The sequence below is a fragment of the Ruegeria sp. CG11 genome (assembly GCF_056537245.1).
Map to the genome: position 1 here is coordinate 1 of NZ_JBQFRE010000007.1, position 162,906 is coordinate 162,906.

Below are 162,906 nucleotides of genomic sequence, written 5' to 3' on the forward strand. Positions count from 1 at the left end.
TGTCCATTTCAGCAGTTCGCTGAGCTCGCCACCTGACTCACAAGCGATTGCTGAAACAACTCAACGGGCTCAAATCTTTGCAACAAAACCGGACGAAGTGGTCGTCCCGATCAACGGTCGGAAATGCTGGCTCTGGCGGGCGGTGGATGCGAACGGCGATACTCTTGATATCCTCGTTCAATCACGGCGGAGTGCTAAGGCAGCCCCGCGCTTTCTGAAGCGACTGGTTTCGCAGTTCGGCGAGCCCCGTGTTGTGATCACGGATTAGTTGCGAAGCTATTTCAAGCCGGTCCGCGATCTTGCGCCGGGTGCAGATCACCGAGCACACAAAGGGTTGAACAATCGGATCGAAGCATCACACAGACCCACTCGAAAGCGTGAAAAGCTCATGGGACGCTTCAAGTCGCCAAGGCAAGCGCAACGGTTCTTTGCCGGTCACAACCAGATCAACACCGTCTTTCGACCCCGCCGCTATCAACTCTCCACCGTCTCATACCGTCACGCCAGAACCGATGCTTTCGGTCTATGGGACGTTTACGCTTTCGAAATGACCGCCTGACGGGCGCAGACCAAACCGCCGTCAGCCGCGTGTAAACAAGTTGGCAATGCCATTTGCCGAGATCGCAGGATAGGTGTGTCCAGTAAATCGCTGGCGGTGGCTACTCCAAAAGTCTGCGACATAACCCCAGATCCTCGCTGGCACTGGTTCTTCAAATAGTTTGCGACACAACTAGGCGAGCCTCCCAAATGTAGACGACGCACTCATCTGATCCAGCGGTGCAAAACCTTCAGAACCAGTTAGCTGAAAATTCAAAATAAATATCCGCTATCTGCACATTCTCAGTGACAGGAATACGAAATGCTCATAAAAATTCTGGACAACTTGCGAAAAGCGTAGTTCAATGATGTTTGTTATGACGGATCAGCGCCAGCTGGTGTTAGCACATACCAAAATCTCAGTCGTCCAGCTTTTGGGGAGGAAACGTAAATGGGTGACATGCAGAAGATTCTGTCTCCGTTTTTTGAAAACAGCGGTCTGAAACACGGGCTGCCAGCTGCCGCGTATACCAGTCAGGATTTCTGGGAGGCGGAATGCCAAACCGTGTTCCACCGCAATTGGGTATGCGTTGGGTTTGCGCATGAGCTGAAGGAAAGTGGTGATGCCGTTCCTGTCACCATTGCTAACAAGCCATTGCTGCTAGTGCGCAATACTAAAGGCGAGATCAATGCATTCCACAATATTTGCCGCCACCGTTGCCTGACCCTGGTCGATGAGCCGAAGAACGTCGGCAAACTGATACGATGCCCCTATCATGCCTGGGCCTATGACCTGGATGGTGAGCTGCGCGCGTCCCCGCATTTTGGCGGTCCCAATCAGCACAACCATGAAGATTTTGACAAGAAAGCCAACAGCCTGATCCCGGTTCAGACCCATGTTTGGAATGACTGGATCTTTGTGAATATCGATGGCACCGCCGAACCCTTCGAAGAATACTCGGCCACGTTGCTGGGACGTCTGGATGGGATGGATTGGGACAAAGTCGATTGCGTTGCGACGCTGGATTTCGGCGAAGTGGCCTGCAACTGGAAGTTCATCATGGAGAACTTCATCGAGCCTTACCACGTTCAGTTCGTTCATCCCACCACAACTGACCAGCCGCTGGAAGATCACTACACGATTATTGACGGCAACTGCATGGGCAGCGCCGTGGATTTGGAAGAAGAGGCCGGCACGTCGGGCAGTCTTGGTGTCAGCTCGCGCTATCTGGCGATGTATCCGAACTTCATCCTGGGCCGCTATTTCCCGGATCAGCTGGGTGTCTATCTGAACATTCCGACCGGTCCTAGCACGTTGTTGCAAAAGCGGGCGATCTATACGACCGAAGGCCAGTTACTGGACGGTCAGGACGTTGAGGAATTGAAAAAGCTTTGGTGGGATGTTCACAAGGAAGATCACGAAATGACAGAGCGCCTTCAACTGGGGCGGGCGTCACCGATCTCGGATGCGGGCGGCGTTCTTTCCCCGGCATGGGAAGACAGCGTCCGCCATTTCCAAGACATGATCGCCAAAGATGTCTCAACCGCAAATTCGTAAACACAGGAAAAGCCAATGGCCAACAAAATCAACGAGGGCTTCCGCCTTGCCCATACCATGATCCGCGTCGTGGATCTTGAGGCGAGCCTGAAATTCTACTGCGATATTCTGGGGATGCAGGTGCTGCGTCGTACGGATTATCCCGAAGGTAAGTTTACCAACACTTTTATCGGCTATGGCCCGGAAGAAAGCTTTCCGACGCTTGAGCTGGCGCTGAACTGGGGCCGTGAAGAGCAGTATGAAAAAGGCGAGGCCTACGGTCACATCTGCATCGAAACCCCGGATGTCTACAAGGCCTGCGAAGAGCTTGCCGCGGCAGGTGTCAACATCACCCGTGCGCCTGGCCCGATGAAAAACGGAACCCGCGTTATTGCGTTCTGCGAAGACCCTGACGGGTACAAGGTCGAGCTGAACGAATCCATTCTGAAACACTTGGCCAACGAAGAGGCATGATCAATGGGTGAAGCTCCGAGACTGATGAAATGGGACCTTGTCGAGGACCGCTATAACAAGATCGGTGAAGGTGACGGTGACACCTATATCAAGCCGATGGTGACCAGCGAGTTCTCAACTTCGATGTGTGGTGGCATCAATGTTCTTAAGAACATCAAGATCCCATGGGATCTGACCTGTGACGAGATCATCTATGTTCTGGAAGGTACGTTCCGGCTAGTCTGTGATGGCCAGGAGTACATCTGCAACCGTGGAGATGTGCTGTTCATTCCCAAGGACAATCACATCTCGTATGAAGCCGATGACCGCTGCGTGATCTTCTATGCCGCCTATCCACACAACTGGAAGCAGTTGGCAGGCATAACCGAAGTTCCGGGAATTGACCCGAACGACTTTGTGGCGGGCTGAGAGCCCGTCACATAATAGAATGCGGGCGGCTGTCCTCTCCCTGAATTTCCGCCCGCTTTCTTCGTCACAACAAACACTACACCCCGGTCTGCGATTCGTTGCATCGAGAAGGAGCCGGGTGGTGTCTGACAGGAGGAACCAAATTGCCCAAAGATAACACCAACAGCAAGATCTACTACGAGAGTTTTCAGGACGCGGTTGAGCGAAACCGATCGAAGATTCCCGAAGTCAAGAAGCAGCTTGAGGAAGCTGGTGTAAAGTACGTGATGGGTGCCTGGATCGACCTGCATGGCATCCCCAAGACCAAACCTGTCCCGATGAGTGATTTTGAACAACTCTGTCTGGGCAAAGGTCCGCAATTTGCAGTGCACTCCATCTCGTTTGTGCCCGAGCTTAGCCCAGCTGACAGTGATCAGGTCGTGGTGCCAGATCTGGATGCGGTCTATATTTGCCCTTGGGACCCATCGATGGCAATCATCTTCTCGGATCTTTACTGGGAAGACGCGCCGTATAACGTCTGCTCACGTCAGGCGCTGAAACGCGCGATGCAGGAAGCCGCGCAGGATGGGTACACCGGTTACGCTGGGGTTGAGCCCGAGTTCATCGTCATGAAATATGACGAAAACGGACTACCCGTAAAAGCCTTTGATGACGATCTGGGCAAGGCTATCAGCCCGCGCCGCCAAGCCTTTGGCTATGATGTGGAATATTCGATCGATTCGATGCCTTTCCTGAAGGACATGATCGACATCATTGAAGGTCTGGGTTGGAATCTGCACGACGTGGTAGCCGAAGGGGCCTATTCGCAGTTCGAACTGGACTTCCACTATGCCAACATGCTGGAAATGTCCGACCGGCTGGCGTTTCTGCGGATCGTGCTGAAGGAAGTCGCCAAGAAGCACGGCATGTTCGTGACCTTTATGCCTAAGCCTACCGTGGGTGACTGGCGATCGGGTGCGCATATCAACATGTCCATGCAACATGAAAGCCGTCCGGGCGAGAACATCTTTGAAACGCCCGAAGGCGAATGGTCGGATGAAAGCCGCTGGGCCGTTGGAGGCCTGATGAAGCACGCCGAGGCGATCACAGCGATCACCTGTCCGACCGTGAACTCGTACAACGGTCTGGTCCCGCGCGTTGGTGGATTTGAAGGTGGTACCGTTACTTGGGCACCGACCAACATCACTTACGGGTTCAACAATCGTTCGGCTCAATTCCGTCTGCCGCAGAGCCGTCATTGCATCGAAAATCGCGCTTGCGACATGACCATGAACGTGTATCTGGCGATGGCGATGCATCTGACCAGCGCGGTGCAGGGCATCAAGAACAAGATCGACCCGGGCAAACCGACCGACTTTGATTTGTATTCAAAGACCGAAGCAGAACTGGTCGAACTGGGTATCCGCCGCCTGCCACGGACGCTTTTCAATGCAATTGAAGCGTTGCGTCATGACGACATGGCCAAGCATGTTATGGGACCCGTGATGCGAAATTCCTATCTGGAATACAAAAACGACGAATGGGAACGCTATCACCAGTCGGTCACAGACTGGGAGGTTCAGGAATACCTGCGGCTCTATTGAGTTCACAAAAGGAGAGGGGCGCCAAACAGTATTTTGGTGCCCCGATCCGCAAAAGCCATCGGTCCTCCCGCACCTTGATGGCCGCCTGATCAATCATTGCAATCAGACCCCTAAGGAAACCTCTCATGTCCGCAGAGTACGATGTTTTTGAGCTTGGCGATCTCCCCCTTCGCAAAGGCGGGGTGCTAAAGAACGCCCGACTGGCATACAAAACCTACGGGACACTGACGCCGGCTGGGGACAATGTTGTCGTTATGCCGACCTTTTACACCGGCACACATGACCGGAACGAAGGGTTCTTTGGTCCGGGCCGCGCGCTTGATCCGGCACGTCATTTCATTGTGTCGATCAACCTGTTTGGCAACGGTGTGTCCTCTTCACCCAGCAATACTGAGGGCTCGCAGGGTGGGGGCAACTTTCCCGCAATTACGCTGCATGACAATATAGCCGCCCAATATCGTCTGCTGACCGAACGTCTGGGTGTCACGCAGATCGAACTAGTCATGGGCTGGTCGATGGCAGGGTGCCAATCTTACCAATGGGCAGTGCAGTATCCCGACATGGTCAAAGCGATCCTGCCGTTCTGTGCATCTGCTCGCACATCTCCGCATAACTTCGTCTTCCTCGAAGGGGTCAAGGCCGCGCTCTGCGCCGACCTGGTCTGGAATGGCGGGCATTACGAAACGCAGCCTGTAGAAGGTCTGCGCGCGTTCGGTCGCGTCTATTCCGGATGGGCCTTTTCCCAGACCTTCTACCGCCAAGGACTGTACCGTCAACTGGGTTACGACAGCCCAATGGCGCTGATGGATGACTGGGCCGAAGATCACGCTGACAATTGGGACGCCAATGATCTGCTGTGTAAGCTTGCCACTTGGCAGGCAGGCGATGTCAGCAAAGGGCCGCAGTTCAACGGCGATTTCAAATTGGCGCTGGGGTCGATCCGCGCCCGGTCAATCCTGATGCCCTGCACGCAGGACCTGTATTTTCCACCCGAGGACAACGAGATCGAGGCGGCGCTTATCCCGGGCGCGGTCTTTGCACCTTACAACTCGGACTTCGGCCATTGCGCCGCCAATCCCGGCAATGACGCTGCTTTCACCAAACAGCTGGACGCGCATATCGCAACGCTGCTGAGCGCGTAAGCCTTGTAACTGCGCCAATCCCCATCCGGTCAAAAAATGAACAATACAATCAAGATTAACTCACACGTGATGGCGCAGTCTCCACCCCGCAGACAAAAGGGAGGAACCAAATATGTCTGTAAAACCCCCCATTACCGAGCTGGATATTCAAACCGCCGATAGTGGTTTCTACTCCGGTTTCAACCAATTCGTATCAGTCCTGTCCAAGGTGCTGATCGGCCTTTTGATAGTCTGGGCCGCCGCCTTCCCCGAGTGGGCCGGGTCGGTTCTGACCAGCATCAACGGTTTTCTGAGTGCAAACTTTGGTGCCTGGTATATGTATATCATGGCGCTGTATGTTGTCGCATGTTTCGCGCTCGCGCTGTGGCCCTCAACGGGTCGAATAAAGCTGGGTCAGGCGGGTGAAAAACCCGAGTTTTCGAACTTCTCATGGTTCTCTATGATGTTTGGTGCGGGTATCGGCATCGGAATGCTGACCTACGCTACGGCGGAGCCGATCTATCACTTTGAGACTAACCCGGACATCATCAAGGGCCTTGCAGAAGGTGGCACCGAAGAAGCCGTTCGCTCGGCCTATCGCTGGTCGTTCATGCACTGGGGGCTGTCGGCATGGGGCTGCTACGCGATCACTGGTCTGGTCTTTGCGTTCTTCAGCTATTCGCGCGGTCTGCCTTTGACCATCCGTTCGGGGCTGGTTCCGTTGTTTGGCAACAAGTTGTCAGGCACGCTGGGCCACTTGATCGACGTCAGCGCCATTCTGGCGACGATCCTGGGAATCTCTGTGACGATTGGGGCTGGCGTGTCCCAATTCTCGTCCGGATTGTTCAACATCACCGGCGCAGGCTGGATGGTCAATCCAGAGGGCGGCCCAACCCTTGCGGCTATGATCTTCTCGCTGGTTGTTGTGATGGCGGCCTCGACCCTTTCGGCGCTGTCCGGCGTCGGGCGCGGGATCAAATGGCTGTCGAACATCAACATGGGCCTGTCGTTCTTTCTACTCGCCTTCTTCCTGATCTTCGGCGCGACTTTGTTCTCGCTCAAGGCGCTGTTTGTTGGCTTGTGGGACTATATCATCGCTTTACCGGCGATGATTGTCACCGTATGGCAGGATGACGGCTCAGAGGTTGGTAAGGCCTTAACTGGTTGGCAGGGTGGCTGGACCATCTTCTACTGGGCCTGGTGGATCGCGTTTGCGCCCTTTGTGGGCCTGTTCCTGGCGCGCATCTCGCGTGGACGTTCGCTGCGTGAGTATGTGCTGGGTGCAATGATCGTTCCGTCGCTTATGTGCTTCATCTGGTTCACAATGGCCGGTGGTACCGCGATCAGCCTTGAATTGAATGGTACCGCGCAGGGCCAAATCCTGAACGCCCCGATTTCGGCGCAGCTGTTTGAAACGATGAACGTGATGCTGTCTCCAGCGCTGGCAACAGCCATGTCGATGATCATCGTGGTTTTGCTGCTAACCTATCTTGTGACCTCTGCGGACTCAGCTGTTTTGGTGATCAAGACCATCACCGCAGCAGGCAACGAAGAACATGAATCCAAGACTCACATTTTGGTTTGGGGTGTCGCTCTAACACTGGTGATCGGCGTGTTGCTCGTGGCCGGTGGATTGTCGGCGATCAACACGGCAATGATCATCGGTGCACTGCCTTTTTCGTTCGTTCTGGGGTTGATGGTCGTTGCACTGTTTAAAGCGGTGATCCGAGACGGCATGCGAGAACGTGCCGCTGACTCGGCACGCAGCCCCGCCGAATAAAAGTAGGGTTGATATCAACCATCCGCCCCGGAACCCGGGGCGGACGAGCTGCTCCGAAAACCACCCATAGGAAATGAAATGCGAAAGATCGTCATTGTCGGCGCCGGGCAGGCCGGGTTTTCTGTTGCGGCCAAGCTGCGCAGTTCGGGATATGAAGGCGAAATTACACTGCTAGGATCTGAGAGCGTGCCGCCATATCAACGCCCGCCTCTGTCCAAGAAGTACTTGATGGGGGCAATGGAACTGGATCGGCTGTTCTTGCGCCCCCGGTCGTTTTACGAGAGCCAGAAGATAGACCTGCGACTGGAACAACAGGTCATATCAATCGACACGCGCGCAAAGACGGTCAGCACCACGAAGCAATCACATGACTATGACGCATTGGTTCTTGCCACTGGCGCGTCACCACGGCGTTTGCCTGCGACCATCGGCGGTGCTCTTGATGGTGTCCACGTGGTCCGTGACATTAGGGATGTGGATGAAATGGCCGATGAGTTTCGCCCCGGCCGCCGTGTTCTGATCGTCGGCGGAGGGTATATCGGTCTTGAGGCGGCGGCTGTGGCGGCGTCGATGGACCTAAAGGTCGATCTGATCGAAGCCGCCGCGCGTATTTTAAATCGCGTGGCAGCCCCCGAAACCGCAGACTATTTCCGTGACCTACACCAAAATCGGGGTGTGACCATCCGCGAAGGGCGAGGGTTAGAAGCACTGGAAGGCAGCGACGGGCGTGTTCACCGCGCGATCATTTCGGACGGTTCCATAATCGACGTAGATTTCGTGGTCGCAGGTATTGGTGTCGTACCAAATTGCGAATTGGCTGAATCCGCTGGTCTAGAGATCGAGAACGGCATCAGGATCGACACGCGCGGTCGTACTTCTGATCCGCATGTTTGGGCCGCAGGTGACTGTGCATCATTCCCGTATCAAGATGCTCACATCCGGTTGGAAAGCGTTCCCAATGCTATCGATCAAGCTGAAATTGTTGCCGAGAACCTTTTGGGCGCAGAAAAGGACTATGTCGCCAAGCCGTGGTTCTGGTCAGATCAGTATGATGTGAAGCTGCAGATCGCCGGGCTGAATACCGGATTCGACAGGGTAGTCACCCGTGCGGGTGAGGGATTGAGCCGCTCGTTCTGGTACTATCGTGATCGCCGCTTGCTGGCGGTGGACGCAATGAATGCGCCGCGTGACTACATGATTGCCAAGCGCATGATAGAGGCAGGGAAATCCCCTGATCCTGGGGCAGTGGTCGATTTGGGAATCGAGCTGAAGTCACTGTTAAGCGCCTGATTCAGCCCACAACACTTTGGAAATACGCTGCCCAAAACTGTAAGAACGATGCCTCGGGCGAGCATTGGAGGCGCTTTACGATCTTCTGGATGATGGCCGATTGAGACAGGAGTTCGAATTTGGCCAACAAGTCGATTCCCGAAACAGGCCCGGCGTTCTCTGTCTTTGGCCTTATGACGTTCGCGTAAAATCTGCATCAAGCATTTGGTGAAATCGCTTGGGCAGTTACTTGTGCTAGGTCCTAGTACGGCACTGCATTGCTGGTAACTCTAAACCGAATGTGTTGCTGGCGATCCTTGCGTGGAGATGCCCCGAATTGTTCGGAGTATTGCCGTGACATCGACGTTGGGTTGGCATAGCCGACAGCATGCGCAATGGCAGTCAGTGAATCTTGCGTATAGAAGACAAGCTGTCGGGCCGCGCGTAGCCGCACGTGGCGATAGTATTCGCCCGGACTTTGTCCTGTCGCCTGCCGAAAACTGCATTCCAGGTGGCGGGCCGAAACACCGACCCGCCGCGCAACTTCGTGCGTTGTGAGTGGAAACTCCAGGTTCTCTGAGAAAAGCGCGATTGCGTGCGAGACTTTGTTGGGCAGGTGGTCAGCCGTATCATCAGTTTGGAAGGTGGGTGTTTTTTTACGAATGTTCGGATTTCGTATTGCCGGGTGCTGAAACCAGCAGGCAACTTCGGCCATGACAGAGTTGCCCAACGTTGTGTCGATTGTGTGCAACGCTAAATCCAATGCTGAGGCTGCCCTAGATGCCGTGCAGCACCTACGGCATATTGCGATCACGCTGTCGCATATCCCGATCTTTGGAAATTCCTTCTCGAATGCGGTCCGGTACAACCAATGTGCCGAGCAGACTTGGTCATCAAGTATGCCGGATCGCGCTAGTGGAAACACGCCGCCACTCACGGCGCACAGCATCACGCCATGCCGGAACAAGTACCGCAATCGCCCCATTGCGATCTGGGGGTTCGAAAATGCTCTGTCCGGCTCTGACAAAATGACCAGAACGTCGATTTCCCGGATGTCGTGCAGAGCCCCTTGCGCCTGAAAGGGAATACGCGCGCTGGACTCAATTGCGGCACCATCTTCGGAATACAAAGCTCAGGAAAAGGTAATGTTTCCGAATACTTCGTTGGAGGCCCGGAGCGGTTCGTTGGTGAGGTCAAGCATGCCATCGGGAAACTCGGCAGCAGAAGTATCCCAATAAAAATCCGGTCACGCCCGGCAAACTGGAGATCCTTCAATGGTGCTGAGATCTGTTGCATGTCATCTTCTCGTATTTGTGCTCAATCTATTTTTGGGCGGCGGCAATACTATTAAAAATTCCCTGCTGTGAAATAAATATTCATAACAGGGCCTGCTACACAATATGGTTGAGCCATGACATAAATCAGTAAGCTGGTATTCAGATTAAGAGGAACCCGATGGCACAGACTGGGAATACTGAAGACACTGCAGTGCTGTCGCAAGACCCGCACAAAATACGGGACAGTGGTGAAAAGAACCTGGAAACTGCGATCGGGCGTGAAATCAAGGCTCTGAGATTGCAGCAGGGGACAACCATTGCCGAGCTTTCTGTCCAGACCGGCTTGTCGATCAGCATGTTGTCCAAGATCGAAAATGGCGCAACGTCACCTTCGCTGACCACGCTGCAATCTCTAGCCGATGCGCTAAGCACACCGATCACGTCGTTTTTTCGCCGTTATGAGGAAACCCGGAACGCAGTGCATACCAAGGCGGGTGAAGGGGTCGAGACTGAGCGGGCTGGCACACGCGCCGGGCATCACTACACCCTTTTGGGCCATTTGGGGGCCAATGCCAGCGGCGTCGTGGTCGAACCCTACCTGATTTCCCTGACAGAGGAGTCGGACAGGTTTCCTACCTTCCAGCATGACGGCATCGAAATGCTCTATATGCTCGAAGGTGAAGTGGATTACCGACACGGCGACAGCATCTATGCGCTCAAGCCCGGGGATACTCTGTTCTTTGATGCCGACGCGCCGCACGGGCCAGAAGTTCTGCTGAAGCTACCGGCGAAATATCTCTCAATCATCTCGTATCCGCAGACAAGCTGAAGCCCAGCAGCATGTTTTGAGAATATGGCGGCTGGCTAAGCCGGGTGTTTCGCTTTGATTTTTCGCTGGGAGATGTTTCCTGTCATGAAAATTTATTTCTTTCTGTTGTTTTTCTGGGTTCCTGCTGTTAGCGTCTGAGTCGACGTAATTTCAGAGGGCAAAAGCTGATGTGTGGAATTGTCGGCCTGTTTCTCAAAGACAGGACTTTGGAGCCCGAGCTGGGCTCGATGTTGACGGACATGCTGGTTACGATGACCGACCGTGGACCGGACAGCGCGGGTATCGCGATCTATGGGGCTGAAACTGACGGGGGTGCCAAGCTGACGGTTCAGTCCGATACGCCCGAGGAAGATTTTGCCACGCTTGCTGCTGATCTGGGCGCGGCTATCGAAGCCGAGGTGACTCTGCGCGCCAATGACACGCATGCGGTGTTGAATCTGGATGGCGCTAAAGTTGAACAGGCACGTCAGGCCGTGCGCGAGCTGCGCCCGGGGCTGCGTGTGATGTCCGATGGTGCGGCGATTGAAATCTACAAAGAGGTTGGCCTGCCCAAAGACGTGGCAGAGCGGTTCAGCGTCTCGACCATGGGCGGCAGCCACGGCATCGGCCATACCCGCATGGCTACGGAATCCGCTGTGACCACCGAGGGTGCGCACCCGTTCAACACTGGCTCGGATCAGTGTCTTGTGCATAACGGTTCTCTGTCGAACCACAATGCGCTGCGCCGCAAGCTCAAGCGCGAAGGTGTTCGGGTTGAGTCGATGAACGATACCGAAGTTGGCGCGGCTTACCTGACATGGAAGATGCAGAACGGCGCAACTTTGGGTGAGGCGCTGGAAAGCAGTCTGGAAGACCTGGATGGGTTCTTCACTTTTGTTGTTGGCACCAAGGACGGGTTCGGCGTTGTTCGTGACCCCATCGCCTGCAAACCGGCGGTGATGGCCGAAACCGACCAATACGTTGCTTTTGGCAGCGAATACCGCGCGCTGGTCAACCTGCCGGGCATCGAAGACGCAAAAGTCTGGGAGCCCGAGCCCGCAACTGTCTATTTCTGGAGCCACTAAGATGCAGACTTACGACGTTGCAGAAAACGGTCTGCGTGGCTTGAACTCGACCCTGCAGGCGCAGAACGCTGAGACCAATCAAACCAACTGGGTGGTGCAGAACCCAAAGGGTAGTCATGCCATCGCGGTTGGTCTGGATGCGCCGATTGAGGTCACGGTCAAGGGCTCGACCGGGTATTACTGCGCGGGGATGAACCAGCAGGCGACCATCAAGGTCGAAGGCTCGGTCGGACCGGGCGTGGCCGAAAACATGATGTCCGGCACAGTGATCGTTGAAGGTGACGCCAGCCAATATGCCGGGGCGACCGGGCATGGCGGTCTGCTGGTGATCAAGGGCAATGCCAGCTCGCGCTGCGGGATTTCCATGAAAGGAATCGACATCGTCGTGCATGGCAATATCGGCCACATGTCTGCGTTCATGGCGCAGGAGGGCAATCTGGTGGTCTGCGGCGATGCCGGCGACGCGCTTGGCGACTCGCTGTACGAGGCTCGACTGTTTGTGCGCGGCTCGGTCAAAAGCCTTGGCGCAGATTGCATCGAGAAAGAGATGCGGCCCGAACATATCGAAGTTCTAAAGGATTTGCTGGATCGCGCTGGTAGCGATGCAAAGCCGGAAGAGTTCAAACGCTACGGCTCGGCCCGCCAGCTTTACAATTTCGACGTTGACAACGCAGCCGCTTACTGAGGACGAAGGGTATGAAAGATATGGATTCAAACATCCCACGCACCATGCCGATTCAGTCGGCAACTTTCAGCAATCCGATCAATGCGGAAATCCGCCGTGCGGCTGCCACCGGCATCTACGATATCCGGGGTGGCGGTGCCAAACGCAAGGTTCCGCATTTCGACGACCTGCTGTTTCTGGGTGCCTCGGTGTCGCGTTACCCGCTGGAAGGCTACCGCGAGCGTTGCGATACCTCGGTGACACTGGGCACGCGCTTTGCCAAAAAGCCGATCCAGCTGGACATCCCGATCACCATCGCGGGCATGAGCTTTGGCGCTCTGTCCGGCCCGGCGAAAGAGGCCTTGGGCCGTGGCGCGTCGATGGCGGGCACGTCGACCACCACCGGTGACGGCGGCATGACGCCCGAAGAGCGCGGCCATTCGTCGAAGCTGGTCTATCAGTATCTGCCGTCGCGCTACGGTATGAACCCAAATGACTTGCGCAAGGCTGACGCGATTGAGGTCGTTGTGGGGCAGGGCGCCAAACCCGGCGGCGGCGGTATGCTGCTGGGCCAGAAGATCAGCGACCGCGTGGCCGAGATGCGCACGCTGCCAAAAGGCATCGATCAGCGCTCGGCCTGTCGCCACCCGGATTGGACCGGCCCGGACGACCTTGAGATCAAGATTCTCGAACTGCGCGAAATCACAGACTGGCAGGTGCCGATCTATGTCAAGGTTGGCGCAACCCGGCCTTACTATGACACTGCGCTGGCGGTGAAGGCCGGGGCCGATGTTGTGGTGATGGACGGGATGCAGGGCGGCACGGCCGCCACGCAGGATGTGTTCATCGAACATGTGGGCCTGCCGACGCTGGCCTGTATCCGCCCCGCCGTACAGGCCCTGCAGGATCTGGGCGTGCATCGTGAGGTACAGCTGGTGATCTCGGGCGGTATTCGCTCTGGGGCGGATGTGGCCAAAGCGATGGCTCTGGGTGCGGATGCGGTGGCCATCGGTACCGCGGCTCTGATCGCCTTGGGTGACAATGATCCGAAATGGGAATCTGAGTACCAAAAGCTGGGCACCACCACCGGCGCCTATGATGACTGGCACGAAGGCCAGGACCCGGCGGGTATCACCACGCAGGACCCGGAACTGGCTGCGCGGCTGGACCCAATCGAGGCCGGCCGGCGTCTGCGCAACTACCTTAAGGTGATGACGCTTGAGGCGCAGACCATCGCCCGCGCCTGCGGCCACAATCAGCTGCATAATCTGGAACCCGAGGATTTATGTGCCCTGAACATGGAGGCCGCCGCCATGGCGCGCGTTCCGCTGGCGGGAACTGACTGGTACCCGGGCAAGGCGGGGTTCTGATCGACACGCGAAACCAAGGCGCGGCCCCAAAAGGGCGGCGCCTTTCTTCTATTGAGACATAGCAACAGGAAAAGGAAAGCCGACCATGACGACAGATCTGGCTGCTTTCGCCAAAGAAAAAGGCGTCAAGTATTTCATGATTTCGTTCACCGATCTGTTCGGTGGACAGCGGGCCAAACTGGTCCCTGCGCAAGCTATCGCCGACATGCAGGAAGAGGGCGCGGGCTTTGCCGGTTTTGCAACTTATCTGGACATGACACCTGCGCACCCGGACATGCTGGCGGTGCCCGACTCGTCTTCGGTGATCCAGCTGCCTTGGAAACCCGAGGTCGCATGGGTTGCGGGGAACTGCGTGATGGAGGGCGAGGATGTCGCACAAGCCCCGCGCAACGTGCTGCGCTGCCTGATCGACGAAGCTGCTGCCGAGGGGCTGCATGTCAAAACCGGGATCGAGGCCGAGTTCTTCCTGCTGACCCCGGATGGCGAACAGATCAGCGATCCCTTTGATACCTCCGAAAAGCCCTGTTACGACCAGCAGGCCGTGATGCGGCGCTATGACGTGGTGCGCGAGATTTGCGACTATATGCTGGAGCTTGGATGGGGTCCGTATCAGAACGACCATGAAGACGCCAATGGCCAGTTCGAGATGAACTGGGAGTTTGACGACGTTCTGAAGACCGCCGACAAGCATTCCTTCTTCAAATTCATGACCAAATCCGTGGCGGAAAAACACGGCTTCCGTGCGACATTTATGCCGAAACCGGTTGAGGGTCTGACAGGCAATGGCTGCCATGCGCACATCTCGGTCTGGGATGCCCCGGGTGCAGAGGCAAAGACCAACGTCTTTGCAGGCGAGGGCGATGGCCCGACAGGTGAGGTGGGCCTGGGTGAGCAGGGCAAATACTTCCTCGGCGGCATCATGAAGCATGCCAGCGCGCTGGCCGCGATCACCAACCCGACTGTGAACAGCTATAAGCGTATCAACGCTCCGCGCACCATGTCGGGGGCTACATGGGCACCCAACACTGTGACCTGGACCGGCAACAACCGTACGCATATGGTGCGTGTCCCCGGGCCGGGCCGGTTCGAGCTGCGCCTGGCGGATGGCGCGACCAACCCCTACCTGCTACAGGCGGTGATCATCGCGGCCGGCCTGTCGGGTATTCGGTCCAAGGCCGACCCGGGCAAGCGCTACGACATCGACATGTACGCCGAAGGGCACACGGTAACCGATGCGCCGAAACTGCCGCTGAACATGCTGGATGGCCTGCGCGAATACGACAAGGACACCGAGCTTAAGGAGATGATGGGGAAGGAGTTCTCTGACGCCTTCCTGAAGATGAAACATCAAGAGTGGAATTCATTCGTGAGCCATTTCTCACGGTGGGAAAAGGAACACACGCTGGATATCTGACGACTTGCGTTTGGCATGAAATATACCGGTCATAGGTGAGCTACCCAGAACGTAAAATGCCAGAGCGCATGTTGCGCTCCGGCGCGTTGTAGGATTGCTAAATCATTGGTCTATGTCGCTTGGTCGACAAGCGGCTTGCTACACTTGGCTCGCCATAATCTAACGGTCCAGAGACAGTGTCTGACTTATTCGACCACCTTGCGTCGGATATGAGTCATCAGCCGCGACGTTTTATGCGTCAGAACTCTCAGAGTTTCCTCGACGGGCGGGGCGCTGTGGATCAAGCCGACCCCTTCGCCAACGGGCTGTTGCAGATCCGGCGTATTCAGGCCGCGCCACCCCCGTAGCGGTATAGAACTGCCCTCCGCGGTTTCCGGGGCAAGAGGCACATCGTCCCCAGACAGCGCCAAAAGTTTTTCGACCTGATCATTCGGCAGTTTTGTTTCCGCGCTGGCCCAGAGGCGGGTGCCCATCATCACCCCGTCTGCCCCCATGATCAGTGCTGCGGCAATGCTGCGCGCATCCGAGATACCGCCAGAGCACAGCAGCAGCGTTTCGGTGTGACTGGCATAGATGACATCCGCCACCTCGGGCAACAGGGCCATGGTCGAACGGCTCATACTGCTTGATCCGGCAGCTCCATTGCCGTGCGCGGCCAGAATTTCAACGCTCGCAGCAATGGCTGTTCGCGCCGTCTCGACGGATTCAACGGCACAGATTACCGGCACTTTGCTGGCTTGAATCTTTTCGACAAACGGCGTGGGGTCGCCGCCATAAAGAAGGATCGCCCGCGGCTGGTAGCCCAATAGTTGATCCAGCACGGCGGGTTCGTGTCGCAGCCGCCGGATGTCTATTCCCCAGCCAACTGCTTCTTTACCGGTGCGGCGAAAACTCTCTTTCAGCGTGTCACGGTTCTGAGCGCCGACATGGATCAATCCCAACCCGCCTGCGTTGCTGACGGCTGCGGCTAGGCACCAGTCGGATGCGGGATGGAACGGGGCCAGAACCATAGGGTGTAGCAGGCCGAACTTTCGGTTGAAATGGGTGTCGATCATGAGCGTAGACTTCTAACGCGGGGCTTGAGTTTGTCGTCGGGTAACTGTGACTTGCGATCGGCTTTAGACCTGCCGTTCGGGCAAGTGAACTACCAGACCGTCGAGTGCTTCGGTCACCTTGACCTGACAAGTCAGGCGCGAGCGAGCCGTATCCGGTTCCCAGGCGAAATCCAGCATGTCTTGCTCCATCTCGTCCTTGGCGGGCAGCTTATCAACCCAGGCAGCATCGACATAGACGTGGCAGGTGGAGCAGGCGCAGGAGCCGCCGCAATCGGCCTCGATCCCGGGCAGGTTGTTGTCCCGCGCGCCTTCCATCACGGTCAGGCCTGCAGCGATCTGCACGTCATGTTGCGTTCCGTCATGTTCGATGTAAGTGATCTGGACCATGATGCCTTACCCCTGGTTTGCACGGTGCCCCTGCCGATCAGATGTTGCTATAGCTGTATCCGGGTGGAGCATGTGGTCCGGATCAGACGCGAAATGAAAGTGTTCGGGCGAAGAATCATCAGTTACATTACGCCCCATTAATTATTGATACAGCAGACACAATTGCGCAATCCGACGAAAACGACAAAATCATGTCGGTTTGGTTGCGCATTCAGCAATTTATTTAAGCCGCCTCACTCTATCAAGAATTTGGATCTGTGGTGGTAAGCTGCAATTAGAATTAGGTTACGAAACCGGGAACCGTAGCGCGGGTTAAATACCGGTTTCGCAGGATGCTGCTGGATTTCCGGTCTAATGCCATAAGAAAAAGCACTAAACGGTTTGCAATGTCCTTTTGGCTCTCGTTATGTTGATTCAGAGCTCTGCGATCAACCGCAGACCGTTATTTGAAGCGGAGCGCGTATATGGAAGTCAGCACTAAGCGCAATGGCCGGGAAAAGCAAAGCCGTCAACGCGGGACACATTCGGTTGAGGAGCGTCTGAACAGCGAAATTGTCAGGATGCTGGAGTTGGATGGCCGTATGGCGTTCTCGGAAATTGCCCAGCGTCTGAAAGTATCCGAAGGCACGATCCGCAACCGTGTGAACGGTATGAAAGAAAGCGGCATGCTGCGCATCGTTGCAATCGCCGACCCGCGGACCTCGGAATACAAGGCCGACGCCATGGTTTGCGTAAAGGTGGCACCCGGCGTAACTCCGCAACAGGTGGCCGAACGGCTGAATTCGGTTGCAAGTGTCGTTTATATCTTGTGGGTTACCGGGCGTTTCGACCTTTTGATCGAGATTGTCTGCGACGAACCGGACAAGATGGCGCAGTTCCTCGAAGAGCATATCCATAGCTGCGAAGATATTGCCGATTCAGAGGTGATGCTGGGGTTGAAGAACTTCAAGAACCAGTTCCTGCTCAAACGGAATTGGGAGCAGTACACTGAGAGTTCTGAATAATGCTTCGCGCGGCGCGCACAGGCTAAAATCAGTAATCTTCGTCGGATTTTCCGGCCTCTGACCGCATCAGCGCAGTAATCTCGCGTTCGCATTCCAGATAGCCGGGAAGATTGATAAGATCTTCTTTGCTTTTCAGGTCAGCACCTTTCTTGAATTCAAGGTCCAGTATGGTCTTCAAGCGGCCGGGATTGGCCGACAGAAATACGATCTTGTCGGCCAGAAAGATCGCCTCTTGAATGTCATGGGTGACCAGCAGGATCGTGGTGTGAGTGGTTTCCACGATTTCCAGCAACATCTCTTGCATATGCCAGCGTGTTTCCGCGTCCAGCGCCCCGAAAGGCTCATCCATCAGCAGGATATCAGGTTCATTGGCCAGCGTGCGGGCAATGGCGACCCGCTGCTTCATGCCGCCGGAAAGGGTGTTGGGGTAGGCATCCCGAAAGCGTGTCAGGTGCACCAGCTCAATGAACTTCTCAGCACGCTCCTTGCGCTCCTCCCGATGCACGCCGTTCAGTTTCATGCCGTATTCGACATTTTCAAACACGGTGAGCCATGGGAAAGAGGTATAGCTTTGAAACACCATCCCCCGTTCGCGTGAGGGGCCGTCGATCAGTTTGCCCTCAAGGCTGACCGAGCCGCTGGTGGGGTCTTCTAGGCCAGCGACGATGTTCAACAGGGTGGATTTTCCGCAGCCTGACGGACCCAGTAGAATGCACAACTCGTTGCGGGCGACAGAAAAAGACACCTCGCACAGGGCCTCAACCGCCTTGGCCTTGCTGCCATAAGTTTTTGAGACATTGGAGGCGGTCAGGATAGTGTCGTCGAGAGGCATGCCGGTCCCTGTGCTTTCGTGGCGGGGCGACTTCTGCCCCGCCCTTTGGTTTCAGTGGTGATCAGCCGCGGTAGCCTTCGTCGTACAGCTCTTTGTGGAGTTCGCATTCGATGCCGGTTTCCGGAGCCTGCACTTCTTTGATCAGGTTGAACTTGACCCACCATTCGCTGACCAGATTCCAGTGATCGTTGATTTGGCCGTTGGTCTGTTCAAATGGCGGGTTGCCCGGGGCCGATCCACAGAATTGCGCGGCTTCCATAAAGTCGTAGACGTAAAGCCCGCCATCGGTACGGCTACCATCCTTGCCCAGAACCAGTTCGACATCCTCGACGCTCATTTTCATGCCGTCAGCGATGATCTGGTTGCCTTCGGTCGGGTTCTTTTGCCACCAGGCGATGGCGTCATACATGGCTTTCAAAGTCTTGCGCGCCGTGTCGTGGCGTTCGGTGACGAACTTTTCCGACATGTAGTGGCCGTCCGCGATCACGCCTTGCTGCAGCCAACCGGGCTCCAGCGACTGCGCCAGAACCGACGAGCCCTCAAGCGCCTTCAATGTGTTCGAGCCATAGGGCTCCCAGAATTCAGAGGCCGCCACGCCGCCACCGATCATCGCGGCAAAGGCGTCATCTGCGATGATGTTGCGATATGTAACCGAGTCATAGGGAACGCCGTTCTGTTCCAGCCACATCGCCACGAAGATCTGCGACAGCCCGCCTTCCAGCACGGCCACCTCTTTGCCGACCAGGTCCTGCGCACTGGTGATGCCGGGTGCCGCGACGATCTTATCGGTGCCGTAAGACAGGTTGCCAAAGGCCACCAATTTGATGGGCAGGCCGCTTTCGACTCCGACCGGAGTGAATTCAGCGGTTGAACTGACCACATCCATCTGGCCCGCCGCGACGAGATTGAAGCTTTCATAGGGGTCTTCGATGGTCTGGTACTGAAGGTCCAGATCCGGCGCCAGACCCTTTTCGATAGCTATGTGCCAAAAACCGTATCCCGGCCAGGTGAAGCCTGAAATCTTTACCTCTTCAGCGGCGCTGACCGCCACCGGGGCACTGGCCATCATGGCCGCTGTGCCCACCGCGCGCAAACTGTTCCAATTCATGATCTTCTCCTTTTCCTGTTGGTTTGGCGCTCCGATCCATTGGACGCACGCGGTTTTGTGCGTGCGGCCGAAGGCCTTTTTTGCTGAGGTACTCAGGTCAATGCCGGCCCTCCAGATAGGGGAAGGCAAAGCGGTAGACCTGACGCAGCAGGAAGTCGAACAGCAGGCCCAGTAGGCCGATCACCAGAATGCCTGCCATGATCTCATCCACATGCAGGAACCGCTTGGCGCGCATCATCACCGCACCGATCCCGGCATCAGCGGCGGTGATTTCGGCAATCACTAGATAAGTCCAGCTGACCGCCAGCATCTGTCGCATGGCGATCGTGATATTGGGCAGTGAGGCGGGCACCACAACCGTCCGCAGCACCTGCCAGCGGTTGCCGCCCAATGTGACGGAGGTGCGGATCAGGTCCGCAGGGACGGATTTGACGTGATCCATGATCAGCGTGATCAGAAACCAGATCACCCCGATGAATAGCAGGGCCAGTTTCTGTGTGTTGCCGGCCCCGAACCACATCAGCAGCAGCGGAATGAAAGAAGGCGCGGGCAGGTAACGCCAGGCCGAGACAAACGGGCTGAAAAATGCCTCGACCGTGCGAAATGTTCCCATGAGGATACCCAGCGGGATTGCCACGGCACAGGCCAGAAGAAAGCTGAGGCAGACGCGCCAGACACTGATCATCACATCGTTCAGAAAGCCGTTGTCGACAAACATCGTGTACAACGCGCTGAGCACTTTGGCGGGGCCGGGTAGGAGGATCTCATTGGCCCATTGCTGCCAGACGGCGAATTCCCAGAAGCCAAAGAACAGTACCCAAACGGAAATACCAAGTGTGATGCTCCGGCTTGCAGGGATGTCTTTCTTGAATTCGAAAAAGCGGCGGCGTGGTGATTTCTGCGGTAGCTTGTGCGTAGCCCGCTGAGCTGCTCCGGGCATATTGTCCGGGGTGGTGGATTGGCCGACGGTTCCGGTCACAAAAACCCTCCTTGATAGCAAATCCCGCACTGTATTCGCCCGGAAAATCAGGGGTCGAAGAGGGGTAGATCAGCTTACCATGCGTAAATTCATGGTATGCTGAATCGGCAATATTGCAATAAAAAAGTTGCCTATATCGCATGTTTAGTTTGTTTCGTATAAAAATCCAGCTTGATTAACGGCATATAGCGGGCTGAATCAGCAGGTTCGGAAATTGGAGCGCTCAGCCCGTCGCACCTTGATCTGCGGATGGGCAGGCTGAAAACGGCAGGGCTGGGAAAATGGCGCAAAGAGAGTGGCTTGATACCTATCTGGAAGGGTGGCGCACGGGCAATCCGGCGCAAAGCCTGACAGCGACCACGTCTGATTTCTACTATGACGACCCCGATACGGGCCGAATCAAACGCGCGGGATTTGTGGCGTTTTTTTTGCCTTCATGGCCGCTGGCGCCGAGATGGCAGGCGGTGAAGTGCCCAGGATCTGTTGCAAATTTTTGGCTGTTGACGAGGTCAGATACTGCGGGTGAATGACTTTCGGTATAATCAGTCGAAAGTCAGTTCATGATCTCCTTCAAAGGCGCGCAATATCCGAAGGATGTGATCCTGTTCGCGGTGTTTTTCTATGTCCGATACGGTGTGTCATACCGGGATCTGGAAGAAATCATGGCCGAGCGCGGTGTTTCAGTGGACCACACCACGCTAAACCGATGGGTAACACGGTATTCTGGTGCAATCGCTGAGGCAGCACGTCGCCGCAAAGGGCCATGTGATCGTTCGTGGAGAATGGACGAAACTTACATCAAAGTAAAAGGTGCGTGGGTTTACCTCTATCGAGCTGTCGACAAACACGGCAAGACCCTTGATTGGTTCTGTTGCAAAGTTTCTTGCTGAGTGCAGGTACCGCGCTGCCCCTGCGGGTTAAGCAGCCAATTCCGCAAATTGACGGAACGGACAGATTCCAGGCGTGAACTGACCTTTGCGGATCATGTGCGACACTTCGATCCCTGCAAGAGTTGCGGATGCAGATGCAAAGGACTTGAAGCCGAGCATCGGGCGTGTTCGCCTTTTGATGAAACGATGGTCCTGTTCTACGATGTTGTTCAGATATTTCTGCCTGACCATCTCTATCGGGATGGGGCAACCAAAGCCTCTGAGCATTTTGTTGATCGCCTTGATGCCAGCTGTGTTCGCCCCGCTTTTGTCGATAACGATCTTTCGCGGTAAGCCGTTGACCTCAAGCATCCGGGCAAAGAACTTTGTGGCGGCTGGCTTGTTTCGCCGCTCGGACAGCATAAAATCCAGGGCTTTGCCGTGTTTATCGACAGCACGATAGAGATAGACCCACGTGCCTTTCACTTTGATGTACGTTTCATCCATTCTCCAAGAACGGTCGCTCGGACCCTTACGGTGACGCGCTGCTTCAGCGATTGCGCCTGCATACCGTGAAACCCAGCGGTTCAGCGTAGTGTGATCCACCGCAACGCCTCGCTCATGCATGATTTCTTCCAGATCACGATATGACACGCCATACCGAACATAGAAGAAGACCGCGAACAGGATGACGTCCCTTGGATATTGTGCGCCTTTGAAAGAGATCATGAACCAGCTTTCGACCATAAATTAGAGCGAGCTATTCGCTCGCTACATCCATGACCGTCAATGGTCAAAACTTTGCAACAGAACCATTAGCACTATAGCAGCGCTCAAGATCGATCGCCGTTTCGGACATTACTCCAACCAAACCGTGTCATGTTCGCGCTGAGCGGTCGTCAGGCCGTTCCGGAAGTAAGCGTCGTAGTATTCGTTTTCCACACGATGCGTCTGCAACCAGATGCCGGGCGCGTGGATTGCCTCGCAATGGGCAGGGAAACGGCCGTGGGTGTCGTAGATATAGGTGCAGATGTCCCGGGCGCATTCGATGATGTCCTGCTCGTATTCGCTGGCCTCTTGTAGGTATTTTCTGCCAAAATCTTCTTTGTAGATTTGCCGGAACAGCGCGTCGTTCTTGTAGATGCCATCGGGGCCGAACTTGCCGGCGACGACGGCATCAACCGCGTCGGACATGGTCGGATGATAGGGTGGGCATTTTCCCTTGATCAGGTGCTCGCCGTGATGACGCAGACCCACCGCGTGGGCGCGGACATGCTTCATCGCGGCGATCGGCAATGTGTGCCAGCGAAACAGATCCATCAACCGCCATTTGGGCGTTACATAGTCAAAGCCCATCATTGTACCGAAGCGATCGCTGAATTTCGGGTCGCCCATCAGAACCGGAGGCGAGATGGCGGCATGTATCCAGCCGCCCAGTCCCAGCGCCTCGGTCACCAGAAACAGGTTCTGGACCAGCAGATCAGCCTCGATCTGAGTGCGCATCTGCCCCAGCACGCCAAGCGGGATTTTGATGTTGGAGTTCAAAAAACCCTTATCGATCCATTTTTTAACACCGGCTGGGCGATAGAAATTACGGTCGTCCACAATGACAGGTCGGGCCTTATCGGGCTGGGTCAGAATATACATCAGCGCATTGATGTACTGGTATGACAGGTCAACAACCGGAAAGAAAATCGTCGATCCGGGCGTGTTGGATAGAAAGCGGTTGGAATCCAGATATGCGGGAAAATCGCGCATGCCTTCGGGCACATCGATCCGGCGATCGAGGATCTGCACCTTCGTCTGCTCGGCACGCTCGGTCAGCACTTCGGGCGTCCAGTTTTCGGTTCCACCTTCCAGCGGGTCAAGATGGCGCAGGAAATAAGTGCCGCTGTCATTGATCATGAAGAAATGGGTGCCCTGCGCATTATCGGGGCTGCCGGCGGTGCGCCCTTCCATCACCAGATTAGGTTTCGACATGATCGGATCGCCACTTTCGTCATCGAAAAACGGCCGGTCCGGCATGGTCAGGCCGGTCGCCCCGGTGGCGGCAATCAGGATCGCCTCCTGCAGAGGGGACAGCGGCGCGCGGTCGTTGTCCGAGGTCCAGCTCAGCGAACCGGCAACCACATCCGATCCGCGGCTGACCCGTTTGGTCCGGCGGTTCCACAGCGTGCGCGCAAGCGGTGCGTTCAGGAAAGAGGCCAGGCCGCTATGGGCTTTGTCCTTTGGCACGGCTCAGCCCTCCTGCACCGTGTGCCAGGGCGCAAAGGCCGTGGCGTTTTTCGGCAGCACCGGCGCGAACTCGGGGAAGTGGCGTAGCAGCAGTGACTTCATGCCGTTCTGCGCAACCCAGTTCATGCCCAGCTGCGTATAGATTTCCGGCCGGAAATCGGTGGTCAGGAAACGGTCGGACTGCAACCGACGCGATGCCATCAGGATGAAAACACGAAAGGCGGTGTCCGAGAACCCGAACCCATCGGGTGGCGTTTCGCCCAGTAGGCCGATCACGGTATCGACCTTGTCAATGTCGCCATACAGTTCTTTCAGAATCCGGTTCGTTTCGGGGTTTGCGGTCAGGTCGTCCCAGTCGGTCACGGGCGGCATGTGCAGGCCTTTGCGAAACTCGTTGTAGCGCGGCACGCGGCGGGCGCGGGTGCGGACGATATCCACCACCGAAAGGTCGATCAGTTCATTAAAACGTTGGAGATTCTGAAGCGATTTTGGGAAGTTGTGCAGGGTGATCGCGCCGGGGTGGGCGATGCCCTGCGAATAAAGGCAGTCACGCAGACCCAGCTTGCGCAATTGTTCGTCCGTCTGTTCCCCCTGAATGTCCAGGAACCCGCGCCGGGCTTTCTCTTTTCCGGATTTGAAATCGTAAAAGATATAGTCGTCCGGGATCAGCGGGTGCATCCGGTAGACGGTCGCAAATTCCTCGGTCAGGGAATAGCGCGCGGTGTGGTGGTCCGGCTCGGTCTGAGGGATGCCCTTCAGCGCGTGCACATCCGTCAGCCAGATGCCCAGCCGGGTCAGCCAGGATTTCGGCGGCCCGTACCAGTTGGTGTTCATGCCAATATCCAGCGCCTCGGTGCCCAGAATGGCAGGGGTCCATTCGACAGTGTGAATCTTGGCAATCAGCGCGGACACGATCAGACGCGCAGTCTGATAAACGCGTTCCTCATCCATCTGCGGGTAAGCGCGCTGCAACTCATCACACAGTACATTGTGCTCACGCGCGAACAGCGTGTGCAGCGTGGACAGGCCCAGCCACCAGCTTTCGTTGAAGCCCGTTAGTTCGAACCCTTTGACGTTCAGGGGCAGGTAGCCTTCTTTGGTCAGTTTCAGCTTCGGGCCGTCGCGCAGCTTCTTCGCCGCCTCGGAATTGACGCCATAGACCTGCGAGCCGTCCCACCAATGGGAGTTTTCGTTGGCAAACAGGAACGGATCATCTGCGCCCTCTTTCGGGATGTTGCCCGCAATGCGCATGTTGCGTTCCGGTTCGCCATCGGGGCGGTTCTTCCAGTCGGGATAGCCCTCGGGGATCGGTACGATGTCATCGTCCTCACCCAGCTCGCGGCGTTCATGCGAAACCCAGTCGTGCACCTGAAACTGAATCCAAGACGCGGCCAGAATGTTCAGAATTTTGGCGGGGATAAAGGCCTGACGGTCCATCAGTTTCCGCGCCACTTCGATTGGGTTGGGGCTGTCACCGGGTTGTACCTGCGGCGGCATGTTGCGCCCGAACGTGGCCCCGGCGGCCCCCATCTGCGGGTCGGACAGGTCGTTATAGCTGCCGTCATGGGTGCGGTACGTGCGATGCCTAGGCCGGGGTTCCGGCGGGACTGCGCGGGCGCCTGGCACCACCTCCTCGGGGTCCGTGCCGATCAGGTTCTTCTGCCTCAGATCATGCCTGAGCGCATCGAGATTGAGCAACTGGACCAAAAGGAACGGTATCTTGTGCCACGGAACGCGCCGGTTCACCATCCGCAGGACCGAACGGGCCGCCGTGCCGAAAATCCGGTTCTGCAACGGGGGAGGGGCCGCCTTGAACCGTTTGCCCTGCCGGTGCGCGGCCGAGGCGTCATAGGCGGCTTTGCGCGCCCGGTTCAGATTACCCAGCGGGCGGAAATCGTCGATCGTGTTCCAGGGATTGAACCCCATTTGCTCGATCTCCAGCGCCTCTGCAAGCGCCTCGGGCGTCGACAGGTCCCGTTTGGGCATCACAAGCTCGGCGACCTTGATCGGGGGGCTGACCAACTCGTCCCATTCATGGGCCGCATCCTCGATAGAGGTCTGATCCTCGGACACGAAACGCTGCACGAACAGGTCGAAGATGATATCGCCGCTGGCCTGCCGCGCGGCATATTCCGACGACAGCCGTGAGGCACCGGCATGGGTGCCCTGAACGCCCGGTGCATCAGGCGCCGGTTTGAAGGTGTAACGCACCGCTTCATTGCCCCAGGCAATGGCACCCCGGCTCCAATAGCTTTCCAATGCAACGCTGTCACAGACCCGCAAGGCTTCCCGCACATTGCCCAGCATCCGCCGGGTTTCTGAGAATCCCAGAACGAAACACAGCCGCACAAGCCCGATCAGTTTCGATATCCGCCCGCCCGCGACGGCATGAGCAAACACCACAAACTGACGCGCGTTTCGGGCGTGGGGAACGGGGAAATTGGTGGCCAGCAGGTCGTGATCAATGCCGTCGGCTTCGCTGACACGCACCGCCAATCCGCGCAGATCCTCGTCTTCGTCGGACTGGGTTTGCGAGGAGGCATTGGAAAATCGCACCGCTGCCGGATACCGCTTGCCGGGCCGGGCAAACCCGATTTGCAGATCGTCGGGCAGGTCGTCGGCAAATCGCAGTTCTGCGCCCCTGCAGGCGGCAATGGCCTTCTTGTGAAAGGCGCGATCAACCTTGCGCGCACCACCCGCCGCCATGGATTTCAGCTGCGCCGCCATCATCATCTCGGCAAGGGCTTTGGTTTCCTTCAGCTCGGCCTCGGGCGAGCCGCCCACATAGATCTCGCGCCATTTCCGCAGGGACTCCGAGCTGCCGTCCATGGTGGCCTCCTGTTTACAATCCAAACCGCGTGCGAATGCCGTCCCAGATCGCGGCCAGCACGCCCTCGGGGTGGGGCGAGTAATTCGGCAGCGCCAAACGGGTGATCCTTGCGTCGATAAGCGTCGGCTTGCCGCTTGCCAGTGCCGCGCCAAACGCCTGTTCAAAGTCATCCAGCTTATTGACCGTATGACCTTCGGCACCGCAGGCGCGGGCGTAGGCGGCGTAGTCCGGGTTATCGAACTCGACCAGGCCGGTCTTGAAGAAAGCGGATAGCTGATAAAGCTTGATCAGCTTGAATTCCCGGTCGTTGAATATGACCCAGACAACGGGAATGTTGTATTGCACGGCTGTCATCAGCTCAAAACCCGTCATCAGGTAGGACCCGTCGCCGACAGCTGCGACCACGGGGCGGTGCATCTCGGCGTATTTGGCACCGATGGCACCACAGACGCCGATACCCATCGGCCCGTAAGTGCCCGGTTTGCGGAAATTCTGCCCTTCCTTCAGTTCAAGATAGTACCCGGCCCATGCCGCATGCGCGCCCGCGTCGGCCAGCACGATCCCGCCGGGCGGCAGCATCTGCGAGATTTTCTGAACCATCTCGCCCGGGTGCAGCTGCTTCTGCGGCGAGATGATAAAACGCTCATCATAATCCTTGGGGCGATAGTCGCGTTCCGGCACTTGTCCGACCGTAGCGTCCAGACGGTCATACAACCCCTGCAAAGCCTGGCCGGCATCGCCCAGTATCACGTGATCCGCCTTGTAGAACTTGTCGAACTCACCGGCGTCAATGTTGATGTGGATCAGGGTTTTACCGTCAAACAGCCCGTCGAAGAAATCAAAAGTCGCGTGCTGGGCAAAGGAATTTCCGACCGCCACCACCACATCTGCATCCGAAAACAGCTCCCAAGCAGCATTGTGCCCTGAATCGCAGTAAAGCCCGATGGCCAGAGGATTCTGTTCGGCAACGATGCCTTTCCCATCCATCGTTGTCAGAAGCGGGATCTGAAACCGTTCAATGAATGCCTTGGTGATGTCATTGGCGCCGGCCAGAATTGCGCCGAAGCCCGCCAGCATGACAATTTTCTTGTCGGCCTTGAGTGCCTGTTCCAGTACACTGGCCACAGCGTCCAGAGCATCGGGCGCGGGTTCCACACCCTTTTGCGGTAGGCGCAGTGGGCGGAAATTAGAAACTTCGATCTTGGGGTCGGTGATGTCCTCAGCCACCGCCACATGCACAGGACCGGGCCGTCCCTCGCACGCGATGTCGATGGCCTTTTGCAATGTGTCGATTAAGTCACCCGGATCGGTGACCAGAAAATCCGCAGGCTCACCGGTTTCCGGGTCCTTCTTGGTGGCGGCGCGGAACATCATGCGGGAATCGGGCGTGCGGGCCAGCCCCGATGTCTCGTTCAGCCCGCCGCGCCCCTGCCAAGCGACCGTCGAATATCCGCTGATCGCCAGCAGCGGATAACTGTCCGTCAGCGCCACGCACATTCCCGATATCAGGTTGAACGCACCGGGCCCGGCAGTGGCGAAACAGACGCCAAGATTGCCGGTGAACATCGCGTGACCACAGGCCATGAAGGCCGCGCCCTGTTCATTCTTTGCAATGACTGGTCTGATTTTTTCCGATGCATCCAGCGCAAGCATAAGCCCTGCGGCGTTTTCGCCCGCTCCGCCATAAGCGGCATCGACCCCGATCGTTTCGAGCGCGGCGACCACCGCATCGTAAACTCGCATCTAATGCCATCCAATAAAGGTCTCAACAATATGCGCCAAACATAGCAGAAATTGACATTTTTAGAAACAGTTTGGAGTTTGACTCGCGCATAAATAGCAAAGCTATTAGTCAAAACCGGAAATTCATACCGCTATCCGAGAGCGTCTGGTGTGCTTGCCGGGCCTTAGTCCGATCCTTTGCGGATCAGGCTCTGGTTCTGTTCGGCGACCTTGCGCACCACGTCCAGCGTGCGTGGCAGGTTTTCGGTGTTGATGCCATCGGGCGCGTTGTCGGCTGATGCCAGAAATTCGAGGAAATAGAGCAGATTTCCCAGCGCCTCACCATTCTCCGGATCGACCGAGATCGCATCGGCAAACCATCTTGCCGGGTCGCGGTAGGGCAGCGTAGGTTCCCCTGCGCAACACAGCATCGCGTCAGCGACACCAAGGGCGTTCCGGTAATAGGTATCGGTGGGCGACAACTCTGCCGCGCGCAGAAACGAGACCCGAGCCGCAGGCCAGTCCTTCATTTCAGCGGCCTGAATGAACCCGGTCAAGCCATGCGCCAGGGCACGTACCCCGGGTTCATCAACGGTCAGTTCGTTGTTCAGGTAGCGCCCAAACGCACCAGCTGCCTGTATCGGGGCGTGACGCGGCGTTGATGGAAATTCCTGAGACGTGCGGGTTTGCTGTAACCTTAGAAAACCCAGAACTCCGTTCAGGAAATCCAGCTCGGGCAGGCTGCGGTGCAGCAGTTGGGACGCCTCCGGATTCACACGAATAAACCCGTGACTGGGGTGACCGCCCAGCATGTCTTCGACCTCGATCCAGCCGGGTGAATCCACGATTCTGATGCTGAATGCCCGTGCCTGATCCGGTTCGAACAACAGTTCTTCGCTGGATGCGTTCACATCGGGGCTGGCGAACATCCGGTTTGCCTCAAGAAACGTGGAATCAATACGGTTGAACAGCTCCTCGGAAACAACACGCGGGGCGAAAGTCACGTCCAGCCACGGCATGGTGATCGACAAAGGCTGATCAGGCGCGCCGACAAAAGCGGGCAGGGTTTCCGCCGCATAATTGGCGGGCAGGGGCTTCACGAATTCGAACTGGCGCGACTGCCGGCGAAAGCCCCTTAGTCTGGATTGCATAAAGATCTGATCATCTTCAATGAACAGGCGGCCCTGCAGGAAAACAAGGATTTGCCCGGTTCGCAGCGGCTGCGATGCCGCCCCCATCATTAACCGTCCAAGCACCTCGTCAGGGTCGCACACCCGCCCCAGAAACATATGTGCCACGACCCCCAGGCTGCCATAGGTCGGCTGATGCCAGCTGTCCAGTTTGAACAACCAAGAGAATCGCTGTGCGGTCGCCTGCAGTCTTTCCAGCCGCTCATTTTCCGAGTTGGATGCGTCCACCGATGTTGCGACATACTCCAGCGGCACGATGTTCGCTGCGGAGCCATCGAAAATAAACGGGCTGTCACAGGCGGTAAAGCCCCCTGCAGCGGCCTGCCGGGCCCCGGCGATAAGGGGCAAAGACAAGGCCAGAATGAAAAGGGCCGCGTATGTCTTCAGTGTTTTGAATGCGCTTTTCATCACTGATCTCCACCTTCCCCGGTCGGTTCGGGCAGCGGGTCGACACAGGCGCCGCTGTCCGATGCGCCGTCACCACGAATTTCCCGCAGAACCGGAAGCGTGCTTTGCACGCCAAATTCATTGATAGAACGCTGATAGACACGCTCGGCACCGTCATGCGCGTAATCCCCGAGCGTTTTCCATTCCGCCTGTTGCAATCCGAAGAAATCAGCCCTCGGCCGTGCGGCATCCAGAGTGCCGATTGCATCGCAATAGAAAGCGCGCGACCGCTCGAGCATTGTTTTCTGTTCGTCTGGCGGGATGGCCGCATCGGCTGCCTTTTCATGCCTCAGACCCAGGGCAAGCGCGGCAAGCAGGTGCAGCTCTGCATTGCCGCGAAATAGTTCTGCCAGCCCGGCCTGAATCCGTGTCTGTTCGTACAGCGCCTCATGATAGCCCGGCATGCGGGGCGGGCGGGCATTGTGAAACTCGTAGTGCCGAAGCGGAACAACAACATAGGCCACCATGATATCATTACCGCTGAATCGCGCTCCGACCTCTAGCAGGACCCGTTCGTCATTCAGTACACCGGTCACGCTTGCATCATAGGTGTTGGGTTCCCGCATCGGTCGCCGCGGGCAATAGATGACCTTTGCAAACGATCCCAGCGAGGCATCGACCTGATCGAAATGCATCTCAAACGCGGCAAGCAGGGTGCGCCTTATCTGTTCGTTGATTGTGCCCACCGGGTCCATCGACCCGATCAGCAGCTTGTCATTCGGCGCGGCCTCGTTTGGGCAGCCCTGCAGTTCCGCACGTGCGTCCTGCACCAAAAGGCATGCGGACAGAAAGCCCGCCAAAGCCACTCGGACCAGGCGCGACCAGCCCTGCGGGGCAGAAAATCGGTTCACCATTTCTTCCACCATGGTTGCACCCTTTGATCTGCGCGTTCGATTTGTGCCAGCGCCGTCTGAATGACACCGCTAAACTCGTTCTGCGAGGCGATCGGCACCCCGGCTTCGGTCAGTTCCGCACCCAGCCGTTTCAGGGGATTCACCGCGTCGCGGCAAGCGACGGTTCCGGCAATCTCGGACACGGCCTTGCGTGTCTGCCAATTGAATGTCTGGGTCGGGTCATCGATCACCCGGACGATGACGTCGCAGGTCTCATCATTTGCGATCAGGCCAGCCTGTTCCAGCCCAAGCTTTCCCCAACCGGTCTGAAACTCGTCACCATGCTCAATCAGCTGAACGAGCGGATAGGCCGCTACACTTCCGAACCCGCCAAGCGCAAGTGCCGTCGCCTTGGCCTTTTCATGTTCGGTCTGAAACTCAGCGCTGTTCAACTCGATCACGAAGGTCTTGAGCTTGTCAGCGGCATCAGCGCTGAACTGCGCACGCTTCAGGTCAAGTTCGACGCTCTTGACCAGCAGAAACCCCAGAAAGAACACCACCGAGGTCTTGATGAGCGACATCAGAAGTTCAGCAAACCACGCGCGTACCGCGCTGTTCTTGGGCTCGGGCTTCGCCGGTTCTGCAGGCGCAGGTCTGCCCCCGCTGCGCGCATAGAGAATGAAGGCTTCTGACGTGTCAGAGGCATCGTCTTCGGGGTTTTGTACTCCGTTGTCGACCATTCTGCATCAGACATTGCGATCCTGAGACTTGTGTAAGCCTATCACAAGACAGCCGAATCCAGAAGGACCCGCGGTATCCGAGGGATCGAACCAGCCCACATGGTCAAGGCAACAGGTGCGACGGCCGCGCCTTTCTTGACAGGTGCCGAATGCCCGGATTTGTGTTACGAATTTCAGTATGGATTTCAGCAACGCAAGAGGTCGGGCGTGTCTAACCGTCGAGTAAAACTGCGTTATTTTGCCATCGCGTTGCTGCCGGTGTGCATATTCGGAATTCATGAGCTGATCCATAGCCATCTGATCGCCTCGGATCTGGATGTGCCGCTGGAGATCCTGAATGAAGACAACATCTGGCTTGAGGCGGTTGGCCGATTCCGGTTTCTTGCGGCCTCTTGGTTCTTTGTCGTCCTTGCCTTGTTGCCGGTGGCGTTGTTGGTCCGCAATTTGCTGCAACCCACCAAGCAGGAGACCAGAATTGCCGCTTGCATTACCGCGCTGATCATCTTCATGTTGGCGCTGGTGCCCTCGATCCAGCAGGCTGTGGCATCAACCGACCCCCGGATTTACCACCAGGTCGGCAAGGCCGTGTTTGAAACGGCTTTGTCGCGCGGGTCCTTGCCGGGGTGTTCGGAACCTGATGGCATGTGGCTGCTGGGCAGGTGCGGCGACATTCCAGTGTTTTCGATGTTCAGACGGGTTCTGGACATCATCAACGCGTTGGCCGGGCTTGCCGTTGGTGCGTTGATCGCGGGAATGATCCTGTGTCTGGCCTCCAAAGAGGGCGACGACATCGAAGAAACCGCCGAAGAACTGGCGCGAAACATGCACCAGATGCGTCAGCAGTTGTATCTGTCCAGCGTCATTCTGACGTTCGGTATGTTTTTCGCCACAAGCTGGATGTACTGGCCCATGCCCTTGATCCTGGATTCCGCCAAAGCCGCCTACAGCTCTTTAGTCACAGCGTCGGCGCTGTTCACCGGGACTTACTTTTGCCTTCTGATGCTCAGCTTTTATCTTCCGGTTGCTTTGATCCTGGACAGCCGGATCAAACGGTTAGCCCGCGTCGCCGGGCAAAACGGGGCGACCGAAGCCGTCTTCGACGTCGAAGACTGGAAGAAGTCCCACGGCCTCAAGGAAGGCGCAGGCGAGGTTCTGCGGGCAGGCATTGCGCTGGCGGCACCGATACTTGCGTCATTTGCGGGTGGCATCACTCCATTCACGCTATAAGGCTTATCTAATACCCGGTCATATCCTCGGGCTGAAACCCTTTCGCCGGTGTCGGCCTGTCGCCCAGAATACTCGTCAGGATATCGTTCATAGTTTTTCGATCATTGTCGAAACCACCATGGCTGTGGCTGTCGGTGATGGACGGTGCGCGCCCTGCATAGTGGATTTCGTGCGCGGATTTGAGCGTCAGACCTTTCGCAAACTGCTCCATTCCAAGAAGCGGCATCTTTCTTCGATCTTCAAACGCGTTTGAAACGAAATAGAGAAGTGATTTCTGATAGGGCCCGGCATGGTCGTCCTGCTCACGCTGGTCGATCAGGTTGTACTGGCTGAGCTTCGTTACTCCGTTTGCTATACCCGATTTGCCGATCCGTGGCTGATAGCTTTTGTTGAAAAGGTCGATCGAACAGGCAGGCGCCATCAGTGAACAGGATTTGACCGGAGTTGTCAGTGGATTCATGGCGTCCATCGCATCCAGCAAATGGGCAAGAAGGATTGAACCTGCACTATGCCCGATCAGATGCACCTGCAGCGGCTTGGACCGCCCGGCATTCCCTTCAAGCAGGATCTTGACGGCCTGTCGCCCGCCACCGCTGGCTTTGAAGCTTTCGTCCGCATCGCGTTTCATGTCGCGCCACACCGCCGTCCCCGGTCCGCGCGCGATGGATTCAAGCATTCTGTCAAAGAAATCCGAAACGCTGCCGACGCGCGCCTCGGCTTTGTTCCGCGAGTTGAAGATGACGTCGGTGAGAGATTCAAAAAATCCCGTCTCCCACATGAAATGGATAGGGTAGATGCCGTTGCGTTTGAACACTGGTTTCATCTTCCGCACGCGGTTGGCCGATTCCTCAGCTGTGTTGAGGCCACCATGGGCATAGAATACCAGATGCTTGTAGTCGCGCTCTGCCGTCAGGGCCTCATCGGCCAGAAACCTTGCTGTTTCCCGGATGGTTGTGACCGGCGTCGGGTAATTCCCGGTTCCTTTTAGCCTGCCGTCATCGAGGTGAATGATATGGCCGATAATGTCCTCATGCCGCGGGGCGCGGACTTCCTGAGTCCCAAACAGGCTTTCAGCTGCGGGCGTCGGCTCTGTGACCGTCAGATCGAACGCGTCAGGCGTCGGTACGGCCAACCGCAGAACCCAGGCATCCATGACCGTGGCCGACCAGTCATCATAGCGCCAATGGGCAATGCCAGGGTGACCCTCAAATCCGCCCCAATCCTCCCCCCACGAGTTCTGAATCAAAAACCCCTTTTCGTCATAACCGACGATGATGAAAGCATGTCCGCCCTCAGTGATATGGGAAGGTTTGATCCGGCCTTTTGATGGCTTTCGCCAGCCGCGGTGGATTTTGGCAGACACGTAGATCACGCCCGCTTCGTTCAGCGCGGCATGGTAATCGATGATTTCCGGGCGCAGCCGATAATATGCGCCCAACCCGATCTTGCGCGCGTCCTTCGCGTGTTCAACCTTGAGAAACCAGTTCTTTTCACCGTCTTTGAATGGCGCGACCGGTTCGCTGCAGGCGCCATTGTTGTAAAATCCCTTGAGCGCGGCGCGGATGCAGGACCCTTCATAGTCTTCGCCGGGCCACTCATCATTGATCTTGGCCAGTTCATATAGCATGCGCGCGCTGGTCATCGGTGGGGTCTGAGGTGGATCGAGCTTTTGGTGGCGCAGCCGGTTCATCAGGGTAATGGCGCTGGATAGTGCAAAGCCCGTACAGGCACCTTCCGTGCCCTGGTCGCGAATGGGGCTGGCCGCCGGGCCCGGCGGGGCCATCGAAAGTTCAAGGTCCAGCAGCGCAGGTTCGTAAATCCTGTCACGAAGATCGGTGGCATCGGCAAGCACGTTCAGAACCCGGTCCCCCAACCGTGGGGCTGCGTCTAGCGTTGTGGAGGGGTCTGCCGCTTTATTGATTTTGGCCGGTTTGGATTTGTGCTTGCTCACGGGGTGGCCCCTCCCAAATTTCCTTGAAACACTCAAGTTTGCTCTGAATTTTCCGAATTGATCTGATGGCTAGTCTAGCTCAAACTGCACAGCCCGCGCAAAGACCCGGTTGGCTACCGGATGAATACCTCCTACATGAACCGCTTGCCTGATCGATAATTGTTTCCAAAGGGGACTGAGAGCGGACCGTCTATGTTGCGTTTGACCGGCTCCAAACTGACTTCAGTCGTATCTGGAAAGAACACCGAGGAAGGTGTCGATATTCGACCGGTTCAGCGTCTTCTTGGCCATGCAAGTATCGCGACGACCGAGATCTATACCAAGGCCTCAGATAACTCACTCAGTTGCGGCTATAGCCGCAGCTGACACACTGGCCAAGGTCGATACTTGTTGAGGCAGTCCAGAGGCTTGCGCTTCGGTCATTCGCTGACAGGTGTTATGCTTGAATGCTCTATCTTAATGCTTGACCATACCATCTGCGGCTCGCTTGAAATGACTTCAAGAATTGGCGAAGCAAACGACCGGGAGAATGGATATCCCATCTCGCGTGTGTCCGGGTAGCGGTCAGTCGCCCCGCAGAAGCTCATCGACCCGCAAGAGTTGTCCGAGGCAACAAGGTCGATGGTCGTATCCGTTACAACGACTGCAATGACATAGTCGGCGCCATCTCCTTCGCCGCCACGCGGCACCAGCAGCGTGTAAGGCCATCCGCAATCGCAGATCGCGCCGGGTGTCTCGCCCGGACCGCTTGGTGGGATGGGGTCGGCTGGATCCTCGGCGGGTTTGTTGATCACCGAAGACGCCGTATCCGCCTGGAAAATGACGTTCACACCCGGGTCGAGGTTGCGCACAAACTTGTCCATCTCGATCCAGTTCCGGGCAGCTTCGCTTCGGTCAGTAGGGCACAGGAACACCCGGAAGGTGCAGGTAACCGCCGCCGGGGCCGTGTTCACCACGCGCACCGCATAGCCAAAGGGCTCATGCGCGAGATAGCGGATGGTCTGCGGCGCGCTTGGGATCGACAGCCCCTCTTCGGGCGCGGGGATCTCCTGCTCGCGCTCTTTGAAGTAGGTCGAAAGGGTGCGTTCTAGAGTCAGGCCAGGCCCTACGTCCAGAACCCCGCCGCCCAGATCGTGATCCTCACCCAAGCCGGACAGCGCGGCTTCGACAGCGTCGCGGTCAATGCCGTCGTGCCCATGGGGCAGCCGGACAAGGCCAAGGTCCGCCGTGCCATTTGCGAATGCCACCGGCGGACGGTCGTCGTAGGCAAAAGGCGGCTGTTGTGCCTGGAAATCCGCGGCCAGATTGTCGATCAGCTTGTGCCAGCGCCAGAACGCGGGGTCCCGGATCGCAGTCTCGGTAGAGCTCATGACACCGCCAGCGGGCCCTGACAGGTTCGAGATCACCCCGTGCCCCACATTATGCAAATTGCCCAACCCAGACAGATCGACCGTTGCGGTCTGGCGGAAATCTGCCGCCTCAATCCCGCGCCCGAAGGTTTCGATGTTCAACGGTGTAAGCGCGCCCGTCGCTGTGTCGGGAACACCGCTTTCGATGGCTTCCTCTAGGCTCAGTGTCCACGATTTCAGCACCGCCCGGCCGTTTTCCTCAAGCGTCGTATTGGCGGGGCGCCCGCTGAAACCAGTGGCCAGTATCACTTCTTCGGAGGGCTGGTAGCCCACGTCGATCTCGCCTGTATCCAAGTTTAGCTGTTCCACCGGCCCAAGGCCCACGGCCCGACGCTCTGCGTCATAGCGGGCGAGCATCTGCTGGTGCATGTATATGAACAACTCCCCGTGACGGTCGTTGAGCACAAAGAGCGCCCGCAACTCCTCGCCCGTGAGGCTCTCATTGAAGATCCTAAAGTCGTTGCCCGAAGCGATAAACTTGTTCACAACCGCCTGCCAACCCACCGGGCCCAGTACGGCCTGCGCATTCGCTTCGTCCAGGATGCCCTGGTTCGGGTAGACCTGATGCCAGTGCTCGTGATGCTCATTGGCAAGGGCATCTTCGCGCCAATAGTCCATCGCGACCTCGGGGTGCGGCGCGATGGTTCCTCGCGCCGCACTGCTGGGAGAGAACCGGGACGGAGACCGGTGCACAGCGCGCGGCGGTGAAAGCAGGCGCCCCAGCGGGTCATGCGTGACAAAGACCGACAGGGCGTGGCGCACAGATTCGGGATCGACTCGGCGCATGTGCCGGCTGGCAAAGCCCAGGGCAGCCCGCAGCCTTTCAGCCTCTGACCCGCCTGAGGAATCCTTGGCCAGGTTCAGCCCCATCTGAAGCCACATGCTTGCCGCGTTGTGGTCGGGATCAAACTGCGAAAATCTCCGGGCCGTGGGGTGCCTAGCGGCGACGGAGCGCGCAAAAGTTGATGGTCTTTTGAGCGTAGAGAACAGACGATCAGCCTCTGCTCGGACCTCGGCTAAGTCATCCGCGACCGGCGCCGCTGGCAAGCGCCCGCGCGGCGTTGGGCTGATCTCTAGTAGTGACAACGCGTCCGGGCGACCGTAGCCGTAGTAGGGGCTATGCCCGTCGGAATTATAATTGCCGCCTGCGGGGTCAATAACCTTACAGGACGTACGCAGGCGATCCTTGACCTCTTGCCAAGTTAGGTTCGGCTCCCTCTCCAACAAAAGCGCGACCAATCCTGCTACGCCGGGCGTGGAGCTTGAGGTGCCGCCGAAGGTGGAGGTGTAGTTGCCCGCCTCGTCCCCTTGCGGAGTCGGCTCCCATCCGAACTGGCGGCCAGGGTTGTAGCCAGCGGTGTTGGAGCGGTCGGTGGTCCAAATCCCATCTGTCAGGGGTTCGGGGTGGCCAAAGGGGGCATGGCCCATGTCACCGCTAGGGAAGGCGCACCAGATGCATTCCCCGAAGTCGCTGTAAACGCTCCGCTTTCCGGTGTCGTTGCAGGCCGCGACGCTAATCACCATGGGACTGCTTGCATAGCCGTCCAGATCGGCGCTTTCGTTGCCGTTTCCAGCAGCCCACACGATGACGCAACCCTTTCCGTTGCGACCCTGTTCCACTGCGTGCCGCAAGGCCAGCATGGTGCTGTAAGGAAGGTCGTAGGGGGTCGTATGGGTGGGGTCGGACGCGTTCCACCACTCCCCATCGGGCGGGCCCCAACTGCATGAGATAACATCGGCCCCGTTGCTGACGGCGTGATGGATCGCCTCTGCCTCCTCCATTGAACCGAGGTTCGACGACAGCCGGATCGGCATTAATATAGCCCCGGGTGCTACGCCGCTGGCCCCGTCAACCCCATCGGCGCAGGCCACGCCCGCACAAGCTGTACCGTGGTCATCGTAGATGTCCCAATTCGCGTAGGGGTCCTTGGGGCGAGGGTCATCCGTGGCAAGGCTCGCATCTCGCGGCGCGGTGATCTTACCGGTCGAGGCGAACTCCACATGGTCGATATCGACCCCGTCGTCAATTACGGCAATCGTGACACCAGCGCCCGTGGCATAGGGCCAAGCCGCCACAACATTAGCGTGGGCATCGACGACCTGCCCGTTTACAATGCTGCGCTTGAGGTGCCACTGACGGTCATGTGCCACGCGAAACTTCCTCTCGCGGATAAGCTCTGGGTGGCTGGCCTCAACATCGCTATGCTCCGCCAATCGGATCGCAATATCAAATACCTCCAGCCCCCGCCCAGTGGCATCCACGAAATAGGCGTTTTTGGCAAAGGGCAATTTGCGCTTGATCGTCAGACCTTCCGAGTTCAACAGTTTTTCGCAGGTCGTCGCCGCCAAATCATCCTTGAACTTGACGAACAGGTTCTCGGTATAAACCACTGGCTCTTTGGTAACCGGATCGCGTAGCGCACGTCCGGCAAACTGGAAGTTTTTTAGGCGCGACAAGGATTTTCTGGCGCTGTCGCGCAGTTCAAGCGCACGTTTCTTGTCTTCCGGCTTCACTTGAAGAACCGTGACGCCGACATCCGGCAACGTGATCTTTTCATTAAACCGGTTGAGTGTTTTGGACGCTGTTTTGTTGGTGACGACATCGCCCAGTAACCCGGGTTTCTGGGTCCGAACAACGATCATGTCGTCGCTGACTTCCAACTCGCGCGAAGCGGCTCCGGCGCCGCCAAAACAATAGGTCAGTCGTTGCATGAAAGAACACTCCCCTATTCATAAACCAATGGGCAAATGCTCGCGTCTGTAGTGTGGTTTTGTCAAGAACTACTGGTGATGCTCAGTTTGAGCCTCCCCAACTGAAGTGGTCCACCGCTATGTTTAGTGAACGGAGGACTAAGAATGGCAAACAAGCGACCAAAGCTGGAAGAGATTGTCTCGAAGTTAAGGCAGGTTGAGGGGATGTGTCGCAAACTTTTGGAACGGCCAGAGTCGGCGACTTACTGGACACACCTATCCTGCGATCTCGGCAAATACCCGAAAGCCAGACGTCGTGGTGCTGGAAAATTGCCGCTTCCGGATCATGTTGGCGACCTCGATGCCGTCCAGAGTAGGCGACGCAGATCCGAAAGATTTGAAACCACAAATGTGCCGAACGCGCCGTTTGATAAAGCTGTGGTCCTGTTCCACGATGTTATTTACGAATTTAGACCTAACCGTCTGCACCTTGGCTGGACAACCGAACCGCTTCAGGATCTTGTTTATCTCCTGAATACCCGCCGCATTGGCCCTGCTTTTGTCGATAACGATCTTGTCTGGGATTCCATTTGAAGACAGCGCTTTGGCAAAGAACTTGGTTGCTGCGGGGCCGTTTCTTCGCTCAGACAGCATGAAATCAAGGGTGTTCCCCGCTTTGTCGACTGCTCGATAGAGATACATCCACTTGCCACGCACACGCAGGTAGGTTTCGTCCATACGCCAGGATTTCAGCGTTGGGCGCTTCTTCGATTGCGCCCGTGCAGCAACTATCGACGAGCACTTCACTACCCACCTATTCAATGTGGCGTGGTCAACTCGTACTCCGCGCTCCGCCATGATCTCTTTCAAATCACGATAGGATACTGTGTACCGCAGGCAGAAATACACGGCGTACAGAACCACATCCTTGGGGAAATGACAGCCCTTCAAAGAGATCATGCTGAAGCCTGTTGGAAAACTATCCGGAGGGAACAAACGCCAGATACCGCATACTCGTAAATTAGCCCCAAAGTTTGCGACACATCCCTATTTCCGCTTGTTTTGACGCCATAACTTCTTTGAAGAAGCCAGTTCCTTGCGCGGCCTAGCCATTACTGTCGAATAGCGAAATAAATTGCAGAAACAACCTGAGGCATTATCGTATTGCTACTTTAAAATGTGTTGGAGAATAAATTGCCCACTTTTACGAGACCTGATGGTTCTAACATCGACATACCTGCGGCTGGAGTTGCTCGCGCAAGACCCACAAACAGAAACGAGATCTTTGGTCACCCTGGTCACATTGGCACCGCCTTATTCAAACCAAAACAGCTGGTGATGGAAACGATAGATGTCGTTGGGCCCGCTCTTAAGACTGAACTGCCCAGTTTTACGATGCTGCACGCGCCGAACGGTGCACATATTTGGTTTGACGCGAAGAAAGCAAAAGATGCTGAACCTCCAAGAAATCACGAAGTTTCTGAAAACACCAACTCAGTCGTCGTTGTGGGCGGCGTACGTCAGCGGGTTTCAGAAACTGTAGCAGAGGCACAATCCACTATCGATGCAGCACGCGCAGGTTCCTAGCCAGCAACGGTCTGCTAACCCGTTGTGCCGATACAAAACGCCCAAACATTCCACGAGGGACCGTGAAAGCCACCCTTCTGCTCAAGATTGTCGATGGACTACGTCCGATCCGCAATCTTGGCGTTCAACTGGAATCTGTCAGGTGAGCCTGCAGGATGCTCACAATGAGAGTGTCAGGTGGGTTTTTGAATGCCCGCCCTCCCTTATCGCGCAAAGGCACCCTTAGGCGCTCATAAATTAACCTGACAATTCCTTTTTTTCGAACTTAATACGCAGGTCTGCTATACCCGATGCACCTTGGTGTGATGCCTTTTCTAACCCGTCTCCTCTTAGTTTTCATAGTCCTGTATGTACGGCATGCTTTCCCGTCAAAATGGTTGGAACGGGTACAAGAATAGCGGGGGAAACCGGGGCGCTAGTTACTGGCTCCACTTGAATCTCTTCCCATCAGGCCGAACGTTGAAACCGCATCGTGGCGGGCCCAATCCGGACTACCTGCTTGCTGCGCATTTTGATCAAAAGCTTGATGTCACCAAAAAACTCCCGAAACAGGACGTTTTCATTGCGCCTAGGTAAGCGCGGCATGGCAGCCCACTAAGATTTGAACTTGCCGATGAACAGCGCGGCAATGATCAGACCAAGCGCGAGGATATCATTCGCCTGCAATCGTTCGCCAAGAAAGGCAATGCCGATGAAAACGCCAACCAACGTGATCAGATAACCGGAAAGGGCGGTAAAGGTCGGGCCGGTTCGACCAACCATATATATGAACAGAACATAGGCGATGCCGCCACAAAAGACGCCCAAACCCAGTAGCGCAGTTATGCCTTGCCATGTCGGGTTCGGCTTCCATGCGGAACTGAGGATCAGAGTCAAAACCATCAGTGCCGCGGATGCAATCATGAAGACATTTCGCATCGCCAGAACGGGAGGTACATTCGACAGGTGTTTCATCATGATCAGGCTTGCCGAGAAACTTAATGCCCCGCCCAGGATCGCCAACTCGCCAATTATGTTTGCCAGCCAACTGCCTTTGATACTTGGAGCTATCAGAACCAGAATGCCGATAAAGCCGACAAGGACACTCAGCGCAGCGACCAAACTCCAATGCTCGTCTTTCACGAAAAACGGGGCCAGTATCAGGGTAAAGATGGGAACTGTAGCGAGGAGGATGGCGGCGATACTGCTGTCGACATGCTGCTGCCCCCAGGGGATCAAAAAGCACGGCAGTAATGCCTCAGCAATTGCGATGAAACAGTAAAGCTGCCAAGGCTGCCTGCCGACCTTTATAGAAGATCCAGCAGAAAAACCGTACATCACAGCGGCAATGATTGTCAGAGTAAGAAAGCCGATCAGCACTCGCCCGGTCGCAACGACCAACGGTGAAAAACTTCGAATGGCCACTTCGTTCAAGACAAACTGAGACCCCCAAATCAGGCTGATCCCAACCAACAAAAGATAGTCGAGTGCAACTGGTCTATTCATGACGAATGTGCTTTCCCGAACAATCGGATCACCGCAAAAATATGAGGTTAGCTATCCCTAACATAACTCGGAACGCCGTGCCTGCGAGTATTAAAATCCAAGAAACTGGTGTAGTTTTGGGGGCAGAAACGGGAGGCACCGGATGTACGAGGATCTCTTACCACACACATTGCCAACAGAAGCAGAGCGGCTTGATCGCATGGCGCATGCGCACGACCCCGATACCTTTGCGACCATCGAAAGACTTAACCTTCCTAAGAATGCACACTGTCTTGATATAGGTGCCGGGCGCGGAAGCGTCGCAATCTGGCTGGCACAGACATTGCCGGGCTCCGACGTGATCGCCAGCGATCTGGACCTGTCTTCTGTCAAGAAAAACACCTTATCCAACCTGTCCCTGAAAAAGATCGATCTGCGATGCGATGACCTTGGATCCGAGGTGTATGATCTGGTTCACTGCCGCGCGGTGTTGTGCTTTCTACCGACTCGAACAGAGGTATTGTCAGCTATCCTGAAGTCACTCAAACCCGGTGGCGCATTTATTGCAACTGAAATGGACTTCAGGCGAATTGCTTCCGGCCCCAGCCGTTTTTGGGCAATGTTCTGGACTGCGTACCTCGAGTTTGCGGCATCCCAGGGGTGGGATCTTGAATTTGGCGCTGCGTTGCCAGGAATTCTTGCCAAATCGGGGTTCACTGAAATTGATGCGCGGCACATTCAGCCCATTCTGAATCATTCCGGAAATACCGCAGGAGCGGCTGAAACCGAAACCTGGTCATTAACATTGGCAACATTAGCGCCTCAGTTGATCGGTGGCGGCTTTATGACCAAAGGCATGCTGACCGACGCACTTTCGATCATCCGCAACCCCGAGGCCTGGACCACAGGCCCCGGTTTTATGGTCACAAGTGCACGGCGGCCGGTCGGTTAACCGGGACAACTTGTTGGCAACAAGAAACGCTTGTGTAAGGCTATTTTTCAAGAGTAATCGCCATTTGCATAATGTGCAGAAAGTGGAACTTAGGGCTCGTAGCGGAACGCGGAGGCGGCGTAGCATCCGCGGTTACAGACTGGAAATGCAAGCCAAGGTCGGCCCAAACCGGTCACTCGACACAATATCGATTTTCTGCGTTTGCAGCCCGCTTTGCAGGGCTCTGTCGCAAACTCTTTAGTCTGTCTGTCGATCTGATCGATGGTCTGGTAGGGGCTTGCCCAAAGCAGAGGGCGGCAGATCGTGACAATTTCATTCAAAGGCGCGCATATTCCAAAGGACGTGATCTTGCACGCGGTGTTTTTCTATCTGCGATACGGTGTGTCATATCGCGATCTTGAAGAGATCATGGCCAAGCGCGGCGTATCGGTCGATCACGCGACATTGAACCGTTGGATCATCAAATTCGCGCCTCTGGTCGCGGAACGAGCACGTCGTCAGAAGCGGGACTGCGATAGATCTTGGCGAATGGACGAAACATATATACGCGTCAAAGGGAAATGGGTCTATCTGTACCGCGCAGTCGACAAACATGGAAAGACCCTTGATTTCATGCTTTCCAAGCGCAGAAACAAAGCTGCGGCGACCAAGTTCTTTGCTCGCGCACTCGAAGTGAACGGGCTCCCACGCAAGATCGTCATTGACAAGAGTGGTGCAAATACGGCCGGCATCAAAGCAATCAATGCCATGTTGAAGCGCTATGGCTGTCCCATCCCAATCGAAATGGTCAGGCGTAAGTACCTCAACAACATCGTGGAACAAGACCACCGTTTCATCAAACGCCGGATCCGCCCAATGTTGGGCTTCAAAGCTTTCACTTCAGCGGAATCCACATTGGCGGGAATCGAAACGATCAGCATGATCCGAAAGGGTCAACTCACGTCAGGAATCTCTCCCTACCAGCAGTTTGTTCAATTGGCAGGATAATCAACCCGAGCGTCGATCCTTCTCAACCTTGCTCAGAGTTTGCGACACAACCTCCAAGGCCCTTCAATCCGGAGCACTTGTACCCTTCGATCCCCGCCGAATTGAATGTGTCTGGTATGCGGTTGCGTCGCCAAGCGACACTCGCGAGGAATCACCTGCCGGCACTTTCGTAGATTGGCTCCGACGAAACGCTTCTACCGATTAAAATCAGCCGCTAAGAAAGGTATTTGGACAAGAATGCGGGCATTCACATGAAACTGCTTCCCGCCCGTAGCACGTATATCGAACGGCCCTTTGTAGACACTCAAAATTGTTCGCACCGCTGCATCGCAGCGTCCCTTAAACAGACGTTGCATTTGCTTCGTATCATTGACTTAGGCTCAAGAAACCGGTCGTTTTGATACGTACAACTCACCTCAAGCCTTACATTGAATACAAGACGTCACGTGAGTGGATTAATTTCGAAGCACCGCTATGAACTACGCAGAACGCTTTGGACATCACGTCCCGTCTTTGTTTTGCGACAGCTCGATACTGCGACTATGAGCAGCCTGGGCCGTCCTTTGAAGGAGCGGGAACACCCCTTTCTCAAGGGACATCAACTCTTGCAAGCCAGCTTCAGTTGTTCCATTTGGGGACGTAACCTGGTTTCGAAGCTCGGCAGGTGAGTTTGGGCTGAGACGCATCAAATCACCGCTCCCCGAAACCATAACGGTTGCCAATTTTGCTGCAACTTCTGGTGCCAAACCCAGTTCTCTTCCCGCTTCTGTCAACGCTTCCGTCATCGCGAACACATAGGCCGGGCCGCTTCCGGAAATGGCTGTCACAGCATGAAGCATTTCCTCATCATCGAGGACCACGGTCTCTCCAACTGCCTGCATCAGTTGTATTGCAAGTTCCATATGACTGACGGTAGTGCATGCGTTACCGACAAGGGCAGTAATGCCGGAACCAACCGATGCTGGTGTGTTTGGCATTGTGCGCACAATTGGTGCCTGCGAGCCCAACAGTTCCTCATAGGTCGAAATCAAAGTACCGGCGGCAACCGTTACGAATAGAGTGCGCCCGCCTCCAAGGGAATTTAGGTCCGACAAAGCAGAGGTCATGACCTGAGGCTTCGTTGCAATCACCGCGACAGTAGGCGGCTCTTCTGGCTGTTGGTTCAGGCGAAGGCCGCGTTGCGAAAGGCGCTGCAGCCAATCAGATGGACGCGGATCCAGAACAATGATCTTTTCGGCGTCCAGCCCGGCATTGAGCCAGCCGTTTAACAATGCGGAGCCCATCTTGCCGCAGCCCAAAAGCAATAAGCCACGATCACCTAAATCCAGACGACTCTGACTTTCTGGGCCCACAACCTGCGTCATATGTTCAGCTCGCAACCTTCATGGTGCTTCGGTGCACAAGCTCTTTATAAAGCTGGCGCAGGCGGCGGGTCATCGGACCGGCGCCGTCATGCTCTCCGACCTTCTTTCCATCGATTGACGCGACAGGTGTTTGTGCGCCAAATGTTCCGGTCAGAAAGGCCTCGTCAGCTCCATAGGCTTCGTAGAGTGAGTAATTCTTTTCGAACACCGGAATGTCGTTGGCCCGGCACAGGTCAATGACCTTTTGGCGTGTCACCCCGTTCATGCAGTAATCACCAGTGGAGGTCCAAACCTCACCACGGCGCACAATGAAGAAGTTGCACGCATTCGTAGTGTTCACAAACCCATGCGGGTCCAGCATGAGGGCCTCGTCGGCACCAGCCTGTTCGGCCTGCAGGCATGCGATAATGCAGTTCAGCTTCGAATGGCTGTTGTATTTGGCGTCCTGACTCATCGGCAGGCCGCGCACCTGAGGAACGGTGGCCAATCGAATGCCCTGGCTCATAAGGCTGTCCGCTGGTTTTGAGTGCTCCACAATCGCAACCACCGTCGGCCCGGAGCGTGACAGCCCCGGATGCTGAAACGGCTTGTCCTTTGGCCCGCGAGTCACCATGAACCGGCAATGCGCATCCGTTGTCATGCCGTTAGCTTTTGCGGTGTCATTTAGTGCCTGTAGGACTTCGTCCTTCGTCATGCCGACGTCAATGGAGACGGCTTTGCAGCTGTTGAAGAACCGATCCATGTGTTCGTCAAAAAACGCCCAAGTACCGTTGTAGAGGCGCAACCCCTCCCACATTCCATCCCCCAGCATGAAACCGGAGTCGTACACAGACACCATCGCTTCGTTGCGCGGGACGATCTTGCCGTTAAGAAAGATCTTGATGTCTCGATTGCGCGCGTCTTCCTGCGCGTCATGTGTGGAATGGCTTAGAGTTTGCTCGCTCATGTCATGACTCTTGCGTGGACGTTGCGTTGAAGAGGCGCAGAGGCGGCGACGACCGCCGCCTCTGTTGTGTGTTTAGTTGATCAATCCGGCTTCGCGGAAATAGCGCTCAGCGCCCGGATGCATCGGTGCGGACAAACCGTTTACCACCATTTCCTCTTTCTTGAGGTTGGCAAAGGCCGGGTGGAACGATTTGAAGGCATCGAAATTTTCGAAGACTGCCTTGACCATCACGTAGGTGGTTTCTTCAGGTACATCTGACGACGTTACGAACGTAGACGGAAGACCGAAGGACGGAACATCCCCGTCCACACCGCGATACAGACCACCCGGAATTGTGACATTGCCGTAGTATGGCTTGCTCTCGACCAGCGCCTGAACCGCATCACCTTCGACAGGAATGATGTTGATGTCGCACGTTGTGGCGGCTTCCAGCACGTTCGCGACTGGATTGCCAGCAACCATCAGAAAGGCCTCGATGGTGTTGTCGCACAGAGCTGCTGATTGTTCTGCCGACTTAAGCTCGGTCACCAAACCAAAGTGATCCATGTTCCAGCCCATAGCGTCTACAAGGACTTCAGCAGTGCCACGCGTTCCGGAACCAGGATTACCCAAGTTGATGGTCCGGCCGCCAAGATCATCCAAAGACTCAATACCGGTGTCTTTGCGAGCGGCGATGATGACTGTGTCAGGATGCAGAGAAAACAGACTGCGAAGTTCGGAATCCGGGCCATCCTCTTCGAACAGGCTGGTCCCGTTCAGAGCGTGGAATTGCCAGTCTGACTGAACAATGCCCATTTCCAGTTCGCCCTCGCGCATGGTGCGCAGGTTGTAAACTGAACCGCCCGTACTTTCGACCGAGCATCGAATGCCATGTTCCTTGCGCTTCTGATTGACCAGCCGACAGATGCCACCACCGACGGCGTAGTAGATGCCGGTTACACCGCCAGTGCCGATAGTCAAAAACTCTTCCGCTTTCGCTGGTGCACCAGCCAGCAGCGCGGCCGCGCCAAATGCTGCAAGCCCAGTATGTATTCTTTTTTTGAGGAGGCCGGTCGACAACATGAATAACTCCCTTTTCACCTGTTGCGTCATCCCGGTGCCAGACCGGGTGATCATTTCTTGCCGATGGAGTGGGCAATCGCAGCCAAGGTTCGGAGCTTTTCGAATCCCCACCTGTCATAACCGTACAGCAAGATCTCCAAATTGTCGACAATTACTACTATTGTCGACAATCATGAAGTAACCAGCTACCTTGAGAGCGGTCTGCAGCAGTCGACCATTGGACCGAAATTGGAAGTTCAGCTGCGATCATTTTTCTGGCTATCTTGGCCTAGCAACGTAATCTCGCCTTCCATCCATTGGGTGTTCCATCAACGGGATCGACATGACACGACAAGCATCCTCGGCGGAGAAATCCGGCGATACATTGAAAGACAGAACGCTGGAGCGACTCCAGAAGCTGATCTTGACCGGAGATTTGGAGCCTGGGGCAAAACTGCTTGAAACTCAGGTTGCTGCTCAGCTGGATGTCAGCCGCGCCACATTGCGTGAGGCGATGGTTCAATTGAGTGAGATTGGGCTTCTTGTTTACATCCCGTTCCGCGGAACTTTCCTTCGTACACTGGATCCAATTGATCTGGACGAAATCTATTCGTTCCGAACGGGGCTCGAGAAGATGGCGTTTCAGTTCTGCTGGGACAAACGAGACCTGATTAGCCTCGCCGACCTGCAAATGCGCAACAACAGGCTATGCGATTGCATCTCGGATAATGATCCCTACGGCGCGATTATGGCAGAAATGCACCTTCACTCATGGTGCTATGAGCTTTCGGGGCACACACTTCTGCTGCAAAGCTGGGAGCGCCTGAAACCCAACCTCCAGTTTTACTTTGCTATGCATCAGAAAGCACATGGGCGGGGCGGCCCACTTCGGGAATCTCACGATAAATACATCAAGCTTGCCAACGGGAACAGCTTGGATGACATGCTGGTCCACCTTGAAGATCACATGCGGCAAGGGTTGGAAAACACAATGAAGTTTCTTGATGAAAGAAGTGTATTGTAAAGAGCGTGCGAACGGAAGAACACAAGCGCATTCAACAGAGTTTTCGCGCGACAGGATTGAAAATGCAAAACGGCCCATTCCTGTCTTTCGTAGTACCTAATATTTCTGCAATGCAGCTTCCCCAAAGCTGCCGTTGGCGTGAATCGGTTCTTGCACTAACGTATCACTCTGTATCAGCGAAAAAGGAGTTTTGAGGCAGCTAATGTCAGGCAACAAAGATGCAATGATTGCGAACGCTGGAAACGTCTTCAATCAGATACACCGCTTCTTTTTGTTAAGTCTCACATTGTCGGTCCTAGTCCTGGGGGCCACCCTGATTGGCCCGATTGATCGAAGCCAATATAGAGATGAGGCGATCTATGAACTGCAAGGCTTGGACCGCTTGTCTGCAGACGTCCAAAGACGCCTTCGATCATATTTGACGGTGTCGGCGGACCCAACAGACTCAGCACAGGCTGCGATCAGGCGCATGCTTAAGCGAACTCGCGACCTACGTGTTCAACTGGGAATACTTGATCTTGCGCTTACAAATACGACCCTGACAGATGAAAACCGTTCATTGATCTCCGGCATTCGAGCTGCCGCTGGGTACCACTTGAACATTCTCAATTTCAATGAAATTTATCGCGATTCACCACAGGCACCTCAGGGTCCAGAACTCCGAACAACCATTGTAGATCATGGGAACTTCATTTGGGAGGGTGGGATCGCCGAAAGAGGCCTCGACGAACTGGCACGGCTATTATTCTGGGCATCCATCTACCCGGATCAACTAGAACTCTCGATCACGGGAGACGAACGCACATCTGGAATGACCATTGAGCGTCTGGGAGAAATACAGCTCCGATTGGAGAACTCAGCGCGGCGGGCAGAATTGGAGTATGGAAAGCAATCCCGCGCGGCGTCTGCTGCGCTTTGGGTAGAGATTACAGAAATCGATCGCGATCCAGAAAAGTTCGGTCAGCGACTAGAAACAATAACACCCAGCACACTTAACGATGCACTATCAAAGTCGGATCGAGATCGCCGACTGATCGAGCAACATGCTCTGGGCGAAACCGACTTTTCTGCGCCCTACGTTCAACAAACTCTTAACCTAGGCCTTGCTGCGCTCCTTGCCGCATATTTTGTTTCGGTCATCAATCTGTTGACCTCAATATCCTTTCGGAGGCTTGGAATACTGATTACTCCTCTAGAACCGGAAGACTTGATAGCTGCAGAGGTTCGAGTTCCTGTTCTAACAACACCTGGTGACTCTGGGAAAGTCGCTTCTGTGACCCACTTACTTCAGTCGATGCTGCTTCTTCTACCCACGGCATTCTGTTGCACCTCGTTGATCCTAAAACTGCCATCTATCTGGACCTGGGTTGCCTTAGTAGCAGTTGTCGCATCGGGGTTCACATTGATGATCGCCGCGGCGCGGTTTGGTAAAAAGTGGGCAAGAAAAGGATAGCGGCCCAATCCTGCCGTTCAAGCGAACTCGCAGATTGCGGTCAAAGCAGCCTTCTGCACGTGCAACTCTTTCCGACGCAACATCTGGGCACCGCTGACTCTGTCGACCAGGTCCAAACATTGGAGTTCTGTCGGATTGGAATGCCTATTTGGTTCGACGGCAATTAGATCCCTGAAAGCACGCTTATTCGCAACCGGAACTGGCGTGGCGACAGTCACGAAGTTGGACGTTGTATGTCACGAGATTGGACAGCTATTTTCACCGACGGTTGGACGTGACCACCACTAGATGATGGACACGTCCAGCGTATGGTGGTCACTTGATGATCAAGTTACCACCGACTCTTCCGCTTTCTCCAGGTTGCCAGCTCTGAGGGACTTACCCTTCAACTCTATCTGCTCACTGGTGTGCACAAGCCGATCCATGATGGCGTCGGCCGTCGCATCGCCGCCGAGGTAATCGTGCCATTTCGCGACGGGCATTTGCGCGGCAACGATTGTACTGCGTCGCCCAACCCGGTCTTCGAGCAGATTGAGCAGATCGATCCGCGCTCCTTGCGTCAGCTCCTCAAGCCCCAGATCGTCCAAAATCAAAAGATCCAGGCGTCGGAGGTTTTCGAGCTTCTTTACCCTCAATCCATCGTGACGCGCGAGTTCCAGTTCTTCCAGTAACGGGCCGACACGATGGTATCCAACGGTCAGCTCCAACGCCGCCGCGGCGTTCCCGAACGCACAAGCTGCCCAGGTTTTGCCAGTCCCTGTCAAGCCCGTGACAAGAAGATTCAAACGGCCATCCCGTATCCAATCACACCGGAACAGGCTTGTGATGCGGGATTTTTCAAGTCCCCGAGAGGGCCTGAAGTCAAAGGCTTCGGGTCGCGCGTTGTGTCGCAGTTTTGCCGCCTTTCTGATGCGCTCGACCTTGCGGGTTCGGCGCATCAGTATTTCCTGACTCAGGAGGTGCTCCAAGCGGTCTTCAAACGAAGCGTCACGCCAGGACGCTCCTAACCGCTGCTGCTCAAGCGCATCTGCCATCCCGCCAAGGCGGAGTGCTCGAAGGGATGCGATAGTATTGCTGATATTCATGACTGGCTCCCGTCATAGCTGGTTCCGCCGCGTACATTGTCGTGGGGTACGGGTGAGGACACGATACGATCCCGTGCAGCCGTTTTTCTCAAATCGATGCCGTATTTCAGGATGTTTGCCACGCTTTCAATCGTCTGCGTTCCAACCGTGTTCGCGTATCGACAGGCCGAGGCAAACCGTTCAACACTGTATTCCCGGGAGAGTTTCTGCCCCCGTGCCATTTGCTTCAGTAATACAGTCGGCTTGATCCGCTTGTTGTGACGCATCGCATCAAAGAGCCGCACGACCTCTTCGCCAATCTCGGTTGCCCAATCACGCAATTCGTCGAGGTTGTTATCGGCATAAGCCCGGTGGCTCTCTGGCATATGGTCTCGTTCGGTAATGTTTTGGCCACTGCCCCGACCCAGTTGATGCAGCGCAATCGGGCTGACATGCTCGTCAGCGTAGATGCGAACAGTCGAAGACGTGGCTGCCAAATTGACCCGTTGACCAATGAAAGAGTGGGGAACCGAATAGTAATCGCCCTCCCAATACAGGTGATAATCCTTTGGGACCAACAGCCCGTCGCGCCACAAGGCGAACTCATATCGGTCACGGGGCAATGACTGCATCGCTGGCGCTTCAATCATCTCAAACACCGCTCGTCGCGAGGTCGCCAGTCGGCGGAAGGTTCTTCCATTAATCCGGTCCACCAGTCGTGTGATTTCACGGTTCATATCTGCCAAAGTATAGAAGACGTGATCGCGCAAGGCTGCGATGACCCACATATTGACCATACGCACACCGATCTCCGCCAGCGCTTTGTCTTGAGGACGACGGATGCGTGCGGGATTGATCGCAACCTGATAATGCTCTGCAAAGTCCAGATAGCTGCGATTGACCACGACTGTACGTCCCTTCCCACCCGGCTTTGCGACGGCTGATTTCAGATTGTCGGGAACGATTTCCAACGGCGCTCCCCCGTAGTATTCAAGCGCCCGGACATTGGCTTCAATCCAATCGGGTAGTTTTTGCGAAGAAACTGCGGTGGCAAATATGAGCTGGCTCGCACCAAGCGAAGCAACAAAAACCTCTTGCGGTATCTTTTTTCCAGTTCCGCGTTCTGTAAGGAATAGGTGCTTTCCGCTGAAGTCCACAAAACTACGTGCCCCTGGCGGATGAACTTGGCGCATGGAGGGGCTCTTGGCTTTGCGCACAGTCCGCAGTCTTCGCCCGAACGAAGACGCGGACAGCAAATCGGCGTTTTGCGCACCACGGTGGCTTTCAACGTATTCCTGATAGAGCAACGCGATTGTAACGCCCGGCTTGCCTAACTCGGCACATATCTCAAGCCAATCCGGCTCAATAAAGCTGTGAGAGCCACCCTTGTTCCGCGCCTGCACGAGTTCTTCGATTTCAACATTGGAGAGGCTGTTCAATTTCTCCAGATCAACCTGGTTCAGCTTCATCAGGTTGCGGTATTTTGCGACCGTCGTTGGGCTTATGCCCAACGCCTGTGCGCAGGATCGGTTCGACCGCAAAGGGCTCAAGATGTAACGGCAAATGTCTTTGGTTTGCAGTTTTTCAGTTTTCGGCATCAACACGTCTCCTTGCGCCGAACGCAGTGCGTCCGGCGTGTTTTGATTGACTGGAATGATGAGATGCGGCAAAATCTGAAGCGTCGGCACCAATCGACGACTTAGTTTTGCAAGGGCTCGGGCATTGCGTCCGAGCCTTTCGCATCTCGGGAATGCTCTTAGTGTTTGCTACATTCTCGGCCCTCCTCGCTATCCAGTTTGCTCAGGGCCTCAAGTGACACGCCAAGCCGATCTGCTATCGCAGACAAGACGCGATCTGATCGGCGAACCCCCAAACAAACTTGGGACATCGTTGCAGTTGAAACGCCCAGTTCTCTACTGATTTCAGCCAGCGTGGTGCCCCGGAGACGAAGTTGGTACTTGATGTATTCTCTTCGTTGTGCAGGACTATGAATGTTCGAGGGCAACGCTTTGTCCTTCCTTTGAGGCAAACTGCCTAGCTTTATGAGCACAAATTATGCAACTACGCACAAACGAGTCAATGGAGGCGATTGCCAGTAGATTACTGGCACTTCGGGAGGGCTTGAGGTTATCCCAGCAGCAATTTGCAGATGCACTCGGTATATCGCTTCGCGCTGCCCAAAATTACGAGCGTGGCGCGCGCAAGCTACCAGCGGAAACTCTCATTGAGATCGCCAGGAAATTCGAGATCGATCCATTGTGGATTATGGACGGGCCCGAAGAACGGCCTCGTTCTTTGGGACAGGTCGGATTGGACCAGCAAACGCTATCCAGAGCAATCGGGATCGTCCAGCGCGCTGTTTTGGAGACAAATGCCAACGTCGATGCAGATCAATTCGCCAACATGGTCGCAGCAGTTTACAAGTTCTACATGCACAATGCATCCGGCGCAGGTGCTGAAGATCTTATTGCGAGTTTCGTGGCGGGCTTTCGATGAAGGGTGCCGGATCAGAGAATGGCAACAACGATAACATTGTCGCTCTAAATCCGCTGAAGCGAACTCAGCGATTTGAAGACGTTTCCGTAGACTTAGACGAGCAAATGCTTGAATTGCTTAAAGCGGAAATACGCGGCGCACTAACCCCGAATGGGCAATCCGTCGATGACCACCGATTGGATCTCGCTTCGGAAGACGTCCAATCCATTCAAAGTGAACGCTATTTTCGCGATCGGTTTGGTTTTGTCCTAGGCAAACGTGGCCGGCTGGCTGTGGTCAAGTTCATGGATGACTACGATCTGACCAGCTATGATGTTCGTGCGCTTTATCGACTGAGTAGCATGAACTGGGATGGCGCAACCCTTCGAGTGCGATATGTGTTCTGGTTCAAGTTGTTGGGAGTTTCGCAAATATTGGGGTTGGCCATCATTCTGCTCCCAGCTCTTTTGATCCTCTTTCAAAGCCAGGACGCGCACTGGGTCGCCCGGCTGGGATTGGTTATTTTCACATCTGCTTTGATGTTTGGGATTTCCTGTATCTATCGATCATTCATTGCGCCGTTTAAGCGCTTGAAGCGCCGAAGCATCCCCTATGCTAGACCTCTGAATACGGTTAGGTGAACAAACTACAGTGTGACAGCCAGTTCCCTGCTCGGAAGTTCCCAGGATAGCCCGCCGATACAGCCTCTGCGCTGACGCGGAATTAATTCAGGGTGTTCTTGAACGGTATCGGATGAGCGATGAAAGGGGCGGGATCGCCATTTTCATCGACCACCTCGATACCGTAGAGCGTGAGCGGCCGTTGCTCTGGATAGTGCGTCGGCCGCTTTGCCCATTGAAAGCCATCTCCCTTAGGGAAATGGATCACTTCAAAGGCGTCAATTATCTCGCCAGATTTGATGCCGTCGCTCTCGTTCATGGATCAACTCACCAGTCGTTTTCCACCTTTGGCAGCCTTGCGCTGCTTGGCTTCCATTGCCTTGCGCTGTTTGCGGTTGAGCGTACGGGTTGGCTGGCGCATCCCGTCTGCCGCAGCCAAAGGCGTTTGGGAGCCGACCGGCGTGGCTTTGCGATGTTGCGGAGAAGCCTTCGAGCCATCTGGTGCAGGCAGTCTTGGACCAATCTGCTCCCACTCACCCGCAGCGTAGATCTCTTCAAGCGTTACCTTCGAGCGTTTCAGGATATAGTCTTCGGGCTTTGGAAGCTGTTCGGAGAAGGTCCAGCTCAACGGCACCTTGGCACCTCCGGCTCCGGAGCGGATATAGCCGTCTTCCGTAATCTGAGCGCCATTTGCGTTGAGAATATCCAGAACGCAATGCTGTTCGCCGTTCTCAAGAATGACGCGCGTTCCCAATCGGACTTGTCCTTGCTCCCGGATGGCAATTTGCCCGTCGGGTTGCTTGTCGCCCACCACGGCATGAATCAGCCGGTCGTGGATCGAGCCAACCTCACAACCGGTTGCGGCGCGGATCTGAGTGCCGTCGCTTTTCATGATCGTGCCATCAGTGCGGAGAATGTCCAACAAAGGCACGTGCTGGCCTTTGAACTTGCCATCAGCGCAGAAGTAAGCGTGACCGGGGGTGACGCCCGTGCCCCAGAAATCGAGAACGTGCTTGACCCCGTTCCGCATCGTACGCGTGACCGGGCCTGGGCAAATCCTACCATTTTCGTCATACGAGACGACCAGATCACTCGCGCTGACCTCGCTGATTGGTTTTTGCCAAACCTTCGCTAGCACAAGCTCTTCGTCATACGAACCGTCTTCCCGTGGCTTCAACGAACGGTCGGTTGGCCACATGGTTATCGGGGTGTCCGATACGAAGCAGTGATTGTTGGATTTGACAGACTCCATAATAGCTTCAATCTCAGCGTCGCTGAGCAGGTCGATGTTTAGCCCCGGAGTTAACCTAGTGGTTATTGCACGAACATCTTCAACCGTATAGCCTAGCGATCGAAGAACGGTCATTGCAACACTGTTGCTGTTAGTGTTAAGAGCTTGGTAAGAAATGCTTTTTGAGTTAATGGCGTCAACGACTTCTTGAATGGTTTCTAAGTCACCTCGAAGCTCGCTTATCGGCTTCTCATCCAATGTATCCACAGATCTGGTACGTTGGAGACCGAAGAAACTCCGAGGGTCTCCCCCCCAATAGAGGTGACCTTGTATATCGTGCCCTGTAAGCGCGGACCCCATTGCCGAGGGATCTTCACCGGGTTTCGTTGCTAGCCCGTTTATCTCGACAATTCTGTTTCCGCTATCATCCGTCAAGCGAACAGAAAGATGGGCTGCAGCTCCCAGAATACCATGTTCACCAACTTCAATTTTATACGATCCGCCATCAGCCATCTAGGTACTCCACTATTCCGCCATTCTTATCAAAGCACACAGGTAAATACTCACGCCGTGCAAAAAAGCTTTCTGGCAATCCGGCTACTGATCGTCCTTGATCAACCCACTTCCAAGGATATTCAATTTCAGCGTCAGGCACTCTGATGCCATTCCGGTCAGGCCCGTCAGCGTCAACATGATTTAAGCAGACACGAGCAGAATCCGTGAAGATGATCACTTGTGACAGGAACTCCACATCATAGATCGGCTGGCCAGGCTTTGAGTTTATTACATAACGCGTTTGGCACACCTCTTGGGAAGAGGGTTCCTTTTCCCAAATCTTAACTGCCATTTCTGAGAGAGTGCCCATTATCAGCTTTCGATATCTCCCTGCCCCTAAATCCGAAGCATTGTTCTGAACCAAGCCCTCATAGCGATCTGGGCGGCAATGTGGATTGTTGGGCGTCAAACTAGAGCTTTCGACAGTACGAGATGTGCACCCGATCAGCACACTAAGTGCAAAGAAAAAAATGGACAAAAGTTTGAAATTAGAAATTTGCATAGAACACGTGACTTGAGTTTGTTCAAACCTATGCACATACGGATGCCTTTGTCACGTTCAATCTACAGGCGAATTTCGCACATTACGTAACACTAAGAGGTTCACCCTACTGGCAGTTTTGCTTGATTGCCGCTTACGCAGATATTCCGTCTGCATTTTATAAGCCGGTCAATGTCTGCAATGCTTCAGCAAATCCGTTTTTTGTTCCTCACGGACCAAAGCATCTTGGCGCACGCCAGCTTTTTGGAGAGCGCGTGCGCCAAGATGCTGAGCCGACACTAAAAACCAAACGCGCCAAGGGCTGGCTTTGGAAGTATCACCAAAATGCCCAATCTCAAGGATCAAGGGTGTCCAGCGTTGGTGACCAAAGATGTCCAATTTCTTGACCGTAGATACCTCCGGTGCGCAGGATGAAACAGATGCTGTGCAGCAGGCTCTGCAAATAGGTCTTGAAGCACTGGGGGAAAAAGAAACTCTGGCAGAGCGCGTTGCCGTGGTGCAGCTGAAGGCGAAACTTGCCGGGCTCAAAGGGCAGGGACGTGACAGCAAGGCATTCATGGACGGTATGTGGGGTGATACCTGAAAGGGGCTGGCGCGGGTGTTCCGGCTAGGGTCAGGATGCATTGATTTTCGCTTCGCTGCGTGATTCACGGCTCGAAAAACAGAGCGGTGACATGAGCGACCTTTATTGGCTAACCGACGAGCAGATGGCCAAGCTCGCCCCCTTTTTCCCTAAGTCGCACGGCAAGCCTCGGGTTGATGACAGAAGGGTGTTGAGCGGGATTATCTTCGTCAATCGCAATGGGTTGCGCTGGCGAGATGCCCCGGAAGCGTATGGGCCGCACAAAACGCTTTACAGCCGGTGGAAGCGTTGGAGCGAGAAAGGCATTTTCGCGCGGATGATGGCCGGCCTGGCCGCCGAGCACGGCGAAAAGGGGACTGTCATGATTGACGCGACCCATCTCAAAGCCCACCGCACCGCGACCAGTATGGCCGCGAAAAAGGGGGGCGTGGCCGCCTGATCGGCAGAACCAAGGGCGGCATGAATACCAAGCTGCATGCCATTTGTGATAGCAAAGGTCGCCCGCTCAACCTGTTCGTTACCGCCGGGCAAGTCAGCGACTACATCGGTGCTGGGGCTCTGCTCAGCAGCATACCAAATGTGGACTGGCTGCTCGGTGATCGTGGCTATGACGCCGACTGGTTCCGAGGGGCGTTGAAAGACAAAGGGATACGCGCCTGCATCCCCGGCAGAAAGCAACGCAAGACGCCGGTCAAATACGACAAGCACAGATACAAGCGGCGAAACCGCATCGAGATCATGTTTGGCAGGCTCAAGGATTGGAGGCGTGTGGCGACCCGCTATGACCGCTGCCCCAAGGTCTTCCTATCAGCCATCGCACTCGCAGCAACCGTCATCTACTGGTTATGAATCCTGACCCTAGAGCGTTTTGAGTTAGATCGTTGAACGGCAGCAAAGTCCGCATAAGGCGGAATTGGGCCTCATACGTTCATACGATGCGCTGACCGTTTGATTACCATGGCGTGTTCGAGGGAGAGTTGCCTTGCATTTCGCTCAAGTTTGGATACAGCAAAAAAGCTATCTGGAATGCCATACCGACATAGTTGGTTCCGTGGAGCACTTGCGCCCTCGCTGCACTATTGTGCCTGTCTTGAGGAATTGAGTATGTGCGGTCCTCAAAGTGATGAAGGTACTGTTGTTTAAGGTTACTTATGGTAGAGCAAAACACGTTAACCTCCCACAAATTTGACACCAACTTGTTGCCGAAAAAGCAGCAATACGCGTTGTTTCGCGAGGAATTGTTCGACTTGGCGGGTTATGAACTTGATCGCCCCGGACCTGTTGATGACCCGTTTAGCTTCACTTCCGAAAGCAAAACAACTCCGAAACTCTTGATTTACACATACCAAACCTTGACGCCGTGCGTCTTCCACAGATCGGAGCGTGGCATGGCGCGCGCGGAAGAGAACTCCTTTGGAGTACACTTTCAATTCAAAGGAGAAGATCTGTCGACGCCGCTTTCGGAAGGTTCGGCGCATACCAGGACGGGGGACCTGCTTTCGCTCGACACCGAGCGATCGTTTTCCTACCAGCATAAAGGGGCGACGTCTTACTCGTTGAATCTGCATCGGAAGAAGATTCAGGAAGAGGTTCCTGGAATCTCGCAGCTACACGGCATGGTGTTGCGAGACAGCCCGGTCACCAGAATTCTCAAAACTGCAATTACCGGCGTGTTCAGCGAATTGAATCACGCGGACGATCGCGAAATCGAAACGCTTTCTGATACGCTCTATCGCCTCACTGTCGACGCGTTCAGACATCAGTGGATACAGGAACTCGAAACGCGCGAAATCCGGGATGAAACCGTCCTTTTCACGGTTGTAGATTTTATCCATCGGAACTTCCATCGTCGTGACCTGACACCGGAAGTGATTGCCAAGGCAGTCGGAATATCACGCTCCAAATTGTACCAGATTTGCCAGCAAATGGACACTCCCCAGCGCCTTATTCGATTGATACGATTGGAAAAAGCCGCGGGCCTGCTAAGGGGCGATGCCAACTGCAATATTGGTGACATTGCCTACAAAACAGGGTTCTCAACTCGCCCGGTATTTTCCCGAGCGTTCATGGAACACTACGGCGTTTCCCCGACAGATTACCGCGAAGGGATACGGGAAAAATTGCCTGAGTTTCAAAGACTAATCCCACCGACCGAAAGGGACTGGAGACTGAGGGCTTCGCTACAGGCGGCCGCATTAGGCTAGGTCTGCGGGCCGAGCGTGAGTTTGGCACCAGTGTCCTCTTTGGCCAGTTCGACTACTACCATGCGTTTGATGATGAAACGTCCGTGTCTTTTGGCAACGACACAGTTCTGACCGAACGCGGCAGGAACAACGTCGAGCTGACACTGGGAGGCCACATGGACATCACGGCAAACACCACGTTGTTCGGAGAAGTGTCCGCCCAGACCGGATTTGGCAGCAGCTCTGACGACTATGGCGTTGCTGGCCAACTGGGTTTCGAATTCCGGTTCTGAACCATCTTCCACAAGACAAAGACGGCGCATACCCCCTCGCACCGTCTTTTGTGGGCCACCATGCCGCCAATCGCGAACAAACTCTTGGTGGCCCACAACCAAATGGTCTGTGCGTCAGCATTAGGGTAGTCGAAATGACCAAAGCCGAGCATGCAGCTATCCGCAGCGAAAGCCGGTACATTCGCTATTCCGCTTGCGGTGAATTCCGGTTCCGGACCGCCCCCGATCCGGACGACAAAGGCCCTTGGAGTTGTCACGTTAACCTTCGCTCGGTTGCTTGTGCCTTTCATTGGACGTAGGTGGCGTCGATGAATTCATCGTCGATCAGCTACAAGCGCCACCGATTTCCTCAAGAGATCATCGCCCATGCAGTGTGGCTGTACGTACGCTTCAACCTGAGCCTACGGGAAGTTGAGGAATTGCTGCTGCAACGCGAGATCGATGTTTCCTACGAGACCATTCGCCGTTGGGTCATCAAGTTCGGACCTTTGATCGCTCGAAAATTGCGAAAACGTCAGGGTCGTCCTGGCGATGTCTGGCATCTGGATGAAGTTGTAGTGAAAATCTCTGGTCGCAAGTATTGGCTTTGGCGCGCGGTCGATCAACATGGCATTGTGCTGGACGAAATACTCCAACCGAAACGGGACAAACGGGCCGCCAAACGGTTGTTTCGTCGCCTGATAAAGCGTCTTGGTCTTATTCCCAAGCGGATCATCACGGACAAGCTGCGCTCATATAGCGCCGCCAAGCGGGAGATCGTGCCGGGATTGGATCATTGGTCACACAAAGGCTTGAACAACTGCGCTGACAACAGTCATCAGCCATTTCGGAAGCGAGAGCGAACTATGCAGGGATATCGATCTCCTAGGGACTTGCAGCGGGTCGTAGCCGCCCACTCAGCCGCCCGGAATTGTTTCTGTGTCCCCACTCGCCGTCGTACAGCCTTAACAATTCGATATCACAGTCTTGAGGCATTTGATGCCTGGAATACCGCCACTCGAGCCGATTGAAGTCAGGGCATCAGCATTCCTTGTTGGGCCGGAAGTTAACGTGACAACTCCGTCTGGTCGGCCTTTCTATCGCAGGTCCGAAATCCCGCGACGTTCTGGCCAAACTGGTGGACCACGATATCAGCCGTGAGAACTTTCGTTTCATGGATTTTCGCAAGTTGGATGTGGCTGGATGTCCCTGCATGATAAACCGCATCAGCTATACCGGTGATCTGGGCTATGAAATATGGATGGAAGCCGCTTATGAAAGGCGTGTCTATCTGGCCCTGAAAGATGCCGGAGCTGAGTTTGACATTCGTGATTTCGGTATGCGGGCTCTGTTGGCCATGCGGCTGGAAAAGAACTTCCCCACATGGTTTGCCGAGCTGCGCCCCATCTATGGACCATACGAAGGTGGAATGGACCGGTTCGTCAAGCTCAACAAAACCGATTTTATCGGCAAGGGTGCAGCGGCAAAAGAAAAGACAGAGGGACCGAAGCTGCGGCGTGTCTCATTTGTTGTTGATGCAGAGAACGCCGAAGTCATGCATGACGAACCGGTCTGGGCCAAGGTTGGCGATACTGACTATGGCACGATAGCCGAATTGCACACTTATGGGGCACCGCGATTTGACGAAACCGGACAGGTTACACCGCCCCCGACCGCGCAACGGTACGGAGATTGGCGTGTCGTTGGCTGGGTGACGTCCGGCGGTTATGGTCATTCGGTAAACGCCTCCTTAGCGCAGGCCTATGTTCCCGCCACCCTGGCCGAACGCGAAGACATCGGTTTGTTCGAGATTGAAATCCTAGGTAGGCGCCGCGCGGCGCGCATCAATATCGAACCGCTGTTTGACCCCCAGGGCATAAGAATGCGTAGTTAAGTGCGCCCAAAATCAGAAATCAAAGAGAGCGACCAGTTAGTCGCCCTCCAAACCGTTTCTAATTTCAGATATGCCCGTCATGAAAGTAACCGGCAAAGACATCGGTCGCCCGACGCGCCCGGTCTAAAAAAGATCAAAATCCGCGAGGATTGACGCCCGGAATCCATTGAAATGCAATCCATTCGCGGTCTCTTGTAGCAAGCTCTCAATGGCTTCCGCTACCACCGAAGCTAGCGCAGTCGAAAACGTCCACCATGGCCCATCGAGGCCTGCGTGGGCGTCTTCACCTTCAAAACCGCGCTATTGACTTTGCTCGGAGTACATGTACGTGCGTTGCTTCTGAGGTATTTCAGCGAGTTGCTGATTGACGAAATCCAGGAATGATTGCTCGGCCCGCTTAAGGCGCGCTTTCGGGTTCGTAACAAGCTGAATATCAATTTCCAGGGTGTCTTCGTACGGGGGTAAACGCCAAAGGTCGCCTTCCTCAACGTACTTTCGGGCAAAATGAACCGGTAGTGGACCAAAGCCCAGGCCGGCAACAATCATTCGAAGGGCTTCTTCAAGATGTGAGGTATACCCCGTCACTCTTTCGTCGAGTTTGTGATGTGCCCGCATTAGTGCGACTGGACGCAATGCATCCCACAGCTGGTCAGTTTTGAAGGTAACAGAGGAATGTCCGCGCAGGTCTTTCAGGGACAGTTCAGATTTCCCGAATAAGGGGTGTGTCGGGCCGCAAAAGAACCCGAAATAGTGGCGATAGAACAGCTTGTAATTCAGGCGCGGGTCTTTCTCGTAAATCTGGCAAATTCCTAACCCCGCGCGTTTTTCCAGAATGGTCTGATGCACATCTCTGCTTGCCATTACATCTATCTGGAAACAGACTTTTGGATGTCGTGTGTGGAAGCTACTCAGGAGATCGTCGAAAAAGTCGCTTTGAATGGTGCTGAGAGCTGCAATCGTAACATTGCCTGTCAGCTCGTCTTCGACCGTCTGGCCTATGCCGACGGCACGGGAAATCGTGCCATAGATGTCCACACATTCCTGATACAGATGCTGTCCCGCTGGGGTCACACGAAAGGTGGAGGGGCTTCGGTCGATCAGGCGCATTTCCACACGATCCTCCAGACGTTTCAAAGCCTGACTGACGGAGGGCTGACGCAGACCAAGCCGTTCGGCGCCCTTCGTCACCCCGCCTTCCTGGACTACGACCATGAAGGTTCGCAGAAGGTTCCAGTCTAGCTCTCGTGTGATCCGATCGATCTTTGCGGCAGCATCATAATTGTTCATATCTATGACAATAATCACCATTATCTATTTTGTCGATGATGCATGATTTCTTACGCTTCCTGTGACTCACACCAATTTGGGGGAACTCGTGCAGCAAAAAGTCATCATCACCTGCGCTGTGACAGGATCGGTTCATACGCCAACGATGAGCCCGAATTTGCCTGTAACGCCCTCCGAGATTGCCGATGCCGCGATTGCGGCGTCGGAGGCTGGTGCCGCAATCCTGCATCTGCACGCGCGAGATCCGAAAACGGGTGCGCCCAGCGGTGATGTTGATCTGTTTCGCCAGTTCCTCCCACGTATCAAGCAGTCAAGCGAAGCTGTTCTGAACGTGACAACAGGCGGCAGCGCACAAATGACCGTTGAAGAACGAATTGCTGCGCCGTTTGCACTGTCACCCGAGATGTGTTCGCTGAACATGGGGTCGATGAATTTCGGTCTGTTTCCGATGACTGAACGCTATTCTGAGTGGAAGTACGACTGGGAAAAGCCGTTTCTGGAGAACTCACGAAGTACCCTTTTCCGAAACACCTTCAGCGATATCGAAACGATCCTGTCGAAGCTGGGCGAGGAGCAGGGCACGCGTTTTGAGTTCGAGTGCTATGACACCGGGCATATCAACACTGTTGCCCACTATCTTCGTCAAGGGCGCATAAAAGCGCCGGTCTTTTTACAATTTGTCATGGGCATTCTGGGCGGGGCGGACGCGTCAGCCGAAACCCTCATGCACATGAAATCCACCGCTGACAGGCTGTTGGGGGATCAGTACCGCTTTTCCGTTTTGGCTGCGGGTCGTCAACAGATGCCGCTTGGCACTATGGGCACTGTTCTCGGCGGTAACGTGCGTGTCGGTCTAGAAGACAGTCTGATGATCGAACGCGGAAAGCTTGCCGACAGCAATGCGCAGCAGGTTCACAAGATCCGCCGGATCGTCGAGGAACTTGGCCTTACCATCGCGAAGCCCAGCGAAGTACGCGCAGCCCTTGAGCTCAAGGGTGGGGATAACACGGGGTTCTGACAGCAAAATGAACAAGTTCACCTTCAACACGGCTCCGCGACTCGTTTCTGCCCCCGGCGCCGCAGACAACCTTGGCGCTTTGGCCGGAGATATGCTTGGGCGCAACGTGCTTTTCGTCACCGATCCTGGTATCCGTCAGACCGGACTGGAAGCAAGCGCGATTGCCTCACTGGAAGCCCGCGGCATCACGGTCACCGTCTTCGATGCAATCGAACCCGACCCCAGTATCGACACTGTGCACAGCGCGACCGAAATGGCACTGTCAGCAGGTTGCACCGGGGTTGTATCTCTGGGTGGCGGATCGTCGATGGATGTGGCCAAGCTGGTTGCCCTGCTGGCAGGATCAGGTGAAGACGTCGACGGCGCATGGGGGGTGGGTAATGCCAAGGGGCCAAGGCTGCCGCTTGTATTGATCCCGACGACCGCCGGAACCGGGTCCGAGGTTACGCCTGTCTCTATCATCACAGTGTCTGGCGCAGAAAAACGCGGCGTGTCATCGCCGGTCATTCTGCCAGACATCGCAATACTCGATGCGAACCTTACGCTCAGCCTACCCGCAGGTGCGACGGCAGCGACAGGTATCGACGCGATGGTCCACGCAATCGAGGCCTATTCGTCGAAGAATGCCAACAACAACCCGGTATCAGCCCTGCTCGCAGAAAAGGCGCTTGAGTTGCTCGGAGCCAATATCGAGACGGCTGTTTTTGATCCTGAGAACACAGAGGCGCGCGGCAATATGCTTCTGGGCTCGTGTTTTGCGGGGATGGCATTCGCGAATTCACCTGTCGCCGCGGTTCATGCGCTTGCCTACCCGATTGGCGGTCATTTCCACGTTCCGCACGGCTTGTCGAACGCTTTGATCCTGCCCGAAGTTTTGCGGTTCAACGCCGCGGACTCCGCAAATGGGTCGGTGCAGCAATACGCAAAGCTCGCGCCACTGGTCTTTCCGCGTCTCGGAATGATCGATAGTAGCCAAGCCAGATGTACGGCCTTCATCGAGGCGCTGGCGAACCTTTCCCAAAGTCTTGGTCTGCAAAGCCGTCTCCGGGATGTGGGCATCGCAAAAGCTGATCTTGCAATGCTGGCCGGCGAGGCGATGAAGCAGACCCGCCTGCTGGTGAACAATCCGCGTGATGTCAGCGAGGCGGACGCCCTTTCGATCTACAAAGCAGCGTGGTGACCTCATGACCCGACAGACGCCACTGCATCGCGATGACTTCCCCGTTCTGACGGAAGTGCCGACCAGATGGAGCGACAATGACATCTACGGCCACCTGAACAATACGGTCCACTACAAGTTCTTCGACACGGTTCTGAACATCTGGCTCATCGAGAAAAAACTGTTGGACCCGGCCAGGAGCGACGTCATCGCGCTGGTTGTCGAAACCGGATGCAGTTACTTCGCCGAATTGGCCTATCCGCAGGTGATTGTGGCAGGCATTCGCGCCGAACGCATCGGTCGCACATCAATAACCTACAGATTTGCTCTTTTTGGCGAGGGGGACACGGCTGCAGCGCAGGGTCATCTCACGCATGTGCTGGTTGATCGAAACTCTCGGAAACCCTGTGCCATTCCGGAACCGTGGGTGGTCGCACTCCAGACACTTCGACCGCCTGAGGGCAAATTGGGAAGCGTTCAACAACAGGCAAGGGATCACGTCCATGAAACCTAGCCCCCGTCATTCGGTACTATGTTGCGTTCCCCGGTCGATCATCGATTGGCAACCAAAAGGTCGGGCAGATCAGACAAAACAAACTCAACGATCGTCCAACAAAGGAGAAACTACAATGAAGATCACGAAACTGACCTCAGGGCTGACTGCGGGTGCTCTGAGCATTCTCATGGCGTCAGCGGCATTGGCTGACGACGTTACGCTACGCTTTGCCGGCGTCTTTCCGATTGATCACCAAGGCACCAAGATGATGGAGCAGGTCGCCGCTGACGTGGCAACTGCAGATGTTGGCCTGAAGATCGACGTTTTTCCGGCAAACCAGCTCGGTTCCGGCGAAGCTCTGTTTGAGGACGTTGCGCGCGGCAATATCGATCTGGCCGCGGCGTTCATCTACGCCGACACGGACCCGCGTCTCGAGTTTCTTTCTATGCCGTTTCTGGTGAGCGGCTGGGACGACATGGACAACATCATGCGCAACATGGATTCGGAATATAACACGATCCTGCAGGAAATTACCGACGAATACGGTGTGCGGGTGATGGCACAAAATCCCGAAGGCTTCGTGGGTATTGTCGCGACGCAGGAGCCGACGAACTGGAACACCTTTGACGACAAGGGCATGAATATTCGGGTTTGGTCATCGCCATCGGTCAAAGCCATGGTCGAAACCCTTGGCTTCCAGGCGACAACTATGGCCTGGGGTGACATCTTCCCGGCGATCCAGTCTGGCATTGTTGACGGCGCGATCTGCTGCACCAAGACAGCCACCTATTCAATCTTTGCCCAGTCAGACGTTGGCACACACTTTGTTGAGTACAATTCGATCTCAGAACTCACGTCGTTTTATGCATCGCAACGAACGCTCGACAAACTGACCGATGAGCAGCGCAACGTGCTTCAGGCTGCGATGTCCAAGGCATCGGACGACTTCTTCGCCTATAACCGAGAGAATGACGCCGCGTTCGGTCAAAAGCTGGTCGACAGCGGTTACACCATCCTAAGCCTCAGCGATGAGGACCAGGCAGCGATGGCAGCCCATGTTCAGGAAAACATCTGGCCAATGATGGCCCAGAACGTCGGTCAGGATGTCATTGATCGCCTGCTCGCGGCTAAGAACTAAGACTCCCAAGCCAAACTAGGCCGGCAAAACTGCCGGCCCTTTTTTACTTCTGGATAAGAGAAGAAAAGGCGGGGGGGACAGACATGTCGAATGACGCAGATAACATGACGAGATGGGTTGGCGACGAAGACGCTGGTAAACCGCAGAAAATCACGGATGAACTTCCGCCGGTCATTGGATATCCCATGAAGGCGGTTGCTTTTGTCATGAGGCAAATCGTGATGGCCTGTGGCTTCTTGATGGCCTTCACCTTTGGCGCCGTTGTCGTTATTCGATATGGATTTGGCGGCGACCTATTTGCCTATGAAGAATGGCTTTTGGCCTTTTCCATCGTTGGCTTTTTTGCCGGCGCAGTCCTCGCCTCTGCGCGCAATCTGCATATTAACGCCGACATTCTGGGGATTGTGATCCACAACCCGCGGCTGATCTGGTGGCGTGGTTTCGCGGTGCTATTAGTCGAGCTGCTCGTGATCCTCTTTATGGTGTACGCCTGCTACGTGTCGCTGCTTGACGACTTCTCGTTCCCACGATTGAGGTCTACACCGGTCTTGCGCATTCCGTTTGTCTCCTGGCGCATCGCGATTATGTGTGCCTTTGGCTTCATGGCGATGTTCACCGCAGCGTATCTATACGTGCATATCCGCAAAGGACTCGGGCTTCCGTTACGCTCTGAAATCGTTAAGGGAGCAGCAAAATGATTATCGCCGGAAGTCTGACCATTGTCTGCCTGATGCTCTTGCTGGGCGTCAGCGTCTATGTGGCGTTCGGAGCGGTTCTGATCTTCATCGCCCTGGTAGGTGATCAATCCATCACCGGTTATCTGCCGACCGGGGCGACTGGGATTCGCTCCCTGGTGCTATTGGCGATCCCGCTTTTCATGATTGCCGGTGGCATCATGGAAAAAGGGAAGATTGCAGCGCCTTTGGTGGCGCTGGCCGAGATGTTTATTGGCCATATCAAGGGCGGATTGAACGCAGCCTCCGTGCTGGCCTGCGGTGTGTTCGGCTCGATCTCGGGTAGTGCCAATGCGACACTGACCTGCATCGGCGGTATTATGATGCCGCATCTGAAGAAGGCAAATTACCCAAAAGGGCAATCCGCGGCACTGATCGTATCAGCCAGCCCGCTTGGCCTTTTGATTCCGCCCAGTTCTTCACATATCCTCTATGGCTGGGTGGCACAGCAGCACGTCCTTAAGTGCTTCCTGTCTACAGTTATCCCTGCGATCATCCTGATCACGCTCTTGATCATCACAAACCAGTTCATGCTGAGGAAGTATGACAATATCCAGCTAACGGAGCGTCCTAACCCATTCATGCCTTCACTATTGGGCCAAGGCCGTCTGGCCGGGCCCGCGCTTATGATGCCGATTATCATCCTGGGTGGTATCTATGGCGGTATCATGACCCCAACCGAAGCCGCGGGCATCGCTGTGGTTTACGCGATCCCTGTGGCGATCTATTTCTATCGCGGCTTGACCTGGAAAACTCTGGCGCAGACCATCCAGACCTCCGGCGTGACAATCGGCGTGGTCATGGTGATGATTTTCATGGTGCTGATCGTATCGGATAATCTGATCTCGCAGGGCGCGCCGCAGTTGGCCAAGGACATGGTTTATTCAGTTTCGGAAAACCCGGTCGTCATCCTGCTGATGATCAATGTCGTCATGATCCTGATCGGCATGCTGATGGATGATATTTCGGGCTTGTTGCTGTCGACACCGATCCTTCTTCCTATCGCCCAAAGCGTCGGAGTGGATCCGATCCATTTTGCGGCAATCATTGGTGTCAATCTTGGGATGGCCAACATCACGCCGCCCACAGCGCCTTTGCTGTATCTCGGCGCACAGATCTGTGACACGCCGGTCGCAAAGATGTTGTGGCCGACACTGGTATTCATCATCTTTGCCTGGCTTCCGACCCTGATGCTGACCACGTTCGTGCCGGAACTGGCGCTCTGGCTGCCTGATTTGCTGCTGGGCCGATAATCCCGGGACCCCAAATGGAGATTGAAAGTGTATAACAAAATCATTGTGGCGCTTTCCCTTGAACACGAGATCAGCGATCTGGCGCTCGCGGCCGCACGGCGCCTGGTGACGGAGGGCGGGTCAATCACTGCGGTTCATGTTCACGAGCCGCCCAACAGCTCGATCCTGGTGTTTCTGGAGGAGGGAGTCGCCCAGAAATCCCGACAAAAGGCCAAAGAGAGGTTGGCTGAACGCGTGAAAGATGAAGCAGACATCGCTTCGGTCCTCCTCGAAGGTCAATCCGCGGGGCATACGATCACAGAATACGTCAACACTCATGATGCCGATTGCATTGTGATTGGCTCTCATCGACCCGGTATCAAGGACTTTTTTCTGGGTTCGACTGCGGCCCGCGTTGTGCGCCATGCACATTGTTCGGTTCATGTCATTCGCGTGTGACAGTTATTGCGCAAGTTTCTTTACCTTGCGCCAACATCATCCCTGCGGGTCTCTGCTACGGAAGCCTGAGTCGACCAAGAACGTCGTGATTTAGAGGAGCATCATGTCCGGCCAGTTATCAAACATACTACATCGCGTCATCGGCACGAATGTGCCCGAAATTGTGTCAGGTTCGGGCATCTATCTGCGCGACTCGAACGGCCGTGACATCGTCGACGCGTCCGGCGGGGCCGCGGTGGCTTGCCTGGGTCACTCGCACCCGAAAGTCATCGCCGCGATGGAGGATCAGATGGCTTCCGTCTGCTACGTTCACAGCGGCAGTTTCACCACGCCGGTGGTTGAGGAACTTGGTCAGGTCTTGGCCGAGAACTCTCCGGAAACGATCAATCACACTTATCTTGTCAGCGGCGGGTCTGAAGCCGTGGAATCCGCGATCAAGCTGGCACGGCAATACCATGTCGAAGCCGGATCAATGAGCCGACGTCACATCATTGGAAGACGCCAAAGCTACCATGGCAACACCTTCGGTGCTCTGTCCGCAAGCGGACACCCCGCGCGGCGCAAGATCTATGAGCCGATGCTCTTGCCGTTTCACCATGTTGATCCATGCTTTTTCTATCGGCACGCTGAACCAGGTGAATCTCCGGAGGACTATGGCAGACGCTCAGCGGATAGCCTTGAGGAAAAGATTACTGAGCTTGGGCCGGAGAATGTCTCGGCCTTCATCGCCGAAACCGTGGTCGGTGCGACTCTTGGTGCCGCTACCGCGGAAGCTGGGTATTTCCGGCGCATCCGAGAGATCTGTGACAAATACGACGTGCTTCTCATTCTGGACGAGGTAATGTCCGGGTTGGGGCGCACAGGCACAATGCATGCTTTCGAGCAGGAAGGTGTCGTCCCGGACATGATCACTATGGCCAAGGGTCTCGCAGGCGGCTACCAACCCATAGGCGCGGTGATGATCGGAGATCGGGTCTTTGACAGGCTTGCCCAGGGCAGCCGCGCGTTTCAACATGGTCTGACTTACTCCGGTCACCCTGTCGCCGCTGCAGCGGCGCTGGCCGTTCAACAGACAATCGTGGAAGAAAATTTGCTTGAGAACGTTGAACGGATGGGCAGACGACTGGCATCCGGTCTCAACTCCCGGTTCGACGGGCACCCACATATTGGCAACATCAGGGGTAGGGCGCTCTTGCAAGCCTTTGAGCTGGTCGCCGATCGCGACACGAAAATGCCATTTGACGCGTCGTTGAGGATCAACGAGCACCTGAAGGACGCCGCTATGGATTTCGGGCTTATGATCTATCCCAACGGGGGGTGTGCGGACGGCTTGAACGGGGATCACCTGTTGATCGCACCACCTTTCAACGTCTCGTCGGACGAAATCGACATGATCGTGGACCTTGTAGGCCAGACCGTTGATAGGGTGTTAAAGGACAACTCCTTCGCGAAATCGGCATAGTCCGCCCCTTGGGCGGCGCGAATTAACCTGTTGAGGATGCCATGGACACAGATCTGACAACCAAGATCATGCATGCTGTAGATGCGAATTTTGATGCGCAGCTTGAGTTTCTCGCAACTCTCACGGCCGAACCTTCGACAAGGGGGAACGAGCAATCTGCGCAGGACATAATGCAAGACGCGCTTGCCGAGCGAGGATACGAAGTCGACCGATGGCAGGTTGAGATAGATGATATCTCCCACCTTCCGGGGTTTTCACCGGTCATCGGAGACTATGAGGATGCCGTCAACGTCGTCGGCAGCCATGTCAGCCGAACACAGAAAGGGCGCAGCCTGATCCTGAACGGGCATATCGATGTGGTTCCTGTTGGTCCTTTGGATATGTGGCACACCGCCCCCTTCGACCCCGTTGTCGATGATAACTGGATGTATGGGCGCGGTGCAGGGGATATGAAAGCCGGTCTCTCAGCCAACCTCTTTGCGTTGGATGCCCTTCGTACATTGGGCTTTCAGCCGGCAGCCGATGTCCATGTGCAATCCGTTGTCGAGGAAGAGTGCACTGGCAACGGCGCGCTGGCCTGCCTGCAGCGTGGTTACCGGGCCGATGCCGCGTTTATCCCGGAGCCATTTGACGAGGTTCTCACGAGTGCGCAGGTGGGTGTTTTGTGGTTTCAGGTCCGTATCAAGGGCATTCCCGTCCATGTTGCCTATGCAGGGTCAGGCGCCAATGCCATCGACGCTGCGATGCCGATTATTACAGCGCTCCACGAGATGGAAGAACGCTGGAACGCTCCCGAACGCAGGCATCCGGAGTTCGCCGGGCATTCCCATGCCCTGAACCTGAATATAGGCAAGATCGCCGGTGGCGACTGGACCAGTTCAGTTCCGGCCTGGTGCACGCTGGACGTCCGCATGGGCTTGTTTCCAGGGCAGGATATGGCCGAAGCCAAAGCCGAAATCGAAGCCACCATCCGGGACGCCGCCATGTCTCAACCGTTCCTGAAATCCAACCCTCCTGAGATCATCTATAATGGGTTTCAAGCCGATGGGTACGCACTAACGGATGACGCATCTCCAATGGCGAAAGCGGCGGTGGGTGCACTTGCAGAGGCACACAATACGGTGCTTGGCACCCCTCTGGAGGCCCGCCCGTCAACGGCGACAACCGACGCGCGTTTCTTTGGGCTCTACGCGGATACACCGGCACTTGTTTATGGGCCCACAGCAGAAAACATTCATGGTTTCAACGAGCGTGTCGATCTGGAGTCGCTGCGCCGTGTAACACAAACTACGGCAATCCTTATTGCTGACTGGTGTGGTCTTGAGCTGAGGTGACGGATCAAAGGCTCTGTCTCAAACTTATGATCATGTCTGGCACACGCCCCGCGGACTATGATCCAGTTTGCTGGGGGGGTTAGGCGGCAGATCTATTTGCCAGTTACTTTCATGAGATATTGGCGCAAAGTTTCGCTCAGTGTCGTGCCGAAGCGGAAATGCGTAGGAGTTGTCACGTTAATCTTCGCTCGGTTGCTTGTGCCTTTCATTGGACGTAGGTGGCGTCGATGAATTCATCGTCGATCAGCTACAAGCGCCACCGATTTCCTCAAGAGATCATCGCCCATGCAGTGTGGCTGTACGTACGCTTCAACCTGAGCCTACGGGAAGTTGAGGAATTGCTACTGCAACGCGAGATCGATGTTTCCTACGAGACCATTCGCCGTTGGGTCATCAAGTTCGGACCTTTGATCGCTCGAAAATTGCGAATACGTCAGGGTCGTCCTGGCGATGTCTGGCATCTGGATGAAGTTGTAGTGAAAATCTCTGGTCGCAAGTATTGGCTTTGGCGCGCGGTCGATCAACATGGCATTGTGCTGGACGAAATACTCCAACCGAAACGGGACAAACGGGCCGCCAAACGGTTGTTTCGGTGCCTGATAAAGCGTCTTGGTCTTATTCCCAAGCGGATCATCACGGACAAGCTGCGCTCATATAGCGCCGCCAAGCGGGAGATCGTGCCGGGATTGGATCATTGGTCACACAAAGGCTTGAACAACCGCGCCGAAAACAGCCACCTGCCATTTCGGAAGCGGGAGCGGACAATGCAGGGATATCGATCTCCTGGAGGCTTGCAGCGGGTCGTAGCCGCCCATTCAGCCGCTCGGAATTGTTTCTGTGTCCCCACTCGCCGTCGCTCAGCCTTAACAATTCGATATCACCGCCTTGAGGCATTTGATGCCTGGAATGCCGCCACTCGAGCTGCTTGAAGTCAGGGCATCAGCATTGCTTGTTGGGCCGGAAGTTAACGTGACAATTCCTAATCGACTTCTCCGGATTGATAGCGTCGAGGTGTTAACCCAAGCCAAGCGCCAACCGAGCGTGACTTTCGAAAGTTGCCTGGCTCTTCTATGGCGGCGATGAAGGAGGTTGCCGTGATCGTGCCGACACCAGGGATCGACATGAAAACCCGACAGGCCTGGATTTGGCGCGCCAAAGCAGCCAACTGCCGAGTGAGCTCTGCGGCACGGTCGCGCACACTGCGCCAGACCTCCAGAATTGGAACAACAATGGCGGCGAGTTCGTCCTGATCTGAAAGCAGTCTCCTGACATTGTTTTCAAAGGTGCTTCCCTTTCCCGCAGGAACAATCAGTCCGAAAGTCTTCATGATGCCCCGGATCTGGTTTGAGAGCTCGATTGCGATCCTGACCAATCGGGTGCGCACCGCCACAAGCGTGCGGGTCAGCAGGATCTGTTGCGAAGTTTTCGACTGATCGAAGAGTTGGCACTGAAGCCGCGGCTTATGCCGCCAGTTCTGCAAATTGACGAAACGGACAGAGTCCAGGCGTGAGTTGGCCTTTGCGGATCATGTGCGCCACTTCGATTCCGTCCAGTGTAGCCGCCGCTGAAGCGAAGGCCTTGAACCCTAGCATCGGTCGAGCGCGTCTCTTGATGAAGCGATGGTCCTGTTCCACGATATTATTCAGATACTTCCGCCTGACCATCTCGATTGGGATCGGGCAGCCAAAGCCTTTCAGCATCTTGTTGATGGCTTTGATGCCGGCCGTGTTCGCACCGCTCTTGTCGATGACGATCTTTCGTGGAAGGCCATTGCATTCAAGCATTCGAGCGAAGAATTTCGTAGCGGCAGCTTTGTTCCGACGTTTTGAAAGCATGAAATCCAGTGTCTTGCCGTATTTATCGACCGCTCGGTAGAGATAGACCCACGCACCTTTCACCTTGATATAAGTTTCGTCCATCCGCCAGGAGCGGTCACACGGTCCCTTGCGTCTACGCGCGACGTCGGCGATTGCACTAGCGTATTTTGTAACCCAACGGTTCAGCGTCGTATGATCTACCGCAACGCCACGCTCGGACATGATTTCTTCAAGATCACGGTACGACACGCCATATCGCACGTAGAAGAACACAGCAAAGAGGATCACATCCTGAGGATATTGCGCGCCCTTGAAGGAGATCATGAGTTGGCTTTCAACTAGTTGGGACCGAAAGCCATCCACGCGCTAAACCCAAGCGCGTCAACTGCCAAAACTTTGCAACAGAGCCTGTTCGAACAGATAGAGACCCTTCTCCAATTCGGGGTAGGGGGTGAACGCGCAGGGTTCCTGGGCGAGGTGCATGGCGCTGCCACCAACCGTTCGCAAGGCGCGGGCGTATTCCCAACAGGGCCACGGCAACGCAGAAAGCCGATCAGAAGGCCGGACACATATCAGCGACTTCCAGAAGACATGCTTCACAGGCATTGCGAACAGCAGCCGGTACATACATATGGACTCAAACCGGTCATCTGGCGGTTTCGGTTGGACATCGTGCCGGTTCAGACGGTAGGAAGTTCCGGTAAGCGGGACGAACCTGCCGTTTACTCTGGTTGCATCGATGTCAGCTTCTCTGCATATCCCGCGTTATTCCGATTGTCTAAGTCATTTCGATAGTTGTTTCGACGTGATCAAAGCACCCAGATTTTAGATCTTCAGGCTTGATCCAAAGATGCAGAGCCATGTCTGGTCCGATATCCAACGGCAATCCAATAGCCTCGCCAATCTGCATCAATAAGACATCACCGATATGGTCATCGACAGCGTTTTGAACCGCATCGCCTCGTCCAAACAATTGAAGCGGTGTGGTTCCTAGTACAGCACGAGCGTAATCAGATTTAGCTGCGGAAGACGAGTAGACTTTTGCCAAATTCAAGTCCCATCGGTCGATCTGAGACAGGCCGTCATCTTGCTGGCGGTCATGTACAGGTTCACTAGGCAATGCATGTGCGAACGCGTCTGATGCATAGGTCAAAGTTGTGTCTGAATTAACCGGAGATCCACGCACATAGCTTTCTAGCATCCCAATTTCAGCAGGTTGTCGATTTCCGTTAGAACCACTTATCTTTGCGCGTCTGTCGATCTCGATCAGCATGTTTACGAAAGCTTGTTGCAGATGGGGCAACAGCGGTCCTTTTAGCTGTGCCGCAAGGTGCAGCCAGTGTTTTGCCTGCTCGTCAAAAGGGACCGACGCGTTAGGAGGTTGTACTGAAGCTTGTGGCGTGAATTCATCACCTGGACTGTATTTGATACTCTCAAACTCGGCGATGTGGACTTCCACACGACGCAGGATACGGGGACGAAACCAGTTGCTCAACCAGTTGGTCTCTGCGCGCCGCATTTCCTTACGGGCTCGACGCAGACAACGACCGTAGAAGAAGTGTGACCAATCGTAAACAAAACGCCAATCCAACATCTCAAGATCGAAATACCGCTGTCTCCGTGGGATTTTACTCAAGTGCCGGTCGTAACTGTAAGGAAGGACATCAACAGACTTCGTTTGGGTTGCGTAGTCGCCAAGCGATGAGTTCAGTGGCCTCGCCCCACGCAACGCCTCAGCGATGTTCTTTCGGTGAAGGTCATCTTGCGCCTTCTCTGCGTCAAGGCCGCGTTTCCATTCTTCCTCGTTTCCGGAACGCCGTAGTTCGCGATTTTGGAGGGTAGGAAGAGGTGAATAGAAGGGTAACACGTCAGCATGACGGCGTAATAGGACTGTGCCATCATGTGTCATTCCGTCTGAGTGCATATAGCTGGGGTCTTGTTCCAGGACATTATAGATGCCGTGAGGTGGATTTCGCTCAGGCAGATCCGATGTTGAAGCTGCTGTATACAGAACCTGAGCAGTGTACTCCGAGTGAAACCCTTGATCACCGAGAGGAATAAACACAAAGAGCGTTCCCTTGTCGGGAAAATCAGGGGTTTGACACCCATTTTGTTGCATTTTTAGGCGGCTGAGATCGAATTGGGCAAAGAAATGAGTTGGAGTGCCGTCCGCCTGACGCGGCCAATCCATATCGTCAGGTAAACGCGGCAAACCACCGATGGTCACAGGTTCATCGTCTGTTGCCATGGTGCTTGGGATGGGGCGCATGAGTAACGCCAGTTCTCCGTCCAATGGTGTCTGCACTAGCTTTAACTCCTTGCGCAACGCTGTTTGCGTAACACCGCAATTGCTAGCCGTCTAGATGGGTGAGTATTTGATATAAAAGAGTAATTTGGTTATTGAATTATTTTCTTTCGGCTGGGTTGAAAGCACAGTACCAACTTCAAAACTGGTTTGCTAATCGCCACGTAGTACCGGTTAGTTCTTTGAACGCGTGAAACCCGTCACCGGACATTCGCGCAGCACGCAGCATCGGTCAAAAAGGGCTCATTGTCAGGATTCGCCGCGCCATGTCCGAACGGCCGGTTCCGGTCTAGGTCAGAATTGCTTGACGTTTGGGCCAGCAATGCGTGACGCCGCGCGCTGTTAAGATTCGGGAAACTTCGCACAGAGAGTCAGTAATCAGTGACGCTCCACACAGCATGAACTCTGCCGCATGCACGCCACCGGAGATTATTCCATCAGCGATCTGGCCGAGGTGTTTTCCGTATCACGGCCAGCCGTCTACAGAACTTTGAACAGGCGTCGAGCTTGATACTTATTGAACTAAGAAGCCAGCTTACTGGATTTCCGCCTCTCGCAAGTTCAGTCACAAAACGATTTATTTGACGAAGCAACTCTATCAAACTTTTGAGCCAGCTCTTCTTGTTCCAGATTTTTGAAAGTCTGTTTGTCCAGAGACGGCCACAAAGCTTTTGAAGTCACCCCCGCGTTCAGCAGTACCTGAACCATTCGAGAGTTGAATGTATTGACCCAGCCAACTTCAGAGGTGTTGATATGTGTGATCAACTCCTCTCTAAACGGGTCATCCGACGGCCCCAGACGACACAGCCCCATACTGCCCATATAGTACATATAATGGTTGGATGTCCTCAGACCGACCCCCAGCATGTCCAGAAGCGGTGGAATTCCATCTGTGCCGAACAAGTAAAACTTGGAAAGAAAGGGGGCATGTTCATTGTAGGCCAGCGGGTTTTCCGCCGCGCGCAACATGTCATCGAAGTAACCGAGGAGAGTTCTTTCAGGTAATTTGTCGAGTTCGAAACTTGCGCCCCAAATGCCGTCGCGTCGCCATTTGTCCATTTCCGGCCAAGGTTCTGCTTGTTTCAGGCGAGATAGAAACATCGCGGCCAGATCTTCGTCGGATACGAGGTTTTTTTGCTTCAAATAGGATACAAAGCTGGACAGACGCGGAGGTGCCGGAAGATCAGGATTTGCCAAGAATTCAATGCCGATTTCAATATCTTTCCCAACTGGTTGTACGGCAATGTCACTGTTTGAGTGCGTAAAGTTCAAGCGCTCCCAATAGGCGGTAAACGCGGACCATTGCGCTTCGGTTGGCAAGTTGCCGGACTCGACCGAGCTCTCCAGAATCTCGTGTAAAAACCGTCGGTTTTCTTCGAACGGATCTACGATTTGCAGGTCAGTGTCCGGCAAAACGGCTTCCACATTGCCTTGCGGTGCCACTACCATAGACTGTTTTGTAAAATCGAGACCGAGCGTTTTCGTCAGAAAATCGGGCCAGCTATCCGCTCTGGAATACTTTCGCCGATTGAAATAACGTTCCTGCCGGATCCACCCCACTCCTACGTCAAGCCCGTAACCGAAGTTTGGGCCGGAAAATAGCGGCCTACCTACCAAAGCGTATTCACCCGAAGTTTCGCGGAAAATTTCTTCATATCCGTCGGAACCAGGGCTCAGCTGATAGACGCTCAGACGCGCTGCGGAGATTACATTCTTTTCAAGGCTGAAACCCAAATCCCTGATCGGATGGCCTCGTCGAATAGGCCCGCGAGTAATGATCAAGTCTGCCTCTCGCAGCTTTGCTGGCTTTTCTGTCAGACAGTAACCTCTTGCAATTGCAAGGGCGAGCAATTCGGTAACGGAAACTGCGTCACCCTTGCTGAGCACGTCCGGATACAGATCCAGCTGTCGATTTCCCCTCGAACCTGTGAGTCTGAGAGCAGGGCATTGGGTCTGTCGTTCGAGCTGAAATGATGTGGTGTCAGAGTTCAGGTCAAGTACACGGGTCTCGGCGTTCCAAGGCTGAACAAGGAACCTGTCAGCTGTCCCGGATAACAGAGCATTTACACAAAATGCTCTACAACCCTTCTCATTGCTTTGGTAGGCGATCACGTTCGTACTCAGTGGTAACGTAACGCTGTTGATATCACCGCTTGTCAGTTCGTCCACATCGTCTTGGATGCTTGTGTTGATTGCAGATGCCCCTAAAAAGAGAATGGCATAAGTTGCAAGCGCTGCAATGGGAAGCGATATCCAGCTTTTGAATGGCAGAAGGCCGTTAAAGATCGCCACCAATAGAGCACACAAAAATATTCCAGGCAGTGCCCAATAGGCATACGCCAAGGGGAAACCGATTACGGTTATGAGCGGTATAATTCCAAGCTCTGGAGCAATTACGGTAAGTGTCGCCAGGACACCTAAAACTGCCAAAATTATCAGAGCTAAACGTGATGACATTGAACACAAGCCTTTAAGAAATAAGTCTTTTCGGTTCAAACATCGTCCGCGAAAACGGCAAAATTTTGTTGAGGTGCAACTTTTAGCCGAGTTTTCTCAATCCGACACACGTGGCGCATCTCAGCAGCCAGATGGCCAAAGCACATACATGGCTGTGTCACCAAACTGCAAACCGTTTTCATTTGCTTAGCGTACTATCCTGCCCCCTACCGGAGCAGACCCCTCAACAGTCAAAAGTTTGCAACAGAGCCATCGCAAAACGAGGGCGACCTTAGAGTCTTAGACGAAAAAGACTCGACTTGATAACAAGGTTTCAAGCTCGCGAGTCTTAGTTTTTTGAAGAGAGGTCGCTCCTCGTTCAGTTTGACTTGATGTAAATCGATTACTATCTTTCCCCTAAAGGGGAAGAATTAATGGCAACTGCTTACGAGTCTCTCACAGTCAATGAGGCCGCGCTCTTAGCGGGAGTCTCAGCTCGTCGTATCGAGAAGAGCGTAGAAGAAGGTATTGTTCCGAAGAGAAAGATGAGGCTCTCTCTTCGTCGCAATGAAGCTGCACATGTCCCAATTCATACAGTGGCGTATGCTGCTACATTGATGAGAATTCGTGGAGTTCGAATGGAAACATCTGCAAAGAAGCGTATTTGGAGGTTCCTAAAACACACTCATGACGAGGATCTCGGAGTTGTGCATCTCTCAGCTGGACTTTCTTTGACACTCAATGATGTTGCAGGCACAGAGTGGATTAAAGCTCTTCGCTATCTTCGCGCGAGAGAGGAGCATCTTTCGTCAGATCCAGAAGTGTTGGGTGGCGAGCCTGTCATCGCCGGAACCAGGATCACCTGCAGGTCGGTCCTCGGTCGCGTGTCAGGTGGCGAAACACTCGATGAGTTGGTAGAGGATTATCCTAAAATCCCTCGCGAAGCATTCGAAGCGGCAGAAATCTATGCGAGAACACATCCTCCACGTGGAAGACCCGAGTCTGGTAAGCCATGGCGTAACGCTTGAGGCTTTAGGACTTGAAGATCTTTATTGATGAGTGCCTGTCGCCACGAACTGCAAATGAATTGATGGAAGAGGATGGGCACTACATTGTCCATCCTCGAAACATGGGCGGCCTCGGTGATCCCGATCATCGAGTTCTTGAGAGGTGCATTGAAGAAAATCTTGTGATCGTTACAGAAAACGCGCGTGACTTTCGCGCTTTAGCGGCCCGCGCGGATATTCATCCAGGCATGATCATCTTGCCCTGTGTCGATCGGCATACAGCAAAGCAACTCATTCGCACTGCCGTGGCTCACCTCGAGGGCATGGGAGATCCAGATGATGTCATGGTGAATCGAGTGCTCGAAATCGATGAGCAGGAGCAGATTGTGATCTACGATCTGCCGGAAGCGTAAACCAGCCCAATGTTGCAACCAAATAGAGATGTCGCTGGTTTTGCAAAGCAGAAATGTCACCACAGTGCGCAGCGGGAACAAGGCTTACGCGCCCGGAGACCTTCAATATCGCAGGGCTGAAAAGCCTTGTGGGGTTTTAGAAAGAACCTGCTACGAAGTGAGCAGTTTAGCTCGCATTGACGCTCTAAACTCTGTCACGGTGTAAGTCGCCATCCCTTGCTTTTTGAACGGGTCGGCCTCCAAAATATCTTCAAGTTCATCCCGCGTCGCGGCTGTTGCAATGATTACGCCTCCGGTGCGCGGGATTTTTGGACCTGACGCAATAAAACACCCAGAGGCAAAATTCTGCTCCAGAAAGTCAACGTGAGCGTCAAGCGCAGGTTCGATTTCGTCAAGCGATACGATGTAATGGACATCTACTATGAAGACGTTTTGCTCAGCGGGAATGAGGGGCATTGGCTCTTCTTTTGTTGGATTTCAAATGAATTACAAAGGCGCTTAGTTGCACCTCTGGCAGTGATTAGCAACTTCGCTTCGCACAGGCTGCGCTGGATACTCTGGTGGTCGGTCCATGGATTTAGAAACCCATGACAACGATCAGGGTGTTTCTCACCACCGTGAAACTGGCATAGTTCTTGTTCACTTCTTAAGTGACTATGGTAGACCGCAAGTTTCTTGCGTCGGAAAACGGTCGCCTCAGCTATTGAACACGAAGGCCCGCGCAATAATGCGCGAGCCTCGGAAAGAGGGTAAAACTTTCGCACTACGCCTCACCGGACAAGATGGGTAATGGAAAGCCTTATGTCAATTCTGTCAAGAATGATGTCGGAGGTTAGCCACGCGCGTCTGCCAGTAACAATATGTCGACCATTCCTATGTTGTTTGCTGGCGCATGCTCGACAACCAAACGGAAAGCATCCCGAGCATTTGCGTCCACCTAGTGTTTTTCCAAGGGCAACGGGTTATCTGCTGGAAAAGTTGGGGCTGGCGGCTCTGACGATCGTTTCCTGACAGGATGGCCGTTGTCGAATTGGATGGCGGTTTCAGCCCACCGGAAGACCGTGATCAGTTTCTTCGGTGCTCTTTCGCTATGACACACCTATGGGTCTTCTTCACTGGTAACCCCCTCCAAGCGTTTTCCGTTCAGCGCCCACTCCACCTCAAAACACAGCCGTTGGACGGCTGACCAGACGTTTTGCGCTGCGCGAAACCGGGCATAGCCAGGAAATTCCGGTTCGCTGCAGAGCGACGAGACGAACAACCCGATATCGCCGTGAACGATCTGTTCCGACAATACCTCGGAGCAGGGTAGCTCAGTTTGCATTACTGAGTAATTCTTAAACGCCCGACGGATTTCCGATGCTTCAGATGCGCCAAGGCGACAACCATTGATCAAGCCAAGAGCATGGTCAGACGTATCCAAATACTTGTCGAGTCCTTCAACCGAGCCCGTTGCCTCAATTCGACTGATTGCAGGTGCGATGATCAGATCAGCGAGGCCAAGCGCGGTAAACTGGGGTTCCTGGGTAACGGCAGATGTGTCGATCAAAAGGATGTCGATCCCTCGTGTTCTGGTGGAAGCTACCGCGTCTTCAACCTCTTGTCCGCTCGTGCACACAATCAATTCAAGTCGGGGTGTGCCAAGTCCCTGGGTGACCATTTGCACCATCCATTTTCGCAAAGGGTAGGGGTGTTCCAAGCTGTTCGCTAGATAGGTGCATTCCATCACAGCAACTCGTTTACCCTGAGCGAGGAAGCCTGAAGCTAATGCCATCGTTGTGATCGTTCGTCCTGAACCGCCCTTTTTGCCAAACAGTGTGATGGTCTTCATGCGGTCTCCGCGTGCAAAAAAACATATTATAGTTGATAACATTAAAGTATGTAATTCTCAATCTTCCCGTGCATGGATATGCGCAAATTGGTTGGAAATAACTTTGCACGCCTACGTCGGGAAAAAGGCCTGACGCAGGAGCAGGTGGAGGAGCGCTCTGGTTTCAGTCAGCAATATCTGAGTGGGCTGGAGCGGGGGAAGCGCAATCCGACCGTGATTACGCTCTACGAGCTGGCGCAAGCGCTTGGCGTGAGCCATGTCGATCTGGTGCGACCCGATTAGCAGCCGGATGAAGACACGCATTGCAAAACGCTTGGAGGTCTCTGCTCGAGTTTCAAGCGGATGTTATTTCTGGTTTCCTGAGAACAGAAAGACGTTGCCGGCACTTCTCGCGGGCGCGCATCTTCGCGTTGCTTGAGAGGGCGGTATCACCGGTAGGGTTTGCGTTCCCCACTGAAACCACGGGGGTAGAGCAACAAAAAGCGGAAGTATTTTGCGTATACAGTTTGGAGCCGGTGGAGCGTACTTTTGGTTCAACTGCCACCGCGCTCAACTCCGACTAAATTGATTTACCTGGGTGTTTGATCTAGGCTTCAGGGCGAACTTTAGATCGGGGCACCTGATTTGACAGATGCGGAATTCAGAATGAGCGACGAACAAACACATGCTGAAATCGCGAGGCTAACGGCGTTGACGTCGACGCTGGAGACCGAGGTTGCGAAGCTGAGAGCGGAGACATCCAGGCTGGCTGTGCGGGGTTCCTACCTTCCTGGAAGTATTCGCCTGGTGCCGGATGTCCTGGTGCCGATGCTGCTCGCAGCGGGCCTGATTGGCGTCTCGGCGACGGTCGTCAAACTCTTTCTCTGATTGTTTGGTTGTTGCTGAGACATGCCGTTTGGGGCCTTGCTTCGAACGTCTGCCGTCGAGCAAAAAGCACGTTCTCATGGTTCCACTGAAAACAACATGCCGTCGAAGATTGGCAATACATAATCTCAGCCAAGCATCAGTTCGGGGCTGCAAAAGTCAGGCGCTGATACGGCGGTCGTTGCTCAGGTGTTTGAGTTGCACTGTGTGTTTTGAGTCCTTTCGAAACTACAGAATCCGGTGATCAAACTGTGCTGAGATTTGCAGATTTTTCCACGAAAATAATCTACCTATGCGTGTGGTTCGTTTGTTGATTTAACATCGCTTCAGATCAGTTGAGTTCGCCGTTGCGAACTTTTCCCCAGAGTGACTGAACACACTCGTGACACCCGACCAAAAGGACCGTCGCCAAGCTAGTAGGTGTTTCAAAAATACAGTCATTTTGCTTCGGTTTTACGCTTCTCAGACGTAGAGCTCGGCACCTTCACGACCAGTTTCCGACCAGAAGACAACCAGTTCTGGACGGTTTATTCGATTTGCTTGGTGCAAAACGTGCAATGAGCCTTTCGGAAAGACTTAGAGGTCATTGATCGGGAAGGATGCGCGCGCGTTCCAAGGGTTGAAGGGGGTCGGGAACCAGTCCGAAAGGGTTATAGGCTCCCCCCCCTGAAATCCCAGCATCATGCGGGATCTAGGGGTGCGAACTGTGGCCCCAATGGGATTTGGCACCCGGCTGTTTTGAAAGCGAGCCGATGGCACCAGCAGCTTCCGAGAGTCCAGAAGGTGATGGCGGGAGCGTAGGGCGCTCCTGAGGCGCTGAAATGGTATGTTGGCAGGGGGGTAGGGTGCAAAATTCCCGCAAAGCCACTCAGCGGCGCTCTCCGTGGCTCTGGCGATGTATCTTGAGGTCTTTGGAAGGTGGCGACGACCGCGCGTGCGGGTTTCTGAAGTGCTCGGTGGCAACAATTTTTCAACGTCAAAGGCCCTGAGATTGAGGCGGGTTTGATCTGCATGGCGTTTTGACCCCTCACAAAAATCCGCTTGACGTTTTGTACCCCCCTAAAATCACAACATGATGTGACGTTTTGGGGTGTGCAAAAATGGTGCATGACGCTTTGCATGCGTCGAATGTACATCAGGAAACAACGTTGGTGTCGTGTGTTTGAGTGGGTTATTCAGGGATTGTTCGGCAATGAGCCACGATTTTCGATGAAAACTGCGAGGGGCGATTTTTAGCGCTGCTGAGGGCCTCTAAGTCTCCGCCGGCTACCCGCCCCACCAAAAAGACGCTTTCGCCCTCTCAGTGGCGAGATAAGGCGCTGTGTGACGTTGTTTGGACCCTATCAATGCCAGATCATTTCAGAGCCAGGCAATTGACGGGTGGATTTCGGGCTTTCAGGTGTCCTGTCTTCCGGACCGTCACGCGTTTGCGCGGTCGACGCCAGCGCACAACCGTGCCGATCTGACCCAAAGTGAGGTTTATTAGCTCCGAGGCCGAATGAAGTTGGAAGGCGGGGCATGGCTCTGGCGCCGTGAGGGCTGCACCAGTCGCGGGGGGGGGCCGCGTCAGCGATTATTGTTGCGGAGAGAATTGTGGAGTTATTTTGCCTAGACCTAGTCTGATTTTGGCCTTGTTTTTCAAACCATGGAACAACCAAAGGTTGTGGATTTGATGTTGCGTTCGATGGTCTATCTGGCGGCGAGATCATCATTGGGTTGGGAGTGGCTACAGTAACAAAAAATCATCAAGTGTGTGTCGCCGCACGGGTGAGAAGGCCCGATAGATGCCGCGTTAGTTCGCGTTTCATCCTTTCATGCGGCTGCCAACAAACCAAAGAAAAGATCAGATTTTTGCGTCAAAGATTAAGGGTGCTTAAGCAGCGTTTATTGCCTTGCTCTGCGTCAGTACACCTTTGCAGAGCGCGTGGTGGGTTTGTTGCGTGAAACTTCCTCCCAAAGGGTCTGGTAACCGAAGGCACAACTGCATAGGTTCAGTCGGTCAACGTATGAACCACTTGTCGCAATTTTATGTTCTCGACACTAAGTTGCGACCAACAAGATGGGATCGAATGCAGTACCAAGATAGTGCTTTGTTTAAATTTCAGGGACATATCGCAGCGGCCAAGGCCATCCTGGCCAACGAAGACCTCATCGGCCACGAGTTGTTTGATGTCGCTCATGCCCTCAAAGATGAATGCCATCAACTCATCAGGGAAGGTGACGCAAGATGGTATCGGCAGCCGCCTTGTACCCTCACAGTCAAGCGTGAGACCCGTAAGGTTGGACCAAAGATCGTCTGGGTAACCTACAACAAGAAAAAAACAACTTTGATGGACGGCAGCACCCGAAGGTTCTCTAAAGAGGTCGGGGGGCGGAAGAATGGTCGCTACCCAAAGCGTATCTTCCGTGAGTTCGACGAAGAACTGCGATACAAGCTTATAGAGATCGAGGATCGAGCAGCTGCCATTCGTCAGCGTGTTTCATTCTGGCGCGCGACGTTCAAGCAGGCCCAGGCAATCCTCGATGAGGCAGGTGTGTCGCATTGGTCGAAACCTTCCCAGTCTACAACTGCATCCGGTTTCTATTGAAAATCGATCACTAGCCCGATGGCTCTGACGCATTCAGAATTGTGTGCTGACAAAGGCGCCCAATACCAATAGGGCCAGTGCAATCCCGCAACCTGCGAGGAACGGATACCATTGGTTCATGCCGATAATCCGATCCGTTTCTGCGATCGTTTTCGCAACCTGAGCCCGCAACATCCTGTCAATGTCACCCGGTTCAGGGTCAGACTTGGATAGCTCCGCTCGGAGCCTGGATACTTCGGCAACCAACGTAGACAACTTGGCATTGAGATGCGCAATCTCGGCCTGCCGTTCATCAGTTTGAGGTTTAGTATCAGCGTCCATTGTATCTCGCTCAACCAACACGTTCCTTTTTGAATGTATGAGCAAAACGACCAGAAATCAAAAGTCCCGAAAGTTGAGCGGCAGACAATGAGGTATGCGCGGCCCGAACGCGTGAGTTGTCTCAATATCGTCCGGGATTTACGTTCAGTTTTGCGGATGTTTGAAAACATGCTTCAAAAATCAGGTTTCTGGCTTGAATTGAGGCATTAGGTATTCCGGCTGACGGGACAGTAAAGTCAGACACGGTGGTCGTGTTTGTCAGAGACACTCAGGCTGGCGTTACTACTGTAAACGATACGTTTCCATGAAAGCTGTGGACTCCAATACCCGAAGGTGTCACGCTGAGACTGCGGGTGGCATGTTTATTTTAGCACGTACTGGTTTTCCCAACCGGATTTTAGAGGGGGTATTGAGTGTGATGTGCCACCCCACAAATCTCAAGCAATCCGAAGCCGGCAGATCGGGAGTTCTTCAGCCAGAAGCCGACGGCCATCGCAGATTGGAACAGGAACAGGGTGCACAAAGTGAGACGCGTTTTTTGCCGACTTCTCGGGCATAAATGGAAAGTTCGTTTCGCCGGGGGCGCGTCTGTTCATCAATGTGCGTGGTGTGGTGTCGCCGGTGATGCCTATGGCAATGAGGTTCGCTGATATAACGGCAAGCCTCAATTATAATTAACATAAAACGGATTACACGGGACACGACAGTAGCCGCAAAGCTAAAATGTCACCCATGAGCAATTCAGGAATGTCACTCTCCTCGTATAACAAAGCGAGGAAGATCGGGCATGGGTTGGGTGATGATGAGCGAGCGCGAGTTGAATCGTGTGGAAGTATTGGCACAGGTCGATGATGGCCGCTTGACCGTTGATAATGCGGCGAACCTGCTGGATCTGACGCGGCGCCAGGTGTTCCGGCTGCTGAAGCGATATCGCCTGGATGGCGTGGCGGCGATACGGCACAAGGCGCGCGGCAAACCTCCGAACAATCAGATTCACAAATCGAAGCGCGATTATGCCTTGGCGTTGGTCAAAGAGAGCTATTCCGATTTCGGGCCGACATTGGCCGCAGAGAAGTTGGCCGAGCATCACGGCTTCAAGGTTTCGCGTGAGACTTTGCGCAAATGGATGGTCGAAGATGGACTCTGGCTGTCGCGCAAGCAGCGCCGAACCTTCCATCAGCCACGACTGCGGCGGGAATGTTATGGCGAACTGATCCAGATCGACGGCTCCGATCACCGATGGTTCGAGGATCGAGGCGATCCATGCACCCTGCTCGTCTTTATCGACGATGCCACCAGCACGTTGATGGAACTGCGCTTTGTTCCATCCGAGAGCACCTTCAGCTACTTCGAAGCGCTTGAGAGCTATCTGCACACGCACGGCCGCCCGGTGGCGTTTTACAGCGACAAACACACGGTGTTCCGTGTCGCCAAGGAAGATGCCAAAGGCGGTGCTGGCATGACCCAGTTCGGTCGTGCATTGAACGAGTTGAACATCGAGATCCTGTGCGCGAACAGTTCCCAGGCTAAAGGCCGAGTTGAGCGCGCCAACCGCACGCTTCAGGATCGGCTCGTCAAAGAGCTGAGGCTGGCCGGAATCTCAGACATGGCGGCCGGGAACGCCTTTCTGCAAGACTTCAAGGATCGCTATAACGCAAAGTTTGCAAAGGTGCCTGCCAAGCAGGACAATCTGCACCGCGCGCTGAATGTTGAACCGGATCGGCTGGCTGATGTTCTATGTTGGCGCGAGAACCGCTACGTGGGCCATCAGCTTACATTTTCCTATGATCGCAAGCGTATCATGCTGGAAGAGACCGATGTCACGCGCGGCCTGGTTGGTAAATACGTGGACACCTAAATGAGATCGTCACGGCCTGCTCCTGTCATGTTCTAGTGCGCGTTACCAGAAATGCGTTCGATCTGACAGGTACGGGAGAAGTTTGCGACAGAACCCTCCGTATTGACAATTCACACTTTGAAATTTACGCCAACACATAAAGGGGCCGTGTGGCCCACGCCAGATTGCAGCTGCCGAGAGCATGCAGCCGCAACCCAGCCACTCAACCATGACAGCCTGCAAGTCCCCCGCTTATCAGTTGCGGACTTTTATCGGTTTCGTTGATGCGCTGACGATCTACGTCGCACAGAGCCCGTTTCCGGTAGGCCCCGGCGAAGAAGGTATGCAATGACGCGCCACATCGAATGTCCAGCCCTTCAAACACGCAGATCGTACAGTCGTGTTCTGATGCTAGAGCTGACCCTGATTGCCCTGCTGACGACCACGCCGATAAGTCTGAGCGCGCAGGAAGTAACACCGTTGCCCGCGCCAGACGTTTCAGTGATCAGCACTACACCGGGCGCACCTCAGCAACCAGAGGCCGCGCCAGTGGATGTACCTGTTGAGCCGGTTGAGCCAAACCTGCCAGAAGCCGAAAATCCGCCTGTCGAGACGACATTTCCCGCGTCCGCAGAACAGGGCTTACTGGACATCGCGAGTGACACTTCAACTCAGGCAACCGAGTTTCTGCGCAATGGAGGGCCGTCGATCTGGGTTATTGCAGCTCTGTCCGTCGTAACACTTGCCCTGATACTCTGGAAAATCTGGCGGCTTGCGCTGATTGGCGCATGGTCCCGCGGCAAGGCCGGGCTGGCCGTCGATCTGTTCGAAGCAGGCAACACAGAAGCCTCCCTTGCCACCGTAAGAGGCCGTATGGGTGTGCGATCAAAGGTTATCGAGACAGCGATAATGGCCCTCGCCAAGTTTCCCGAAGACCGGGCCCGCGAAGAAGTGTCGCGCGTCGCGAAACGTGAGATCGCCAACGCCGGCGTTGGGCTGCGGGCGTTGGAACTGATCGCGACGATTGCACCCTTGTTGGGCTTGCTGGGCACTGTGCTGGGCATGATCGCCGCCTTTCAGGCGCTGCAACAATCGGGCAACCGCGCCGATCCGGCCCTGCTGGCTGGAGGCATCTGGGAGGCTCTACTGACAACCGCTGCGGGTATGGCCGTGGCAATCCCGGCCTCGGCCGCGCTGACCTGGTTCGAAGCGGTCATCGACCGCATTCGCCGTGATGTCGAAGATGGCGCCACGCGTCTGTTCATATCGGTCAAACCTGAAGAAGTGAAACTGGCAGCAGAGTGATCCGATGCAGTTCGCCCCGCCCCTCAAACCTCGGCGCAAGCCCAGCCTGACACCGATGATCGACGTGGTGTTTCTGTTGCTGGTGTTCTTCATGCTGGCGTCCCGGTTCGGAACCGAGGCAACCCTGTCCTTGCCTTTGGCCGCGGCGGGTGGAGATTATTCCGGCCCGCCCCGGCTGATCGACGTGTTGCCCGAGAGTACCTTGTTGAACGGCGTCGAAGTCAACGATCTGCCCACAGCCTTGGCTCCGCTCATGCAAGAACCAACGGACACGTTGATCCTGCGTGGGAAGGACGGGGCGACACTGCAACACATCGTTACTGTCACCGAAATCTTGCGTGACGCCGGATACACTTCGGTTGTTCTGGTGGAGTGACGCCATGGATTTCTCGGAGCCACCTCGCAGACCGCGCGCAGAATCCATCGTGCCGATGATCAACGTCGTTTTTCTGCTGCTGATCTTCTTCCTGATGACCTCGAACCTGGCGAAACCCGAACCGTTCGAGGTTACTCCACCGCGTTCGACATCCGATATGGAACCCGAGGCTGAACGGATGCTCTATGTGGACAAAACCGGACGCACGTCTTTTGAGGGGGCCGAAGGTGAAGATGCGTTGACCGATCTGGCGATCAGCGAGACAGACAGCGTCATTCAAATGCGCGCCGATGGCGAATTGGAAGCCAAAGCTGTGGCCGGGTTGCTGAGTGACCTTGCAAAAGCCGGTCTTAGCAAAGTCGAACTGGTGGTGGCGCCGCAATGAAACGATGGCTTGAAACCTTCGTGTTCGTTGCGCTTGCAATAGCGCTGCATCTGGCGGTGTTTGCCAGCCAGCCTCGATCCGGGATTACGGCCGGGGGCAGCGGCGGCGACGCCTTGGTGTCGTTGAAAGCCGCAGCGCCAACTGTCGCCGAAATGGTCCAGTCCTGGGAACAGCCGACCGTCGTTCGGACCGCTGCGCCGACAGAAATGACAGCACCAAAGTCACCATCCGCGACCACCTCTATGCCGTCTTTGCAGATTGATCAGGCGCCTCGGGCTCAGGTGAAGGTGGCGATGGCCGCGCCCCCCTTGGAAGACGAGGTACAGATTGACACGACGCCTCCGCCACCACCCAAACCGGAACCTGAAGTAAAGGCGAAACCAGAGGTCAAACCGAAGCAGCGACCCCAGAAAAAACCGGAACAGGAGGGGCGCAAGGCCAAGGTGACCTCAGCCGGGGTCGCCAAGCAGGTCTCGGCCGGATCGGGTGGAGGCACACAAGCTGGCTCGGGATCATCCGAGGTGAACACGGGCTCACCGGGACAGGCGGCTGAACTACAAGCCGTGTGGGGCGCGAAAATCCGAGCCCGGATTGAACGCAACAAACGCTATCCGCGCGGGACCAAAGCCAGTGGCAATGTAACGATCCGTCTGACCATAGCGCGTGACGGCCGGTTGGTGTCCCACCAGCTTGCCAAATCGTCAGGCGACCCAACCCTGGACCAGGCCGCCCTCAGCGCTGTAGCCCGATCAAAGCGGTTTCCCAAAGCGCCAAAAGAACTGCAAGGCAACAGCTTCCGCTTTTCAGTTTTGATCCGCCTTATGCCTCGAAGCTAAGCTCAGTCTCCAGTGTTTTCTGTGACACTCCCCTTTGGACGCGCATTTTCCTTTAGAAAACTCAAACCTTTTTCTGTGATGACAATGGAATGCGGAAGCGGAGATGGGCCGTGTCTGTAGAGGTGGATACTATAGTCAATCCAACCTCTCTCTTTCAGCAAAGACAGGGTTTTTGCCAAAGCGCCATTTATTTCATTGCCGAACGAAGCTGACAGCAGGATCGAAGCCGGGTGATGATCCGCAAGATGGTTTAGAATATCCATCTGTGATTTTTCATCCAGTAACGTTCCCAACAGTATGCCCCTCGACTGTGCTTGCCAGCATTAGAATCGCTGTCCTGACCTAAACGGGTTAGCTCAGCGCTATTACGCAAAAGTCGCCAAGCGCTGGCCTGACAGGTCAGTCTGCGTCTTCCATCTTCGTTGCATTGAGTTGGGCAAACAGCTCAGGCCCGACACGGTCAAACAGATCCAACTGTGTCTCAAGAAAATCAATATGACATTCTTCGTCTGACATCAGCTCTTCAAACAAACCCATGGAAACATAATCGCCAGCGTCCTTGCAAACATCTCTGGCTTCTTTGTAGAGGGCGCGCGCGCTTTGCTCAGCAGCCAGATCGCATTCCAGCGTTTCACGCGGGTTTTCACCGATCTTCAGCGGATCCAGTTTCTGCAGGTTTGGATGGCCTTCCAAAAGAATGATCCGCTGAATCAATTTGTCGGCATGCTCCATTTCTTCAATGGATTCCTCACGGCTTTTCTTGGCCATGCTTCCCAGGCCCCAATCGTCCTGAAGGCGGTAATGCAACCAATACTGGCTTACGGCCGTCAATTCATGCCGAAGTGCTTTGTTCAGATATTCGATTACTTTTTTGTCACCCTTCATCACTAATCTCCCTGGCTAATGCTACTTGTTGCTTGGAAAAGGACTTTCGGGATCGAATAATAACATTTTTTAGAATAGCTCAAAAATTTGCGAAATACCTTTTGAACTCAGCTAAATACCCGAAATCCCGACGATTCTGGTTTGATTTATTTCGACGGCTTTCGGTAAACTCAACTCCTATACCGGAGTGAGACAAAACAAGGAAAAGTTCGAAGCCCTGATTTGTAACGCACACAACATCGTCACGTTCGTGATAAGTTTCACCTAAGTGGTCCAGAGGCACGGGCGAACTCCAAAACTTTGGAATTAACTCCGACAGCCATCATGCGACTTTCCGTGTTTCGGTTCATCGGGCCGCAAATTCGTTTGGGGTCAAGGTTCCAAGCGAAGAATACGGCTTGAATTCAGTGAAAGCAGTCCTCCAACAGTTGGTTAGGTTGGATCGTTATCCTTGGATTAAACCATAAGGCGTTCAGTCAGTCGTGGCGGAGACGGGTTTTGAAAGCCAGCAGGTACGCATTTTGTTGCCCGTCATCCGGGACGCGAGAAGTCAAGCTCCACCCACGTTCCAAAAAGCCAACGCGGCTACCCAATCCCCTTCAGATGGAGTTTTCCGACCAGTAGGCTTGAATGTAGGATGCTTTGGGGTCGCCGTTTCGCTCTTTAAAGGCTGCACGTACCCGCGCAACATCGGCTTTTTCACCGGCGTACCAAAAGAAATGATCGGGGTGTTTTGCGTGCGTATCCAAAGCGCTTGCTGCCAGATTCTGTTCGCCCCTGGAAAGACGTGTGAGCCGGATGCCAGGCGGCACAGTAACTGGGTAAGTTTCGGTCTCGAACGGGTCTGACAGCATCAGAACCTGCCCTCGCGCGTTATTCGGTAAACTTTCCAAAATCCGAGCGATTGCCGGAAATGCAGTTTCATCGCCACACAATAGAACCTTTTCCTCGTTCAACACACCTCCACCTAACGGGCCAAGCACGGCAAAGCGCGTGTTCGGCTGCAATTGACGCGCCCAATCGGTCACCTGTCCGCCTTCATGGATAAACACGTCAAAGTCGATAATACCAGACGATCGATCAAGGTGCCTTACCGTGTATACAGGCTTGTGCAGGGCCTTGTCGCCCTTTGGCCAGCGTGTTGATCCGTTTTCAGCCAATACAGGCCACTCTGGCGCTTCTGTACCATCCGGTTGCAATAAAAGACGGAAGTGAATGGACTCGTCTGTAAAACCCGACAAGTCAGAAATCCCAGCCCGAACGCGTAGAAAATTTTCCGACGGTACAGACACTTCCAATGCTGTCGCAAAGTGAAAGTTAGGGGGGTAATCACCTGCTTTCACTCGCTCGGATTGATCCTCTCCGGTCCACCGCAGCTGACTGACTTGCTCCGGGACAAGCTCGGTCAGGCGGGCCAATAGTCGTTCCCGAATAACATGAAGGTTCTCCGGGCGCGTGGCGTGCAGAGCGGCACGTGTCCCCGACGAATGGGGCTCAAAACTGCAGTAGCCATATGCCAGCTGCACAACGAGACCTTGACTGTCATCCCGCTGCACAGGCAGGTCCCATCTCTCGGCGTCGCCCAGCATGAGGCTACGTATTGCCGCAAACTCAAGCCCGGGTACGAATGTCTGGGTTTTCAGCGGATAGTCTGGTCGGTGCAGCATCTGAGACCTCAATATCTGAACCGGAATACTCAGTCGACGACGGCGCATCCAATAAGGTGCTTTCATCGCAAAGCGTGAAGCCGGTTAAGTTGTTTTTGATGGCTGCCCGGACCTCATGGCTTCTGGTCCGACTCTGGCTGTCGGGCACAAGGTGTACCCGGATAACGCATCGGTAGAACCGAGATCAGCACAAGTCAACCGAATGAAGAACTGTACCCTTCATTCTCTTGCACCAAGCCATTCTTCGACTGCGGTCAGAGTATGTTTCGCGCTGGCGATTGTCGGGCTGGTGACCTGCGCCGGATCAAGATAGAGGATACGTCCCTCTTGCGCGGGTTTCATGAATTTGTCCCAACCCGGCGCGATGCGATCCAGCCGGGCACGGACAGCAGATTCACCCTGTGCAGTATCCATGTAGCTGTTCATCAGGACCAGCAAGGCGGGATCGAGTTCCATGAATAACTCAGCACTGATCGGGGCTGCAAAGTTCGATCCCGGTGCGTTGGAAATGCTGCCCTTAATATCCTCGCGCACCAACCCCAGATCTTTGAGGGCCTGCACCATGCCCGAGGTGTCGCCCACCAGATTGATCTGGTCATGCACGATCACGGCAAGAAAGGTGTTGCCGGGTAATGTGTCGGCCATGGCACTTTGCAGGTCCTCGATTTGCGCATCATAGGGTGCCTTAAGCGCATCAAATGCCTTATCGCGTTGCAAGAGATGCGCAAGATCCGCCGCAACCTCAAACCCCTGTACACGGCCCGTACCGGTGTTCTGCAGATAAACCGGGGCGATGGCCGACAACAGATCGGCCTGCCCCGCGTCATATTCGGTGCCGATGATCAGATCCGGCTCCAGAGCCCGCAAGCGCTCCATGTTGATATTGCCGAAGGGGCCAATCCCCTGCGGTGGTGTGGGCTGAGCCTGATCGCCCAATGTAGCGTGGGTAAAATCGACGGCGCTGAGCAGCTCACCATCATCTCCGCGCCCATAAGCACCGATGATCTCAACCCCAAGTTCCATCAACGGGATACCCAGCATCGGCTCATGCAATACGACGATCCGCCGAGGGTCGTCAGGGATGTTCACAGTTCGGCCACTGTCGTCTGTGACGGACCCTGCCAAGGCCGGCGCCGCACTGCCGAAGGTCAAGCAAAAGATCAGAGTTCGGGTAAATGGCATTTTGTCTTCTCAGGTTTGTAACAGGGTTCGCAGCATCCGAAGACGCAGAGTGATGATGAAAAGCGGCACGCCCAGCAACGTCAGAGCAAGCCCCAGCGGGATCGTGGTTTGGGCTGCACCGGTCCGGATGATCAGGTCGGCCAGTAACACCAGCCAACTGCCCATCAACCCGGACAGGACCAGCCGGGCGCGGCCTGTCGCAGCCGAAAGAAACTGTGCCAGATGCGGGGCCATGACGCCCAGAAACACAATCGGCCCAACCGCCGACACGGCCATTGCGGTCAGCAAGACGGCCGCCAGCAACAGGACCGGTTTGACCGTTGCGGGATTCACCCCAAGGGCAATGGCGCGCTCATCCCCCAGATCAAGCGGGCGCATCAGCGGTGCGGCGAACAGAACAATTGGAAGGCTCAGTGCAGCCCAAGGGGCAAGGCCAACGATCTGCGGCCAGCTTGACAGGTACAGAGACCCGGCCAACCAAGTAGACACGGCCACGGAAATCTCGGTCGGCGTGTAAAGAACCAACAACCCGGTTATTGAGGTCAATACAGTGTCCAGTGCAATCCCCATCAACAGGATGGCCAGACCGTCGCCCACGTTGCCGCGCAACAGCGAACTGAGGATCAGCAGAAAGACTAATCCTCCGACCAGTCCCGCCAGCGGGATCAGGGCCGGCGGTGCCGATGGCAGAAACAACAGCAAGAGCATGATTGTGATCATCGTGCCCTGGCTCAACCCCAGCAGACCAGGGTCGGCCAACGGGTTCTGAGTCAGCGATTGCAGCATCGCGCCCGATATGGCCAAACACCAACCGGCAAGCGCCCCCAGCAGCAGGCGTGGCAGGCGGACATAGATCAGGGCAAAGCGCTGGTCCTCGCTCAACTCTCGCTGCATCAGTTCGGCAAGTCCGATCGGCGTGTCGCCCGAGGTCAGCGACCACAAAGCCGTGGTCAGTATCGCCAGCGACAGACCCATGCCAGCGGCCAGATTGCCCAACCGCAGGTCCAGACCGTTGCCAAACCGCAGAACCGGACGGGTATCAAGCGCGCGGGTCAGTCTCATGTCAACTGCCCTGCCCGTCCGTTCAGATATTGGTGTCTGATGATGGCGATAAAGAACAAACCACCGAGCAGATCCATAACAACGCCGGTATGCAGGGTGTAGGGCTGGAACGCCAGACGTGCTGCCAGATCAGCCAACAGGCACAGGCTTGCCCCAATCAACGCCGAGCCCAGCAGCAGCGGTCCCACCGCGGCACCAAGCACAGGGCGTGCAATATGCGGAACCACCAGACCGATGAACCCCACCGGTCCGCAAACCGCAACGGCGGATGAGGCCGCGAACACCGAAGCCAACATTGCACCCCGTGACACCAACGGGACATTGACCCCGGTGGTGCTGGCCTTGTCTGCCCCCAGAAGGATCAGGTTGAGTTGGCGCGCCAAGGTAAACAAAACGCCACAGCAGATTACCCCAATCCACCAGAAGGCAGCCAACCGATCCGCATAGACGTGATTGATATTGCCCGAGGCCCAGCCCAACAGGTCGCTGCGGCGCTGCGGGTCGGACAACAGGATGGCCTGCGTTACACCGCTGAGCAACATGGAAACAAGCGCTCCGGCCAAGATCAGGGAAAACCCGCGCGGATCCTGCGCCAGCCCGGCAAGACGCGCCACTGTCAGCGCCAGAACGGCGCCCAAGACACCGCCCGCCAGTGCGGTCAATCCATGTGCCACCAGAGATCCGGAGCTCATCAGTTGCGGCCAGATCGCTGCCCCCAACACAACCAGCAGGGTTGCGCCCGCGTTGATCCCCAGCGTTGCCGGGGAGGCCAGCGGGTTGCGCATCAGGGATTGCAGCACGACGCCCGCACAGGCCATCATCGCCCCGGTATACATTGCAATCAGCGCCCGAGGAAGCCTCTGATACCACACCAGAAAATGATCCAGCTGATCGGCATCGAATTGAAGCAGAGACCCAATCAACTGGTTCGGAGAAATCAGGCGCGTACCCAAACACAGGTTGAGTCCCAACGCCAGAATCAGGCCAGCCCCTCCCAGTATCAAGCCCATGTGCCGCCTTGATCGAACGACATCGAAGGTCATGCCGACAGTTCCACCATTTGCGGCAGGCAAATCAGTCGGCCGTTGCGATCGAAAACCTCGGCATCCATGCCAAATGTGTGCATGACATTTTCGGTTGTGATAGTGTCGCGCACGGGTCCTGCGGCCGCAAGCTGGCCGTCGCGCATCAGAACCACTTCGTCCGCGAAACTGGCGGTCAGGTTCAGGTCGTGCAAGACACAGATCACCGTCTTGCCTTTCTGACGGGTTAGCCGGGCCACCAAGTCAAGAACTGAATATTGGTAGGAGACATCCAGATGATTGACCGGCTCATCCATCAGGATCAGATCAGCATCCTGCGCCAGAACCATGGCAATCCAGGCGCGCTGGCGCTGTCCTCCGGACAGAGTGTTCAGCGGTTGGTGCGCCATATCCAGCAGACCAACTGTTTCAAGCGCATCGCGAAACAGACGCCGGTCCGAAGCGCTGGGACCCCGCATCACGCGGCTGCGTGAAAAGGCCGACAATTCCAGCATTTCGCCCAGGGTCATGTAGTCAGGACAGTGATTGTCCTGCGGCAGATACGCGATTTGGCGGGCCAGCCTGCGCCGCCTCATCTCGTGCACCGGCCGCCCATCCAGCAGAACCCTGCCCTGTTGCATGGGCAACAGCCCCATGAGTCCACGCAGCAACGTGGATTTTCCGCATCCGTTCGGACCCACAAGCGCCGTGAATCGCCCCTCGGCGAACCGATGCGACACGTCGCGCACGATCAAGTGTTTGCCATAGGCTATGGAAACGTCGCACAGTTCCAACACTGCAGGGTCCTCGTTCTTAGCTTGCGCTCCTCTTATTCCATAGTAAAAGAGTCGGCAATTATAAAGCTGGCATAAAAATCAGAGGTTAGACGATATGGGTAAGCTGCATATCGGAATGTCACTGGCACCCACATGGCTGAGCGGAGAGGCTTGGCACCGACCTGATAGCGGGATCGAGCACTACTACGAACCCGGCTTTGCTGCCGATATCGCAAAGCGGGCTGAAGTCGCAAAGATGGATTTCGTCTTTCTGCCCGACACCTTGTACCTTGATCCGCAAGTGTTGGAGACCGGCCCGGGATTTTCCAGCATGGACCCCACCATGATGATGGCCGCCATTGCCCACGAAACGCAGCGGATCGGATTGCTGACGACAGTTTCAACCACCTTCCCGCCGCCCTATGTGGTTGCCCGCCAGTTGCAAACGCTGAACCGGATAAGCCATGGGCGCGCGGGCTGGAATGTGGTGACAGCCCTAGGAGGGCACGAGAATTTTGGCCTCGACGCGATGCCTTCTGCGGAAGAACGCTATGCACGTGCCGCAGAATTCGTCGAGATCGTGCGTGCCCTATGGGACAGCTATCCCGGCGACGTGATCCTGAACGACCGCAAGACGGGTCGTTTTGCGGATGCCTCGCGCGTTAAACCGATTGCTCATGAAGGCCTGCAGTTTCAGGTTCAGGGACCACTGAACGTACCTGCCTTGCCGGGCGATAGGATACCGCTGGTTCAGGCGGGGGCGTCTGAAGTGGGTCAGGATTTCGCGGCAGCCATTGCGGATGCGGTCTTTGCCTCGACACCTGACCGGGATGCTGCGCGCACTCTCCGCACGTCTTTGCGTGCGCGCGCCGAACGCCAAGGCCGTGCGGCGGATAAGGTGCGCCTGTTGCCCGGCCTCAGCCTGTATCTGGCCGACAGCAAAGCCGAAGCGGAAGACTTGTTCCAAGCCACACATGCGCGGGCAGACCGAAACCGCGCTATTACACGGATCAAGGCGATGATCGGGTTGGACCTTGCGGACTGGCCAGAAGACCGCACGATTGCCGCCGCCGACCTGCCAAAGTTGCCCGTTCAGACCCCCAGCCGCACCCATGCAGAGCTGTTGCAGCGCATTATCCGGCGCGAGTCACCAACACCTAAGGACCTGCTCAGGTACCCGGAAGTCATGGGGTCAGGGCATTGGCAGGTTGTTGGCACAGTGCAGGATGCTGCTGATGAGGTCGCGCAGTGGGCACAGGCTGGTGCCATTGATGGATTCATCTGCGTTCCGGGTGGATCGGTCCGATCCATGCACCTGGCTTTAGAGGGGGTTATTCCCGCTCTGGTTGATCGCAGTCTGTTCCGCTCAGACTACACCAAGGCCACATTCCTTGGGCACCTCGAAGAATATTGAGAAGTTTCTTTATTGTCGGGAGCTTACCTCAGTCATCAAACTGCCAAAAGTGCGGATAAGCAAAGTACACGCATATAGGTCTTTACAAAACGCCTAAGGTGCTTCAGAAAATACCCAACTAAAAGAGTCGCCTTTACTTTTCAACTGCTGGCATGTGTGAAGTGAACTTTCCAAATTCAAGGACTAATGAACCGCTTACCTGCACATCATTACAGTGCCATCGGGCGTTGAGTACACCTTAAAGGTCTATACCTCGCTAAGCTAAATCACCAAACTCCGCAGGCACAAGTCGTTAAGGCTTTCCCACCGGACCCGACACTCTCTGGGACGCTGACATGACTGTTTCTGCACTTGACTGGCAATCGCTTTGCCCCTTCTGGCCTGATGATGTTGCACAACTTTACAGGGAAAAGGGCGTTTGGCGTGACGAAACTTTTTTCGACTTTCTGGTGGACAGCAGTGACCGGTTCGGACCCAAGACGGCCCTGATTGAGGGAAACCTCACTTACAGCTATCGGGCGCTCTATGAACGCAGCCTGATCCTGGCCCGCGCGCTAGAAAACCTAGGGTTTCAATGTGGTGATCGGGTTGTTCTGCAATTGCCAAACTCGATTGCCTTTGTCGAATTGATGTTTGCGCTCTTTCGTTTGGGGGTCGTCCCGGTGCTGGCTCTGCCTGCACATCGAGACCGCGAGATTGGCCAGTTTGCTGAATTTGTTCAGGCGCGCGCCTGCATCGTGCCAGACCGTTCGGGCGGAGACGACATGGTAGCGATGGCCGAACGAGTGAAAGCTGCTACACCGTCGATCCAGCACATCATTGTACTGGGCGATGCCCGAGAGCAAATCAGTCTCGACAACCTGAGAACCAGCGATATCTCACCCGTTGCATCAACCGGCCCCTGGCCAATGCCAGATGCCGAGGACGTGGCATGTTTTCAGATTTCCGGCGGCACGACCGGGGTTCCGAAACTGATCCCTCGAAGACATATGGAGTATCTCTACAACATCCGTTGCTCCGCCAAAGCAAGCGGTATGACTCCGGATACCCGATATCTGTGCGCGCTGCCAATTGCGCATAACTTTCCACTCGCCTGCCCTGGTGTGATGGGCACGTTGTCAGTTGGAGGAACGGCAATAATGGCTCCCGATCCAGGGGCCGAAACGTGCTTTACTTTGATCGACAAGCACCGGGTCAATATCACATCGCTTGTCCCGCCTCTGGCGATCATGTGGGTAGAGGCTGCTTTTTCCCGCGGACCACTTTATTCGCTCAGAGTGCTGCAGGTTGGGGGTGCAAAGCTCAATCCCTCCAACGCGCGCCAGGTGGCCCCAAGACTGGGATGCAAACTACAACAGGTGCTGGGCATGGCCGAAGGGCTGATCTGCTACACCGCGCTGGACGACGACATAGAGCGCATTCACGCGACACAGGGCATTCAGATGTCCGAATGGGACGAGGTGCGTGTGGCATGTGAGGACGGGACCGAGGCTGAACCCGGTCAGACAGGCGAGCTTCAGACTCGTGGGCCGTATACGATCCGTGGTTACTACAACATGCCGGAACACAATGCCCGTACGTTCTCGGCGGATGGGTTCTATTGCACCGGCGACATCGTTGCGCGTGATGCAGACGGGTACATTTCGGTTGAAGGCCGGAAAAAGGATCAAGTCAATCGCGGTGGAGAAATGATCGGCGTGGACGAGATTGAGGACCTGCTGGCCGGGCATCCCGGCGTGGTGGACGCTGCGGTTGTGGGCCGCCCCGATCCGCGTGTCGGCGAACGTCTGTGTGCCTTTGTCATCGCATCACCGGGGCGCGTCCTGAAGGGCCATGAACTGCGGCGCGAACTGGGGAAAGCCGGAATTGCGGGCTTCAAAATCCCAGACGAGTTCATTTTCGTGGATGCTTTTCCGCAAACCGGCGTGGGAAAAGTGAACAAGCGCAGCTTGCGTGACAGGCTCAAAGCCCAACATTTCGGAGAACCTGACGTATCTAGGCTCGAGGAGATGGCAGGATGATCCAAGACAGTTCGAACAACCTACATCCTGCGGCGCATCGGGCCGCCAACGCACCGCTGGATTCTGCCACACCAGAACCTGAACAGGTCAACAGTCTTGAGGACGTACGTCATGCGATCGACACCATTGATGCGCAGATTATCGGGCTGCTGAGCAAAAGGCTGGATTATGTCAAAGCTGCGGCGGATTTCAAGCCTGACCTGCAAGCCATTCCTGCTCCTGACCGAGTAAGAGAAATGCTCGACGACCGAAGCGGTTGGGCCGGCGCACTCGGACTAAGCCCGGATTTCATTACCCCGGTATTCGCCCAAATCAGCGAATGGTTCATCCGCCAGCAAATCGCGCATTGGCCAAACCGTAATAATCGATCGCGTTAAAGCTTGTTCGTACCCCACTTGAGGGTCGCTCAAAGAAACCAGGTGATGGCGCATCAGGTATGCGCCCACGCAGTACGCCAGCCTATGCCAGCACTTTCAGAACGTCATTCGCGTGACCCATGGTCCGACGCTTAACGAAAGGGGCAATTCCAATGTTGTCTGTATCTGAACGGCCCCGAGGGCCCATTTCCGGCGGCACGCCTTCCTGTTTCACCTTTCGGGGCGCAGGCCGCGTTGTTACGGCGCAGAACGCATGTTCCCCGGTGGCACCAGGTTCGGTGGACACGCTCGAGTCCAGATTGAACGACGCTTTTTCGGCTTTACCAGAAGATGTCATCGTTGGTGGTGCCCTACCATTCGATAAAACCCGAACAGATTGCCTCTGGGCGGCACCACAAACGACCAAAGCAGACCTGTCGAACGATGAAGACACACAGGAGGCGACGCTTCTGGCGCCCCGGGCCGAACCGCCTGTTCCCATCTTCGCTGATGCCGTTGCCGAAGCCATTCGCATCATGGAGATCGAACAAGGCTCTCCTGGCGCATTGCGCAAGATCGTACTGGCCCGCACACTGACACTTGAATCCAATCAGCCGTTTCAGTTCGAAGCGATCCTGTCTCGTCTCATGAATGATCCCGCTGTCACGACCTATCAGATTCAACTGCCCCATCACCAGAATGATCCGCAGAACCGCTATCTGATTGGCGCAACACCTGAACTGCTGGTGGGGAAACAAGGGCGCCGCGTTTCCTCATATCCACTGGCGGGATCTGCCCGGCGGCATGAAGATCCCGTGGCCGATTCCGAGGCCGCCGGTGCACTGGCACGCTCGGAAAAAGACAAGCGGGAACACGCCATGGTGGTCGAGTACATTCTGGACATTCTGACCCCTTATTGCCGTCAACTGACAAGGCCTGCCGGACCGGGACTGACCTCAACCCGCAGCATGTGGCACTTGGGCACCCGGATCGAGGGGGAATTGAAGCATGGTGATATTCCCTCGGCTGTTCTTGCTGCCAAGCTGCACCCAACCCCAGCGGTATGTGGTCTTCCGCTGAACCGGGCTGCGCGATTGATCAAAGAGCTGGAACCCGTTGACCGGAATTTCTACGCTGGTGCTGCCGGGTGGTGCGACAGGCGCGGCGACGGCGCTTGGTACGTGGCAATCCGCTGCGCCGAGATTTGCGGCAGACATGCAAGACTGTTCGCCGGGGCCGGTATTGTCCTCGGCTCCGACCCCACAAGCGAAAGCGCCGAGACAGGTGCGAAATTCGGCGCCATGCTGACCGCTTTGGGCCTACCACCTCTGGCCGGTCTGAACGGGACCGGACAAGCCTGAGAAGAGGAGACCCCGGATGGCACTGCCGAGAATTGCCACTTATGATTTGCCGACGGCCGCAGAGCTTCCTCCCGCTCGTGGCCCCTGGGCGCCGGACAGACAACGCGCGGCCGTGCTAGTCCATGACATGCAGCGGTATTTCTGCGCTCCGTACCCTATGAAACAAGCCCCGTTGCCTGCGGTCATCCGCAACATCGGGCGGTTGACCCAAGCGGCCCGCAATGCGGGTATCCCGGTCTTCTACACCGCGCAGGAAGGTGATCAGTTCCGCCCGGACCGAGGTTTGCAGGCGGATCTATGGGGGTCCGGTATGCGAGATGCCCCCGAGCACTGCGACATTGTCGAACCGCTGGCACCGCAGCCAGGAGATAACGTGTTGGTCAAGCATCGCTACAGCGCCTTTCAACGCTCGAACCTTGAGCATCTTCTAAGCGCCCGTGGGCGCGATCAACTGATCATCACCGGAATTTACGCGCATATTGGATGCCTTGTCACAGCAGCGGACGCATTTCAGCGTGATTTCGAGACCTTCGCCGTTGCCGATGCTCAGGCCGACTTTGACCGCGCACGTCACGACATGGCGATGAACTGGGTCGCGTCTACCTGCGGTGGGCTCTGCACGACCGAGCACTTGCTTGGCCTGTTTGGGAACGGCTGATATGCACTTGACTGGCTTTGAGAACCGCCATGCTTTTGTGACTGGTGCGGCGGGTGGTGTTGGGCAGGCTGTAGTAGAAGCCTTGACCTGCGCAGGCGCACTGGTCACGGCCACCGACACTGCGCCCGCTTTGGCAGCCATATCCATGAGTGATAATGCGCGCACAAACTGGCACGAACTGGATGTCACCAAAGAACAGGGCATTGCGGACTGTATCGCTGATGCGGAACGGCGTTTTGGACCGATCCGGCTGGGTGTCCATGCAGCGGCGGTTCTGAACACAGAACCCCTGCTGGACATGTCACCCGAAAGCTGGCGCACGCTGTTTGCAATCAATGCGGAAGGTGCATTTCTTGTCGGCCGGGCCCTGGGTCGGGTCATTGCCCAAGGCGGAGGCGGCGCGATTGTCATGATCGGGTCCAATGCCGGGGGCATCCCCCGAATGAACATGGGGGCTTATGCGGCCTCCAAAGCGGCCATGGCGATGATGACCCGCTGCCTTGGCCTGGAATTGGCAAGCCAAAAGGTACGCTGCAATATCGTTGCGCCCGGGTCGACACTTACACCGATGCTGACCGGCATGTGGGCTGACGAAACCGGCGCCGACAGCGTCATCGCGGGTAACCCGCAGCAGTTTCGCACAGGCATCCCCTTGGGCAAGCTCGCCCAACCGCATGATATAGCCCAAGCCGCGATGTTCCTGCTGTCCGACCAGGCCGGGCATGTAACAATGGCGGATCTCTATGTTGATGGCGGCGCCACTCTCAGGGCCTGAGGCGCAACTATGTCAACCCGGGTCAGTATGGCCCCTTGAAACCTTGTATGGCTGAACGGAACAATCCGACCTCGGGTCCATCCCTGACCCAAGTCCCGGCACAACCTTATTTTCCCGTTGCCATTGTTATCGCAGGTCAGAAGCACCGCATCTTCGAACTCGAACCAGACGCGCGTCAGTGGATACAGGGCCTTGAACAGGCTTTCTTTGGCGGAAAACGCAACTGTCACGTGTTCAGGCGATGCACCGCCGCGCCGTTCGGACTTGGTTAGGATTCGCGGCGCCAGCTTTGCCGCCCGGTCGGTGTCCAGCAGTGGCTCGACATCCACGCCAAGCCCCAAATAGTCGCGATGTCTACCAACAATCGCAACCGCCAGCCCGCCGCCATGACTTATCGAACCTACAAGACCCGCAGGCCAGATCGGAACACGGTCCTCCGCCGCTCCGGGGGCCAACGGCTCTCCGGTCAACGACCGAATAGACTGGCGCGCGGCACAGCGACCAGCCAGGTATTCGGTGCGGCGCTTGGACCTCGCGCGCCTCAGGTTTTCTGGCAACGGCACTGACGCGTCATGATCGCCAATATGCTTCCACGAAAAAACGGCTGGCCCTTTGGGGCCTGACCAAGGCCAGTCGTTTGTCATGTGCTGCGCTAACGAAGCGTCAAGCCGCATTCTGGCGGGTTGATATCAAAGCCCACCAAGCGTCTATTGTTGGATTGCTGGCCAACTCCTCAAATGTCACAACGATGCCCTGCGTTTTGAGTTCGGTCGAAAGCTCCATCACCCGGATTGAGTCGAGTCCGAAATAGATGAGGTTTTCGTCGGGCGCGATGTCCTCTTCATCTTCGATAAGGCTGCGCACGCGCGTTTCCAGCCAGCTACGATCCAGCATGTTCCTGTCCTTTTCTGTTGGCGAACAAATTTAAAGTGTTTCGACGATTGCCCTCTGGCGAGGCGCGCTTGCCGCGTGCTTCTCAGAAAGCTGGCGGCGGAGGGCACGTTTGTCGGTTTTCCCAACCGCGGTCAGTGGCAACGAGCCCACAAATTCCACCCGGTCGGGCAGTTTGTAATCGGCGACACCCAGTTCCATCAGGTGCCGACGCAATGCCACCGGCCGTAATGCGCCCTGCGCCACAACAAAAGCACAGCTTTTCTCACCCAGATTTGCGTCTACCACCGGAACCAGCGCCGCCTGCTGAACCTGAGGGTGCCGCAGCAGAAGCGTTTCGATCTCTTCCGCGGCAATTTTCTCTCCGCCTCGGTTAATCTGGTCTTTGACCCGCCCAACAACTTTTAAGTGGCCGGAGGGTAGACGCTGTACCAGATCTCCGCTGAAGTAGTAGCCCTGGCCGTCAAAAGCTGAGGTATTTGTCTCGGGGCTGCGGTAGTATCCACGGAACGTGTATGGTCCACGCGTGGCCAACATGCCGGTCTGCCCTTCCGGAACATCTTTCCCGGTTTCGTCAACGATCCGCACGTCGTCATCAGCACTGATCGGGCGTCCTTGCGTCGTGAAAACAACCTCCGGATCATCATCCAGCCGGGTATAGTTCACAAGACCCTCGGCCATTCCAAACACCTGCTGCAACGCGCAGCCCAAAACCTTGGGAACACGTCGCGCGACACTCTCGGCAAAGGACGCCCCGCCAACCTGCACCAACTTCAGAGAACTGAGATCGATTGGTTCAGCCTCCGGGTTTTCATTGGCTTGCTCTACGGCGCGCAGCCACATCGATACGGCCGAGGGCACCAGCGCAGCCATGGTGACCTTGTGCTTTGCAATGATGGGAAAGCATGTCTGCGGGTCTGGGTTAGGTGCCAGAACAACTGTGCCACCTGCGTGAAACACGCCGAGCGCGCCGGGGGAGCTCAGCAGAAAGTTATGCGGTGCAGGCAGGGCACACAAAAACCGGGTTTCATGCGACAACCTACAAATCTCGGCACTTGCCCGAACACTATAGTCGTAATCGTTGTGCGTACGTGGAACGAGTTTGGGAGTTCCCGTGCTTCCCCCGGAAAGCTGAAAGAACGCCACCTGATCCGGGGCCGATGGGCCAGCGTTGGCCACTTCGGTCAAGTCAGTCAAAGAGCAATCGGACACGGGGTCCAACCAGTGACTAAGACTGTTTTTTGCAGTTTCGCCCCCGCGAAACAAAACTGTCCTCAATTGACCTGACCGCGCTTTCAATGCCTCGACATATTGGTCGTCTCGGAACAGCGGGTGACCGCGATCCGCAATCAGGGCACTTGGGCCAATCTGGTCGGCATAGGCATCAAGTTCATTCTTCTTATGGTTGAACAACGCATTTACCGGAGCAATTCCACATTCGATCAATGCAAGAAACGTAATGAAAAACTCAGCACAGTTCGGAAGCTGTACCAATGCGGTGTCCCCTTGCCCAAGACCGGCTGCAGAAAACCGCCGTGCCAATGCGATGACGCGTTGTTCGAACTCACTGTAAGTCACGCTGCGCGCTCCATCGATCAGCGCGACAGTGTCCGGCCGCACCCGAGCCTGATTGCGCAGCCCGCGCGTCAAAGGCTGGTCGATCCAATACCCTTTTGCACGGTAGCGGCGCACCAAGTTCTCTGGCCAAGGCGTAAATTCAATTGGTTGTTTTTTCACGATAATTTTCCACACACTGTCCATCGAATTCCATGCGATCGCACCTGACGGCGGCTCTCTGAATCGAGCGCTCCTGTTTTTCAAATAATCGTCCAGCCACAACCAGATTTCCGGCGTGTGTATTGACGCGCTCTCATACTTGAGTATTTTTGTCGACTAATGTCAACTGCCTTAAAGGACCTCATTTTGGACCTAACGCCCATGCAAGCCGCATATTGGATCGGCGGCCATTCCTCGTCGTCCTCGGACGGAGTTGTTGCACACCTTTACGGAGAGTTTGATGCCCCCCTTCTGAATGTTGAGAGACTAAAGGCAAGTGTGCAGGCGCTTTATCTGCGCCATCCGATGCTGCGCCTGGCTGTAGCCGCAGACGGGGCACCGCAAATTGTTCCAGCCGATGGGAAGCACGCGCTGATATTGAACGATCTGAGGCATCTTCAGGGCGCGGAGTTGGATCGGGAACTAAACCGGATTCGTGACGCAAAATCGCACCAGCGTTTGGAACTGGAAACTGGCCACGCCGTTGAATTCCACCTGAGCCTACTGCCAGGACAAAGGCAACGGCTGCATGTGGACATGGATATGATACCGGCTGATCCGTCCTGCTTTGGCGTTGTGATGCATGATCTAGCGCGAATCTACACGGATGGTGGCACCGACCGGTTGCCACCTCTGTCGGATTACGAACGTTATCGCGAGCAGGCGGCTGCACATCCGGAAGAATACCGGAAAGACCGGGCTTGGTGGGCTGACCGGTTCGACACCTTCCCCCCTGCACCGAATCTGCCGCGTCCAACTGATCCAACGCAGCGGCCGCGCAGCACCCGGCTGTCAAAAAATGTATCGGCGGAAGATCGAATCGCGTTGGAGAAAATCGCCAAGTCTGCGGGTGTAACTGTGTCGAGTCTGGTTTTGGCTCTGTTTTCGGCAAGTCTGGCCAAAGCGCTGAACACCAGTCGGTTCTGCCTGAACCTACCGCGATTTCATCGGTCGGGCGCGGCGACAGGGTTGGTTGGTGACTTCTCGGATCTGGGACTGTTCGCGGCCAAGGTAGATGCAGCTGACAGTCTGAAATCCCTCGCTTTGCGCTGTTGGTCGGACATCAAGCAGCAGCTGTCCCATACAGGATACCCCGGCCCGGCCTTGCTGAGGGATTTGTCGCGCCACCGGGGTTCTGTTCAACGCGCACCGGTGGTGTTTACGGCGGGGTTGGCTACACGTGGCGCACCAATCCAGTCAGAGTTGGTGGCAGCCACCTTTGGTGAACTCACATGGGTCATTTCTCAGGGTCCTCAGGTCGCCTTGGATGTTCAGGTTGCACGGGTGCTGGATCAGATTCTAATCAACTGGGACATTCGCGAAGACATGGTTGATTTGAGCTGGACCGTGCAAGTCTTCGACATGTTCAGCGCCGCGATCACCCATATTGTGCGAAATCCCAGTGATCTGGAGCGCCCGTTGATGGACTGGGTTTCATTACCCGCAAAACCGGAACCGCAAACCACCGACGCACCTTTAAAGCCCTTACAGAAAGCCTATTTGCTTGGGCGCCAAACACAGCTGCCTCTGGGCGGCGTTGCAATGCAGGATTTTCAGCTTTTTCGCGGGACAATGTCGCTGGAACTTTTGCGTCACCGACTAGCCGCGGCGACGCGATCGAATCCGGCATTACGAACGGTGATTGACTCCCGAACGCTGACCCAGTCCATTCGCCCGGAACCTGTACTGAACCTTCAGGTTCTCGACCATTCAACGCTTGGCAAAACCGAAGCAGAACAGCAGCTCGCTGCCTTGCAAGCCCGATGGTCGCACGAGGTCTTCCCCGATAACCAGCCCCCCTGGGGAGTTATTGCAATCAAAATGCCCGAGGGTGATCTGTCTGTGATGACCCGTTTTGATGCGCTCATTCTCGATGCTCAATCCATCCTTGCATTGCTGCGGTATTTGTTCGCGCCCAAAGGCGAAGAGGACGCTGCGCCGCAACCCGCCGTCAAAAACGAGATAGTGCCGGATGCCGTTCAAAGGGCGGCGGATTCCGATTACTGGCAGAAAAAACTGGAACAGGTCCTTGGCCCTCCAAGTTTACCTTGCAGCAAGAATCCTGAACAGATCATCCAGTCTCGTTACCACCGCAAGGCGCTTACTGTTTCGCGCGCTAAGGTTCGCGATCTCAGACTCTGTGGCGCAAAACACGGGCTGTTCTTGAATGGAACGCTGACCGCCCTGATACTCGAAGTTCTGGCACGCTGGACCAGCGACTTGAAACCCTGCGTGGCGGTGCCTGTCTCTCCGGGTGGCAGTGGATCGTCTTCGGGGAATACCTCGTCCTTTATCGCTGTGGCCTACGACGGGGCGCAGGGCAGCTTTGCGGACCGGGCCCGGCAGGTACAGAAGGACATCCTCGAGGGTTTGGAGCACACCGCATTTTCGGGTGTCGATCTAAACCGGATGCTGTTGAATCGGAACGGTGGCGCTCTGGCCTTGCCGGTGGTGATCACAAGCGGACTAAGCTGGCCCACGCAGCATCCGGACAGTCCGATGCAGTACGTCGACGGCCTCACGCCTACGCCGCAAACAGCATTGGACATCCGGCTTACGCTGGATGCTGACCGGAACCTCGTACTGTCTCTCGACTACGCGCAAGAAGCGCTGTCCAAAGAGGTGGTGCAAGACCTGCTCAACGCCATCCATCGCGCCATAACTGCGCTGGCTACCGCCGACGATCTGGTTTTGACCGCATCCGACTATGTGAATCTGGCGCATTACCAATTGAACGATCCGGCTGAGCCATTTGAATGCGCCCGATTTCTGGAACGCATCGGCAGGAACATCTTTGATGGCCGGACCAGCGCCCCCGCTCTGATCAGAGGCGACACCACTGTCACTTACGAAGAACTCGGAACCTCTGTCCTGGCTGCGATTGCCGGGCTGCGCGCCAATGGTCTGTCGAAAGGTGATCTTGTCGCAATCTGCCTGCCACGCAGCCCCGACCATATCATCTTTCAGTTGGCCTGTGCCCTGGAAGGGCTTCAGTGGGTGCCCATCGATGCCAGTGCGCCTGAGGCCCGCCTGAAATACCTGTTGGATGCCTCTGCGCCCAGCCTTGTGATCGCACGACTGGAAATACGGGGGCACAAATGCGCTTCACCGCAATCTCTGTTGGGGCATCCAATCGACGGTATTACGCCACCTGAAACCGATACTTTACGCGGGCGCAGCTGTTCCGCAGACCCCGCCTATTACCTTTTTACCTCGGGCACGACAGGGAAACCGAAATGTGTTTCCGTCAGCAACCGCAGCACGTCTAACACGCTGGGTCGTACCTTGGAGCATTGGCAGGTCAATGATCGGGATGTGCTGATCTCGGTCACGCCTCTGCACCATGACATGTCGGTATTCGACGTATTTGGAGCCCTCACTGCCGGAGCGGTGCTGGTTCTGCCGGATGAGGGCGAGGAAAAGGACGCTATCCAGTGGGCGCAGCTGGTTCGGGACCACAAAGTTTCGATCTGGATCTCTGTTCCGGCGATACTTGAGATGCTGTTGGCCTGTAGCCGTGATGGGGATCTGCACAGCCTACGGCTTATTGCGCAGGGCGGTGATTACATCAAACCAACCACGATCGCGTCGCTGCGCAATTTTCTGCCCGACGCAAGGCTGGTGTCGCTGGGTGGTCCGACCGAAACAACTATCTGGAGCATTTGGCACGATATCGGGCCGGAAGACGTGCAGATCATTCCCTATGGCCGTCCGCTGAAAGGGTGCAGGTATTTCGTTTGCAACGAACTGGGTGAACACTGTCCGGCGGGTGTCACCGGCAGGATTCACACGACAGGAATCAATCTATCCTCTGGCTACATGGTGGATGGGGCGCTGGTACAGACGGATTTCGTGACTCTGACCGATGAGCAGAACCGCTCTCAGCGTGCGTTCAAGACCGGGGATCAGGGGTACTATCGCCCCGACGGCACATTGATTTTTGCCACGCGCATAAACGGTTATGTCAAAATCCGGGGGGTACGTGTTTCGCTGACCGATGTGGAAAACGAACTGAGCGCGCATGACAGTCTACACCATGTTGCCGTGGTCGATCTGCCTGAGGTTGACGGGCGTGAGGCAATATTGGTCGCGCTCTGTGTAGCTGCCGAGTCCGGCGCACCGGACCCTTCCGACCTGCGCGCCTTTGCACGGCAAAACCTGCCCGAATCCCATGTGCCAAGCCGGTTTTTGATGGTTGATGCCTTGCCGCTCAGCGCCAATGGCAAACTGGATCGCAACCGCGCCCGCGACCTTGCGCAGCAACCGCAAAAGGACAGCGCTGACTGCGGGCAAGTGCTGACATCAGCAGATCGTGTCCTGGATATTTATCTCTCGGTCATTGACCGCTCAGCGCCTGCGGACTTGCAGCAAGACAGCCCGTTGATCGCCTTAGGTCTGAGACCCTCGCATCTGGCCGAAGTCGCCAGCAGGCTGAACTCTGCCTTTGGTGCGTCGGTAACGCCGGGTGCGTTGATAGGGTGCAGAACGGCCAGGCAGGTCTCGGATCTGTTGGCGCGCGCCGCGTGAGGCCGAAACAAACTGCGACAGACACATTTCAAGGAAACAAGATGTCAGATTTCACTGATCCCGATCACCTGATGCCGCTGACTCTGGCGCAAAAAGACTTTTGGGAAGAGTTCACGTTCCACCCCGACCTGCCCGTTTCAACAGTGGCCCACTATGTTGAAATGAAAGGCCATATAGACGGCGAGGCGCTGAGCTGGGCGATTCAAGCAACCTGCGACGAAGCAGAAACTCTCAGTGTACGGTTCCACACTACGGCGGATACGCCGTTTCCGAAGCAAAGTTGCGATCCGGAATACCGCCCCGTTCTGCGGCGCATGGACTTGCGCAATGAGCACTACCCGAAAGAGGCAGCCCTACGTCAGATGCATAAGGATATGGAGCAAGTGATTGACTTGCGAGCTCAGCCCATATCAGAGCAATGGCTTCTGCAACTCGGTGAAGACCATTGGATTTGGTACAATCGCGGGCACCATATCGTTCTGGACGGATACAGCATGCTGTTATTGGAACAGCGGGTAGCGCAGCTGTATTTGTACAGGCTGGGCAAATCTACCTACGGAACTGCCTTTAGGCCTTATTCGGACTTCATCGCCGAAGATCTGACCTATGCGGAGAGCGCGCGCTACGCTTCAGACAGGGCGTATTGGCAAGATCGCCTGTCCGGGCCGGGTAAGTTACAGGTTCTGGAGAAAGGTGGTGAAGACTACGGCGCCGAAGGGTTGTCGGGAGACTGTCCGATCTCACCATCAACGGAACTGGGTCTGCTGACACTTGCACAAAATGCAGGTCTCAGTTGGCCGGACTTGTTGGTTCTGGTGTCCGGTGCCTACTTGATGCACAGCCTTTCCGAAGCTGTTTCGGAAACGGCGAACGGGCCAGAACGGGCTTTGCCAATCTGGCTGCCATTCATGAGTCGGATGGGCAGCGTCAATGCGCTGATCCCTTCGCTGGGCGTGAATATTCTGCCCTTTTACCTGCACTCACATTCGGCTGAGGAAGACCTGCAGGGATTCCTCAAACGCTCTTCCCGTGAGTTGCGGCAGATGCGCCGGCATGGTCGTTACAGGGTTGAACAAATCGCTTCTGACCACGGTATCGGATCTGGCAAACGTTTCTTCTTTTCGCCCCTGATCAACGTGATGCCTTTTGAACAGCCGGACATCTACGGGTGTGACAGCAAACGGGTCGTTCTTTCAAACGGGCCTGCGGACGGCTTCAACCTGACGTTCCGCGCGGACGGGCAAGGGCGCGGCATGAACCTGCGGCTGGACGCCGACCCGGCCCTGACAAGTGAGGGTGAATTTGATGCACATCTGCGTGCTTTGCCAGAATACCTGAGCCGCGTTGCACGCCCTGAGAGCTTATCGCACCCAATCCAACGGCTTGTCGCTGCAGCTTGCGAGCCAGTGACCGCTTGAAAAGTGAGGCACCGATAGTGCCTCACACAATCTTTCAAATCAGTTGGTCAGTTCGGTCAGAGACTGCGTCGCGGCACCTGGTCCCGAGAAACGAGTAAACACCTCATTCAGCTTGTCCCGGATTTGGTCCACCCGATCAGGTCCGTAGCGGTCGGCACGATAACTCATCATCACCCGAATACCACGTTTCTCGCCAACGGTTTCCTCCAATACTTCGAACTGCAGACCTAACAGCGTTTCGGACTTGTCCGGGTCGATTTGCCGGAAGGCAATGCGGCGGCCCTGCGCGTCGGAAAGTGCGCCATTCAACTTGTTCTGGGCGTGAATCTGAATGAACGCTTCGAACATGGATTCCATGGCGGGCGGTTCTCCTCCGGTCAGGCGACGGCCGACTAGATCCAGCGGTATTTCGCTGTGCGGAAGGGACTCAGCGATTTCATCCCGCACCGTCTGAATCAACGACGCGGCACTCGTCTCGGGTGTGACCTGAACCCGATGGGCGACAACGGTGGTGAAATAGCCAACCGTATCAAAGAAATCGGCCCGGTTCCGGCCCGACGCCGACGTGCCGATGACAAGGTCCTGCTGACCGCTGAGATGGCTGATGCTGGTTGCAATGGCCGCGTAAACGACATTGAACAAGGATGCCTCTTGCGCTTTGGCCAGCGCATAAAGCCCCTCGGCAACGTCCAGGTTCAAAACCAGCTCGACCCACCCACCTTTCGGAGAGCGCGGAGCATCCTCATCAATATCCTGCGGAAACAGCGGCATGGCCCGCGGGGCTCCTGCAAGTTTGTCTGCCCAATAGGACAGGTTTGCCTCGTTCAACCCTGCGTCATCCTGCAATTGCGTAAACCGATGGAATGGCATGGGATTGGTCGTCCAAACTGGAGCACGTCCCTCTGCGCGACAACGATACGCGATAGCCAGTTCATCCATCAGCAGGTTAACCGACCATTCGTCCAACACAACGTGGTGAAACAGCATCGACAAAATTTGCTCTCCACTATCTGAGTCCCTCAGAAACCGCAGCCGCAAGGGCAATTCAGATCTGAGATCAAAGACATGATGCGCCTCAGCCAATCTATCTGTGTCGCGGCTGTCTTCGCTGGACCAGAACCAGCGATAATCTTCCAGCCTTTCCACCGGAACCACGTGATGTACCGGGTCTCCGCCTTCATCGGTATGAAGCGAACGCAGAATGGGGTGGCGCTCCAGAAGATCACGAAACGCCTGTTGAAACAGGGACTCGTCCACCTGGTCGATAAACCGCAGCGCGAAGGGAATATTGAAGATCGCCCCTTTGCCAAAGGCGGCGTAAGCCCGCCAAAGCGATTGCTGTGCCAGCGATAGCGGGAAAGGTCCCATATCACGCGGATCATCCATGATTTGTGATTCAGCCGTTTGCTCGACCTCGACGCGACGTGCCATGGTCGCCAAACGCCGGGCAGAGGCATGACTGAACAGGTCTGCAAACCGGATTTCCAATCCGTGCTGGCTCAGCAGGCGGCCAATGACGCGGGTCGCGACCAGCGAATGCCCTCCGTGATCGAAGAAGTCATCGTTTTCCGACATGTCCGGGCTGTCCAGTGCATCGCGGAACTCGGTCAGGATGGTTTGCACAACATCCTCAAGCGGGTCGGATTGGGGCTTCGAAAGGCTGGTCTCGCCCTTTGCAGTTTCAGGGATTGGTTGCCGCCCTTGCAAAATGGCCACCAGTCGCTCCAACAGAACAGGACCGACATGGGCCGAAATCGCCCGACCGGTAACAAGCTCAATCGTCAAATTCTGTGCGCCGTCACATCCGATACCCATTGACAGATCAGGGGTTAACTCTGCGGTGGGCAGTGGCACGGGTGTACAATGGGCATCGCCCACAACCATTGCAGCCTGTTGTTCAGGCCGCAATGAAACCGCAATCGGTGCCGTTCTGGTGATTTCCTTTGTGTCGCCGCCCGTCAAAGCAAGGGTCCGGCACAGCATCTCGTCATCTTCCGCCGTACCACACCAATTCAATTGCAGACGTGGGGAAGACACAGCGGCCTGAGCCAGATTGAATGCGGATATGCCCTGGGTCAGATAGTCGACGGTCACACTCTGTTTGCCGCTCAACTGACAGACCATCCTCAGCAAGAGGTTTGTGACCCGAGCCAGCAGCTTGGCGTCATCTTCATGATGCCCAATCAGCAGTGGGGCGGATGCGAGCGGCACTGAAATCCGGTGATGATGGGCCAGCGCGCCCCGCCAGATCCCTCTTGCGTTAGGGGCGGTCGCTGTCGAAACAACCTCTTGCAGGCGCAGGTCCGTTTGCAGTCGCGCCCAATCCAAAGGCGAGTCTGCACTGCCTTCCTCAATCTCCCCCGCAAATACCGGCGCATTCGCAACGCTTGGCACAGTTGAACAGCCACCTGTATCATAGGCCGCTGAAATTGCATCAATAATCAATTGAAACGGCAGCACGTCCTCGGCAACGCGGTGCCGCAATATGGCGAGGACACGGCGGCCAGAGCCCATCAGGAAATGTGCCATTACCGGCGGCCTCTGGCTCAGATCCCAAACCTCAGATTGGGCCCGCATCAATACATCTATAATAGCGCGGTCACCCTCAATGTGATCACACGCAATGGGCACCTGTCCAAGCGGGGACTTAACAAGCTGCCCGCTGTCGTTAAAGAGATACCCACGCCCTGCCTCGGGCAAAATTTCCGTTAAATGTCCAACCGCACCGATCAGACGTTGCGCATCGACCGAATCCGGCAAGTCCAGTGCTGCAACCTGAATCAGCCTTTCTTCTGGCATTTGCTGCTGACGCAGCCAGATATGCTCTTGATGCTCAGTCGGTTCCGAGAGCTGTGCGGGGGCACTCGGCCGATCATTTGCCGACGTTTCGAGCAGCTCATTTATGTCCTGGGGCATGGAAGGCCTCGTTTACTACGTACGAAATGTTGCGCCCGCCAATCGCTGACTTAGTGGCGAAATGCGGGTCGGGACGAGGATCAGGTCGACGAGAATTCAATCCGGACGCGAAAGGTCGTTCATCTCTCGCGCCATACGGGAGCGCGAAAAACGCACAAATCTGTCTGGAAAGTTTGCTGCAAAGACGCATTAGGTGCTGATCCACGATGGCGCCGCCATACGCGGCAATGAAACATGACGTGAAAGTCATGACTGCCAGAAAGTCGGCCTTGCCGTGAATCAGCTGGGTCTGGCAGTTTGGGGGACCCTAAAAACGAGGGCGTTTGATTGTCAAGCAGTGACGGCCTATCAGCAATATTTCGACCATTGGGTCGTTCCGGTCAATTGTGCAACTGCCCGTCCGGCCTCCAGCAGCGCGCCATCCGCGCTTGGACCAATCGTACTACCCAGATCAGCAACGATGGTCATGACGCAAACGATTTCATTCTGGGCGTCAAAAACTGGTACGGCTTGTCCGGTCACATCAGGTTTCAGATGGCTATCTAGTTGCGCCAATCCCGATAAGCGTATTGCCTCCAACTCGGCACGGCACGGGGGTTTGCCGCGCGTTCTGGCTGGCTGGTTGTTGCGGGCAACCTTGACGGTGTCTCTGGGCAAAAATGCCTGAAATGCCAGACCGCAAGCCGAATTATCAACAGGCAGCACATCGCCGAGGCTGAGCGAACTGATTGCGAAATACGCGCTACGATACCAGCGCACCACTGTCGGGCCGCGCTCAGTCCAGACAACCACGCCCGCGCTGGCCGCAACGCGACCCGAAAGCTCTTTCATGTGCTGTGCCGCGACCTCAATCGGATCCAAACGCTGTAGCGCAGCAAGACCGATGCTGAGCGCGGCATGTCCCAGGTCATATCGACCAGATCCAGGCTCCTGATTCACAAGACCTTCCTGTTGCAGCGAACTCAGGTACCGGTGGGCTGTGGAACTGCTTGTTTCCGTGCGCCGCGCAATCTCACTGAGGGCCACCGGCCCTTCAGAATTCGCCAGAACTGACAGAAAGCGGGCCGCTATTGAAACCGACTGAACCGTACCCTTGCGTGGTTGGCTTGACTTTGCCCATCTTTTGGACACGCCATCGTCTTTCCCGTTTGTCATTTCGTGTCGAGTCCTCTGTTGGCACGAACAAGAGAGCGGAATGATCAAGTAGACGTTGTTACTCACCCTCCCGTTTCCACGCCCCAAGTGAATTGCGACTTTTTGGCATGGTACCAGAGGTACTATCACCTTTGATTCATCTTGCAATGCGGAATGCGTTCTGCCATGTGGAAGCCGCCGGTGGAATATCCACTCGCCAGCCAGAGTCCCGATGCGACTAGGCAAGCCAAGCAGAGACCGGTCAAACAATCCATTGACTGCAGCAAGTCTCGACAGCTGGACAGTCTGAAAACAAAGGGACAAGGAAATGAAACAGCGCACATTCGCGCGGCTGTTGGGCCGTGTGAGCGTTGTTGCTCTGGCAACGTGCTCAAGCGTATCGGCGCAGGCTCAGGAAAGCTCTGAGCCCGTCGAAGACAATGACGTCATCGAACTCAAGGAAATTGTCGTCACCGGGGAAAAGGTGGATCGGACTCTGCGTGAAACCGCAAGTTCGGTTTCCGTGATCACCTCAGGTGACCTCGAAGCCAAGCCGTCCGAGACCGACGTAAGGGACGCGGTCGAAGGAACCCCGAACGTTCTTTACCCCGGAACGGTCGGCGCACCGGTTATTCGTGGTCAGGAAGCACAGGGGCCCAATACAGGGGCCGGCGCCTTTTTTGGCGGCACGGTCCCCCGCGCAACGGTTAACCTGGACGGTCACTATCTGACCTTCAACGAGTTGGTCTACGGGGCCAATTCGATCTGGGATGTTGACTCGATCGAGGTGTTCCGCGGTCCGCAAACTACGGCCCAGGGCGCAAACAGCATTGCGGGCGCAATCATCGTCAACACCAAGGACCCGACTTTCTTTACCGAAGGCGCCGCGCAGTTTCAGCTTGGCAGCGACAACCGCAAACGGGCGTCACTTGCATACTCGGCTCCGATTTCTGACCAATTCGCCGCAAGGATCGCGCTGGACTATTTTGCGCGGGATACCTTCATCGACTACACCAATCCCAATTTCGCCCAGGGTGCCACAGATCAGGACTTCGAAAGCAAGAACGCCCGGCTGAAATTCTTGTGGGCTCCGACCGACCTTCCGGGTCTTACGGCCAAACTGACCTACTCGTACACCGATACAAACCGGCCTACGGCAGAAGCGGCCGACGCCCCATTTGACGAACTGATCAGCACAACAAGTAGCAACCCCAGTTGGGAACAACGCACCAACACAACGATTGCCGATATCGCCTATGAGTTCGACAATGGCGTGGCGATCATCAACCAGCTTCAATACTCGGACATTGATACCGACCGCATCTCAGCACCTGAGAACTTCGGGTCTGCACAAATCGATCAGGAAAACCTGTCGAATGAGCTGCGCCTGACCTTTGGTTCGGACGCCTCGGCGTTCAGTGGCGTTGTGGGTCTGTATGCGGCCAGGACGGATTCCGACGAAGCCCTTCAGATCGGAGGGAATTCCGTCTTTGACGACCGCAAGGACAACCTTGGGGTTTTCACCGACATTACCTACAGGTTCGCTGAACGCTGGACTCTGAACGGTGGTTTGCGATTCCAGCAGGACGAGATCAAACGATCGGGCACATCGAATTTCGCAACGAGTGCACTGGACTATGACGAGACATTCTCGGACTGGCTGCCACGGATATCGCTTGCTTATGACATCACCGACAATGCCACTGTCGGCGCCCTGATCAGCAAAGGATACAACCCCGGTGGTGTTTCGCTGAACTTCCAAAGCGGAGAATATGTTCCGTTCGAAAAGGAAACTGTCTGGAACTATGAACTGTTCGGCCGCGCGCAGTTGTTGAATGACAGTCTGTTTCTGACCGGCAACCTGTTCTACAGCGATTTCACGGATGCACAGCGTTTCGTCGTGGTGTCCATTCCGGGCCTTGTTGGTCAAGCCATGACCGTCAACGCGGAAAAAGCCAAATCCTACGGTCTTGAAGTTGGACTCGATTATCGCCCTATTGACACCGTGCGCCTGACCGGTGGGCTGGGCCTGCTGCGCAACAAGGTCACCGAGTTCAGCTCAGCTTCGGTGGATTTCCTAGGCAACGAGTTCAGCAATTCACCAGCCTATATGCTTACAGTGGGTGCGGATTGGGACTTTGCTCCTGACTGGACGCTGGGTGGAACGGTTCGCTTCACCGACGGATATTACTCGACTGACGACAACAATCCTGACCTGGCCGTCAGCGGCTACACGGTCGCAGATCTGCGGCTCAGCTATCGTCCGCGGGATGACATTGAGATTTTTGGTTACGTCAACAACCTGTTCGACGAACGCGGGCCCACGTTCAAAAGAGTCAACCGTACAATCGGCGGGATCGAGGGTGAATTGCTTGAACCTCGCTACGCTGGTTTCGGAGTTCGCAAAACATTCTGAATAATGATGTGATGCGTCAAGCCCGGTTGCACGGCTCTTGTGGGAACTCAGGTTCCCACTTTTCCTGGCAACTGGGCCTTCAATCGATGTTGACTACAATACCTGACCGTTTTAGTTGACCATTAGCCGCGGCTCATTCAGATCCTTCGGAGTTACGCCCAGCCAAATTGAACATTGCCTGCAAGGCGCGGGCAACCATGGCACGTAAAACCCAAGGATTGCAGATGAAAACCACTCTGATGTCGACGATGCTGGCCACCGATGATGTTGCCAGCGCATTCGGATGCAGGCTGAAGCCCAAGTTGCGCGCAGCGATCGAGGCCGACCTACGCTTTCCGGTTCATGCTGCTTCGCCCATGTCAGAACAAACACCCGAAGACCTGCCTGAGAATGTGGTGAAGCTGTCACAGGCATTGCCCGAGCGTGAAAGGACTGCGTCATGACACTCGCATCTGTTGCACAGTTGGATGCCGATTTGGTGGCCGTTGTTGACCTGCCGCTGGACGACTTTGAAACCGGGTTGCTCAGCGTCATCCGGCATCACCTGGACGCGCTGAGCCGGCCAGACACGCAGGCTTGGCATCGTGCCTACACCATCGCCGCCGAGCAGTGGGGAGACGCGATTGGCTTTCCGGCGGCGCATCTTCTGGCACGTTTCCTGAAATATGTCATAAAAGTACGAGACGGATATTTTGACTATGCCGACCCGTTTGGAGAGCATCGGAAGGATTGGGTCTCTTCTGACGAGGCCGCGCTGCTGCTGGTTCTGCACCATATGCGACGAGACAACACCTCGGCCGCACGTCAGACTGTTGAAGAACTGACGCAGGGATGGATGGATCCGGACGTTATCCGGTCCGGCCTGACCTTTGCCAATAGATTCCCCGCTGGGCAATTGCCGCCGATGCGCAACGATGGAAAACCAAAACTGCGTGTAGTTTCCTGAACTACGCCCGAGAGCGCCTGCCAGCGAGACGGGACGGGATCAAAAACGCCTAAAATGGGATGGGTTTAATAGAAAGGCCACAGTCAGATCTGCGGCCTTTAGGTTTTCAACTGCTGTAACGTATTAGAATGTCGCGGTCACAAACAGGTTGATGTTTCGTTCCGCTGCCGGGATCTGATCGTTGGCGCGGTAGGACTTGTCGAGGATATTGTTGACCTCAAGCGTCAGCAGAGCATTTTCGGTCAGGTCCAGACTGCCGCGGAAGTTCAGCGTGGTCCAACCGGCAGTCAGGTTGGTGCCGGTGGGCGTGCCGGTGTCGACGATGTTGCCATTCTCATCCCGCAACTCGGCCGAGCTTTCGCCCCGCAGGAATACATCCCATGTGCCCGACAGGCTTGCGGTCTGCCAGTCGGACCGCACCCCAAGCGTGCCCGTCCATTCCGGTGTGCCGCTGTCTTTTGTTGTCACGCCGGTTGAATATTCAAACTCACGCGTGATGTTTGACAGAATCGCGTAAGGCCGAACGCCGCCCCAACCCGGATCAACTTCGGCTGCCAGTTCGACGCCGCAGCTATTCACACGGTCGACGTTATCATAGGTCAATTGACCGGGCGCGGTCGGATCGGCGGCCACTGCGATATGTCCGTCATCAAATGAAATGGTCCGATCGAGCTGACGGCGTTTAGGACGGCCTGGCTCATCGATTGTGATCTTACGCGGCGCACCCGAGATTGAGCAAGCGTCGCTGTTTCAGTGTTCTTTCCTTGATGGTTCTCCTTTCCTTCAGAATGCCGTCGCTGCGACCGAAGTAGACATCGGCCGGTGTCAGATTGCCGAGGCTCTCGTGATAGCGGCGGTGATTGTAGTGGTCGACGAAGGCTCTGATCGCTTCCTCGAGTGCGCCCGGTAGGTAATAGTTCTCCAACAGGATGCGGTTCTTGAGCGTCTGGTGCCACCGCTCGATCTTGCCCTGGGTCTGCGGATGATTTGGCGCCCCTCGAACGTGGTCCATACCGTGATCTTGGAGCCAATCCGCCAGGTCACCAGAGATGTATGATGAGCCGTTGTCGCTGAGCAGCCTGGGTTTGTGCCTGATGGTCGCGGACGAACAGCCTGATGCCTCCAACGCCAGTTCCAGAGTGTCAGTGACATCGCCGGCCTTCATCGTTGTGCAGAGCTTCCACGCCACGATGTAACGGCTGAAATCGTCCAGGATCGTCGAGAGATAGAACCAGCCCCAGCCAGTCACCTTCAGGTAGGTGAAGTCCGTCTGCCAAAGCTGGTTCGTTCTTGTGGTCTTGTCGTGGAACTCGTCCGCAGCCTTGATCACATTGAACGCCGGGCCAGTAATCAGGTCCTGCTCCTTGAGGATACGATAAACCGAAGGCTCTGATACAAAGTACTTTTTCGTGTCTGTGAAGCGGAATGCCAGCTCACGCGGCGATAGTTCCGGCTCATCCAGGGCGAGGTCAACGAGAGCCTGCCGGATCTCGTCGGGGATGCGGTTCCAGACCCGGCCGGGGTGTGGACGGCGGTCCTCGAGCCCGGCTTCACCAAACGCCTCATAGCGGGCACACCAGCGGTAAAACGTGGTTTTCGGGATGCCCAACCTCGACAGCGTCCTCTTCGCTGGCAAGTGGGACTGCTCGACAAGTCGGATGATCTTGAGCTTCTCCGTTGTGGGGTATCTCATATGTCGTCGTCCCCATCCCCGAGCATGCTTTTTTTAAGCAAGCGGTTTTCCAGGGTGAGGTCGGCAACCGCCTCCTTCAGGGCCAACGCCTCGGTCCGCAGCTCCTTCACTTCGGGGCTTGTCGCTTGCCTGGCTGTGTCACCTGCCAGCCGCTTTTTTCCGGCCTCCAGGAACTCCTTAGACCAAGAATAGTACAGGCTCGTGGCAATCCCTTCACGACGGCAGAGCGCGGCGATGCTCTCCTCGCCACGCAAACCCTCCAGCACAATGCGGATCTTCTCCTCAGCCGAATGGTGCTTGCGCGTCTTGCGGCGAATGTCTTTGACGACCCGATCAGCCGTCGGTTCCAGCTTTCCGTCTCATCTTCACTCCTTGACGGTTCAGATGAGCCAGAAACCTTCCGTTATGCAAATCCCTCAATCAGGCCCACAGGTGCTGATGTCGGACAAGCCATGATCTCTTCCAGGTCGCGATAGGAAACCGTGTACCGCAGGTAGAAGTACACAGCGTATAAAACCGCATCTTTGGGAAAATGACAGCCTTTCAAAGAGACCATACTAAAACCTGCTCGAAATTGATTTCAAAGCAAAAGAACCAAGACACGCGCTTAGGTCCACCAACGCCCAAAGTTTGCGACACATCCTGCTCAGCCAATGCGGTGGACGGTGACTTTTTGTGAACGCCCCTTGACGCGGAAATCGCCAATATGTTCCAATTCGAATTCCGCCCCAAGATGAGCTGCGGTGGCATCGCTGACTAAGATTTTAGTTTGCTCGACCGTCTCCAGAGTGCCGGCCAGAGTCTCAATACGGGCACAGGTGTTCACGGTATCACCTATTACCGTGTAATTCATCCGATTTTTAGCCCCAATATTGCCAACGATGAGTGGCCCAGTGTGAACGGCAATCTTGACGTTGTATGTGACCCCATCCTTCGCTAACGATTGCTTGATAGCCAACGCAGCGCGACAGGCCCGTTCGGCATGATCGGGTTGTTCTTCAGGCGCGCCCCAGAAAGCCATCGCCGCGTCACCGATGTATTTGTCAAGGGTACCGCCTTCTGCCTCAATACAACTGTTCAAGATTTCGAAGTGGCGGTTGAGCATCTCTGCCGTGACCTTCGGAGACATGGCTTCCGACGTGGCAGTGAACCCCTCGATGTCGGAGAACATGACAGTCAGTTCGACTTCTCGAGGTTCGACAAGGTTGGGATCGCCGGTGTTCAACAATTGACGCACTAGAGTGCGGGGTAGATAGGTTTCGAACCATCGCAACCCGTCGAGCATCTTATTAAATGCGGCAGCCTGAAGGTTCAATTCTGTCACGCGCGAGGGAGGGAGGTAGTCGATCTGATCGAGGTTTAGTGCGCTGATTTTTGTGGCTTCATCTGTAGATCTTTGGATCGGAGCCGAAAGTCTCCTTGCCAGCAGAAGTGCCACCAGAACTGAAACTACTAGCAATCCAACACTGACCAGTACTGCCTCCCGTAATCGGGTCCATTGCATGCTCCAATCACTAAGCGGAGAATACTGACCAATGACCCAAGGCTCGGGACCAAACTCGTCCAGAGTGCTTGTTAGGACAAGCTGCTCGCCCTCCGCAGAATCCACCACGAATCCGTCAAAAGAACCGTCGGTGCCTTGAAAATCAGGGACCTGTGTCAACGCCTGCGTTATGACAGTATCATCAAGCGCTTGGACCGAAAGAAGCGGGGTTTCCGAGCTCAAGTCACCGGCCGGAAGGTTCAGCAGTTTTGGATGGGCCAGAACTCGGTTGCCACCGTAAAGGATGAAACCGGTTGCGCCGAATTTACCGCTCAATTCGCTGACAATGTCAGAGAAATGATGCACTGTGGAGGATATGAGCACAGCGCCCAGGAACATGTCGTGTCGGTAAACCGGAACGGCTACTGAAATGTGCGTCTTGCCTTGGTTGAAGAAGGGTTCATTCCAAATCAGTTCGTTGGAACGTTTCACATCCTCCAGGAACTGGAAGGTAGCCGCAGAGGGTGGCTGGTTGGTGGAATTGAACGTAGGCCCGTTGAAGCCGGGTACATGGGTTGTGATGAATGTGTTGCCGCCGGGATAGACGATAGCTAAGTCAGTCAGATAAGGAGCAGAAGCTGCAACACCCCTAAAATAGGCCTCAAGAAATTCAGTGTCGGATAGGTCAACTTCGCTGGCACTGGCATTCTGCTGTAAAGATCTCGCAATTTCTTCGATGGGCGTGATCAGGCTTAGGATGTTAACTTTTATAGACTCAACGGTAAATGCGTCGTAGGCGTTCAGAAACGTGGTCGTGTTACGAACATTGGCATAAGTAGATACAAATAGTACTGCTCCCGTCGAAAAAACCACTAACCCGCCGAAGGCCAGCGCCAACAGTGTCGAAATTCTGACTAAAAGTTGTGAACTAGCGCTACTCTGCGGTGATACAACCTGTTCTTTTGTACCGGTGCATCCGGGTTGTTTGTCTGCTTTGACCATCTCTGAACGATATGTGGCTTGTGATTCCTATTCAACGTAGAAGACGACCGATGGAATCTCATTTAAATGGTTGCTTTGTAGTATATGTTCAGAACTCGACTTCTTTCATAGTCAGAACAAAACGGCTTCTGTGAGAGTGAAAGCGAAACGGAAGACCTTGAAGCGCTATTAGGCAGGCTGCATAGCAACGCCCGGCTTCTGATGAAATCGATGACCTGTCGCGATGAACAAGTTCAGTGGGTTCCCTTGGTGGTCACAGATGGCGTGTTGCTTCAAGTTCATATCGTTTTTGTTTCACCCTATAAGGCGGCCAATGCCGCGCTTTTTTTCACGTTCTAGTCGTGGCGGTTTGCCTTGAGATCGATTGCGTCAATCATCATGAGATTCCCTTTTCACAGCACCCAAACCAGGCAGCATCTAGGCTAAAATGCCCTCATCGCTCCAAGGGTTTTCCTGCTTCTTGTACGGGCCATACTCCTTTGGCGCACCGCGGCACAGTAACCAATTGCAGTAAAAAATAGTTCTGCTCCGCACTCATCGGTCGTGGACGTCCGCATGTCCTTAGAACTCTGGGTATTTGATCTCCAGACGCATTCTAAGCGCATCGCTCAATCGAAAAGGATCAAACATGTCACCGGTCAGTTTTTTGAGCGGACAATCATGCTTACCGGAAATCAGCGGGCTGGGACCTAAACTTGCATCAATTTTGAAGCAGGAAACTAAAGAACGTCTGCCAATGCAACGATGTCATCAGCGATGGGAGTGTTTTCGCTTTGAAGGTCCCTTGCCAATCTAGTGATTTTTCGTAGGACTCCTGATCTGACGTAGCAGTGTTGCTGACTCTAGTCTGGTTGCCATGCTTGCAATGGTGGACCTGGATCGAGGTCCTTTGGCTACGTGCTTCTGTTCGCTGGCAACGCATTGGATGCCAACAAGGTGCTTGTTCGATGAGATCCCGATATGCCCATCTCGTCGGCGTGCATGAAGGATGTCAGTGACATTCCTGACCCTAAGTCTTACGCACCTGAACGCCGATTTCAGTTACCGAGTGGATTGGCTCCAAGGTGCGAGAATTCTGTAGATCGCAGGTGTTAGGAACAAGGTGAACACAGTTGCAAGGCCCAGCCCCCCGACGATCACCCAGCCTACTGCGTTGCGCGCCTCTGCTCCGGCACCGGTTCCCAATACAAGCGGGATGCTGCCGGCAATTGTCGAGGCCATGGTCATCAGAATGGGGACCAGCCGGATTTGCATGGTCTCTCGAATGGCCTGATCAACCGATTTACCGGTCTCGATCTGCTTGTTGGCGAATTCGACGATTAGGATGCCGTTCTTGGCCATGATACCGACCAGCACAACCAATCCGATCTGACTGTAAAAGTTGATGCTCCCACCAGTGACAAAAATGGCCAGCAACGCCGTGCCAAGGCCGCAGGGTACGGTAATCAGGATAATCGCCGCGCTGAGAAAGCTCTCGAACTGCGCCGACAGGACAAGGAAAACCACCAGAAGCGCCGCAGCAAAGACCAGAAGGGTTGTCGTTTCCCCGCTTTGCAGGGTCGACGCTTCGCCCAACAGGATAAGACGGCCCTCGGTTCCCAATAGGTCTGGCGCAATCTGTTGGAGGCGGGCGACTGCGGTTCCAAGATCGATACCGCTGCCCAGATTTGCCTGCCCGGCGACCGCAAGCTCGCGGGCCTCGCGATTGACGGTTGTTGCCGAGGCCGCTACCGAAAGATTGGCAACCGCTGAAATCGGGATGAACTGACCCGAATTCGCACGCATGAAGGCGCGCTCCAGATCGCCCTGATCGTTGACCGGGCGCCCGCCGACCTCAAGGCGTATTTCAACCGCCCTGTCGTTCAGAAACACCTCTGAGACCTTTGTCCCTTCAATCACCGTGTTCAGCGTGTCGGTAACGGCCCGGGGTTCAATCCCGAGGTTTTCCGCCTGATCGCGGTCAATCTCCAGCAGCAGTTGCATCTGAGTGACCTCGCTGGCCAGTTGCGGGCTGGCAAATGCTGCGTCGCCCTCCATCCGGGACACCAGATCGCGCATGAGTTGGCTGAGCCTGTCATAGTCTTTGCCCACAACCGCAAACTGAACCCCCTGCCCTGCCCCGCGAATGCCCAGGCTGTTGGGGCTGCGCATGGAAATGATCGCACCGGGGATGCGGTTGACCGCACGCCGAATCTCGGCGGCGATGGACTGCTGGCTCCGGCTGCGGTCCTCCCACTGGGCCAGACGCACGATCACGATGGCTGTGTTTGTGGACCGCAGGCCCACCAGCGACTGCACGGCGACAGCTTCGCCTGAGGCAAGGTAGGGTTGGAGAATACGCTCAACCACTGCCGCCTGCGCGTCGGTGTAATCCAGACTAGCAGCCGCAGGCATTCGCATCGAAATCATGATCGCACCGCGATCCTCAGGCGGAGTGATTTCTTTCGGAATGATGCCATAGGCCATCATCGAGGCGACCGTAAAGGCAAGTGCCGCGCCCACTACCGGCAGACGCCATTGCAGCACGGCGTCGATCAAGCCGGTGTAGGTGGCCAGAAAGGTCGCCGCGGGGCCGGAGGGCGCCAGTTTTTTCGGGCGCGACAGGGCGGGTTTGCCCGGGTCCACCAGCGCGCTGAGCGCAGGGCAAAGCGTCAGCGCAACAAACGAGGACAGTGCCACCGAAAAGGCCAGTACGAAGCCGAATTCCGCAAAAATCCCACCGGCCTGACCGGGAAGAAACGAGATCGGAATGAACACCGCCGCCAGCGTGGCGGTCGTCGACACCACAGCAAAGAACACTTCGCGGGTGCCTACAATCGCCGCATCGACGGGCCCAAGGCCCCTCTTTCTGTGGCGCACGATATTTTCCAGCACGACGATTGCGTCGTCCACGACCATCCCCGTGGCCAGCACCAGCGCGAGCAAGGTGATCGTGTTGACCGAAAATCCGGCCATCCAGATCGCGGCGAGCGTTCCGACCAGCGCGATCGGTACAGCGGCGGCGGGCACCAGAACCGCCCGGGTGGATCGGAGAAACAGAAATATCACCACGATGACGATCAGCACGGCCAGACCGATACTGGTCGTCACGCCCCGGATGGAACGTTCCACAAAGACGCCGTCATCCGAGACGATGGTCAGATTGGCGTCTGCCGGAAGGGCTGCCTGCAATTCTTCAATCGCAGCTCGGATGCCTTGAGAAATGGACAGGGTGTTGGCATGAGACTGCCGAATGATGTTCAGGCCCACGGATGGCTGGCCGTTGATGCGCGTCAGCATGGTCGGCTCATCGGCAGTGAACTGAACGAAAGCGATGTCACCGATGACCGTTTCGCGATTGAGGCGGATCGCGGAAATGGCCTCTTCGGTTGTTGCCGATGCGATGGATCTGACGACCAGTGACTGTTCGTTCGTTTTCAAAGCCCCTAGCGGGACATCGAGATTGGCACTGGCCAGCGCCGCGCGCGTATCGGCGAGCGAGATGCCCCGGCTGGCCATGGACACCGGGGAAAAGGTCACCCGCATGATGCTGTCAAACCCGCCCGTGACCTGCACTTCGGCAACGCCGTCCACGCTCAGCAACCGGTCCGCCACGAGGTTTTCTGCCAGATCGGTCAAATCCGTCAAGGCTAGTGACCCGCTAAGGGCCAGCCGCAGGATCGGATCAGCATCCGCATCGCTTTTCTGCACGATGGGGTCTTCGACATCATCGGGCAGGTTCCTTTTGGCGTGGGCTACCAGATCGCGCGCCTCGTTCGCTGCGGCCGAGATATCCGTGCTTGCATCCAGCTCGAGCGTGATGCTGCTGCTGCCGTAGACCGACGCCGACGAGGTGTTCTGCAAGCCTTCAAGGCGCGACAGTGCATCCTCGAGAACGGATGTGACTTCGGCATCGACTGTGCTGGGCGACGCGCCGGGATAGCTGGTTCTGACCGAAATCACCGCCTGGGATACATTCGGCAATTCCCGGATTTCCACACCGGATAGGGCAGCCAGCCCTGCGATGACGACCAGCAGATTGACCACCAGAGCCAGAATCGGGCGTTTGACAAAGACCGCAGCGAACCCCGCGTGCTGCGCCGGATCAGCCATCGGATGCCTCCGCCCCTTCAACGACGATCTGCGCGTCCGGGCTGACTTTGAATGCGCCATCCCTGACGACCCTGTCGCCGCCCTTCAGGTCGGCTTCGACCCAGACACTGTCTTTCTCGCGGTGCCGAAGCGTAACATCGACCTGATCAGCCACGTTGTCGTCGCCCAGACGCCAGACAAAGGCACCGTCCTGGCTCCACAGGATCGAGACCGCCGGAACGACTGGCATCGCGGGTTCGGGGCTTGAGATGCTGACGCTGAACGTCATGCCAGGCAGCAGGATGGCATCAGGGTTTTGTAACTCGGCCCGGACACGAACGGTTCTGAATTCTTCGTCCACCGCACTGTCAAAGGCCGTCACCCGGCCTTCGAACACGCGCCCGCGAAAGGCCGGCGTCAGAAGCCGGACCTGAATGCCGGTCTCAAGTCTCGACACCGCGGTCTCGGGCACGGTGAATTCCACCAGAAGACTGCTGGCATCGACCAGATTGACGATCTCTGCCCCCTGCGGAAGGTAGCTGCCGACCGACAGATCGTTCAGGTTTATCTGACCGGCAAACGGCGCGCGAATGACACGGCGGTCGTACTCATACTGGGCTTCGGCGACATTCGCCTGCGCCACGGCCAGCGCGGCACGGGCCTCGTCAACCTGAGATTGCGAAACGGCGCTACTGTTCTGTGATAGCAGCCTCTCCAGCCTTTCAAATGCAGCGTTTTGCTTGTCAAACTCGGCTTTGGCGCTGTCCAGCAGGATTTGCTGGGTTTTGCGCTGCAGAGTCACGATCGGACTGTTGGCGTTCACTTCATCATTCGGCCTGGCGTGAATGACCTCGATCGTGCCCCCTATTTCCGCCGTGATCGTGATCGATCGTATCGCTTTTCCGGTGCCGATGGACTGCACATTTGATACCGGTGAAGTCAGGCGAACAGTTTCAGCCGTGACCACAATGGCGTTGCCGGGCAACGTATCCGAAGCGCTCGCCTGCTCATCCGCGCCGTGTACAATCTGTGGTGCTGCAACTGACAGCCAAACCGAAAGGCCAAAGAACAGGTTCTTGAATGCGATGGGAAAAGGAATTTCAGCCATTTGAACCTCTGCAATCTCAATTTCTGGAATGGTTTAACTTACTAATTTTCCTGAACTTCAATGACGCCATCTTATGGCGGACAATACCAATATTCCAACCACCTCGCCTCATAGCAGCGGATTCCTGGAATATCTCCGGCCGACCGGAAAAACCGTGTCTGCGACAACTAGGCTGCTACCCGTTCTCTGCCGGACATGTCTAAGGTTCACGATATGACTTCTATGAATGCGCGCGAAACTGTTTTCCGGCAGTTTGCTTTGCCAATCTGACAATGGACCAGAGACGTGGAAATCCCCTGCGCGGGTGTGGATCTTCACGTAATCCCCATCCGCGCTCAGCCAGAATAGGTCTTTTAGATTGACGTGTTGAAAGGAGGACTTTCCCGTTTGAATCTCGATGGATTTCGTCGCCGCAGCGTCCCACAACACCTTGGCGCGTTCAACTGCGGCACAGAACCGTTCGTATGAGATCGGTTTGACCAGATAATCGGCCACCCCCGCCTCGAAGCCCTCTATCGCACGATTTGGAAAGGCCGTGGTGACGATAGTCACCGGGGGGTCGGTCAGCGCACCGAGAAATGCAAACCCATCCGCCTGTGGCAGGCTGAGATCGAGAAACAGGATATCGACATCTTCCGCCTCCAGCATCTCGCGGCCAATCGAGGTCAAGGCTGTCGACCCGATGATGGTAAGATCGGGGTGACGGGCTGCGTAATCTTCCAGCAGGCGGCGGGCCGGGGCCTGATCTTCCAGAACAATGCAAGCCAGTTTCATTTCGGATCCCCGAAAAGCGTCAGTGTAACAAGAAACTTACCATTTTCCCGCCGGATTTTTAGAACATGCCGGTCTTCGTAAGCCAACTGAAGCCGTGCGCGGACGTTTTCCAGCCCAACCCCCCGAGTAACCGAAGTATCGTCATGGTCGAAACAGGGGTTGGTGCTTTCAAACAGGATTTTTCTGTCATCGACGGACAGATGGAACCGCAAGTCAACTGGTTCGGTCTGGTCGATGTTTGCCCCATGCTTAAAGGCGTTTTCGACTATCGGGAGATATATCAGCGGCGCGACTACCAGATCTTCTGCCTGCCCCGATATTTCGAACGAGGCGTCGACCCGCCCGTCCAGGCCCAGTTCTTGCATTGCGATGTAATTGCGCAGCAATTCGATCTCACGGTTGAGCCGCACGGCGCGCTGGTCCGTTTCATACAGCGCGTAACGCAGAATGTCTGAAAGCTCCAGAACGGCTTTTGCGGCGAGGTCACTTTTGCTGCTGATCAAAGCATAGATATTGTTCAGCCCGTTTAACAGGATATGCGGGTTTAACTGTTGGTGCAGCGCGGCCAGCTGGGCGGTTTTTTCCAGCTTTTCCAACTGGGCCAGTCGCCGCCGCTCCTCAAGACCGTCAACGAACAACACCAGGGCAAGTATCGTTACAACAGCTGTCCAGCCATTCAGCATGGCCCACGAAAATCCGTCCCAGTCCATGGAATACAGTTCACTGCCCGGCGGGTATAGCAACACATCCACCAGCTCATCAAGAAACGCGAATACAACGATTGTTCCCAAAGTGGCGGACAAAAAAGCCAGTGGGCGGTTTGTGTGCAACAGTATCGGCCGCCACAGAAACACGACGATTCCGGCCAGGGCGATGCGCAGCAGCAAAAAAAGCGCATCCGGCAGCGACAACCGCAAGTCTGCTTCGGACGTCGCGAAGGCGACCGCATAAAGCAGACAGGCCAGAATGAACACGCTGTTCGGCCCCAGAAATGAAAATGACGCGCCGCGTTCGCCGGATGTTGTTTCGCTCATAGTTTCAATTCAATGGTTGGTCGCGACAGGTCAAGGCGAAGACGGAAATCAGCATGATTTTTCGCCGAACGGCCCAAAACACTCGATGAACGACAATCTGACTGCGCCCAACCCGGTTCTTTGGCCATTCATCGAAAATCAAGGGTGTTCCGCCCCGCGCTGCCCTATTTTTCTTGTGCAACACGGGCACGAGTTGGGACTCTCGTCGCAGCATGGAGTTGTAGACAAAATGAAAAGAAAATCTGGCATACGACAGCCGCTTTTTGCAACTCTGTCTGCTTTCAACCGCAGTCTGGCCCTTGGCTGTGCCCTGTTTCTGGTGGGAGTCACAAGTGCTGCGGCCCAGGGCCGGGACGATGATGCCGGAACGGATGCGCCCAGTGTGACGGTCGCGCAGATACAGCACAGTCCCGACAAGCGAAGCCATGTCACCATTGGCACGGCGCGGGCGGCGCAGACCACGGCGCTGATGCCACAGTCCGAAGGCAATATCGCGGCGCTTTACGTGGTTTCGGGTCAAAAGATCCAAAGCGGTCAGAAACTTCTCAAGCTGGACTCGGCCCAGGAAGAGCTTTCCGTGCAGCAGGCACAGGTGCAACTGCGGGCCGCTCAGCAGGTTTTCGATCGGGTCGAGGCTCTGGACGCCAGGGGCGCTGTTCCCGTGGCCCAGAAAGAGACAGCCGAAATTGATCTGGAGACGGCGAAGTTGGCCTTGCAGGAGGCGGAGCTGGCCTTGTCCCGCCGGTATGTTACGGCACCCTTTGACGGATCCCTGGGAATGATCGATCTGCATCCGGGGGCTCATATCACCCCAACGACCGAAATTGTACGTCTGGACGACTCGTCTGCGTTGCTGGTCGATTTCGCCTTGCCGGAATCCGCCGTGGGTGCGCTTGGGGTAGGTGACAAAATACCCGTGACGCCGATGAACGGCAACGAGGCTTTTCAGGCCAGCGTCGAGGTGATTTCGCATCGCATCGATCCGCTGGCGCGGACATTCGGCGTGCGGGCAAGGATCGCGGCCCCCCTGCCCTGGATGAAACCGGGCATGAGCTTCCGGGTCTCTGTCGACTCAGATACGGGATCATTCCCTGTCGTGCCCGAGGCAGCGATCCTCTGGGGCAGCCGTGGCGCATATCTCTGGCGTGTGGACGATGGCGCTGCACATCGCATCCCCGTTACCGTCATCCGCAGGCGTGACGGGCAGGTCTGGATCGATGCCGATCTGCCCCCGGGTGCGTTCATCGTCACCGAAGGCGTGCAGAAGGTACGTGAAGGCGACCTCATCGAAGTTCCGAACCAGTCCGCACAGACCTCTGGCGGCGTTGAGTTGACCTCAAATGACTGAAAACCGGCAAGATCTGGCTTCTGTTTCCGTGCGCCGCCCGCTGCTGGCGATGGTTCTCAACCTTCTGATCGCCATCGCGGGTCTTGCGGCATTGACCGCTCTGGACGTGCGTGAACTGCCCAATGTCTACCGTCCCATCGTGATGGTCGAGGCAGAACTAGCCGGCGCGGCCCCGACAACGGTTGATGCGGAACTGACCGGCCCGCTGGAGGACGCAGTGGCCCGTGTCTCCGGTGTCACCGCCATCGAAGCGTCCAGCGAAGAGGCAAGCACCCGGATCAGGGTCGAATTCGAGCCGGGTGTCGACATGGATACCGCAGCGACCGATGTGCGGGAGGCAGTCAGCCGGGTTCAGGAAAACCTGCCTGCACGGATGGAAAAGCTGACCATCGTCAAATCCGACGCCAATGCCGAGCCTGTGGTGCAGATCGCGGTGGTTCCCGACAGGTTCGACCACATGGCGCTGAGCGAGCGGATCGAAAACGACATCGCACCGCGGTTCTATTCAATTCCCGGCGTTGCCAGCGTCGAACTGTTCGGCGTGCGCCAGCGGCAGTTGCGGGTCGCGCTCGATCCGCTGCAGCTCAACCGATACCGCCTGTCTGTCACCGAGGTCGCCGATGCGCTTCGTAACGCGCCGTATGACGTGCCCGTGGGCAGCTATGTGTCCCGCGATCAGGAACTGCTGGTGCGGGCCGAGGCGTCGGCCATTTCCGAGGATATGATCGAAGAGATCATCATTCGCGATGGCATTCGTATCGGCGATGTGGCGCAGGCGTTCTTTGCCCCGGCTCAGGCGCAGAATTTCGTGCGACTGAACAGGGAACCGGCGGTCGGCATGGGGATCGTGCGTCAGGCGAACTCGAACACGGTCGAGATTTCCCAGGGGGTCCGCGAGGTGGTCGAACAGCTTGGAACCCAATATGACGACCTGACCTTTACCATCACCTCTGATCAGGCCGTGTTCATCGAAAGCGCAACGGCCGAGGTGCTGCGGACGCTGGTTCTGACCACGATGATTGTGATCCTGTCGATCCTGCTGTTCTTCGGCCGCTTTCGCCCCACAATGATCCCCAGCCTTGCCATTCCGGCCGCGTTGATCGGTAGTCTGGCAGGTTTCTGGCTGTTCGGGTTTTCCATCAATCTGATCACCCTGTTGGCGCTGGTTCTGGCCACGGGCTTGACAGTCGATGACGCCATCGTTGTGCTGGAAAATATCCAGCGCCGCCAGAAACTGGGCGAAGACCGCCGCACCGCAGCGGTCGCCGGTACACGTCAGGTATTCTTTGCGGTTCTGGCAACAACTGCCGTGCTGATCGCCGTCTTCATCCCGATCTCGTTCCTGCCTTCGACTACCGGCAGGCTGTTCCGGGAGTTTGGCATCGTATTGGCCGTTGCCGTGGCGATCTCGTCCTTCGTTGCATTGACCCTGGTGCCTGCGCTGGCGGCCCGGACCGATCTGACGCGAAAGACCGGTTGCGCATCGCTGTTGGAACGGTTCGGCGACGCGTTGCGCAACCTGTATCTGTTTGCCGTCCGCCATGTACTCAACCGTCCCGTACTGTTCGTGATCCTGTGCCTTGGGTTTCCCGGGGGCGTCGCGTACAAGCTGCCGTCCCTGACCAGCGAACTGACCCCGGACGAGGATCGCGGCGCGCTCGAGGTCTTCGCCTCGGGGCCGGACGGCGTGGGTATCGAATACATGCAGGGTCAGGCCGACGCGGTCGAGCAGGCGCTGTTACCCCTGCTTCGGGACGGGCCGGTTCAGTCGATCTATACAATCGTCGGACGCTATGACCCGAACCGAGTTGTCGCCAATGTCACGCTGTCCCCCTGGGCGGATCGCGGTCAGGCGCAGGAGGATATCATCGCCGCGTTGGACGCCCCGCTGGCCGAAATCCCGGGGTCCGACGTCAGCGCATTCGGGCGCAGCAGTTTCGAAACCGACTGGTCGAGCCGGGCGGGTATTTCGCTGGCGCTGACCGGGCCGACCTACCCGAAAATCCACGAGGCCGCGTTGGCGCTGTCTGTCGCGATGGAGGACGGGCCGTTCGAGGATGTCGAGATTTCGTACAATCCCACCCAACCGCAGATGTCGCTGGCTATCGACCGTCAGAGCGCGTCGGATCTGGGCGTCTCGCTGGATGTACTGGCCGAGACCCTGCGAGTGATGGTCGGGGGTTCGGAACTGGTGGACCTCGATGTCGATGATCAGGCCGTTCCCGTTGTGCTGAGCGCGCCGACCGGATTGATTCAGGACCCGTCTGATCTGCGCGATGTCTATATCACCTCGACCTCGGGCAGCCCGGTACCGCTGTCCAGTCTGACCACCCTGTCACAGACCGGCATCGCAGCCGAACTGGAACGGACTGCGCAACGTCGCGCCATCGAGGTCGAGGCCGAATTCAGCGGCATGCCCATCAGTCAGGCAATCGCCGAGCTAAGGACAATTGCGGACGCGGTTCTGCCAACGGGTATCGACATGCTGCTGATTGGCGAGGCCAGCACATTCGAGGAAACCAATCGCGACATTCTGCTGACCTATGCGTTTGCTATCGTCATCGTATTTCTTGTGCTGATCGCCCAATTCGAAAACCTGACCAGCCCGCTTGTGGTAATGAGCACAACTCCATTCGGCCTGGCCGCGACCATCGCCGCCATGATGGTCACTGGTGTAACACTGAACATATATTCGCAGATTGGGCTTGTACTTCTGATTGGCCTGATGGCGAAGAATGGAATCCTTTTGGTTGAATTTGCCGATCAGGAGCGCCGGAACGGACTCGAATTGCGCGGCGCAGTCGAAGCAGCAGCCCGCACGCGCCTTCGTCCCATCGCGATGACGCTGCTATCGACCATGATAGGCTCGCTGCCACTGATCCTATCCGGCGGTGCCGGGGCTGAAGCCCGTGCTGCCATTGGCTGGACCATCTTTGTAGGCCTGGGCCTGTCGAGCCTGTTCACCCTGTTCCTGACCCCCGCGCTCTACCTGTTAATTGCGCGTGACAGCCGGAACCCTGATACGTCTGGAAAGGAAACTGAACCCGGTGGGTTGCAAACTAGCAAATGATCTGAGGGCTTCGTTCCGATGCCTGCGTGGTCCTCTGTTTTCGTAAACTTTACGGCGGACTACTTTACTGGAGGAGGATTGGTCCGAATCCGGATCGAAGAGCTAGTGTCAGATTTCGAAAATTGGCGACCACAGCTCTAAGGAATTTCCAGGCCCTGATCAGTACTGTTCCACGCTCAAGCGGGAATAGGAGGTAAGAGCGAGCTGATCAGGCGACTGCAAGACCCATTCGAGGTTGAGTCTATAGCCGTAACAAACGGGGTGGTTCGAATTGCAAGTGCCCATTGCCACAGATGCATGATCTGCCTCAGCCTGATGTCGGATGCCCACGGCCGCTTAAGGAGAAGAAACTGGGATCACCCAATGGCTTGAAATGATTGCTCCGCAGCAATTTTAGGGTACGCAACGGAGCAATCTACGAATTAGTTCCGGAACGACATTCGCGGCAGAACGTCATGACCGTCGATCAGCTTGTGTTTGAAGACCGCGGCCACGTGACCGACAACAACCACCAGGAAGATATAGGCCAGCCACTTGTGCAGCGTCTCGGTCAGGTCTTCCATACTGATCCCCCCAAGGGTTTCCATTGTGGGGAAGATCTTGGGCATATTGACACCGAACCAGCGGACTTGGTGTCCGCCCACGTCAACTTCGGACCAGCCCATCAGCAGCACGCAGACCGGCAGCACGTACAGAGCCACATGGCCCAGATGTGCCAGATTGATATCCAGCTTTGGCATTCCTTCCGGCAGCGGTGGAGCGGTGTTGGTCGCGCGCACCACGAGGCGCAGTATCATCAGCCCCACCAGTGTCACACCGGTTGAGATGTGTAGGTCGAAGAGGAGCTCCTCGACAGGAGAATCCTCGGCGGCCAGGGTCGTCATGTAGAAGCCGCTGGCCCACATGGCCAGAAAGCCGATCGCCATGGCCCAGTGCAATAGTCTGGCCGTCAGCGCATATTTGACTGGTTTCACTTTTAGTCTCCGCTTGGTTTTTGAAATTGGAAAGGTTTGATCTCATCCGGGCTCTGGCGCTGCCGCCGTGAAGGCCCAAAACCGGCTGAGCAGATAGTTGGACCCGGCCACCGCAACCATGATGATCAAAAGCGCGACCTGCGCCGACATCCATGGCAGTTGGACAAGCCCCCAAAGCAGCACCTGAGCCGCCGCAAAACTGCCGAGCGACAAGACGCAATACCGCACCAATGGTTGCCTTGCTCCGGTCCTGCTGTGTTGAAAGGTAAAATTGTAGTGGCCCAGAAACCCCACGACCAAGGCACTGGCAAAACCCGCGGCATTCGCCAACAGCGCAACCACATCGAGCAAGGCAAAACCCAATGCGATACCGTAATGGACCGCAGTTGCAACCGCCCCAACCGACGAGAAGCGCAGAATTTGGCCCGCAAAGCTCATCCCATGTGCCCCGCGATTTGCTCTTCCGCCACGATGTATGCCGGGCGTTGCTTCACCTCAGAAAAGACCCGCGACAGGTATTCACCCAGAACCCCAATCGACATCAATTGCAGGCCACCCAGGAAACAGATGGCCGCGGTGATCGTGGCAAAGCCTGGAACGTCTACACCCCAAAGCAGAGTCTTGAACACGATCCAGAAGCTGAACAACATCGATAAGCTGGCGATGGAAAGCCCGATCAACGTCCAGATGCGCAGTGGCCAATCCGAAAATGAGGTCAACCCTGTCAACGCCAACCGGAACAGGCGGCGCAGGCTGAATTTACTTACACCCGAGTAGCGCGGGCGCAGTTCGATGGGCACAGCAATGGACCGGAATCCAACCCAGCTGAACAGCCCTTTCATGAACTTGTTGCGTTCCGGCAGTGAGAGCAGAGCATCCACAACCTTGCGGTCCATGATGCGATAGTCACGTGCATCAACCGGGATCGAGCATTCGCTGCCGAAACTCAGCAGTTTGTAGAACCCTCTTGTCAACGTCCGCTTGAGAGCGCTTTCGTCATCCCTGTGCGCGCGAACGGCATAAACAACATCGTATCCTTCTTCGAACCGCGCGATCATCTGCTCCAGCGTCGAAATGGGCTCCTGTAAGTCAGCGTCCAAGATCACCACTGCATTGCCGCGGCTACGCGACAAGCCAGCAGACATTGCCTGTTCCTTGCCAAAGTTCCGGGAAAGCCGGATCGCCGATATGGGCAGTTCATCACCCTGCGCGACGACCTGCTCATAGGTCGAGTCAACGCTGCCATCATCGATCACGACAATTTCGTAAGTCTTGCCCAGTCGAGTGGCTTCGGCGGCAACTGCTATGAGCGTGGCGCGAATGCTTCCCTCTTCGTTAAAGGCCGGGATCACAAAACTCAGGTCCGGGCGGCAATCAACCAAACTTATCGGAGTCGGAGAGCGAAAACTGACTTGTTCCGGATAGCTCATCGGCCAGCCTCCGCGAGCTCAGTGGACCGATAGTAGAGGACATGCCGACCATACTGGCCGATCCGCTGGAACCTGTTGTTTAGATGTTCGGCATTTTTCGCCTCGAGCCGCTGAGGGACGGCAAGCGCGTAGGCTTCATCAGTCAGCTGTTTCAGGTCCTGAACACTGGCCACGCTTTTGGCTTGCCCACGCGTATAAAACTCGGCCGAATAGCTGCGGTATTCGAGATAGTACAGCGAAGCATCTGCATCAATTTCGGTCAGTTTCGCGACCAATTCGCGCTCGCTGCGCAGCCTGACTTCCTGTGGTGCCACACTGGCCAACACTGCATACAGGCCGCCAACAATGGTGATGAATGTAGTAAAGACAATGAACAAGGCCCGCTGCGCGCGCTTTTGTTTTCGACCCCAGGCATCCGTGTAAAGACAAACCAGCAGTACCGCGGCAGCGGGCAACCCGGGCAGGGTATAGGCGGCCAAAATGTTTGCAGAAGCGGTAAACAGGATCATCGGCGACATGGCCCAAAGCAACAGGTAGCTGCGCCAGCCGGAGTGGTCCGTTCTTACCGCGCTGGCCACCTTGCGGGATTTGAACAAAAGCGGAATGAAGGCCAGGGACCAAGGAAGAAAGGACACTATCCAATCTGCCCAGATCGCACCCTTGGGGCGTTCGTGGCCGTTGCCGTACAGATCCCCTTGCCAGTCAGGCACGGTGAACCGTTCGAAGTGTTCGCCGATGATGAAGTAATTCAGAAAACCCGGGGTTTTGAGTTCGGCAGCAATATACCACGGAGCCGTCAGCGCTAGCATGAGTGCAATTCCTCGCACCCAAGGCAGTTTGCCAAACTCACGCCAACGCCCGGATACCAGTCCCCAGAATGTCAGGGGAATACCGCACAACACGACCGCCACCGGTCCCTTTGCCAACAGTCCGATAGCCAGTCCGACAAAGACTAATAACCCGTGGATCAACGCATCATCGTCAGAGTTGAGAGCGCGCCAGAATGAGACCATCGTCAGAACGACACCCAACGTCATCACCAGATCGGTCATGACAAAAGCCGATGCGGCAAAAAACAAAACGGAACTGGACAGGATGACTGTCGATGCCAGAGCCACTCCGCTTCCCATTTGGGAACGAACCCAACGGTAAAGCATGTAGAGCAGGCCAATGGCGCACGCGAAGATCAGTACACGTGCCCCGAATGGATTCACTCCGAACATTTCCATACCTGCGGCGGACAGCCAAGTGTGAAGCGGTGGTTTTCCCCAGAACGGAACGCCATATTGAAATTGCGGTGTGATCCAGTCCTGCATCTCAACCATCTTGCGCGCAATTTCGGCGTAGCGGGCTTCGGTCGTATCCGTGAAGGGCAGCGTGAAAATGCCCAAAAGTCGGACGACCGCCACCGCGGCAAGCAGACCGAGCAAAGTCAGATAGTCCGTGTGAGAAAGCGAAAGTTTTTCTTCAGGGGCTTCTTCAGTTGTCCCCTCAATTTGATAATTGGTGATTTCCGACACTTTGCCCGCTCCAACTGAATTGAGCGGCACAGATAGGCGCCTTGTTTGGCACCCAAATTCCCGGAAGTTTACATCTTTGTAAGGCTGGACATTTTTTTCAGAACGTGCCTATCCAACAACAGACATCCCATCAAAAAAAGCGTGCGCGCACATACAGCCCATGTTGCGACCCTTCTGGATTGTTGCTGAGAACAAGATCCGCGCCATGCGCTTCAGCGATTGCTTTAACCAGAGCCAGCCCCAGCCCGGCTCCTGGGCTGGTCCGGCTGGACTCCAACCTGACTGATGGTTTCGTAACTTCGGAAAGCGACTCTTGCGGAATTCCTGGGCCGTCGTCAAAAACCCCAAGTTCAAGATCATTCGCGACCAATGTGATACGAGTGCCGCGAGGCGTATGCCGGATAGCGTTTTCGATCAGATTGATCAGCATCTGTTTCAGCAGAATTGCGTCGCCCTGAACAACCGCATCGCCCGAAAAGTCTTTGACGAATTCGAACCCCGCATCCTCGGCCACCGGCCCAACAGCTTGGGCAACGTCTTCAGCAATATCAGCAAAGCTGACCGGCGCGAACCGTTTATGAACGTCTCCGGATTCCAGCCGAGCAATACTAAGGAAGGACTCGAACACAGCGATAATGTGGTCCGCCTGCTTCAATCCCAACTCGGCGTTTTCCTTGGCTTCGTTTAAATCGTCAGAAAGAAGCACGTTTTCAAGCCGAAGTCGAAGCCGGGCAATTGGTGTCTTCAGATCATGCGCAATGTTGGCTGCATTGTTTCGAGACTGATTGAAAAGACCTTCCAGGCGAACAAGCGTATGATCAATATTGTGCGCCAGGTCATCCAGATCATCCCGCGAGTTAGGCAATGCCACGCGGCTTTCAAAATGCCCCTGCGCAACACGGCGCAACGCGTTCAATATCTGATTCAACCGATTTTGGTTATGGACGCTGAAACCTGCCCCGACCGATAGGGCAATCAACGAAACCGCAACACCGATCAAAAAGAAAAGAAGAGGCACGACGCCTATCAACGATGTACTTTGGCCCTGGTTCGTACCTATCGCTAAAACACTACCTCCCACTTCCCCGACGAAAAAGAACCAATGGTCGTCATCCAGAGATAAAGGGTCATCTGCCGCCCTGTTCCAGAAGTCCCACCGGTCCCATCTGTCGTCTTCAATGACACCACGCAGTTCAAAAATACCCTCTGGCGGGATAAACTCAGAAGGTTGCTCTGCCTGAAAATAGAACACTTCGGTCGTGCTGTTAGGGTGACCTTCACGATCAAACCCATTGGCTTCTATGTCTTCAGCGACGTGACGAAACCGTGTGCGCAACTCATCTTCGATACGCGCGTTGAATTCACTGCGGACGATGCTGCCTGCAATGACGGCGCCAACTATTTGCAACAGTAGCAGGCAAGCCGCCACAACAACTGCCTGTCGTAAAGCGGACATTCTAAGATAACGGCGAAGCCTTCTTTTAAGGTTCAAAAATATACCCCGCGCCACGAACCGTACGTATGACAGTATCGCCAAAGGGCTTTTCGATTTTGGCTCTCAGGCGGCTGACATGGGTTTCGACAACACTTGTCGTTGGATCGAAGTTCAACCCCCAAACCTTTTCCAGCAACATGTTTCGGGTCAGAATACGACCCTTTGACCGCATGAACGTTTCCAGCAAACGGAATTCTTTTGTATTCAGGTCGACGGTTTGACCGTTTCGCCGGCACTTTTGCTTCAACAGGTCCAGGTGAATTCCCTTGGCTTCAAGGCTTGTCGCTTCGGACACTGGGTTTCTGGACAGACGACGACCTAACGCGGACACACGGGCTTCCAGTTCGGAAAAAGCGAAGGGCTTGGTCAGGTAGTCGTCCGCGCCAGCCTCCAGCCCCTCAACGCGGTCGTCGACGTCGCCCAGGGCAGTCAGCAATAAAACCGGAGTGTCGACATTGGCCGCGCGAAGCGTCCTCAGCACCGCCAGCCCATCCAGTCCCGGCGTCATCCTATCAAGAATAATAACCTCGTATTCCGAGGCCGTCGCAGCGATCAATGCTTCGCGACCATTCACGAACAAATCAACAACGTGGCCGCTGCGGGTCAGACCGTCGCGAACCCAACTGCCAATTTCAGCATCGTCTTCAAGAAGTAACAGGTGCACCACCATACTCCCGGATCTGTCCGCCCAAGCCCCTTTGTGCAACATACCGGCAACCATGCGGAAATCCCAACTGTCTACCAGTGGCCCGGCGCATTCCGGACAACATTGCTGCCCTCATATCAGGGCTTGTAAGCGGTAGCATTTACCACCAGCCGGGCGCAAACCAAAGCTATAAACAGCAAATCTCTGCGCTGTCGCCCATGTATTCGTTTTTCTCATTGGAGGCGACGGTCAGGTACATGAGTTTACCGTGTGTCGCCTCCAGCGCCCAACTACATGCCTGCAAGAATTGCAGGCGCAGTGTCAGTTTCCTGCAATCCTCGTATCTGTGGCTTGAGGTTCTCCTTTATCCGTTGCTCTTTTTCACACAAACATCGGGGGGAAGAAAACCCTTGCGGTCAATGCTTAGTAATTTTCGCTCCCCCCAAAAAAGCCCTAGCAGGATTGGTTTTGCTTCATTCAAAGATACGGAAAGGCGTTTCAATTTTGCTCTGAGAAATGAACCGTTAGAATATGATAGAGAGGTTCGTGCTGTTTTTGGTTCTTGTTCTTGTGGACCAAATTTTGCCGCCGGATCAAAAACGTCAAGCTGAACGGCTGGGCATGGTTCGATCTGCATTTGCTGCACCCAATTTCTGGTCCACAAAAAAGCTTCCATCATTGCATAGCCTTTTGCTTCATCCAGCAACCTTTTCGCGGCAGATGGGCCAAGCACATAAGCTGCAGCGCCCCGCTTGTTTTTGTAGATAAGTCTAGAAGAAACGTTCAGTTCCGGGTTGTTCCAAATTGGAGTTTTGCCAACAGTATGCTTGTAATGGGCGTATTCTAAGTCGTAAATGCAATGCCAAGCATCTTGACGTGAACCGATGTAGTTCAAGACCGCCTTGAAGTTTTCTGACAACAAGACGTCATCTTCTAGCACGCAGACTTTGTCGTCTTGCGCTGCGATTTTCTCCCAAACGCGCCAATGAGAAAAAGTGCATGCGACATCTACAGCTCTAATTGTACGCGTCCACTCGTTTGCTGCATTCTGCAAAACTCTTTCAGGCAAATCGTCAATTGACACACCGTTTACAAATTCCAACTCCAAACTAAGCCGTGTGGCTTGGTTCAATTGAAATTTGCGTCGCTCCTTGTTCTTGGGAGGGTTGATCACCAAAATTTTCAAGATGGGACCTTTCTAGTTTTCTGCCATGCCATCGAAGATGGCAAAATAAAACGGTTCACCGAACGGCAGGTTTGAACACTAATTCAACGCCAGAAGAAGGCCTTTGAAGTACTGAACCTGTCAGTTCGCCGCCAAACCAGTATTTAGGAACTTCGGCGCGTTCACTTCCTAAGAATTTTGCTGAAGCCTCGTCTCTGTTCGGCACACGACGCCCGCTTAAAAAGGGTTACCAGCGCGAACCCTGAAAATTTGATCAGGGTGAGCACCAACCGTCAGGGGGATGAATTCGATGGAGTGGAGCAATTTAAATCCACCCCCAAATGAAGGCGATAATCGCACCGTATAGGCAGATCTCCATAATCGCCATCATTGCGTTCCGCCGTGAGGATTTTCCGTTTTCGCATACGTCCCAATTCAACCGTTCTTGCTGGCTGATTTGAATTACATAGAGATGCCAAAGTAGATATCGGACTCGATCCGCTAGAACCCGAAGAAATGTTGAGGTATCCGAAGCCAGAGATTGAAGCCGCTTCGAAACCTCCGAAGCAAGTTTTACCAGTACATGTGCGCTTTCCTCCTTGTGAAAAGGAAGGCGAAACTTGGTCTGCTGCTCAGATTTAGAACGAGCCGTTACTTTGAAAATCATACATACCTACTGATTGCAGAGTGAATTCCGGCGTTTTGACAGAGGCCCATAAATCCCGTCTCAACGAAGCCGCGTTGTCACAGTGGTTGGGTTCGCTTCTCGAAACTCGGAACAAATTTGAAGTGAAACCAGCATACGGTAACCGCTGCGGTTCAGGTGTCTGAGTTAAACTCTGAATACGTCATTGACCTGTCTTTGAGTTTACAATTTTGTAATGAAACAGGATTGTCTAGACTCAGGACCTATTGATTTCCGCCGTGCCGCGTGATTCATCGCGCGCAAAACAAGCGGTGAACATGTCTGACCTTTTCTGGCTGAGCGACGAGCAGATGGCCCGTATTGAACCCTTCTTCCCGAAGTCCCACGGTAAACCTCGTGTTGATGACCGACGGGTCTTGAGTGGGATTATTTTCATCAATCGCAACGGTTTGCGATGGCGCGATGCGCCCAAGGAATACGGGCCTCACAAGACGCTCTACAATCGTTGGAAGCGGTGGAGCAATAAGGGCATCTTCGCCGAGATGCTGATTGGTTTGGCCGCTGACCATGGTGAAGAGAAGACGGTCATGATCGACGCAACATATCTCAAAGCCCATCGCACGGCGTCCAGCCTTGCGGTGAAAAAGGGGGACGTGGCCGTCTGATCGGTCGAACTAAGGGTGGCATGAACACAAAGCTGCACGCCATCTGCGACAGCCAAGGACGTCCACTCAACTTGTTTGTAACCGCCGGTCAGGTCAGCGATTACATCGGCGCGCGGGCTCTCGTTGGCAGTCTGCCAAAGGTGGATTGGCTGCTCGGCGATCGCGGCTACGACGCGGACTGGTTCAGAGAAGCGTTGAAAGACAAAGGGGTACGCGCCTGTATCCCAGGCAGGAAGCAACGAAGGACAACCGTCCGATACGATAAGCGACGTTACAAACGACGTAACCACAGTGAGATCATGCTCGGCAGGCTCAAGGACTGGAGGCGCGTAGCAACCCGATATGACAGATGCCCGAAGGTCTTCATGTCGGCAATCGCGTTGGCAGCCCTCGTCATTTACTGGCTATGAGTCCTGAGCCTAGGGCGTCGTGCTCATTCATGCCGGATAATAACATCGTGGAACAGGACCTTCGCTTCATCAAGAGACGCAAGCGACCGATGCTAGGGTTCAAGGCCTTCGCTTCAGTGGCGGCGACACTAGCGAAGTCGAAGTGGCGCACATGATCCGCAAAGGTCAACTCACGCCCGGAATCTGTCCATTCCGGCAATTTGTAGAACTTGCGGCACAAGCCGCGGGTTCGGTGTCAACTCTTCGTTCAGTCAGAAACTTCGCAACAGATCCGGCTGCGGTCCATGTTTTAACACCTGCCCGTCGAGCCTCGGCCGAAAAAGACAGGGAAATGATGAAGCATGATTGAACCCTATTCAGAAGCAATTTAGGAACGTTGGTTTCAGGTGATTAGACAGCATTTCTGTGTAACTCCTCCAAAGATACGAGCACTTTCTCAACTTCCGCTTCCGTGTTGTAGTGGGCGAGGCCGATCCTCAGAACTCCTTCGTCTTCGGGCAGATCAAGGAACCTGGCTGGTTCATAGGCATAGTTGTGGCCGTGCCAGACGAACATGTTCTGACCCGCCAGCGCTGTCGCTATATCCTTCGGCTGTATCTTACTTCTGAAAGAGACGGTTGGCACCCGGTCGCGCATACGATTTGGGTTGGTAATTCCATAGATCGTTGTGCCCGGTATTTCCTGGATTCCCGCGATCAGTTGGGCGGTCAGTTTTTCTTCGTACTCGATGGATTTTTCGTAGGCAGTTTCAACAGCCGCGCGCTCGGTCAACGAGGCGTCAAAATTCCGCCCCAACGAGACAAAATAGTCCAAAGTGGCCGACAGGCCCGCAAACAACTCGAACTGCGGCGTGCCGAGGGTATAGCGATCTGGCAGCTCGTCGTAGACACAGCGTCCCTTGTGTACGGGCAGGCTGCACAGCAACTCCTCATGTCCCCAGAACACGCCAAGATGGGGGCCAAAGAACTTGTAGGCCGAACACACAAGGAAATCACATCCAAGCGCCTGAACATCAACCGGATGATGTGGTGCCAGTTGCACAGCATCCACGTAGACATAGGCACCCGCCGCCTTAGCCAGTGCTCCAAGCGCTGCGACATTGTTCACCGATCCGGTCAGATTGCTTGCATAGTTCAGGCAAACCAGACGGGTCCGGTCATTGATGACTTTGCTCAAATCTTCCGGTTCAACCATCCAGCTGTCGAGGTTGATATCCACCCACTTGATAACTGCCCCCTTATCGGCGGCAATACCCAGCCAGGGGCCAACATTCCCCTCATGCTCGGCGCGTGTAAGGATGATTTCGTCCCCGGGTTTGAAATCCGCGCAAATACTGCGCGACATCTGGAAAGTCAGAGCAGTCATGCTGGGGCCGATAACAATTTCCGACGGTGACTTTGCATTCAGGAAAGTCGCCATATCCTCTTGCGCTTTGACCAGAATGGCATCGCTGGCCTGACTGGTGCGGAAGGCTCCACCGTAGTTGGAGGCATTGGTCAACATATAGTCCGAAACAGCCGCAGCAACTGATGCGGGCACCTGGGTTCCCGCCGGATTATCGAAGTAAATCCGGTCCTTACCCTCATCGGACAGTGAGAGTGACGGAAATTCCGCACGAACCTTGTCGATAGGAAATATAGCGGACATTGCAGGCCTCTTCATAGTTGGAGCGTATTTTCAGGGTTGTGTGTTTCTGAGTACGACACCCAGAATTTTCCCGATTGCCTCGAGGCAGCCAGAGATCATTTCATCATCGGGCGGAAACTCGTCCGGCAACATGCTAGCTTCGATCCAGAACCCGTCGATCAGCGCATGGCAAGTGGTCGCCAGACGCCTCAGGCGGTGTTCCGGGACCTGATCGCCATTCTGCCTCAATACGGCGCGAATGAGGGTTTCCATCGTTTCCCGATAGAGCAGATAGGTCCTTCGGTGGACATCGTTCATACGCGTGTCCCGACCTGCCATCTGCAAAAACGCTGCCCAGACGGCAACCGCCCTGGAACTTTTGACCGGCGGCCGCAGGCTGGTGGCGATATACATCGCCAACTGTTCATGCGCCGTCCCGCCCAAAATCCGGGCCTGATCCTTTGCGTCCTGAACCATGCCGGACATGTGATGTTCGAAGGCCCGCGAGATCAGCTCTTCCTTCGACGAGAAGTAATGGCGGATCAGACTCTGGGTGACGTTCGCTCGGGTGGCTATGGCGCGTACAGTGGCTGCCTCTGGGCCGTTGCTGGCGATAATGTCTAGGGCAGCCTGAATCAGGTCGTCCTTGCGGCGTTCCGGAGATTCTCGGTGATATGATTTCCGCTCGTCCGTCACCCTGCTCACCTCCTCTGACTGCATTCGCAAACCCCACTTTCGATCAGGCAGCACCTAGGTGATTCAGGTTTATAATGCAATTGCATTTTTCAATTGATCGTTTGAATTATTTTTCCTAGCTTTGGGTTCAGCGAACACCCGTGATCTTCGTTTTGGCGGCATGCCAAAGCTACGCGCAGACCTAAACATTAGAATACGAACGCAATGTGGCGAGGATGATCCCCGCCCAACGCAGAAGGAATGTCGACATGACAGCAGTTCCAAAACGCTTTTCCGGTCGTCAAGTTCTCGTGACAGGTGGGAATTCCGGGATCGGTTATGCGATTGCGGAACGCTTTGCGCGTGAAGGTGCATCCTTGATTTTGACGGGGCGCGATCCGGAAAAAGGCAAGCGGGCACTTGAAAAACTCAGCGCTCTTGGCGCGCCGTGTCAGTTTCTCGCCGCAGATCTGAGCTCAGAGGCGGACGTCTCCGAACTGGCGCAAAAGGTTGAGCGTCTCGACATTCTGGTCAACAATGCCGGATTGGGCGGCAGGCGTTTGCAGATCGATGCGGGCACCCCGCCCGGAGAGCGTTGGGACAAGGTCCGCGGCGCCAATCTGGATGCGGCGTATCTCGTATCGGCCTATTTTCTGCCCCTGCTCAAGGCGTCGAACGGGGCTATCGTCAACATATCCTCTACCGCCACAATGCATGGCAATTGGGGGCTGTATTGCGTTGCCAAAGCGGGGATCGAGGCTTTGACCCGTTCCTTTGCCGTCGAAGCGTCACCTGTGCGGGTCAACTGCGTCAGCCCAGGATGGATCACAACGGAAGAAAACAATATACTTGGATCTGGGACAGCAGACGGTTCCTGGGATATTCCTCCGTCTCTGGAAAACCGAATGGGCACGGGGCACGAAATTGCGGGGGCGGTCGCATTTCTCGCCTCTGATGATGCCTCCTTTGTTACGGGGCAGACGTTGGTGGTCGATGGCGGCATGTCGATTACCGATTACCCCTCTTCAACGCTTTTGGAAGGTATGGGCGATAAGCTGTTTTCCGGCGCTCTCGCCTCTGACGCTCCGAACTGATGCCAGCCGCGCTTGGTATTACAAAGGGTTAACAACGCTTTCACAGACAGGAGGGGTGTTGTCAGTATTGCCTCGAACTGAGCTTTGAGAATATTGCGAGGGCGCGCTCGAGCTGGGTGATCTCAAGATACTCATCTGCTATGTGCGCTTGTGCGATATCGCCCGGGCCGCAAACAATCGAGCTGATTCCGGCGGCCTCATAAATACCTGCCTCGGTCCAGAAGGATATCGTTTTGCGCTCTGCCGGAACGCCCAGACCGGTAAGAATTTCGGCCGCCCGATTGGCTATGGCTCCGGTCAACGGAGGTAACTCGACAGTTGTGCGCAGATCCCGGCCCGACCCGGCCAGTTTTTTAAGCCGGGATTTAACGTATGTAAAATCCTCTTGCGTGATGGGGCGCAATTCCCAATCCAGCCAGCAGCGATCAGGAATGATGTTGCTGGCGCTGCCGCCGTGAATTTGGCCGATCTGCAGTGTTGTCCAGGCTGGAGCGAACCCGGTTGAGGCATCTCCGCGTGTCTTCAGATCATCCTGCAATGACAGTAGCTTGCCACTAAAATCAATCGCGTCATGTACTGCGTTTCTGCCCAGTTCTGGCCGCGCCCCGTGACCTGACCTTCCCGTAAACTCAGCCCGGTATTCGCAAGCTCCCTTGTGAGAATCCACTATGGTAAGCGATGTTGGCTCGCCAACGATTGCCGCGGTCGGCTGAAACGGGAGTGGTGCCAAATCTTTCACCAACCGTTTAGCGCCGGATGCGGTGGTTTCTTCATCACAGGTGAATGCGTAATGAACGGGCTTTGCCAAATCCAATTTGGTATGCGCTTCGGCGGCTACCATTATGACCGCCAGAAAGCCCTTCATGTCTGTCGTGCCACGCCCAAACAACTTGCCGTCTCTTTGGGTCAATTCAAACGGGTCCAGAGACCAGGTTTGGTCATCGACGGGAACAACATCAGTATGTCCGGCCAACATTACACCGCCATCCACTTGCGGACCAATCGTCGCCAACAGGTTATGCTTGCCTTCCTGCGGGCACCATCGGTCTATGCGGGCGCCAAGTGCAGCAAAATGCGCGCTGATGTAATCCGTAATGTCGCGATTGGATCGCGACGATACCGAGTTAAATGCGACGAGGTCGGCTAGCACCTCGCAAACCCGGGACACGTCAGCCATAAGGGGTCTCCTGCTTCTTTGGGCTTGCTATGAAGCCAGGGCGGACTTGGCGTCAATCTGAAAAGGAAATCAACACTGTGATCGCCAGAAATCAGTCGATAAGCGGCATTCTAATAACTGGGCGCAATGGCCGGGACACCAGTTGTTTCGAGTAAGATCAGAGGCAGTCTGCCGTCGTTTCAATCCCCTGAACCGTTGCCCCCGCCATAGTCAGTTTCAATATCCCGAAACATCGTGTGAATATGATTTGTCGGATCGCCTCTTTCGGCACCTCCCCTTTGATCATGCGCAAACTCAATTATGAATGCGGGGCCCTGAATTCGATAAGAGATGTCTCTGCCTTGTTCGAGAGGGCCATTCCAGGAGAAACTCGTTCCGTCGATCATTTCGAGAAACCGCAAACGCGCCGCTTTTGCGTGCGAGGGAGGCATGATGTCCAGCCACTGCGAAACAAGCGCAAGTAGAAGACCCGTTTGGGTGCCGTTGAGAGAAGACGCGTTCAACCCGTCCTGAACAGGCACGAAACCATCCCTGCCCGGCCCTGTCTGGATTTTGCCCCGCTCTGGTGCCACCATCGCCTCGGCCCGTTGTTGTTCTGTTAGGCTGTCGATGAGCAAGTAGGCAAAATCGACCTCACCGCCCATCGGCATGAGTGTAGAGCCTGCCACTTCGAACTCTCTCGGGAAAGTTCCAACAAAGCTCGGGGACATGGAATAGCGTGCGCCCTCCAGCGTTATGTTCAGAGCGATGTGATGCCCGTCCAACTGCATGGCCCATCGCGATTGCCCGGACGGATCGCCGAACAAAACAATCCGAAAGGCCGCAATGCCGACACCTGTATTTGGCTCACCATCAATGACCGAGCGAAGGTCATCACCCAGCATGATAGCGCGTATTTTGTCGAACCCTTCTTCGGACAGCAGCGAAGCCAACAGATTGCAAAATGTCTGCATTTGCAGACCGTCAAGATCACCAAGTCTCAGGCCGCCAACGTCGCCGCGCGCCGGGATGTTGCTCCATGTGTATCGCTCCGGACTATCCAGCCGGTGATGCGCTAGAGTACGCTGCTCAGCGGTCAGCCCGTTGAGGAAAGCGTTCGCGGCCCCCGCCATCTCAGCAGGGCTATGGTTTCCGTCCCAAGGCGCGCACGATGCGAAATCGGCGCCGGATTGGGATTTGTAGCCATCAATATGTGCCAGAACGGCTACACTAGTCAGCATGACATAAACTGCTGCCAGACCAAAAGTCGATGTAAACCTCATGAAACCCATTCCTTTCTGAGATGCCTGATGCTTGAGAATAATAAGCCTGAATTGCTGCCCACGTGACGACATCTTTTGGTTAGATCTGAAAACACGTTTCGTTTTCAAATCGGGGAATTCATAGCAAGCAACGGTTTGGTCGGGTTGGAGCTTATCTCTGGACACATTGATTTATCCCCGTTTCCTAAACATAGCTGTGAAAAGGTAAGTTTGGGACGCTCTCTAGTCGCGGACAATGAAAACTGAACAGTCCGAGTGTCTTGCAATGCGAGCAGAGTTTGGTCCAAGCAAACGGTCGGTCAGACCAGATTTATGAGCTCCGATCACGACCAGATCCGCCTTGGCCACTTTCAGGGCCTCTAGAACCTGTTCGTACACATTACCGATTTCGACAATATGCTGAACATTTCCAAAATCCGGAAGGTTGTCCCGAACGAAATCATGAAGCTGCTGGTTTGTGGTTTCGACCGCCGTTTTCATCGTGCCCTCTTTGAAAAAGGAGCCGACGATGGACATGCCATAGTCCGGTACCACAGTCGCCACGCTTAGCGTCGCGCCGTAGAACTTTGCCAGTTCCGCGGCTGTCTGCAACACGCGGGTTTCGGTTTCGGGATGCGACAGGTCGACCGCGCAAAGGATACGCTGGGTCATGCCAATACTCCTTCTGCCTGTTTGCGTTTGCGGCGCATCTGAAGAAGGAAGACGACACCAAGCAGCAGGAAGGCCGGGATATAGAATACCTCTTTCGGCATCCGGTCGGCCTCGACCTCGATTTCAACCAGTTCCCAGTCGAAATCGATCCCCAGCTGTTCTGCCGGTCCGCCGAAATTCAGATTGTCGACAAAAAGCTTCCCGTCTTCATCGCGGAACTCAATTCCGGCGCCATCCAACAGACGGGTCTGACCATCCGCGCCTTGCGGGCCCAGCGGCAGCAGGTAACGGGCATCCACCGGATCGCCTTCAAGATCCTCGCCGATCAGCCGCACCCTAAGCGAGTCATCATCCGGCGCCGCCTCGGCCATCGTAAAGATGTCGCTGCCGCCGCGGGTTTCGTGTTCCGGCTGAAGCTGGTTCAGGAAGAAACCGGGCTGGAACAGGGTAAAGGCCACCAGCAGCAGGGCTGCGCTTTCCCAAAGCTTCGATTTCACCATGAAGAAGTTCATCGTGCTCGCTGCAAACAGTAACATGGCGATCATGGCGATGATAAAGACGAACACAGCCTGATAGGGGCCTACATCAATCAGCAGCAGATCGGTGTTGAAGATGAACAGGAACGGCAGCAGGGCAGTCCGGATCGAGTAGAAGAACGCCTGGAACCCGGTCTTGAGGGGATCACCCCGCGAAATCGCGGCGGCCGCGAAACTGGCCAAGCCCACAGGGGGTGTCACGTCTGCCATGATGCCGAAATAGAACACGAACATATGCACGGCGACCAGCGGTACGATCAGCCCGTTCTGCGCGCCCAGTTCGACCACCACGCCCGCCATAAGCGAGCTGACGACGATATAGTTGGCGGTTGTCGGCAGGCCCATGCCCAGCACGATCGAGATCAGCGCCACAAAGAACAGCATCGCCAGCAGGTTGCCACCCGATAGGAACTCGACAAATTCGGCCATCACCTGGCCGATGCCGGTCAGCGTCACGGCACCGACGATGATGCCAGCCACGCCCATGGCACATGCCAGACCGATCATGTTACGTGCGCCGGTGATCAGGCCTTCGTTGATATCCGCCAGACCCTGACGCAGCTGTTTGCTGACATCTCCGCTCTGGCGGAAAAACGCCTTGAGCGGGTTTTGGGTGAGCAGGATCGCCAGCATCGCGATTGACGACCAGAAGGCCGACAGGCCGGGGGATTTACGTTCGATCATCAGCAAATACATCAGCAGCAGGATCGGCAGGATATAGTGGATGCCGGTCTTGAAAATGTCCCGCGCAGGCGGCAGGTGCTGCATCGACTCAAGGCTCATCTCGAGGTCGGGTTGCTGTGCTGCAAAGCGGACGGCGGCAACATAGACCACGGCGATAATGCCGACGATGATCCAAGTCGAAGCCGCTCCGGTGGCGGCCTGGATGAAATCGACGATCACTCCGCACAGCATCAGCGTACCACCGGCGATGACGATCGAAATGGCAATGATGAAGATCGCGCCCAGCATGAACTTGACCGGATGCATCCGGCTGGTGCCGGGCATATTCATCTTGAGGGCTTCAAGATGCACGATATAGACCAGCGCGATATAGGAGATCGCAGCCGGGACGATGGCGGTTTTGACCACCTCGACATAGGAAATGCCGACATATTCGGTCATCAGGAAGGCCACGGCACCCATCACAGGCGGGGTCAGAACGCCGTTGATCGACGATGAAACCTCAACCGCGCCGGCCTTGGTGGCCGGGAAACCGACCTTCTTCATCAGCGGGATGGTAAAGGTGCCGGTGGTGACCACGTTGGCAATGGACGAGCCCGAGATCAGCCCGGTTGCGGCGGATGCGATCACCGCCGCCTTGGCCGGGCCGCCGCGCAGGTGACCCAATGCCGCGAAGGCGAGTTTCAGGAAATAGTTGCCTGCACCGGCCTGATTAAGCAGCGCGCCGAACAGGACGAACAGGAATACAAAGCCTGACGAGACCCCCAATGCGACACCGAACACACCTTCGGTGGTCAGCCACATATGACTCATCGCCTTTTCAAGCGAGGCGCCCTTCCACTGCACCACTTCGGGCAGGCCGGACCATGAGCCGAAGAAGACATAGGCCAGGAAGAACAGCGCCACACCCATGAGCGGGAAGCCCAGGCTGCGCCGCGCCGCCTCAAGCAGCAGAACGATGCCGACGACCGAAACCGCCACATCCAGAGGGTTGGGAGCCCCTGATCGGGCAGCGACGCCATTATAGGCATAGAACAGATAGGACGCGGACAGGGTCCCGATGATCGCGACAACCCAGGTCAGCAGCGGGATACGGTCGCGCGGGCTGGATTTCAGACCGGGAAAGGCGATGAAGGCCAGCAGGACGGCAAAGCCCAGATGAATGGCGCGGGTCTGGGTGTCATTCCACACCCCCACCCGCAAGATGAATGGCAGCGGGGACGCAATCCAAAGCTGATACAGCGACCAGACCAGCGGGATGTACCAGAGCGCGGCGCGGCCGAATTTGTCCTTTGGCTGGCGTCCGCCGGTATCGCTGTTTGCAACGAAGTCATCCGGCGCCGGATCTCGCGCGGTGCCGTTTTCCGTCTGTGCCATGCTGTCCCCGTTAGTTGTCTATACAAGAAAATCCCCGGTCCCGCGATGGGACCGGAGGGCGGTGCTATTACTCGTTCAGGCGGTTACTGCCAGCCGCGTTCCTGGTAATATTTCATCGCACCGGGATGGATCTCGGCAGTCAGACCGTCCTTGATCATTTCGCTTTCTTTCAGCCGTGCAAAGGCTGGGTGCAGTTTTTTGAAATCATCAAAGTTTTCAAAGACGGCTGCGACTACGGCATAGACCACCTCATCCGGTGTGTTGGCCGAGGTGACAAAGGTTGCTTTCGGCCCCCAGGACGGGATGTCGTCGGGGTTGCCGGGATACATGCCGCCGGGGATGGTGGCAGCTGCATAAGCGGAGTTCTCGGCCAGCAGGTTGTCGATGGCGTCACCCTCAAGCGGGATAATCTTGACGTCGCAGGACGAGGTCGCCTCCTGGCTAGAACCGTTCGGCAGGCCCGCCGCCCAGATAGTTGCGTCAATCTTGCCGTCACACAGCGCTGCCGCCTGTTCCGATGACTTCAGCTCGGCTGCCAGCGAGAAATCCTCGTTCGACAGGTCCGAATAGCGCATCAGCGTCTCGGCCAGAACCCGAGTACCTGAACCGGGGTTGGCAATATTTACGCGCTTGCCCTTGAGGTCTTCCACCGTTGCGACACCGCTGTCGACGCGCGCCATCAGATGCATCGGCTCGGGATGGACCGAGAACAGAGCCCGCAGTTCCGGATACGCGCCATCTTCAGAAAACGCGCCGGTTCCGGCCAGGCCGGCTGCCTGAACGTCGGATTGGACTACGCCGAAATCAAGCTCGCCCTGGCGAATGGTCCGGGTGTTGTAGACTGAACCGCCGGTCGACTCGACCGAGCAGCGAATTCCGTGTTCCTTGCGGCCTTTGTTCACCAGACGACAGATTGCGCCGCCGGTCGGGTAATACACGCCGGTCACGCCGCCCGTCCCGATTGTAATGAACTGCTGGTCGGCGGCGGCGGCCGCCCCTGCGATCCCCATGGCTGCAACCACACCCATGAGTTTGTGTTGAAACGTCATTCGCTTTTCTCCCTGATAGATATTTTGAACCGAATGCAACAAGTGATGTGCTTCAGAAGACAGCTAAAGGCTACAATCGTAATTTCTGTTGTCACGGAAAAACGAGTGTTTTTTTAGAATTCCAGTAGGCGTTACTACCCTGTCTCAATTTTTCATACGATTTGATTCGTTGCGCAGCATCTTTGCCACCCAGACTCACAAGCAATGCCAGAAGGCCTTCAACAACAGCAGTCGCGCCCGCATAGCAACAGAAATGGTGGGTCGAAATAACTGAGACCACGAGAGTTTCGTCGGGGACGAAATCTGGTGATATGACGTCACTGTCTGAGATTAGTACAAGTTTCATTTTTTTGGCCTTGGCAAACCTGCAAGCCTCGACCGTCTCTAGAGAATAGGGGCTGAATGTGACGGCAATAAGCACATCCTGTTCATCAGCGTGGTTGAGTTCGTCAATGGCACTGTTCATATGCCCTGGAACTAAATTCAACGATGGCAATGCCATACGACCGACATAGTGAAAATTGTGAGCAATCGAATAGCTGGCCCTGACAGCTGTAATGTAGACCTTACGTGCCTTCAGCAGAAGCTGCGCTACGCGTTCCATTTGCTCGGGTGATTGCCTCTCAAGTGAACGTTTCACAATTGCGATAGAATTCACAGCCGCGTCCGCCTGCACGTGACCCAATGCGCCATGATCACGCACATCTTTGGCCCAATCGGAATCTTCTGTTTGCGGGGCCGCGACGAGGGCAAACCTAAATGGCTCGCGCATTGCCTCAAAGTTGTCAAAATCAAGGTATTTGGCCAATCGGATCAATGTGTTTGTACTGACGCCACTCTTTCGCGCACTGTCCCGGATTTGGTCCAATCCAAAGTCGGCGGGATGATCAACGATGTACTTCGCTGCAATCTTCATACGCGGAGGCAACTCTGGTAGATCCCCCTTAAGCATTGAAATTACTTTGTTCTTTAGAGTTGGGTCCATATTGATTCGCTCCTCTGCGACTCAATTAAATAAAAAACACACGTTATTTTTGCACCCACATTGACCGAATGCGTAATTTTATGAAACCTATTCTTACTGCAATTCACAAACCGGCAAGTTTGCTGGCTGGAAGCAATCAGGAAAAACATGGCACATCTTCCCTCTCACGCTTCAGTCGTCGTTATTGGCGGCGGTATCATGGGGTGTTCAACACTCTATCACCTAGCCAAAATGGGTGTCAGCGACGCCATTCTGCTGGAACGCAATCAACTGACCTCGGGCACCACCTGGCATTCGGCGGCACAGGTGCGTGCGCTGCGCCACTCGCAAAACCTGACACGGATGATCCAGTATTCTGTGGATCTGTACAGCCAGCTGGAGCAGGAAACCGGCCAGAATGTAGGTTGGATTCAAAAAGGATCGCTGTCCATCGCGACCACACCCGACCGTCTGACCCATGTGAAGCGGCAAGAGGCGCTGGCCCATGCCTATGGGATTGAGGCGTATTCCGTTTCGGCGGATGAAGCCAAGGAGCGCTGGCCGCTGATGAACGCCGATGATGTGCTGGGCGCAGTCTGGTCGCCCGATGATGGGCGCGTGTCGCCCAGCGACGTCTGCGCGGCTCTGGTCAAAGCGGCCAAGGGCCTGGGCGCAAAAATCTTTGAGAAAACCGGTGTGACGGGCATCCTGACCGAAAACGGTAGGATCAAAGGGGTCGAGACCACGCAAGGCACTGTAACGTGTGATGCCATTGCGCTGTGTACAGGTTTGTGGTCGCGCGAAGCCGGGGCAATGGCCGGGGCAGAGGTGCCCGCTCTGGCCTGCGAACATTTCTATCTGCTGACCAAGCCGATTGAGGGCATCGTCGGTAACACGCCAACTCTCAGCGACCATGACAGCCATCTGTACATCCGTGACGATTCCGGCGGGCTGCTGGTGGGATGTTTCGAGCCGATGGGTAAACCCATCGCGCCGGGCGTGCTGGATGAAAGCTTTGAATTCGGTCTGCTGCCGGAAGACTGGGATCATTTCGAGCCGATGATGGAACTGGCGCTGAACCGTCTGCCCGCGCTAGAAACCGCCGAAGTCAAGATGCTGCTGAACGGACCCGAGAGCTTTACGCCCGACGGTACGTTCATGCTGGGCGAAACCGCCGAGACACGCGGGCTGTTCCTGGGCTGCGGTTTGAATTCGGTTGGAATTGCCTCGGGCGGCGGGGCAGGGATGAACCTGGCGCATAGTATCGTGCATGGCCACACTGCCTATGACCTGACCGAAGCCGATGCCAAGCGCTTTGCGCCGGTCTTCAATTCGGTCGAGCATCTGATGGCGCGCGCGCCGGAAATTCTGGGCACGCATTACGATATCGCTTATCCGGGCAAACAGCTCTCAACCGCCCGGAACCTGCGCGCCCTGCCTCTGGATCGAGAATATCGAGAGGCAGGCGCGCATATGGGGCAGTTCTATGGCTGGGAACGACCGCTGTATTTCGGCAAAACCGCCGAGCCACGTATGACTTTTGAAAAGCCCGACTGGTTTGAAAACGTACAGGCTGAGGTAAAAGCCGCGCACGAAAAGGCGGCGATTTTCGACGCTTCGCCCTTTGGCAAGATCGAGGTCAAAGGCCCCGATGCCGAAACCTTCCTGCTTAAAACCTGTGCGGGCTACATGGCGCGCAAGCCGGGATCGGTGATCTATACGGCGGTGCTGAACGAGCGCGGCACGTTCGAATCCGACATCACGGCGCAGCGGATTGCCGAGGATCACTATCGCCTGTTCGTGGGCACCACCGCGATCAAGCGCGATCTGGCCTGGTTCCGCCGTCACGCTGAAGGCTATGATGTGACGCTGAGCGACAGCACCGAGGATTATGCGGTTCTGGGCCTGATGGGCCCCGAGGCCGCCCGCATCGCCACCGAAGTGGGCGCGGCGGAACTGAACGATCTGGCGTATTTCAAACAGGGCGAGGCGCATATCGCCGGCCACCATGTGCGCGCCGCGCGCCTGTCCTATGTCGGCGAGGCCGGTTGGGAAATCACCTGCCGGGCTGAGAATGCCCGCGCCATCTATGCCGCGCTGACCGGTGCCGGTGCGGTACCGGCGGGGATGTTTGCCCAGACTTCGATGCGGATCGAAAAAGGCTTCTGCGCGATGGGGCACGAGTTGGACAGCGATGTGACGCCCGTTGAGGCGGGGCTGGAATTCGCCACCCGCAAAAACGGTGGCTTCATCGGGTATGAGGCCATGCAAAATCGCAAAAAAGAAGGTGCGGTTCCAAATGTTGTATCGCTAGTGCTTGACGACGAAGCCGCAGTTCCGCTGGGGCATGAGCCGATCTATCTAAACGGCGCGATCATCGGTCAGACCAGTTCCTGCGCCTTTGGCTATCGGATCGGCAAACCCATGGCGCTAGGGCACTTCAAGGCACCTGTCTCCAATGGTGCGCGTGTTCAAGTCGACATCGGGCGCAAGTTTTTCAATGCGACCGTCACACTTGGTCCAGTGTTTGACCCCGAAGGTGAAAGGATGAAGCGCCCTTTGTTGTTGTAACACGAACTCGACCTCAACAATGCGTTCAAGCCTTTCAAATGTCGGCGCCGGGTCGGGAAGGAACCCACTCCAGGCTCGGCTACTGATGGGGCAGTCTACATAGGTTAAGGCTTCATAATTTATCGTAGCCATTGATCACTCGTCACCAAGATTCAGTTCTCACAAGAAACTCTGGGCCGTACCCGGGGGCGGCTTCGATGTAACGGGCAAAACCATGCCCGGAATGCGCCGCCATGTCGGCGCATTCCGGGCGCTTCACAATCCCCATTCAAAGGGCAAATTTCATTCTATGATCTGACTATTCCTGTCGCGCGCCTGAAGTTCTCGAAACAACGTGTCTTGTGTCTGACGTGAGACCACAGCAATGACCACTCCGGCATCAAGTGTCTAGTCCGCCCCTGTCTTGCCCCTTGTTTTTAAAGAGTAAAGTTGGTGTTTTTCTAACAAAGTTACGGGCACGGGTGACCGCATGTTGAAGGCCTGGCTAAGGTGGGTGTGATTGCACTGATTGAGCCAATGATTGATGGCGATCTAAACCTGTTCCGCCGTGGTGAACCATACAGCAATGAGCGCTACCCGACGCAGTTCCCCATTGAACTTCTCGTTGCATCCGTTCTTCAACGGCGATCCCGGAAAGATACGGATCGGTTCGATCCTAACTCTCCGCAACCATTCTTGCATGGCCTCAGCCCGAGCGACTACAACGCCTCCAGAACGTCACTAGTTCCCATCTTGGTTCGGCGGTGACCCCTAAGACCCCGGGCCTGAGGAAGCTCCTCTGTGGTCAGGCCCAGGGCTTTAGATGGGTCAGGATATCCTTGAGGTTCAGCTCGTCCGGTTCGAGTTCAGCACCGATCTTCATGATCCGAGTACTCTCTTTCGCAAGGGCCTTTTGTCCAGCATTCTGCGCGCGATCCATACCGCCGAATCGCTTCCGCCAAGTGTAAATGGTCGCATCGCAGATCCCAATATTTCAGCACGCCGATGCCACATCATCACATGCCATCAGCTTCAACTCTGCATCTTTTTCCGCTCCGGATCATAGGGTGGAAGTGCTAGCGGAGTTGCCCTGTATTTGCGATCCGCGACTTCGATTTCAAAATTCCGCGCGCGGGTTTCAGCCAGCGTTTCGCCGGGCGAAATCGATACGTTGGCGAAACACAGACATTTACCCGTGCGCGGTCCCTTGGCACCAGAACATGTCAGTCCCACATATGCTCCGTTTTCCCAAACCGGCTCGTCGTGCAGCAATAGCGCGTCGCCTTCGACCTCAAGCAGGATCTGACGGTGGGTCAGGCCAGCCTTTTTCTGCGCTGCCAGCGCTTCGCGCCCAAGGAAATCGCCCTTTTTCCAGTTCACGGCAAATCCGATTCCGGCCTCAAGCGGTGAAATGTCGGGGCCCAGATCGTGACCCCAATGCTTGAACCCTTTCTCGATACGGCAACCGTCAAAGGCGTAGATTCCCAGCAGACCCGCGCCCCGCGCGCGCAGTGCATCAAACAAAATTGGCGCTTGATCGACAGGCACGGTGACCTCCCATCCCAATTCGCCGACAAAGCTGATCCGGGTGGCGCTGCCCTTGATACCGGCAACTGACACAGCTCGCGAGGTCGAGAATGGAAAGTCGACCCAGTCAGCGTCAGAGAGCGCTTGCAACACCTCACGAGATTTCGGCCCCATGACCCCGATGACCGCCTCGTCCTCGGTTACATCCGTAAGCGTAACGTCAAACCCTTTCAGGCGCGCTTGTTTTCTGAGCCAATACAAATCCTTGCGACGGGTGGCGGCGCCTGAGGTGGCGCGGAAACTGCTCTCTCCGGTACGTGTCACGGTCAGGTCGGCCTCGGTCCCGCCGCGCTGGTTCAGCCAGGTGGTATAGACGGCTCGCCCAACCTCAACGTCGATGTTGGCGGTGCTGACCCATTGCATCATCGCCAGCGCATCCGGACCAGTGATGTCGATTTTGGTGAACATGGACAGGTCGATCAGCGACACGCCTTCAGCCATCGCTTGCGCCTCACGATCCGCCACATATTGCCAGGTCTGTGGGCCGACCGAATAGGGCAGCGTCTTTTCCTCTTCGCTTTCGGCAAACCACAGCGTGCGTTCCCATGCGCCGCCAACGCCCCAGACTGCACCGGCTTCGGCCAGTTTGTCATGCAGCGGAGACAGGCGCAGGTCGCGGCCCGAGATCGGCTGTTTATAAGGCCAGTGCATCGCAAAGTTGTTGCCCACCGACTCGCGCATCTTGTCTTCCATAAAGTCGTGGCCGGTCTGCAGCGGATCGCAGCGCAGAATTTCGATGTCCCAAAGGTCACCAGGCGCCTCCCCCCCGATCATCCAATCGGCCAGCGCATCCCCTACCCCGGCCGAGGACATGATCCCGACCGAATTCAGACCTGTGGCCACATAAAGGTTCTGCAGTTCCGGTGTCTCACCAACCAGCGGGCGGCTGTCAGCGGTAAAGCTTTCGGGGCCATTCAGGAAATGCTGGATACCCGCGCTTTCTAGCCCCGGGTACATTGTCAACGCCGCTTCGATAAACTGTTCAGCCTGCTCCCAATCATCCTCCATCTCCAGGAAGGGGCGGGTGCCCTCGGTCGAGTGTGGGTCCCAGGGCTTGGCGTCCATTTCAAACCAGCCAACCAGCAGCTTGCCTGCGTCCCCCTTCATATAAACTTGGGTTTCCATGTCGCGAAAAATCGGGAACGGCTTGGTAAACCCGTCGATCGGTTCGGTCACCACATACATATGCTTGACCGCGTGCTGCGGCAGCACGACACCCGCGTCATCCGCCAGTTTCTTGGACCAGGCCCCGGCACAGAGCGCAATCTGATTGGCATGGATGACACTGCCATCCGAAAGCTCGACGCCGGTTACCATACCGCCGTCCTGCAGCAGGCGCGTGACGGAAACTCCCTCGCGGATTTCAACGCCCCGACTGCGCGCACCTTTGGCATAGGCCATGGTCAGATCGACCGGGTTGACCTGGCCGTCCTCTTTCAGAGTCAGCGCGCCGTGGATGCCCTCGGCACTGATCCCGGGGACGCGGGCGGCAACCTCATCGCCCGTAACGATTTCGGGCGTCATACCGACATAGTTGGCCATAGCGTGAATGCGGTGCAGTTCGTCCATTCGCTCAGGGCGGCGCGCGATCCAATATCCGCTGGTCTGCTGATACCCCGTGGCCAGCCCTGTTTCTGCTTCCAGCTCGGGGAAGGTGGTCAGCGCACGTGACGCCAGTTGCGTCATATTGAAGGTCGCCCGCAGCGGTCCGACAATACCGGCTGCGTGCCATGTGGTGCCGGACGTCATCTGGTTGCGTTCAAGCAGAACAATGTCCTTGGCCCCCTTCTTGGACAGATGATACGCGAGGCTCAGACCAATGACACCGCCGCCGACGATGACTATGTTTCGCTGTTCGGACATGAAATTCCCCAAATTTTGCGATTTTTAGCATAGTAAGGAAACTGGCTGGAAACGCGCTAGGAGCGTTTTTCGGAAACAGCAATAACACATTGTTATTAATGTATTATTTTTAGAACTTTCACGCTACGCAAGCCGTGCAGAGATCAAAGTTGAAAATTCATGCCTTTTTGGCATAGTTTTTGTGACAAATTCCCTATGGATCAACAACTGGCAATCGTCATGTCCGACACCGAGTTCGATTCTTTCCTGATGCCGGTGATGAATGCCATCGCCGCATTCAGAGCTGTTGCCGCGCTCGGGTCGGTCAGCGCTGCGGCCGAGAGGCTGGGCACCTCTCAATCCAGCCTGTCGCGCCATGTGCAAAATATTGAGGCGCATCTGAACTGTCAGCTGTTTCTACGCGAAAAGCGCCGTATGGTACTGACCCCGGCAGGTTTGCAGTTTTACAACGTCGTCGACTCCGGTCTGGGGCATATCTCGCGCAAGGCGCAGGACCTGCGCAAAGAACAGGGAACCAAAGAGATCAGCATCAGATGCGGGCACGGGTTTGCGCATTTCTGGATGTTGAAACACTATCCGCGCCTGCAACGCAGCTTTCCCCAGCTTCAGATTAATCTTTCAGTCGGGCCTCTGGGCGTGGCACAGCTGGATACTCCGGCAGATTTCGAAATACGTTTAGGGCCAGAGACCAACGCGAATTGGCACTCTGACCTATTGATCCCCGAAGACATTTGTCTGGCCGCATCACCGGAATTTCTGGAAAAACATGGCCTGACCGGACAGGCTAAGCCCATGAAACAGATTGCCAAACTACGGCTGTTGCATCTGGATCAGGGCGAATACGGCATTCACTGGTTCGGGTCCTACTTCGCCGAGTTTGGCTTCAGCTACAAACCAGACCCCCGCACATTGTTTTTCAACAGCTATCCGCATGTGGTTCAGGCCGCCACCGAAGGTCGGGGAATCTGTCTTTTATGGCGGCGACTGGATGGTGGCGCTTTGGCGGATGGCGATCTGGTGGAGCTACCTGGAACGGTGTTGAAGGGGAATGGCGGGTATTACCTGACCTGCCGCAACCCGTCGAAAGACGAGCCCGGTTTCAGCAATGTCAGACGCTGGATGATCAATGCCTGTGCGATGACGCTTAAAAAGCCGTGTAGTGGCACGGCCCAAACGCAACCCGCCCGGAGATGTTTGAGTTCTCCGGGCGGGTTTTGGTTTTGAAACGGCTCTGCCTATTGGTCGGATTGGAGCCTATTCGGATCGAATGCGCCTCCGAAGCCGTAGTTGTTTGAGGGCTGGGTCTGGTTGTCCGACCCCTCTTCTTCGTCTTCGGTCTCCTCTTCACCGCTCAGGGTGTTTGGGGCGAACACGTTGCCAAAGCCGGAATTGTTGGCGTCGGGGGCGGATTGAGACCCCTCTTCCTCGGATCCGGGCTGCAGTTCGTCGGGATCGAACACGCCTTCGAACCGGCGCTGGCGGCGTTCCTCGCGCTGTTTGCGCAGCTCTTGAATACGCTGTTCGGCTTCCAGACGTTTTTGCTCTTTGACATTGGCGATACACTGGCCGGGGTTATAGGCCGTCGCGGTTCCAACCACGGTGATCGTGGCGACGGCGAACATGACGAGCAAAACCGCTGCCATATTGCCAGAAAAGAAGCTGGGCAGTTTGATCTTGCCCGCCAACTCCTCGACCGTGGCATTCTTGCGCGCGGCGGCAACCAGCTCCTGCCGTTTCAGCTTGGCTTCGTTCAGCAAGGCAAAGAACACGGTCAACGCCACGATGATGAAGGCCAGAGCGGAAATCGACGGCGTGATACCGTAGCGCACTTTTTGCGCCAGTTCGATGGTCAGCGTCGGGTATTCACCAAAGGTGAAGGTGGTGGTGTTGTAGTTCTCGAACGAGGCGAGGAACGCCAGCACCGCCGCCGAGGCAATCGCCGGGCGCATGAAAGGCAACAGGATTTTCCGAAACGCCTGCGCATGGGTCGCGCCGAGGTCCAATGCGGCCTCGGTTAGGGCGACGTCATAGCGCTGCAGCCGCGCCACCAGCACCAGCATGCAATAGCTGGCGATAAAGGTGGACTGGCCGATCACCGTCAGGAAGATGCCGTTGGACAGGAAACTGTCCGCACCCAGTCCTAGCATCCGGTTGATCCGGTCCCAGAACACCAGCGTCGAGATACCCAGAACCACGCCCGGGATCAGGATCGGCGCGATGATGACCGTGTAGTAGGTCGCGCGCAGCTTGGGCCAGATCTGCGTCAGCATCAACGCGCCCGCCAGACCCATCGCCACCGACAGAACAACTGTCCCGGCCCCGATGATCAGCGAGTTCTTGATGCCGTTCAGGATACGCTGATCCTGAAACAGCTCGCCGAACCACTGGAAGGTCAGGCATT

The 162,906-nt window shown here is 55.6% G+C and carries 135 protein-coding genes and 7 pseudogenes; 71 read left to right on the forward strand and 71 right to left on the reverse strand.

Translation table 11 applies throughout. The features are described from left to right. Positions 1 to 91: 91 nt before the first annotated feature. From ACR0KW_RS15330 to ACR0KW_RS15365, 8 genes and pseudogenes are all read left to right on the forward strand, one after another. Positions 92 to 559: pseudogene (locus ACR0KW_RS15330) on the forward strand (IS6 family transposase); the annotation flags it as partial. A gap of 429 nt (positions 560 to 988) precedes the next feature. Further along, positions 989 to 2,095 (forward strand): aromatic ring-hydroxylating oxygenase subunit alpha, encoded by a 1,107-nt coding sequence (locus ACR0KW_RS15335; protein ID WP_480805772.1) that lies wholly within the window; start codon positions 989 to 991, stop codon positions 2,093 to 2,095. Positions 2,096 to 2,110: 15 nt separating this feature from the next. After that, the gene (gene gloA, locus ACR0KW_RS15340) at positions 2,111 to 2,548 is read left to right on the forward strand and encodes a lactoylglutathione lyase (RefSeq protein ID WP_480805773.1); all 438 of its coding nucleotides are present in this window, start codon (positions 2,111 to 2,113) and stop codon (positions 2,546 to 2,548) included. Between the two features lie 3 nt (positions 2,549 to 2,551). Beyond that, positions 2,552 to 2,956 carry a cupin domain-containing protein gene (locus tag ACR0KW_RS15345; RefSeq protein WP_480805774.1) on the forward strand — a complete coding sequence of 135 codons (405 nt, stop codon included), beginning with the start codon at positions 2,552 to 2,554 and terminating at the stop codon, positions 2,954 to 2,956. A 143-nt stretch (positions 2,957 to 3,099) separates the two neighbouring features. Continuing rightward, positions 3,100 to 4,539 (forward strand): glutamine synthetase family protein, encoded by a 1,440-nt coding sequence (locus ACR0KW_RS15350; protein ID WP_480805775.1) that lies wholly within the window; start codon positions 3,100 to 3,102, stop codon positions 4,537 to 4,539. 125 nt (positions 4,540 to 4,664) lie between these two features. Further along, entirely contained in the window at positions 4,665 to 5,681 is a 1,017-nt protein-coding gene (locus tag ACR0KW_RS15355) for an alpha/beta fold hydrolase (RefSeq protein ID WP_480805776.1), read from the forward strand. Between the two features lie 112 nt (positions 5,682 to 5,793). Beyond that, positions 5,794 to 7,440 carry a BCCT family transporter gene (locus ACR0KW_RS15360; protein WP_480805777.1) on the forward strand — a complete coding sequence of 549 codons (1,647 nt, stop codon included), beginning with the start codon at positions 5,794 to 5,796 and terminating at the stop codon, positions 7,438 to 7,440. Positions 7,441 to 7,518: 78 nt separating this feature from the next. Beyond that, a complete protein-coding gene (locus ACR0KW_RS15365; RefSeq protein ID WP_480805778.1) occupies positions 7,519 to 8,730 on the forward strand; it encodes an NAD(P)/FAD-dependent oxidoreductase in 1,212 nt (403 codons plus the stop codon). Between the two features lie 241 nt (positions 8,731 to 8,971). Here the strand turns inward: ACR0KW_RS15365 and ACR0KW_RS15370 are convergent, their stop codons facing one another. Further along, entirely contained in the window at positions 8,972 to 9,838 is an 867-nt protein-coding gene (locus ACR0KW_RS15370) for a GlxA family transcriptional regulator (RefSeq protein ID WP_480805779.1), read from the reverse strand. Between the two features lie 326 nt (positions 9,839 to 10,164). Here ACR0KW_RS15370 and ACR0KW_RS15375 point away from each other — a divergent pair, with 326 nt between their 5' ends. The 5 genes from ACR0KW_RS15375 to glnT all read left to right on the forward strand — a co-directional run bounded on the left by ACR0KW_RS15375 (position 10,165) and on the right by glnT (position 15,327). Beyond that, positions 10,165 to 10,815: a helix-turn-helix domain-containing protein gene (locus ACR0KW_RS15375; protein ID WP_480805780.1), complete on the forward strand. Its 651-nt coding sequence runs from the start codon at positions 10,165 to 10,167 to the stop codon at positions 10,813 to 10,815. Positions 10,816 to 10,982: 167 nt separating this feature from the next. Beyond that, a complete protein-coding gene (locus ACR0KW_RS15380; RefSeq protein ID WP_480805781.1) occupies positions 10,983 to 11,879 on the forward strand; it encodes a class II glutamine amidotransferase in 897 nt (298 codons plus the stop codon). Position 11,880: 1 nt separating this feature from the next. Beyond that, complete coding sequence (locus ACR0KW_RS15385) at positions 11,881 to 12,564, forward strand: protein GlxC (protein ID WP_480805782.1); 684 nt, start codon at positions 11,881 to 11,883, stop codon at positions 12,562 to 12,564. Positions 12,565 to 12,584: 20 nt separating this feature from the next. After that, a complete protein-coding gene (locus tag ACR0KW_RS15390) occupies positions 12,585 to 13,913 on the forward strand; it encodes an FMN-binding glutamate synthase family protein (protein WP_480805902.1) in 1,329 nt (442 codons plus the stop codon). An 85-nt stretch (positions 13,914 to 13,998) separates the two neighbouring features. After that, positions 13,999 to 15,327 (forward strand): type III glutamate--ammonia ligase, encoded by a 1,329-nt coding sequence (gene glnT, locus ACR0KW_RS15395; protein ID WP_480805783.1) that lies wholly within the window; start codon positions 13,999 to 14,001, stop codon positions 15,325 to 15,327. Between the two features lie 185 nt (positions 15,328 to 15,512). On the opposite strand, the gene ACR0KW_RS15400 is transcribed toward glnT, so the two are convergent. Together ACR0KW_RS15400 and ACR0KW_RS15405 are read right to left on the reverse strand one after the other, a co-directional pair. Continuing rightward, a complete protein-coding gene (locus ACR0KW_RS15400; protein ID WP_480805784.1) occupies positions 15,513 to 16,382 on the reverse strand; it encodes a nitronate monooxygenase in 870 nt (289 codons plus the stop codon). 63 nt (positions 16,383 to 16,445) lie between these two features. Further along, positions 16,446 to 16,769 carry a 2Fe-2S iron-sulfur cluster-binding protein gene (locus ACR0KW_RS15405; RefSeq protein WP_480805785.1) on the reverse strand — a complete coding sequence of 108 codons (324 nt, stop codon included), beginning with the start codon at positions 16,767 to 16,769 and terminating at the stop codon, positions 16,446 to 16,448. 464 nt (positions 16,770 to 17,233) lie between these two features. Here ACR0KW_RS15405 and ACR0KW_RS15410 point away from each other — a divergent pair, with 464 nt between their 5' ends. Further along, a complete protein-coding gene (locus ACR0KW_RS15410; RefSeq protein WP_480805786.1) occupies positions 17,234 to 17,773 on the forward strand; it encodes an Lrp/AsnC family transcriptional regulator in 540 nt (179 codons plus the stop codon). 28 nt (positions 17,774 to 17,801) lie between these two features. Here ACR0KW_RS15410 and ACR0KW_RS15415 read toward each other — a convergent pair whose 3' ends face one another. The 3 genes from ACR0KW_RS15415 to ACR0KW_RS15425 all read right to left on the reverse strand — a co-directional run bounded on the left by ACR0KW_RS15415 (position 17,802) and on the right by ACR0KW_RS15425 (position 20,692). Continuing rightward, complete coding sequence (locus ACR0KW_RS15415; protein WP_480805787.1) at positions 17,802 to 18,605, reverse strand: ABC transporter ATP-binding protein; 804 nt, start codon at positions 18,603 to 18,605, stop codon at positions 17,802 to 17,804. A gap of 61 nt (positions 18,606 to 18,666) precedes the next feature. Beyond that, positions 18,667 to 19,713 carry an ABC transporter substrate-binding protein gene (locus ACR0KW_RS15420; RefSeq protein ID WP_480805788.1) on the reverse strand — a complete coding sequence of 349 codons (1,047 nt, stop codon included), beginning with the start codon at positions 19,711 to 19,713 and terminating at the stop codon, positions 18,667 to 18,669. 97 nt (positions 19,714 to 19,810) lie between these two features. Continuing rightward, positions 19,811 to 20,692 carry an ABC transporter permease gene (locus ACR0KW_RS15425; protein ID WP_480805789.1) on the reverse strand — a complete coding sequence of 294 codons (882 nt, stop codon included), beginning with the start codon at positions 20,690 to 20,692 and terminating at the stop codon, positions 19,811 to 19,813. A gap of 281 nt (positions 20,693 to 20,973) precedes the next feature. Here ACR0KW_RS15425 and ACR0KW_RS15430 point away from each other — a divergent pair, with 281 nt between their 5' ends. Both ACR0KW_RS15430 and ACR0KW_RS15435 read left to right on the forward strand, forming a co-directional pair. After that, a complete protein-coding gene (locus ACR0KW_RS15430; RefSeq protein WP_480805790.1) occupies positions 20,974 to 21,222 on the forward strand; it encodes a hypothetical protein in 249 nt (82 codons plus the stop codon). Between the two features lie 30 nt (positions 21,223 to 21,252). After that, positions 21,253 to 21,558: pseudogene (locus tag ACR0KW_RS15435) on the forward strand (IS6 family transposase); the annotation flags it as partial. 51 nt (positions 21,559 to 21,609) lie between these two features. On the opposite strand, the gene ACR0KW_RS15440 reads toward ACR0KW_RS15435, so the two are convergent. The 7 genes from ACR0KW_RS15440 to ACR0KW_RS15470 all read right to left on the reverse strand — a co-directional run bounded on the left by ACR0KW_RS15440 (position 21,610) and on the right by ACR0KW_RS15470 (position 31,558). Then, positions 21,610 to 22,290 carry an IS6 family transposase gene (locus ACR0KW_RS15440; RefSeq protein ID WP_480805791.1) on the reverse strand — a complete coding sequence of 227 codons (681 nt, stop codon included), beginning with the start codon at positions 22,288 to 22,290 and terminating at the stop codon, positions 21,610 to 21,612. A 129-nt stretch (positions 22,291 to 22,419) separates the two neighbouring features. Beyond that, positions 22,420 to 23,796, reverse strand: a complete 1,377-nt coding sequence (locus tag ACR0KW_RS15445) for a hypothetical protein (RefSeq protein ID WP_480805792.1) — start codon at positions 23,794 to 23,796, stop codon at positions 22,420 to 22,422. 3 nt (positions 23,797 to 23,799) lie between these two features. Next, the gene (locus ACR0KW_RS15450) at positions 23,800 to 26,625 is read right to left on the reverse strand and encodes a peroxidase family protein (RefSeq protein WP_480805793.1); all 2,826 of its coding nucleotides are present in this window, start codon (positions 26,623 to 26,625) and stop codon (positions 23,800 to 23,802) included. Between the two features lie 13 nt (positions 26,626 to 26,638). After that, the gene (locus ACR0KW_RS15455) at positions 26,639 to 28,369 is read right to left on the reverse strand and encodes a thiamine pyrophosphate-binding protein (RefSeq protein WP_480805794.1); all 1,731 of its coding nucleotides are present in this window, start codon (positions 28,367 to 28,369) and stop codon (positions 26,639 to 26,641) included. 164 nt (positions 28,370 to 28,533) lie between these two features. Then, positions 28,534 to 29,946 carry a tetratricopeptide repeat protein gene (locus ACR0KW_RS15460; protein ID WP_480805795.1) on the reverse strand — a complete coding sequence of 471 codons (1,413 nt, stop codon included), beginning with the start codon at positions 29,944 to 29,946 and terminating at the stop codon, positions 28,534 to 28,536. Beyond that, positions 29,946 to 30,851 (reverse strand): hypothetical protein, encoded by a 906-nt coding sequence (locus ACR0KW_RS15465; RefSeq protein WP_480805796.1) that lies wholly within the window; start codon positions 30,849 to 30,851, stop codon positions 29,946 to 29,948. The genes ACR0KW_RS15460 and ACR0KW_RS15465 overlap by 1 nt, the downstream gene beginning before the upstream one ends. Beyond that, on the reverse strand, positions 30,833 to 31,558 hold the full coding sequence (locus ACR0KW_RS15470; RefSeq protein ID WP_480805797.1) for a hypothetical protein: 726 nt from the start codon (positions 31,556 to 31,558) through the stop codon (positions 30,833 to 30,835). Before ACR0KW_RS15470 ends, ACR0KW_RS15465 begins: the two co-directional genes overlap by 19 nt. Before the next feature lie 207 nt (positions 31,559 to 31,765). Between ACR0KW_RS15470 and ACR0KW_RS15475 the strand changes: the two genes are divergently transcribed. Further along, positions 31,766 to 32,785 carry a hypothetical protein gene (locus ACR0KW_RS15475; RefSeq protein WP_480805798.1) on the forward strand — a complete coding sequence of 340 codons (1,020 nt, stop codon included), beginning with the start codon at positions 31,766 to 31,768 and terminating at the stop codon, positions 32,783 to 32,785. Between the two features lie 7 nt (positions 32,786 to 32,792). Here ACR0KW_RS15475 and ACR0KW_RS15480 read toward each other — a convergent pair whose 3' ends face one another. Further along, the gene (locus ACR0KW_RS15480) at positions 32,793 to 34,736 is read right to left on the reverse strand and encodes a C1 family peptidase (protein WP_480805799.1); all 1,944 of its coding nucleotides are present in this window, start codon (positions 34,734 to 34,736) and stop codon (positions 32,793 to 32,795) included. A 192-nt stretch (positions 34,737 to 34,928) separates the two neighbouring features. Here ACR0KW_RS15480 and ACR0KW_RS15485 point away from each other — a divergent pair, with 192 nt between their 5' ends. Then, positions 34,929 to 35,102: a tyrosine-type recombinase/integrase gene (locus ACR0KW_RS15485; protein ID WP_480805800.1), complete on the forward strand. Its 174-nt coding sequence runs from the start codon at positions 34,929 to 34,931 to the stop codon at positions 35,100 to 35,102. A gap of 53 nt (positions 35,103 to 35,155) precedes the next feature. Here the strand turns inward: ACR0KW_RS15485 and ACR0KW_RS15490 are convergent, their stop codons facing one another. Both ACR0KW_RS15490 and ACR0KW_RS15495 read right to left on the reverse strand, forming a co-directional pair. Then, on the reverse strand, positions 35,156 to 38,857 hold the full coding sequence (locus ACR0KW_RS15490; RefSeq protein WP_480805801.1) for a S8 family serine peptidase: 3,702 nt from the start codon (positions 38,855 to 38,857) through the stop codon (positions 35,156 to 35,158). 255 nt (positions 38,858 to 39,112) lie between these two features. Next, positions 39,113 to 39,796 (reverse strand): IS6 family transposase, encoded by a 684-nt coding sequence (locus ACR0KW_RS15495; protein ID WP_480805802.1) that lies wholly within the window; start codon positions 39,794 to 39,796, stop codon positions 39,113 to 39,115. A gap of 234 nt (positions 39,797 to 40,030) precedes the next feature. Between ACR0KW_RS15495 and ACR0KW_RS15500 the strand changes: the two genes are divergently transcribed. Next, on the forward strand, positions 40,031 to 40,423 hold the full coding sequence (locus ACR0KW_RS15500) for a hypothetical protein (RefSeq protein ID WP_480805803.1): 393 nt from the start codon (positions 40,031 to 40,033) through the stop codon (positions 40,421 to 40,423). Positions 40,424 to 41,017: 594 nt separating this feature from the next. Here the strand turns inward: ACR0KW_RS15500 and ACR0KW_RS15505 are convergent. Next, a complete protein-coding gene (locus ACR0KW_RS15505; protein ID WP_480805804.1) occupies positions 41,018 to 41,908 on the reverse strand; it encodes a DMT family transporter in 891 nt (296 codons plus the stop codon). A 142-nt stretch (positions 41,909 to 42,050) separates the two neighbouring features. Between ACR0KW_RS15505 and ACR0KW_RS15510 the strand changes: the two genes are divergently transcribed. Together ACR0KW_RS15510 and ACR0KW_RS15515 are read left to right on the forward strand one after the other, a co-directional pair. Beyond that, positions 42,051 to 42,839: a class I SAM-dependent methyltransferase gene (locus tag ACR0KW_RS15510; protein ID WP_480805805.1), complete on the forward strand. Its 789-nt coding sequence runs from the start codon at positions 42,051 to 42,053 to the stop codon at positions 42,837 to 42,839. Positions 42,840 to 43,142: 303 nt separating this feature from the next. Continuing rightward, positions 43,143 to 43,826, forward strand: coding sequence for an IS6 family transposase (locus tag ACR0KW_RS15515; protein ID WP_480805806.1), 684 nt, complete (start codon positions 43,143 to 43,145; stop codon positions 43,824 to 43,826). A gap of 500 nt (positions 43,827 to 44,326) precedes the next feature. Here the strand turns inward: ACR0KW_RS15515 and proC are convergent, their stop codons facing one another. The 3 genes from proC to ACR0KW_RS15530 form a co-directional block, all read right to left on the reverse strand. Next, entirely contained in the window at positions 44,327 to 45,190 is an 864-nt protein-coding gene (gene proC / locus ACR0KW_RS15520) for a pyrroline-5-carboxylate reductase (protein WP_480805807.1), read from the reverse strand. Positions 45,191 to 45,194: 4 nt separating this feature from the next. After that, the gene (locus ACR0KW_RS15525; RefSeq protein WP_480805808.1) at positions 45,195 to 46,136 is read right to left on the reverse strand and encodes an aminotransferase class IV; all 942 of its coding nucleotides are present in this window, start codon (positions 46,134 to 46,136) and stop codon (positions 45,195 to 45,197) included. 72 nt (positions 46,137 to 46,208) lie between these two features. After that, entirely contained in the window at positions 46,209 to 47,198 is a 990-nt protein-coding gene (locus tag ACR0KW_RS15530; RefSeq protein WP_480805809.1) for a TAXI family TRAP transporter solute-binding subunit, read from the reverse strand. A gap of 322 nt (positions 47,199 to 47,520) precedes the next feature. On the opposite strand from ACR0KW_RS15530, the gene ACR0KW_RS15535 reads away from it, so the two are divergent. Beyond that, positions 47,521 to 48,201, forward strand: coding sequence for a GntR family transcriptional regulator (locus ACR0KW_RS15535; protein ID WP_480805810.1), 681 nt, complete (start codon positions 47,521 to 47,523; stop codon positions 48,199 to 48,201). A gap of 202 nt (positions 48,202 to 48,403) precedes the next feature. Further along, the gene (locus tag ACR0KW_RS15540; protein WP_480805811.1) at positions 48,404 to 49,654 is read left to right on the forward strand and encodes a hypothetical protein; all 1,251 of its coding nucleotides are present in this window, start codon (positions 48,404 to 48,406) and stop codon (positions 49,652 to 49,654) included. A 326-nt stretch (positions 49,655 to 49,980) separates the two neighbouring features. Here the strand turns inward: ACR0KW_RS15540 and istB are convergent, their stop codons facing one another. The 3 genes from istB to ACR0KW_RS15555 all read right to left on the reverse strand — a co-directional run bounded on the left by istB (position 49,981) and on the right by ACR0KW_RS15555 (position 52,768). Continuing rightward, on the reverse strand, positions 49,981 to 50,739 hold the full coding sequence (gene istB / locus ACR0KW_RS15545; protein WP_480805812.1) for an IS21-like element helper ATPase IstB: 759 nt from the start codon (positions 50,737 to 50,739) through the stop codon (positions 49,981 to 49,983). After that, entirely contained in the window at positions 50,736 to 52,316 is a 1,581-nt protein-coding gene (gene istA, locus ACR0KW_RS15550; protein ID WP_480805813.1) for an IS21 family transposase, read from the reverse strand. The genes istB and istA overlap by 4 nt, the downstream gene beginning before the upstream one ends. A 158-nt stretch (positions 52,317 to 52,474) precedes the next feature. Further along, positions 52,475 to 52,768 (reverse strand): helix-turn-helix domain-containing protein, encoded by a 294-nt coding sequence (locus ACR0KW_RS15555; RefSeq protein WP_480805814.1) that lies wholly within the window; start codon positions 52,766 to 52,768, stop codon positions 52,475 to 52,477. Between the two features lie 5 nt (positions 52,769 to 52,773). On the opposite strand from ACR0KW_RS15555, the gene ACR0KW_RS15560 reads away from it, so the two are divergent. Together ACR0KW_RS15560 and ACR0KW_RS15565 are read left to right on the forward strand one after the other, a co-directional pair. Then, positions 52,774 to 53,214, forward strand: a complete 441-nt coding sequence (locus ACR0KW_RS15560) for a helix-turn-helix domain-containing protein (protein WP_480805815.1) — start codon at positions 52,774 to 52,776, stop codon at positions 53,212 to 53,214. Beyond that, entirely contained in the window at positions 53,211 to 53,834 is a 624-nt protein-coding gene (locus ACR0KW_RS15565; protein ID WP_480805816.1) for a hypothetical protein, read from the forward strand. The genes ACR0KW_RS15560 and ACR0KW_RS15565 overlap by 4 nt, the downstream gene beginning before the upstream one ends. A gap of 82 nt (positions 53,835 to 53,916) precedes the next feature. On the opposite strand, the gene ACR0KW_RS15570 is transcribed toward ACR0KW_RS15565, so the two are convergent. Genes ACR0KW_RS15570 through ACR0KW_RS15580 form a run of 3 tightly spaced genes read right to left on the reverse strand, consistent with a single transcriptional unit; the run spans position 53,917 to position 55,909 of the window. Continuing rightward, complete coding sequence (locus ACR0KW_RS15570; protein WP_480805817.1) at positions 53,917 to 54,132, reverse strand: hypothetical protein; 216 nt, start codon at positions 54,130 to 54,132, stop codon at positions 53,917 to 53,919. 3 nt (positions 54,133 to 54,135) lie between these two features. Beyond that, on the reverse strand, positions 54,136 to 55,557 hold the full coding sequence (locus ACR0KW_RS15575; RefSeq protein WP_480805818.1) for a hypothetical protein: 1,422 nt from the start codon (positions 55,555 to 55,557) through the stop codon (positions 54,136 to 54,138). Next, positions 55,550 to 55,909, reverse strand: a complete 360-nt coding sequence (locus tag ACR0KW_RS15580) for a hypothetical protein (RefSeq protein WP_480805819.1) — start codon at positions 55,907 to 55,909, stop codon at positions 55,550 to 55,552. The genes ACR0KW_RS15575 and ACR0KW_RS15580 overlap by 8 nt, the downstream gene beginning before the upstream one ends. A 314-nt stretch (positions 55,910 to 56,223) precedes the next feature. Here ACR0KW_RS15580 and ACR0KW_RS15585 point away from each other — a divergent pair, with 314 nt between their 5' ends. The 7 genes from ACR0KW_RS15585 (at position 56,224) to ACR0KW_RS15615 (ending at position 61,033) form a co-directional block, all read left to right on the forward strand. Beyond that, complete coding sequence (locus ACR0KW_RS15585; protein ID WP_480805820.1) at positions 56,224 to 56,487, forward strand: hypothetical protein; 264 nt, start codon at positions 56,224 to 56,226, stop codon at positions 56,485 to 56,487. After that, the gene (locus tag ACR0KW_RS15590; protein ID WP_480805821.1) at positions 56,472 to 56,684 is read left to right on the forward strand and encodes a hypothetical protein; all 213 of its coding nucleotides are present in this window, start codon (positions 56,472 to 56,474) and stop codon (positions 56,682 to 56,684) included. Before ACR0KW_RS15585 ends, ACR0KW_RS15590 begins: the two co-directional genes overlap by 16 nt. 91 nt (positions 56,685 to 56,775) lie before the next feature. After that, a protein-coding gene (locus ACR0KW_RS15595) for an IS5 family transposase (RefSeq protein WP_480805822.1) occupies positions 56,776 to 57,533 on the forward strand; the annotation gives its coding sequence in 2 pieces (ribosomal slippage) (positions 56,776 to 57,100 and positions 57,100 to 57,533; 759 coding nt in all). Between the two features lie 302 nt (positions 57,534 to 57,835). Continuing rightward, positions 57,836 to 58,888 carry a helix-turn-helix transcriptional regulator gene (locus tag ACR0KW_RS15600; RefSeq protein ID WP_480805823.1) on the forward strand — a complete coding sequence of 351 codons (1,053 nt, stop codon included), beginning with the start codon at positions 57,836 to 57,838 and terminating at the stop codon, positions 58,886 to 58,888. Between the two features lie 2 nt (positions 58,889 to 58,890). Then, on the forward strand, positions 58,891 to 59,160 hold the full coding sequence (locus tag ACR0KW_RS15605; protein ID WP_480805903.1) for an autotransporter outer membrane beta-barrel domain-containing protein: 270 nt from the start codon (positions 58,891 to 58,893) through the stop codon (positions 59,158 to 59,160). 308 nt (positions 59,161 to 59,468) lie between these two features. After that, positions 59,469 to 60,170, forward strand: a complete 702-nt coding sequence (locus ACR0KW_RS15610) for an IS6 family transposase (RefSeq protein ID WP_480805824.1) — start codon at positions 59,469 to 59,471, stop codon at positions 60,168 to 60,170. A 68-nt stretch (positions 60,171 to 60,238) separates the two neighbouring features. Then, the gene (locus ACR0KW_RS15615) at positions 60,239 to 61,033 is read left to right on the forward strand and encodes an aminomethyl transferase family protein (RefSeq protein ID WP_480805904.1); all 795 of its coding nucleotides are present in this window, start codon (positions 60,239 to 60,241) and stop codon (positions 61,031 to 61,033) included. Positions 61,034 to 61,333: 300 nt separating this feature from the next. Here ACR0KW_RS15615 and ACR0KW_RS15620 read toward each other — a convergent pair whose 3' ends face one another. Beyond that, the gene (locus tag ACR0KW_RS15620) at positions 61,334 to 62,341 is read right to left on the reverse strand and encodes a LysR family transcriptional regulator (RefSeq protein WP_480805825.1); all 1,008 of its coding nucleotides are present in this window, start codon (positions 62,339 to 62,341) and stop codon (positions 61,334 to 61,336) included. Positions 62,342 to 62,408: 67 nt separating this feature from the next. On the opposite strand from ACR0KW_RS15620, the gene kce reads away from it, so the two are divergent. The 10 genes from kce to ACR0KW_RS15670 all read left to right on the forward strand — a co-directional run bounded on the left by kce (position 62,409) and on the right by ACR0KW_RS15670 (position 72,281). Then, on the forward strand, positions 62,409 to 63,338 hold the full coding sequence (kce, locus tag ACR0KW_RS15625) for a 3,5-dioxohexanoate:acetyl-CoA acetone transferase (RefSeq protein WP_480805826.1): 930 nt from the start codon (positions 62,409 to 62,411) through the stop codon (positions 63,336 to 63,338). A 7-nt stretch (positions 63,339 to 63,345) separates the two neighbouring features. After that, entirely contained in the window at positions 63,346 to 64,518 is a 1,173-nt protein-coding gene (locus ACR0KW_RS15630; protein ID WP_480805827.1) for an iron-containing alcohol dehydrogenase, read from the forward strand. Between the two features lie 4 nt (positions 64,519 to 64,522). Next, positions 64,523 to 65,011: an acyl-CoA thioesterase gene (locus tag ACR0KW_RS15635; RefSeq protein WP_480805828.1), complete on the forward strand. Its 489-nt coding sequence runs from the start codon at positions 64,523 to 64,525 to the stop codon at positions 65,009 to 65,011. A 169-nt stretch (positions 65,012 to 65,180) separates the two neighbouring features. Next, positions 65,181 to 66,131, forward strand: a complete 951-nt coding sequence (dctP, locus tag ACR0KW_RS15640) for a TRAP transporter substrate-binding protein DctP (protein ID WP_480805905.1) — start codon at positions 65,181 to 65,183, stop codon at positions 66,129 to 66,131. A gap of 83 nt (positions 66,132 to 66,214) precedes the next feature. After that, positions 66,215 to 66,829 carry a TRAP transporter small permease gene (locus tag ACR0KW_RS15645; protein WP_480805829.1) on the forward strand — a complete coding sequence of 205 codons (615 nt, stop codon included), beginning with the start codon at positions 66,215 to 66,217 and terminating at the stop codon, positions 66,827 to 66,829. Next, positions 66,826 to 68,118, forward strand: a complete 1,293-nt coding sequence (locus ACR0KW_RS15650; RefSeq protein ID WP_480805830.1) for a TRAP transporter large permease — start codon at positions 66,826 to 66,828, stop codon at positions 68,116 to 68,118. Before ACR0KW_RS15645 ends, ACR0KW_RS15650 begins: the two co-directional genes overlap by 4 nt. A 27-nt stretch (positions 68,119 to 68,145) precedes the next feature. Continuing rightward, the gene (locus ACR0KW_RS15655) at positions 68,146 to 68,556 is read left to right on the forward strand and encodes a universal stress protein (RefSeq protein WP_480805831.1); all 411 of its coding nucleotides are present in this window, start codon (positions 68,146 to 68,148) and stop codon (positions 68,554 to 68,556) included. Between the two features lie 103 nt (positions 68,557 to 68,659). Next, complete coding sequence (locus ACR0KW_RS15660; RefSeq protein ID WP_480805832.1) at positions 68,660 to 70,018, forward strand: aspartate aminotransferase family protein; 1,359 nt, start codon at positions 68,660 to 68,662, stop codon at positions 70,016 to 70,018. A 41-nt stretch (positions 70,019 to 70,059) separates the two neighbouring features. Beyond that, positions 70,060 to 71,352 carry an ArgE/DapE family deacylase gene (locus tag ACR0KW_RS15665; RefSeq protein ID WP_480805833.1) on the forward strand — a complete coding sequence of 431 codons (1,293 nt, stop codon included), beginning with the start codon at positions 70,060 to 70,062 and terminating at the stop codon, positions 71,350 to 71,352. Between the two features lie 227 nt (positions 71,353 to 71,579). Next, on the forward strand, positions 71,580 to 72,281 hold the full coding sequence (locus ACR0KW_RS15670) for an IS6 family transposase (RefSeq protein ID WP_480805834.1): 702 nt from the start codon (positions 71,580 to 71,582) through the stop codon (positions 72,279 to 72,281). A gap of 53 nt (positions 72,282 to 72,334) precedes the next feature. Here the strand turns inward: ACR0KW_RS15670 and ACR0KW_RS15675 are convergent. From ACR0KW_RS15675 to ACR0KW_RS15685, 3 genes and pseudogenes are all read right to left on the reverse strand, one after another. Then, a pseudogene (locus ACR0KW_RS15675) lies at positions 72,335 to 72,760 on the reverse strand (transposase); the annotation flags it as partial. A gap of 52 nt (positions 72,761 to 72,812) precedes the next feature. Then, entirely contained in the window at positions 72,813 to 73,493 is a 681-nt protein-coding gene (locus tag ACR0KW_RS15680; protein ID WP_480805835.1) for an IS6 family transposase, read from the reverse strand. A 454-nt stretch (positions 73,494 to 73,947) separates the two neighbouring features. Further along, positions 73,948 to 75,462 carry a DUF1963 domain-containing protein gene (locus ACR0KW_RS15685; RefSeq protein ID WP_480805836.1) on the reverse strand — a complete coding sequence of 505 codons (1,515 nt, stop codon included), beginning with the start codon at positions 75,460 to 75,462 and terminating at the stop codon, positions 73,948 to 73,950. A gap of 415 nt (positions 75,463 to 75,877) precedes the next feature. On the opposite strand from ACR0KW_RS15685, the pseudogene ACR0KW_RS15690 reads away from it, so the two are divergent. Next, a pseudogene (locus ACR0KW_RS15690) lies at positions 75,878 to 75,985 on the forward strand (helix-turn-helix domain-containing protein); the annotation flags it as partial. A 50-nt stretch (positions 75,986 to 76,035) separates the two neighbouring features. Here the strand turns inward: ACR0KW_RS15690 and ACR0KW_RS15695 are convergent. Beyond that, positions 76,036 to 77,970, reverse strand: a complete 1,935-nt coding sequence (locus ACR0KW_RS15695; protein ID WP_480805837.1) for a hypothetical protein — start codon at positions 77,968 to 77,970, stop codon at positions 76,036 to 76,038. Positions 77,971 to 78,344: 374 nt separating this feature from the next. On the opposite strand from ACR0KW_RS15695, the gene ACR0KW_RS15700 reads away from it, so the two are divergent. Both ACR0KW_RS15700 and ACR0KW_RS15705 read left to right on the forward strand, forming a co-directional pair. Then, positions 78,345 to 78,938, forward strand: coding sequence for a DUF433 domain-containing protein (locus ACR0KW_RS15700; protein WP_480805838.1), 594 nt, complete (start codon positions 78,345 to 78,347; stop codon positions 78,936 to 78,938). An 11-nt stretch (positions 78,939 to 78,949) separates the two neighbouring features. After that, a complete protein-coding gene (locus tag ACR0KW_RS15705) occupies positions 78,950 to 79,330 on the forward strand; it encodes a DUF5615 family PIN-like protein (protein ID WP_480805839.1) in 381 nt (126 codons plus the stop codon). A 150-nt stretch (positions 79,331 to 79,480) separates the two neighbouring features. Here ACR0KW_RS15705 and ACR0KW_RS15710 read toward each other — a convergent pair whose 3' ends face one another. Further along, positions 79,481 to 79,786 carry a YciI family protein gene (locus tag ACR0KW_RS15710; RefSeq protein WP_480805840.1) on the reverse strand — a complete coding sequence of 102 codons (306 nt, stop codon included), beginning with the start codon at positions 79,784 to 79,786 and terminating at the stop codon, positions 79,481 to 79,483. Positions 79,787 to 80,429: 643 nt separating this feature from the next. Continuing rightward, positions 80,430 to 81,161: a division plane positioning ATPase MipZ gene (locus ACR0KW_RS15715; RefSeq protein ID WP_480805841.1), complete on the reverse strand. Its 732-nt coding sequence runs from the start codon at positions 81,159 to 81,161 to the stop codon at positions 80,430 to 80,432. Positions 81,162 to 81,239: 78 nt separating this feature from the next. On the opposite strand from ACR0KW_RS15715, the gene ACR0KW_RS15720 reads away from it, so the two are divergent. From ACR0KW_RS15720 to mobI, 3 genes are all read left to right on the forward strand, one after another. Then, positions 81,240 to 81,443, forward strand: a complete 204-nt coding sequence (locus ACR0KW_RS15720; protein WP_480805842.1) for a helix-turn-helix domain-containing protein — start codon at positions 81,240 to 81,242, stop codon at positions 81,441 to 81,443. Positions 81,444 to 81,806: 363 nt separating this feature from the next. Continuing rightward, entirely contained in the window at positions 81,807 to 82,028 is a 222-nt protein-coding gene (locus tag ACR0KW_RS15725; RefSeq protein WP_480805843.1) for a hypothetical protein, read from the forward strand. A gap of 2,066 nt (positions 82,029 to 84,094) precedes the next feature. Beyond that, positions 84,095 to 84,613: a conjugative transfer protein MobI(A/C) gene (gene mobI / locus ACR0KW_RS15730; RefSeq protein WP_480805844.1), complete on the forward strand. Its 519-nt coding sequence runs from the start codon at positions 84,095 to 84,097 to the stop codon at positions 84,611 to 84,613. Between the two features lie 33 nt (positions 84,614 to 84,646). Here the strand turns inward: mobI and ACR0KW_RS15735 are convergent, their stop codons facing one another. Next, positions 84,647 to 84,934 carry a hypothetical protein gene (locus ACR0KW_RS15735; protein ID WP_480805845.1) on the reverse strand — a complete coding sequence of 96 codons (288 nt, stop codon included), beginning with the start codon at positions 84,932 to 84,934 and terminating at the stop codon, positions 84,647 to 84,649. A 787-nt stretch (positions 84,935 to 85,721) separates the two neighbouring features. Here ACR0KW_RS15735 and ACR0KW_RS15740 point away from each other — a divergent pair. The 5 genes and pseudogenes from ACR0KW_RS15740 to tolA form a co-directional block, all read left to right on the forward strand. Continuing rightward, positions 85,722 to 86,789 (forward strand): annotated as a pseudogene (locus ACR0KW_RS15740) (ISNCY family transposase); the annotation flags it as partial. Positions 86,790 to 87,119: 330 nt separating this feature from the next. After that, positions 87,120 to 88,076 carry a MotA/TolQ/ExbB proton channel family protein gene (locus ACR0KW_RS15745; RefSeq protein WP_480805846.1) on the forward strand — a complete coding sequence of 319 codons (957 nt, stop codon included), beginning with the start codon at positions 87,120 to 87,122 and terminating at the stop codon, positions 88,074 to 88,076. A gap of 4 nt (positions 88,077 to 88,080) precedes the next feature. Continuing rightward, positions 88,081 to 88,452, forward strand: coding sequence for an ExbD/TolR family protein (locus tag ACR0KW_RS15750; RefSeq protein WP_480805847.1), 372 nt, complete (start codon positions 88,081 to 88,083; stop codon positions 88,450 to 88,452). A gap of 4 nt (positions 88,453 to 88,456) precedes the next feature. Then, the gene (locus ACR0KW_RS15755) at positions 88,457 to 88,837 is read left to right on the forward strand and encodes an ExbD/TolR family protein (protein ID WP_480805848.1); all 381 of its coding nucleotides are present in this window, start codon (positions 88,457 to 88,459) and stop codon (positions 88,835 to 88,837) included. Beyond that, the gene (tolA, locus tag ACR0KW_RS15760; protein ID WP_480805849.1) at positions 88,834 to 89,673 is read left to right on the forward strand and encodes a cell envelope integrity protein TolA; all 840 of its coding nucleotides are present in this window, start codon (positions 88,834 to 88,836) and stop codon (positions 89,671 to 89,673) included. Before ACR0KW_RS15755 ends, tolA begins: the two co-directional genes overlap by 4 nt. A gap of 2 nt (positions 89,674 to 89,675) precedes the next feature. On the opposite strand, the gene ACR0KW_RS15765 is transcribed toward tolA, so the two are convergent. The 7 genes from ACR0KW_RS15765 to ACR0KW_RS15795 form a co-directional block, all read right to left on the reverse strand. Further along, positions 89,676 to 89,966 (reverse strand): hypothetical protein, encoded by a 291-nt coding sequence (locus tag ACR0KW_RS15765; protein WP_480805850.1) that lies wholly within the window; start codon positions 89,964 to 89,966, stop codon positions 89,676 to 89,678. A 106-nt stretch (positions 89,967 to 90,072) separates the two neighbouring features. Beyond that, on the reverse strand, positions 90,073 to 90,558 hold the full coding sequence (gene bfr / locus ACR0KW_RS15770) for a bacterioferritin (protein ID WP_480805851.1): 486 nt from the start codon (positions 90,556 to 90,558) through the stop codon (positions 90,073 to 90,075). Positions 90,559 to 91,157: 599 nt separating this feature from the next. Then, positions 91,158 to 91,976 carry a siderophore-interacting protein gene (locus ACR0KW_RS15775; protein ID WP_480805852.1) on the reverse strand — a complete coding sequence of 273 codons (819 nt, stop codon included), beginning with the start codon at positions 91,974 to 91,976 and terminating at the stop codon, positions 91,158 to 91,160. A 468-nt stretch (positions 91,977 to 92,444) separates the two neighbouring features. Next, the gene (locus ACR0KW_RS15780; RefSeq protein ID WP_480805853.1) at positions 92,445 to 93,407 is read right to left on the reverse strand and encodes an ABC transporter substrate-binding protein; all 963 of its coding nucleotides are present in this window, start codon (positions 93,405 to 93,407) and stop codon (positions 92,445 to 92,447) included. 9 nt (positions 93,408 to 93,416) lie between these two features. Further along, a complete protein-coding gene (locus ACR0KW_RS15785) occupies positions 93,417 to 94,469 on the reverse strand; it encodes a FecCD family ABC transporter permease (RefSeq protein ID WP_480805854.1) in 1,053 nt (350 codons plus the stop codon). Beyond that, positions 94,466 to 95,479: a FecCD family ABC transporter permease gene (locus ACR0KW_RS15790; RefSeq protein ID WP_480805855.1), complete on the reverse strand. Its 1,014-nt coding sequence runs from the start codon at positions 95,477 to 95,479 to the stop codon at positions 94,466 to 94,468. Before ACR0KW_RS15790 ends, ACR0KW_RS15785 begins: the two co-directional genes overlap by 4 nt. Before the next feature lie 29 nt (positions 95,480 to 95,508). After that, a complete protein-coding gene (locus tag ACR0KW_RS15795) occupies positions 95,509 to 96,288 on the reverse strand; it encodes an ABC transporter ATP-binding protein (RefSeq protein WP_480805856.1) in 780 nt (259 codons plus the stop codon). 94 nt (positions 96,289 to 96,382) lie between these two features. On the opposite strand from ACR0KW_RS15795, the gene ACR0KW_RS15800 reads away from it, so the two are divergent. The 6 genes from ACR0KW_RS15800 to ACR0KW_RS15825 all read left to right on the forward strand — a co-directional run bounded on the left by ACR0KW_RS15800 (position 96,383) and on the right by ACR0KW_RS15825 (position 102,852). Then, positions 96,383 to 97,681, forward strand: coding sequence for an NtaA/DmoA family FMN-dependent monooxygenase (locus ACR0KW_RS15800; RefSeq protein WP_480805857.1), 1,299 nt, complete (start codon positions 96,383 to 96,385; stop codon positions 97,679 to 97,681). A gap of 335 nt (positions 97,682 to 98,016) precedes the next feature. Further along, complete coding sequence (locus ACR0KW_RS15805; RefSeq protein ID WP_480805858.1) at positions 98,017 to 99,702, forward strand: (2,3-dihydroxybenzoyl)adenylate synthase; 1,686 nt, start codon at positions 98,017 to 98,019, stop codon at positions 99,700 to 99,702. Then, positions 99,699 to 100,079, forward strand: a complete 381-nt coding sequence (locus tag ACR0KW_RS15810; protein WP_480805859.1) for a chorismate mutase family protein — start codon at positions 99,699 to 99,701, stop codon at positions 100,077 to 100,079. The genes ACR0KW_RS15805 and ACR0KW_RS15810 overlap by 4 nt, the downstream gene beginning before the upstream one ends. Before the next feature lie 299 nt (positions 100,080 to 100,378). Next, positions 100,379 to 101,419: an isochorismate synthase gene (locus ACR0KW_RS15815; protein ID WP_480805860.1), complete on the forward strand. Its 1,041-nt coding sequence runs from the start codon at positions 100,379 to 100,381 to the stop codon at positions 101,417 to 101,419. Between the two features lie 16 nt (positions 101,420 to 101,435). Beyond that, positions 101,436 to 102,077, forward strand: a complete 642-nt coding sequence (locus ACR0KW_RS15820) for an isochorismatase family protein (protein WP_480805861.1) — start codon at positions 101,436 to 101,438, stop codon at positions 102,075 to 102,077. A gap of 1 nt (position 102,078) precedes the next feature. Further along, a complete protein-coding gene (locus tag ACR0KW_RS15825; protein WP_480805862.1) occupies positions 102,079 to 102,852 on the forward strand; it encodes an SDR family oxidoreductase in 774 nt (257 codons plus the stop codon). Here the strand turns inward: ACR0KW_RS15825 and ACR0KW_RS15830 are convergent. The 3 genes from ACR0KW_RS15830 to ACR0KW_RS15840 all read right to left on the reverse strand — a co-directional run bounded on the left by ACR0KW_RS15830 (position 102,819) and on the right by ACR0KW_RS15840 (position 105,504). Then, complete coding sequence (locus ACR0KW_RS15830; RefSeq protein WP_480805863.1) at positions 102,819 to 103,415, reverse strand: 4'-phosphopantetheinyl transferase family protein; 597 nt, start codon at positions 103,413 to 103,415, stop codon at positions 102,819 to 102,821. The two genes, ACR0KW_RS15825 and ACR0KW_RS15830, sit on opposite strands and share 34 nt — an antisense overlap. 100 nt (positions 103,416 to 103,515) lie before the next feature. Then, complete coding sequence (locus ACR0KW_RS15835) at positions 103,516 to 103,746, reverse strand: phosphopantetheine-binding protein (protein ID WP_480805864.1); 231 nt, start codon at positions 103,744 to 103,746, stop codon at positions 103,516 to 103,518. Between the two features lie 30 nt (positions 103,747 to 103,776). Beyond that, complete coding sequence (locus ACR0KW_RS15840) at positions 103,777 to 105,504, reverse strand: (2,3-dihydroxybenzoyl)adenylate synthase (RefSeq protein ID WP_480805865.1); 1,728 nt, start codon at positions 105,502 to 105,504, stop codon at positions 103,777 to 103,779. A 177-nt stretch (positions 105,505 to 105,681) separates the two neighbouring features. Here ACR0KW_RS15840 and ACR0KW_RS15845 point away from each other — a divergent pair, with 177 nt between their 5' ends. Both ACR0KW_RS15845 and ACR0KW_RS15850 read left to right on the forward strand, forming a co-directional pair. Then, positions 105,682 to 110,046, forward strand: coding sequence for an amino acid adenylation domain-containing protein (locus ACR0KW_RS15845; RefSeq protein WP_480805866.1), 4,365 nt, complete (start codon positions 105,682 to 105,684; stop codon positions 110,044 to 110,046). A gap of 41 nt (positions 110,047 to 110,087) precedes the next feature. Then, complete coding sequence (locus ACR0KW_RS15850) at positions 110,088 to 111,464, forward strand: condensation domain-containing protein (protein ID WP_480805867.1); 1,377 nt, start codon at positions 110,088 to 110,090, stop codon at positions 111,462 to 111,464. 39 nt (positions 111,465 to 111,503) lie between these two features. Here ACR0KW_RS15850 and ACR0KW_RS15855 read toward each other — a convergent pair whose 3' ends face one another. Beyond that, entirely contained in the window at positions 111,504 to 114,380 is a 2,877-nt protein-coding gene (locus ACR0KW_RS15855) for a condensation domain-containing protein (RefSeq protein WP_480805868.1), read from the reverse strand. 348 nt (positions 114,381 to 114,728) lie between these two features. Continuing rightward, positions 114,729 to 115,535: an IclR family transcriptional regulator gene (locus tag ACR0KW_RS15860; protein WP_480805869.1), complete on the reverse strand. Its 807-nt coding sequence runs from the start codon at positions 115,533 to 115,535 to the stop codon at positions 114,729 to 114,731. Positions 115,536 to 115,842: 307 nt separating this feature from the next. Between ACR0KW_RS15860 and ACR0KW_RS15865 the strand changes: the two genes are divergently transcribed. The 3 genes from ACR0KW_RS15865 to ACR0KW_RS15875 all read left to right on the forward strand — a co-directional run bounded on the left by ACR0KW_RS15865 (position 115,843) and on the right by ACR0KW_RS15875 (position 118,876). Continuing rightward, the gene (locus ACR0KW_RS15865) at positions 115,843 to 117,930 is read left to right on the forward strand and encodes a TonB-dependent receptor (RefSeq protein ID WP_480805870.1); all 2,088 of its coding nucleotides are present in this window, start codon (positions 115,843 to 115,845) and stop codon (positions 117,928 to 117,930) included. Positions 117,931 to 118,127: 197 nt separating this feature from the next. After that, entirely contained in the window at positions 118,128 to 118,373 is a 246-nt protein-coding gene (locus tag ACR0KW_RS15870; RefSeq protein WP_480805871.1) for a hypothetical protein, read from the forward strand. Continuing rightward, positions 118,370 to 118,876, forward strand: coding sequence for a hypothetical protein (locus ACR0KW_RS15875; RefSeq protein WP_480805872.1), 507 nt, complete (start codon positions 118,370 to 118,372; stop codon positions 118,874 to 118,876). Before ACR0KW_RS15870 ends, ACR0KW_RS15875 begins: the two co-directional genes overlap by 4 nt. Before the next feature lie 123 nt (positions 118,877 to 118,999). Here the strand turns inward: ACR0KW_RS15875 and ACR0KW_RS15880 are convergent, their stop codons facing one another. The 7 genes from ACR0KW_RS15880 to ACR0KW_RS15910 all read right to left on the reverse strand — a co-directional run bounded on the left by ACR0KW_RS15880 (position 119,000) and on the right by ACR0KW_RS15910 (position 130,041). Then, entirely contained in the window at positions 119,000 to 119,509 is a 510-nt protein-coding gene (locus tag ACR0KW_RS15880; protein ID WP_480805873.1) for a TonB-dependent receptor domain-containing protein, read from the reverse strand. Between the two features lie 79 nt (positions 119,510 to 119,588). Continuing rightward, positions 119,589 to 120,919, reverse strand: a protein-coding gene (locus ACR0KW_RS15885; protein WP_480805906.1) for an IS3 family transposase whose coding sequence is annotated in 2 segments (ribosomal slippage) — positions 119,589 to 120,604 and positions 120,604 to 120,919 — 1,332 coding nt in all. Because the reading frame shifts where the segments join, the coding sequence is not laid out codon by codon here. 296 nt (positions 120,920 to 121,215) lie between these two features. Beyond that, positions 121,216 to 123,054, reverse strand: coding sequence for an adenylate/guanylate cyclase domain-containing protein (locus tag ACR0KW_RS15890; protein ID WP_480805874.1), 1,839 nt, complete (start codon positions 123,052 to 123,054; stop codon positions 121,216 to 121,218). A gap of 1,041 nt (positions 123,055 to 124,095) precedes the next feature. Further along, a complete protein-coding gene (locus ACR0KW_RS15895) occupies positions 124,096 to 127,146 on the reverse strand; it encodes an efflux RND transporter permease subunit (protein ID WP_480805875.1) in 3,051 nt (1,016 codons plus the stop codon). Further along, complete coding sequence (locus ACR0KW_RS15900) at positions 127,139 to 128,233, reverse strand: efflux RND transporter periplasmic adaptor subunit (RefSeq protein ID WP_480805876.1); 1,095 nt, start codon at positions 128,231 to 128,233, stop codon at positions 127,139 to 127,141. The genes ACR0KW_RS15895 and ACR0KW_RS15900 overlap by 8 nt, the downstream gene beginning before the upstream one ends. Before the next feature lie 108 nt (positions 128,234 to 128,341). Then, entirely contained in the window at positions 128,342 to 129,007 is a 666-nt protein-coding gene (locus ACR0KW_RS15905; protein WP_480805877.1) for a LytR/AlgR family response regulator transcription factor, read from the reverse strand. After that, positions 129,004 to 130,041 carry a sensor histidine kinase gene (locus tag ACR0KW_RS15910; RefSeq protein WP_480805878.1) on the reverse strand — a complete coding sequence of 346 codons (1,038 nt, stop codon included), beginning with the start codon at positions 130,039 to 130,041 and terminating at the stop codon, positions 129,004 to 129,006. The genes ACR0KW_RS15905 and ACR0KW_RS15910 overlap by 4 nt, the downstream gene beginning before the upstream one ends. 229 nt (positions 130,042 to 130,270) lie before the next feature. Between ACR0KW_RS15910 and ACR0KW_RS15915 the strand changes: the two genes are divergently transcribed. Together ACR0KW_RS15915 and ACR0KW_RS15920 are read left to right on the forward strand one after the other, a co-directional pair. After that, positions 130,271 to 131,389, forward strand: coding sequence for an efflux RND transporter periplasmic adaptor subunit (locus ACR0KW_RS15915; protein WP_480805879.1), 1,119 nt, complete (start codon positions 130,271 to 130,273; stop codon positions 131,387 to 131,389). Further along, positions 131,382 to 134,459 carry an efflux RND transporter permease subunit gene (locus ACR0KW_RS15920; protein ID WP_480805880.1) on the forward strand — a complete coding sequence of 1,026 codons (3,078 nt, stop codon included), beginning with the start codon at positions 131,382 to 131,384 and terminating at the stop codon, positions 134,457 to 134,459. Before ACR0KW_RS15915 ends, ACR0KW_RS15920 begins: the two co-directional genes overlap by 8 nt. Before the next feature lie 422 nt (positions 134,460 to 134,881). On the opposite strand, the gene ACR0KW_RS15925 is transcribed toward ACR0KW_RS15920, so the two are convergent. The 7 genes from ACR0KW_RS15925 to ACR0KW_RS15955 form a co-directional block, all read right to left on the reverse strand. Further along, positions 134,882 to 135,433, reverse strand: a complete 552-nt coding sequence (locus tag ACR0KW_RS15925; RefSeq protein WP_480805881.1) for a cytochrome b — start codon at positions 135,431 to 135,433, stop codon at positions 134,882 to 134,884. A gap of 42 nt (positions 135,434 to 135,475) precedes the next feature. Next, positions 135,476 to 135,871, reverse strand: a complete 396-nt coding sequence (locus ACR0KW_RS15930) for a GtrA family protein (RefSeq protein WP_480805882.1) — start codon at positions 135,869 to 135,871, stop codon at positions 135,476 to 135,478. Beyond that, a complete protein-coding gene (locus ACR0KW_RS15935; RefSeq protein ID WP_480805883.1) occupies positions 135,868 to 136,863 on the reverse strand; it encodes a glycosyltransferase family 2 protein in 996 nt (331 codons plus the stop codon). The genes ACR0KW_RS15930 and ACR0KW_RS15935 overlap by 4 nt, the downstream gene beginning before the upstream one ends. Then, positions 136,860 to 138,383: an ArnT family glycosyltransferase gene (locus ACR0KW_RS15940; protein WP_480805884.1), complete on the reverse strand. Its 1,524-nt coding sequence runs from the start codon at positions 138,381 to 138,383 to the stop codon at positions 136,860 to 136,862. Before ACR0KW_RS15940 ends, ACR0KW_RS15935 begins: the two co-directional genes overlap by 4 nt. Before the next feature lie 130 nt (positions 138,384 to 138,513). Then, the gene (locus ACR0KW_RS15945) at positions 138,514 to 139,875 is read right to left on the reverse strand and encodes a sensor histidine kinase (RefSeq protein ID WP_480805885.1); all 1,362 of its coding nucleotides are present in this window, start codon (positions 139,873 to 139,875) and stop codon (positions 138,514 to 138,516) included. Beyond that, positions 139,865 to 140,542 (reverse strand): response regulator transcription factor, encoded by a 678-nt coding sequence (locus ACR0KW_RS15950; protein WP_480805886.1) that lies wholly within the window; start codon positions 140,540 to 140,542, stop codon positions 139,865 to 139,867. Before ACR0KW_RS15950 ends, ACR0KW_RS15945 begins: the two co-directional genes overlap by 11 nt. 346 nt (positions 140,543 to 140,888) lie before the next feature. Then, the gene (locus tag ACR0KW_RS15955) at positions 140,889 to 141,710 is read right to left on the reverse strand and encodes a glycosyltransferase family 25 protein (protein ID WP_480805887.1); all 822 of its coding nucleotides are present in this window, start codon (positions 141,708 to 141,710) and stop codon (positions 140,889 to 140,891) included. Between the two features lie 942 nt (positions 141,711 to 142,652). Between ACR0KW_RS15955 and ACR0KW_RS15960 the strand changes: the two genes are divergently transcribed. Together ACR0KW_RS15960 and ACR0KW_RS15965 are read left to right on the forward strand one after the other, a co-directional pair. Continuing rightward, positions 142,653 to 143,410 (forward strand): IS5 family transposase gene (locus ACR0KW_RS15960; protein ID WP_480805888.1). Its coding sequence is split into 2 segments (ribosomal slippage): positions 142,653 to 142,974 and positions 142,974 to 143,410, totalling 759 coding nucleotides; the frame shifts between segments, so codons are not numbered across the junction. A gap of 38 nt (positions 143,411 to 143,448) precedes the next feature. Further along, positions 143,449 to 143,582: pseudogene (locus tag ACR0KW_RS15965) on the forward strand (DDE-type integrase/transposase/recombinase); the annotation flags it as partial. 218 nt (positions 143,583 to 143,800) lie between these two features. On the opposite strand, the gene ACR0KW_RS15970 reads toward ACR0KW_RS15965, so the two are convergent. After that, positions 143,801 to 145,057, reverse strand: coding sequence for a cysteine desulfurase-like protein (locus tag ACR0KW_RS15970; protein ID WP_480805889.1), 1,257 nt, complete (start codon positions 145,055 to 145,057; stop codon positions 143,801 to 143,803). Positions 145,058 to 145,087: 30 nt separating this feature from the next. Next, positions 145,088 to 145,732, reverse strand: a complete 645-nt coding sequence (locus tag ACR0KW_RS15975) for a TetR/AcrR family transcriptional regulator (protein WP_480805890.1) — start codon at positions 145,730 to 145,732, stop codon at positions 145,088 to 145,090. Positions 145,733 to 145,980: 248 nt separating this feature from the next. Here ACR0KW_RS15975 and ACR0KW_RS15980 point away from each other — a divergent pair. Continuing rightward, positions 145,981 to 146,715 (forward strand): annotated as a pseudogene (locus ACR0KW_RS15980) (SDR family NAD(P)-dependent oxidoreductase); the annotation flags it as partial. Between the two features lie 151 nt (positions 146,716 to 146,866). Here ACR0KW_RS15980 and argE read toward each other — a convergent pair. The 6 genes from argE to ACR0KW_RS16010 form a co-directional block, all read right to left on the reverse strand. Beyond that, positions 146,867 to 147,982 (reverse strand): acetylornithine deacetylase, encoded by a 1,116-nt coding sequence (gene argE / locus ACR0KW_RS15985; protein WP_480805891.1) that lies wholly within the window; start codon positions 147,980 to 147,982, stop codon positions 146,867 to 146,869. Positions 147,983 to 148,161: 179 nt separating this feature from the next. Beyond that, entirely contained in the window at positions 148,162 to 149,409 is a 1,248-nt protein-coding gene (locus ACR0KW_RS15990) for a DUF3500 domain-containing protein (RefSeq protein ID WP_480805892.1), read from the reverse strand. A gap of 57 nt (positions 149,410 to 149,466) precedes the next feature. Next, the gene (locus tag ACR0KW_RS15995; protein WP_480805893.1) at positions 149,467 to 149,895 is read right to left on the reverse strand and encodes a universal stress protein; all 429 of its coding nucleotides are present in this window, start codon (positions 149,893 to 149,895) and stop codon (positions 149,467 to 149,469) included. Further along, positions 149,892 to 152,492, reverse strand: coding sequence for a TRAP transporter permease (locus ACR0KW_RS16000; protein WP_480805894.1), 2,601 nt, complete (start codon positions 152,490 to 152,492; stop codon positions 149,892 to 149,894). Before ACR0KW_RS16000 ends, ACR0KW_RS15995 begins: the two co-directional genes overlap by 4 nt. A gap of 83 nt (positions 152,493 to 152,575) precedes the next feature. Beyond that, entirely contained in the window at positions 152,576 to 153,541 is a 966-nt protein-coding gene (locus ACR0KW_RS16005) for a TAXI family TRAP transporter solute-binding subunit (RefSeq protein WP_480805895.1), read from the reverse strand. Between the two features lie 91 nt (positions 153,542 to 153,632). Further along, positions 153,633 to 154,526, reverse strand: a complete 894-nt coding sequence (locus tag ACR0KW_RS16010; RefSeq protein ID WP_480805896.1) for a MurR/RpiR family transcriptional regulator — start codon at positions 154,524 to 154,526, stop codon at positions 153,633 to 153,635. A 147-nt stretch (positions 154,527 to 154,673) separates the two neighbouring features. Between ACR0KW_RS16010 and ACR0KW_RS16015 the strand changes: the two genes are divergently transcribed. Then, positions 154,674 to 157,076 (forward strand): GcvT family protein, encoded by a 2,403-nt coding sequence (locus ACR0KW_RS16015; RefSeq protein WP_480805897.1) that lies wholly within the window; start codon positions 154,674 to 154,676, stop codon positions 157,074 to 157,076. Between the two features lie 784 nt (positions 157,077 to 157,860). On the opposite strand, the gene ACR0KW_RS16020 is transcribed toward ACR0KW_RS16015, so the two are convergent. After that, positions 157,861 to 157,995 (reverse strand): hypothetical protein, encoded by a 135-nt coding sequence (locus ACR0KW_RS16020; protein WP_480805898.1) that lies wholly within the window; start codon positions 157,993 to 157,995, stop codon positions 157,861 to 157,863. Positions 157,996 to 158,087: 92 nt separating this feature from the next. Then, positions 158,088 to 160,505, reverse strand: a complete 2,418-nt coding sequence (locus ACR0KW_RS16025; RefSeq protein WP_480805899.1) for a GcvT family protein — start codon at positions 160,503 to 160,505, stop codon at positions 158,088 to 158,090. 195 nt (positions 160,506 to 160,700) lie between these two features. Here ACR0KW_RS16025 and ACR0KW_RS16030 point away from each other — a divergent pair, with 195 nt between their 5' ends. Next, a complete protein-coding gene (locus ACR0KW_RS16030; protein ID WP_480805900.1) occupies positions 160,701 to 161,729 on the forward strand; it encodes a LysR family transcriptional regulator in 1,029 nt (342 codons plus the stop codon). A gap of 11 nt (positions 161,730 to 161,740) precedes the next feature. Here ACR0KW_RS16030 and ACR0KW_RS16035 read toward each other — a convergent pair. Further along, positions 161,741 to 162,906: ABC transporter permease (locus ACR0KW_RS16035; protein ID WP_480805901.1), on the reverse strand; the 1,166-nt coding region annotated here is incomplete at its 5' end.

Bases quoted from the DNA above. Each gene is read 5' to 3' on its own strand.
- ACR0KW_RS16020 (WP_480805898.1), bottom strand. From the start codon at position 157,995: ATGGATCGCGCGCAGAATGCTGGACAAAAGGCCCTTGCGAAAGAGAGT.
- ACR0KW_RS15750 (WP_480805847.1), top strand. From the start codon at position 88,081: ATGCAGTTCGCCCCGCCCCTCAAACCTCGGCGCAAGCCCAGCCTGACA.
- ACR0KW_RS15505 (WP_480805804.1), bottom strand. From the start codon at position 41,908: ATGAATAGACCAGTTGCACTCGACTATCTTTTGTTGGTTGGGATCAGC.
- ACR0KW_RS15610 (WP_480805824.1), top strand. From the start codon at position 59,469: ATGAATTCATCGTCGATCAGCTACAAGCGCCACCGATTTCCTCAAGAG.
- ACR0KW_RS15780 (WP_480805853.1), bottom strand. From the start codon at position 93,407: ATGCCATTTACCCGAACTCTGATCTTTTGCTTGACCTTCGGCAGTGCG.
- ACR0KW_RS15905 (WP_480805877.1), bottom strand. From the start codon at position 129,007: ATGAAACTGGCTTGCATTGTTCTGGAAGATCAGGCCCCGGCCCGCCGC.
- ACR0KW_RS15630 (WP_480805827.1), top strand. From the start codon at position 63,346: ATGAACAAGTTCACCTTCAACACGGCTCCGCGACTCGTTTCTGCCCCC.
- ACR0KW_RS15580 (WP_480805819.1), bottom strand. From the start codon at position 55,909: ATGGGCACTCTCTCAGAAATGGCAGTTAAGATTTGGGAAAAGGAACCC.
- ACR0KW_RS15720 (WP_480805842.1), top strand. From the start codon at position 81,240: ATGCGCAAATTGGTTGGAAATAACTTTGCACGCCTACGTCGGGAAAAA.
- ACR0KW_RS16010 (WP_480805896.1), bottom strand. From the start codon at position 154,526: ATGGACCCAACTCTAAAGAACAAAGTAATTTCAATGCTTAAGGGGGAT.
- ACR0KW_RS15460 (WP_480805795.1), bottom strand. From the start codon at position 29,946: ATGAAAAGCGCATTCAAAACACTGAAGACATACGCGGCCCTTTTCATT.
- ACR0KW_RS15400 (WP_480805784.1), bottom strand. From the start codon at position 16,382: ATGATCGACACCCATTTCAACCGAAAGTTCGGCCTGCTACACCCTATG.
- ACR0KW_RS15485 (WP_480805800.1), top strand. From the start codon at position 34,929: ATGTTGCGTTTGACCGGCTCCAAACTGACTTCAGTCGTATCTGGAAAG.
- ACR0KW_RS16005 (WP_480805895.1), bottom strand. From the start codon at position 153,541: ATGACGTTTCAACACAAACTCATGGGTGTGGTTGCAGCCATGGGGATC.
- ACR0KW_RS15390 (WP_480805902.1), top strand. From the start codon at position 12,585: ATGGATTCAAACATCCCACGCACCATGCCGATTCAGTCGGCAACTTTC.
- ACR0KW_RS15970 (WP_480805889.1), bottom strand. From the start codon at position 145,057: ATGTCCGCTATATTTCCTATCGACAAGGTTCGTGCGGAATTTCCGTCA.
- istB (WP_480805812.1), bottom strand. From the start codon at position 50,739: ATGAATATCAGCAATACTATCGCATCCCTTCGAGCACTCCGCCTTGGC.
- ACR0KW_RS15800 (WP_480805857.1), top strand. From the start codon at position 96,383: ATGGGTAAGCTGCATATCGGAATGTCACTGGCACCCACATGGCTGAGC.
- gloA (WP_480805773.1), top strand. From the start codon at position 2,111: ATGGCCAACAAAATCAACGAGGGCTTCCGCCTTGCCCATACCATGATC.
- ACR0KW_RS15575 (WP_480805818.1), bottom strand. From the start codon at position 55,557: ATGGCTGATGGCGGATCGTATAAAATTGAAGTTGGTGAACATGGTATT.
- ACR0KW_RS15825 (WP_480805862.1), top strand. From the start codon at position 102,079: ATGCACTTGACTGGCTTTGAGAACCGCCATGCTTTTGTGACTGGTGCG.
- ACR0KW_RS15915 (WP_480805879.1), top strand. From the start codon at position 130,271: ATGAAAAGAAAATCTGGCATACGACAGCCGCTTTTTGCAACTCTGTCT.
- ACR0KW_RS15440 (WP_480805791.1), bottom strand. From the start codon at position 22,290: ATGATCTCTTTCAAAGGCGCACAATATCCAAGGGACGTCATCCTGTTC.
- ACR0KW_RS15405 (WP_480805785.1), bottom strand. From the start codon at position 16,769: ATGGTCCAGATCACTTACATCGAACATGACGGAACGCAACATGACGTG.
- ACR0KW_RS15820 (WP_480805861.1), top strand. From the start codon at position 101,436: ATGGCACTGCCGAGAATTGCCACTTATGATTTGCCGACGGCCGCAGAG.
- ACR0KW_RS15850 (WP_480805867.1), top strand. From the start codon at position 110,088: ATGTCAGATTTCACTGATCCCGATCACCTGATGCCGCTGACTCTGGCG.
- ACR0KW_RS15855 (WP_480805868.1), bottom strand. From the start codon at position 114,380: ATGCCCCAGGACATAAATGAGCTGCTCGAAACGTCGGCAAATGATCGG.
- ACR0KW_RS15530 (WP_480805809.1), bottom strand. From the start codon at position 47,198: ATGTTGTCGACCGGCCTCCTCAAAAAAAGAATACATACTGGGCTTGCA.
- ACR0KW_RS15420 (WP_480805788.1), bottom strand. From the start codon at position 19,713: ATGAATTGGAACAGTTTGCGCGCGGTGGGCACAGCGGCCATGATGGCC.
- ACR0KW_RS15415 (WP_480805787.1), bottom strand. From the start codon at position 18,605: ATGCCTCTCGACGACACTATCCTGACCGCCTCCAATGTCTCAAAAACT.
- ACR0KW_RS15930 (WP_480805882.1), bottom strand. From the start codon at position 135,871: ATGAGCTTTGCGGGCCAAATTCTGCGCTTCTCGTCGGTTGGGGCGGTT.
- ACR0KW_RS15755 (WP_480805848.1), top strand. From the start codon at position 88,457: ATGGATTTCTCGGAGCCACCTCGCAGACCGCGCGCAGAATCCATCGTG.
- ACR0KW_RS15935 (WP_480805883.1), bottom strand. From the start codon at position 136,863: ATGAGCTATCCGGAACAAGTCAGTTTTCGCTCTCCGACTCCGATAAGT.
- ACR0KW_RS15535 (WP_480805810.1), top strand. From the start codon at position 47,521: ATGACACGACAAGCATCCTCGGCGGAGAAATCCGGCGATACATTGAAA.
- ACR0KW_RS15600 (WP_480805823.1), top strand. From the start codon at position 57,836: ATGGTAGAGCAAAACACGTTAACCTCCCACAAATTTGACACCAACTTG.
- ACR0KW_RS15540 (WP_480805811.1), top strand. From the start codon at position 48,404: ATGTCAGGCAACAAAGATGCAATGATTGCGAACGCTGGAAACGTCTTC.
- ACR0KW_RS15645 (WP_480805829.1), top strand. From the start codon at position 66,215: ATGTCGAATGACGCAGATAACATGACGAGATGGGTTGGCGACGAAGAC.
- ACR0KW_RS15495 (WP_480805802.1), bottom strand. From the start codon at position 39,796: ATGATCTCTTTGAAGGGCTGTCATTTCCCCAAGGATGTGGTTCTGTAC.
- ACR0KW_RS15590 (WP_480805821.1), top strand. From the start codon at position 56,472: ATGTCCAATTTCTTGACCGTAGATACCTCCGGTGCGCAGGATGAAACA.
- ACR0KW_RS15375 (WP_480805780.1), top strand. From the start codon at position 10,165: ATGGCACAGACTGGGAATACTGAAGACACTGCAGTGCTGTCGCAAGAC.
- ACR0KW_RS16015 (WP_480805897.1), top strand. From the start codon at position 154,674: ATGGCACATCTTCCCTCTCACGCTTCAGTCGTCGTTATTGGCGGCGGT.
- ACR0KW_RS15715 (WP_480805841.1), bottom strand. From the start codon at position 81,161: ATGAAGACCATCACACTGTTTGGCAAAAAGGGCGGTTCAGGACGAACG.
- ACR0KW_RS15890 (WP_480805874.1), bottom strand. From the start codon at position 123,054: ATGGTCAAAGCAGACAAACAACCCGGATGCACCGGTACAAAAGAACAG.
- ACR0KW_RS15560 (WP_480805815.1), top strand. From the start codon at position 52,774: ATGCAACTACGCACAAACGAGTCAATGGAGGCGATTGCCAGTAGATTA.
- ACR0KW_RS15670 (WP_480805834.1), top strand. From the start codon at position 71,580: ATGAATTCATCGTCGATCAGCTACAAGCGCCACCGATTTCCTCAAGAG.
- ACR0KW_RS15875 (WP_480805872.1), top strand. From the start codon at position 118,370: ATGACACTCGCATCTGTTGCACAGTTGGATGCCGATTTGGTGGCCGTT.
- proC (WP_480805807.1), bottom strand. From the start codon at position 45,190: ATGACGCAGGTTGTGGGCCCAGAAAGTCAGAGTCGTCTGGATTTAGGT.
- ACR0KW_RS15360 (WP_480805777.1), top strand. From the start codon at position 5,794: ATGTCTGTAAAACCCCCCATTACCGAGCTGGATATTCAAACCGCCGAT.
- ACR0KW_RS15910 (WP_480805878.1), bottom strand. From the start codon at position 130,041: ATGAGCGAAACAACATCCGGCGAACGCGGCGCGTCATTTTCATTTCTG.
- ACR0KW_RS15870 (WP_480805871.1), top strand. From the start codon at position 118,128: ATGGCACGTAAAACCCAAGGATTGCAGATGAAAACCACTCTGATGTCG.
- dctP (WP_480805905.1), top strand. From the start codon at position 65,181: ATGGCGTCAGCGGCATTGGCTGACGACGTTACGCTACGCTTTGCCGGC.
- ACR0KW_RS15805 (WP_480805858.1), top strand. From the start codon at position 98,017: ATGACTGTTTCTGCACTTGACTGGCAATCGCTTTGCCCCTTCTGGCCT.
- ACR0KW_RS15345 (WP_480805774.1), top strand. From the start codon at position 2,552: ATGGGTGAAGCTCCGAGACTGATGAAATGGGACCTTGTCGAGGACCGC.
- ACR0KW_RS15450 (WP_480805793.1), bottom strand. From the start codon at position 26,625: ATGGACGGCAGCTCGGAGTCCCTGCGGAAATGGCGCGAGATCTATGTG.
- ACR0KW_RS15745 (WP_480805846.1), top strand. From the start codon at position 87,120: ATGACGCGCCACATCGAATGTCCAGCCCTTCAAACACGCAGATCGTAC.
- ACR0KW_RS15845 (WP_480805866.1), top strand. From the start codon at position 105,682: ATGCAAGCCGCATATTGGATCGGCGGCCATTCCTCGTCGTCCTCGGAC.
- ACR0KW_RS15570 (WP_480805817.1), bottom strand. From the start codon at position 54,132: ATGAACGAGAGCGACGGCATCAAATCTGGCGAGATAATTGACGCCTTT.
- ACR0KW_RS15525 (WP_480805808.1), bottom strand. From the start codon at position 46,136: ATGAGCGAGCAAACTCTAAGCCATTCCACACATGACGCGCAGGAAGAC.
- ACR0KW_RS15355 (WP_480805776.1), top strand. From the start codon at position 4,665: ATGTCCGCAGAGTACGATGTTTTTGAGCTTGGCGATCTCCCCCTTCGC.
- ACR0KW_RS15380 (WP_480805781.1), top strand. From the start codon at position 10,983: ATGTGTGGAATTGTCGGCCTGTTTCTCAAAGACAGGACTTTGGAGCCC.
- ACR0KW_RS15790 (WP_480805855.1), bottom strand. From the start codon at position 95,479: ATGGGCTTGATACTGGGAGGGGCTGGCCTGATTCTGGCGTTGGGACTC.
- ACR0KW_RS15660 (WP_480805832.1), top strand. From the start codon at position 68,660: ATGTCCGGCCAGTTATCAAACATACTACATCGCGTCATCGGCACGAAT.
- ACR0KW_RS15665 (WP_480805833.1), top strand. From the start codon at position 70,060: ATGGACACAGATCTGACAACCAAGATCATGCATGCTGTAGATGCGAAT.
- ACR0KW_RS15470 (WP_480805797.1), bottom strand. From the start codon at position 31,558: ATGGTCGACAACGGAGTACAAAACCCCGAAGACGATGCCTCTGACACG.
- ACR0KW_RS15725 (WP_480805843.1), top strand. From the start codon at position 81,807: ATGAGCGACGAACAAACACATGCTGAAATCGCGAGGCTAACGGCGTTG.
- ACR0KW_RS15785 (WP_480805854.1), bottom strand. From the start codon at position 94,469: ATGAGACTGACCCGCGCGCTTGATACCCGTCCGGTTCTGCGGTTTGGC.
- ACR0KW_RS15680 (WP_480805835.1), bottom strand. From the start codon at position 73,493: ATGATCTCCTTCAAGGGCGCGCAATATCCTCAGGATGTGATCCTCTTT.
- ACR0KW_RS16000 (WP_480805894.1), bottom strand. From the start codon at position 152,492: ATGGCACAGACGGAAAACGGCACCGCGCGAGATCCGGCGCCGGATGAC.
- bfr (WP_480805851.1), bottom strand. From the start codon at position 90,558: ATGAAGGGTGACAAAAAAGTAATCGAATATCTGAACAAAGCACTTCGG.
- ACR0KW_RS15840 (WP_480805865.1), bottom strand. From the start codon at position 105,504: ATGGACAGTGTGTGGAAAATTATCGTGAAAAAACAACCAATTGAATTT.
- ACR0KW_RS15920 (WP_480805880.1), top strand. From the start codon at position 131,382: ATGACTGAAAACCGGCAAGATCTGGCTTCTGTTTCCGTGCGCCGCCCG.
- ACR0KW_RS15835 (WP_480805864.1), bottom strand. From the start codon at position 103,746: ATGCTGGATCGTAGCTGGCTGGAAACGCGCGTGCGCAGCCTTATCGAA.
- ACR0KW_RS15455 (WP_480805794.1), bottom strand. From the start codon at position 28,369: ATGCGAGTTTACGATGCGGTGGTCGCCGCGCTCGAAACGATCGGGGTC.
- ACR0KW_RS15995 (WP_480805893.1), bottom strand. From the start codon at position 149,895: ATGACCCAGCGTATCCTTTGCGCGGTCGACCTGTCGCATCCCGAAACC.
- ACR0KW_RS15465 (WP_480805796.1), bottom strand. From the start codon at position 30,851: ATGGTGGAAGAAATGGTGAACCGATTTTCTGCCCCGCAGGGCTGGTCG.
- istA (WP_480805813.1), bottom strand. From the start codon at position 52,316: ATGCCGAAAACTGAAAAACTGCAAACCAAAGACATTTGCCGTTACATC.
- ACR0KW_RS15810 (WP_480805859.1), top strand. From the start codon at position 99,699: ATGATCCAAGACAGTTCGAACAACCTACATCCTGCGGCGCATCGGGCC.
- ACR0KW_RS15565 (WP_480805816.1), top strand. From the start codon at position 53,211: ATGAAGGGTGCCGGATCAGAGAATGGCAACAACGATAACATTGTCGCT.
- ACR0KW_RS15650 (WP_480805830.1), top strand. From the start codon at position 66,826: ATGATTATCGCCGGAAGTCTGACCATTGTCTGCCTGATGCTCTTGCTG.
- ACR0KW_RS16025 (WP_480805899.1), bottom strand. From the start codon at position 160,505: ATGTCCGAACAGCGAAACATAGTCATCGTCGGCGGCGGTGTCATTGGT.
- ACR0KW_RS15710 (WP_480805840.1), bottom strand. From the start codon at position 79,786: ATGCCCCTCATTCCCGCTGAGCAAAACGTCTTCATAGTAGATGTCCAT.
- ACR0KW_RS15735 (WP_480805845.1), bottom strand. From the start codon at position 84,934: ATGGACGCTGATACTAAACCTCAAACTGATGAACGGCAGGCCGAGATT.
- ACR0KW_RS15895 (WP_480805875.1), bottom strand. From the start codon at position 127,146: ATGGCTGATCCGGCGCAGCACGCGGGGTTCGCTGCGGTCTTTGTCAAA.
- ACR0KW_RS15510 (WP_480805805.1), top strand. From the start codon at position 42,051: ATGTACGAGGATCTCTTACCACACACATTGCCAACAGAAGCAGAGCGG.
- ACR0KW_RS15430 (WP_480805790.1), top strand. From the start codon at position 20,974: ATGGCGCAAAGAGAGTGGCTTGATACCTATCTGGAAGGGTGGCGCACG.
- mobI (WP_480805844.1), top strand. From the start codon at position 84,095: ATGCAGTACCAAGATAGTGCTTTGTTTAAATTTCAGGGACATATCGCA.
- ACR0KW_RS15335 (WP_480805772.1), top strand. From the start codon at position 989: ATGGGTGACATGCAGAAGATTCTGTCTCCGTTTTTTGAAAACAGCGGT.
- glnT (WP_480805783.1), top strand. From the start codon at position 13,999: ATGACGACAGATCTGGCTGCTTTCGCCAAAGAAAAAGGCGTCAAGTAT.
- argE (WP_480805891.1), bottom strand. From the start codon at position 147,982: ATGGCTGACGTGTCCCGGGTTTGCGAGGTGCTAGCCGACCTCGTCGCA.
- ACR0KW_RS15700 (WP_480805838.1), top strand. From the start codon at position 78,345: ATGGCAACTGCTTACGAGTCTCTCACAGTCAATGAGGCCGCGCTCTTA.
- ACR0KW_RS15900 (WP_480805876.1), bottom strand. From the start codon at position 128,233: ATGGCTGAAATTCCTTTTCCCATCGCATTCAAGAACCTGTTCTTTGGC.
- ACR0KW_RS15490 (WP_480805801.1), bottom strand. From the start codon at position 38,857: ATGCAACGACTGACCTATTGTTTTGGCGGCGCCGGAGCCGCTTCGCGC.
- ACR0KW_RS15385 (WP_480805782.1), top strand. From the start codon at position 11,881: ATGCAGACTTACGACGTTGCAGAAAACGGTCTGCGTGGCTTGAACTCG.
- ACR0KW_RS15860 (WP_480805869.1), bottom strand. From the start codon at position 115,535: ATGACAAACGGGAAAGACGATGGCGTGTCCAAAAGATGGGCAAAGTCA.
- ACR0KW_RS15620 (WP_480805825.1), bottom strand. From the start codon at position 62,341: ATGGTGATTATTGTCATAGATATGAACAATTATGATGCTGCCGCAAAG.
- tolA (WP_480805849.1), top strand. From the start codon at position 88,834: ATGAAACGATGGCTTGAAACCTTCGTGTTCGTTGCGCTTGCAATAGCG.
- ACR0KW_RS16030 (WP_480805900.1), top strand. From the start codon at position 160,701: ATGGATCAACAACTGGCAATCGTCATGTCCGACACCGAGTTCGATTCT.
- ACR0KW_RS15410 (WP_480805786.1), top strand. From the start codon at position 17,234: ATGGAAGTCAGCACTAAGCGCAATGGCCGGGAAAAGCAAAGCCGTCAA.
- ACR0KW_RS15865 (WP_480805870.1), top strand. From the start codon at position 115,843: ATGAAACAGCGCACATTCGCGCGGCTGTTGGGCCGTGTGAGCGTTGTT.
- ACR0KW_RS15635 (WP_480805828.1), top strand. From the start codon at position 64,523: ATGACCCGACAGACGCCACTGCATCGCGATGACTTCCCCGTTCTGACG.
- ACR0KW_RS15365 (WP_480805778.1), top strand. From the start codon at position 7,519: ATGCGAAAGATCGTCATTGTCGGCGCCGGGCAGGCCGGGTTTTCTGTT.